The sequence below is a fragment of the Hymenobacter baengnokdamensis genome, from assembly GCF_008728635.1.
In the GTDB taxonomy this organism is placed as follows: domain Bacteria; phylum Bacteroidota; class Bacteroidia; order Cytophagales; family Hymenobacteraceae; genus Hymenobacter; species Hymenobacter baengnokdamensis.
This window is the reverse complement of the sequence record NZ_CP044285.1, coordinates 115,343-346,028: the sequence shown is the minus strand read 5'-3', so window position 1 is coordinate 346,028 and position 230,686 is coordinate 115,343. Positions and strand designations below refer to the sequence as shown.

At 60.2% G+C, this 230,686-nt stretch carries 187 protein-coding genes, 1 tRNA gene, 1 pseudogene and 1 riboswitch (2 of these 190 cut by a window edge); of the genes and pseudogenes, 93 read left to right on the top strand and 96 right to left on the bottom strand.

The features are described from left to right. Together F6X24_RS01380 and recA are read right to left on the bottom strand one after the other, a co-directional pair. A protein-coding gene (locus F6X24_RS01380; RefSeq protein ID WP_151085972.1) for a DUF3108 domain-containing protein crosses the window boundary here: on the bottom strand, positions 1–602 show its 5' portion. Its footprint begins 235 nt before the window's first position; 602 of the gene's 837 nt are visible here — the first part of the coding sequence; its start codon is at positions 600–602; the stop codon falls past the left edge of the window. Positions 603–760: 158 nt separating this feature from the next. Beyond that, a complete protein-coding gene (recA, locus tag F6X24_RS01375) occupies positions 761–1,771 on the bottom strand; it encodes a recombinase RecA (protein ID WP_229725479.1) in 1,011 nt (336 codons plus the stop codon). Between the two features lie 485 nt (positions 1,772–2,256). On the opposite strand from recA, the gene F6X24_RS01370 reads away from it, so the two are divergent. Then, positions 2,257–3,339, top strand: coding sequence for a hypothetical protein (locus tag F6X24_RS01370; RefSeq protein ID WP_151085968.1), 1,083 nt, complete (start codon positions 2,257–2,259; stop codon positions 3,337–3,339). A 54-nt stretch (positions 3,340–3,393) separates the two neighbouring features. Here the strand turns inward: F6X24_RS01370 and F6X24_RS01365 are convergent, their stop codons facing one another. The 9 genes from F6X24_RS01365 to guaB all read right to left on the bottom strand — a co-directional run bounded on the left by F6X24_RS01365 (position 3,394) and on the right by guaB (position 14,609). Continuing rightward, a complete protein-coding gene (locus tag F6X24_RS01365) occupies positions 3,394–3,936 on the bottom strand; it encodes a GNAT family N-acetyltransferase (RefSeq protein ID WP_191906410.1) in 543 nt (180 codons plus the stop codon). Positions 3,937–4,176: 240 nt separating this feature from the next. Continuing rightward, the gene (locus F6X24_RS01360; protein ID WP_151085964.1) at positions 4,177–4,608 is read right to left on the bottom strand and encodes a hypothetical protein; all 432 of its coding nucleotides are present in this window, start codon (positions 4,606–4,608) and stop codon (positions 4,177–4,179) included. A gap of 83 nt (positions 4,609–4,691) precedes the next feature. After that, positions 4,692–5,657 (bottom strand): AAA family ATPase, encoded by a 966-nt coding sequence (locus F6X24_RS01355; protein WP_151085962.1) that lies wholly within the window; start codon positions 5,655–5,657, stop codon positions 4,692–4,694. Positions 5,658–5,816: 159 nt separating this feature from the next. Further along, positions 5,817–7,211, bottom strand: coding sequence for a peptidylprolyl isomerase (locus F6X24_RS01350; RefSeq protein ID WP_151085961.1), 1,395 nt, complete (start codon positions 7,209–7,211; stop codon positions 5,817–5,819). A 135-nt stretch (positions 7,212–7,346) separates the two neighbouring features. Continuing rightward, on the bottom strand, positions 7,347–9,719 hold the full coding sequence (locus tag F6X24_RS01345; protein ID WP_151085959.1) for a peptidylprolyl isomerase: 2,373 nt from the start codon (positions 9,717–9,719) through the stop codon (positions 7,347–7,349). A gap of 254 nt (positions 9,720–9,973) precedes the next feature. Next, positions 9,974–10,390: an ATP-binding protein gene (locus F6X24_RS01340; protein ID WP_151085958.1), complete on the bottom strand. Its 417-nt coding sequence runs from the start codon at positions 10,388–10,390 to the stop codon at positions 9,974–9,976. A gap of 93 nt (positions 10,391–10,483) precedes the next feature. Then, positions 10,484–10,813: an STAS domain-containing protein gene (locus F6X24_RS01335; protein WP_151085956.1), complete on the bottom strand. Its 330-nt coding sequence runs from the start codon at positions 10,811–10,813 to the stop codon at positions 10,484–10,486. A gap of 21 nt (positions 10,814–10,834) precedes the next feature. After that, positions 10,835–12,940: a PP2C family protein-serine/threonine phosphatase gene (locus F6X24_RS01330; RefSeq protein WP_151085954.1), complete on the bottom strand. Its 2,106-nt coding sequence runs from the start codon at positions 12,938–12,940 to the stop codon at positions 10,835–10,837. 190 nt (positions 12,941–13,130) lie between these two features. Continuing rightward, positions 13,131–14,609, bottom strand: a complete 1,479-nt coding sequence (gene guaB, locus F6X24_RS01325) for an IMP dehydrogenase (RefSeq protein WP_151085952.1) — start codon at positions 14,607–14,609, stop codon at positions 13,131–13,133. 165 nt (positions 14,610–14,774) lie between these two features. Here guaB and F6X24_RS18820 point away from each other — a divergent pair, with 165 nt between their 5' ends. Then, the gene (locus F6X24_RS18820; protein ID WP_191906409.1) at positions 14,775–14,921 is read left to right on the top strand and encodes a hypothetical protein; all 147 of its coding nucleotides are present in this window, start codon (positions 14,775–14,777) and stop codon (positions 14,919–14,921) included. A gap of 326 nt (positions 14,922–15,247) precedes the next feature. Here the strand turns inward: F6X24_RS18820 and F6X24_RS01320 are convergent, their stop codons facing one another. The 5 genes from F6X24_RS01320 to F6X24_RS01300 form a co-directional block, all read right to left on the bottom strand. Continuing rightward, positions 15,248–16,099 (bottom strand): FRG domain-containing protein, encoded by an 852-nt coding sequence (locus F6X24_RS01320; protein WP_151085951.1) that lies wholly within the window; start codon positions 16,097–16,099, stop codon positions 15,248–15,250. A 150-nt stretch (positions 16,100–16,249) separates the two neighbouring features. After that, positions 16,250–17,083, bottom strand: coding sequence for an oxidoreductase (locus F6X24_RS01315; RefSeq protein ID WP_151085949.1), 834 nt, complete (start codon positions 17,081–17,083; stop codon positions 16,250–16,252). A gap of 217 nt (positions 17,084–17,300) precedes the next feature. Next, positions 17,301–19,973: an ATP-dependent helicase HrpB gene (gene hrpB, locus F6X24_RS01310; RefSeq protein WP_151085947.1), complete on the bottom strand. Its 2,673-nt coding sequence runs from the start codon at positions 19,971–19,973 to the stop codon at positions 17,301–17,303. 84 nt (positions 19,974–20,057) lie between these two features. Further along, complete coding sequence (locus F6X24_RS01305) at positions 20,058–20,819, bottom strand: YqjF family protein (RefSeq protein WP_151085946.1); 762 nt, start codon at positions 20,817–20,819, stop codon at positions 20,058–20,060. A gap of 31 nt (positions 20,820–20,850) precedes the next feature. Continuing rightward, a complete protein-coding gene (locus tag F6X24_RS01300; RefSeq protein WP_151085944.1) occupies positions 20,851–21,174 on the bottom strand; it encodes a rhodanese-like domain-containing protein in 324 nt (107 codons plus the stop codon). 55 nt (positions 21,175–21,229) lie between these two features. Between F6X24_RS01300 and pnuC the strand changes: the two genes are divergently transcribed. From pnuC to F6X24_RS01285, 3 genes are all read left to right on the top strand, one after another. Then, positions 21,230–21,856 carry a nicotinamide riboside transporter PnuC gene (pnuC, locus tag F6X24_RS01295; RefSeq protein ID WP_191906408.1) on the top strand — a complete coding sequence of 209 codons (627 nt, stop codon included), beginning with the start codon at positions 21,230–21,232 and terminating at the stop codon, positions 21,854–21,856. An 80-nt stretch (positions 21,857–21,936) separates the two neighbouring features. Further along, on the top strand, positions 21,937–22,461 hold the full coding sequence (locus F6X24_RS01290) for an AAA family ATPase (RefSeq protein ID WP_151085940.1): 525 nt from the start codon (positions 21,937–21,939) through the stop codon (positions 22,459–22,461). A 63-nt stretch (positions 22,462–22,524) separates the two neighbouring features. Further along, positions 22,525–23,409 (top strand): aldose 1-epimerase family protein, encoded by an 885-nt coding sequence (locus F6X24_RS01285; protein ID WP_151085939.1) that lies wholly within the window; start codon positions 22,525–22,527, stop codon positions 23,407–23,409. Positions 23,410–23,436: 27 nt separating this feature from the next. Here F6X24_RS01285 and F6X24_RS01280 read toward each other — a convergent pair whose 3' ends face one another. Continuing rightward, on the bottom strand, positions 23,437–23,667 hold the full coding sequence (locus tag F6X24_RS01280; RefSeq protein ID WP_151085937.1) for a hypothetical protein: 231 nt from the start codon (positions 23,665–23,667) through the stop codon (positions 23,437–23,439). Positions 23,668–23,842: 175 nt separating this feature from the next. Beyond that, a riboswitch (TPP riboswitch) is annotated at positions 23,843–23,947 on the top strand. Positions 23,948–24,010: 63 nt separating this feature from the next. On the opposite strand from F6X24_RS01280, the gene F6X24_RS01275 reads away from it, so the two are divergent. From F6X24_RS01275 to F6X24_RS01245, 7 genes are all read left to right on the top strand, one after another. Further along, positions 24,011–26,464 carry a TonB-dependent receptor gene (locus F6X24_RS01275; protein ID WP_229725276.1) on the top strand — a complete coding sequence of 818 codons (2,454 nt, stop codon included), beginning with the start codon at positions 24,011–24,013 and terminating at the stop codon, positions 26,462–26,464. Positions 26,465–26,597: 133 nt separating this feature from the next. Continuing rightward, positions 26,598–27,365 (top strand): molybdate ABC transporter substrate-binding protein, encoded by a 768-nt coding sequence (gene modA, locus F6X24_RS01270; RefSeq protein ID WP_229725274.1) that lies wholly within the window; start codon positions 26,598–26,600, stop codon positions 27,363–27,365. Between the two features lie 80 nt (positions 27,366–27,445). Continuing rightward, positions 27,446–28,126, top strand: coding sequence for a molybdate ABC transporter permease subunit (gene modB / locus F6X24_RS01265; RefSeq protein ID WP_151085933.1), 681 nt, complete (start codon positions 27,446–27,448; stop codon positions 28,124–28,126). A 6-nt stretch (positions 28,127–28,132) separates the two neighbouring features. Then, positions 28,133–28,990, top strand: a complete 858-nt coding sequence (locus tag F6X24_RS01260; protein ID WP_191906407.1) for an ATP-binding cassette domain-containing protein — start codon at positions 28,133–28,135, stop codon at positions 28,988–28,990. 62 nt (positions 28,991–29,052) lie between these two features. Then, the gene (locus F6X24_RS01255) at positions 29,053–30,288 is read left to right on the top strand and encodes an acyl-CoA dehydrogenase family protein (protein WP_151085929.1); all 1,236 of its coding nucleotides are present in this window, start codon (positions 29,053–29,055) and stop codon (positions 30,286–30,288) included. Between the two features lie 8 nt (positions 30,289–30,296). Beyond that, positions 30,297–30,653 (top strand): hypothetical protein, encoded by a 357-nt coding sequence (locus tag F6X24_RS01250; RefSeq protein WP_151085927.1) that lies wholly within the window; start codon positions 30,297–30,299, stop codon positions 30,651–30,653. Positions 30,654–30,734: 81 nt separating this feature from the next. Beyond that, on the top strand, positions 30,735–31,181 hold the full coding sequence (locus F6X24_RS01245; protein ID WP_151085926.1) for a hypothetical protein: 447 nt from the start codon (positions 30,735–30,737) through the stop codon (positions 31,179–31,181). An 89-nt stretch (positions 31,182–31,270) separates the two neighbouring features. Here the strand turns inward: F6X24_RS01245 and F6X24_RS01240 are convergent, their stop codons facing one another. Beyond that, the gene (locus tag F6X24_RS01240) at positions 31,271–31,636 is read right to left on the bottom strand and encodes a hypothetical protein (protein ID WP_151085924.1); all 366 of its coding nucleotides are present in this window, start codon (positions 31,634–31,636) and stop codon (positions 31,271–31,273) included. Between the two features lie 149 nt (positions 31,637–31,785). Here F6X24_RS01240 and F6X24_RS01235 point away from each other — a divergent pair, with 149 nt between their 5' ends. The 7 genes from F6X24_RS01235 to queG all read left to right on the top strand — a co-directional run bounded on the left by F6X24_RS01235 (position 31,786) and on the right by queG (position 37,125). Then, entirely contained in the window at positions 31,786–32,124 is a 339-nt protein-coding gene (locus F6X24_RS01235; protein WP_151085922.1) for a hypothetical protein, read from the top strand. A 104-nt stretch (positions 32,125–32,228) separates the two neighbouring features. Further along, positions 32,229–32,573: an HIRAN domain-containing protein gene (locus tag F6X24_RS01230; protein WP_151085920.1), complete on the top strand. Its 345-nt coding sequence runs from the start codon at positions 32,229–32,231 to the stop codon at positions 32,571–32,573. Between the two features lie 196 nt (positions 32,574–32,769). Beyond that, positions 32,770–33,750 carry an alpha/beta fold hydrolase gene (locus F6X24_RS01225; RefSeq protein ID WP_151085918.1) on the top strand — a complete coding sequence of 327 codons (981 nt, stop codon included), beginning with the start codon at positions 32,770–32,772 and terminating at the stop codon, positions 33,748–33,750. Next, a complete protein-coding gene (locus F6X24_RS01220) occupies positions 33,747–34,274 on the top strand; it encodes an RNA polymerase sigma factor (RefSeq protein ID WP_151085916.1) in 528 nt (175 codons plus the stop codon). The genes F6X24_RS01225 and F6X24_RS01220 overlap by 4 nt, the downstream gene beginning before the upstream one ends. Positions 34,275–34,286: 12 nt before the next feature. Next, positions 34,287–34,907 carry a hypothetical protein gene (locus F6X24_RS01215; protein WP_151085914.1) on the top strand — a complete coding sequence of 207 codons (621 nt, stop codon included), beginning with the start codon at positions 34,287–34,289 and terminating at the stop codon, positions 34,905–34,907. A gap of 111 nt (positions 34,908–35,018) precedes the next feature. Continuing rightward, the gene (gene ruvB / locus F6X24_RS01210; RefSeq protein ID WP_151085912.1) at positions 35,019–36,071 is read left to right on the top strand and encodes a Holliday junction branch migration DNA helicase RuvB; all 1,053 of its coding nucleotides are present in this window, start codon (positions 35,019–35,021) and stop codon (positions 36,069–36,071) included. 103 nt (positions 36,072–36,174) lie between these two features. Next, a complete protein-coding gene (gene queG / locus F6X24_RS01205; RefSeq protein WP_151085911.1) occupies positions 36,175–37,125 on the top strand; it encodes a tRNA epoxyqueuosine(34) reductase QueG in 951 nt (316 codons plus the stop codon). On the opposite strand, the gene F6X24_RS01200 is transcribed toward queG, so the two are convergent. The 3 genes from F6X24_RS01200 to F6X24_RS01190 form a co-directional block, all read right to left on the bottom strand. Then, complete coding sequence (locus tag F6X24_RS01200) at positions 37,122–37,331, bottom strand: hypothetical protein (protein ID WP_151085909.1); 210 nt, start codon at positions 37,329–37,331, stop codon at positions 37,122–37,124. The two genes, queG and F6X24_RS01200, sit on opposite strands and share 4 nt — an antisense overlap. Before the next feature lie 544 nt (positions 37,332–37,875). Beyond that, positions 37,876–38,922, bottom strand: a complete 1,047-nt coding sequence (locus tag F6X24_RS01195) for a ferritin-like domain-containing protein (protein ID WP_151085907.1) — start codon at positions 38,920–38,922, stop codon at positions 37,876–37,878. A gap of 45 nt (positions 38,923–38,967) precedes the next feature. After that, positions 38,968–39,720: a ferritin-like domain-containing protein gene (locus F6X24_RS01190; protein ID WP_151085905.1), complete on the bottom strand. Its 753-nt coding sequence runs from the start codon at positions 39,718–39,720 to the stop codon at positions 38,968–38,970. Between the two features lie 916 nt (positions 39,721–40,636). Here F6X24_RS01190 and F6X24_RS01185 point away from each other — a divergent pair. Continuing rightward, positions 40,637–42,118, top strand: a complete 1,482-nt coding sequence (locus F6X24_RS01185) for a BatD family protein (RefSeq protein ID WP_191906406.1) — start codon at positions 40,637–40,639, stop codon at positions 42,116–42,118. A 110-nt stretch (positions 42,119–42,228) separates the two neighbouring features. After that, complete coding sequence (aroC, locus tag F6X24_RS01180; protein WP_151085901.1) at positions 42,229–43,308, top strand: chorismate synthase; 1,080 nt, start codon at positions 42,229–42,231, stop codon at positions 43,306–43,308. 111 nt (positions 43,309–43,419) lie between these two features. Here the strand turns inward: aroC and F6X24_RS01175 are convergent, their stop codons facing one another. After that, a complete protein-coding gene (locus F6X24_RS01175; RefSeq protein WP_151085899.1) occupies positions 43,420–45,168 on the bottom strand; it encodes an insecticidal delta-endotoxin Cry8Ea1 family protein in 1,749 nt (582 codons plus the stop codon). A 304-nt stretch (positions 45,169–45,472) separates the two neighbouring features. On the opposite strand from F6X24_RS01175, the gene F6X24_RS01170 reads away from it, so the two are divergent. After that, positions 45,473–46,075, top strand: a complete 603-nt coding sequence (locus F6X24_RS01170) for a NifU family protein (RefSeq protein ID WP_151085898.1) — start codon at positions 45,473–45,475, stop codon at positions 46,073–46,075. Positions 46,076–46,157: 82 nt separating this feature from the next. Here the strand turns inward: F6X24_RS01170 and F6X24_RS01165 are convergent, their stop codons facing one another. From F6X24_RS01165 to F6X24_RS01120, 10 genes are all read right to left on the bottom strand, one after another. Further along, entirely contained in the window at positions 46,158–47,078 is a 921-nt protein-coding gene (locus F6X24_RS01165; protein ID WP_151085896.1) for a DUF5777 family beta-barrel protein, read from the bottom strand. Positions 47,079–47,099: 21 nt separating this feature from the next. Beyond that, positions 47,100–47,708 carry a YceI family protein gene (locus tag F6X24_RS01160; RefSeq protein WP_151085894.1) on the bottom strand — a complete coding sequence of 203 codons (609 nt, stop codon included), beginning with the start codon at positions 47,706–47,708 and terminating at the stop codon, positions 47,100–47,102. A 50-nt stretch (positions 47,709–47,758) separates the two neighbouring features. Next, positions 47,759–48,190 carry a hypothetical protein gene (locus tag F6X24_RS01155; RefSeq protein WP_151085893.1) on the bottom strand — a complete coding sequence of 144 codons (432 nt, stop codon included), beginning with the start codon at positions 48,188–48,190 and terminating at the stop codon, positions 47,759–47,761. Between the two features lie 467 nt (positions 48,191–48,657). Continuing rightward, positions 48,658–51,678, bottom strand: coding sequence for a protein translocase subunit SecDF (gene secDF / locus F6X24_RS01150; RefSeq protein WP_151085891.1), 3,021 nt, complete (start codon positions 51,676–51,678; stop codon positions 48,658–48,660). Between the two features lie 113 nt (positions 51,679–51,791). After that, the gene (locus F6X24_RS01145; protein WP_151085889.1) at positions 51,792–52,172 is read right to left on the bottom strand and encodes a hypothetical protein; all 381 of its coding nucleotides are present in this window, start codon (positions 52,170–52,172) and stop codon (positions 51,792–51,794) included. A gap of 59 nt (positions 52,173–52,231) precedes the next feature. Then, positions 52,232–54,598 (bottom strand): hypothetical protein, encoded by a 2,367-nt coding sequence (locus F6X24_RS01140; RefSeq protein WP_151085888.1) that lies wholly within the window; start codon positions 54,596–54,598, stop codon positions 52,232–52,234. Between the two features lie 89 nt (positions 54,599–54,687). Beyond that, complete coding sequence (locus F6X24_RS01135) at positions 54,688–55,155, bottom strand: DUF4268 domain-containing protein (protein WP_151085886.1); 468 nt, start codon at positions 55,153–55,155, stop codon at positions 54,688–54,690. A gap of 38 nt (positions 55,156–55,193) precedes the next feature. Continuing rightward, positions 55,194–55,820, bottom strand: coding sequence for a uridine kinase family protein (locus F6X24_RS01130; protein ID WP_151085884.1), 627 nt, complete (start codon positions 55,818–55,820; stop codon positions 55,194–55,196). Positions 55,821–55,918: 98 nt separating this feature from the next. Continuing rightward, complete coding sequence (gene rdgB, locus F6X24_RS01125) at positions 55,919–56,497, bottom strand: RdgB/HAM1 family non-canonical purine NTP pyrophosphatase (protein WP_151085883.1); 579 nt, start codon at positions 56,495–56,497, stop codon at positions 55,919–55,921. Positions 56,498–56,569: 72 nt separating this feature from the next. After that, positions 56,570–56,869 carry a hypothetical protein gene (locus tag F6X24_RS01120; protein WP_151085881.1) on the bottom strand — a complete coding sequence of 100 codons (300 nt, stop codon included), beginning with the start codon at positions 56,867–56,869 and terminating at the stop codon, positions 56,570–56,572. Between the two features lie 298 nt (positions 56,870–57,167). Here F6X24_RS01120 and F6X24_RS01115 point away from each other — a divergent pair, with 298 nt between their 5' ends. The 8 genes from F6X24_RS01115 to F6X24_RS01080 all read left to right on the top strand — a co-directional run bounded on the left by F6X24_RS01115 (position 57,168) and on the right by F6X24_RS01080 (position 63,984). Continuing rightward, positions 57,168–57,437 (top strand): type B 50S ribosomal protein L31, encoded by a 270-nt coding sequence (locus F6X24_RS01115; RefSeq protein ID WP_151085879.1) that lies wholly within the window; start codon positions 57,168–57,170, stop codon positions 57,435–57,437. A 167-nt stretch (positions 57,438–57,604) separates the two neighbouring features. Beyond that, on the top strand, positions 57,605–58,822 hold the full coding sequence (locus F6X24_RS01110; protein ID WP_151085877.1) for a GlmU family protein: 1,218 nt from the start codon (positions 57,605–57,607) through the stop codon (positions 58,820–58,822). Between the two features lie 73 nt (positions 58,823–58,895). After that, entirely contained in the window at positions 58,896–59,186 is a 291-nt protein-coding gene (locus tag F6X24_RS01105) for a hypothetical protein (protein WP_151085875.1), read from the top strand. A gap of 3 nt (positions 59,187–59,189) precedes the next feature. Then, positions 59,190–60,323: a DNA polymerase III subunit gene (locus F6X24_RS01100; protein ID WP_151085874.1), complete on the top strand. Its 1,134-nt coding sequence runs from the start codon at positions 59,190–59,192 to the stop codon at positions 60,321–60,323. Positions 60,324–60,369: 46 nt separating this feature from the next. Beyond that, positions 60,370–61,308: a DUF2279 domain-containing protein gene (locus tag F6X24_RS01095; RefSeq protein WP_151085872.1), complete on the top strand. Its 939-nt coding sequence runs from the start codon at positions 60,370–60,372 to the stop codon at positions 61,306–61,308. A 41-nt stretch (positions 61,309–61,349) separates the two neighbouring features. Beyond that, complete coding sequence (gene hemC / locus F6X24_RS01090) at positions 61,350–62,291, top strand: hydroxymethylbilane synthase (RefSeq protein WP_151085871.1); 942 nt, start codon at positions 61,350–61,352, stop codon at positions 62,289–62,291. Positions 62,292–62,340: 49 nt separating this feature from the next. Then, a complete protein-coding gene (locus F6X24_RS01085) occupies positions 62,341–62,982 on the top strand; it encodes a peptidylprolyl isomerase (RefSeq protein ID WP_151085870.1) in 642 nt (213 codons plus the stop codon). Between the two features lie 87 nt (positions 62,983–63,069). After that, a complete protein-coding gene (locus F6X24_RS01080) occupies positions 63,070–63,984 on the top strand; it encodes an SDR family oxidoreductase (RefSeq protein WP_151085869.1) in 915 nt (304 codons plus the stop codon). 228 nt (positions 63,985–64,212) lie between these two features. Here the strand turns inward: F6X24_RS01080 and F6X24_RS01075 are convergent, their stop codons facing one another. The 4 genes from F6X24_RS01075 to F6X24_RS01060 form a co-directional block, all read right to left on the bottom strand. Then, positions 64,213–64,416, bottom strand: coding sequence for a hypothetical protein (locus F6X24_RS01075; protein WP_151085868.1), 204 nt, complete (start codon positions 64,414–64,416; stop codon positions 64,213–64,215). Between the two features lie 328 nt (positions 64,417–64,744). Then, on the bottom strand, positions 64,745–65,719 hold the full coding sequence (locus tag F6X24_RS01070) for an ABC transporter permease (protein ID WP_151085867.1): 975 nt from the start codon (positions 65,717–65,719) through the stop codon (positions 64,745–64,747). Further along, positions 65,716–66,780: an ABC transporter permease subunit gene (locus tag F6X24_RS01065; protein ID WP_151085866.1), complete on the bottom strand. Its 1,065-nt coding sequence runs from the start codon at positions 66,778–66,780 to the stop codon at positions 65,716–65,718. The genes F6X24_RS01070 and F6X24_RS01065 overlap by 4 nt, the downstream gene beginning before the upstream one ends. 2 nt (positions 66,781–66,782) lie before the next feature. Then, the gene (locus F6X24_RS01060) at positions 66,783–68,399 is read right to left on the bottom strand and encodes an ABC transporter substrate-binding protein (RefSeq protein ID WP_191906405.1); all 1,617 of its coding nucleotides are present in this window, start codon (positions 68,397–68,399) and stop codon (positions 66,783–66,785) included. A gap of 261 nt (positions 68,400–68,660) precedes the next feature. On the opposite strand from F6X24_RS01060, the gene F6X24_RS01055 reads away from it, so the two are divergent. Next, complete coding sequence (locus F6X24_RS01055; protein WP_151085864.1) at positions 68,661–69,074, top strand: hypothetical protein; 414 nt, start codon at positions 68,661–68,663, stop codon at positions 69,072–69,074. 131 nt (positions 69,075–69,205) lie between these two features. Further along, on the top strand, positions 69,206–70,630 hold the full coding sequence (locus tag F6X24_RS01050; protein ID WP_151085863.1) for a hypothetical protein: 1,425 nt from the start codon (positions 69,206–69,208) through the stop codon (positions 70,628–70,630). Positions 70,631–70,645: 15 nt separating this feature from the next. Here the strand turns inward: F6X24_RS01050 and F6X24_RS01045 are convergent, their stop codons facing one another. From F6X24_RS01045 to F6X24_RS01030, 4 genes are all read right to left on the bottom strand, one after another. Next, positions 70,646–71,296: a PKD domain-containing protein gene (locus F6X24_RS01045; protein WP_151085862.1), complete on the bottom strand. Its 651-nt coding sequence runs from the start codon at positions 71,294–71,296 to the stop codon at positions 70,646–70,648. A gap of 49 nt (positions 71,297–71,345) precedes the next feature. Then, the gene (locus F6X24_RS01040; protein WP_151085861.1) at positions 71,346–72,107 is read right to left on the bottom strand and encodes a LytR/AlgR family response regulator transcription factor; all 762 of its coding nucleotides are present in this window, start codon (positions 72,105–72,107) and stop codon (positions 71,346–71,348) included. A 119-nt stretch (positions 72,108–72,226) separates the two neighbouring features. After that, on the bottom strand, positions 72,227–75,859 hold the full coding sequence (locus F6X24_RS01035; RefSeq protein ID WP_151085860.1) for a hybrid sensor histidine kinase/response regulator: 3,633 nt from the start codon (positions 75,857–75,859) through the stop codon (positions 72,227–72,229). A gap of 204 nt (positions 75,860–76,063) precedes the next feature. Then, positions 76,064–79,783 (bottom strand): PKD domain-containing protein, encoded by a 3,720-nt coding sequence (locus F6X24_RS01030; RefSeq protein WP_191906404.1) that lies wholly within the window; start codon positions 79,781–79,783, stop codon positions 76,064–76,066. A gap of 282 nt (positions 79,784–80,065) precedes the next feature. Between F6X24_RS01030 and F6X24_RS01025 the strand changes: the two genes are divergently transcribed. After that, positions 80,066–80,488, top strand: a complete 423-nt coding sequence (locus F6X24_RS01025) for a BrxA/BrxB family bacilliredoxin (protein WP_151085858.1) — start codon at positions 80,066–80,068, stop codon at positions 80,486–80,488. A gap of 75 nt (positions 80,489–80,563) precedes the next feature. On the opposite strand, the gene F6X24_RS01020 is transcribed toward F6X24_RS01025, so the two are convergent. After that, positions 80,564–80,962, bottom strand: a complete 399-nt coding sequence (locus F6X24_RS01020; protein ID WP_151085857.1) for a GxxExxY protein — start codon at positions 80,960–80,962, stop codon at positions 80,564–80,566. Between the two features lie 100 nt (positions 80,963–81,062). Further along, positions 81,063–83,273 carry a DNA helicase RecQ gene (recQ, locus tag F6X24_RS01015; RefSeq protein WP_229725272.1) on the bottom strand — a complete coding sequence of 737 codons (2,211 nt, stop codon included), beginning with the start codon at positions 83,271–83,273 and terminating at the stop codon, positions 81,063–81,065. Between the two features lie 212 nt (positions 83,274–83,485). Between recQ and F6X24_RS01010 the strand changes: the two genes are divergently transcribed. From F6X24_RS01010 to F6X24_RS01000, 3 genes are all read left to right on the top strand, one after another. Next, a complete protein-coding gene (locus F6X24_RS01010) occupies positions 83,486–84,496 on the top strand; it encodes a KpsF/GutQ family sugar-phosphate isomerase (RefSeq protein ID WP_394349935.1) in 1,011 nt (336 codons plus the stop codon). Between the two features lie 123 nt (positions 84,497–84,619). Beyond that, positions 84,620–85,432 (top strand): dolichyl-phosphate beta-glucosyltransferase, encoded by an 813-nt coding sequence (locus F6X24_RS01005; protein WP_191906403.1) that lies wholly within the window; start codon positions 84,620–84,622, stop codon positions 85,430–85,432. Between the two features lie 57 nt (positions 85,433–85,489). Beyond that, positions 85,490–86,578, top strand: coding sequence for a mannose-1-phosphate guanylyltransferase (locus F6X24_RS01000; protein WP_151085855.1), 1,089 nt, complete (start codon positions 85,490–85,492; stop codon positions 86,576–86,578). A 133-nt stretch (positions 86,579–86,711) separates the two neighbouring features. Here F6X24_RS01000 and F6X24_RS00995 read toward each other — a convergent pair whose 3' ends face one another. Genes F6X24_RS00995 through F6X24_RS00985 form a run of 3 tightly spaced genes read right to left on the bottom strand, consistent with a single transcriptional unit; the run spans position 86,712 to position 89,376 of the window. Then, positions 86,712–87,065, bottom strand: a complete 354-nt coding sequence (locus F6X24_RS00995) for a hypothetical protein (protein ID WP_151085854.1) — start codon at positions 87,063–87,065, stop codon at positions 86,712–86,714. A gap of 14 nt (positions 87,066–87,079) precedes the next feature. Continuing rightward, a complete protein-coding gene (gene rlmB, locus F6X24_RS00990; RefSeq protein WP_151085853.1) occupies positions 87,080–88,111 on the bottom strand; it encodes a 23S rRNA (guanosine(2251)-2'-O)-methyltransferase RlmB in 1,032 nt (343 codons plus the stop codon). Next, positions 88,084–89,376 carry a GWxTD domain-containing protein gene (locus tag F6X24_RS00985; protein WP_191906402.1) on the bottom strand — a complete coding sequence of 431 codons (1,293 nt, stop codon included), beginning with the start codon at positions 89,374–89,376 and terminating at the stop codon, positions 88,084–88,086. The genes rlmB and F6X24_RS00985 overlap by 28 nt, the downstream gene beginning before the upstream one ends. A 7-nt stretch (positions 89,377–89,383) precedes the next feature. Here F6X24_RS00985 and F6X24_RS00980 point away from each other — a divergent pair, with 7 nt between their 5' ends. After that, the gene (locus tag F6X24_RS00980; RefSeq protein WP_151085851.1) at positions 89,384–89,674 is read left to right on the top strand and encodes a DUF4834 family protein; all 291 of its coding nucleotides are present in this window, start codon (positions 89,384–89,386) and stop codon (positions 89,672–89,674) included. 261 nt (positions 89,675–89,935) lie between these two features. Here the strand turns inward: F6X24_RS00980 and F6X24_RS00975 are convergent, their stop codons facing one another. Both F6X24_RS00975 and F6X24_RS00970 read right to left on the bottom strand, forming a co-directional pair. Continuing rightward, the gene (locus F6X24_RS00975) at positions 89,936–92,605 is read right to left on the bottom strand and encodes a DUF5686 and carboxypeptidase regulatory-like domain-containing protein (RefSeq protein ID WP_151085850.1); all 2,670 of its coding nucleotides are present in this window, start codon (positions 92,603–92,605) and stop codon (positions 89,936–89,938) included. Positions 92,606–92,689: 84 nt separating this feature from the next. Then, entirely contained in the window at positions 92,690–93,547 is an 858-nt protein-coding gene (locus F6X24_RS00970; RefSeq protein ID WP_151085849.1) for a DMT family transporter, read from the bottom strand. Between the two features lie 137 nt (positions 93,548–93,684). Between F6X24_RS00970 and F6X24_RS00965 the strand changes: the two genes are divergently transcribed. Next, positions 93,685–94,182 (top strand): regulatory protein RecX, encoded by a 498-nt coding sequence (locus tag F6X24_RS00965; protein WP_151085848.1) that lies wholly within the window; start codon positions 93,685–93,687, stop codon positions 94,180–94,182. A 233-nt stretch (positions 94,183–94,415) separates the two neighbouring features. On the opposite strand, the gene F6X24_RS00960 is transcribed toward F6X24_RS00965, so the two are convergent. Beyond that, complete coding sequence (locus F6X24_RS00960; RefSeq protein WP_229725270.1) at positions 94,416–95,051, bottom strand: DUF4230 domain-containing protein; 636 nt, start codon at positions 95,049–95,051, stop codon at positions 94,416–94,418. Between the two features lie 102 nt (positions 95,052–95,153). Here F6X24_RS00960 and F6X24_RS00955 point away from each other — a divergent pair, with 102 nt between their 5' ends. Next, positions 95,154–96,359, top strand: coding sequence for a hypothetical protein (locus F6X24_RS00955; RefSeq protein WP_151085847.1), 1,206 nt, complete (start codon positions 95,154–95,156; stop codon positions 96,357–96,359). A gap of 34 nt (positions 96,360–96,393) precedes the next feature. Here the strand turns inward: F6X24_RS00955 and F6X24_RS00950 are convergent, their stop codons facing one another. From F6X24_RS00950 to F6X24_RS00935, 4 genes are all read right to left on the bottom strand, one after another. Further along, positions 96,394–97,290: a 1-aminocyclopropane-1-carboxylate deaminase/D-cysteine desulfhydrase gene (locus tag F6X24_RS00950; RefSeq protein WP_151085846.1), complete on the bottom strand. Its 897-nt coding sequence runs from the start codon at positions 97,288–97,290 to the stop codon at positions 96,394–96,396. Positions 97,291–97,313: 23 nt separating this feature from the next. Further along, entirely contained in the window at positions 97,314–99,899 is a 2,586-nt protein-coding gene (locus F6X24_RS00945; protein ID WP_151085845.1) for a YfhO family protein, read from the bottom strand. Positions 99,900–99,991: 92 nt separating this feature from the next. Further along, positions 99,992–101,587, bottom strand: coding sequence for an FAD-dependent monooxygenase (locus F6X24_RS00940; protein ID WP_151085844.1), 1,596 nt, complete (start codon positions 101,585–101,587; stop codon positions 99,992–99,994). Positions 101,588–101,649: 62 nt separating this feature from the next. After that, positions 101,650–102,465, bottom strand: coding sequence for an AraC family transcriptional regulator (locus F6X24_RS00935; protein WP_151085843.1), 816 nt, complete (start codon positions 102,463–102,465; stop codon positions 101,650–101,652). 159 nt (positions 102,466–102,624) lie between these two features. On the opposite strand from F6X24_RS00935, the gene F6X24_RS00930 reads away from it, so the two are divergent. Together F6X24_RS00930 and F6X24_RS00925 are read left to right on the top strand one after the other, a co-directional pair. Then, positions 102,625–105,219: a bifunctional UDP-N-acetylmuramoyl-tripeptide:D-alanyl-D-alanine ligase/alanine racemase gene (locus F6X24_RS00930; RefSeq protein ID WP_151085842.1), complete on the top strand. Its 2,595-nt coding sequence runs from the start codon at positions 102,625–102,627 to the stop codon at positions 105,217–105,219. Positions 105,220–105,296: 77 nt separating this feature from the next. Continuing rightward, positions 105,297–105,953 (top strand): OmpA family protein, encoded by a 657-nt coding sequence (locus F6X24_RS00925; protein ID WP_151085841.1) that lies wholly within the window; start codon positions 105,297–105,299, stop codon positions 105,951–105,953. 164 nt (positions 105,954–106,117) lie between these two features. On the opposite strand, the gene F6X24_RS00920 is transcribed toward F6X24_RS00925, so the two are convergent. Continuing rightward, positions 106,118–107,017 (bottom strand): carboxypeptidase-like regulatory domain-containing protein, encoded by a 900-nt coding sequence (locus F6X24_RS00920; protein WP_151085840.1) that lies wholly within the window; start codon positions 107,015–107,017, stop codon positions 106,118–106,120. A 330-nt stretch (positions 107,018–107,347) separates the two neighbouring features. Here F6X24_RS00920 and F6X24_RS00915 point away from each other — a divergent pair, with 330 nt between their 5' ends. After that, on the top strand, positions 107,348–108,796 hold the full coding sequence (locus F6X24_RS00915; RefSeq protein WP_191906401.1) for an alpha/beta hydrolase: 1,449 nt from the start codon (positions 107,348–107,350) through the stop codon (positions 108,794–108,796). 86 nt (positions 108,797–108,882) lie between these two features. On the opposite strand, the gene F6X24_RS00910 is transcribed toward F6X24_RS00915, so the two are convergent. After that, the gene (locus tag F6X24_RS00910; RefSeq protein ID WP_151085838.1) at positions 108,883–109,800 is read right to left on the bottom strand and encodes a carboxypeptidase-like regulatory domain-containing protein; all 918 of its coding nucleotides are present in this window, start codon (positions 109,798–109,800) and stop codon (positions 108,883–108,885) included. Positions 109,801–110,027: 227 nt separating this feature from the next. Between F6X24_RS00910 and F6X24_RS00905 the strand changes: the two genes are divergently transcribed. Genes F6X24_RS00905 through F6X24_RS00895 form a run of 3 tightly spaced genes read left to right on the top strand, consistent with a single transcriptional unit; the run spans position 110,028 to position 112,978 of the window. After that, positions 110,028–110,276, top strand: a complete 249-nt coding sequence (locus tag F6X24_RS00905; RefSeq protein ID WP_229725268.1) for a FeoA family protein — start codon at positions 110,028–110,030, stop codon at positions 110,274–110,276. A gap of 42 nt (positions 110,277–110,318) precedes the next feature. Beyond that, entirely contained in the window at positions 110,319–112,493 is a 2,175-nt protein-coding gene (gene feoB / locus F6X24_RS00900; protein ID WP_317132503.1) for a ferrous iron transport protein B, read from the top strand. Continuing rightward, positions 112,481–112,978 carry a hypothetical protein gene (locus tag F6X24_RS00895; protein WP_151085837.1) on the top strand — a complete coding sequence of 166 codons (498 nt, stop codon included), beginning with the start codon at positions 112,481–112,483 and terminating at the stop codon, positions 112,976–112,978. Before feoB ends, F6X24_RS00895 begins: the two co-directional genes overlap by 13 nt. Before the next feature lie 142 nt (positions 112,979–113,120). On the opposite strand, the gene F6X24_RS00890 is transcribed toward F6X24_RS00895, so the two are convergent. Together F6X24_RS00890 and F6X24_RS00885 are read right to left on the bottom strand one after the other, a co-directional pair. Continuing rightward, positions 113,121–114,497: a RagB/SusD family nutrient uptake outer membrane protein gene (locus tag F6X24_RS00890; RefSeq protein ID WP_151085836.1), complete on the bottom strand. Its 1,377-nt coding sequence runs from the start codon at positions 114,495–114,497 to the stop codon at positions 113,121–113,123. Between the two features lie 37 nt (positions 114,498–114,534). Next, the gene (locus F6X24_RS00885) at positions 114,535–117,594 is read right to left on the bottom strand and encodes a SusC/RagA family TonB-linked outer membrane protein (protein WP_151085835.1); all 3,060 of its coding nucleotides are present in this window, start codon (positions 117,592–117,594) and stop codon (positions 114,535–114,537) included. A 278-nt stretch (positions 117,595–117,872) separates the two neighbouring features. Here F6X24_RS00885 and F6X24_RS00880 point away from each other — a divergent pair, with 278 nt between their 5' ends. The 5 genes from F6X24_RS00880 (at position 117,873) to F6X24_RS00860 (ending at position 122,682) form a co-directional block, all read left to right on the top strand. Continuing rightward, on the top strand, positions 117,873–119,054 hold the full coding sequence (locus F6X24_RS00880; protein ID WP_151085834.1) for a ribonuclease D: 1,182 nt from the start codon (positions 117,873–117,875) through the stop codon (positions 119,052–119,054). A 393-nt stretch (positions 119,055–119,447) separates the two neighbouring features. Next, positions 119,448–120,545: an endolytic transglycosylase MltG gene (mltG, locus tag F6X24_RS00875; protein ID WP_151085833.1), complete on the top strand. Its 1,098-nt coding sequence runs from the start codon at positions 119,448–119,450 to the stop codon at positions 120,543–120,545. A gap of 88 nt (positions 120,546–120,633) precedes the next feature. Further along, positions 120,634–121,080 carry a D-aminoacyl-tRNA deacylase gene (dtd, locus tag F6X24_RS00870; RefSeq protein WP_151085832.1) on the top strand — a complete coding sequence of 149 codons (447 nt, stop codon included), beginning with the start codon at positions 120,634–120,636 and terminating at the stop codon, positions 121,078–121,080. 29 nt (positions 121,081–121,109) lie between these two features. Beyond that, positions 121,110–121,463: a nucleotide pyrophosphohydrolase gene (locus F6X24_RS00865; RefSeq protein WP_151085831.1), complete on the top strand. Its 354-nt coding sequence runs from the start codon at positions 121,110–121,112 to the stop codon at positions 121,461–121,463. Positions 121,464–121,518: 55 nt separating this feature from the next. Then, positions 121,519–122,682, top strand: a complete 1,164-nt coding sequence (locus F6X24_RS00860; protein ID WP_229725266.1) for an anhydro-N-acetylmuramic acid kinase — start codon at positions 121,519–121,521, stop codon at positions 122,680–122,682. Between the two features lie 220 nt (positions 122,683–122,902). Here F6X24_RS00860 and F6X24_RS00855 read toward each other — a convergent pair whose 3' ends face one another. The 7 genes from F6X24_RS00855 to F6X24_RS00825 all read right to left on the bottom strand — a co-directional run bounded on the left by F6X24_RS00855 (position 122,903) and on the right by F6X24_RS00825 (position 135,982). Beyond that, positions 122,903–129,955 (bottom strand): T9SS type A sorting domain-containing protein, encoded by a 7,053-nt coding sequence (locus F6X24_RS00855; protein WP_151085830.1) that lies wholly within the window; start codon positions 129,953–129,955, stop codon positions 122,903–122,905. Positions 129,956–130,528: 573 nt separating this feature from the next. Then, complete coding sequence (locus F6X24_RS00850; protein ID WP_151085829.1) at positions 130,529–130,843, bottom strand: FtsB family cell division protein; 315 nt, start codon at positions 130,841–130,843, stop codon at positions 130,529–130,531. 94 nt (positions 130,844–130,937) lie between these two features. Further along, positions 130,938–132,209 carry a phosphopyruvate hydratase gene (gene eno / locus F6X24_RS00845; RefSeq protein WP_151085828.1) on the bottom strand — a complete coding sequence of 424 codons (1,272 nt, stop codon included), beginning with the start codon at positions 132,207–132,209 and terminating at the stop codon, positions 130,938–130,940. A 45-nt stretch (positions 132,210–132,254) separates the two neighbouring features. Further along, positions 132,255–132,578: a hypothetical protein gene (locus F6X24_RS00840; protein ID WP_151085827.1), complete on the bottom strand. Its 324-nt coding sequence runs from the start codon at positions 132,576–132,578 to the stop codon at positions 132,255–132,257. A 52-nt stretch (positions 132,579–132,630) separates the two neighbouring features. After that, entirely contained in the window at positions 132,631–133,692 is a 1,062-nt protein-coding gene (locus F6X24_RS00835; RefSeq protein ID WP_151085826.1) for a glycosyltransferase family protein, read from the bottom strand. 102 nt (positions 133,693–133,794) lie between these two features. Continuing rightward, entirely contained in the window at positions 133,795–135,336 is a 1,542-nt protein-coding gene (locus tag F6X24_RS00830) for a T9SS type A sorting domain-containing protein (protein ID WP_191906400.1), read from the bottom strand. A 106-nt stretch (positions 135,337–135,442) separates the two neighbouring features. Continuing rightward, positions 135,443–135,982: a redoxin domain-containing protein gene (locus F6X24_RS00825; protein WP_151085824.1), complete on the bottom strand. Its 540-nt coding sequence runs from the start codon at positions 135,980–135,982 to the stop codon at positions 135,443–135,445. A 130-nt stretch (positions 135,983–136,112) separates the two neighbouring features. On the opposite strand from F6X24_RS00825, the gene F6X24_RS00820 reads away from it, so the two are divergent. Next, on the top strand, positions 136,113–137,054 hold the full coding sequence (locus F6X24_RS00820; RefSeq protein ID WP_151085823.1) for a hypothetical protein: 942 nt from the start codon (positions 136,113–136,115) through the stop codon (positions 137,052–137,054). A gap of 85 nt (positions 137,055–137,139) precedes the next feature. Here the strand turns inward: F6X24_RS00820 and F6X24_RS00815 are convergent, their stop codons facing one another. The 5 genes from F6X24_RS00815 to F6X24_RS00795 form a co-directional block, all read right to left on the bottom strand. Next, complete coding sequence (locus F6X24_RS00815) at positions 137,140–138,447, bottom strand: M16 family metallopeptidase (RefSeq protein ID WP_151085822.1); 1,308 nt, start codon at positions 138,445–138,447, stop codon at positions 137,140–137,142. A gap of 147 nt (positions 138,448–138,594) precedes the next feature. Further along, positions 138,595–139,821 (bottom strand): type IX secretion system outer membrane channel protein PorV, encoded by a 1,227-nt coding sequence (porV, locus tag F6X24_RS00810; RefSeq protein ID WP_151085821.1) that lies wholly within the window; start codon positions 139,819–139,821, stop codon positions 138,595–138,597. Positions 139,822–139,949: 128 nt separating this feature from the next. Then, on the bottom strand, positions 139,950–144,083 hold the full coding sequence (gene porU, locus F6X24_RS00805) for a type IX secretion system sortase PorU (protein ID WP_151085820.1): 4,134 nt from the start codon (positions 144,081–144,083) through the stop codon (positions 139,950–139,952). A gap of 108 nt (positions 144,084–144,191) precedes the next feature. Continuing rightward, positions 144,192–144,926 carry a CDP-alcohol phosphatidyltransferase family protein gene (locus F6X24_RS00800; RefSeq protein WP_151085819.1) on the bottom strand — a complete coding sequence of 245 codons (735 nt, stop codon included), beginning with the start codon at positions 144,924–144,926 and terminating at the stop codon, positions 144,192–144,194. Positions 144,927–145,062: 136 nt separating this feature from the next. After that, a complete protein-coding gene (locus F6X24_RS00795; protein ID WP_151085818.1) occupies positions 145,063–145,707 on the bottom strand; it encodes an MBL fold metallo-hydrolase in 645 nt (214 codons plus the stop codon). Between the two features lie 108 nt (positions 145,708–145,815). Between F6X24_RS00795 and F6X24_RS00790 the strand changes: the two genes are divergently transcribed. The 7 genes from F6X24_RS00790 to F6X24_RS00760 all read left to right on the top strand — a co-directional run bounded on the left by F6X24_RS00790 (position 145,816) and on the right by F6X24_RS00760 (position 153,787). Continuing rightward, the gene (locus F6X24_RS00790) at positions 145,816–146,898 is read left to right on the top strand and encodes an NAD(P)/FAD-dependent oxidoreductase (protein ID WP_151085817.1); all 1,083 of its coding nucleotides are present in this window, start codon (positions 145,816–145,818) and stop codon (positions 146,896–146,898) included. A 130-nt stretch (positions 146,899–147,028) separates the two neighbouring features. Further along, on the top strand, positions 147,029–150,349 hold the full coding sequence (locus F6X24_RS00785; RefSeq protein WP_151085816.1) for a PD40 domain-containing protein: 3,321 nt from the start codon (positions 147,029–147,031) through the stop codon (positions 150,347–150,349). A 259-nt stretch (positions 150,350–150,608) separates the two neighbouring features. Continuing rightward, positions 150,609–151,112, top strand: a complete 504-nt coding sequence (locus tag F6X24_RS00780) for a heme exporter protein CcmB (RefSeq protein ID WP_317132527.1) — start codon at positions 150,609–150,611, stop codon at positions 151,110–151,112. 86 nt (positions 151,113–151,198) lie between these two features. Then, positions 151,199–151,867, top strand: a complete 669-nt coding sequence (gene ccsA / locus F6X24_RS00775) for a cytochrome c biogenesis protein CcsA (RefSeq protein ID WP_151085815.1) — start codon at positions 151,199–151,201, stop codon at positions 151,865–151,867. After that, on the top strand, positions 151,848–152,096 hold the full coding sequence (locus tag F6X24_RS00770) for a CcmD family protein (protein ID WP_151085814.1): 249 nt from the start codon (positions 151,848–151,850) through the stop codon (positions 152,094–152,096). Before ccsA (F6X24_RS00775) ends, F6X24_RS00770 begins: the two co-directional genes overlap by 20 nt. 134 nt (positions 152,097–152,230) lie before the next feature. Next, positions 152,231–152,671, top strand: coding sequence for a cytochrome c maturation protein CcmE domain-containing protein (locus F6X24_RS00765; protein ID WP_151085813.1), 441 nt, complete (start codon positions 152,231–152,233; stop codon positions 152,669–152,671). Between the two features lie 327 nt (positions 152,672–152,998). Further along, complete coding sequence (locus tag F6X24_RS00760) at positions 152,999–153,787, top strand: LytR/AlgR family response regulator transcription factor (RefSeq protein ID WP_151085812.1); 789 nt, start codon at positions 152,999–153,001, stop codon at positions 153,785–153,787. On the opposite strand, the gene F6X24_RS00755 is transcribed toward F6X24_RS00760, so the two are convergent. Together F6X24_RS00755 and F6X24_RS00750 are read right to left on the bottom strand one after the other, a co-directional pair. Then, positions 153,784–154,545: a response regulator gene (locus tag F6X24_RS00755; RefSeq protein WP_191906399.1), complete on the bottom strand. Its 762-nt coding sequence runs from the start codon at positions 154,543–154,545 to the stop codon at positions 153,784–153,786. The genes F6X24_RS00760 and F6X24_RS00755 overlap by 4 nt on opposite strands. A 116-nt stretch (positions 154,546–154,661) precedes the next feature. Then, positions 154,662–156,557, bottom strand: a complete 1,896-nt coding sequence (locus F6X24_RS00750; protein ID WP_191906398.1) for a PAS domain-containing protein — start codon at positions 156,555–156,557, stop codon at positions 154,662–154,664. Positions 156,558–156,700: 143 nt separating this feature from the next. Between F6X24_RS00750 and ccsA (F6X24_RS00745) the strand changes: the two genes are divergently transcribed. Further along, complete coding sequence (gene ccsA / locus F6X24_RS00745) at positions 156,701–159,286, top strand: cytochrome c biogenesis protein CcsA (protein ID WP_151085809.1); 2,586 nt, start codon at positions 156,701–156,703, stop codon at positions 159,284–159,286. 532 nt (positions 159,287–159,818) lie between these two features. Here ccsA (F6X24_RS00745) and F6X24_RS00740 read toward each other — a convergent pair. Then, the gene (locus F6X24_RS00740; RefSeq protein ID WP_191906397.1) at positions 159,819–162,551 is read right to left on the bottom strand and encodes a T9SS type A sorting domain-containing protein; all 2,733 of its coding nucleotides are present in this window, start codon (positions 162,549–162,551) and stop codon (positions 159,819–159,821) included. A 205-nt stretch (positions 162,552–162,756) separates the two neighbouring features. Between F6X24_RS00740 and F6X24_RS00735 the strand changes: the two genes are divergently transcribed. The 7 genes from F6X24_RS00735 to F6X24_RS18815 all read left to right on the top strand — a co-directional run bounded on the left by F6X24_RS00735 (position 162,757) and on the right by F6X24_RS18815 (position 168,546). Next, positions 162,757–163,578 carry a Rossmann-like and DUF2520 domain-containing protein gene (locus F6X24_RS00735; protein WP_191906396.1) on the top strand — a complete coding sequence of 274 codons (822 nt, stop codon included), beginning with the start codon at positions 162,757–162,759 and terminating at the stop codon, positions 163,576–163,578. 59 nt (positions 163,579–163,637) lie between these two features. Beyond that, positions 163,638–163,970, top strand: coding sequence for a 2Fe-2S iron-sulfur cluster-binding protein (locus F6X24_RS00730; protein ID WP_151085806.1), 333 nt, complete (start codon positions 163,638–163,640; stop codon positions 163,968–163,970). A gap of 109 nt (positions 163,971–164,079) precedes the next feature. Next, a complete protein-coding gene (gene iscX, locus F6X24_RS00725; protein WP_151085805.1) occupies positions 164,080–164,316 on the top strand; it encodes a Fe-S cluster assembly protein IscX in 237 nt (78 codons plus the stop codon). Between the two features lie 110 nt (positions 164,317–164,426). Continuing rightward, positions 164,427–164,621 (top strand): cold-shock protein, encoded by a 195-nt coding sequence (locus tag F6X24_RS00720; RefSeq protein WP_151085804.1) that lies wholly within the window; start codon positions 164,427–164,429, stop codon positions 164,619–164,621. 127 nt (positions 164,622–164,748) lie between these two features. Then, on the top strand, positions 164,749–165,699 hold the full coding sequence (locus F6X24_RS00715) for a geranylgeranylglycerol-phosphate geranylgeranyltransferase (protein ID WP_151085803.1): 951 nt from the start codon (positions 164,749–164,751) through the stop codon (positions 165,697–165,699). A 168-nt stretch (positions 165,700–165,867) separates the two neighbouring features. Beyond that, complete coding sequence (locus tag F6X24_RS00710) at positions 165,868–167,031, top strand: BamA/TamA family outer membrane protein (RefSeq protein WP_151085802.1); 1,164 nt, start codon at positions 165,868–165,870, stop codon at positions 167,029–167,031. A 225-nt stretch (positions 167,032–167,256) separates the two neighbouring features. Beyond that, a complete protein-coding gene (locus tag F6X24_RS18815) occupies positions 167,257–168,546 on the top strand; it encodes a glycosyltransferase (RefSeq protein ID WP_191906395.1) in 1,290 nt (429 codons plus the stop codon). 102 nt (positions 168,547–168,648) lie between these two features. Here F6X24_RS18815 and F6X24_RS00700 read toward each other — a convergent pair whose 3' ends face one another. Genes F6X24_RS00700 through F6X24_RS00690 form a run of 3 tightly spaced genes read right to left on the bottom strand, consistent with a single transcriptional unit; the run spans position 168,649 to position 171,244 of the window. Next, positions 168,649–169,245, bottom strand: coding sequence for a class I SAM-dependent DNA methyltransferase (locus F6X24_RS00700; RefSeq protein ID WP_151085801.1), 597 nt, complete (start codon positions 169,243–169,245; stop codon positions 168,649–168,651). Further along, positions 169,242–169,985, bottom strand: a complete 744-nt coding sequence (locus tag F6X24_RS00695) for a PIG-L deacetylase family protein (RefSeq protein WP_151085800.1) — start codon at positions 169,983–169,985, stop codon at positions 169,242–169,244. Before F6X24_RS00695 ends, F6X24_RS00700 begins: the two co-directional genes overlap by 4 nt. Before the next feature lie 32 nt (positions 169,986–170,017). After that, positions 170,018–171,244, bottom strand: coding sequence for an acyl-CoA dehydrogenase family protein (locus F6X24_RS00690; RefSeq protein ID WP_151085799.1), 1,227 nt, complete (start codon positions 171,242–171,244; stop codon positions 170,018–170,020). 248 nt (positions 171,245–171,492) lie between these two features. On the opposite strand from F6X24_RS00690, the gene purH reads away from it, so the two are divergent. After that, positions 171,493–173,028, top strand: coding sequence for a bifunctional phosphoribosylaminoimidazolecarboxamide formyltransferase/IMP cyclohydrolase (gene purH / locus F6X24_RS00685; protein ID WP_151085798.1), 1,536 nt, complete (start codon positions 171,493–171,495; stop codon positions 173,026–173,028). Positions 173,029–173,137: 109 nt separating this feature from the next. Here the strand turns inward: purH and F6X24_RS00680 are convergent, their stop codons facing one another. From F6X24_RS00680 to F6X24_RS00670, 3 genes are all read right to left on the bottom strand, one after another. Beyond that, positions 173,138–173,641, bottom strand: coding sequence for a DsrE family protein (locus F6X24_RS00680; protein ID WP_151085797.1), 504 nt, complete (start codon positions 173,639–173,641; stop codon positions 173,138–173,140). An 11-nt stretch (positions 173,642–173,652) separates the two neighbouring features. Then, positions 173,653–174,699 carry a c-type cytochrome gene (locus tag F6X24_RS00675; protein WP_151085796.1) on the bottom strand — a complete coding sequence of 349 codons (1,047 nt, stop codon included), beginning with the start codon at positions 174,697–174,699 and terminating at the stop codon, positions 173,653–173,655. A 298-nt stretch (positions 174,700–174,997) separates the two neighbouring features. Further along, the gene (locus tag F6X24_RS00670; RefSeq protein WP_191906394.1) at positions 174,998–175,801 is read right to left on the bottom strand and encodes a sulfite exporter TauE/SafE family protein; all 804 of its coding nucleotides are present in this window, start codon (positions 175,799–175,801) and stop codon (positions 174,998–175,000) included. A gap of 255 nt (positions 175,802–176,056) precedes the next feature. Here F6X24_RS00670 and F6X24_RS00665 point away from each other — a divergent pair, with 255 nt between their 5' ends. The 5 genes from F6X24_RS00665 to F6X24_RS00645 all read left to right on the top strand — a co-directional run bounded on the left by F6X24_RS00665 (position 176,057) and on the right by F6X24_RS00645 (position 185,907). Further along, positions 176,057–177,082, top strand: a complete 1,026-nt coding sequence (locus tag F6X24_RS00665) for a rod shape-determining protein (RefSeq protein ID WP_151085795.1) — start codon at positions 176,057–176,059, stop codon at positions 177,080–177,082. Between the two features lie 108 nt (positions 177,083–177,190). Beyond that, a complete protein-coding gene (mreC, locus tag F6X24_RS00660; RefSeq protein ID WP_151085794.1) occupies positions 177,191–178,225 on the top strand; it encodes a rod shape-determining protein MreC in 1,035 nt (344 codons plus the stop codon). Next, positions 178,222–178,749: a hypothetical protein gene (locus F6X24_RS00655; RefSeq protein ID WP_229725264.1), complete on the top strand. Its 528-nt coding sequence runs from the start codon at positions 178,222–178,224 to the stop codon at positions 178,747–178,749. Before mreC ends, F6X24_RS00655 begins: the two co-directional genes overlap by 4 nt. Positions 178,750–178,834: 85 nt before the next feature. Next, entirely contained in the window at positions 178,835–185,098 is a 6,264-nt protein-coding gene (locus F6X24_RS00650; RefSeq protein ID WP_151085793.1) for an alpha-2-macroglobulin family protein, read from the top strand. A 170-nt stretch (positions 185,099–185,268) separates the two neighbouring features. Then, positions 185,269–185,907, top strand: a complete 639-nt coding sequence (locus tag F6X24_RS00645) for a hypothetical protein (protein ID WP_151085792.1) — start codon at positions 185,269–185,271, stop codon at positions 185,905–185,907. Between the two features lie 144 nt (positions 185,908–186,051). Here the strand turns inward: F6X24_RS00645 and F6X24_RS00640 are convergent, their stop codons facing one another. The 3 genes from F6X24_RS00640 to F6X24_RS00630 all read right to left on the bottom strand — a co-directional run bounded on the left by F6X24_RS00640 (position 186,052) and on the right by F6X24_RS00630 (position 189,134). Then, positions 186,052–187,536, bottom strand: coding sequence for a glycoside hydrolase family 28 protein (locus F6X24_RS00640; protein ID WP_151085791.1), 1,485 nt, complete (start codon positions 187,534–187,536; stop codon positions 186,052–186,054). Positions 187,537–187,717: 181 nt separating this feature from the next. Continuing rightward, on the bottom strand, positions 187,718–188,038 hold the full coding sequence (locus F6X24_RS00635) for a 2Fe-2S iron-sulfur cluster-binding protein (RefSeq protein WP_151085790.1): 321 nt from the start codon (positions 188,036–188,038) through the stop codon (positions 187,718–187,720). Between the two features lie 79 nt (positions 188,039–188,117). Further along, positions 188,118–189,134: an NAD(P)/FAD-dependent oxidoreductase gene (locus tag F6X24_RS00630; RefSeq protein WP_151085789.1), complete on the bottom strand. Its 1,017-nt coding sequence runs from the start codon at positions 189,132–189,134 to the stop codon at positions 188,118–188,120. Positions 189,135–189,734: 600 nt separating this feature from the next. Between F6X24_RS00630 and F6X24_RS00625 the strand changes: the two genes are divergently transcribed. Together F6X24_RS00625 and F6X24_RS00620 are read left to right on the top strand one after the other, a co-directional pair. Continuing rightward, positions 189,735–190,925, top strand: coding sequence for a glycosyltransferase family 4 protein (locus F6X24_RS00625; RefSeq protein WP_191906393.1), 1,191 nt, complete (start codon positions 189,735–189,737; stop codon positions 190,923–190,925). 289 nt (positions 190,926–191,214) lie between these two features. Further along, positions 191,215–192,261 (top strand): YncE family protein, encoded by a 1,047-nt coding sequence (locus F6X24_RS00620; RefSeq protein ID WP_151085787.1) that lies wholly within the window; start codon positions 191,215–191,217, stop codon positions 192,259–192,261. Between the two features lie 118 nt (positions 192,262–192,379). On the opposite strand, the gene F6X24_RS19260 is transcribed toward F6X24_RS00620, so the two are convergent. The 4 genes and pseudogenes from F6X24_RS19260 to F6X24_RS00605 form a co-directional block, all read right to left on the bottom strand. Beyond that, a complete protein-coding gene (locus tag F6X24_RS19260; RefSeq protein WP_262714509.1) occupies positions 192,380–193,213 on the bottom strand; it encodes an efflux RND transporter permease subunit in 834 nt (277 codons plus the stop codon). Between the two features lie 161 nt (positions 193,214–193,374). After that, positions 193,375–195,420 (bottom strand): annotated as a pseudogene (locus tag F6X24_RS00615) (efflux RND transporter permease subunit); the annotation flags it as partial. A gap of 158 nt (positions 195,421–195,578) precedes the next feature. Beyond that, positions 195,579–196,511 carry an efflux RND transporter periplasmic adaptor subunit gene (locus F6X24_RS00610; protein ID WP_151085786.1) on the bottom strand — a complete coding sequence of 311 codons (933 nt, stop codon included), beginning with the start codon at positions 196,509–196,511 and terminating at the stop codon, positions 195,579–195,581. Positions 196,512–196,670: 159 nt separating this feature from the next. Then, on the bottom strand, positions 196,671–197,987 hold the full coding sequence (locus F6X24_RS00605) for a TolC family protein (protein WP_151085785.1): 1,317 nt from the start codon (positions 197,985–197,987) through the stop codon (positions 196,671–196,673). Positions 197,988–198,384: 397 nt separating this feature from the next. Here F6X24_RS00605 and F6X24_RS00600 point away from each other — a divergent pair, with 397 nt between their 5' ends. Both F6X24_RS00600 and F6X24_RS00595 read left to right on the top strand, forming a co-directional pair. After that, a complete protein-coding gene (locus F6X24_RS00600; RefSeq protein ID WP_191906392.1) occupies positions 198,385–199,263 on the top strand; it encodes a TonB-dependent receptor plug domain-containing protein in 879 nt (292 codons plus the stop codon). Between the two features lie 8 nt (positions 199,264–199,271). Further along, positions 199,272–200,720 (top strand): outer membrane beta-barrel family protein, encoded by a 1,449-nt coding sequence (locus F6X24_RS00595; RefSeq protein WP_191906391.1) that lies wholly within the window; start codon positions 199,272–199,274, stop codon positions 200,718–200,720. Between the two features lie 52 nt (positions 200,721–200,772). On the opposite strand, the gene F6X24_RS00590 is transcribed toward F6X24_RS00595, so the two are convergent. The 3 genes from F6X24_RS00590 to F6X24_RS00580 all read right to left on the bottom strand — a co-directional run bounded on the left by F6X24_RS00590 (position 200,773) and on the right by F6X24_RS00580 (position 202,597). Next, entirely contained in the window at positions 200,773–201,267 is a 495-nt protein-coding gene (locus tag F6X24_RS00590; protein ID WP_151085782.1) for a hypothetical protein, read from the bottom strand. Positions 201,268–201,740: 473 nt separating this feature from the next. Beyond that, positions 201,741–201,814, bottom strand: a tRNA-Arg gene (locus F6X24_RS00585). Positions 201,815–201,937: 123 nt separating this feature from the next. Further along, entirely contained in the window at positions 201,938–202,597 is a 660-nt protein-coding gene (locus tag F6X24_RS00580) for a TVP38/TMEM64 family protein (protein WP_229725262.1), read from the bottom strand. Between the two features lie 161 nt (positions 202,598–202,758). On the opposite strand from F6X24_RS00580, the gene F6X24_RS00575 reads away from it, so the two are divergent. The 3 genes from F6X24_RS00575 (at position 202,759) to F6X24_RS00565 (ending at position 205,736) form a co-directional block, all read left to right on the top strand. Beyond that, positions 202,759–203,898 carry a cystathionine gamma-synthase gene (locus tag F6X24_RS00575; RefSeq protein WP_151085780.1) on the top strand — a complete coding sequence of 380 codons (1,140 nt, stop codon included), beginning with the start codon at positions 202,759–202,761 and terminating at the stop codon, positions 203,896–203,898. Between the two features lie 151 nt (positions 203,899–204,049). After that, positions 204,050–204,679, top strand: a complete 630-nt coding sequence (locus F6X24_RS00570) for an SGNH/GDSL hydrolase family protein (protein WP_229725260.1) — start codon at positions 204,050–204,052, stop codon at positions 204,677–204,679. A gap of 67 nt (positions 204,680–204,746) precedes the next feature. Then, positions 204,747–205,736, top strand: coding sequence for an MBL fold metallo-hydrolase (locus tag F6X24_RS00565; protein ID WP_151085778.1), 990 nt, complete (start codon positions 204,747–204,749; stop codon positions 205,734–205,736). 82 nt (positions 205,737–205,818) lie between these two features. On the opposite strand, the gene F6X24_RS00560 is transcribed toward F6X24_RS00565, so the two are convergent. Further along, positions 205,819–206,808, bottom strand: a complete 990-nt coding sequence (locus F6X24_RS00560) for an OmpA family protein (RefSeq protein WP_229725258.1) — start codon at positions 206,806–206,808, stop codon at positions 205,819–205,821. Positions 206,809–207,086: 278 nt separating this feature from the next. Between F6X24_RS00560 and accD the strand changes: the two genes are divergently transcribed. The 8 genes from accD (at position 207,087) to F6X24_RS00520 (ending at position 213,544) form a co-directional block, all read left to right on the top strand. After that, on the top strand, positions 207,087–207,932 hold the full coding sequence (gene accD / locus F6X24_RS00555; protein WP_151085777.1) for an acetyl-CoA carboxylase, carboxyltransferase subunit beta: 846 nt from the start codon (positions 207,087–207,089) through the stop codon (positions 207,930–207,932). A gap of 161 nt (positions 207,933–208,093) precedes the next feature. Then, a complete protein-coding gene (locus F6X24_RS00550) occupies positions 208,094–208,837 on the top strand; it encodes an OmpA family protein (protein ID WP_229725256.1) in 744 nt (247 codons plus the stop codon). Positions 208,838–209,000: 163 nt separating this feature from the next. Then, complete coding sequence (locus tag F6X24_RS00545) at positions 209,001–209,321, top strand: YMGG-like glycine zipper-containing protein (protein ID WP_151085776.1); 321 nt, start codon at positions 209,001–209,003, stop codon at positions 209,319–209,321. Positions 209,322–209,490: 169 nt separating this feature from the next. Then, positions 209,491–210,207, top strand: coding sequence for an OmpA family protein (locus tag F6X24_RS00540; protein WP_229725254.1), 717 nt, complete (start codon positions 209,491–209,493; stop codon positions 210,205–210,207). Positions 210,208–210,384: 177 nt separating this feature from the next. Continuing rightward, a complete protein-coding gene (locus tag F6X24_RS00535; RefSeq protein WP_229725252.1) occupies positions 210,385–211,152 on the top strand; it encodes an endonuclease III domain-containing protein in 768 nt (255 codons plus the stop codon). A gap of 87 nt (positions 211,153–211,239) precedes the next feature. Continuing rightward, positions 211,240–212,235, top strand: coding sequence for a radical SAM protein (locus F6X24_RS00530; RefSeq protein ID WP_151085775.1), 996 nt, complete (start codon positions 211,240–211,242; stop codon positions 212,233–212,235). Between the two features lie 71 nt (positions 212,236–212,306). Then, on the top strand, positions 212,307–212,816 hold the full coding sequence (locus F6X24_RS00525) for a gamma carbonic anhydrase family protein (protein ID WP_151085774.1): 510 nt from the start codon (positions 212,307–212,309) through the stop codon (positions 212,814–212,816). Between the two features lie 182 nt (positions 212,817–212,998). Then, entirely contained in the window at positions 212,999–213,544 is a 546-nt protein-coding gene (locus tag F6X24_RS00520) for a hypothetical protein (RefSeq protein WP_151085773.1), read from the top strand. A gap of 92 nt (positions 213,545–213,636) precedes the next feature. Here F6X24_RS00520 and F6X24_RS00515 read toward each other — a convergent pair whose 3' ends face one another. Beyond that, entirely contained in the window at positions 213,637–214,962 is a 1,326-nt protein-coding gene (locus F6X24_RS00515; RefSeq protein ID WP_151085772.1) for a hemolysin family protein, read from the bottom strand. A 465-nt stretch (positions 214,963–215,427) separates the two neighbouring features. Between F6X24_RS00515 and F6X24_RS00510 the strand changes: the two genes are divergently transcribed. Further along, positions 215,428–215,916, top strand: a complete 489-nt coding sequence (locus F6X24_RS00510; protein WP_151085771.1) for an Lrp/AsnC family transcriptional regulator — start codon at positions 215,428–215,430, stop codon at positions 215,914–215,916. A gap of 79 nt (positions 215,917–215,995) precedes the next feature. On the opposite strand, the gene F6X24_RS00505 is transcribed toward F6X24_RS00510, so the two are convergent. Continuing rightward, positions 215,996–217,903, bottom strand: coding sequence for an SPFH domain-containing protein (locus F6X24_RS00505; protein WP_151085770.1), 1,908 nt, complete (start codon positions 217,901–217,903; stop codon positions 215,996–215,998). Between the two features lie 131 nt (positions 217,904–218,034). After that, positions 218,035–218,406, bottom strand: a complete 372-nt coding sequence (locus F6X24_RS00500) for a hypothetical protein (RefSeq protein WP_151085769.1) — start codon at positions 218,404–218,406, stop codon at positions 218,035–218,037. A 183-nt stretch (positions 218,407–218,589) separates the two neighbouring features. Here F6X24_RS00500 and F6X24_RS00495 point away from each other — a divergent pair, with 183 nt between their 5' ends. Then, positions 218,590–218,922: a hypothetical protein gene (locus F6X24_RS00495; RefSeq protein ID WP_151085768.1), complete on the top strand. Its 333-nt coding sequence runs from the start codon at positions 218,590–218,592 to the stop codon at positions 218,920–218,922. 100 nt (positions 218,923–219,022) lie between these two features. Here the strand turns inward: F6X24_RS00495 and trxA are convergent, their stop codons facing one another. From trxA to dnaE, 3 genes are all read right to left on the bottom strand, one after another. Beyond that, complete coding sequence (trxA, locus tag F6X24_RS00490) at positions 219,023–219,352, bottom strand: thioredoxin (RefSeq protein ID WP_068341183.1); 330 nt, start codon at positions 219,350–219,352, stop codon at positions 219,023–219,025. A gap of 237 nt (positions 219,353–219,589) precedes the next feature. Continuing rightward, the gene (locus F6X24_RS00485) at positions 219,590–221,812 is read right to left on the bottom strand and encodes a T9SS type A sorting domain-containing protein (RefSeq protein ID WP_151085767.1); all 2,223 of its coding nucleotides are present in this window, start codon (positions 221,810–221,812) and stop codon (positions 219,590–219,592) included. 59 nt (positions 221,813–221,871) lie between these two features. Beyond that, a complete protein-coding gene (gene dnaE, locus F6X24_RS00480; protein ID WP_151085766.1) occupies positions 221,872–225,558 on the bottom strand; it encodes a DNA polymerase III subunit alpha in 3,687 nt (1,228 codons plus the stop codon). Positions 225,559–226,156: 598 nt separating this feature from the next. Here dnaE and F6X24_RS19045 point away from each other — a divergent pair. Both F6X24_RS19045 and F6X24_RS00475 read left to right on the top strand, forming a co-directional pair. Then, entirely contained in the window at positions 226,157–226,381 is a 225-nt protein-coding gene (locus tag F6X24_RS19045; RefSeq protein ID WP_229725250.1) for a hypothetical protein, read from the top strand. Further along, positions 226,378–227,223: a fatty acid desaturase family protein gene (locus tag F6X24_RS00475; protein WP_229725248.1), complete on the top strand. Its 846-nt coding sequence runs from the start codon at positions 226,378–226,380 to the stop codon at positions 227,221–227,223. The genes F6X24_RS19045 and F6X24_RS00475 overlap by 4 nt, the downstream gene beginning before the upstream one ends. Before the next feature lie 69 nt (positions 227,224–227,292). Here F6X24_RS00475 and F6X24_RS00470 read toward each other — a convergent pair whose 3' ends face one another. Beyond that, positions 227,293–227,979 carry a phosphatase PAP2 family protein gene (locus tag F6X24_RS00470; protein ID WP_151085765.1) on the bottom strand — a complete coding sequence of 229 codons (687 nt, stop codon included), beginning with the start codon at positions 227,977–227,979 and terminating at the stop codon, positions 227,293–227,295. A 165-nt stretch (positions 227,980–228,144) separates the two neighbouring features. On the opposite strand from F6X24_RS00470, the gene F6X24_RS00465 reads away from it, so the two are divergent. Beyond that, on the top strand, positions 228,145–229,434 hold the full coding sequence (locus tag F6X24_RS00465) for an aminopeptidase P N-terminal domain-containing protein (protein ID WP_151085764.1): 1,290 nt from the start codon (positions 228,145–228,147) through the stop codon (positions 229,432–229,434). A gap of 88 nt (positions 229,435–229,522) precedes the next feature. Here the strand turns inward: F6X24_RS00465 and F6X24_RS00460 are convergent, their stop codons facing one another. Then, positions 229,523–230,311, bottom strand: a complete 789-nt coding sequence (locus F6X24_RS00460) for a class I SAM-dependent methyltransferase (RefSeq protein ID WP_151085763.1) — start codon at positions 230,309–230,311, stop codon at positions 229,523–229,525. Positions 230,312–230,512: 201 nt separating this feature from the next. Here F6X24_RS00460 and F6X24_RS00455 point away from each other — a divergent pair, with 201 nt between their 5' ends. Beyond that, positions 230,513–230,686, top strand: the beginning of a protein-coding gene (locus F6X24_RS00455; protein WP_151085762.1) for a hypothetical protein. The gene runs 453 nt beyond the window's last position; the window shows 174 of its 627 coding nt (coding positions 1–174); the start codon lies at positions 230,513–230,515; the stop codon falls past the right edge of the window.

The window sequence follows — 230,686 nt, the reverse complement described above, 5'->3', positions numbered from 1 at the left end:
TCGACTATCTCGCGGCCTTTAAAGACGACTTCCAGATTAAAAGTAGATTCGTCGAAATAGCCTCCCATGTGGATAACCTCGCCCGGCTTCATGTGGTCGTAGTTGAGGGTGCGGAGGTAGTAAAAGCCACTCACCAGCTCCTGGACATTGCTGGGCACCTTAAAGGTGTAGCGAATGGGGTCTTTGCGGTGGGTCTGCAGCACGTTTACGATAGCGTGGGCCTGGTCGAAATCAACTACTTCTTTTTTGCGATAGGTGCTTTCCTCAATATCGCGCGTGGAGCGCAGCGGCAGGATGCTGGCCGTGTCGATGTAGGCGCGCCACTGGTCCTTTACGTGCAGAAAAAAATCGAAAGAGCCAGTAGTACGGCCGCTCACGGTGGCCTTGTAGCAGGGCCGGTCGGCCACCCGCTCCAGGCTGCCGGAGGTTTCTACAACTGCTTCGGCTGCGTTAATCACCCCATAATGAACCTTGTAGCGAATGGTTTCGCCGGTTTTAAAGCTGGTATTGGGCCACAGGCGTACGGGCTCGGCGGTGCCGGGGGGCTGCGTCGCGGCGGCGCATAGCCAAAGCAAGGGAATAACTAGCCAGCAGCGCGGCATAAGAGCAGTAGAAAACGAAAGCAGCGAAAGCGGTACAAACCAGATGCCAGCCACAAAACTACGCAGTGAGCACCGCGTAGGGTTGCCTTAGCCAGACGCAAAAAGCCCCGCTGCCAGCTGGCAGCGGGGCTTTACGAAAAATAAACTAAGCTGGTCGCTTACAGCGTGTCGTCGCCGTCTTCGGGGCCGCTCATGTCCACGGGGATAATGTCCTCATCGCCCTTGGCCATGGTGCGGATTTTAGCCTCAATCTGGTCAGCCAGCTCGGGGTTGTCGAGCAGCAGGGTTTTTACGGCTTCTCGGCCCTGGCCAATCTTGTTGCCATCGTAGCTAAACCACGAGCCCGACTTGCCAATGATGCCCATGTCGACGCCGAGGTCAACGATTTCGCCGACTTTCGAGATTCCCTGGCCGTAGATGATGTCAAACTCAACCACCTTGAAGGGGGGTGCGACTTTGTTTTTCACCACCTTCACCTTGGTGCGGTTGCCGGTTACGTTGTCCTTGTCTTCCTTGATTTGGCCGATACGCCGGATGTCGAGGCGCACCGAAGCGTAGAATTTCAGGGCGTTACCGCCGGTCGTGGTTTCGGGCGAGCCAAACATCACGCCGATTTTCTCACGCAGCTGGTTGATGAAGATGCACAGGCAGTTAGTCTTGTTAATGGTGCCGGTGAGCTTGCGCAGGGCCTGGCTCATGAGGCGGGCGTGCAGGCCCACTTTCGAGTCGCCCATGTCGCCTTCGAGCTCGCCTTTCGGCACGAGGGCCGCTACGGAGTCGATTACGATGATGTCGATAGCGCCCGAGCTGATGAGCTGGTCGGCAATCTCAAGCGCCTGCTCGCCGTTGTCGGGCTGCGCGATGAGGAGGTTGTCCACATCAATGCCCAGCTTTTTGGCGTAGGTAGGGTCGAAGGCATGCTCAGCGTCGATGAAGGCGGCGGTACCGCCGGCTTTCTGGGCTTCGGCAATGGCATGCATCGTCAGCGTAGTCTTACCGCTCGATTCGGGGCCGTAGATTTCGACCACCCGGCCGCGGGGCAACCCGCCGATGCCGAGGGCAATATCCAGCGACAGCGAGCCGGTGCTGATGGCCGGAATATCGTTTACCTTCTGGTCCGAGAGCTTCATCACGGTACCTTTGCCGAAGGCTTTGTCGAGCTTCTCCATCGTCAGCGCAAGTGCCTTGGCTTTCTCGGCAGCTGGGTTGGAGGGGGCATTCTTGTCAGCTTTCTCGACCGTTTCAGGTTTGTCGGCTTTTTTGGTTGCTAAGGCCATGAAGGGGTTGGGGTGTAAAGAAACTTAGGTTTGTAAAAATACGGTATTTTGGTTTACCGCAGCAAGGCAGCACAACAGGAGGCTAAGCCTGGCTACCGTTCTGTTTTTCGACGGCTATTTCTAACGCAGCGGCCCCCGGTTTTGTGCCGGAAACGCCCAAATTTATGGGGAAATTTCTAAAAATTTTAGTTAGCCTTGGGGCTGTGCTGATTATGGCTGGGCCGGCGTGGGCGCAGCTGGATAACCGGGCGTTTACGTCGCCAGAACCGGGTGCTTATAGAAATGATACGCTGTCATTTTTTCGTATTGGGGCTATTGCTGGAATGGGAGCGCGCTACCACGCGGAACTTGATAGCGTGAATAGAAAGATTGACAGTGTGAATGCTCGACTAAATAGAAAGCCCAGTCGTATTACAACCAATGCAGGAGACCTGCGCATCTCCCTCAACGCCTTCACCTTCTTCAAAGACAACGAGTATTTCAACCCCATTGTCGAAGGTTACACGCTGTTTGGCACGCAGTTGAACCCGCAGCTCGTGTATTACCCAACCAAAGAGCTGCGCCTGGAAGCCGGCGTTTTTATTTGGAAGGATTTTGGAAACCCTATATTAAAACAGGTTCGCCCCACCTACCGTGCCACCTGGACACACAAGAACAGCCAGTTTATTTTCGGCAATATCAAGGCCAATCTCAACCACGAGTACATCGAGCCGCTCATGGACTTTGAGCGCGTGATGCTAAAGCCGTTGGAGGAAGGCGTGCAGTACCGGCTGAATACCAGGCGCGTGTTTCTGGATACCTGGGTCGACTGGCTGCGGCAGGAGTATCCGGGGGTGAGCTACCAGGAGCAGATTGCCGGGGGCCTGAGCAGTAGCTTCCGCCTGACGGGCGACAATAGCCCGGTGCAGCTGTCGATTCCCTTTCAGTTTACGGCCCGGCACCACGGCGGGCAGATTGATACGCTGCACATTCCTATCCAGACGATTTTTAACTATGCCAGTGGCGTAGTAGCGCGCCTGCCGCTGCACGGGTCGGTAGTTCAGGCCGTGCGGGTAAATGCCTATGGCTTGCTCTACGGCGACCATTCGAGCGTATTCCTGCTGCCTTTCAACAACGGCAACGCGCTGTATCTCAATAGCACGCTCGAAACCCGCTACGTTGACCTCATGCTGAGCTATTGGCAGGGGCATCAGTTTTACGCACCCTTCGGTGGCACGTACTACCAGTCGGTGGCCTCGCGCTACGGTACCCCCGGCTATAGCGAGGCCGACCGTCGCCTGCTGCTCGTGCGCCTGCTGCGCGACTTCCGCATCTCCGACGCGGCGGCCCTGACGGTACGCGTCGAGCCGGTATACGACTTCAACCGCAGCCTGCTCGATTTTTCTTTCGGCGTTTACCTCAACTTTCGGCAGGAATGGCTGCTGAGCAATGTGGGCAGGCGAGTGCGCGTCGGGCAGTAAATATAGTATATTTAATATATTTAAAACCTGGCTAAAAAGAGCGACAGCCGGGGTTTAGCTGCCGGCATCGCGCGTTCGGACGAAGTGCAGAATGTCGGCTTGAGGCAGCTGGCTGTCCCAGAAGCTGAGCCGGAGCCAGCGGGGCGCTTCGGGCTGCTCGGGTTGCTGCAAGCTAAAGCCCAGGTGGCGGGCTACGGCCTGCGCCCGCAGGTTGTCGGCAAAGCAGCGAATAAGCAGCCGCTCGGCGGCCACCGGGGCCTCGAAGCCAAAGGCGCAGACCGCAGCCAGCGCTTCGCGGGCGTAGCCGTGGCCTTCAGCTTCGGCGGCCAGGTAATAGCCGATTTCGGCTTGCCCGTTTCGCTGGGGCATCAGGCAGATATCGCCCAGGTACTCGTGGGTTTCGCGGTGCCAGATGCCCATTACGTAAAAGCGGCCGGTGCGCCAGTCGTGGGCAAAGGTGGCGAGCTGAATGTGGGCGGCGGCCAAGGTAGGTACCGCACGCAAGCGGTCGGGAAACGAAGCCCGCAGGCGCCCCCGGCTCTGGTCGAGCACCGTGTAAAAAGCCGGCGCGTCGGCGGGCTCATAGGGGCGTAACAAAAGGCGGGCAGTTTCGAGCACTGTATTGGGTAAGAAGAGCAGCCCGCAGAGCAAACAATAACCCTGCCTGACGCTGCAACCTCACCAGCAAAAACAAGCTGCTTTTTTAGCTATTGTTTGAAAACCGATTTTATAAATCGGGTACTACCGCACTGTAATGCCCGCTTTATAGCCCAACGAAAAAGGCCGCCTGAGCAGGCGGCCTTTTTCGTTGGGCTATAAAGCGGGCGAAGCCACCACTCAGACCGTATACTGCCGGGGGCTGCCCAGCGCTTGCTGGGTACGCATCACGTTTACCTGCCGGGCCGCTTCGTTGAAGAACTCCAGGCGGCGAATCAGCATTTCTTTCGTAAATACGCGGCCTTCAGGCGTACGCATGACCGACTGCTTATCGGCGAGCACGCGCTGCATGGCGGCCAGCGTCTGGTCTTCGTGGCGCATAAACTGCTGCTGAAACTCGGCCAGCCGCGCCACTCCGGTGGCCGTGAGGGTAAAATGCTCGCCGGCGCCCTGGTTCAGCACTTCGCACAGCACATATACCTCCAGCGGCAGGCTGGTTTCGAGGGCGGTGGTGCGCAGGTCGAGGCCGGCGGCCAGCGCATCGAGAATAATGCGCACGTTGCGCTCAAATTGCTGATAGTACGCTTGGGCTTCCATGAGTTCATTTACCATTTGCCATTCAACATTCAATACGCAAAGGATAAAATCCAGTGAGTGCCAAGCTGTTAAATGTTAAATGATAAGTGTTAAATGATTTAAAGTAGTTCTTTGATAATCTGCTCTACCGTGGTGCCTTCGGCTTCGGCTTTGAAGTTGCGCACGAGGCGGTGGCGCAGGATAGGCAAAGCTACGGCGCGCACGTCTTCAATATCGGGCGAGTATTTGCCGGTGAGCAGGGCGTTGCACTTGGCAGCCACAATAAGGTACTGACTGGCCCGCGGGCCGGCGCCCCATTCCAGCAGCTGCTGGGCACGCGGGGCAGTGCGCGGCATATTGGGGCGCGTTTTGTGCACCAGCCCTACAGCGTATTCTACCACGTTGTCGGCCACCGGCACGCGGCGCACCAGCGCCTGGTAAGCCTGAATATCGTCGGAGTGTAATATTCTGCTCACCGTCGGCTTGCGGTCGGAGGTAGTGTTCTTGACAATGTTCAGCTCCTCCTCGTAGCTCGGGTAGCCTAGCTCGATGTTGAACATAAAGCGGTCGAGCTGCGCTTCGGGAAGGGGATACGTGCCTTCCTGCTCAATCGGATTCTGGGTGGCCAGCACGAAGAATGGCCGCGCCAGCGGGTAGCGCTGCCCGGCCACCGTAACGGCGTACTCCTGCATGCTTTCGAGCAGGGCGGCCTGGGTTTTGGGCGGCGTCCGGTTTATCTCGTCGGCCAGGATGATGTTGGCAAAAATCGGTCCCTTCACAAACTGAAACTCGCGCTGCTGCGTCAGAGTTTCCGAGCCCACGATGTCGGAGGGCATCAAATCGGGCGTAAACTGAATGCGGTTGAAGGAGAGGTCGAGCGAGTCGGCAATAGTCTGGATAAGCAGCGTTTTGGCCAGCCCCGGCACGCCCACCAGCAGGCAATGTCCCTGGGCAAACACGGCCGTGAGCACGAGCCGCACCACGTCGTCCTGCCCCACGATGACCTTGCCGATTTCCTGCCGCAGCTGCTGATACGCCTGCTTCAGGGAGTCGGCCGCTTCTTTATCGTTTTGAAATTGAGCCATTATCAAGCTAATAATACACTAAAAGAACGTCCTGCCCAACTTGCCGAAGCATCGTGCTCGCATCGTTGGCGTAATGACCCAGGTGGCACGGGCAAGCTGCTTCGACAAGCGGACGCCAGCTGAGATGACGTTCTTTTTTAGCCAACTTTCTATCCGCTTTTACTGGTCGGTGCTGGCAGTCAGTACTTTGCACTCGGCATATTCGGGCGCAACTTCCAGGTATACGGTGTTGCGGTTCTTTTCGTACCACTCATCCAGTGCCTTGTTTTTCTTCTGGGTGAGGGCCGCCTGCGAAATCTTCTGGTAGTCGTCGAGCAGGTTGGCCTGGTGAGGGGGCGTGTTGCTCTTCAGATAAAGAATGCGCATGGCTTCCTTGCCGTCGTCGGTACGGTAGGGCAGCGGGGGCGTAATGTGGCCCACCTTCATAGTATCGATAATAAAGAAAACGGCTGGGTCGAGCTTATCGAGGGGCAGCTTCGAGCCGCCATCGGCCCGGTTGGCCAGCAGCCCGCCGTTGGCAGCGGTTATCTTATCGGTGCTGAAATCCTTCGCTGCTTTGGCAAAAGAAATACTGTCCTTCAGAATCTGATTGCGGATACGGGTCAGCTTGGTCGCGGCCACACTGGCATCGGCGGCGCCGGCAGCTGGCTTCAGCAATATATGGCGAGTTGAATAGGAGTCGCCCTTGCGCTCGATAAATTGAATGAGGTGAAAGCCGAACTGCGACTCCACCACCGGCGATAGCTGACCGGGCTCCAGCTTGCGCGACGCGGCCTCATACTCGGGCACCAGCTCTCCTTTTTTAAAGAACCCCAGGTAACCGCCCTGAGCGGCCGAGCCAGGGTCCTGCGAATACTTTTTCGCTAATTCCTCGAAGCTCTCGCCCGCCAGTACGCGACCGCGCAGGTCGTTGAGCTGGGCAATGGCTTCCTGCTTGGCCTTGTCGTTTACCTGCGCCGGAATCACAATCTGCCCGACTTCTACCTCGGTTGAGAAATAGGGAACGCTGTCTTTGGGCACCTTGTCGAAGTATTCTTTTACTTCGCGGGGGGTGATGGCTACTTTACCCGAAATCTTGTCCTGCATTTCCTGCTGCACCAGCTGGTCGCGCACCTGGGGTCGCAGGTCTTCCTTGAGAACTCGCACCGGCTTGTTGTACATCTCCTCCAGCTTCTTTTCGGAGCCTACCTGCTGCACGAAGTAGTTCATGCGGCGGTCGAGCTCACTGTTGACCCGCGCATCGGTCACGGTTACGGAGTCGATATCGGCCCGGGCCAGCATCAGCTTGCTCAGCACCAGGCTCTGCAGAATTTTGCAGCGCAGGTCGGGCGGCAGGGGCTTGCCCTGGGCACGGGCCTGCTCCTGGGCCACAATGCCTTCTACTTCGGAGCGAAGAATAATCTGGTTATCAACCTTTACCACGATGCCATCGAGTATCTGCTGGCCCCGGGGGCGGCTGATACCCAGCTGCGCGTAGCAGGTATGGGGCAGGGCCAGCAGGGCCGCTAGGGCGAATAAGGAGTAGGCGGATAGGCGCCGAAGGATACGTTGCATAAGATAGGGAGTCACGAGGCGGGCCAGAGGTTGCCGCCTGTGCCGCGCTAACATAAAAGGTTTTTAGCGTTTCTGGTTCCTGCAAGCTGCGTATAAATGGGAATCACTCGCCGCAGCGAGGCCGGCCGCCGGACGCTATTTGGTGACCAGCTTATTTACTTCCTGCTCGTTAACTTTTACGGGATACTGCTGGCGCAGCTGCTCAATCCACTGCTTCTCCAGGTAGTTCTGGTAGTCGCTGGTGGCCTGGCCCCGGGCATCGCTCAGGGCTTTGGGGCCGGCGGGCAGGCTCTTTTTTACCACTATGGCGTAGTAGCGGCCGTCGCGCTGGGTAGTGTAGGTGCCCGCCGGGCGGGTCAGGTACTCATCCATCACCTTATTTTCGCCCTTCTGAAAGATACGCTGCTGAATCTGCACGGCCAGCGGGTTCTGCTGGTTGAGGTTGGCTTCGAGGGCGCTGGTAGCGGTGCTGAAGAATTCCAGTCGGGTATCACCATCGGCAGTGACCGCCGTGCGAGTAGGGGCGGCCCCCAGTCGGCGGCGGGCAATCTTGCCGGTCTTGGCCAGGTAGTCGATAGCGGCAGAAGCGCGCTGATGAGCCAGCGCCGGGCTCTCGCCCTTGCGGATGTGGCCGGCTACCGTCACAAAAAGAGCCGTATCCTGGCTCATTCGCCGGGCTGCCTCGTCGAGCACGGCCGAGCCGCCACTGCCCGCGGGCGTGGCCGTGCCGGCCTTAAAGTGCACCAGCGCCGAGCCGGCTTTGCCCGCAATGGCGTAGCGGCCGGCTGGCAGCTCGCGCTGCGCCCTGGCCAGCAGCTGCGGCGTGGCAGCCGAAATAACGGTACCCTGCACGCGCTGCCCAAACTGATAGTTGGCCTGGTTGGCCAAAAAGAATTTCTTCAGGCCGGCCGTGTCCTCAATCGCTTTGCTCCAGACTTTGGTGTCCATCAGCTGGAAGAGCAGAATGCCGTCGCGGTATTCCTGCACGAGCATGCGGTAGTCCTCATACTTGGCGGGCAGGCTGTTTTTCTCAAACTCGGTCAGGCTCTGGTCTACGTACTGGTCGTAGAGCTGCTGCATTACAAAAGCCGGCTCGGCCGTGGGGCGCGGGCGCTGGTTCTGCTGCACGTAAGCCAGGAAGCTGGCTACGGTGTAAGGCTGGCCTTTAATAGTAAAGAGCGGCAGCTTGTCGCCACCGGCTTTGGTCGTCTGCTTGGAGGCCTTGGCTCCGCTGGCCGTCATGGTAGCGGCGTTAAACTTGTAGCGGCCATGCACCAGCGCGGTATCGGCCTGCGCAAAAGCCAGCGTCTTGGCCGCCGGAATCTCCACAAACTGGTCTTCCTGGCGAATGCGCTTGAGAAAAGCCGCGTGGTTAAGCTCCGAGCGCGAGTCTTTGGCCACCTTGCTTTTCAGCGTCGGCTCCATGGTGGCGAAGGCAGCCAGCGGCTGCTTTTCGATGAGCTTGATAATGTGCCAGCCGTAGGGCGTTTGAACCGGAGCCGAGATGTCGCCGGGCTTTTGCAGCTTAAAAGCTACCTCCTCAAACGACGGAATCATGCGGCCGGTGCCGAAGGGCGGCAGCTCGCCGCCGTTGGGGGCCGAGCCGGCATCTTCCGAAAACTGCGCCACAAGCTTGTTCCAGTTCTCGCCCTTGCGCAGACGGGCATACAGCTCATTGATTTTTTTGTGGGCCGCCGCCGAGTCGGCTTTAGGGGCCTGGGGCGTTACGCGCACCATCAGATGAGCTACCTTAATTTCGCCCTGCGCGGTGCGCTTATCGTTTACCTTAATAATATGGTAGCCGAAGCGCGTGCGAATGGGCTGGCTTACCTGCCCCACCGGCGTGCGGTAAGCGGCCGACTCAAACGGGTACACCATCTGCATGGCCGTGAAGTAGCCGAGCTTGCCGGCATTCTCCTTGGCCGAGGGGTCTTCGCTGCTGGCGCTGGCCACGAGGCCAAAGTCTTCGCCGCTCGTAACGCGCTGACGCAGGGCCTGTATTTTCTGATAAGCGGCCAGCGTATCGGCCGGCGACGCATCAGGCGCTACCCGCACCAGAATGTGCGAGGCATTTATTTCCTGGCCCATGCGGTCGTAGGCTTCGCGCACCAGCTGGTCGGTCACGCCCTTCTCAGTGAGGTAGGGCAGCGCCAGCTGCTGCTTGTAGCCATCAAGCTCGCGCCGGAATGCCTGCGTGGTGTCGAGGCCCTGCTTTTCAGCATCCAGCACTTTAAGCCGGAAGTTGGTATAAAGCGTGAGATAGTCGGTTACGCTCGAGCGAGTGCCGTAGTCGGCAGCGGTGCTGTTGTTTTTCTTGTAAACGTAAGCAAACTCACGGCTGGGTACCGGGTAAGTGCCCAGCGTTTCGATGGCGGGGCCGGTAGCTACTGGCTGAGCCACGGCCTGGCTGGCCGGGTTGGTGGCGGTAGTAGGCTTGCTGGCCTGGCAGGCAGCCAGCTGAAGCAGCGTGGCGGCAGCGGCACCGGCCAACGGGAGGCGTGAATGCATAGATAAAATGAAGAGAACCGGCCTGAACGCACATTAAAAGGCAAATGGCAACATGCCGGGCACAATACTGGTGCAATTTTACGAAGAAATTGCCGGCTTATGCGCGGGCGCGGGTTGGCGCTCTGCTGATGCTGATAGCCAGGCGCGTCCGAAGCGATTGCCGCGGGCCTGGTTTTGCCTGAAAATACCAACGGGTAAGCCACCCTTAAGGCGACTTACCCGTTGCGGAAATCACAGCTGGAAAAGTCTGTGAGTCAGATAATCTCTTTGCTTAGGTGGCAAACGGTATGCGAGTTGCGCTCAAAGAACTCTACCCGGTCCATGATGCGCGATACCAGGGCCATGCCCATGCCACCCTTGCGACCCTGCTGAATGTAGGCGCGCAAGTCGGGCGTGGCTACCTTGCCCGGAGGCAGAAACAGCGTGCTGCCGTGGTCTTCAATCTCGATATCAAGCTGTCGGTCAGTAAGAACCAGCAGCAAATCCAGAAACTGACTGGCATCTTCGCCATTAGCATGGATGATAAAGTTGGCCATCACCTCATCTACTGCCAACACTACCTGGTTGACGGTAATCTCTTTACGATGAGCGCTCAGCAAAAAGCTGCGCACGAAGTCACGCACCTGCTGCAGGTTCTGGCGCGAACAACTAATGCGGATGCGGTCTTGCATGGCGAAGGCGGAAAACAGGGCAGCAGAAGAACAGAGAAGCTACAAGTAGTAAATAGTTTGTTCAGTGTTGGTCAGCTGCGGGTAAGCTACTGATTAAGCAGCCTGCGCCTCTTTTTCGGTGGGTACGATAGTCATTAAGGAATCGAGGCCCAGAATCTCGAATACGTTAAATACCTTTTCCTGCATATTATAGAATACCAGCTTGACGTTGGAATCCTGCAGGCGCTGCAAGTGGGAGATAAATACGCCAAGGCCAGCCGATGATATGTAGCTAAGTCGGTGGCAGTCAATCAGTACTCTTTTGTAATTAAGCAGCTCAGGCTTGTTGAGCTCAGTGTCGAGTATCACGGCGGAGGAGGCATCCAGCTCCCCGTCGAGGATAAGCGTAAGGGTAGTGTCAGCGGGTTGAGCAGTTACTTTCATAATAGGCCCCATACGCGGGGGCTAGGGTTGGGGTTGGGCTGACTTGAACTTAATGACGAGCAGGGTCTGGTCGTCGTGCAGGGGCAGGCCTTTGCTGAACTCCTGCACATCTTCGCGAATGTACTGGTTTATTTCTTCGGCCGACTGGTAAAAGCACTGGCCCAGCATCTGAGCCAGACGCTCTTCGCCATACTCGTCGCCGTCGGCATTGCGGGCTTCGGGAATGCCATCGGTATAAATCACCATTACATCACCGGGGTTGTAATCCCAGAACTGGTTTTTGACGTGGCGGCCATAGCTGGCATCGCGCAAAATGCCCAGGCCCAGGCCTTCGCTGCGGAAATAGCTTACCTCCTCCTTGATAGAGTGATAATAAAGCGTGTGGCAGTGCCCGGCGCGGGCAAAGCTAAAGCCGCCGGCTTCGTAATCGATGAGGTAAAACGAGGCCGTGATAAATGACGAGCGCTCCAGGCAGTGCGTGAGCGCCTCATTGGCCAGCACCATAAAGCGATGCGGGTCGGGGTAGCGCTCGCGGTCTTTCTTAGCCAGCGGATTAGGCTGCATAAGGGCGTGGAAGATGCCTTTCATCTGGGCCGTGTGAAAGGCCGCCGTTACGCCCTTGCCCGATACATCGCCGATAAGTACCGCCAGGCGCTGGCCCGGCAAGTGCAGAAAGTCGTAAAAATCGCCGCCTACCTCCTTGGCTGCCTGCGCATAGGTGCTGATTTCAAACCAGTTGTCGGTGGGCAGGTGCTTGGGGATGAGGCGCTCCTGCACCAGCGCGGCAATGCGCAGCTCATCCTGAGCCCGCTGGCTGATGCGGGCTTCCTGAGCCAGCTGCAAGTTTTCGAGGCTCAGGACGGTCTGGGTCGTAAACGTGTGCAGAATACTCAGGTCTTCGGGCTCGAAGCCAGCCTGGTTTTTTTTCAGCAGCAGCAGGTGGCCGTAGTCGTGCGTGGTGCTACGCAGGGGTAATATAGCGGCGGAGCCATATTTCTGGCTCAGGCCCACGAGGCGCTGCGAGCGCAGCAGGTCGTTGTCGATAATCTCGGCTTGCCCGGCCTCCACCAGTGCCGCCAACTGAGGGCGCAGCGCTGCCAGGTCGGCTGGGAGCAGCTCATGCGTAGGCGCAGCGGGGGCCGGGCCGGTTGTGTCGATGGGCTGAGCCGGCGCATCGAGCCAGGCGGCGTCGGCCCGGATGGTTTGCACTGCCGAGGTAAAGAGGGCCTGGTATATTTCGGCGGCCGTCTGGCCGCGCTGGATAATCTGGCTCAGCTGCTGCAGGCTCAGGATTTCGGCCCGTCGCTGCTCATAGACGTCGGCAATGGGCAGGTTGAAAAGCGTGACCAGCAAGCCGGCCACGGCGTAAAAAACGGCGAAGAAAGAAGTAAGCGCCAGGAAGGCCTGCTGCGTGGGCGGAGTCAGCAGCGCGGGGTCGGTCTGGGCATTGCGCAGGTAGAACAGAAAGAGCGTCAGAAAGCCTAACACGCCCAGCTGCAGCATAATAGCCTGCAGCTTCTGGCCCTGGCTGAGGTAAGCAACCCAGCGCTGGTGCCCACTCAGGTATACCCCAAAGAGGCCCAGGCCCGTGATAACGGCCACCCGGACATAGTCGGGAGTATGCCACACAAAGAGCTGAAATAGCAGCGTAATGCCCAGGATAACCTCAAAAGCCGTCCATTCGCGCTGTAGCCGGGGGCTGCCGCGAAAGTTGACCAGCGAGCGCCAGATGTAGAGCGTGCGCGCCAGCAGAATAATAAAAAGTGCCAGGCTGATAGTATAGCCGACACTGGCCGTAATGTCGCCGGGAAGCGGCAAGGAGTGGTCAGCTGCCAGCCGCACAAAGGCCTGTACGCCAACAAGCAGCCCCGTAAGTATGAGGCCCCGCCAAAACAGGCGGAGCAGCAGCGCCAGGAAGCCGTGCCCGCTCAGGGGGTCGGGCTGGAGTCGGGTGTAAAGAAACACGCTGGCCGCAAAGCCGCCCTGCGCCAGTAAAAGCAGCCAGCGCGGCCAGTCTGGCGGCAGCCCCAATACCGTGCGGCCCTGGCTGAGCGTGCCGAGCAGCAATAGCAGCCAGCATAAGGCTGCTACTACTATAAGCCAGACCGAACTGCGAAATTTGGGCATAGAAGAGGGGGCAAAAACAGAGCGCGGCCGCCTCCTGCATACAACGCTCTACTACCCGGCCGAAAAAAAGACAAGGCGCAAAACTACGAATGAGCGGACTAGTTCCTAGCGGTTGGTTTTTCGTAGCCGGGCCATTTCGCTGCAAAGCTGGCCAAGAGCCACTAAAAACCAACAGCCAGGAGTAGTAGCCTTAGCGACTCGAGTAATTGGGGGCCTCGCGGGTAATCTGCACATCGTGCGGATGGCTTTCGCGCAGGCCCGCCCCGGTGATACGCACAAACTGCGCGGCTTGCAGCGTAGGCAGGTCGGGGGCGCCCACGTAGCCCATGCCGGCGCGCAGGCCCCCGGCCAGCTGGTACAGCACTTCGCTTACACTGCCTTTGAAGGGAACCCGCCCCACAATGCCTTCCGGCACGAGCTTCTTTACATCGTCTTCAGCATCCTGAAAGTAGCGGTCCTTGGAGCCATCTTCCATTGCCTCGACCGAGCCCATGCCGCGGTAGCTTTTGTATTTGCGGCCTTCGTAGATAATCAGCTCGCCCGGCGACTCTTCGGTGCCGGCCAGCAGCGAGCCCACCATAACGGCGGCCGCTCCGCCAGCCAGTGCCTTCACGATATCGCCCGAAAACTTGATGCCGCCGTCGGCTACGATGGTAGCCCCGGTGCCCTCGACGCCGCGGGCGGCTTCGAGCACTGCCGAAAGCTGGGGTACGCCGATGCCGGCGATAATGCGCGTGGTGCAGATAGAGCCAGGACCTACCCCAACCTTAACTACCTCGGCACCAGCCTCGGCCAGGGCGCGAGCCCCGGCGGCGGTAGCCACGTTGCCGGCCATTATATCGAGGGTTGGGTATGTTTGCTTAAGCAGGCGCACGGCGTCGAGCACGCCTTTGCTGTGGCCGTGGGCCGTGTCGATGCTGATGAGGTCAACTCCGGCTTCAACCAGCGCGGCCGTGCGCTGCAAGAGGTCGGCCGTGACGCCCACGGCAGCGCCCACGCGCAGGCGGCCCAGGCCATCTTTGCTGGCCTGCGGCGAGCGGCGGCGCTTTCGGATATCCTTGTAGGTCATAAGGCCCGTGAGGCGGCCTTCAGCATCTACCAAAGGCAGCTTATCTACCTTCCGGTCTTGCAGCATATCCTCGGCAGCGGCCTGGTCGATGCCGGCGGGGGCTGTCACGAGGCGGTCGAGCGGCACCATTACGGTTGTAACGGGCGCGCTAAAATCCTTTTCAAAGCGCAGGTCGCGGCTGGTAAGAATGCCCACCAGGCGGCGATTGGCCTCCACCACCGGAATGCCCCCGATGTTGTGCTGGCGCATCAGCTTGCGGGCATCAGCCAGCGAGGCGGTGGGCGGCAGCGTAAACGGGTCCTGGATAAGGGCCGACTCGCTGCGCTTCACGCGCCGTACCTGCTCGGCTTGCTTGCCGATGCTCATATTCTTGTGGATGATACCGAGGCCGCCAGCCTGCGCCAGCGCAATCGCCATGTCGGCTTCCGTCACGGTATCCATCGCGGCCGAGATGAGGGGCAGGTGCAGCCGGATGCGCGGGGTAAGCTGGGTACCGGGGTCGCAGTCGCGGGGTAGTACCTCCGAGTAGGCGGGCAGGAGCAGTACGTCGTCGTAGGTCAGGGCCTCGAAGGCGATTTTGGGGGTGGCGTGGTCGGCCATAGCAACAGGGGGTTTGGGCAGAAAACCGTATTGCCAGACAAATATACAGCGCAGATGCGGGCCCGGCCTATGGTCGGTTGCACTTTGCCACCCCAACCCTGCCAGGGAGATGGCCGTTGTAGGTAGGAAAACCCATTACCAGATAACGTTAAAGTCAGTTTTGCTATGGCAACCTCCTTCGCTCGCTACGCTTTGCCGCTGGCAGTGCTTTGCAGTATGGCGCTGAGCTCCTGCATTATCCAGGAAAGAGGCCGGCGCGGCTACCACGACCATGACCGCGGCTATTACCATGATGGGCGGCGCGGCTACTAACAGCCCAAGCCAGGAAACAGCCGCACAAAAACAAAAAAGACTCGCCCCAATCGGGACGAGCCTTTCCAACAGGTTCCTTTTCCACAAGAAAACCAAGCTGTTGTTTCGGCATGACCGAAACGATAAGAGCAGCCGGAGCGCGGAACAAGGTGCCGCCGCAGAGACTGTTAAGGGAATAAAACTTTGGAGATACGTGGATAAGAATCGCGTTTCTTCATCGTTTACAATACAAAATTACTACTTACTTGCTAGATATTACCTAGTAAAGTCGCTGAGTAAGCAAAAATTCTCGCTGAATTGCACGCTATAGCTATTGAACTGCCCTACTAGCCGGGTAGCTCGGCTCCATCGGCAGTAGCCGGGCGGCCCTGGGCCGCTGAGTAATGACGATGCAGCCAGCGACTCAGGCCGCCCAGGCCGGGCATTAATACGCGCTCAGTAATATTAGCCTGGTCTAATTTATCGCGTATTTCCCATTTCAGGCGGGCCGGAATGCGGATGCGGAAATACAGCTCGGGGCGCTGCGCCAGCCACTCATGCAGGGCGGCTTCGGGCGTATTCATGAGGGCAAACAGGGCGTACTGATGCACGATGCGGGCATCGAGGGAGGGGGGCTCCAGAAACAGCACAAAAGGTTTGGCCTTCAGGCCGGCCAGCGCGTGCAGGTCGGGCACGACGGGGGCCAGCAGCTCGGAAGTAAATACATTGGAGCCCTCGCTGGCCAGCGCGTCGCGCAGGGCTGGGGGCAGGTGCTCGGCTGCTTTTACGTAGTTCAGGGCCCATAGTATGCCGTCCTGGTGGTAGGCATTCAGGTCGTCGGTAGCAAAGTGCAGGGCCACGTAGGGCGAGTAGGTCCAGTCAAGCAGGCGGGTGGGCAGGCCGTGGTGTTGAGCCAGGGCCAGCCAGTCCCAGACCGTGGCGCTGGGTGGGGTAGTGGTGTCGCGGGCATACTTGCGAAAGTTGCGCAGCAGGTGATGCTCCAATAGGTGATAGTTGCCACCCAGGCGCTGCAAACTGGTGCTGAGGGTATAGCCAAAGCTGCGCATACCCCGATACACGAAAGGCGAGCGGTAGCGCCCCAGGCGGGCATCCCAGGTTTCGTGAAAAAGCAGGTCTTGCAGCTGCTGCCAGCTCTGGGCTTCGAAGTCGTTGGCAGCGGGCGGAGGCAAACTGGGCATGGGGTGAAGATAAGGCTGAGTAGGCGCAGGACTTCCCAAAAGCACGTCATGCCGAGCTTGCCGAAGTATCGCTGCCCCACCGTGCACCGATGAGGTAGAGACGCTCCGAAAAGCTCGGCATGACGTTTTTAGCTAGCAGCGAAAAGCTGGCTAGCTCGGAAAATCGGCCCCGTTGCCAATGTGGGCGTACTGCTCAATTTCTGCCTTAATGGTTGTAAACTTATCCAGGGCACCCTTTACGGCGGCTTTGCCAAGGGGCAGATGCAGCGGCGGGTTTTCCAGGCGCACGAGGTCAAACATGGCCTGGGCAGCGCGCTCGGGGTCGCCGGGCTGCTGGCCGCTGTAACTCTGAATATTGGCCATGTTCTGGCCGGCCGTGGCCCGGTAATCGGCAATGGCCGGCTCGGTATAAGTGGCCGAGCGCCCGGCCCAGTCGGTGCGGAAGCCACTGGGCTCCACATTGGTGACATGGATGCCCAACGGCCCCACCTGAGCCGCGAGGCTTTCCCCGATACCCTCGAGCGCAAACTTGGAGCCGTTATAAATGCCCACTCCAGGAAAAGCCCGCAGCCCGCCAATACTGGTGATGTTGAGGATATGGCCGCTTTTGCGCTGGCGCAGGTGGGGCAACACCGCCCGCAGCACCCGCAACGGACCAAATACGTTGATGTCGAACTGCCGCTGCACTTCGGCATCAGGCACTTCTTCAATGGGCCCCATCGAGCCGTAGCCGGCGTTGTTAACGACTACGTCGAGATGCCCGAGCGCCTCAATGGCAGCAGCTACGGCCTGCTTCACGGCCGCCTCGTCGGCCACATCGGCTACCAGGCCAATGCCGTTGGGGCCAGCTTTGCGGGTAAACTCGTCGGCCTGCGCCCGCTGGCGGAAGGTGGCCGCTACCTTGTCGCCTTTGGCGAGCGCCAACTCGGCCAGGTGCTTGCCAAAGCCGGTGCTGACACCGGTAATAAACCAATGCTTGGTCATGGAATGCAAAAGTAAAAAACTTGTAAACGAAGGCGATAAAGACGCGCAAAGGGGGGCGTTTGTTTGGCGGACCTGCCTGACAAACGTTTTTTGACTACCCAAACCGCTTCACAAGCTCAGAATTGACGGATAGCTTGATTTGCAAACTCGGTTTATTTGTGCTGACACAACTTTTTTTGTGCTGCCGCTTGAACTTCTTGTGCCAGCCAAGCAGAATCTAGGACGTTCCGAGCCGCTTTTTGGTAAGCCTGGTAGGAATGTGCTTCATGGGCTCATCGGGCCATGGGTGCCGGGGGTAGCGGCCTTTCAGGTCTTTGCGTACCTCAAAATAGCCTTTCTCCCAGAAGCTGCGCAAATCGCGGGTTACCTGTGCCGGCCGCCCACCCGGCGATAGCAGATGCAGTAAGAGCGGCACCTTGCCGGCGGCTACGGCAGGCGTTTCGGTGAGGCCAAACAGCTCCTGTAGCTTCACGGCGAGCACCGGCGCGGCGGGGTCGGCATAGTCGAGGGTAACATGCGAACCACTGGGTACTTCCAGGGTGGCGGGCGCGAGGCGGTCCAGCTGCTGGCGCTGGGCCCAGCCGCCGGGCAACCGTGCCAGCAGCGGCTCAGTGAGGTCGAGGCGCTGTACCTGGTCGAGGCTCCTGAGGCCGTTGAGGTGAGGGCCCAGCCAGGCGGGCAAATCGGCCCGCAGCGCTTCCTCGTCGAATGCCGGCCAGGCATCGGGCGTGGCCGCCGGGAAATGCCAGCGCAAAAACTCCAGTCGCTGCTGCAGCTGGCGCGCGGCGGGCGTCCAACTCAGCTTTTCGAGGCCTGCCTCCTGCAAATAGCTCAGCAAGGCTTGCGCTACCAGTGCGGCGTTGGGCTGGCCAATGATACTTTCGGCCAGCAGCAGGGCGCCCAGCCGGCGCACGCGCCGGCCCGTCACGCGCTGGCTGGCGGGGTCGAAGCGTACTTCCTCCGTGGTGGCGATTTGCTCGCCAAAAGCGGTTTCCAGCTCTTCCTTATCGAGTGGCGCGGCCAGCGTGGCGCGGGGGGCAGTAGCGGTGCCCGCCAGGAAAGCCACGGCAAAAAATTCGGCTTGCGGGTCTACCTCCTCGGTGCGCAGACTTACGCGCTGGCCCGTTACGAGACGCAGGCGGTCGGCCCCTTCGCGCTGCGCCAGCCGGTCGGGATAGGCCAGGGCCGTGAGTAGCCCGAGGGGTGCCGAAGCAAAAGAGGTGGGCGCCAAGGTATTTTTGACCCCCAGCCGGCTTTGCAGGTGGCGGGCTACATCGCGCACGCGCTGCAAGGTAGCATGGTGCAGGGCCAGGCCGGGCAGTGGTGGCCGGCCGCTGGCAAATGCTTCGAGGCGCAGGCGCAGGTCGGGAGGCAGCGGGCGCGGGTCGTTGGGCGTGGCCCAGCGTAGCAGGTCGCGCTCGGCCAGCAGGGCAGCCAGCGCAGCGGCCGCCGGGCCGTAGCCCAGCTCAGTGCCCCGCACCACAAGGTGGCCGAGGCGCGGCGGCAGTCCCAGCCTGGCCAGCTGGCGGCCGTGGGCCGTGGGATTTGAAGAGGTGTTAAAAGTTAACGGTGAAGCGTTAAAAGACGAGGACTGAGCCAGGATTTTGACCGAGGTGTTAACTTTTAACACGCCATTTTCAATTTCTTTAGCTACGCTCTCCAAAGCCCCGAGCAGCAGCAGCAGCTCACGGGCCTGGGCCGCGGCTGCCGCTGGCGGCACATCGAGCCAGCGCAGGCTGGCCGGGTCATGCGTGCCCCACAGGGCCAGCTCTAATATTAGGCCGCTAAGGTCAGCGCTATGAATTTCGGGCGGGCGGTGCGCTGGTAGCAGGTGCTGCTCGGCCTCGGTCCAGAGGCGGTAGCAGGTGCCGGGCGCCAGGCGGCCGGCGCGGCCCCGGCGCTGGTCGGCGCTGGCGCGGGCCACGGGCAGGGTTTCGAGCGAGGTGAAGCCCGTGCGCGGCGCAAAGCGCGGCACCCGCGCATAGCCACCGTCAATCACTACCCGCACACCCTCAATGGTAAGGCTGGTTTCGGCGATGCTGGTGGCCAGAATAACCTTGCGCTGGCCAGCTGGCGCGGGCCGCAGGGCGGCATCCTGGGCTTCGAGCGGCAGCTCGCCGTGCAGCAGGTGCAGGGTTGTGTCAGCCGGCAGGGTGTCATATAGTCTTTTTTCTATGCGTTGCAGGTCAGCCACGCCGGGCAGAAATACCAGCACGTCGCCCTCGTGCGCCGCCAGGGCGGCCCGCACCTGGCTGGGCACCAGCTCGGCCAGGCGCTCGCCGGGCTTGTGGGGTAAAGCGGCCGCGCGGCGCGGGTCGAGGTACCGGGTCTCGACGGGAAACAAAAAACCCGCCGACGATACCACGGGTGCGGGCAGCCACTGGCCCAGCCGCTGCGCCTCCAGCGTGGCCGACATGAGCAAGATGCGCAGCTCGGGCCGCAGCACGGCCTGCGCGTCGAGGGCCAGCGCCAGGCCCAGGTCGGCGTTCAGGCTGCGCTCGTGATATTCATCAAACACGATACAGGCCACGTCTTCCAGCGCCGGGTCGTCCTGCAGCATGCGCGTCAGGATACCTTCGGTAATAACCTCAATGCGTGTATCGGCGCTCACTTTGCTGTCGAGGCGCACGCGGTAGCCCACGGTGCGGCCCACCGGCTCGCCCAGCAGCTGCGCCAGGCGGGCTGCGGCGGCGCGGGTAGCCAGCTGGCGCGGCTCCAGCACCAGAATTTTTTGGGCCGGCTGGCGCCAGCTCGCGGCCAGCAGCGCCAGGGGTACTACCGTTGTTTTGCCGGCGCCGGGCGGCGCTTCGAGCACGGCGCGGGAGTTGGTTTCGAGCGCCGCCAGCAGCTCGGGCAGGGCAGCTACAACGGGCAGATTGGGATAAATCAACTTTTAAGCTAACAATGAAAAGGAAGAATGCAGCACGGGGGCCAACTACCTTGTCAGGCTCCTTGCCGCATTTCAAATTTAACCTTACACCCGCTGCAAGCGCCACAAATCCACGCTGAGCGGGCCGCCCGCGTGCAGCACAGGCGCGCCTGCCGGGGTCGGCAGCGCGTGGCTTTCAACCAGCGATGAATCATAGTGCAGCAGCTCGGCAGCCCGCAGCGGCCAGGGCTGATGCGCGATGCGGCCCCGGTAAAGCCGGTCGCCGTAATTTGGGGCGTGCCCGCCAGCCGCGTACAGGCAGTAGCGCTCGGTCAGGAAAAAGGCCAGCGAGCCGGGTTCACTCGGCGGCAGGGCCTCGCCCAGCTGCCAGGTAGCGGTGAAGTGGGCCGGCGCGGCGCCGTTGTGCACGCGGTGGCCGGTGTAGTGCAGGCGCTCGGTTGCGGGCCGCTCCAGCGTGAGCCGCGCCCGGAAGTAGGGCAGGTGAAAAAAAGTGCGCGCCGCCCACACGGCCAGCGCATTGGTGGCATCGAGCGAGAAAAACCACACGCCCGGCACGCCATTGAGGTGCACGTAGGTGCGCACATTCAGCTCCAGAAACTCCCGCACGCCGGGCACGGGCGGCGTGACTCGGCTGCGCACGTTCCACATGCGAAAAGGCACTACGCCCAGCCAGGCGTGCCCGTCGTAGGTGTCAACCTGCAGGCGCTCAGGCAGGTGGGGCTGGATAACGTCGGCCGGCACGGGCCAGTGCATAAACAGCAGGTCGCCCCAGTCCTGGTGCATCAGCGCCCGGCCGGCGGGGCGCTCACGCAGAGCCAGGCGGTCGGGTAGGGTAGGGGTAGACATTTTTAATATAAAACTTTATTAATATTAAAGCTTAATAAACCGGCACGCCGGCATCGACCTCGCGGCTCCAGGCATCGATACCGCCTCTTAAGTTAAGCAGATTTTCGCGGCCCAGGCGGTGCTGCAAGTAGCCCAGCGCCTGGGCCGAGCGCACGCCGTGGTGGCAAATGAGCACCACCGGCCCCGTGGGGCGGATTTCTGCCGCCCGGCGCGGTATCTCGCCCAGCGGAATAAGCGCGCTGCCCGCGATGCGGCAGTAGTCGAACTCCCGTGCTTCGCGCACGTCGATAAGCTGAATATCCTCGCCGGCGGCAAGGCGGGCGTGCAGGGCGGCGGGCGTCAGGTCGGGTAGCATGGGGCAAAAGTACCTGGGGCTGCGGCTACCTTGCGCGGCTTTTCTGCCTTACTGTATGCTGCTTTTTGCTTTTGCGAGCCTGCCCGCCGATATTCTGGCCGCCGTGCGCGCCACTACCGGCCTCGAATGGGCGGCCGTGCTCACGGGCTTTGCCTGCGTGTGGCTGGCGGCTCGCGAGTCGCTCTGGAATTTTCCAATTGCCATTGTCAGCTGCCTGCTCTACGTGGCCATCTACCACCACGCGGCGCTGTATTCGGACCGCAACCTGCAGGGTTTGTTTATTGCGCTCAGCGCTTATGGTTGGTACGAGTGGCTGTATGGCGGGCGCAACAAAACCCCGCTCGCCGTCACGCACACTACGCCAGCCGAGTGGCTGCTGTCGGCCGCCTTTGCCGTGGCCTACACGGCGGGCTTCGGCTACTACCTGCGCCACCACACCGACTCCGCCTTTCCGTACCTAGATAGCTTTACCACGGGCGTGAGCATTGTAGCGCAGTTTCTGCTCATGCGCAAGCGCCTCGAAAACTGGTGGCTCTGGATACTGGTTGATATGGTTTACGTCCCTATTCTGTGGGCCAAGCACTTGTATCCGACCAGCTTGCTGTATGCGCTGTATCTGGCGCTGGCTATTTATGGCTACTGGGAGTGGAAAAAGGATGCCAAAAGAGCGCGCGTAGAATGAAGCAGGAAAAGCTGACCCAGACAGGCTGGGGCGAGGAGGTGAAAAAGGAGCGTGTTTCATTCCTGGCTTCAACTACTTCCTTGAAAAAAGTCTCGCTTACCGGGCCCGAATCGGCGGGCAAGAGCACGCTGGCGGCGCAGCTGGCCGCGCACTACGGCAGCGTATTCGTGCCGGAATACGCCCGCGAGTACCTCGAAAAAAACGGCGCCCGCTACGCCCTGCCCGACCTCGAAACCATTGCCCACAGCCAGCTGGCCGCCGAAGACGTGGCCGCGGCCCAGGCCACCGGCCTGCTCTTTTGCGATACCGATTTACTGGTGCTGAAAATATGGGCTGAAAATGCTTTTGGCGCCTGCCCGGCCTGGATACTAGCCGAGCTGACTAAGCCGCGCTACGCCCTGACGCTGCTGCTGGCCCCCGACCTGCCCTGGACGCCCGACCCGCTGCGCGAGCATCCCGACCCGGCCCAGCGCTGGCACTTTTACCGGCTGTACCTGGCCGAGCTGCAAAGCCGGGGCTGGCCCTTTGCCGAAATCAGCGGGCCGCCCGCCGAGCGCCTGGCGCAGGCTACCACAGCCGTAGCCGCGCTGCTGGCAAAGCGCTAGCCGGCTCCCTCACGTATAGCGGCTAGCTGCTTTCCGGTAAGCTTCAGCTTAATTTTTCTACCCATGCCTACCCTGACCTCTGCCACCGCCCGCGTCGAAGTTTCCACCCACGGTGCCGAGCTTACCAGCTTTGTGCACCTGGCTACGGGCCGCGATTACATCTGGCCCGCCGACCCGGCGCAGTGGGCGCGCCACGCGCCGCTGCTGTTTCCCATCGTAGGCAAGCTGCCCAATGACTCGTATCTGTATGAGGGCCAATTGTATAAGCTACCGCAGCATGGCTTTGCCCGCGACCAGGAATTTCAGCTCATCAGGCACGAGGCGGGCAGCCTCACGTTTCAGCTCATGGCCAGCGAAAGCAGCCGGGCCGTTTTCCCCTTCGAGTTTGACCTGCGGGTCCATTACGAGCTGCGCGATACCCTCCTTACCGTGGAGTGGCGCGTGCGCAACCCCGCCGCAGCGCCGCACGAGCTGCTATTTAGCATTGGGGCACACCCGGCGTTTCGCTGCCCGCTGCGGCCCGAGGCGGGCGAGCAATTCAGCGAGTATGCGTTTCATTTCGACCACCCCGTGGCGCTGCGCCGCCAGCTGCTGCGCGGCGGCCTGCGCACCGGCGAAACAGCTCCGGTGGCCACCCAGCCAGCACTTTTGCCGCTGAGCTACGACTTATTTGCCGACGATGCGTTGGTATTCAGTCACTTCGATTTTACGCGCCTTACCTTGCAGAAGGCCGATAAAACCGGCCCCTTCGTGCGCATGCAGTTCGACGGCTTTCCGTACCTCGGCCTCTGGACCAAAGGCCCCGGAGCCGGCTTCGTCTGCATTGAGCCCTGGCAGGGCGTGGCTAGTCTGGCCGGCCCCGCGCAGGAGCTGCGCGACAAAGAAGGCATCCTGACCGTAGTGCCCGGCCAGACGTTTGTTGCCCGCTATAGTATCGAAATAGGCTAATATTGGCCCTCGTAATTAGCTGACACCCTATACCTCCACCGGCCGGCGCCGGTTGTAGTCGGGCTCCCAGTCGTTGATGGGCCGCGAGATGCCGGGCGGCAGGTCGATATCGGGCAGGCCGGGGTCGTGGGGCTCGCCGCCCCCGTCGTCGCCATCGGAAGAAGGCGGTGGGGGCGGCGGTATGCTACGCCGCTTGGGCATCACCACAAACATGGTGAAAACGGCCAGCAAAAACAGGGCGCACAAAAGCTGGTGCATAACAAAGGGCCGATAGCGAGGACATGAAAAACCGTTCGATTGCTGCCTAGCCTCAACGCAAAGAGGCCGTCTTCCGTTGCTGGCTGCCGCACTATGCTAAGATAGCTGATAGCCAGCAAATCAGTCACACCTGGCGGTACTATGCCCATTTAACGTTGGCAGGGCGCTATCTTTGCGGCATGTTTAGGGGTGCTGACCAGGAAAATCCTGGCTGGCTGAGATTACACCCATTGAACCGGAACCGGGTAATGCCGGCGTCGGGAAAAAACAATCCACGAGCGTTTCCGCCTGTGCACCGACCCCTGGGGCCCGGGCGCGTTCTACCTTATCCCTTTTTTACCGTTTGAAAACGATACTCTCTGCGGGAGCAGCGCTGCTGGCGCTGGCGGCCGCGCCGGCGTGGGCACAAGGCCCCGTGTCCGGCACCCTTACCAACGCCCAAACGGGCGCTGCCCTGCCCGGTGCCACCGTGCTGCTTCTCGACCAGCCTACCCTGGGCGCCACTACCGATGCCAGCGGCGCGTTTACGCTGCCGGCCGTGCCGGCCGGGGCGCACACGCTGCAAGTGCGCTTTGTGGGCTTCGAACCCATCAGCCAGGCCCTGCAAGGGCAGGCCGGGCCGCAGCAGCTGGCACCCCTGGCTCTGCGCACGGCCCGCAACCTGACCCCCGAGGCGGTGGTAACGGCCACCCGCGCCAATGAGCGCACCGCTACCACTTACCAGAATGTAAGCCGCGAGCAGCTGCAAGCCCGCAACTTTGGCCAGGACCTGTCTTACCTGCTCGACCAGACGCCCTCCGTAGTGACGACTTCCGACGCGGGCACCGGCGTGGGGTACACGGCGCTGCGCATCCGGGGCACTGATGGTACCCGCATCAACGTGACACTCAACGGGGTGCCGGTGAATGAAGCCGAAAGCCACGGCGTATTCTTTGTTGACTTGCCCGATTTGGCTTCGTCTATCCAGAGCATCCAGGTGCAGCGCGGCGCCGGCCCCAGTACCAACGGCGCGGGGGCCTTCGGGGCCAGCCTGAACGTGGAAACCCTGGGCCTGCGGCCCAAAGCCTACGCCGAAATCAACAACTCGGCCGGCTCGTTTGGCACCTGGAAAACGACGGTGGCTGCCGGCACCGGCCTTCTCAATGGCCACTTTACCCTCGATGCGCGGGCTTCGCGGGTGCAAAGCGACGGCTACATCGACCGGGGCTGGTCGCGGCTGAAGTCGCTGTACCTGGCCGGTACCTATTCGGATGAGAAAACGCTGCTGCGCGCCCTCGTTATCACGGGCTATGAAACGACCTACCAGGCCTGGTACGGCCTAGCCGACTCGCTGCTGACTAAAAACCGCCGCTACAACGAGGCGGGCACCGACGCCGGCCAGCACCAGCCCGCCTATAAAAACCAGACCGATAACTACCAGCAGGACTATTATCAATTTCTGATTTCAAGGCAATTAACTTCGAAGCTCAACCTGAGTGTGACGCCTTTCTGGACGCGCGGCGGTGGCTACTACGAGGAGTACAAGGCCAACCAGAGCTTTGCCATGTACGGCATTTCAGGGCCGGTGTACCAGCCGCGCGCGGCCGGTGGCTTCGATACGCTCACTACTACCGACGTTATTCGCCGCCGCTGGCTCAAAACCGACCTTTACGGCGCTACTTACGCCTTGCAGCTGCGGCCCGCTGCCGGCGGCTTGCTCTCCGAAGCTACCCTGGGCGGCGCCGTGGTAGGCTACCGGGGCCAGCACTACGACGAGCTGACCTGGGCACAGCGCGGCAACAACATTCCCGAAACCGGCACGCCCTATTACTCGGAGCCCAACGCCCACAAGCTGGATGTGAATACCTACGTCCGTGCCACGGTGGCGCTCAGCGACAACCTGTCGGCGTTTGGCGACGTGCAGTACCGCCACGTCAGCTACGAGCTGTTTGCGCCCGACGGCAGCCCCAACGGCGGCAAAAGCCAGCAAACCATCAACTTCGACTTTCTCAATCCGAAGGCGGGCCTTACGTATCAGGTGAAGGATGGAGTGGCCGCGTATGCCTCGTATGCCCTGGCGCAGCGCGAGCCCACCCGCACCGACTATACCGATACCCCCGCCGAGCGCCGCCCCACCGCCGAAAAGCTGCACAACCTGGAGGTGGGCCTGCGCCACACCACGGGCGCTTTTCAATGGTCGGCTAACTATTACCTGATGCTGTACCGCGACCAGCTCGTGCTCTCGGGCCGCCTCGACGATGTGGGCAACCCCATCCATACCAACGTGCGCGACTCGTACCGCACCGGTATTGAGCTGCAAGCTGCTGCCCGCCTGGCCAAAGGGCTCACCTTCAGCCCCACGGCTACCGTCAGTCGTAATAAAATCAACAATTATACCGACTACCTGACCGACGAGAATTCCGTGGAGCACGGTACGCAATATAAGCAAACTGATATATCTTTCTCGCCCAGCCTCACTTTTGCCTACACGCTGGAATATGAGCTGGTGCCCGGCCTGCGCCTGGCTACCCTGGCCCGCTACGCCAGCCGCCAATACCTCGACAACACGGCCACCGACAGCCGCAGCATTCCGCAGTACTACGTGCAGGATGTGCGCCTGCGCTACCTCTGGCACCCCGCAACGCTAGGCTTTCGCGAAATTGAGCTGGCGGCGGTGGTCAACAATGTGCTGGGCGCTACCTACGTCAACAACGGCTACACCTATGGCTACCTCTACGGTGGGCAGGCGTATTACCAAAGCTATTTCTATCCGCAGGCCCGGCAAAACTTCCTGGCTTCGCTGAATCTGCGCTGGTAACATTTTGCTGGCTCATCAGCAGAAAAGCCTGGCGGCCCCGCTGCCAGGCTTTTTCATGCTCAAAACCTTGGGTTAGGCAGGGTTGTATCTTTGCATATATAACGGTGGCATCCCGTTGCTCTGCTTGCTTATTATGTTCCGAATTCTGCTTGCGTTTCTGCTGCTGAGCAGCTGGCTGCCTACGCGGGCGGCCCCGTTGGGTCCGGCCGGCCCCGCGCCCATTACCATCGCCGCCGCCGCCGACCTCAAGTACGTGCTCGACTCGCTGGTGACGATTTTCAACCGCCAGCATCCGGCCAGTCCGGCAACGGTGGTCTATGGCTCATCGGGGAAGTTCTACGAGCAGCTTAGCCACGGCGCGCCGTTCGATATTTTTTTCTCAGCCGATGGCGACTACCCGCTACGCCTCCAGCAGCAGGGCCTTACGGCGGGGGCACCGCAGCTCTATGCGCAGGGCCGCCTGGTGCTGTGGAGCAAGAAGCTGAACCCCAGTCTCAAAGGCATGAATACCCTGCTCGACCCGCAGGTGCGGCACATTGCCATTGCCAACCCCGCCCACGCGCCCTATGGCCAGCGCGCCGAAGAAGCCCTGCGTTACTACCAGCTCTACAACCAGGTAAAATCGCGCCTGGTAATGGGCGAAAACATTGCCCAGACGGCCCAGTACGCCGCTACCGGCGCGGCCGAAGTGGGCCTGCTGGCCTACTCGCTGGCACTTAGCCCCGAGCTGCGCCGGGCGGGTCGGTTTTACCTTATTCCAACGGCGGCTCATGCGCCCTTGCAGCAGCGCTATGTGGTGTTGAAGCGTGCCAGGACCAATACCACGGCCACCGCTTTTGCCGCCTTCATGGCTACGCCCGTAGCTCGGCAGGCATTGCACAAGTACGGGTTTATTCTGTAACTAATAGCAGGCTACCGGCTGCCGCCAGGCTCATAATAGCGCCTGGAATTTTGTTAATAAGCTAACTATCAGTAGTTAAAATGCCCCTCGATTACTGGCAAACCCTGCGGCTAACCCTGGCGCTGGCGGCGTGTACCACGCTGCTGCTGCTGGTAGTGGGCTTGCCGCTGGCCTACGCGCTGGCCCGCTCGCGCAGCCGGCTGCGGCCGCTGGTAGAGGCGGTGGTGAGTTTGCCGCTGGTGCTGCCGCCCACCGTTATCGGGTTTTACCTGCTGCTGGCGTTCAGCGACAGCACGGCTCTGGGTCGCTTTTTGATTGGTCGGCTGGGCATGAGCTTGAATTTTACCTTCGGCGGCATATTGATAGGCTCTTTAGTATATAGCCTGCCCTTTATGGTTCAGCCCTTGCAGGCGGGGTTTCAGCAGCTGCCGGGCTCACTCACGGAGGCGGCCTATACGCTCGGTAAGTCGCGGCTTACTACCCTGTGGCGCGTGCTGCTACCCAATATGAAGCCCGCCCTGCTCAACGGCGTCGTGCTCACCTTTGCCCACACGCTGGGCGAGTTTGGGGTGGTGCTGATGATAGGCGGGAGCCTGCCCGGCCGTACGCGCGTGGCGTCCATTGCCATCTACGACGAGGTACAGAGCCTGCACTACGCCCAGGCCAATGCCTACGCGCTTACGCTGCTGGCGGTAGCTTTCGTTATTCTGGTAGCACTGTACTGGTTTACCAAAAAAGATGCGGCCCGCCGCCTCGCCTGATTGCCCGTGATTGACTTTCACCTCACCAAAGCCTTGCATACTGCTGCCGGCCCGCGCACGCTCGACGTGCGCCTGACCCTGGCTCCGGGCGAGCTGCTGGCCATTAGTGGGCCCTCTGGGGCGGGCAAAACGACGCTGCTGCGCCTGTTGGCAGGCCTCAGCCGGCCCGACAGCGGCTTTCTGCAAGTCGATGGCCAGGAGTGGTACAGCCACGAGCGCAAGCACTGGCTACCGCCGCAGCGTCGGCCCCTGGGCTTTGTATTTCAGGATTATGCGCTGTTTCCGAATATGACGGTGCGCGAAAACCTGGCCTTCGCTGCCACCGGCCAGCCCCACCCGCGCCAGCTCGTGGCCGGGCTGCTCAGTTTGCTGGAGCTGCATGAGCTGGCCGAGCGCCGCCCGGTTGCTTTGTCGGGCGGGCAGCAGCAGCGCGTGGCGCTGGCCCGCGCTCTGGCCCGCCGCCCGCGCCTGTTGCTGCTCGACGAGCCCCTGGCGGCCCTGGATGGGCCCAGCCGCCAGCGCCTGCAGCAGGCCCTGGCCGACATACACCGCGAGTTCAACCTCACTACGCTGCTTATCAGCCACGACCCTGCCGAGATTGCCCGGCTGGCTCACCGCGTGGTGGAGCTCGACCTGGGCCGGGTGCGGCGCGTGAGTGCCCCTGAGCCACCAGCCGGGCCGCCGGCCGGGGCGCTGGTGCAGGGCAGGGTAGAGGCCGTGCTGCCGGGTGGCTTGCTGCGCGTGCGCCTGGCCGGCAGCACGGCGCTGGTTGAGGTACCCGCACCCGTGGGCTCTACCCCGGTGCCCGGCGATGAGCTGGCGCTGATGCTGGCCGTAGTATCGGTGCCGCAGCTGGCTTGCTAGAACTACCCGGCGCGATTCGCCGCCTGGCTATCTTTGTCTGAAACCTCTCAGCCCACCCGCCCATGTCTTCCATTGCCGACGTTCTCTCGCCCGAAGCTAAAGCCCACACTGCCCAAAAGGGCAGCACCAACGCCAACGGCTTCACCGACTATTTCGACCTCGACGGCCTGCTCACCGAGGAGAATATCCTCGTGCGGCAGAGCATCCGCGACTTCGTTAAAAAGGAGATTTCGCCCAACATTGAGAAGTGGGCGCAGCAGGCACATTTCCCGTCGGAAATCGTGCGCAAGTTTGGCGAGGTGGGTGCCTTCGGCCCCACTATTCCGCAGGAATATGGCGGCGGTGGGCTCGACTACATCAGCTACGGCCTCATTATGCAGGAGATTGAGCGCGGCGACTCGGGCATGCGCTCAACGGCTTCGGTGCAGGGCTCGCTGGTGATGTTTCCCATCTACGCTTACGGCTCGGAGGAGCAGCGCCGCAAATTCCTGCCCAGGCTGGCCAGCGGCGAATGGCTGGGCTGCTTCGGACTTACCGAGCCCGACCACGGCTCGAACCCCGGTGGCATGACTACCAACATCAAGGACGCCGGCGACCACTATATTTTGAACGGGGCCAAGCTCTGGATATCAAACTCGCCCGAGTGCCAGGTGGCCGTGGTGTGGGCCAAAAACGAGCAGGGTCGCATCAAGGGCGTGCTCGTGGAGCGCGGTATGGAAGGCTTTACCACCCCCGAAATTCACAACAAGTGGAGCCTGCGCGCCAGCATTACCGGCGAGCTGGTGTTTGACAACGTTCGGATTCCCAAGGAGAATATCCTGCCCAACGTGGAGGGCCTGAAAGGCCCGCTGAGCTGCCTCGACTCGGCCCGCTTCGGCATTGCCTGGGGTGCCATCGGCGCGGCCATCGACTGCTACGAGTCGGCCCTGAAATACTCGCTTCAGCGCGAGCAGTTCGGCAAGCCCATCGCCAGCTTTCAGCTTCAGCAAAAGAAATTGGCCGAGATGATTACCGAAATCACGAAGGCCCAGCTGCTGGCCTGGCGCCTCGGCGTGCTCAAAAATGAAGGCCGCGCCACCAGCGCTCAAATCTCGATGGCCAAGCGCAACTCGGTCGAGATGGCCCTGCACGTAGCCCGCGAAGCCCGCCAGATTCACGGCGGCATGGGCATCACGGGCGAGTACCCCATCATGCGCCACATGATGAACCTGGAATCGGTAGTGACCTATGAGGGCACGCACGATATCCATCTGCTCATTACGGGCGCAGACATTACGGGTATTCAGGCGTTTAAGTAGGGAGTGCCATGGAGTTGGAATTGGTTGACTATCTTATTCGAGAACATTCGGATAAGCTTGTCTGGCCGAATATGTCAACGATTCGGGCCTTTCTGGACTTTGAGAAGCTGGCAGCCATACAGGATAAGTCTGTTCGGGAGCGGATGCGGGCCGATATGATACGTGCTGGTTGGTTGTCGAGCGGTGCGGTAGAAGCATTGGCTCTATGTGAAGATGGAACGTCGGCTGTTCGCGAGCACATTGCGCAAAAAATATACGACGAGCATGGCGGTGATGCACTACTCAACAAGTGCCCTCGCTGCCACCGCCTGGCCCGCACCGCTCAAGCTGAGCAATGTCGTTATTGCGGGAGCAATTGGCATTAATGCGACGCTAATATGGGCCTCGATACAGTAGAGTTAATATACAGCCTCGAACGCTATTTCGGAGTTGAAATACCAGACGCAGTGTCCGAAAAGCTCTACACGGTAGGCGACGTAGCCACGTGGTTCAGCCAACAGCTAGGGGTAGCGGGGCAGCGATACTCGGCGGTGCGGGCCGACGTAGCTGCGCAGCTGCTGGCCGAGCTACCGGCCGCCACCGCCGAAGCCATGCCGCTTCGAGAGGCGCTGCCCGATGCACAGGCGCTTAAATCGTATCGGTACGCACTGCGCAATCGCTACGGGCTAGTGCTGCCGCCGCTGGCAGCCCCGCCTACTTTCTCCGCTTCACCAGCGTTGTGGGAAGTGCTGACCGGCCGGCAGCTTCCCAAGACGCCCTACTGGCACACCCAAACCCTGACCGAGCTAATCGACTGGACAATAGCGGCCAACTACGAGAAGCTGCTAGTGCCGCCGCTAGGTAGCTACTATGAGGTGGAGCAAGCCGTTATCGGCATTACAAGCTATTCCTAGGGGGTGCCGGTTGAGGAAATACGCTTGGAAAGTAGCTTCGTCAACGACCTGGGTATGGATTAGCGCACCGGGCGGCTAGGGCACTGCCCTTAACGCCGCTCCAGCAGATACACCGTTTCGGTGGTGGCCCCCACGCCTACGGTACTTTGGGCCACACTTACCACGCGCCAGCCGTGCGCAGCTAGCTCATTGACTTTCAAGAGCTCGGCCCGATGCAGCGCCACGCCGGCGGCCGTGCTGTTGCGCTCGGTGCCCACCTTAATGGAGGTAAGGCGCTGCACCTGCTCCTGGCCGTCGGGCTGGATGGTGGTAATCTCCGGTACGTACGACTCGGTGCCGGGCCGGCCGCTGCCTATTACCATCAGGTAGCCGGTCGGCGCGACGCTGCCGGGATAAGAAGCCCAGGAGGCAGCCGCAACCAGCCCTAGGGCAGCAAGAGTGAGGTATTTATTCATGAAGTAAAGATGAATAATAAATCGGTGGGAAAGCTCAAGTGCTCGCAGCAGGGATTAGGACTGCTGAGCTAACCTAATGGCAGAAAGCTAACTAGCTGCGCTATCTGTGCGTATAGCTAAGCACACCTCACCCATTTATTTCCTGTATTATGACGACTGAGCCCGAAGACCAGCACCACGAAAACGCTGCCAGCCGCCGCGCCGAGCACCGCGAGCACGACAAAGAAGCCTACCGCCAACAAGGCGACGACATGCGCCAGGGTGGCCCCGACCCCGACCTGGCCCACCGCCTGCGCACCCGCTCGGGCGATGGCAATTTTGACCCCAACGTGCAGGCCGAAGACGGCACCAGCAACGGCATAGCGGCCCACATCAGCAGCAGCGGCCAGGGCGCCAGCCGGCGCGGCCACGATACCGAGCAAAACAGTAACAAAGCCCCCGACCGCCTCGACCAGCGCAACGTGGAAGGCGGCGATTTGAAGGATTAGAAATTTGCTATATGTTAACTTAAAAAGCCCGTCGCGCTCAGCGCGACGGGCTTTTTAAGGCTGGGTTTTCGCGGCTTTACCTGCTCGGGCCGTAATTTGCCCGCATGAAGCCCGCTACGCCCCTCGTTTTGCTGGAATGCCTGGTTGCCGGCACTTCCCATCGCCCCGAATTACCCAAGCAGGAAAAGTCGCTCAAAGTCGGCCAAACGCTTCGCCTCGAGCGCGAAGCCGACAGTAAGTATGACGACTGGGCGGTGAAAGTCCACTCGGGCGCGGCCGATGACAAAGCCGCCATCTGGCTAGGGTACCTACCCGAAATTCGCAACGAAACCGTGGCCCGTCTGCTCGACGCCGGCTACCCGCTCACCGCGCGCCTGGCCCACAAGGCCTGGGAAGATGACTGGCTCCACCTGGAAATTGAAGTGCTGTGGGCCGATAAGGCGAAATAAGACAGGACTTTGTTTTAAGTAGAGGAAGTTGCTTCTGCCTTATTAAGCGGTAGGCAATGGCGACACCATGCCAGGGTGTATTATTTTTTTTGCGCAAAGCTGTAAGAAAATACTGTGAGGAGAAACTAAGTGACTAGAAACGGCTCCGGAACCGCTCGCTCTCACGCAGTCTCTCACCTATTTTTCTTCGCTTATCATGCCTAATTCTTTTGCCTGGCTGGCCTATGCCTGCTTGGCCCTGCGCCCGCTTCCGCATTCCTTCAACCTGCAGCCTGCTGCGGTTCGTCAGCCAACCAGCCAGCTCTCGGCTCCGGAGAGCCATGCGTCGTTTCGGGTGCGGGTGGTGGGGCAGGGGCGGCCCTTACTGCTGCTAGCCGGCCTGGGCTGCTCGGGCACCGTATGGGACCAGACCTTGGCCCGCTATGCCAGGCGCTACCAGTGCCACGTGGTGTCGCTGGCCGGGTTTGCGGGGCAAGCCCCGGTGGCAGGGCCGCTACTGGCTACCGCCCGGCAAGAACTGCTAGCCTATGTGGCACAGCAACGGCTGCATCGGCCAGCGCTGCTAGGCCATAGCCTGGGAGGCTTTCTGGCCCTGGAGCTGGCTACCGCCGCTCCTACGCAGTTTAGCCAGGTTATTGTGCTGGATGCGCTGCCTTTCGGTGCTGCCGCTGCTCAGCCCCAGCTCACCGAGGCGCAGGTGCGCCAGGCTACACCAAGTCCGGCAGCGCTGGGGCAGCAGTTTGCCAGCTTGCCAGCCGCGCAATTTGCGCAGTTGCAGCGCCAGCTGCTAATCCCCGCCGTAGCCGACACGGCCCGCCTGCGCCAGCTGCTGGCCGAGCGCCTATCCTCCGACCCCGCCGCGCTGGGCAGGGCCACCGCCGAAATGCTGCAAACCGACCTGCGCCCGCAGCTGCCCCGCCTCGCTATACCCGTGCTGGTGCTGGGCAGCGACGCCACCGCCCGCCTGCTGCTGCAAAAGCCCACTGCTAGTGCCGCCGAGTGCCGCCAAGCCTACGCCGCCCAGTATGCTGCCGTGCCGCACCTGACGCTTGAAATGCACCCCACGGCCCGCCACTTCCTGCAGTATGATGCGCCCGAGTGGTACTTTCAGCAGCTCGACCACGTGCTGAACGCGCCTGTGGCTAGCCTCAGTCAGCATCCTGCCCGGCCCCAATGAGCACCGCTGCTTCCACCCTGGAGCAGCAGTTTGCGGCCCTGGTGGCCGACAACCACGACCGGCTCCGCCGTATTTGCCGGGCCTACCTGCCCCAAGACCCTGCTGCGGCCCAAGACCTGTACCAGGATATCCTGGTGCAGCTCTGGACGCACCTGCCCGGCTACCGGGGCGAGGCCCAACTCAGCACCTGGGTCTACCGCGTGGCCGTGAATACGGCGCTGCTCTTCAAGCGCCGCGAGCAGCGCCGCCCCGCCGGCCCCCCGGCCGATGCCCTGGCCGAGCGCCTGCCCGCCGACTCGGGCGAGGCGTCCCGCACTCGGCAAGCGCTGCTCGACCAGCTTCACCACTGCATTGTCCTGCTGCCCGACCCCGACCGTCTGCTGGTGTCGCTGCTCCTCGAAGATGCTTCTTATCAACAAATTGCCGACGTGCTAGGCCTCAGCGTGAGCAACGTAGGCGTGCGCCTCAATCGTCTTAAAAAGAAACTTGCCGCCTGCGTAATGCCCGCGTTGGCTGCTGATTAACCTCTCTGCCTTATGGATTTTTCTGACTTACAGCAAAGCTGGCAGCAGCAGTCCGGCCCGCTGCCTGCTACTAGTGTCCCGGCCGCCACAGCCTCGCTACTGGCCGAAGCTGAGCGCCTGCATCGCTTTGGCCGGCGGCGCAACTGGCTGGCCACTGGCTTGTTGCTGCTATCGTTAGGCGGATTTGTGGTGTCGCGGCTGCTCACGTCAGGGCCGCCCGTCCTTACTCAGCTTTGGGGCCTGCTGTTGCTGGCCGGCACGCTCCTGGGGTTTATCGGGGGCATGTGGTGGGGCACTACCCTGCGGCAGGCGGCCCAGCCGGGCCTCGCTAGCCAGGCCTACGTGCAGGCTTCGCTCCGGGTCTTTCGGTTTCGGCGCGCTATTTTCCGGTGGCTGGCGGTGCCTTACGTACTGCTGGTAGGGGTAGGGGGCTTGCTGCTATACTGGCCTCGCTTTCACGTGCATGAGCTGGCCGACAGCTGGAAAATAGCCCTGTGGCTGGCGGTTTTTGGGGGCATTGGGCTGGTATGCCGCCATTTCGGCCTGCGGCGCTACGAGCGCGAGTTTGGGCCGGCCGAGCAGGAGCTGCACCACTGGGCCACTGCGTGGCTGGAGGAGGGCGCTACCCGCTAGTAGCTAATTGAATTAGTAAGTCGGCTCGGCCACTAGTATTTTTTGCTAAAATTCGGCACTATGACCCGGCGCAATGTGTTATCTTTCGACACGCAAACTATAGCCTATCCCATGCGCGAAGCCTTTCTAACTGGCGGCACCGACCACTTCGATACCACCGATAAGGACATCGACAAAGCCCTGCGCCCGCTCAGCTTCGATGACTTTACGGGCCAGGATAAAATCCTGGAAAACCTGAAAGTCTTCGTAGCTGCGGCCAAGCAGCGCGGCGATGCCCTCGACCACGTGCTGCTGCACGGCCCGCCCGGCCTGGGCAAAACCACGCTCTCGCACATCATTGCCAATGAGCTGGGTGCCGGCATCAAAATGACCAGCGGCCCGGTGCTCGACAAGCCCAGCGACCTTGCCGGCCTGCTCACCAACCTGGAGCCGCACGACGTGCTGTTTATCGACGAGATTCACCGCCTCAATCCGGTGGTGGAAGAATATCTGTATTCGGCGATGGAAGACTACCGCATCGACATCATGCTCGACTCGGGCCCCAATGCCCGCTCGGTACAGATTTCGCTGTCGCCCTTCACGCTCATCGGCGCTACCACGCGCTCGGGTATGCTCACGGCCCCGCTGCGGGCCCGCTTTGGTATCTCGGCCCGCTTGGAGTATTATGACTCTAAGCTGCTGACTACCATTGTGAAGCGCTCAGCCGAAATTCTGGGTACCCCCATCCACGAAGATGCGGCCTTTGAGATTGCCCGCCGCTCACGCGGTACGCCCCGCATTGCCAACAACCTGCTGCGCCGCACCCGCGACTTTGCCCAAATAAAGGGCACTGGCATCATTACGGTCGATATCGCCCAGTTTGCCCTCAATGCGCTCGATGTGGATGCCCGCGGCCTCGACGATATGGACAAGCGTATTCTTACCACCATCATCGACAAGTTCAAGGGTGGCCCGGTGGGTATCAGCACCATCGCCACGGCCTGTGGCGAAGAGGGCGAAACCATTGAGGAAGTGTACGAGCCCTTTCTCATTCAGGAAGGCTACATCAAGCGCACGGCGCGGGGCCGCGAGGCTACTGAAGCTGCCTACCAGCATCTGGGGCGCCTATTGCCCCAGCATCTGCGCGGCAATTCGGGCGACTTATTCGCCGAGATTACATCGTAAAAGGTGTAGCGCAGACGCTGTGAGTCCGCGCGTGGTATCATTGAACAATGTTCTCACGCGCGAACTCGCAGCGTCAATGCTACAGCTCACTTGCCCAAAAGCTATGTTACTGCACGCCGAATGGACACCCTACATCAAGCGCCGGGCGGCTGAGTTGGGCTTCATGGCCTGCGGAATTTCCAGGGCTGAGTTTCTGGAAGAAGAAGCCCCGCGCCTCGAAAACTGGCTTAAGAAGGGCATGCAGGGAAAAATGAGCTACATGGAAAACCACTTCGATAAGCGCCTCGACCCGCGCCTGCTCGTGGATGGCGCTAAATCGGTGATTTCCTTACTGCTCAACTATTACCCGCCGGCCGAAGCCCAACAGCCGCCCGAAACGCTGCAAATCAGTAAGTACGCTTATGGGCGTGACTATCACTTTGTCATCAAAGACAAGCTGAAAACCTTGCTGGCCGATATGCAGGCCAACATTGGCGAAATCAGCGGGCGCTGCTTCGTCGATTCGGCGCCGGTGCTCGATAAGGCCTGGGCCAAAAAAGGCGGCCTGGGCTGGGTCGGCAAAAATGCTAACCTTATCACGCCGGGCGCAGGCTCGTTCTATTTCATTGCCGAGTTGATTGTGGACGTGGAGCTGGACTACGACGGGGCCATTCGCGACTACTGCGGCACCTGTACCAAGTGCCTTGATGCCTGCCCCACGCAGGCCATCACCGAGCCCTACGTGGTCGATGGCAGCAAGTGCATCAGCTACTTTACCATTGAGCTGAAAGACCAGCTGATTCCACAACATATGGCCGGGCAATTCGGCAACTGGGTATTTGGGTGCGATATCTGCCAGGATGTGTGCCCCTGGAACCGCTTTTCAAAGGCCACGCAGGAGCCCCAGTTTCAGCCCCGACCCGAACTGAATAAACTGTCAGTCACTGACTGGCAGGAAATTACCCACGAAGTTTTTCAGGAGCTGTTTCGCCAATCGCCGCTCAAGCGCACGGGCTACGAGGGGTTGAAGCGCAACATTCGGTTCGTTACTGACCCCAGCCAGCCGCAGAGCTAAGCCGCCAGCTTGGGCAGCGTGCTGTACTGGGTAAAAACCCGCTTTAACACCCGGCGGTAGAGGCGGGCAAACTTCTCGTAGCACCACGTTTTGAAGGCCGGCAGCTCATCGGGCAAAATTTGCCGCAGCGCCTTGCGCAGCTCTTTCTCAAAAAGGATTTTGCTGAAGCTGACTTTAAGCAAAATCGTTTTTACGTAATCTAACATAGCGGGTGGGAATAAGAGAGGTAAGTAGGTAGGTGCGCGCTATACGGAAAAAAGGCCGATAAGGCTTCAAAAGCGCCTTTGGCCACTTTTAAAGTGGGTGTTTTTCCGGATGCCAATAGTAAGTTACTAAGTTTTTATTGATTTTTCCTTCAACGTAGCCTGCCCAAGAACAAGCTTATCGAATAACAATTATCCGGACAAATGGCTGCTTGCTAATAAGCTTAAAACCAATTGCAGGAAAAGTTGGCGCAGCCTCGGGAAGCGTATACGCAGGGGTAACTGGTAATCCATAACTCTGTTTCGTTGGGTTCCTGGCGCGATTCCCAGGTAGATATACAGCTTAGCGCCGTTTCCAAATGCGCGAATGAAGAGCGGGCTGCCGGTTTTTAGCCGGCTGTCCGCTCTTCGGGCGTCCAAAATCGGGCGATTAACGAGCGGGCTGCCGGCCCAAAAGCCGGCAGCCCGCCAGTACAGCCACTCTTCTACCTAAAAAGAGGGCTTGCCATTGCTGGCAAGCCCTCTTTTTAGGTAGGTATTCAACCGACTATTGGTCGAAAAACTTGCTGGTAGTAGTAGCAAACGTTTTGGCGATAGTTACTACGGTAGCCATATCCAAGGGCTCATCAAAAGCCTCCGAGTATGAAAGTGCCGGGAAGCCCGAAGTAGCTGTTAGCGTAGACGACGACAAGGCAACACCGCCCTGCGTGATATTATCCTCACCGGGGTAGTTGGTTGGGTCGGCGCCGGGGCCGTAGATAGGAGCTGTTACGGAAGGAACTGCTCCACCACCGTCTTTACCCGATACCCAGCTCTTTGGCGAAGCCGAACGGTCGGCTTCTGAGTTGGGGTTGGTAGGGGCAACGCTGGAAGCGGCATTGTTCGTAACGCCACCGCGACGCATAGTGCGCAGGCGGGAAGCATGACGAGCCTCTACCGAGTGAATGTTGAGCGCCGTCGTCAATACGTTCGGGTTGCTCATCAGGGCAGTAGCGCCGCCTTTATAGGCCCGTACGCCTGTGTCTTCGAGCGATTGAGCTACTCCCAGGAAAACGGCCGGGTTGCTGAATACGAAGCTAGCGCCGCTGAAAGGACCTGCACCCGTGCCTTTGCCACCGGTAAAGTCAAAGTCGGCCGTTACACCCGGCAGGACCAGCGTGGAGCTGGGAGCGTTGATAGGAGTGCCGCCCAGTGCTTTAATCGTAGCAATGAGGTCGTTGACGTGGTTATTCTCGTCGACCCGGATAAGGTCGAGCGAAGAAAGGTTGGTAGCGCTGTACTGGCCGCGCAGTGCCGACTGGGTAGCGCTGGTGCCGGTGTTGGAGCTGGTAGTACCAATACCCAGGTTGTAGAAGGTAGTTTCCAGATACTCCAGCTTCAGGGCGTAGTTCAGCACCTGCAGCACCGTAGCTGCCGTGGAAGTCTGGGCGTAGGCTTTATTGAAGATAGCCCCCAGCGCAAGTGGCAACGCGGCAGCCGACAGGGTACGGCCCAGGCCGCCCATATTTTTGAATACCGAACGGCGAGAATCTAGACGCTCGTAAACTTCCGGGTCAACTTTCTCGATTTCGGAAAGGATATGAAAAAAATTCATGGCAATAGTGGATAGGAAGATGAGGAATTAGGACGGAGCTGCCGATTAGCCGAGGCCGGAAACATCGAGTTTCGAGCCATCAGCCAGGTAGGTATTGGCCGTAGCTACTACTACCGAAGGCAGTTTGGAATACTCCGTGCTCAATGGGCTCAGACCGTTGTTATTGTTGTTGCCACTCAGATTGATAACATCGCCTCCGACGAAGTTGCCTTCCTGCACAAGGTCACGGATAAGGGCTGCATGCCGAGCTTCAACCGAAACAATCTTACCGGCGATAACCAAGTAGGCCGGCGTGGTGATAAACTTGCCCGCCCCGTTATAGGCGGCCACGCCCAGGTCCTCAAAAGCCTGCGCAGCGCCAAGTACCGAGCTTTTCGACGTGAAGTCAATCTTCGAGAAGTCGGGCGTCAGGGCCTTGATAGGCGTAGCGCCGGCGCCGGTAATGGCGGCCTTGAAGAAATCACGGTGAATTACCTCGTGGTAGTAGAGGTCGTCCAGAATCTGCTTTTCGGCAGCGTTGGCGTTCGTGTAGTACGAGCCGGTGCGAACCTGCGTGTAGAAGGCCGCCTCAAGCTGCTCGAGGGCGTAGGCATAGTTAAGTACTCCTACGTCGCCGCTCCCGACACTTACCGTGCCCGGCGAGGAGTCACTCTTGCTGCAGCCAGCCAAAACCAGGGCAGTGGCACCGGCGGTAGCGCCAGCATACATAAAGAAGGAGCGCCGCTTGATGGGCGTGTACAGCGGCTTATCAAGGTCGGGCCCCTGTAGCGCTGGACCGGAGGAAATGATGTTGGACATAAAAAAGGAAAAGGAAAAAAGAGAAACTAAAGTGACTACTCAAACTACCTGGCCAAGCTATGTATAGCAATAGTCCAACCCCGTTTTTGGGCTTGCTGATAGCCCTTTACGGCCCTGACCGGTTAAGGATATGTGGGCGGCAGGTTTTTATTGCCCCGGACTAGACAGTCTTTTCGGTGTAAGTGCTTTGCCAACAGGCGGGTTATTAAAAATAAGTCGGATAAAAAAATCTAAAAATAAAGCCGCATAGCAGACTTGCTTTAATGGCAGAATAATAAGACTTTTTGAATGTTTACTTTACCTATAATAAGTCATTGCAGCCTTTTTGCCGGAACGCTGCCCACTAATGCGCGTCGCCCAAACTTGGCTTCCACATCAATCTACGCTGAGGTAGCCGGGGCGGATTCCCAAGAGGGAATTTAGAGGGCCGAAAAACCAGGCAAACGCACGTAAGCCGGCTTACCGGGCGTGGGGCTTTGCCGGGTAAGCCGCGTCGATACAACCGGGTTTTGTCAGTAGCTGCCTCGCGATAATATGCAAGTTGACAGCGCGTTGACCAGCGCGTGGTTGCGTTAAGCCCAGGAGTGAGCACCTCCGCCAGACGGGTTTTCGCGCCGGCCGATTATGTAGTGATTTATTATTACGGCAAGCCGATTCAATGCCTGCCAATGCTGCGGGCAGGCCGGGGCGGGCCAGCCCACAGCAGCAAAACGGCCAGTCTGCAAAGACTGGCCGTTTTCATAATATATAAAAATTTATTAATATTATAGCGCTCCCTGCCGGAGTAGACTGTTAGAATAACGTACGTTTATGGCTTTGGTAAAAATAGCATAGCGAAAAAAGCTGACTCGCCCGGAGGAAAGAAGCACGGACACGTACGAGCTTCGCAGATGGCCTGGATTTTCATTCTATTAAATTGATAGCGCGACGAGCAATACTGGTTGGAGCTGCCTGGTGGCTATGGCTGGCCTGGTGGCTGCTGAGCAGCCGGGCTTTGCAGGCCCAGCCGGCAGCGCGGCCCCCCGGCGAAGCCGTACTCCTGCCGGTGCCCGCTGCGATTTCGCTGGCTGGCCCGTTAAAGCTGGCCTTCCGGCTGCGGGGTGCTCCGCTGGTCAGCCATTCGGATTTTCCCGAAATCGAAGGGTTTCGCAAGGGCGGGCAGGCCACCACTACGGCTACGCAATTGCTGCCCGGCGGGGGCCACCGCACCGAGCTCACCGTGGAGCAGCGCTACCTGCCCTATACCGAAGGCGACTACGTGGTGCCGCCTTTCTCCCTGACCGTGAATGGCCAGGTGCTGCCCAGCCCCGGCGGCCGGGTACGGGTGGGCCCTGCCCTGCCGGCGCCCGATGTCGGGGCAGCCCCACCCGGTACGGGCGTAGGCTCGCTCGACCAGCTGCTGGGCAAGCCCAAGCCGAAGTACTTCTACGAGCCGCCCGATGATGCTTCCCTGGTGCTGGAGGCCGACCACGAGCGTGTATTTGTGGGGCAGGGCGTGCGGGTGAGTCTGTATTTTTACCTCCGGCCGGCCGACCAGGCGCTGCTTAATTTCTACGATTTTAACAATCAGCTTACTGAGCTACTGCGGCAGCTGCGCCAGCCTACTACCTGGGAGGTGCCCGTGGCTGACCCCTCCGTGCTGCCTGACAGCGTGCGCCGCGCCAATGGGCAGGTGTACCTGCGCTTCCGGCTGGCGGCCGGCACCTACTACCCGCTTACCCCGCAGAGCCTGCAGTTTCCGGCGCTGAGCCTCACGCTCACGAAGTTCAAATTACTAAAAAAGCCGCAGCCCGGCGAAAATGAGCGTTTGGCTATGTACAAGACCTACGTGGCACCGGTGCTGCGCGTAGCTGTGCGCCCACTGCCCGCCCCAGGTGGCGCAATAGTCGGCGACTACGTGCTGCACGAGGGTATCAGCAGTACGCGTTTTCGCACCGGGGAAGCCTTCACGTACACCTTTGGCGTGGAAGGGAGCGGCAATGCGGCGGCCCTGCTGCCCCCTACACTGCGCCCACGGAGCGGCCTGGAAGTATATGGTCCCGATATTCGGGATAATACGCTGCCGGATGGGCGAATCCAGAAAAGCTTTCGCTATCGGTTGGTGACGCAGCGCCCCGGCGCCCTGGCCCTCGACAGCCTGCTTCAGCTGCCATTTTTCAATCCGCGCACGGCTCGCTACGACACCTTGCGCCCGCAGCTAAAGCTGGTGATAAGCGGCGGTGAACGCTTGCTGCCCACCGCCCGCCCCGTTGACGACCCGTTTTATGGTCCGGCAATGCTGCGGGCCGATACCCAGCTGCAGCCCCTGGGGGTATACAAGCAAGTGGGCCGGTACGCGGCCCTATTAGTCGTACTGCTGCTGGCAGTGGCAGTGGTAGGGTGGTGGCGGGCGGGGTAACTTTGCCAGCCAGGTTATCAGCTATCCGCTATCAGTTGCCAGGCAAATGAGCTACCTCTTTTTGTTAGCAGCTGACGATTATGACCTAACAACTTCGCAGCTCACGCTTCATGTCCAATACTTTCGGAACGCTTTTTCGCATTACCACCTTCGGCGAGTCGCATGGAGTGGGAATTGGGGTTATTATCGATGGCTGCCCGGCCGGGCTGGCGCTCGACCCGGCCACTATTCAGCGGGCGCTGGACCGCCGCCGGCCGGGGCAGTCGGCCCTTACAACGCCGCGCCAGGAGGCCGACCGCGTGCAGGTGCAGTCGGGAGTGTTTGAGGGCGTTACTACCGGCACGCCCATCAGCCTGTTTATTGCCAATGCCGACCAGCGCTCCGACGACTACTCGCACATTGCCGGGGCCTACCGCCCCAGCCACGCCGACTACACCTACGACGCTAAGTATGGCCGGCGCGACCACCGCGGCGGCGGCCGCAGCTCGGCCCGCGAAACGGCCGCCCGCGTAGCCGCCGGGGCCGTGGCCGCTCAGCTGCTGGCTGCTTTTGGCATATCGGTGCAGGCCTATGTTTCGGCGGTGGGCGAGGTAGAAGTACCCAAAGGCTACGAAGAGCTGGACCTAAGCCTGACCGACAGCAACCCCGTGCGCTGCCCCGACCCCGCCACGGCAGCGCTGATGGAAGCGCGCATCCGGGCGGCCCAGGCGGCCCGCGATACGGTAGGGGGCGTCGTCACGGGCGTTGCCACGGGCCTGCCGCCCGGCCTGGGCGAGCCCGTATTCGATAAGCTGCCCGCCGTGCTGGGGCACGCGCTGCTCAGCATCAATGCCGTGAAGGGCTTCGAGTTTGGCTCTGGCTTTGCAGGCACCAGGCTGCCCGGCTCGGCCCACAACGACCAGTTTTATACCGATGAGGCCGGCCGCGTGCGCACGCGCACCAACCACAGCGGCGGCAGCCAGGGCGGTATCAGCAATGGGCAGGATGTTTTTTTTCGGGTGGCTTTCAAGCCGGTCGCTACCATCCTGCAAACCCAGCAAACTATCAACCAGCAGGGGGAGGTAGTGGAGCTGGCCGGCCGGGGCCGCCACGATGCCTGCGTACTGCCCCGCGCTGTGCCCATCGTGGAGGCCATGACCCAGCTCGTGCTGGCCGACCTGCTGCTGCGCGCCCGCGCCAACCAGCTGTAGGCGAAGGTGAACAGCAGCACTAAATTCAGTAGCGTATATCCAAAAAACAAGCCCCATCCGGAGCATCCGGGCGGGGCTTGCAGGCCTTAAGGTGAGGGCAAACCGGCTACCCTACGCCAGCTCGGTATATTGCCAGTGCAGCGTGAGGCCGTTGAGGTTACTGGCCCCCTGGTAGCCCGAAATGTAGCCCAGATGGGCGTTGAGGGCAGTGGGCGGGTCGGCGCTCCAGAAGTTGCCCTCGTCGAGGCCGCCTCCAAGGCCGTACACGCGGCCCTGGTTGGTTTCAAACCAGAGCCCGTTCATGCGGTACGACGACCGGCCGTAGACCGACACAATCTCTTCATCGGGCTGCAGCTCGAATACATTGCGGTTGCCGCCGCCGCCGCCGTGCAGAGCGGTGGGGGTGCCGTCGTAGCACAATTGCATGCCATCTATCCACAGCCCCGCGTGAATAACGATGGCCGTGATGCGCTTGCCGGCCTGGCTCTCGTCGGTGAACGCGACGCCCTCCTTGCTGCCGTAAGTGCCCATAGCCAGGGTCTTGCGCTGGGTGGTCGGCTGCTCGGTGCGGTTGGGGTGCAGGTATTTCCAGGTGCGCGAAGGCGCCAGCAGCACATCCAGCTCGGCCCCGAACTGCGCCGTTACCTGCTCGATGCGGTTTTGCAGCACCACCTGCATCCGCTGCCGGGCATTGGGTGTGCCGTCGCCGCTGGTAGTGCGGTACATGCTGGCACCCCAGCCGTCGTAACTGTCGGAGGCAAAATAAGTGTATTTGCTATTGCCCAGGCCAATGGTTTTGTCTTCCTCGCGCCAGCCTATCTTTTTTAGCCGCCACTCCAGGGCCCGCTGCCGGCTCAGGGTGCAGGCCGCCGTGTAGTCGGCAAAGGCAGTATCGAACTGCGCCAGGTGGTCGGCCGCGTCGGGGTCGGGTATGCCGTAGATGTACTGGTAGCGTACGCACTGCTCGCGCAGGGTGCCCAAGGCCAGGCTCCCCACCGATACCAGGTAGGTAAGGCGCTTTTCAGGGTGCTGGGCGTTGATAACGTCGTGCTTAAGATTATTTACCTCCCGCAGCATGCCCGTGAAATACTCGCTTTTCTGCTTGGTAGTGGCAGAGGTTTTTTCGTAAATCACCGCATTGTCGTGAAAGCCGTTGAGCTTGTTTTGAATCTGCAGCAGGTTGTTTTCCTCGATGAGCTCCTTTACCAGCGTCTCCACGTAGTTGCGCATCTGGTCAAATACCGTGCTCTGGCCCTTGGGCCACAGAAAGCCAATGAGCCCCTTCAGCCCCGAGCCCACTTCGGGCACGGCCCCGGCCATGCTGATGACCGTATCGCGCAGTCGCTCCGAGTTCACTTCCGGCACAAAGGGCAGCGCTTCGGCGTGGCTGTAGTCGGCGCCCGAGAGCACGGGCCGAAAGTGCTGGTTGGCGGCCCTGGCGGGCGGCGTCTGGTCGTACTGAATAACCACGGCCTTGTCGTCTTGCGAGGCCATCATCACGTCCAGCATCTTGCCACTCACCGAGCAGCGGATGTAGTAGTAGCCCGGCCCGCCATAAATGAACTTGAAGCGCTGGTTGCCGTTGCTGTCATCCCCGTTGCGGGTCCAGAAGCACAGCACGTCGCCGCTGTGCTGGGCGCTGCCCCCCACATCCAGCACCAGATTGTGCCCGTGCACCTGAATCAGGTACTCGCGAAAGCCTACCTGGTGAAAGACAAACTGCTGGCTCTGGGGCAGGGCCGGGTCAAAGGTTTGCTGCTGCAGCTTGGCTCCGCGGGCAATGTTGCTGATGCCCAGTACTTTGCCGCTGTGCTGCACAAAGAGGTTGTAGGGCTTGCCAGGTTCGGGAATAAACGCCATACGAGGAAAATAGGAATTGGAGGTGAGGAATAAATGCGCTGCAAGGTACGCGGCTATTCTTCACAGTCTTATCGCATATTGATGTGATAAAATAGGGTAATGCGGTTTTTTTCCAGCAGGCCGGCCACCAGGGCCACCGCAGCCGTTACCTTAACTGCCGGCCCTACCTTTGCAACCTCCGTGGGCCCTGCGCTGTTGTAAGCGCCGAAAGGCCCTGACGACTATGGCCGCGGGGCCGCCGGCCCGCTGTTAGTTCGCCCCGCCGTCAGAAATCACCCTTATCTGCCACCTTAGTCTTCCCGTCATGTCTGCTGTTTCTATCTACGCCGAGGCGTCGCCCAATCCTGAGAGCATGAAATTCGTGCTCAACTCTACCTTGCTGCCCGATGGCGTGAGTGTAGACTATCCCAACCTGGAGGCGGCGGCCAACTCGCCCATCGCCCAGGAGCTGTTTGGCTTCGATTACGTAGGCCGCGTATTTATTGCCCAAAACTTCGTAACCATCACCAAAACGCAGCCCGCGCTGGGCTGGACCAGCATTATCCCGGAGCTGCGCCAGTTTATCAAGAGCTATGTGGAGGCCGGTGGGCAGCTCTTTATAGTAGACCCCGCGGCTGAGCAAAAAGCTGCCCAGGCTGCCTCCGCCGGCGACCCTACGCAGCAGGATGGCTTTACGAGCCAGAAAATCATCGACCTACTCGACAACTACGTGCGCCCCGCTGTGGAGCAGGATGGCGGCAACATCACCTTCAAAAGCTACCACGACGGCATCGTGACCGTAAACCTGCAGGGCTCGTGCTCGGGCTGCCCCTCGGCTACGGTTACCCTCAAGTCGGGCATCGAAAACCTGCTCAAGCGCATGGTGCCCGAAGTACGTGAGGTAGTAGCCGAAGGAGTGCTAGTATAGTATTTTTTGAATATAAAAAAAAGGGGCGTCCGGCTTAATTAATAGCCGGACGCCCCTTTTTATAAGCTACTGCACCCCAAGGCTACATCTTGTGGCGCCGCTGCTTCACCGTAAAGTTGCGGTTGATGTTAAAGCCGAAATAAATGCCTCCCTTGAAGAAGTTGTCGTTCGTTTCGCCGATAAACTGCTTTTCAATCATGCCCTGCGCGTTGGTCAGCATCAGCTGAAAGATGTGGCCGCCGGTTTCAATATCTACACCCAGGGCCAGCGAGTTCTGGAAGTGGTCTCTGGTGTATTGGTCAAAGTTGTAGTAGTATTCGGCGTTGAGCGAGAAGCGCTTGGTAAGCTTGTAGCGGCCCCCAACTCCCAGCGCGTAGATGTCATTTTTCGGGCCTTCATTCATCACCAGGTTGCGGTGAATGAGCGTTGGCATAAACTGCAGCGAAAAATCGGTGCTGAACTTACGGGCAATCAGGGCCTGGTAGCTATACGTTGAGCGCAGGCTGAACGTGTGGTCGATATTATCGTCGTAATGCAGGGTAGTAACAGCCGAAGAGGCAAACAGCGTTACCGAAACCGGCATTGCATGGGCCCCGGTGCTCTGCCGCAGCGCGCGGAGCTTTACGAACCCATCGACGGTTTTATCGAGGGTCGAACGCCCTAAGCCAATCTCCAGGCGGTCGTTGATAGCGTACTCCAGGGCCAGGCGCATCTTGGCCTGGTCGAGGCCGTAAAAATTATAGGCTCCGCTGTTTAACGGCCCGATGCGGTGCTCAATCAGAAATACGAGGGTGCCTTCGCCGGGCGTTTGCACGGTATGGCCATTGATAAGCCGGGTGCTTTTAAAGGTAGCATCTACCAGCTCGTTGGGAGCATCTTTTTTGCTTTCGGCATCGAGCTGTCCCAGCAGGTCGCCCTGCGCGTGAGCCGCCGGCGCGGCCCAGACTGCCAGCAGCAGGCTCAGCAGGGAAACGCGGCTGAAAAGTGTAAGGAGTTGCTTCATAAAATAGTGACTACTTAAAAGTTAAGGTTGGGATACCAGCGCGGGCGAAACCGCATCGCAGGTGAGGTTGATGCGCACGCTCACCGACTTGGCAATGTGCTCGCGCACCAGCAGTGGGATGTCGATGGAAAAGTCGGCCGGGGCCACGTTGAAGTAGGCGAATACCACCAGCTGGCCATCGCGCACTTGCAGGGTGCCCGTAACCAGTACTTTGTGCGTCACGCCGTGCATCGTAAGGTTACCTTCGGCCTCTACCGTCTGCGTGGCCGTCGGCAGCTGTTTCAGCACCTGGGCGGCATTGTTAATCTGGCCGGTAAAAGTGGCCTTCGGAAATTTTTCCGATTCCATGTAGTTCTCGTTGAAGTGCTCCTGCATGAGGGTGCGCTTAAACTGAAACTCGTGAATGGGCACCGAAAAGGCTATTTGCCCGGTAGCCAGGTCAAATACGGCCGCTACCTTATCGTTGCGGGCTTCAATATCCTCCATAATGGAGGCTGAAAAAAAGGAGATGTGGCCGGCCCTGGTCATAAATTTACCCTGCGCCCAGGCCCGCCCGGGGCTTCCCAGCCCCAGCAGTAGCCAGGCCAACAGGATGCCCAGACGCCCCACACTTGGTATTAGTTTTGTCATATCCAAGTGAATAGGGTAAGAAAAGAAGAAGAGGAGAGCATCAGCGGAGGCTAGTTGTTTTTAGCTCCCTCATCAACCCACGTTTTAATAAGTGCAACCTGGCAGGCGTCCAGCTGCCCATTGCCATCGTAAGGCATGGGGTTAAAACCCGAGTCGTGCCGGATGCAGCCTACCATGTAGCTCACCCCACCGATGCCGGTAGTTGGGGAAGTCCAGGCGCTTACCGATGAAAACGATTCCATGTTCATGGCGCTCGATGCGCCGTTGGGAAACGGAATCTGGTAGTGGGCCGCATCGTGGCACCGGTAGCAGTTTGACTTGAAGATAGGCACCACATCTTTCGCATAGCTAACGTCCTTGTAGGTCGTTGTGCAGCCTTCGGGCGCTATGCGCGTGTAGGAACAGGCTGAGAGCAGCCCGGCAAAAGCGGCTACCACGCCAAACAGGCGGAGGGTATTGGCCCGCAAAGTAAATAATTTCACAAAAAGTAAAAATTTAGTAGGAACAAGGTAATAGTTAAGCGAAATGGCTTTGGAAAGATACGCTGTAAACCACTAGTAAATCAAGTCTTTACTGGTAGCTGCCAGGCAATCCAGGGGCTGGGTATTCGTCTTGGCTGGGCTACACTTTAGCGAAAAGCTGGTCTTTAGCGGAGGCAATTGCGTTAAAAATAGCTTTATATAAAAATTAGCTAAGCCTTTTAGGCTGCTGCCAACCTACGCTTGCCGGCAAAACTAGGTTTGAGCTCTCCGAAAACTTTTTGTTTTCGCCCATCACCGCTTTTAGCTGTGTAAACTGACCGATAATCTCAACCACCGTTTTCAGATAATGTTCGTTCCCCATGCGACTTTATAGTTGTCAGCCGGGCAGACTATGGCTTTATCCTTAAAATATTAAAAAGGCCCGGCTGCAAAGCCGGGCCTTTTTAATATTTAATAAGCGCTATGTTTTAAATAGTAGTAGCCGTGCTCAGCTTGGGCGCATCGCCGGGCAGGCTGGTAACGTCTTCGCCAGCGGCTTTGCGCTCGCGCTCTTCCTGGCGGCCATACGTATCGAGAATAATAGGCGTGGCGATGAACAGCGACGAGTACGTGCCGAAGATGATACCGATTATCATGGCAAACGAGAACGAGCGCAGCGTTTCGCCCCCGAAAATGTAGAGCACCAGCACTACCAGAAACACGGTGGTAAACGTAATCATAGTGCGCGAGAACGTCGAGTTCAGGGCCGGGTTTACTACCTGGGCGAAGGTCAGCTTGGGGTTTTCGCGCAGGTACTCCCGCACCCGGTCGTAGATAACTACCGTGTCGTTCATCGAGAAGCCGATAATGGAGAGTACCGCGGCCACAAAAATCTGGTCCATCTCGTAGTTGGCCCCGAAGGCGCGGGCGATGGGGTAGGAGGCAATAACCAGCAGCGCATCGTGGAACAGCGCGATAACGGCGGCCATCGAATACTGCCACTTCTCGAAGCGGAAAAGTACGTACACGAAGATGCCGAGCAGCGTAAGCGCCAAACTCAGGAACGAGGTGCGCTTGATGTCGTCGGCAATGGTGGCGCCTACTTTGGATGTCGATTTGATAGCCGGTGCATCGGCCGCGTATTTGCTCAGGCCCTGATTCAGGGCGTCGGCCACGGTTTTGTCGGCCGTCTGGCTTTCATCTTCGGCCAGGTAGCTGGTCGTGATGCGCAGGCGGTCGGGGTTGCCATACTGCTTTACTTCGAGGCCGGTGTTCTTAAAAGCCGGCTCCAGCGCGGTCCGGACATCCGAAGCCACCATCGGCTTGTTGAAATCGACGACGTAGGCGCGGCCCCCTTCAAAGTCAACGCCCAGGTTGGGGCCACCTTGCAGGTACATCAGCACGAAGCCCGTGACGATAACGATGGTCGAGAAAGCGTAGGCGATTTTGCGCTTGCCCACGATGTCGAAGTTCAGGTTCTTGAACAGGTGGCGCGAGAGGAAGGTCGAGAAGGTAATAGCGCTCGTCGTTTTGCCCTTAATCAGGAACTCGATGATGAGGCGCGATACGTACACGGCCGACAGGAACGAGGTGAGCACACCAATACCCAGCGTGACGGCAAAGCTCTGCACCGGGCCCGTGCCGAAGAAGCCCAGGATGATGGCGATGAGCATGGTGGTCACGTTCGAGTCGAAGATGGCCGAGAAAGCGCGGTTGTAGCCGGCGTTTACGGCATCATGCAGCGAGTGGCCGTGGTCCAGCTCTTCGCGGATACGCTCGAAAATCAGTACGTTGGCATCTACCGAGGAGGCAATTACCAGAATCAGGCCGGCAATGCCAGGGAGCGTGAGCGCCGTGCTAAACTGCGCCAGCACGCCCAGAATCAGGAACATATTGAAGAGCAGAGCGGCATCGGCCACGAGGCCGGCGCGGCCGTAGTACATGGCCATAAAGACCATAATAATCAGCAGGCCGGCCAGCGACGAGTACAAACCCTGGTTGATGGCTTCCTTACCGAGCGAGGGGCCTACTACGGCTTCTTCCACGATGCGGGTCGGGGCGGGCAGCTTACCGGCTTTCAGTACCTGGGCCAGGTCCTGGGCTTCGTCGATGCTGAAGTTGCCCGAGATGCTGGTATTGCCACCCGAGATTTCGCTCTGTACCACGGGGTCGGAGTACACCACGTCGTCGAGCACCACGGCTACCTGCTTGCCGATGTTGGCCCCGGTCATTTTCTGCCACTTGCGCGCCCCGGTAGGGTTCATGCTCATGCTTACCTCGGGGCGGCCGGTCTGGTCATAGTCCTGGCGCGCATCGCTCACTACCTCGCCGCCAATGGGCGCGGCAATGGCGCCGGTCCGGTCTTTCTTCACGGCTACCAGGCGCAAAAACTGCTGGCCATTGGCGTCAATCGGCTTATTGGTATACAGCAAGGCTACGTTGGGGGGCAGAATGCTGCGGGCTTCTTCCGAGTGCAGCACGCGGTTCATCTGGGCCGTGTCGCGCAGGTTCACGCCAAGCGTGCCGGGCATGGTGAGCAGGCGGGCCAGCACACCACCTTTCTGAGCGGCGGCCGTAGAGTCAGTTTTAGCCTTGCCGGCCGGCGCCTTCTTGGCCAGCTGGGCCGCCAGCGAAGTGGTATCTTTTTGAGCTCCTTTGGCGCCACCAGCAGCGGCAATGGTCGAGTCAGCTTTGCTTACGGCTTTGGCCGGAGCGCTGGTAGCGGCTTTTTCCTTGGCCGTCAACACCTGGTCGAGCTGAGCAAGGTAGGGCGTAATCTCATTCTGGGGCCATACTTCGTAGAATTCGAGCTTGGCCTGGCCTTGCAGCAGCTTACGCACGCGGTCGGGGTTATCTACGCCCGGCAGTTCTACCTGAATGCGGCCGGTGCCCTTCACGCGCTGAATGTTGGGCTGGTTTACCCCAAACTTATCCACGCGCTTGCGCAGAATGTCGAACGAGCGGCCAATAGCGTCTTCCTCTTCCTTATTGATAGCCGACAGCACCTTGCTGTCTGAGCTGTTGAGGTCAATTTTGCGGTCTTTATTGACTGAGTTAGCGAAAATGCGGTTCAGCGGTACGCCGGGTGCCGTTTCCTGGTAGGCCTGGTAAAACAGCGTGGTGAAGGCCGTGCCGGAGTTGGTTTTCTGGCGCTCCTGAGCCAGCGCCAGGGCTTTATTGAAAGCCGGGTCTTTTGAGTTGCCGGCCATAGCCCGCACAATTTCCACGGGCGAAACCTCCAGGGTTACGTGCATGCCGCCCTTCAGGTCAAGGCCCAGGCCCAGCTCGCTCTGCTTCACATCGCGGTAGGTATACGAGCCAAACACCGGCGCCCGCCATACCGAGTCGAGGTAGTGCTGACGCTTGGTTTCGTCGAGCTGGCCGTTGTGCGTGGCGTAGTTAACCGCCTTCTGCTGCACGCCCCGCGAAACGTAGGTGAAGAAGAGAAAGTACGCGCACAGCACCGAAACGATGATGGTAAGCGTAATAATGAGTCCTTTGTAACGCATCTGATAAAAAGTAGAGTGTAGAGATGAAGAATCGAAAAGCGAAGCAGAAAGGAGGCATAAGGAATTACCAGTAGATAATTCTTTATTCCCCATTCCCAATTCCTCATGAAAACCTAGGGTGCCTGTGGCGTCAGGGTAGTGGCCAGTAGGCGCTGGCGGCACAGTTGCACCACACTAATGCCCGGCGCACGGAGGCGCACCTGCGCCACCGCGCGGCGCACCAGGCGCGGCAGCCAGGTCGTTGGCAGCGTGCCCGGTAGCCAGGCCAGCGCCCAGGCGGGGGCCACGTAGCTGCTCAGGGGCGAAGCTGCTTCCAGCAGTACTTGCTGCTTGATAACCGTAGCCCGGGGCGCAACGCTCAGCTGGGTGGGCGTGGGGCGGCTGGGGCGCAGCAAGCTCACTGTCCGGCCGTTCAGACCCAGCAACAGCATCACCGGCAGGGCCACCAGGGCCACGCGCAGAAAGTGCTGAAACTGAGAAATGGAATAGCGCATACTTCGGGCAGGGCTACAAATATAGCTTGGCCCGCTCACATTGAACCAATAGTTTACGGCTACGGAACCAGTATTGCGCTACTGTTGATGGCAGTGGCAGCGGGAGAAATGCACCGCAGATAGTATAGCCCGGCTGGTAGATTAGTTGCGGGCTTTAAGTCAGCTGCTGCTGGTGCACTGGTGTAAGTGCGCTGCCACACAGGCCGGCCCAGTATATCAATCAGAGTTAGGGTGACAGGTTTGCCCACTATAGTAGCAGGTAATATAGCAGTGCAGTACCCACTAACTGCCGGATTAGGGTATACAAGTAACTGGCCGGCTGAAGCTGTAGCTGGCGAATGCGTTGCTAATAGAGAAACGCCACTCAATTGGCGCAGGCAGAAGTTTTCGCCATCAGCTATAACCAAGTTGCCAGTTGGGGTAAATGCCAAGCCCGTAATATTGCCAAATACGGCAGTCAATGCTGGTCCATTAACAAACCCTGTTTCGTTGCTACCTACTACAGTGCTAACACGGCCGTCAGGGGTCACTTGGCGGATGCGTGTCTGCTGTGAAATAAGCGTATTGAATCCGGTATTCCACTCTGATACGAAAGCTACGCCGTTCGGTGATACTGCCAGTGCAACTAGACCGCCACCAAAGCTAAAGCGCGCTGCCGACCCGCTTCCATCCACTTGTCCGCCATTGAAGTCAACAGGGTCGCCGGCAATAGTCGTTACGAGGCCCACCGGACTGACTTTGCGCACTGTATTGTAATCAGCTAAATAAAGGGTGCCATCGGCTGTAGCTGCCATAGAGGCCACAAGTCCGAAGCCAGCAGCTGCTCCCTGGCCGTCAATAATACCGCGGGAGGGACCGGAGCTGCCTCCCGCATAACCGGCTACAGTTGAAACAACGCCAGCCGGAGTTATTTTGCGGATATTATAAAAGTAGTAGTCATACATATAAAGGTTTCCGGTCGCATCAATCGCTAGTCTACCGGGTTCGCCAAAGTAGGCCTGCCTGCCTACTCCATCTTGATAGGTCATCTGATAGGGTAGCTGGGTAGTGTCACCGCCCGCTACCGTAGAAACAATACCAGTTGTAGATATTTTGCGAATGGCCTTGTTGTCTATATCGGTTAAGTAAACGTTGCCGTTAGCATCCTGCACCATTCCCTCAATACCCTGACCGAATTTAGCGCTGGCTACTGGTCCATCGCGGTAGCCAAGTTGGTTACTGATAGTGAATAGGGTAGTAACGGTGCCCGTCGACGAAACTTGCCGTATTTTACCCCCGGTTATGCCGTTTGTGACAAAATTCCTACTTTGATTAGACTCATAAAGTAGGATGTTTCCCCCAGTTCCATTCGTCATAAGCACCGGCCGGGTGAAGCGGGCCTGGGCGGCCGGCCCGTCGACTTGGCCAAAAGTGGAAGCAGAATCCAAGTAAGTGCTGACTACCCCAGCCGGCGTAATGCGTCGGATGCGGTTGGGTCCTGCCTCTACTACTAAGGCATCGCCGTTAGGAGTGCTTGTGACCGCTCCCAGCAAGCCAAACCGGACCGCAGCGCCAACACCATCAGCATAGCCAGCAGCGGTGGGGCTGCCCGCCAGTGTCGTGACCTCACCAGCGGGAGTTACAATGCGTAAGCAATGGTTTTGGTAGTCAGATACATACAAATTGCCGCCAGGCGCTAAGCCTAGTGAGCAAAAAGCCCTAAAGCGAGCTTGCCGGCCCTGCCCGTCGAGGTAGCCGTCGGTAGCAGTATCACCCGCTATTGTCCGGATGTAGCCCGTCTGCGGGTCAATCTGCCGGATAGTCCATCTGTCGGCCAGGTATAGATAGCCATCACTAGCCAGCACCATACTGTGGGGGGTATTAATGCGACCTACGCCTACTGGCCCATCGCGAAAACCAGCCAAGCCATTGCCGGCCAGGGTGGTGACCGTGCCGCTAGCCGAAATCTTGCGAATAAGCCGAACCGGAAAATCTTCCGCTACATAAAAATTGCCCGCCGCATCGCGCGCAAAGCAAGTAGCGGCTTGCAGCGGTGCGCCTACCAGCTGCGTTATCTGTCCTGTTGGCGTTATCTTTAAAAGGGATTTTTGGGTGCTAACGTATAAGTTGCCAGCCCCATCGCCCACAAGCTTATCGGGAAACCCGAGGCTGGCAGTACTGCTACTGCCAGGTAAGCCGCCACTTCTGGGTAGCCCGGCTACGGTCGAGAGTACACCTGCTGGCGATAGCTTCCGTACCTGGTAAGTATCGGTGAAAAGCAGGTTTCCACCCGCATCTAGATATAATCCGCTGGCCCGCTGAAAATGTCCTGTACCTGTACTGCCATCAGCAAATGGCGCACCGCCAGCTAGTATGCTAACAGTAGGTTGGGCACGTAGTGCAGCCCCAAGAAATAGAAAAAGACTAGTAAGTAAAAAATGCTTCATGCACAGCTACAGAGAAAGAGAAACTTCGCAAAGCTATGTCATTATACTGATGCAGTCAAAATACTCGCGCAGGCAAAAAGAGGTAGCTGCTACCCTTCCCGCAGCTCCTCGAAGGCATACTGCGCACTGCTCCAGAACTCATCCAGGGCAATGAGGCGAGGCTTGAAGAAGGAAATCAGCGCCGGCCAGTCGTCGCGAGTGAAGAGGTTGACGGGCGCCAGCTCCTTGTAGATGCGGCTTAGGGGCTGCCCGTGCTCGTTGGTGGCGGCCGCTTCCCAGGTCCATTCTTCGCCCAGCGTTTCGTGCAGCAGGGTTTTCAACTCCCCAAACTGCTCGTAAAACAGCTCGCGTATGCCGGCATCGGGCTGCGTCAGCTCAATGCCGATGCGGGCGCGGCGATTGTCGGCATCGAGCTTAAACTGCACGCCTTTCAGGCCCGTTTTGTAGTTTATCCAATTGACCGCCAGGCCGTCGGCCGAGAGCACCGGGGCCATATATTGCCCCAGGGTGGTCCAAAAAGCCTGGCGCAGCTGAGAGGCTTCGGCTTTGCTATACACGGCAAAAAAGATGAGTTAAGCTAAACTAACCCAGTAGCTTAGATGGCCTCGGCTACTTTCGCTTTCAGATAGCCCGTGAGCACGGCCAGCCCATTCTCAAAGTGCCGGTTGTTGGGAATAATGATATCCGCGTCGGCCTTGAAGGGCTGAATATACTTTTCGTAGGTCGGGGCTACGTGGTGCGTGTAGCGATAAAGCACGTCCTGTAGGTCGTAGCCGCGCTCGTCGCGGTCGCGCACGATGCGGCGGTGCAGCTTTACGTGCTCCTGGGCATCTATATATACCTTTAAGTCAAGAAGATTGGCAATTTCCTCAAAATAAAAGACGAAGATGCCCTCGACCACCACAATGGGCGCAGGCCGGAATACCAGCTCGGCGGGCACCACATTCGGGTTATTAAACGTGTATTCCTGGCGGCGCACTTCGTGGCCTTCGCGCAGCCGGCGCACATCGGCCGCGTAAGCAACCGAGTCGATGCTCGATGGCAGGTCGAAGTTTTCTACGCCCTGGTCGTCGCGAAACTGCTGCTCGCGGGGATGGTAGTAATTATCCTGCGAAATCAAACAGATGTCGCGTTCAGGAAAGGCGGCCAGCAAGCGGCGCAAAAACGTGGTTTTGCCCGATGCGCTGCCGCCCGTGATACCAACGAGGTAGGGATGCTGCATAACGGGGAGCAAAGGTACAGGTAATGGGTAATAGGCAGCCGGGCACCGGATAATCCTGCTCAACAGCCATCCGTAATTACGCAGTGGCCAACTGCCTGTTACCCATTCAAAAACGCGACCAGCCCGGCCACGGCCCGCGCCCGGTGGCTAAGCTGATTTTTTTCGGCAAGCGTCATTTCGGCGAAAGTGCGGCCGTCACCCTCATCGGGTACAAACACCGGGTCGTAGCCAAAGCCGCCGCGGCCGATGGGGGCCGCCGCAATGGTGCCGGCCACCTCGCCGCTGAACTCGCGCACCTCGTGCCGGCCGCGCACCAGCGCCACTACGGTGCGAAAGCGCGCCCGCCGATTGAGCTGAGTGCCCAGCTTGTGCAGCAGCTTGGCTACGTTGTCGGCGGCCGCGCGCTGGGGGCCGGCGTAGCGCGCCGAGTACACGCCGGGCTCGCCGTGCAGGGCCTCTACTTCCAGCCCGGTATCGTCGGCAAAGCAGGGCACGCCATAGTGGTCGAAGACATACTGCGCCTTCTGGCGGGCATTGCCTTCCAGGGTGGGCTGGGTTTCGGGCAGCTCTTCGTGGCAGCCAATTTCGGCCAGGCTTAGCAGCTCGATGCCGGCCGGCAGCAGCGGCCGAATTTCATCAAGCTTATGAGCATTGTTGGAGGCAAAGCAAAGACGCATAGCAGTTCTAAGAAAGGGCTGGAACAAGGGAGCCGCGCAGTCAAAGCTACGGGCCCGCCGACACCCGGGGGCCTAGCGAAACATCAGCTTGATGGTGACCCACGAACGCTGAAGCACGCCAACCCTGCCGGCTTCCGTAGTTGAATAGGCTTGCCTGGGCGCGGCGCTATCCAAGGCATAGCGATACTCCAGGGGCGCTTGCCGCGCGTCTGAGCTGCCAGGCAGCAGGGGAGAGTCGCGGCTATAGCTGCGCTCGCTGGCAGGCAGCACGCCCGGTAAAGCCTGAAAATCAGTCTCAGTAGTTGCGCCCCACGCTATCTGCCCGGCATTGCCATCGTGCGCGCCGACGGCCAGCAGCAGGGTTATAGCCAATACCAACCCCGCGCTACCCAACCCCAACCCCCAGCCGCGGCCGGAAAAAAAATGCGAAGAGTAGCGCTGAAGCATAGCTGACAACCGCTGCACACAGGGCAGCAAGCCAACCAAATATAGGGCGCGGCGGCTTTTGTCCGGCATACTCCAGTTTTAAATAAGTCGCTGGACCAGTGAGGCGGGCCTGACTACGAAGAAGCAGGCGCCCGGCAATTGATTTTGTCGGAGCTAATGCGTACTTTTGCAGTCCCTTCCGCAAAACCGGCAGGGTTTAACAGGTAAATAGGCCCTCCCGATAATGAAAAAGGACACGCACCCCGAGTACCGCCAGGTAGTTTTCCAGGACACCTCTTCGGACTTCAAGTTTATCACCCGCTCCACAATGACGTCGGCCGAGACGATTCAGTGGGAAGACGGCAACACCTATCCGGTGATTAAAATCGAAGTAAGCAGCGCTTCGCACCCCTTCTACACCGGCAAAAACATGTTCATCGATACGGCCGGCCGCGTGGAGAAATTCCGCAGCCGCTACGCCAAGAAAGAGCAGAATACGGCTGGCAAGCAGTAGTATTCGGGGCTGCTGGCTTTAGGCTACCAGCTTTCAACTTTTGAACAACTCCTTTCGGCAGCGCCGGAAGGAGTTTTTTATTGCCCGCTGCCGGGGACCCCGGGCGTAATTTTGTCTTTCCAGAAAAGCGGCCGGCTGGTTGCCGCTGGCCGCTATCAGCTAATTCTATGCATTTTCTTCTTTTCGATGACCCGGCCATTAGGCCGCATTTGCTGCCGCTCACCTTTACCCGGCCGGTGGCGGCGCTGCGTTGCGGCATTCTCACCATCGCCGAAAAGTGGCAGTACCGGCTGGGTACGGCAACGCTGGGCTACCTCACCCAACCGTACTTGCAGGCCAGGTTTCCGGCTGGCAACGTCGCCGGCCCCGCGCTGGTCGTGAATGGCGCCGTCTGCCCCGACGACCTGCTGGCCCGCCAGGTACTGGCACTCGCGCCCGGCCAGGGCCTGTACTTTGGCGATACGCTGGTGGCCGCCCATCTCGCCGATGCCAGCCAGGTGGCCGAGCTGGTGCAGGATGGCCTGCGCGAGCAGCGTGCGGTAGCCGAAGAGGTGGTAATTATTGCGCGTCCCTGGCAGCTGTTTCTGCAAAACGGGGCGGAAATTCGTCGCGATTTTGCCTTGCTCACGGCCGGGCGCACCTCGCAGCCGGTGGGCGACGCGCATACGATTGTATATGGTAAAAATAATATATTTATCGAGGAAGGTGTAAAAATCCGCGCGGCCATTCTAAACGCCGAGGACGGCCCCATTTACCTCGGCAAAAACTCGCAGGTGCACGAAGGTGCCATTATCAGAGGCCCGCTGGCCTTGTGCGAGGGCAGCCACGTGAACGCCGGCGCCAAGCTGCGCGGCGACAATACCATCGGGCCATTCTCGAAAGTGGGTGGCGAAGTGGGCAACAGCATCCTGCTGGGCTATAGCAATAAAGGGCACGACGGCTACCTCGGCAACTCGGTTATCGGCGAGTGGTGCAACCTCGGGGCCGATACCAACACCAGCAACCTCAAAAACAACTACGCCCCGGTAAAGGTGTGGAGCCACGCCGCCAGGCGCTTTGTCGATACCGGCCAGACCTTCTGCGGCCTGCTCATGGGCGACCACAGCAAGTGCGGCATCAACACTATGTTCAATACCGGCACGGTGGTGGGCGTAGGGGCCAATATCTTCGGCGCAGGCTTCCCGCGCCAGTTCATCCCGAGCTTTAGCTGGGGCGGCGCCTCGGGCTTTGAAACGTTTAAGCTCAATAAGTTTGCCGAAGTAGCCGAGCGGGTGATGAGCCGGCGCGGGCTAGCCTATGATGCAGTAGAGCAAGGGGTTATTGCGGAGGTTTTCCGGCAGACGGAAGGCGACCGGGTTTGGGAAAAGACCCTGGAAAAAAGCTAGGCCGATGCTGTGATGAATGCATAGGTTCGGATAATAAAGATATTCGCGTACTAGTTTCAGTAATCCGCAACTTATGAGCTCTCCACAAACTAAAACCGATACGCTCGGCTACCTGCTGGGTGGGGTAGGCTTGTTAGCCATTTCAATTATACCAGTATTCACCGTGATGCTTGGCGGTGTCCAGCTAGATGGTAAACTAGCCATTATGGCTTACTGGTTGCTTGGGGTGCTGCTCATTGCCTGGGTCGTGCGTAGGTTTACCAAACTCAGCGAGCGAGTAGTAGCAATACTAGCAACTGTGATAGGCTGGTACATTGTCTTGCAAATCCTATTTGTGCTGGAAACGATGGTTTTTAGATTGTAAACGTTGCAATTCGCCGATATTCCCAACCAAGCTGCCCTCAAGGAAGTCCTGCGCCAGTCGGTGCAGCGCGGGCACGTGGCGCACGCCCAGCTGTTTCGCGGGGCCGAGGGCTCGGCAGCGCTGCCGCTGGCGCTGGCCTACGCCCAATACCTCAACTGTGAGGGCCGCGCCGCCGATGCCGCCGACAGCTGCGGCCACTGCCCGGCCTGCCTGAAAATCAGCAAGCTGGCGCACCCCGACCTTAATTTTATCCTGCCCACCACCACGACCAAGGCAGTGCCCAAGGATGCCACCAGCGGCCGGTTCATGGCCGAGTGGCGCACCTTTCTGGCCGAAAGCCCCTATCAGGGCTTTAACGACTGGATGCAGCACATCGGAGCCGAAAACAAGCAGGGCAGCATCTCAAAAGAAGAAGCCGGGCAGCTGCTCAAGCTCGTCAGCCTCAAGGCGTTCGAGGCGCGGTTTAAGCTGGTCATCATCTGGTTGCCCGAGCTCATGCACCCGGCCGCCGCCAACGCCGTGCTCAAGCTGCTGGAGGAGCCGCCCCCCGCTACGGTGTTTCTGCTCGTCAGCCACGAGCCCGAGCGGCTGCTGCCCACCATCATCAGCCGGGTGCAGCCGGTAGTGGTGCGCCCGTTCTCGGAAGACGACATAACCGCCTATCTGACTGCGCACTATCACCTGCCCGAGGCCAAAGCCCGGCAGGTAGCGCAGCTGGCTGAAGGCAATCTGGGCGCGGCCATCGCCAGCCGCGAGCACAGCGCCGACCACAACTACGCCGAATTCTTCATCAACTGGATGCGTAAATGCTATAGCCTGAAAATGACGGAGGTAATAGCCCTGGCCGATGAGTTCCAGAAGATGGGCCGCGAAAACCAGAAGGAGCAGCTCAGCTTCTCGCTGGGGCTGTTGCGCAAAGTGCTGCTCTACGGCATCGACCCCCAGATGGTGCCGCACCTGCCCACCGGCGAGCAGCAATTCGTGCAGGGTTTCAGCAAGTTTGTGACGGCTCGCAACGCCGACCAGCTTAGCGAGGAGCTAAACACTGCGCACTACCACATCGAGCGCAATGCCAACCCGCGCATGGTGTTTGTCGATGCCTCGTTGCGGATGGGCCAGCAGCTGCGGCGCGCGTAGTAGCGTGGACTCTGCGAGTCCGCGCTGCGTACCCGACCTTTGCCGCATGCGCCACCGTCCGCTCCTGTTTTTGCTTGCCGCCAGCCTAAGTCTCGGCCAGCCGGCGCGGGCGCAGCTTGTGGCCCCGCCCGACCCGGCCGGCAACCCGGGTATCAACCAGGGCCGCTTTATTGGCGTGGTGATAGGCACGGCCGTAGTGTACACCCTAACTTCTTACCTGCTGGGCAAAACCTGGTATACCAAGCGAGTGCCCTTTCATTCGTTCAACGACAACGGCGAATGGCTGCAAATGGACAAGTTTGGCCACGCCACCACGGCCTATGCCATCAGCCGGGGCGAGTATGAGCTGTTTCGGTGGAGTGGCGTCAATGAGCGGGCGTCGGCGCTAACCGGCGGTCTGGTGGCGCTGCTGTATCAAACTACTATTGAGCTGTTTGACGGACGCTCCGAGGGCTGGGGATTTTCAAAAGGCGATATGGTGGCCAACCTCAGCGGAATTGGCTTGTTTATGGGCCAGCAGTATGGCTTTGGCGAGCAAAAGCTGAGCCTGCGCTACGGCTGGCGGCAAAGCATTTACCCACCGTACCGGCCCAATCTGCTGGGGCAGAGCATTGGGACGCAGATGCTGAAAGATTATAACGGCCAGCAGTACTGGCTGTCGCTCAATATTGCTTCGGTGCTGCCGGTGGGCCCGTCGTTTCCGCGCTGGCTCAACCTTGACCTGGGCTACAGCGGCAGCGGCATGACCGGCGGCCACGCCAACCCGCCGTATGTCGACGCCGACGGCAAGGAAGTGAAATTTACCCGCTACCGGCAGTTTTATTTGTCGCCCGATGTAAGCCTGGCCCGTTTGCCGGGTATTAAGGGCAGCAGCGCGCAGGCGCTGGTCAGTGCCGGGCAGTTCTTTAAAATTCCGGCTCCTTCGCTCGAATACAACCACTTGAGCGGACTGCGCCTGCACCCACTAGTATTACCCAAAGACTGATTTTTATTGTTCGCGCTGTTAAACAGTTCGCAAAAAGCGCTATGTCTGACCCTACTATTCGCCTGGCTACCCGCGCCTCCCGCCTGGCCCTCTGGCAAACCGAGCACGTCGCTGCTTTGCTCAAGCAGGCTGGCCTGAACACCGAGATTGTGCCCATGCAAACCACCGGCGACCAGGTGCTCGACCGGTCACTGGCTAAAATCGGGTCGAAAGGCGTCTTCACCGAAGAGCTCGAAGAAAGCCTGCGGCGTGGCGATACGCACCTGGCCATCCATTCGGCCAAAGATGTGCAGAGCACCCTGCCGCCCGACCTGGAGCTGCTGGCTTTTCTGGAGCGCGAGCAGGTAAACGACGTGGTTATCAGCTTTCAGGAAGATTTTGATATCAGCCGGTCCGGCATCTTGCTGGGCACCAGCAGCACCCGCCGCAAGGCGCTGCTGCGGCGCTTCTACCCCCTGGCCAACACCGCCGAGGCGCGTGGTAATCTGCAGACGCGCATTCGCAAGCTCGAAGAAGGCCAGTACGATGCCCTGGTGCTGGCTTATGCCGGCGTGCACCGCATGGGCTACGACCACCTCATCCGGCATTACCTGCCTACTAATACGTTTGTGCCGCCCGTCGGTCAGGGCAGCATCGCAGTCGAAAGCTCCCGCTTTTTGGGCGAAGAGCTTAAAAACCGCATCCGGCAGGCGCTCGACCACCCGGCTACCCACCGCTGCCTGCTGGCCGAGCGGGCCTTTTTGCGCACCATGGAAGGCGGCTGCAGCATTCCGTCGTTTGCGCTGGCTACGCTCACGCCCGCCGGCGACGTGCGCCTGCACGGCGGCCTCATCAGCCTCAGCGGCGAGGAATATATCGACGCAGTGCAAACGGCTCCGGCCGCACAGGCCGAAGGCCTGGGCATGGCCGTGGCCGACTACGTGCTGGCCCACGGCGGCACCGCCATCCTGGCCAGCATCCGCGAGCACCGGGGCGAGCAGTAAGGGTGATTAAATAGATTATTTTCTATATTTAACGGTATTTTTCATCCCTATGAAGCTACTTACTGTTGGCCCCCGAGCTATCGCGTTGGGACTCCTGCTATTGGCGCTGCCGGTGCTGGCTGCCAGGCGGCCCCGGCTCAGCAAGAAGGATGATGTGGTAACCATCACCACCAGCCTGGGCGATATTCGCCTTATCTTATTCACGGATACGCCTTTGCACCGGGCCAATTTTCTCAAAAAAGCCAGCGATGGCTTTTATAACGGCACTACCTTTCACCGCGTCATTCCTAATTTTATGGTGCAGGGCGGCGACCCCAACTCGAAAGATGCCGACCCCACCAACGATGGCCTGGGGCCGCCCAACGAGCCGACTATTCCGGCCGAGCTGGCTGCCGGCCACAAGCACGACTATGGTGCCGTAGCCGCCGCGCGCCAGGGCGACTTTGTCAACCCGCAGCGGGCCAGCAGCTCAAGTCAGTTTTACCTGGTCGAAAAGCACGAAGGCACCCATTTTCTCGATGGCCAATACACGGTATTTGGCCAGGTTATCAAAGGCCAGGAAGTAATTGATAAAATCGCGGCCCTGCCCAAAGATGCCCGCGACCGCCCGCTTACCGACCTGAAGATGACGATGAAGGTAGAAAAACTGAAGAAAAAGAAAATTACGGAGCTATACGGGTACAGCTATTAGCTTTTTTGAATTGCGCCTATTAGGGCAAGCGTGGCGCAACGGCTATTTGCGCCACCCACCCGCATACTATCCTTTGCCTGCCCGCTCATGAAGCTGCTCCTCACTGGTTCTAATGGGTTGCTCGGCCAGAAGCTCGTGGCGCTCCTTCACCAGGAGCCCACCATAGAGCTGCTGGCTACCGCTCGCGGTGCCAACCGCCTGGCGGCGCATTATCCGGCCTTGCGCTTTCGTGCGCTCGATGTAACTGATGCCGTTCAGGTACAGCAGGTTATGACTCAGGAACGTCCCACGCACGTTATTCACACCGCCGCCATGACCCAGGTCGATGACTGTGAGCTAAACCAGCAAGCCTGCTGGACGCAGAATGTGACTGCCGTGGCGCACCTGGCTGCTATATGCGCCAAGATGAATATTCACCTCACCCACCTCAGCACCGACTTTATATTCAATGGCCAGCAAAGTATGCTGGACGAGAGTGCCGAGCCTGGGCCGCTCAGTCACTACGGCGCGAGTAAGCTGGCTGCCGAGCAGCTGGTGCAGGCCACTCCAGGGTTGCGCTGGGCTATTGCGCGCACCGTGCTCGTGTACGGTACCCTCACGGCCGGTAGCCGCAGCAATATCGTGCTCTGGGTACGCGATTCTTTGCGTAAGGGCCAGGTTATTAAGGTTGTAAGTGACCAGTGGCGCACGCCTACGCTAGCCGAAGACCTCGCCCAGGGTTGCTGGCTGCTGGCCCGGCAATCGGCGCAGGGTATCTACCATTTAAGTGGCTACGAGCTGCTGACGCCGTTTGAAATGGCCACGCAAGTAGCCGATTTCTATAAGCTTGATAAGAATTTGCTGGAAAAGGTGGACGCCAGCACCTTTACGCAGTCCGGCCGGCGGCCGGCCCGTACGGGCTTCCGCATCGATAAGGCAGTGCGTGAGCTGGGCTACCGCCCTCACTCTTTTGCGGAAGGCCTAGCCCTGGTAGCCCACCAGCTGGATTGTGCAGCGGAATAAGCTGGGCTGACTGCTAACCCCCGACGTCAGTTAAATAAAAAGCCCGCCGACATTGCCGGCGGGCTTTTCAGCTATAAGCCTTCCGCTTCTAAAATAAGTGGATTCGAATAAACGGACGTGAATAGTGGACTAGCTGGAGCTTCCTGTGCCAGGGAGGGCTATTGGGCAGCTCATGAAAAGCAGATGTTAAAAAAATGAGACGATGCCTTGATGATTAAGTAATTAGGCCTAAAGATGCTCCGGCCACTCCCCGATAAGTAAGCCTCCAATGAGCATAGCGGTGTGTTGGCGCAGGGCTGCCTCACCCAAAACGCGCGGCACAAGTCGGCCATCCAGCGTCGTGAAATCGCGGCCAGCGGCCAGGGCAGAGTAAGTAGTAGGCGAGGAGCCGGTATAAGCAGAATCTTGCCGCGATGAAGAAGGAGATTTCATGTAATGACCACTAAATAAGTCCACTATAAAAAGACGTAGCGTAGCTTTGGGAAGTAAATAAAGTACAAGATTAAGGGCGTTTTGCTGCCCTCAAAAGGACATAGTTGTAAATTTTGTGACATGCAAAGCCAACTTTTTTTACTATAAAAAACACAATAAAAAACATAAAATATTACATCTTAAATGCGCGTTCTTGTTGTTATGCCTGCTATTTAGAGGATAGCGTCTGCGTTTGTAATTGCACGCTTGCTGAAAACTCTCGCTTTTGTGACAATTCAGGTCCGATAGCTGAGCTGATTGGGTTGCCCGCCGAGGGTAGAAGCAGGGGTTATTTGCTGGCTGCTACCTTTTGCAGGGCCAGCAAGGTGGCCAGCAGGGCAACGCCAGGCGCCAGCGCTACCCACCAGGCGCTGGGGTCTTGGCGCACGGTAGCCAGCAGGGTACCCCAGCCAACTGCGTTGGGTGCCTGCCCAATACCCAGAAAAGCTAAGGCGGTTTCCAGCCCTATCAGGCCAGCCAGGCTCAGGGGAGCCAGGGTGCGCAGGGGCTGGCAGGCTGCCGGAAGGGCGTGGCGCCACCAGATGCGGCCCGGTCCCAGCCCGCTGGCCCAGGCCGCTTCGATAAAGGGCTGCACGCGCACGCGCAGCATTTCGGCCCGCACCATACGAGCGGGCTCGGGCCAGGCAATAAGTACCAGCAGTGCAAGCAGCTGTACCAGCGTGAGGGGCGGCCCGGCCGCCAGGGCTATCAGCAGGACCAGCCGGGGCAAGGCTCCCAGCAAGGTAGCTATTCCCAGCAGCAGACTGTCGAGCGGCAGGGCAAAGGTGAGCGGCCTGATTTGCAGCGCCTGCTGCCGGCGGGATGTGATAAGCTCATATAGGCCACTGATAGACAGTATAGAAACGGTAAAATACACGCAGCCAGGCAGTTGCAGCAGCCACCAGGCTAGCGCCGCCGGCAGCCCAAGCGCACCCAGCGGCAGGCGCAGGCGGGTATTGCCCCAGAAACCGGCTGCTCCCCCGGCTACCGCGCCGAAGGCAGTAGCCAGCGCCACGGCCGGCAAGCTGAGTTTGACGAGCCGCTGGGCCCCCGTTACCAGGCCCGCAAGTACATCGCGCCCCAGCACATCGGTGCCGAAGTAGTGAAGCGCGCTGGGAGGTGCTGCCATGTGCAGCAGGTCGGGTGCCGTGCTGAGATAGGGCAGGCGCAGCCAGGAGCTAAGCAGCCCGGTAGCAGCTACTATTCCCAGCCAGCACAGGGCAAGCCAATAGCCAGGGCGCTTCAGTAAACCAGCGGGCGTCATGCAGTGGGCCGGAGGCGGGGGTCGATTGTAAAATATAGAATATCTGCTAGTATTAACCCGAGCAGGCGGGCTGCTGCCGTAAGCAGCACACCTGCTACTACCACCGGATAGTCGTGGGCGGCCGCGGCTTCTGCCAGCAGGCGGCCGCTGCCCGGCAGGGAAAATACGACCTCGACTACTACCGTGCCGGCTACCAGAGCCGGCAGCAGGTCGGTGAGCGTGGTGAGCAGTGGCAGCAGGGCATTGGGCAGGGCATGACGCCATAACATCTGCCCGGCGCCCAGGCCCTTGGCGCGGGCCGTTGTAGCGTAAGCCAGCCGCGCCTCGTGGCGCAGCGCGGCTTCCAGCGGCAGCGTCAGGCTGGGCACTACGGCCAGTACCAGGCTTAGCAGCGGAAGGGCTGAGCGGGCTGCCCAGTAGCCCATGAGCTGCCCGGCACTACCCGTAGGCGTATCCGAAATACGACCGGTAGCCGGAAACAAGTCCAGCACATCCGGGTTGGCCAGCAGCAGTAGCAGGGCCAGCGCCAGCAGAAACAGCGGCATCACCTGTAAGCCGGCCAACCCAGCCCGGATGATAGCGCGCGCCTTGCCTCCCGAAGCGCGGGCCAGATAGAGCGCCAGCGCCAGCGCCAGGGCGGTGGCCAGGGCAGCCGCTCCGGCCGCCAGCGGCAGGCTATACCCCAGCGCTTGTCGTAGCAGGCTGGCTACGGGCTGCCCATCGCGGTACGACTGGCCCAGGTTGCCGTGCAGCAGCTGCATTACCCACTGGTGGTATTGGTTATGGGCCCCGTGCCAGTGCCAGCCAACAGGTTTGGCTGCCGAGCGGGTAATATAAAAAGCTGGCTCGTCGAGCCCGAGGCGGTGGCGCAGCTGCCGGGCGGCCGCCGGGGCTGCTACGGCGCTCATGGCTGCGGCCGGGCGGCTTAAGTTACCAGCATCTTCCAGGGTCGCCAGCTCGGGGCCGGTTGGTAGTTGGCGGCTTAGGATAAATACCAGCGAGGCGATGCCCCAGGCAGCCAGGGCGGCGCGACCGAGCCGGGTGAGCAGCCACCAACCCATCGTTAGTGGGCGGGAGCCCGCAGGCTGTCGGCGGTAGCCCAGGCCAGGGTAGCAGGCATATAGCCCGGCTTAAGCCCCGAGGTAGCTACTGGCTGCAGGCGACGGCTGGCAACCAGGCGGATAGGCAGAAAAAATAACGGTACCAGCGGCATCTCTTCCCGAACGACGGCTTGCAGTTTGCGGAGCATCAGGCGTTTGCGGCGCTCATTTCCTTCGACCGCAATCCCCTCGAGCAGCCGGTCGGTGGCGGGAGTGCCGAAGCCGGTAAAGTTGCCGTTGCCAATAGCGTTGGAGTGCAGCACGGGCATAAAGTTGAAGCCAAATGGACTGCCCCTTACCAGACGGATATACATGTCAAAATCGCCGCTGCGCAACGCGCTCACCAGCACCGAGGTTTCGGTAGGAACCAGCACAATCGGAATGCCGAGCTGCGCGGCCGCCGCCTGAAGCTGTAGGGCGGCCGTCGCAAACGTCGTTTCATCGGTGCGATAGCGAAGCCGTAGTGTAAGCGGACTGGCCAAAGAAGGGTGTCGCCAGGTGCCATCGGGCTGCCGCCGCCAGCCCGCCTGCTGCAGCAGCGCTACTGCCCGGGCGGGTGCATACGTGAGAGGCGGCAGGCTGTCGTTATAATAGGGGCTGGTGGGCGGTAGCAGGCCTATTGTAGTACTGCCTTGCCCCAGCTGGGTTGCCTTAAGCAGCGCAACAGGGTCAAATAACCGGCTGATTGCCTGGCGGGTACACTTATCGCGTAAGGGAGCGCGCCGCGTGTTAAATCCAGCCGTTACGATATCGTAGGATGGGCTGCTGTAAAAAAATAATTCACGCTGGGCCGCTGCGGAAGTCTGTAAGCGCTGAAAAAAGCGGGCTGGTACCGGCGAATATACTTCCAGCTCGTGGCGGCGCAGCGCCAGCGTAGCGACGGCATCATCGGGAATAATAACGAAATCCAACTGTTGGGGGCGAGCCTGCAGTACCGGCGAGGCCGGGCGTAGCGCATCGGCCCACCAGTGGGCCTTGCGTTGCAGCAACAGGTGCCACCCGGTTTCCCACACGGCGAGCTTATACGCTCCGCAGCCTGGCAGCCGCTCGGGGTGGCGAGCCAGGTCGGCTTGCTGATACCGTTGTACCAGGGCGGCCACCGCCGGGGCCGGGGCGCGCGACTCGGGCCAGTCTTGCAGCGCGGCCAGCGAAATGCCCCGCAACGCATGCGTCGGGTCGAGCACCGCTTCGGGCAAGATTGGGTAGTCGCCGGAAGCGGTTGCCAGCTCGGTGGCCTGGCCACGACACACTATCGTGAAATGGCGGGGGTTGGCCGGGTCAAGCTGAATTTTCCGAATAAAGCTGAATTGTGCGCGAGCACCCTCGTTGGGCAGCCCCGGGCATTGCATTAATTTAAGCGTAAAGTCAACATCGGTAGCTAATACGGGCTGCCCGTTGTCCCAGGCAGCGGCGGGCCGCAAATGATAATCCAGGGAGGTAAGCGAATCCCCCATAAGCGTTACCTGCGGCAGCGACTGGGCCAGGGCTGGCGCGTATCTATTGCTTTTATAATCTACTTGCAGCAGGCTTACATGCAACAGATTGGCTACATCGATGGCGTTTTGATTGGGAAGCGCCATAGGGTCCAGCGTTTCCGGGTCGTAGGCCCATCGAATGCGAATCGGAGTAGAAGCGGACTCTTGCCGGGTAGTAGATGACGAGCAAGCGCAGGTCAAAAATAGCAGAAATCCACCAAGCCAGAAGTATTTCATTTCGCAATGGCATTACAAATGCCATTGGCAAGTTAGCAGGCTGGACTTCAAATTAACCTCTACTGCTACTAGGCAACGTTGCCGCCTTAGTTGCCGCCGACGCTAGTCGTAGGTTGAGTAGGAGCTACAATGTCATTACCCCAACCGCTGCTGCCGATGTTGTTGGTGGTAGGCTGGCTAGACAGGGTAGCGAGTTGCAACAGGGCGAAAGTAATAAGCTCAAACATGGTAGGGAAAGGTTTGTGGTGGATTGTTGATACAAAGCTCCTCTCCGTGGAAGGCCCTCAAAAGGACATAAGCATTTCTGCTGTGACAATAATTATTTTTATAATTTATTGGACTTTTCTTGTTAATGATGCTGATTTTCTAAGTTATCTGGTTTGGCTGTGGAGTATTTATCGAAGCGGCTTTTGCGAAAAAAAACTGAATTGTGACATCTTATCGTGTAAATTGCGCATACTAATCCAAGATGCAAAGCTTGAAAAAATGCCAGGGCTTTACAAGGACAATCTGCTAAGTTTTGAAAACGCCTGTTTGGGATAGCAAGCAAGATTAAAGATGCCTTTAAACGTTGCGGAAGCGCTTTTTTAATGAAAGAGATTGCAAATTTGGCGCGAATTGTGACATTGCGTCGGTCAAAACAGCGGCCTCTACTCGACCTGGATGCTTCCCGCATGGGCAAGGAAGAGCGGCTGATGCAGGAAGTAACAGCCAACCCGGAAATGACCACCATACAGCTAACCAAATCGCTTTATGGGGCAAACTCGACCAATAACCAAGCTGCTATGCGCCAGCTGCGGGCGCGGGTGCAGGATAAACTACTTAATCACCTATACTTTCTGGACCATTCTGACCCGCGCTTTGTAGTATCGCGCCGCTATGAGGTCGAATGCCTGGACTTGTTACACAAGGTAACTATTTTATGTTTAGAAGGAGAGTATAGCCTCAGTGAGCGGCTGTTACGTCGCTGTATGCGAATGGCCCTGCAAGGTGAGTTTATGGGCTATGCCGAGCAGGCCGGCCAGTGGCTCCTGACTATATACGCCCAGCAAAACCTGCCGTATAAGTATGATGCGCTAAGCAAAACCCTGGCCAAACTGCGGGAGGTTATTCGCTGCGAGCGGGAAGCCGAAGAGCTTTCACTGTCTGTAAGCCTGGGCATGGCGCGGGCTGTGGCCAAGCGCCGGGCCATTTTGCTGAAGATGCCGGCGTACCTGGCCCGGGCGGAGGAGCTGCACAAGCAGGCCAAAACGTTTACCACGTTTATGGCGCTGTATCGGGTGCGCATCGGCAACGCGGAGCTGACCGGGCGCTACGAAGACATTGTGCAGTATACCACAATGGCCACCCGGCTCCTGCAGCAGGGCAAGCTCAATGCCCGGCGCTTCGACCAGCGCTTCAATCAGTTTATGATGGTGTATGCCTACCTGCGCACCCGGCAGGCGGCAGCGGGCCTGAAGCTGGCGGAGACTTTCGCCCAGGAGATGCATCCTACCTCCAGCAACTGGTTTTATTTCTACGAGCATTATCTGCTGCTGGCCCTGCATGCGGGCGAGTATGAGCAGGCGCAGCTGCTGCTGCACCAGGCGCACAAAAACCCGTCGTTTATCAAGCTGCGGCCCTCGGCCTTGCAGCGCTGGGAGCTGCTGGAGGCCTACATCGAGTTTATCCAGCCGCTTGAGAAGCTGCCGGTGCGCCGCCGCAACCAGCTGGCCGTGTTTGCGGCCCTGACCGTGCCCGAGTACAGCCGCGATAAGCGCGGCCACAACGTGGCCATTCTGGTATTTCAGCTGCTGCACTACCTGCGGCAGCGCCTGCTGGAGCCCGTGCTCGCACGGCTGGAACGCCTGCGTAAGTACCAGCAGCGGCACCTGCGCGATGCGGCTACCCTGCGGAGCCGCACCTTTCTGCGGCTGCTGCTGCTGCTGCCCGAAGCCGACTTCAACCCCGAAGTGCTGGCGCAGCGCAGCAAGCCCTTGCTGGCAGCGCTGAAAAAGGCCCCGCTGGTGGGCGAGGCCGATGCCGAAATCGAGATTGTTCCGTACGAGGATTTGTGGCAGCTGGTATTAGACATTCTGAGCCAGGGTGCCCCGCAGTAGCCTTTGTGCCGCTACCTAAGGCTCCACGATAACTTCCTGGCTGACGCAGTTGCTGGCGGCGCAGGCTCCGGGGCCGTAGCCGCGCAGGCTCATGCGCACTGGAAAGTGCCCGGGCTTGCGGAAGCTGTGCTCGACGCGCCGCCCCTGCTGGGTAAAGCCATCGCGAAAATCCCAGATGACCACTACCGATTGACAGTCGGGCAATACCGAGTCCAGCGCATCGAATGCTACTGCCTGCCCGGCCCGTACCCGAAGCGCGGGGCCCACGCTAAAATTGAGCACCGGCTTGCGCAGCAAATCCACGTCGAAGGTTTTTTCGGCGCGGCGCACTTCGCCGGTGGCCGGCACCACTACATCGAGCACCACCTGGTAGTGGGCCCGAGTGGCGTAGCAGTGCGTGATTTTCAGGCCCGTGAGCGTAGTACCATCGCCCATATTCCAGCGGTACTCCAGGGGGCCGGCGCCGGGGTCTAGCGAGCGGCTGGCATCAAAATCAACGCATAGCTCAACGGGTTGCAAAGGGCCGCAGGCAGCCGCCTGAGTTGCAGCAGAGTCTGTCGGGGTAGCTTGGGCGGCCACTACGGCTGGCATACTCAGCAGCGCTACCACTGCCAGGGCACCCCGCAGCCAAACAAGAACAGGCGAAAAGGAAGCGGCAAAAGGCACTGATAAGAAGCGGTTAGCGTGGAAAATAGCGTCGGCGGGCCCGCGCACCCTACAGCTTGTTGAGGCGTTGCAGCAGGCCGCGCATGTACGTTTGGCCCACCGGAATATATTTCTCCTTAATCAGCAGGGAGTTGTCTTCCAGCGCCTGCACATAGTCGATATTGATGATGAAAGAACGGTGCACCCGCACAAAGCGCTGGGGCGGAAACTTCTCCTCAATGGCCCGCATGGTACTGTAGACAATAAGCTTGCTACGGGTAGTAACCAGGTGCACGTAATCACCCAGGGCTTCAACATAGTAAATGTCGGCAAAATCGACCCGAACGAGCTTAGTATCAACCTTTACGAAAGTGAATTCGGGGTTGGAGCCTATGGGCGCCGCCTGCGTATCGGGGTCGGCCGCCGTTCGCTGGGCCGTAATAGTTTCGAGCACTTTCTGGGCTGCCTGCAAAAAGCGCGGGTAGCTCAACGGCTTAAGCAGGTAATCGGCCACGGCAAATTCGAAAGCCTGCACGGCATACGACTGGCTACTGGTAATGAGCACCACCTGCGGGGCCTCCGGCAGCGAGCGGAGTAGGTCGAGGCCCGACATCAGGGGCATCTCTATGTCCAGAAATAATACGTCGAAGGCCTGCGTGCGAAGAATCTCGGCGGCTTCAATGGCACTGCTGCACGCCCCGGATGCTTCTAAAAAAGGGGTATTGGCAATGCAGTTCTGCACTATCTGTACTGACAAGGGGTCGTCGTCAACAATGAGGCAACGCAACGGAGCCGGGGTGAGGCCATCAACTTCGGGAGAAGAAAAGGACATAGGGCAGCGAGAAAGCAGGTAGATAGGTCGGGCAAAAGTAGGGACTGGCTCCGGGGTATGGGCGATAATGAGCGTAAAGAGCTCTGGTTTACTTTATTATTTGACTCTCATTCCCCAAATCAGGCTCTTTGCTGAAGCTGGGGGTATAATTGGCCGAGCTGCTGCCGCACAGTTTGCAGCAAGGGCTCGCAGAAAGGATAGCCGGGAGTACGGGCGCTGCGCTCCAGCTCATCGAGCTGCGCGTGCAGGCCGGGCACGCCAAAATAAGCCACCTGGCCTTTAAGCTTGTGCGCCAGGGTGGCCACGGCGGTGGGGTCGTGGGGGCAGGCAGCGGCCAGCAGCTGCTCAAGGGCCGGCGCCTCGGTCAAGAAAGTATTCACAATCTGACTGATAAAGCCGGCATTACCGCCCGCCAGCTCCTCGAGCTGCTGCCAGTTGGGGTGCAGGGCAGGGGGCGCGCTGGGCGGCAAAGTAGCCGCCGGCGCCGCCTCAGGCGAAGAAACTCCGGCCAGCCGCCCCGTAAAATGCGCCAGCCGGGCGTAGAGCACGGCCGGCTCAAAAGGCTTGGCCAGCAGGTCGTTCATGCCGGCCGCCAATGCCAGGCTACGGTCTTCGGGCAGTACCGAGGCCGTGAGGCCGATAATGGGCAGCCTGGTAGCGTCGGGGCAATGCTGACGCAGGGCCCGGGCGGCGGCGTAGCCATCGAGCTCCGGCATCTGAATATCCATAAACACGGCGTCGAAGGGCTCGGTAGCCGTTAGTACGCGCTCCACGGCCAGGCGACCATTTTCGGCGATAACTACCTGTACATTCCAGTTTTCCAGCGTTTTGCGCGCTACCAGCTGGTTGAGCTGGTTGTCTTCGGCCACCAGCACGCGCAGCGCGGGCTCGAATGCGGGCAGCGGCCCCGCTACCGCGCCCGGCCGGGTTTGGGCCGGGTCAGCGATGGGGTAAGTCAGCTCAAAATAAAACACGGAGCCGCTGCCTTCCTGGCTACGCACGCCCAACTCGCCGCCGTGCAGCTGCACGAGGTTGCGGGCAATGCTGAGCCCCAGGCCGGTGCCGCCAAACTCGCGGGTAGTGCTGGCATTCGCCTGCGAAAAATCATCAAAAATGGCTGTCAGCTTGTTGGCTGCAATGCCGATGCCGGTGTCTTCCACTTCAAACCTTAGGGCTGCGTGGGCCGGGTCGGGGGCCGGCCCGGGCGCCGGGGTTACCCGTACGGTCACGCCTCCGCGCCGGGTAAATTTCAACGCGTTGCTCACCAGGTTGACGAGTACCTGCTGCAAGCGCACGGGGTCGCCAACCACGGCGGCAGGTATATCTTCTGCAACGAATGTATTAAAATCCAGCCCTTTGCTGTCGGCCGCGTAGCGAAAGAGGGTGCTGAGTCCGCGTACCGCCTCGGGGAGCCGGAACGCTACCTGCTCCAGAGTAAGCTTACCGGCCTCCATCTTCGACGAGTCGAGGATATCGTTGAGAATAACCAGCAGATTCTGCGACGACGAGTGAATGGCCGTCAGGTATTCACCTTGCTCAGAGTTGAGCGGCGTTTGCTGCAATAAGTTGGTGAGGCCGATGACCGCGTTCATCGGGGTGCGGATTTCGTGGCTCATGTTGGCCAGAAACTGCGCCTTGGCCCGGCGCGATGCTTCAGCCGCGTCACGGGCTACGAGCAGCTCACCATTTATCTGCTCGATAGCGTGGTTCTTCTGGCGTAGCTCACTGGTGCGGTGCTGCACGGTTTTTTCGAGCTGAAGCTTCTGGCGACGCAGTGCGCCTTCGCGGGTGCGCACCACGGCGATGAGCACCGCCAGCAGAGCCAACGCGCCCAGAGTCAGCGTGGTAGCCCGCTGCCACCAGGGGGTGGCAATAGTGAACGCGCTGCGGGCTGCCGGGCTCCAGGAGCTGCCGGGTATGGCCCGGCGCACCTGGGCCTGCAACTCGTAGCGGCCGGGGCCAAGCCCGACAAACTGCGCCTCGCCGGCCCCGCTCGGGCGGCTCCATTCGTCAGACAGGCCGCGCAGGCGGTAGCGGTAGCGGAGCGCCGCCGCGCCACCCGGTGCCAGGCTAAGCCCCTGAAACACGAAGCTGACGCGGTGCTGCCCCGCCACCAGCTGGCCAAGTGTGGTAGGCGCGTGGGCTTCGCCATCTACCTCGGCCCCGGTTAGCACTACCGGAGGGGTGGAAAGGCGACCCGGCGTTGAGCCAGCCAGCTGGTCAAGGTCGAGGCGCAGAACGCCCGCCTGGCTAGTGAGCCAGGCCAGCGGGTCTGGCCCGGCGGTGAGCGCGGCGCTCGGCAGCATAGCCCGAACGAGCTCATTATCGGCTGCGGCCAGCGCAATGGCGGCCGTATGCCCAGGGCTCAGCAGGCTCAGGCTCTGCGGGTGCACCAGCAGCAGCGAGCCCGCCAGCGGGGGCGGCAGCGGCAGCAGGGCCGTGAGGTAATCGCTGGGTAGGGCTTTGGTGGCGGCCGTTAGCTGCTGCCACGAGCCACTGGTGGGTTTAAAGAACAACCCCTGGCCTTCGGTGCCAACCCAGATAGTACCGGTAGCGTCTTCGGCCAGGGCGCTGGCATCGAGGCCCACACTGTTCAGCTTATGATACACAAAGCGTCGCTGCGCCGGTTCCCATACGGCCAGGCCGGTATTGTGCGTGGCCACCCACACGCGGCCGGTATGGTCGGCCAGCAGGGCATAAATGCTGTTGTGCAGCAAGCCATTAGCCGTGGTAAAATGCTGAACAACTGGGGTAGGGTTAGTGCCTGAAACATTAGGTAAATTATATAGGCCGTCGGCAGCCGTGCCCACCCACAGTCCCGTGCCGGGGCTGTAAGCCAGCGCCGTTAGGGCCGAGCCCAGATTTTGCGAGAGGCCGCGCACCGGCTGCCACGGCCGGCCGGGCATAGGCTCGATATATACGCCCGCCGTAGCAGTACCAACCCAAAAGCCGCCGCCCAGCGAGGCCGGGCGAGCCAGCAAAACCGTGGTGGCCTCGCCAGGGGGTGGGGGCATACGCCAACTGCCAGCAACTATTGAGTGGCTGCCCCGCGGAGGAAACTGGTAATAAAGCCCGCCGTCGTAGGTGCCCCATACCTGCTTTTGCCCGCCTGCATCGGGCAGGCTGCCCAGCACGAGTGCGGCTGTCGGTTGGCCGCCGGGCCGGGGCCACAGGCTCAAAAAGCGGTCGGCGTGCTGCCACAGGCCCTGGCCGGCGGTGCCCAGCCAGGCATTGCCTTCGCGGTCTTCAAGCAGGCAGCTAGGTACGGCATCGGCGGCCAGGCGCAGGTGGTAGCGGCGCTGATACGCGCCAAGACGGGCGGTATCGGGAGCAGGCGACCCCACGCGGCCCGCCGGGCCGCCCCGCATGGTGGTAGGCGCGGCGCGAAAAGCGTGGCCCACCGGCCGCACCGACCGGCTGCCCTCGTGGTGCAGTACCCAGAGGGCGCCGCTGGCCGGGTCTTCCCAAAGGCCCGTTACGAAGTTCTCGGCCAGGCCGTCGCGGGTGGTGAGGGTAACGAAGCGGCTGCCATCGTAGCGCACCAGGCCCTCGGCGGTGCCCAGCCAGAGGTAGCCTTGCCGGTCTTGCAGCAGGCAGTAGATAAATGGCTGGCTTAGGCCTTCGGCGGGGCCGAAATGCCGCACGAATGCCCGCGGTGCCGGGGCCGCGTAACTCAGCGCGGGCAGTAGCCCCGCCACCAGCAAGGCAAGGGCTATGGTTTTTTTAATATAGTGAAAAAACAATGTAAACACCAGCAAAATAAGAAGTGCTACAAAAGGCAGTACTTTTATTCTCCGCAAGTTACCAGCCTCTGACAGCTTTCGGGCGGCCTTTTGGTTAACCTGGGGATGTTACTCGGTCAGTAAGGGGATTTTGCCCGCCGACGTGCGGCCGGGGCCAAAAGCAAAGGGCCGGGCTACTGCCCGGCCCTTGCCAAAAGCGGTTGAGCCAGCCTGCTACTCAAACACGAGGCGCCGCGCGGCCGGGGTGCCGCCAGCCGGAGTATACAGCAGGTTGTAAAGGCCCGGTGCCAGGCCAGGGCGCAGGGTGCGCTCGAGTACGGCTCCGCTTTGCTGCACCTGCTCCTGCCACACTACGCGGCCCAGGTCATCGACCAGGCGCAGGCCTACGCTGCCGGTAAAGGCGGGCAGGCGTACGGTAAGCGTACCGCCCTGGGGCGTGGGGTTGGGCCAGGCTTCGAGGCCTACGACGCTGGCCGCCGAAGTCAGGCTGAGTAGGTTATTGCCAACCAGTACATTATCGAGGTAGAGGTACTGGCCGTAGCCGTTGCGCCCCACAAAGCGGATAACCACCGACTTACCAGCGTAGGGAGTCAGGTCGACGCGCTCCTGCCGCCATTCGGCCCCCGAAGCGGGCAGGAAGATAGTCTGGTCTTTGGGCGACGTAGTAGGCAGCGTCCCCGCCGCGCCTTTGGCGTATGGCTTACCCAGAATGGCCCCGGAGCAGGCATCCGCAATCTGCACGCTCAGCGAGTCGAGCTGCTGGTTGCTCACTTTGCCGTAAGCCACATCGAAGAGCAGGTTAGGGCTGGCGCCAGTCAGGCTCAGGGCCGGCGAGTACACGGCATCGTGCTCGCCCACATTCGAGTCGAACCAGAACGGCGCCCGCAGGGCGCGGGTCGGCTGGTTGTTGCGCCCGATAATATTGTCGGCCAGCGTCCAGGTCACGCCGTGGTCGGGGTTAACGATGGACCAGCCCGGCGGCAGCGTCTGGGTATTGGGCGTATTGTCGAACGTTTCGGCCAGCGGCAGGAGGCGGCCACCCACCGCCACCAGAATAGTGGTGGTAGTGCTGCCATACGCATTGCTCACGGTGAGCGTAGCCGTGTAGTTGCCCGCCGTGGCGTAGGTTACTGTGCCGGGGCTGGCAGCAGTCGAAGTGGCCGGCGTGCCGCCCGGAAAGCTCCAGCTATAGGTACCGGGGCAGTAGGCGGCCGTGCTGCTGAACGTAACGCTGCCGCCGGCACAAATGCTGGCATTGGTGGTCGTGACGGTGGCCTGCGGGGCGCGGCCGTAGATAAACACATAGCCCGTGTCGGTACGGGCTGTGGTGCCATTGGCGTTCATTACGCTCAGCACCACCGGGTAGTGGCCGGGCGTGTTGTAAACTACTGCTGGGTTGGGCAAGGTGGAAGCGGCCGGTGTGCCACCGGCAAAAGTCCAGGCGTAGGTAGTGGGCTTAAACAGCGAAGAGTCAGCATACTGCACCGTCAGGCCCGGGCAGCCGATAGTAGGCTGGCTGGAGTGATAAAGCGCCACCGGCGCGGGGCTCAGGCCCGTAACGGCGATGTCGTCAAATACCCGCCCGGCCTGGGAAGTGGTGTTGCTGCCCGTGGCGGCGCCCGCTCCGTACTGCTGAAACTTCAGGCGCACATCATTGCCCAGCGTAACGCCCAGCGTAGTGGCCAGCTGCGTCAGGTTTACCGATTTGGTCTGGTAAGTGGTAGTTGCGTTGGTGCCGGTGAGGTCAAATACCCGGTACCAGGTAGTGCCGCCATCTACGCTCAGCGCCACGCCGTCGGAACTGCTGGAGCCGGTAAACTGCGTCGGCATTAGCTCATCGGTTTCGGCAGCCAGCTTACGCTCTCTAAAAGTCAGCAGCGCATTGCTGGCCGTTACGCCGTTGAAATACCATACTGCCTCATTCAGGGCGCGGTTGCTAATGCCGGGGTACGAATCGAGCAGCAAATGGTGAACGCCGGAGGCCGGGTTGAGGGTCGTGATTACCTGCACCCGGCCCGCCCGCGTGCTGTTCACAGTCCAGCTGGTAGGCAGTGCGCCTTTTTCCATGTCTTCTACCGCCGGCGGCGTAGTAGCCGCAACGGGCCCATAAATCGCCGTAAAGGCATCAACCAGGCCTGGCCCCGTGAGCGGGTCGGTGGTCGTGGCGCCAATCAGGCGGGCCGTTGAGGCCATCCGGGTGTACACCTGGGCCGGCGTTAGCGTGGGCTCCGACTGCCGCAGCAGCGCGGCCACGGCGGCCGCGTGCGGGGCTGCCGCCGAAGTGCCGAAAAAATTGGGGAAGCCATCGCCTTCGTAGTCGTTGGCACTGGTCCCAAACGAGGAGGTGTTGACGCCATCAATAGCCGCCAGGTTGGGCTTTTGGCGCACTTCGGGGGTAATAAGGGGCGTGCCGTCGGGCGCAAACAGGAAGGTTGGTGTTCCTTTCGACGTAAAGCTTTCGGGTGCGCGGGGGTTGTCGTAGCGCACGGCCGCTACCGATATGGCCGCCGCCGCCGCCGTGTGCCCGACAATGGTGCCGCTGTTGGTTTGCCATTCGGTGGGGCCTACCACGGTGGGGGAGAGGCCGTTCAGCTCGTTTACATATTTGATGCGCGTCGGATTGGCCGTGCCTGCCCGACGACGAATTACGAGGTCAAACGCCGTGGTATGAGTTTGGGTGGTGTCGTTATGAAAACCAATATATTCGGCCGGGTATTCCAGCTGGATATTGTTGTCGGTCGAGCTGGCCACTACAACGCCTTTAGCCGAAATCAGGAAAACATCCAGGTCGGTTTTAACGCCGTTAGCGGTATAAAACGGGTCCGACCATTGCAGCGGCAGCTGCAGGTCGTTGCCGTTCATCACTACGAAGCGCTGGGTGGTATCGGGAGTGCTGGTAGTGGAGAAATTCAGCTTGCCTACTCCTTTGGCATCGTTGATGAAAACAGGGGCCGTATTCTCATAGCTGTTGTTGGCATTGTTGCCCGCCGACGAGAAGTAGCTGACGCTCCGCTGACTTACTACCTGCGTAATAGCCTGCGCGATAACGCCATCCTGAAAAAACGGCTCGTTGAAGTAGCCTACATCATCTACTATCACCTGGCAGTTGCCCAGGGCCGGGTCGGCCAGCCGGATAATCTGGTTGGCAAAGTCTCCTTCACTCACATTAGCCGTACTGAACGCCAGCGGCGAGCCGGGGGCCAGGTCGTGCACAATCTGGCACATGGCGCGGCCTTCGTCGGTGGTGCCGTCGTCGAGCAGCACCTGCACGCCGGTGGCGGGCAGGTCGCCGGTGGCAATGTCAGTAGCGGCCCCGTTGAGCGAATTAAACGAGTCGCTGATAACTCCTACCCGCACGCCCTTGCCGTCGAGGTTGCGCGGCTGCAGCGCACGGGTGCGGGCTGCTTCCATCGTAACATCACCCTGGCTGGTAGTGGCCCCTACGCGCAGCAGGGGTCGGTAGCTGGGAATTACACCCAGCAGCCCCTGGGCCGAAAGCGCCGCGATGCCCTGGCTGCCGGGTGCCAGCTGGCTCACGGGCAGCAGGCCTTCCACAAAGTGCAGATTGGGAAAAGAGGCTAGCGTTACAAACCCCTTGCTGAGCAGGCTTGGCAGCAGCGCCGTTACATTCTGGGCCATGATGCGCACCAGTACCGAGGTGCCGCTCTTTCCAAAGCGCAGCTGCGGAAAGGTCTGGCTTGCCGCGCTGGCGGCCAGACTGCGATTGGCCAGTCCGACTTGATAGAGGCGCTGCAAATCGCCGCTCAGGCGCGAGCCAGCGTCGGTGCGCTGGGCGGTGATAGCCAGCGCCGCTACCTGCGGCTGCGTCGCTGCCTGACGCAGCGAGCCGGGCAGCGGGACGGGCTTCTGGGCTTGAGCAGAGTAGCTAAAGCCAGCGCAAACAGCCAGCGCGCAGATAACTGCCCGTGGCATCCGTGGAAGAAAGTTTGGAATCATTCAGGAAATAATAGATGAACTAATAATGAAAAAAAATCGAATTTATGGCTTCATAATGAGGCTACTAGCCGCCGTGAAGCAAGATAATAGCAAGCAGGCAATCGGGCTGTTGGGGCAGCAGCCGGGCTTGGCGCTTCCGAACCTTTTGCTAGCTACGGGGCTTGTACTGCATTAATGCGGCCAGGCCGTATTTTTGTAGTGGTGCAGGAAGCAGTTCTGCTTCTCTGCGCCTTCCTAGTAACTTTTCTGCTGTATAAAATGGCTGTTTACCCCGAATACATGGTCGCCCCCATCCGTCAGGACCTGGTAGAGGCAGGCTTTGAGCAACTGATGTCGCCCCAGGAAGTCGATGCGGCGCTGGCTGAAAAAGAGGGTACCGTGCTGGTAGCCGTTAATTCGGTATGCGGCTGCGCTGCCGCAAAGGCGCGCCCCGCCCTGAAGCTGGCCCTGGCCAGCGCCGACAAAAAGCCCGGCAAGCTGGTCACCGTTTTTGCCGGCATGGAAACCGACGCCGTAGCCAAAATGCGCGAGCACCTGCTGCCTTACCCGCCCTCGTCGCCTTGCATCGGTCTTTTCAAAGACGGCGAGCTGGTGCACATGATTGAGCGCTACCACATTGAAGGCTCTGACCTCATGCGCATTGTGAATAACCTGCAAGGCGCTTTTGAGGAGTATTGCTAGACCACGGATTAGCGCGGATTATAGCGGATTTCACGGATTTTGTGGACGGCTTCAACGGTGTTGAGGCCGTCTTTTTTATACCCTGGGCTGGCGGGTAGGATTATGGAGCAGACGTCGGAATCTAAGGCTGGCTTCACCAAAATTTATGAGGAGAGCTACTTCCAACCGATAAGCTTTCAGGTAGTTTATGGTTTGTGCATAGTGTGCATCAGACAATTCGCTCACGGCTTTTAATTCAACCAGTACCTGGCCCTCAATTAGAAAATCGGCGCGCCGGGCACCGATAGCGGTATCTTTATAAAAAACGGGTAACTGAATCTCTCCTTGAAAACTAACCCCTTCCTGCTTTAGCTCCACCGCTAGCCCGCGTTGATAAATCAACTCAGGAAAGCCGCTGCCAAGCTCACTATGTACCCGCATCGCACAGCCGATAACTCTTCTGGTAAGGTCGTGGAAACGGGTATCAAGTAGCATAAATACAAATGAAGCAAAATATAAAAAAAGACGGCCTCAACACCGTTGAAGCCGTCCACAAAATCCGTGAAATCCGCTATAATCCGCGCTAATCCGTGGTCTAGTTAGCCACTTCGCTTAGAAACTTAATGCGCATCAGCCTTACCTCTTCCTCGGTAAAGTCGTCCGGGCCCAACTCGTTCATTGCCAGGGCAATGTTGTCGGAGCTGGCCGACATAAAGTAGTCGAAAATCTCGTCCTGCTTATCCTCGTCTACCACATCCTGAATGTAATAGTCCAGGTTGAGGCGGGTGCCCGAGTAGCAGATATGCTCAATTTCTTCTACCAGGTCGGCCATCGAAATGCCCTGGCTGCGGGCAATACCCGCCAAATCCATCTTTTTATCTATCTGCTGAATAATATATATTTTCAGCTTTGAGCGGTTGACGGTGGACTTAATAATGACATCGGCCGCCGTTTCGATGTCGTTGTCTTCCACATACTTCTTGATGGCTGCCACGAAGGGCGCGCCAAACTTCTGCGCTTTGCCCTGGCCTACGCCCGAAATATGGGTTAGCTCGTGCAGGCTTTGCGGGTAGGTAGTAGCCATTTCCTTCAGGCTGGGGTCCTGAAAGAGCACGTAGGGCGGCAGGTTTTTCTGCTTGGCTACTTGCTTGCGCAGCTCCTTCAGCAGGGTAAACAGCGCCTCGTCGTGGCCGGCCGCCTGCTGCACCTTCTCCTCATCTTCCTCTTCCTGCTTCTCAGCCTCAAAATCGTGGTCTTTGGTCAGCGTGAACGGCTGCGGATTCTCAATAAAATCAATGCCTTTTTCGGTGATGCGAACCAGGCCGATAGAGTCGATGTCCTTTTCCAGCAGGCCGTTGAGCAGGCACTGGCGCAACACCGATTGCCAGTGCTGCATATCGCCGCTCAGCTCCTTGCCCTGGCCATACACCGGCAGGCCGCTGTGGCCGTAGCTTTCGATGTGCGGGTTGTTGAGCCCCAGCAACACCTGCGCCACGTGGTCCAGGCCAAAGCGCGCTTCGGTTTGGACCACGGCCCGCAGCGCCAGGCCTACGTGCCGGGTGCCGTCAAACTTCTCTTTCGGATGGCGGCAGTTGTCGCAAAAGCCGCAATCCTTGTCGAGGTGCTCGCCAAAATAATGCAGCAGCTGACGGCGGCGGCACACGGCGCTTTCCGAGTAGTTCGTCATTTCCAGCAGCAGCTGTCGGGCGTTGTCGCGCTCGGTTACGGGCTTGTCCTTGCTGAATTTTTCGAGCTTCAGAATGTCATCGTAGCTGTAAAACATCAGGCAGTTTCCCTCCAGGCCATCGCGGCCGCCGCGGCCGGTTTCCTGGTAGTAGCCCTCAATGCTTTTCGGCGCGTCGTAGTGAATAACGAAGCGCACGTCGGGCTTGTCGATGCCCATGCCGAAGGCAATAGTTGCCACAATCACGTCGCAGTCCTCATTCAGGAAGGCATCCTGATTGTTCATGCGGGTATGCGGGTCGAGGCCGGCGTGGTAGGGCAGGGCCCGCACGTCGTTGACGCGCAGCAGCTCGGCCACCTCTTCTACCTTCTTGCGACTCAGGCAGTAAATAATGCCGGCCTTGCCTTTGTGCGACTGCACGTACTGAATCAGCTGCTTCTTGGTGTTGCGCTTGGCACGTACCTCATAGTAGAGGTTGGTGCGGTTAAACGACGTTTTAAACACGCTCGCGTCGTCCATGTGCAGGTTTTTCTGGATATCGAGCTGCACCTTGGGCGTGGCCGTGGCCGTGAGGGCAATCAGCGGAATGCGCCCGCCCAGGTTGTCGATAATGCCCCGAATCTTGCGGTACTCGGGCCGAAAGTCGTGGCCCCACTCCGAGATGCAGTGCGCCTCATCGATAGCCACAAAGGAGATACTGGCTTTTTGCAGAAAGGCAATAGTGTCTTCTTTGGTCAGGCTCTCGGGCGCCACGTACAGCAGCCGTACTTCGCCCGAAATCACGTCTTTTCTGACGCGGTTCATCTCCGTCTTGGTCAGCGTAGAATTGTACACCTGCGCGTTTACCCCAAAGGCTGAGAGCTGGTCAACCTGATTTTTCATCAGGGCAATAAGCGGCGAGATAACAATGGCCGTTCCCGGCAGCACCAGCGCCGGCAGCTGGTAGCACAGGCTCTTGCCCGCCCCGGTGGGCATGATGACGAACGTATTGTTGCCAGCTAATATGTTCTGAATAACAGCCTCTTGCGTTCCCCTGAACTGGCCAAAGCCAAATACCTCCTTAAGCTTGGTTTTTAATTCAGCAGTCGCAATAACTGGTTCTTCAACGGCGGTCAGTGACATAGACTAGCAAAATAAGGCGAGGCGGAGCGCGTAGGTTATTAGCGAAGATAAGCAGGAAGTGAACTTTTCTTTTAAAATCGGCCATCGACACGTAACATTTCAGAAAAGTTCCGAACCAAGGCTGCCAAAGTCCTAAACCGCGGGGCGGTTCGGGCGCATTGCTTTGCGCGCTGTTGTGGCTCACGTCCCACTTATGCAGCGTATTTTTGGCCGTGCAACCGACTTCCACTCCTCCTGCCGCTACGACGGCCCCCGTTGATGTGCTGGCCGTGGCCCGTCAGGTGCTGCTTACCGAAGCCGATGCCCTGCGCGACGTTGCGCAGGCCGTGGGCGCTACGCCCGATTTTGCTGCCTGCGTGGCGGCGCTACTGGCTCTTCGGGGCCGCGTGGTCGTAACGGGCGTGGGCAAAAGCGCTCACATTGCCGGCAAGCTGGTGGCTACGCTCAACGGGACGGGCACGCCCGCCTTGTTTATGCACGCTGCCGATGCCATTCATGGTGACCTGGGCATGATTCAGGGCGAAGATTTTGTTATTGCCATCAGCAAAAGCGGCGACACGCCCGAAATAAAGGTGCTGGTGCCGCTGCTGCGCCGCAAAGGCGTGCCCCTGGCCGCGCTGGTAAGCAATGCCGACTCGTACTTAGCCAGGCAGGCCGATTTTGTGCTGCACGCGCCGGTGCGCCGCGAGGCCTGCCCCCACGACCTGGCCCCTACTACCAGCACCACGGCCGCCCTGGCCCTGGGTGATGCTCTGGCCGTGTGCCTGCTCGAAAGCCGGCAGTTTTCGGCCCAGGACTTTGCCCGCCTCCACCCCGGCGGCACGCTGGGCAAAAAGCTGTATCTGACGGTGGGCGACCTCAGCCGGCAGAACCAGCGCCCGCAGGTGGGCCTGGCCGCGTCGCTGCGCGAAGTGCTGCTCGAAATTTCGGGCAAGCGCCTGGGTGCCACCGCTGTGCTCGACGATGCCGGCCGCTTGGCCGGCATCATTACCGACGGCGACCTGCGCCGCATGCTGGGCCGCGGCCACCTGGCTGAGCTGGAAACCGTTGCCGCCCGCGATATTCTGACGCCTCACCCGGCCACCATCGAGATTACGGAGTTTGCCGCCGAGGCGCTAGCCCGCATGCAGGCCCGCAATATCACGCAGCTGATAGTAACGGAAAACGGACAGTTTGCCGGGTTCATTCACTTGCACGACCTACTGCGAGAAGGTTTAGTGTAAGAAATTTATAAATTTAATTAATAGTATGTTTAAAAATTATACTATTAATTAAATTTATTTTAGCGTCGGTAGCAGCCTTTTCCTTTATATTTCCCATTCTTTTCACACTACTTGTGTTTCCGAGTGCAGCCTCCTCTGGTTTCTTTCCTCATCCCAGCCTATAATGAAAGTGTGCGGCTAGGCCACACGCTCAGGCAGGTACTGGGGTATCTGAATGCCCAGCCGTATGCCAGCGAGGTGCTGGTAGTAGATGACGGCTCGGCCGACGATACGGCCCAGGTAGCGGAAGCTTTTTTTGCTGACCATGCTGGCCGGGTAGCTACCCGTGTGCTTAGCTACCAGCCCAATCGGGGTAAGGGCTACGCTGTGCGCCAGGGCTTGCTGGCAGCGCAGGGGCAGGTGGCCGTGTTTTCGGATGCCGACCTCTCGACGCCCATTGAAGAATTGCCCAAGCTAGTAAATCCGCTCCTGGCAGGCACCTACGACGTCGTTTTTGGTTCGCGGGCGCTCGACCGCAGCCTTATCGGGGTGCATCAGCCCTGGCTGCGTGAGCAGAGCGGCCGGGCCTTCAACCTGGTAATGCGCCTGGCTACCGGCCTGCCTTACTGGGACACGCAATGTGGCTTCAAGGCTTTTCGGCTGGCCGTGTGCCGCCCCGTAGTGGAGGCCGCCGTGCTCGACCGCTTCGGGTTTGATGTGGAGCTGCTGTATCTGGCCTACCGCGCCGGCCTGCGCCTGCTTGAGCAGCCTGTGCGCTGGAATGACGCGGCCGGCAGCAAAGTAAGCTTTCTAAGCGGCCTCGGCGGCTTTAGCGAGCTGCGGCAGCTGCGCCGCCGGGCTGCCCGGGGCTACTACGACGAGGCGCTGCGCCTCACGCGAATAGCCGCTGCCAATGCGGCGCCACTGGCCTTATCCAGCCAACCGGCCGGAGGGTAAGCCGCGCCGCTGCCATCCTTTTGCACTTTACTCTTTCGCCCTCCCACCTATCGCCCCATGAATCATACTTATCTCGTCGTGATGGCGGGCGGAATCGGCAGTCGCTTCTGGCCGTTCAGCCGCACTCAGTACCCCAAGCAGTTTCATGATGTGCTGGGGGTAGGGCGCTCCATGCTACAGCTTACCGTGGACCGCTTTCGGGGTATCTGCCCACCCGAAAACGTATTTGTGGTTACCAATCGCGACTACATCGGGCTGGTGCACGAGCATTTGCCCGAGCTGCTGCCCAGCCAGATTCTGGGTGAGCCCATCGGCCGCAATACGGCTCCCTGCATTGCCTACGCCAGCTACTGCATTGCCCAGCGCGACCCGCAGGCTACGCTCATCATTTCTCCCGCCGACCATGCCGTGCTGCGCGAGGAAGAGTTCCGGCGACTGATTCGCGAAGCGGTGGAGGCGGCGCGCCAGCACGCGGTGCTTATTACGCTGGGTATTCAGCCCTCCCGGCCGGATACCGGGTATGGCTACATTCAATATATGGATGGATCTATGCATCGCCTGCCCGACAGCAATCTTTATAAGGTGAAAACATTCACTGAAAAGCCGAATGCTGACCTGGCCCGCATGTTTATCGATAGCGGCGACTTTCTATGGAATGCCGGCCTCTTTGTGTGGCGGGCCGATGTCATTATTGAGGCTTTTCACCAGTGCCTGAGCGACATTGCCGAAGTATTTGACGAGGGAAAAAGCCAGCTTGGCACGCCGCAGGAAGCCGCTTTTATCGACGAGGCTTACTCGCGCTGCCGCAACATCAGCATCGACTTCGGGGTGATGGAAAAAGCCGATAACGTGTACGTGCTGCCCGCCGATATCGGCTGGAGCGACCTCGGCACCTGGGACTCGCTGCACCAGGTGAGCCCCCACGATGCCCAGGGCAACGTAGTTGATGGCGAGGTGCTGCTCTATGATACCCGCGACTGTCTCATTAAAACACCCCACGAGCGCCTGGTGGTGGTGCAGGGCCTCGAAGGCTATATCGTGGCCGAGCACGACAACGTGCTGCTCATCTGCCAGCGCTCGGAGGAGCAGCGCGTGAAAGAGTTTGTGGCCGACGTGAAAGCCAAGAAGGGGGTAGGGTATAATTAGCGCCGGCCGTATAAAAAGAACCAGGGCTCCCGCGCATGGCAGGAGCCCCGGTTCTTTTATTTTCACTCCTCTGCCCCTGACTGCGGGAGGCGGCTTGTTTTTACGGCGCTCGGCTACTCTTATCAGGGGGGTGTTACCAATTTAGCCAACGCATAAAGTGGTTGAATTTTTCTATCCCTAGTTCCGCCGGATATTTCCGCTGCACCTCCGGCTCGGGCAGCTGCCCGAGAAGATACTTAAAAAGAAAAGCTTGCTGGCTGCGTTCATATGTGACTCGTACTACTTCGTGGTGTATGGCAAAGGGCGTGTACTTGCTAATGACCAACTCATCTAACGAGGTAACAGCAAAAACCCGTTGAGCCAATAAGGTGCCTTTAATATGCTGCACCAGCGCCAGCAATTCTTCCTGATGCCAACCTTGGCTATTTAAGGCAATGAAATGGCTTTCAACAGAATACCAAGACCTGGAGGAGATTAATTGACTCATCGTTATCAGAATAACTACCCCCGGCTTTTCGCCACCTCAAACAGCATGATGCCGGCGGCAACGCCCACGTTGAGGCTTTGAATCTGGCCGCTCATCGGGATGCGCAGGCGCTGGTCGCAGAGGCGCAGCAGTTCGGGCGAGATGCCGTCTTCCTCCGAGCCCATCACCACGGCAACGGGACCGCTAAGGGTGGCGGGCTCGGTGTGGCCGAGGTCGGCATCGGCCTTTTCGGTGCAGGCGATAACGGTAAGGCCGCTCTCCTTCAGAAAGTTGATGGTCTGGCGCAGGTCGGCCTCGCGGCATACGGGCAGGATGTTGAGCGCGCCGGCCGAGGTTTTTACGGCGTCGCCGTTGATTTGGGCCGCGCCGTGCGCGGGCACTACCAGCGCCTGCACGCCCATGCACTCGGCGGTGCGGGCAATGGCGCCAAAGTTGCGCACGTCGGTCACCCGGTCGAGCAGCAGCAGAAAGGGCACTTTCCCCTCCTCAAACAAGCCGGCCAGCAGCGAGTCGAGCGGGGCGAAGTCGATGGGCGACACAAATGCCACCGCGCCCTGGTGGTTTTTGCGGGTGAGGCCTTCGAGCTTTTCGAGCGGCACCAGCGACACGGGCACGTTGGCTTCGCGGGCCAGGGCCGAGATATCCTGCGTGAGAGAGTTTTTGGTGCCCCGCAGCAGGAAAATCTTGTCCAGCGTCCGGCCCGCATTCAGCGCTTCCAGAATGGGGCGCAGCCCGAAGAGCATGTCGATGCTACGGTCGGCAGCGGGGCGGGTAGTGTGCTCTTTATAAACGGGACTGCTGCCGCGCTCCTGGCCGCGACCTTCGGCCGGCCGGTTGGGCGTAACCTGCCGGCCGCGCTCATCATAAAACGGGCGCTGGGGGCGGGCTCTGCTGGCTCCGTCGTTGCTGCCGGTACGGCGGCGGTCGTCGCCGCCGGCCGGGCGGGCGGCCCGGCGCTCGTTGTTAGCAGGGCCTTCGCGAAAGCGGCGGGGCACGTAGTCGTCGCTGAACCCGTCGTTTAGCGGGCGGTCATCCTTGTTCTCCATTGTTCTACGGCCGCATACCAGAGCATTTCGTACTCGGGTCGGCGCACCAGTTCGTAGTTATCAGGCGCTAAGGTACTAGGGCGGGGCCGGAAGGTGAAGGCCACGGCCTCGCCCTGGCGGCCGGCCTGGTCATAGTGCCAGCGCTCTTCGCCGCTGGGCAGGCGGCGTACGCTTTGCGGCGGGCCCAGCACCACGTAGAGCAGGCCCCGGTCGGTAAGCCAGCCAGCTTTGTGCCCGGTAAATACTTCATTAGCAGTAGTTACGCGGCTGTAGTAGCGTCGTATCATTTCCCGGCCCCGCACCTGGTCGCCGCCCGCTGCGTCGAGCCAAAAGCGGTCAATTGCCCGCTTGGGGTCAGCCGCTTTCAGCAAGGCCTGGCGCTCGGCGGCTGTGGTAAGATAAAGCAGGGGCTCAATAACCTCGGGGGCAGTACTTTGGCCGGGAAAGCTGGCTGGCACTACCAGCAATGGCACCGTATGCCTGGGCTCGCCGCCCGCGCCACCAACTTTCAGCGCGTATAAGCCTTGCGAAGGAAGGCGCAGCAGACTACCCGCCGGCACGGGTGCCGCCGACGAATCGATAATACCCAGCGTGCGCGGGGCCGCGGCCTGGCTCCGCGGGTCGGTAAAGGGTGGCAGGGCCGGCGTGCCGGTGGGGTAGCGTCGCCAGCGCACGGGCTGCACCGGCCCATACGTGGCTACTGCGACCCCTTCGCCGGCATTCAGATAAGGCCGGTCGAGCACCAGCCCGGTCGAGTCGAGCAGTACGAAGGGCCGGCTCAGCAGCTCGGGCGTGAGGCGTAGCCAGGCGGTAGTGGCCGCGTCCTGGTCAGGGCTGGGCGGCTGGTTGGTGAGCGAGGGCTTCTCGAGGCTTACTTGCAGCACGGTGCCGGCCGGGAGGAGGGCAGCGCCCACCGCTGCCGTAAGCACCTGCACCGGAGCGGCCGGGTTGCTGCCGGGGTAGGGGCGGGCGGCGCGTATTTCCTGCCACAGTGGCTGCTTGGCCTCGTAAGTGGCCCAGCTAGTGAGGCGCAGCCTGGTGGCCGCGGAACCCGGGGTGGGGGCTGGGCGGTTTAGAAAAATACGCAGGCTATCGCCCTCGCGGCGCACTACGGGCCGCAGCCGGTCGGGTGCCGGGCGGTATAGCCCGGCAAAGTCGGGCGTAGCCAGCCAATGGGGGCTGGCGGCCAGGCTGGTGAGGCCCGCCAGTAGCAGCGCCACCCAGAACCTGGGCCCGGTCTTGTCGTAAATTGCCTTTCTTTTCAAACTGCTCATGGCTTTCACGCTTTCGCTACTGCTGTTTTTTTTACTTGTACGGTTTGTGCTGCCTCAGGTGCTGCGGGCAGTGCTGGGCAGCTTTGTGCGGCAGCAGGTGCATAAGGCGCAGCAGGGTGGGTTTTATGCGCCGCCCGGCGCTGGCCCGGGTGGCCGCCAGGCACCGCCGCAAGAGCCCGCTACCAGGCCCGGCCAGGTGCGCGTCGAGTACGTGCCGCCCACCGCGACTGGTGAGCGCAAGCACGAATTTCGCGGCGGCGAGTATGTGGATTATGAAGAGGTAAAGTAAGAGGTGTGCTGGCGGCGCACCTCGCCCCTGACTTCCCTCTGAAAAGAAGGTGGAGCGCCCGCTAACTGATTTTGCATAATTCCTGGCTTGAGAAATGGCGCCGGTAATGCCTGCCGTGGCTTCGACGAATTTCTATGCTTTGCCGGCAGCCGCGGAGCTGAGGCTATAGAAGCAATCTGCTCAAACAGGCAGCTGCCAGAGCTAGCCGAAAATCGTCCACAAAATCCGTGAAATCCGGTAAAATCCGCGCCAATCAGTGGTCTAGAAACCCAGCCCGATTCTTACCCCTGTGCCCACGCGCTGCCCGCTTTGCAGGCCGGTATAAAAGTCGACGCGCACTACTTTAAAAATGTGCTCCACGCCCGCGCCCAGCTCTACATACTGTCCAATCTGAGCAGTATGCAAGTAGTTGAACGACAACACTTCCTGCCATTTCAGCGCACGCAGCAGCGGAATCTTATTGAAGATAAAGCCATTAAAATGGTGGTTGAAATGCCCTTCGAAGTAGCTGGCGCGGGTGCTGTACTGGTAGTAGTCGAGCAGTTGAAACTCGTTGAAGTTAGCCGCCAGCAGGGTGCGGTTGCCCGAAAAATGGCGATAGTCGGCAAACGTCATTCCTTCCTGCTTGCCCACAAAGCCGCCCACTACGGCTTGTACCGAGGAGGTGCCCAGCAGCCCGAACTGCATAGCGTGGCGCACCGAGGCTTGCAGCAGCAGGTAGCGCACGTCGGCTCCCAGCACGTGCGGCACGGCCAGCCGGCCCTGCACGTTGAAGGTCGGCCACTTCGAGCCCAGGTTGAACTTGCCATCGGGCCGGGTGATGTAGCGCTGGCCGGGCTTGTAGCTGAGGCTCAGGCCCAGCGTAGCGGCCTGGCTGCTGCCAAAGCCGGTGCCCTGCGGTGCTTCCTCGGCCACGGGCTGGTTGGGGGTGAAGGCGCGGCCCGGCACGTCGTGCCAGAGGTAGTCGGCGGTATTTACCAGCTCCACCCGGTTGAAGTAGCTGGCCGCACCGCGCACCGTGAGGCCATTCACCGGCTCCCAGAAGTAGCTTAGCTCGGCCCCATCGCGCCGGTAGAGCTTGGCGTAGTTGCGGTTGGCATAAAGCGAATACGTGGTGTTGATAAACGGCGTGAGCTGCGAGTTGCGGTCGAAGTTCTCGACGGTGCGGCCCGCCACCAGGCCTAGCTGGCGCAGCTTCACCGGGTCGAGCTGCCAGTTTGCGGTGAGGCTGGGCTGCAGCTGCTTGTTGCTGAAGCCGTAGCGCAAAGTAGGCGTCAGGTTCACGAAGCGGCGGTCGTCGGTGCGCTGGGTGTAGGTGGCCTGGGCGTTCAGCACGTAGCCCTCTACCGTGTTGTATTGCAGCTCGTTGAAGATGGGGGCTACCACGAAGCTGCGCTTGGCGAAGCTATTGCTGTAGGTGTAGCCCGTGAGCAGCAGCTTGCCGGGGCTGAGGGCATTGCGCTTGCGGTCGAGGGAGTCCTGGTAGGGGCGCGACTTGCGCACCACCTCGCTGCTGTCCTTTTTGTGATAGTCAAGCTTTTCTTCTTCTGTGAGGGGCACCGGGCGCGCCTGGCTCCAGTAGGTGGTATCGCGCTCGTTCACGCCTTTTTCGATGAGCTGCACCTCGCCTTTTTTCATGCGGGCAATGGGGTCGTGGCGCAGTGAGTCGCGCCGGGCCTGCTGCACCTGGCGGCGCACCTGCCGGTTGAGGCCCGCCAAGTTGGGCTTTTCGCGCCGAATCTGGCGCGTCAGTTCCTTGGTGGTGACGGGCGCTATGGCCGGCGGCGTACCGGGCGGGCTGCCGGGCGCCGGCACCAGGGGCCGGGCCTCGGGGGGCGCGGGGTAAGTGGGCACTACGTGGTTGTAGTTGGAAAAAACGGCCGTGACGTAGCCCGTGCCTTTAAAGCCGAAGGCCGAAAAATCGACGGCCAGCTTCTGCGACTGAATAACCCAGGCGTGCGGCGCACCCGGCGCGGGGGCAAACAGCTGCTCGATGTGCAGGTCGTCGACGTAATCGAGCTGGGCATCTTTGGTGAGGCGCAGGTCTACAGAATGCAGCCTCCATGAGCCATCTACTATATAGATAAAACCCGCAAAAACCGGGTCGGAGCGGCGGCGCGGGATAACGCGGATTTTATGCACCAGCTCGCCGTTTTGCTGGGTGCTGCCCACCAGCTCGTACTGGTAAAAGAGCAGGGCATTGGCGGCAATCGGCGACACGAAGCCGCGCTCCGAAAAGCCCGATTTTACCAGGTTATTATAAAAGCTGAGGCCGCGCCCGGCGCTGGCGCGGTTGAAGCTGATGCCGTGCGAGTCGCCGCTGACCCGGCTCGACAGCATGTGCTCTTTTACCACATCGGGCTGCGTAAAAGCAATGTCCGACAAGCTTTCGGATAAATAAAAAATGCCGGGCTTAACATCGGGGCCAACTTTTATAAGCCCAAAAATCTTGCTGGGCGTTTCGCTAAGGCGGCCCAGGCTTTTGATGTAGATGCGGGCCCGGAAGGCGGCTACCTCGCGCTGGTGGTAGGCCCGCCACTGCTGCGCGTGCTGAATAATGGCGTAAGCCGGGTCGCGGTCGGAGCCGCGCACTGTCACCTCCGTCAGGCTGTACGACTCCGGAACCAGCGTTATATTAAAGGTCAGGGTAGAGTCATTGGTGGGCACGCGCACGGTTTCGGTGCGGGGGCGGTAGCCTACATACTGAAAAACAAGCTGGTAAGAGCCCGCCGCGAGCCGTAGCTGGTACTGGCCCTGCTCATTGGAGCCCGTGCTGGTGGCTGAGCCGCGCACGGCCACGTTGGCAAAAGGCAGGCCCGCGCCGTCGGGGCCGCTGACCTTGCCCCTGATGATGCCCGCATGAGCCGCGCCGACCAGCAATAGCCAGCCGATGAGCGATAAGTAAAAACGCATCCGAGTAGCGATAGCCATAAGCAAATACCCTTCTAAAGCAGCCGGCAAGATAGGGCCCTCCGCTCAGGTAGAGGCCCACCAGCAGGGCAGCGATTAGCGGCCTTAGTGGGGCCGTTGCTGGTGCCGCGCCGAGTACCAGGCGTTCAGGCCTACGCCCAGCAGCACCAGCGCGATGCCCGGATAGACGCTGGGCCTGATTTTGTCGCCGAATACAAAATAGCCCAGTGCAACAGCATAGATGAGCCCCAGGTAGTCGAGGGCGGCCAGGAAGCCGGCCCGCTGCTCCTGAAACGCCAGCGTGGTGCACCACAGCGCCACGTGGGTAAGTACCCCGGCCAGCGCCAGCCACAGCCAATCGCTGCCCTGGGGCCATTTCCAGCCAAAAAGCATCCAGCCGAAGGCAATAGCCAGCGGCACGATGTTGAAGTAAAATACCGGTACCAGCGGCGCAACTTTGGCGCCCACCCGTCGCAAAAAAGCACTGCTCAGCCCCGACGATACTGCCGACCCTACCCCTAGCAGTACTCCTGCCGAAAGGAGCCCGGCCGTGCCTTTGGCCAGCACTACGCCTGCGATGGCCACGGCGTAAAACACGCCCTGCCAGGGCCGTAGTGGCTCATTCACCAGCCAGATGGCGGCTATCGCCGTCACGGCCGGGGCGAGGTAGCTGAGCGTAATGGCGCCGCCCAGCGGCAGCACCTTCAGCGCCAGAAAGCCCAGGATAAGTGAGCCGGCCCCAAAAATGCCCCGTCCCAGCAGGTTGGGCCGCGCCTCGGGCGGGCCCCACACGGGCACCCCGGTGCGGTGCAGCTGCCAGCTGGTAAGCAGAAGCGAGATAAGGCAGCGGGCAAAAATGATTTCGGCCGTGGGCACGCCGGCCAGCTTCTTTACGGCTACGTTGACGACGGCCAGCATAGCCGTCGAAGCCAGCATATAGAGGATTCCGGGCGAAACGCGCATAGAGGCAAGGGCAGGTGCCCCGGCACGGCGGCACGTTTGGGCTTCGCCAGTCGTTGGATTATGCCGGCGGCTCGCCTGCTACAACGGCCCCGCCGCTACTTCGTTTCCGTACTTTACGGCGGCTCACTGCATTTTTTATGTTTAAAAACCCCGATAAGACCCCTAAAACCTACACGCCCGGTGAGGCGCTACCCAAAATTGCAGCTTTTTGTGCCTACCAGGAGCGTACGCAGAAGGAGGTTGCCGACAAGCTCAAAAGCTACGGCCTCGACGAAGACGAAGCCGGCGAGATTATTATTCGCCTTGGCCGCGAGAAGCTGCTCGACGAGGAGCGCTATGCCCAGGCGTACGCCCGCGGCAAGCACCGCACCAACGGCTGGGGGCGTCGCCGCATCAGGCTGGAGATGAAGGCGAAAGGCCTGAGCGACTATTGCATCAAAAGCGGCCTCAAAGAGCTCGATGGCGAGGAGTACTACGACAAGCTCAAGCAGCTGCTTGGCCAGCGCGATGCCCGCGAAAAGGAAGCCCATCCTCTGAAGCGCAAGATGAAGCTCATGGCTTACCTCACGCAAAAAGGCTACGAGTCGGACCTGATTCAGGAAGCGTTAGGCGAGCTTAATATAGGAAATAACTAATATATTGGCTGCGTTGGCGATGCTGCTTGGGTAGAAGTAGCCGTTCATCGTCACTTTGACCGGCGGCTTCTTACCCGTATTCAGCTGCGCTACTACCTCGGCGGCCGGCAGCCATTTTATTTTCTTGCAGCAGCCGGGTTCGCAATGATATTTTAGGGGGCCAGGCGTTTGGCGGGGGCGCAGGGCGCGGCAAAAGCTAATAGTTGCTTTACCAGGGAAATATAAGCCGGGCCTTACATTTTGCGCGGCGGCCCCGGCACCACGAGCCGCTGGCCAATAACCACGCGCCGTCCCGTAAGCGTGTGCAGCATGGGCACCAGAATCTGCTGGGCGTTGCGCTGGGTTTCGGCCAGAATGCCCGCTTGCAGGGCCGAGCGGCGCACCTGCGCCTCGGCATAGCGATAGGCCTCATCAACGAGCTCAGCATCCTGAAAAAAACCGTTTTCGGTGCTGAACACCCGGCTCTGGCTATGGTCGACCTGGAAAGCGCACAGCTCCGGGGCCGGCAGGATGAGGCGCACCACCGAGTCGCCTTCGAACGTCACGTCCTGGGGTCTTAGCTGGCGCAGGTCGAGGCAGCCCACGGCTTCGCCACCCACGATGAGCGCGGCCTTGGCATCGGGCAAAAACGGGTATTTAGCCGAGCGCTTGTACTCTACCACGTCCTTAAAGCGGTAGCGCACCAGCTCCAGCTTGCCCAGGGCTTCTACCTGGGTAAGCACCGTGTTGTGGGTCACCGTCACCTGCGGCTCACGGGCTGCCAGCGGATTAAGCCCTGCCAGCGTAGCGCCGATTTTTCGCCACAAAAACACCCCCAGGGCAACGAGAGCAAGCAGCGGAAACAGGCGGCGAATGAGGCGGGGCAGCATAGGGGCAGCAGTGAACTAAGCCGGAGCTTATACGGGCAAGCGCCGCGCAAGCTACGGCGGCCCGTGCGCGTGAGCTGGCCGTGGGTGTAGCTTTGGCCCGCTATGGGCTCGCTTTCACACTTCGTTGCTATACTTGGCCGGTGCTGCTGGCGGGTGCACCCCTGGCTGCTGCTGGGGTTGTGGCTGCTGGTGCAGGCTGCGTTTCTGCTTAGGTTTCACGGCCCGCACTACGCCAACGACAGCGCCCGCTACCTCAACTACGCTACCAACCTGGCCACCCACGGCTACTACAAGCTGGAGCCGGGGGCCGCCTCAGCCACGATTGCCAACAACGGGGTCGATACGTTTCAGTACGAGCATAACCAGCGCTACATTCTCTACCCCTGGTTTCAGAGCGTGTGGCTGCGGCTGCACGCCGGCTGGTGGGGCATTGTGCTGGCCCAGCTGGCTATTTCCGGGCTGGCGGCGTGGGCGCTGTACGCCGCGGTGGGGCGGCTGGCGCCGGGCGGGCGGGCCGCTGCGGTGGCTACCGCCTTGTTTATCATGTGGCCCGATGTGCAGCAGTTCAACTGCTACTTGCTCACCGAGTCGCTGTTTATCAGCTTGTCGGTGCTCTCGTTTTGGGCGCTGGTGCGGGTGCGCGCCGGCGGCTGGCGGGCCTGGGGGCTGCTGCTGAGCCTGCTGCTGCTCACGGCGCTGGTGCGGCCCAATGGCTTCGTCGTGGCCGGGGCCGCTGGGGTCGCGGGGCTGGCCGTGCTTTACAGCCGGCAGCGCCGGCTTTTCTGGGGCGCCATCGGACTGGGCGTGCTGGCAGTGCCGCTGGTGGTGTGGTGGCTCAACTATCAGCTAATCAGCTTTTTTATTGTAGAAACCTACCAGCGCGGCGAGCTGATGTTTGCTACGCCGGTGTGGGCTATCCATCCAGGCGCGCCCCTCGATATGCCGCCCGACGGCATTGGCCAGATGTCGCGGGTGTTGTACTTTGCCGCCCACAACCCCGGCTTCCTGGCCCGGCTCATGCTGGGGAAGCTCCTCGTGTTCTTCAGCAGCGTAAAGCCCTACTATTCACTTGGTCATCGCCTGCTGAGTGTGCTGGTGCTGTGGCCGTTGTACTGGCTGGCGGCGCGCGCCATCCGCCGCACCGACGTGTGGCTGCCGGCGCGGGCGTTTCTGGCTGGCGTGCCGCTGCTGCAAGCCGCCGTGGTGATGCTCACCGTTGATGACTACGACGTGCGCTTTCTGGCCCCGGTGCTGCCGTTTGTGTTTGGGCTGGCTGCTTTGCAGCTCACGGCCAACAGCAAGCGGTGAGCAGGCGCTTTCCCGGCCACGGGTTTTTTATTGCCTACAAGAACCCCGCCCAGGCTTGCAGGCCACCCGTATGCACGGCTACCACGGTGCTGCCGGGCGTAAAGTGCCCTTTTTTGATAAGGTCCAGCACCCCAAAAAGCAGCTTGCCGGTATAGATAGGGTCGAGCAACACGCCATAGTCAGCCTGAAACTGCTGAATGAATGCCCGTAGCTTAAGCGGCAGCCGGGCGTAGCCGCCGAAGTGGTAGCCGGTGTGCAGCTCGTAGTTGGTGAGCGGGCGGTTGGCGGCGGCCTGCGTCAGCGCGTCAATCTCGGCGCGCAAAAAATCAGCGCCTTTCAGGGCCGCTATGCCCAGCGCGCGGGCCGGATAGGCGGCCTCGGCCAGCCCCAGCGCCAGGCCGGCCAGGGTGCCGCCGGTGCCGGCCGCCACGGCCACGGCATCGAAGTCGGTGTGCCGGCGCAGCTCGCCGATAAGCTCGGCCACGCCGCGCAGGGCCAGCGCATTGGTGCCGCCCTCGGGCAGCAGATAGGGGTGGCCGAACTGCCGCCGGATGTCGGTTAAAAATTCCGGCTCATTGCGGCGGCGGTAAGTGGCGCGGTCGAGATAGTGCAGAGCCATGCCATCGGCCACGCACTGCGCCAGGGTCGGGTTGAGGGGCTGGTGCTCTTCGCCGCGCACCAGGCCAATAGTGGCAAACCCGTAGAGCCGCCCCGCCGTCGCTACGGCCGCGAGGTGGTTGGAGTACGCGCCGCCGAAGGTCAGCAGGCGCGCGTGGCCCTGCGCAGTGGCCGCTTGCAGGTTGTACCTAAGCTTGCGGGCCTTGTTGCCGGGCAGGTCGGGGTTGAGTAGGTCGTCGCGCCAGAGCAGCAGGCGCACGCCGTGGCGCTCGGCGGCAGGGTGGAGGATAGGAAGTAAAAAATTGTTTGTCATTTCGAGCGCAACGCCCGGCGGGTTCAGGCGGCTTTGGCAGTGTCATTATCCTCATTAATCCGGCGCTGCCGGAAGCCGAAGATGCCCGCCGCCACCACCGCCAGCAGCACCCCAATGCTGGAAAGCAGCGATACTGTATTGCCAATCTTATATTCTTTGGGCTCGAATACAAACTTGATTTCGTGCGAGCCGGCCGGCACCTGCATGGCCCGCAGCACCCAGTCGGCCCGGAAATACGGCACCGGCTTGCCATCGAGGAAAGCCTGCCAGCCGTCGGCGTAATAGATTTCGGAGAACACCACCGTGGCCGGCTGGGCGGCCGAGTAGCGGTAGGTGAGGGCATCGGGTGCGTAGCTGGTGAGGGCAATGGTGGCCGACGAGTCGGCGTAGGTCGCCGGCTTCACGTCGGGAAACTTGTGGGTATCCACCACCGCTACCTGTTTGGTATTGAGGCTGGAGAGGGCGTTCATTTCCTCGTCGGGGCTAGCCACGGCTTTCAGCTCGCGCACAAACCAGGCGTTGCCCAGCGCGCCGGGGTTGCGCTGCACCTGCTCGGCTTCGCCTTGCTTCTGGGGCGGCACTATCACGTAGCGCGTGTTCAGCATGTTGAGCACGCCGGTGTTGTTCTGCGAAATCTGGCGCTCGATGAGGTCCTGGTAGCGGCGCAGCTTGGCGCCGTGGTAGCCGCCGATGCTCTTATGAAAGTACGAGGTGCGGGCCTCGTTGAACGGGTTGCCGAGGTTGAGCACGCGGTAGCTCAGGTCCTTGTCCTGGAGTATCTGCTGGTCGGCGGGCGAAGGCTGGAAGCTCTCGACGATGGTTTCATTCTGAAAATTCTTCTCGCCGAGGTAGCGCTTGTCCACCGTCCAGAGGTCGAGCAAGACCAGCGCTGCCACCGCCAGCGCGGCAAGGCGGGCGTCGATTTTGCCCTTCAAATAGAAAAACAGCGCCGCCAGCGTGAGGCCCACAAACAGCAGCCCGCGCCAGATATCGTTGTGCAGCAAATCGGCGCGGTCGGCGCGCAGGGCCGTCATCAGCTGGGGCGTAAAGCCACTTTGCGAGAGCCCGGCATCCTGCGGCGAGGCATAATCGAAGCTCAGGCTGGCAATCCAGCTCAGCAGCAGAAAGCCGGCCGTAATGGCGCCGGCATACAGCAACTGCCGGGTGCGCAGCTGATTGTCGGCCGACTCGACCACCACGGCCGGCGTGCCGGCGGCGGCGCGTGCCGCTTTGGCCAGGGCCGGATGCACCGGCTCGGCAGCGGGTCCGGCGCCTGGAGGCACCGCTACCGGGCGTGGCCGCAGGATGCGCGAGAGCGCCAGCGCGGCTAGCAGCGGCATAGCCAGCTGGGCTATTACCAGGCCCATGCTCACGGCGCGGAAGCTGCGGTAGCCCGGCAGGTAGTCGAATATCAGGTTATTAATGGTCTCAAAGTTCTTGCCCCAGGCCAGCACGAACGAGAGCAGCGTGCCCGCCAGCAGCCAGTAGCGCGTGCGCTTATCGACCACGAACAGCCCAAGCACAAACAGAAAGCAAACCGTGACGCCCACGTACACCGGGCCGGCCACGTAGGCCTGGTCGCCCCAGTAGGTGGGCATGCTGCCCAGGTATTCTTCGGGCAGGCCGGCGGCGGCCAGGTGCGAGTCTTTACCCAGTGGCATGGCGCTGCTGCCGCCATAGAAGTTGGGCACCAGCAGCGTCATTGTCTCGCCCACGCCGTAGCTATAGGCAAAGGCGTAGTCACGGTCCTGCTGCCGGGCGCTGGGGCTAGTCTGGCCGGGCTGGGGCGGCAGGACTTTTAGCTCAGAGGGCGAGCGGTTGCTGTATTTACTGTATTCGTAGGTAGTGTAGAGGCGGCCGAAGCTGACGCCCACAGCCAGCAGCGCACCCACGCCCAGCAAGGCTACGCGGCTAAGAAAGTCGGGCAAGCGCCCGGCCCGAATGGCGGCCACCAGCTCAATAAGACCATAAATAGCCACCAGCAAACCCAGGTAATAGGTGATTTGCGGGTGGTTGGCCCGCACGTTCATGGTCAGGCCCAGCGTGAAGAGGGCCGCGCCCAGCCATTTATTCTGGCGGAAAGCCAGCAGCAGCCCGCCCAGCACCAGCGGCGCGTAGGCCAGCGCCCACGACTTGGTGTTGTGCCCGGCCGCCAGAATGGCGAGGTTGTAGCTCGAAAAGCCCAGCGCCACCGCGCCGGCTACCGCCACCAGGGGCCGCACGCCCAGCGCCACCAGCAGCACGTAGCCGCAGAGCAAGGCCACAAATAAATTGCTCACTACGCCCGGCAAACCCAACGCCACGGCCTTCTGCACAAACACGAACAGGTCGCCGGGAAAGTGCACCGAGATGAGGTAGGTCGGCATCCCGCTGAACATGGAGTTGGTCCACAGCGGCTCGTGGCCGTGCTCGGCGGCCCACTGCTGCGTCTCGTGCGCGCCGCCCTGAAACTGGGTAATATCGTGCTGCGCTAATGTTTGGTGGTCGAAGACGATGGGCGCGAAGTAGGCCACGGCCAGCACCACGAAGAACAACACGGCCAGCACGTGCGGCCAGGCCCGCTGCCACAGCGGCGCAGGCGGAGGGGTAAGCGAAGCGGAAACGGCCATCGGGCGGTTTAAATACGATTGGGCAATGGAAGCCCGAAGGTAGCGCCGGGGCGGGTATGCAGGTAGCAAGCCGCCCAGGGCACAAGCTACTTTTACGATGCCGACGGCGCAGAGCTTGCCGAACCGGCCGCTTTTACTACTGCGCTGCTTGCCAAATTGCCCGCAAACCAGCGGGCCGCCGCCCGCTCAAGCTCGGTGTAATCGGGGTCGCGGTCGGCAGCCCAAGCCACAAACCCATCGGGGCGTATGAGGGCGGCGCTTATGCCTAGCTGGTCCTTGGCGCGGCCTAAGATGTAGGTTAGTTGGCCGTCGTAAGCACTCACGCATGCTTTCAGGGAAGCGTTATCCTCGAAATCGAGCAACATGCCGTGGCCCTCGCGCATGAGCTCGCCAAGGGTGGTGCCGGTTTCAAACTCAAAGTTGGGCGCGCTGTGGCCGACCAGCGGATGGGCGCTGCCCAGCTCGTAGTGCGTGGAAATGCCCCATATGCGCCCGGCAAAATAAGTCGCTCCGTCGCGGGTATGCAGCAGGTCGCGCACAATGGCGTGCAGCGCGCGGGCATGGGGGTCGGGCCTCATAATGGCCACCTGAGCGCGTGACCAATCCAGCACCTGCGCCCCGATAGGATGCCGCTCGGTGTGGTAGCTGTCGAGCAAGCCTGCCGGCGCTGTCCCGTGGATGGTGGCAGCAAGCTTCCAGCCCAGGTTCAGGGCATCGCCTAGCCCCAGGTTGAGCCCCTGGCCGCCCAAGGGCGCATGAATGTGGGCCGCATCGCCGGCCAGCAGCACCCGGCCGCGGCGGTAGGTAGTGGCCTGCCGGGCGCGGTCGGTCCAGGTGGTGGCCAGGTGCAGGGCCTGAATAGTCACATCAGTATCGGAAACCCGGCGCAGCAGGTGCTGCAGGTGCTCCAGCGTAACGGGCTGCTGGGCCTGGTGAAAGGTGCCCGCATCAAAATCCTGCAGTATCAGGTAGCCGGGCTGCGACTGCATGTACATGCCGGTCGGGGTTACGTTGCGGCCTGGCTTGAGCTTCTCGGGGTCGGCCAGGTCAACCTGCGCGGTGTAGCCGGTAAATTCGGGCTCCGTGCCGGCAAAATCGAAGCCAGCTGCTTTGCGCACTGCGCTCCGGCCCCCGTCGCAGCCCACCAGCCAGCCAGCCTCGAAGCAGGCATCACCCGCCTGCACAGTCACCCCGTCCGGGGTTTGCTGCAAGCCGGCAATGGCCCGCCCGCGCTTGATTACCACCCCCAAGGCCGCTGCCCGGCGCGCCAATACGGTTTCAAGCTCTTCTATCTCAGATAAAAGCTGGGTGCTCGTCGAGCTGGGCAGGCGGTATTTCCACTGGGAGATATCAATGGTGCTGCCCGAAAACGCAATGCCGGCGAAATGACCACCTGTCTGGGGCTTAGGCGTTTGGCTGGCCGGGGAGGGGTTGTGCGGGAAGCCGATGCGCTTCGACACCTCCAGCTCGTCGAGCAGCCCCCGGCGAAAAAGCGCCTCAACGGACGGCGCATTGAGCCCCCGCAGCCCAAACGGCAGCTGCTTTAGGGGCGAGTGCGGGCTCGGGGCCTTTTCCAGCACCAGCACCGAGCAGTTGGCCAAAGCCAACTCGCAGGCCAGAAACAGCCCTACTGGCCCGGCTCCGGCAATGATGACATCGTAAACAGCCTGATTTTGTGCGGATTTCATGTAATTAAGAGTCGCTTTCAGCTACTGGTGAAAGCGATACAAAATTCCGGAAGCCACCGGCGTCAGGCTTGTACAAACGCGACAAAATCGGGGCTCACTGCCCGTTGCTCTTTTTTGGCTTTGCGGGCGAAGGCGGCGGGTGTTGTGCCGCTGTAGCGCTTAAACTCCCGGCTGAGGTGAGCTTGGTCGGTATAGCCCAACTCCTGCGCCAGGCCGGCCAGGTTGGCATCGGGCGAATGCCATAAGTGGTTGCGTACCTGCTCAAAGCGCATCAGCCCCGATACGTCTTTCACCGTGTGGCCAGCCGCCTGCTTGAACTTTCTTTCCAGGGTGCGGACCGTAGCATGCGCCGCCGCTACCTGGCTTACCGGCAAGGTGCCGTTGGCGGCCCGCATTGCCCCGCCCGCCTTGTCAAGCAGGCCGTCGCTGGCTGGTTGCGCGCGGGCAGTCCGAAAATAGTCGAGTAGCTGAGCCAGGGCTTCCGCTACCCGGCCTGCTTGCACCCACTCGGCCAACGCAGCGTGAAGCTGGGCAATAGGATGCTCAAAAGTGCGCACGCCGTCTTTGCCGGCCGTCAGCCCGAGCAGCTCGAATACCGTCCAGGGAAAGCACCGGATGCCAAGGACTTGCAAGCGGTTTTTCGAGTAAAAAACGGCCGGCTGATTGAGCAGCCCCACCAGAAACGGGGAGGGCAGCGGCTGCAAGCCTTCGGGGGTGGCAATGCTGCAAGCGCTTCCAAAATGGAAAATAATTTCCGCGTAGCCATCCGGTACCACCTCAAAGCTCGCTGGGGTGTCTCCCAGGTCCATGCTGGTGTACCACACGCATTTAATGGCAGCGCGTAGCGCTTCGGGAGGCTCAACTTCGTGATGCTGCATGTTGAAAGGTAGCCTAACCTGGGAGGTAAACAAAGCCATCGACCGTGCTGGCGTTCTAGTTATGAGGGCATAATATATTTTATATGTTTAAAAGGCGCGTCCAGCCCAGCAGCGGCCTTCGGGTGGTTTAAAAAACTCCGTCCCGACCTTTGCCGGGCCATGTCTATTCGTTTCTCCGACTTGCCCAGACGGCTGAGCGGCACCCTGCTGCAAGCGCCCGCCGCTGACACCCCCGTTGCCACGCTGCTGCTCGACAGCCGCCGCGTCGGCCTCACCGAAGGCGCAGTGTTTTTCGCTTTACGCGGGCCTAATCACGATGGCCACCAGCACCTGGCGGCCTTGTATGCCAAAGGCATACGCTTGTTTGTAGTGAGCCAGCCGCCGGCCAGCCTGGCCCCGTTTGCGGGCGCGGGCTTCGTGCAGGTGGCCGATACGCTGGCTGCGCTGCAAGCGCTGGCGGCGCAGCACCGGGCCGCCTTTACCGGGCCGGTGTGGGCCGTCACGGGCTCCAACGGTAAAACCATCGTGAAGGAGTGGCTGGCTCAGCTGCTGGCACCCGATGAAGACATTTGCCGCTCGCCCAAGAGTTACAACTCGCAGGTGGGCGTACCGCTGAGCGTGTGGGAGCTGGCGCCCGGCCGGCACACGCTGGGCATCTTTGAGGCTGGTATCTCGGAGCGCGGCGAGATGGCCCGGCTGGCCGCGATTATCCGGCCCACCCACGGCATTTTTACCACGCTCGGCACGGCCCACGACGCGGGCTTTGCCTCGGCCGCAGAAAAGCTGGGCGAGAAGCTGCGGCTGTTCGAGCGGCCCGGCTTCGAGCTGCTGGTGTACTGCGCCGACCAGCCGGCCGTGCACACTGCCGTGCGGTCGCGGGGTCTGCCGGCCCTGGCCTGGACGCGCGGCGCTGCGCCCGGCGCGGCGCTGCGCTTTCGGCTGACCGCCAACTCGGCTGGTACCACCAGCGTGCGGGTACGGCTGGGCGAAGCCGAAGCCGCGGCCCATTTTACTAACGAGCGCCTGGCGCTGCGGCTGGCCGCCCGCTTCACGCTGCCCTTCGCCGATGAGCCATCGGTGGAGAATGCCCTGCATTGCCTGGCGGTGCTACTGTGGCGGCAGCTCGACCCGGCCAAAGCCCTGGCCCCGGCCGAGATTCAGCGCCGCCTGCTGCGCCTGCACCCGGTAGCTATGCGCCTCGAAATGAAGGCCGGCCGCCACGGCTGCTACCTGCTCGATGATACCTATAATAATGACTTGGCTGGCCTCTCGCTGGCGCTCGATGCCCTGAGCCGGCAGGCCCGACCGGGCGGGCGCACGCTCATTCTCAGCGACGTGCTTGAATCGGGCCTCAGTGGCGCCGAGCTGTACGCCCGCGTGGCGGCGCTGGTGCAGGCCCACGGCGTGACACGCCTCATTGGGGTGGGAGAGGAGTTGAGTTATGAGTTAGCAGAAGGGGTTCAACATAACCAACTCCTAACTCCTAACTCAAAACTCCTGACTCAATTTTACCCTTCCACCGAAGCGCTGCTGGCGGAGCTGCGACCGGCTGATTTTCAGAACGAAACTATCCTCATAAAGGGCGCGCGGCGCTTTGGCTTCGAGCGCGTGGTAGCGGCGTTGCAGCAGCCTCAGCACGGCACGGTGCTGGAAGTGAACCTGGATGCGCTCACGCACAATCTCCAATACTACCGCCAGCGCCTGAACCCCGGCACCAAGCTCATGGTGATGGTCAAGGCCTTTGCCTACGGCAGCGGCTCGTACGAGGTGGCCAGCCTGCTGGAGTTTCAGCGGGCCGACTACCTGGCCGTGGCCTATGCCGACGAAGGCCAGCAGCTGCGCGATAGTGGTATCAGCCTGCCCATCATGGTGCTGAACCCGGGGCCCGATTCTTTCGGCCAGCTGCGGCGCTACCGCTTGGAGCCCGAGATATATTCGCTGGAGCGCCTGCACGACTACCTGCAAGCCGCCCGCGAGGCCACCAGCGATGGGGCCGGGCCCTTGCCGCCGCTGCATATCAAGCTCGATACGGGTATGCGCCGCCTGGGCTTTGCCGAAGAAGAATTGCCCGACTTGCTGGCGCTGCTGGCCGCCCACCGCGCCGCCTTGCCGGTGGCGGGCATCATGACCCACCTGGCGGCGGCCGACGACCCGGCCCACGACGACTTTACCAGGCAGCAGCTGAGCACTTTCCGGCGCATGGCCGCCGCCATCGAGGCCGTGCTGGGCTACCCGGCGCTCAAGCACGCGCTCAACTCAGCCGGCATTCGGCGCTTTCCCGAGGCGCAGCTCGATATGGTACGCCTGGGCGTGGGCCTGTATGGGGTAGAGGCGGGGGCGGAGGATGCTGCTAATCTGCTACCGGTAAGCACCTTGAAAACAACTATCTCCCAGATAAAAACGCTGCCGGCCGGTACCACCGTGGGCTACGGGCGGCGCGGCGCCGCGACCGACCACGAGCGCCGCGTGGCCACGCTGGCCATTGGCTACGCCGATGGGTACGACCGGCGCTTCAGCAACGGCCGGGGCGTGGTGCTGCTGCACGGCCGCCGCGCCCCGGTGGTGGGCTCGGTGTGCATGGATATGGTGATGGTCGACGTGACGGATATCGCCGATGCGCGGCCCGGCGACGTGGCGATAGTGTTTGGCGAAGCGCTGGGCATTAGTGAGTTGGCGGCTCGCATTGGCACTATTGCCTATGAGCTGCTGACCAACGTGAGCGAGCGGGTGAAGCGGGTGTTTGTGAGCGAATGATGTGAAGGTGCTAACACTACGGCCGGGTTTCCGTATGTGGCCTAGCTTTTTGCATTCGTTCTAACCCTTCTTTCACCATGACCAAATCATTGTTTCCGCTGTTGGCGGCGGCCACGCTCGTTTTTGCCAGCTGCAGCGACCTTAAAAAATCGGATGAGAAAAACACCCTTGGCGAAGCGACCAAGGATACCGCTGTAGTGGCCCGCACCGGCAAAACGGTGAGCGATGTTGCTACCGGAGCCGCGAATGGCGTCGATAGCGCCGCCAGCAAAACCGGCAGCGCCATCAGCAACGCCTTCGACCTCACCAAGGCCAAGCTCTCCGATGTAAAGCTTTCGGAGATTAACACGCCCGGCGTCACCGTGCGCGGCAATGAAGAGTATCAGGTATACGGGGTGGACGAGAAAATCCTCTTCGATACCAACAAGTCGGATATCAAACCCAGCGCTGCCGCTGCGCTCAAGCAAATTGGCGCCTCCATCAACCAGCGCTACGCCGGGAAAGAGGTGCGCGTACTCGGCTTTGCTGATGCCCGTGGCGACAAAAACTACAACCGCGAGCTGAGCGAGCAGCGCGCCCAGGCAGTTAAAAATTACCTTACTACCACCGATAAGCTCGCGGCCGACCACGTAAGCACCGAGGCTTTTGGTGCCAGTGCGCCGGTTGCCTCCAATGCAACGGCCGCCGGCCGCCAGGAAAATCGCCGCGTAGAAATTGCCGTACGCGTGAAGTAAGCCCGGCCGGCTGGCAGCAGGTAAAGTTATTGGCTGCGCAATAGCCATCCTTGTTAAAATACAAAATGCCTCCGTCGCTTAGCGACGGAGGCATTTTTAGTAATTCGCCTTTATAGTGTTGCCGGGTAGTGCCTTATCGAATGGCTAGCAGGAGGGGGGGCTCCTTATTTATAGGCGTCTACCTCGGCGCGCATCATGGCGTTGAAGTGCGAGCCGCCGTTGGCAAGCGTTACCAGGTTCCAGCCGCGGCCGATGGCGTAGCTCCAGGTGCGGCTATCTTTGAATTCGAAAGTGGGCCGCAGAATCTGGCCGTAGGGCGTGTAGTTGTCCATGAAATTGGTGGTGTAGAACTTGTCACCGCTCACAATCCACTCCATCGCTACGTAGAAGCCTTCTTCGGGCGCTACCAGGTTGTAGGGCGACAAATCGACCGTAAACCACTCGCCCCCGCGGGCGGCCGATACGATAACGCTCTCGGTCAGCATGTCTTCGTTGGGCGCGTTGTAGTTGCCGTTCGCTTTGTAGATACGTACTCGGAACGGCTCACGCGGGAAGCCGTTTTCTCCGATAAAAAACGATACTGTGCGGATAAGACCGAGCTTTTTAGCTTTGTCGTTTTTGCACATGAAGGCATACTGCTGGCCCGGCAGGCCCTGAATCATGCCGGCGCCCGGCGAGTTGGAGTGCGCGCCCAACAGCGTGGGTTTTACCCCCTTGGTTTCCACTTTTACTTCGGCAAGCGCCACGGCCTGCTTCGGAAGCTGGATGATAATCTCCTCCATATTGGCCCCGCGCTTCACGTAGAGGGCAGTTCGCTTATAGCCCAGCGCCATCACGACAACCGAGTCTTCGGTCACCTTGGTGGGCATAGCCAGCTGAAAGTAGCCGTATTCGTTGGTGAGCGCGCCGGTTTGCTCTTCGCGCAGGTTGATGGAGGCAAACGGAATAGGGTCCTGCGTCTTTTCATCAACCACGCGGCCCGTAATGCGGCCTTCCTGCTGGGCCCAGCTCAACGTGGGCAGCAGGCTGCCAATAATCAAAAGGAATAGTAAACGCTTAATCATACAGTAAAAAAGAAATGGATAGGGCTCCGGCCCACAAATTTAATTACAAGGCTTCGCATCTAAAGTAGGGTAGCCGGGAAATTTCTAGAAAAATTCCTACTTGGCAAATAAAAAAAGTGGTGACTAGTCCGCAACCCTGCTCCAGCCCGCCGCTGCCGCCCGGCTGGGCGTAGCGGCCCGCTGCCGGCCACTTATAAAATCCGGGTAGCTGGAAGCGCATTGCGCCGCTGGTTTCGTTGCGTTTGGCCCCTAACTTCGCCCGAGTAATGGCTATTGGGCCAGCTTTTTAATTGCCGGATGCACAATAGCTTGGCTCCCTCACTGCTATCTATGAAAACAAGTAGGCTGCTTGGCTTGGCGATGGTGCTGGTGTGGCTGGCGCAGGGCGTACGGGCGCAGCCCGGTACCTCTGCCGCCAGCCATGCCGGCCCGGCCGCAACCCTCGATGGATTATGGCGGGGGAAGCTGCTGGCCGCCGGCGGCGCCCTTGACTTAAGCGTGAGCATGGTGCGCCTGACGGGCGGCCGCTATTTTGCAGCGCTCGACGTGCCCGTGCAGAAACTCAATCGGATACCCATTGACGTGCGGCAGCCCACCGGCACCGACTCGGTGGTGCTGCTGGTGTCGGAAACCAGCAGCCGGTTTTTGGGCCGCCGCTCGCCCGATGGCCAGGAGCTAAGCGGCCTGTGGTGCCGGCAGGGCCAGCGCACCCCCCTAACCCTGCACCACGAGGCCTTCGACAGCAGCACCCCCGCCGATGCGGCGGCCCGGTTTAGGCCTCCTTACCAGGTTGAAGAGGTAACGGTGACGAGCTATACCGCGCGGCTGCGGCTGGCGGGCTCCCTCACGCTGCCACCGGGCACGGGCCCGTTTCCGGCCGTGGTACTGGTATCCGACTTCGGCCAGCAGGACCGCGACGGGCTTACGCCGGGCGCGCCGGTTACGATGCTGAGCTACCGCATGCTGGGCACCCTGGCCGATTACCTCACCCGCCGCGGTATCGCCGTGCTGCGCCTCGACGACCGGGGCACGGGGCAATCGGGCGGCAGCGGCGACTCCGCTACACCTATTCAGCGGGCCGGCGACTTGCAGGCGGCGCTCAACTACCTGCGTACCCGCCCCGAGATAGACCTGCTGCACCTGGGGGTAATCGGCCACGGCGAAGGAGCCAACGTGGCGCTGCTGGTGGCTGCCTCGCCGCTGCCGCCGGCTTTTGTAGTGGGCCTGGGCATCTACGGCCTGCCCGGCCACGAAACCCTGCTGTTGCAGCAAGAGCAGGTGTGGCGGGCGCAGAAGCTCCCGCCCGCGCAGTTTAGCCTGCGGGTGCGTCGGCAGCAGGAGCTGTACGACATTATCCGCAACCCGGCCAACCTGGCCCAAACCCAGACCATCGTGGCCAATATGCTACACCAGGGCGACCCAGCCCTGTCGGCTGCCGAGGGCCAGCGCCAGACGGCCGCGCTGCTCACGCCCTGGCATCGTTCCTTTTTATCGTTCGACCCGACCGAGAATATCTACGCCGTGCAGTGCCCGGTATTGCTGATTACGGGCCAGGCCGATGAGCAGGCCCCGCCCGCCCGGCACCTGCCGGCCCTGAAGCATGCCTTTAAGGCCAGCGGCAACCGTTTGGTGACCCTATACCGGCCCAAGGGCATCAACCACCTCATGCAACCGCCACTATACCAGTGGAATATGCTGGGCGGCGAGCCCAAGCCTACGTTTGACCCCGGCGTGCAGGAGTTTATCCGGCGGTGGGTGGTTGGGCACGCGGGTAACTAAGTATTCCAGCCAAGCTAAAAGGGTTGCCGCTGCTCCGGGGTATGGAGCGGCGGCAACTCTTTTAGCTTGAATTAACTATATAGTTTTTACTTAATCATGTCCACTTCTGCCTTAATCATGGCATTGTAGTGCTGGCCGGCGGCGGTGGCCATCGTCAGCAGCGTCCAGCCTTTGGCGATGGAGTACGTCCAGGTACGGCTTTCCTTGAACTCGAAGGTCGGGCGCATAATCTGGCCGTAGGGCGTGTAGCTGTCGTCCATAAAGTTGGTATTGAAGAACTTGTCGCCGCTCACAATCCATTCCATCGCCACAAAGAAGCCTTCTTCGGGCGCTACCACGTTGTAGGGCGTCAGGTCAACCGTGTACCATTGGCCGCCTTTCGGGGCCGATACTACCACGTTATCGGTCAGAATATCCGTATTGGGCGAGTTGTAGTTGCCATCGGGCTTGTAGAGGCGCACCCGGAACGGCTCGCGGGGGAAGCCGTTTTCGCCAATGTAGAACGACACCGAGCGGATGTTGCCCAACCGCTTGTTTTTGTCATTCTTAACAAAAAAGGCATACTGCCCACCGGGCTGCCCTTGCAGCAGGCCATCGCCCGGCCGGTTGGAGCTGGTGCCCAGCTCCAGGTTTTTCACTTTGCCCCCTTTCACCGTTACTTCTTTCAGGGCAATGGCGCGGCGGCTCACTTCGAGCACGAGGTTGGCCATCGGCTTACCCTTTTCTACTGCGATAGCCAGATGCTCATAGCCCAGCGCCATTACAATGAGCGAGTCGGTATCGTTTTTCACCGGCCCCGGCAGCTGAAAAACCCCAAACTCATTGCTGAGTGCTCCGGTCTGTTCCGCCTTCAGGCTGAGGGAGGTAAACGGCAGGGGCTCCTTCGTGGCTTTGTCAATAATTTTGCCGGCTAAGAGCGAAGGAGTGGGCGAAGTAGACTGGGCTCGTACGGTGCCGCTGGCAATGCATACGAATAGTGCAAAATAAAATAAACGTTGAAACATTTGTAAGTAGAAAAAGGACTGCCTAATGCAAAAATAAGCTTGAAAAGCTTAGGTTGTGCATAGGTAAGCCGGCCTTTTAGCCAAGACTTTAGTGCGTTGCGGCGAACCCCGCCGGATTGTAGGCGAATGGTCGTAAAGCGGATAAAAAATCCTATTGGCTGGGCCCGGCAACTAAAGTGCCGTATCTTTGTTTGAATTAAATCTAAATAACCAAACGCTCTGCTATCGTGGCTATTTTTCGTCGCTCCACCGCCGTGGCTGCTCCGCAGCCGGCCTCCGGCCGCCGCACCGCCAACGACCTGCGGCCCGGCGAATCGGCCACCGTATGCTGCCTGAAAGACCCGCAGATGGCCCTTAAGCTGCTCGATATGGGGTGCATTCCGGGTACGCAGGTGCGCCTGGCGGGCCGCGCCCCCTCGGCGACCCGCTCATGCTGGTGCTCGGAGATGAAGAGTACACGCTGTCGCTGCGCGTAAGTGAGGCCCTCACAATACAGCTCAAAGACTAACTCAAACGCAATGGTGGGCGCTACCAAGGATGTGCGGCCGGCGGCGCCGCTCCCCGGCCTGCGGGAGATGGCCCCGGAGCGCCTGCCCCGCCTGGCCCTTATCGGCAACCCCAACTCGGGCAAAACTTCGCTGTTTAATCAGCTGACGGGCCTTAACCAGAAGGTGGGGAATTTTCCCGGCGTTACCGTTGACCGCAAAACGGGCATTGCCCAGCTCGGCGGGCAGCGCCGGGCCGAAGTCGTGGATTTGCCCGGCACGTACTCGCTCTATCCCAAGAGCCTCGATGAGCGCGTTATTGCCGATTTGCTTTATAACCCGCGCTCGCCCGACTATCCCGACTTTGTGGTAGTGACCGTGGATGCCAGCAACCTGCGCCGCAGCCTGCTGCTGTTTTCGCAGCTCGCCGACCTGGGCCTGCCGGCCATCCTAGCGCTCAACATGACCGATGTAGCTGCTGAGCGCGGTATTCAGCTCGATGTAGCGACGCTGGAGCGGGAGCTGGGCGTGCCCGTGGTGCCGATGAATGCGCGCAGGGGCGTGGGCCTGGCCGCGCTGCGCATCGTCATGGCCGACCGCCTGGCCGCCCGGCCGCCGGCCGGCCGCTTCTGGCAGCCGGCGCCCGAGCTGCGGCTGCTGCTGGCCGAGATTCGCCAGCACTTTAAGCTGCCCAACGATTACCTGGCTCTGCACTATGCCCACCAGTTCCGGCAGCTGCACTTTCTGAGCGAAGACGACCGCCAGTACCTGGCCACGCTTACCGAAAAAGCTGCTTTCAACTCTACCGCCCAGCAGGCGGCCGAAACGGTAGCGCGCTACGCCCACATAAATGAGCTGCTGCTGGAGGTAGTGACCGTGACGCGCACCGAGCGCCGCGAGCCAGCTTCCAACCGCATCGACAAAGTGCTGACGCACCGCGTATTGGGCTACCTCATTTTTCTGGCAATTCTGTTTTTGCTGTTTCAGGCCATTTTTGCCTGGGCGCAGTATCCGATGCAGTGGATAGACCAGGGCATTTCGGCCCTGAGCGCCGCCATTCAGGCGCGTTTTCACGGGCCGCTGGTGCGGCTGCTCACGGAGGGCGTGATAGCCGGCCTGGGCGGGGTGCTGATTTTTATTCCGCAGATTGCCCTGCTCTTTGCCTTCCTGGCGGTGCTGGAAGAAACCGGCTACATGGCCAGGGTTACTTTTCTCATGGACAAGCTGATGCGTCCGTTTGGGCTCAGCGGCAAGAGCGTGGTGCCGCTTATTTCGGGGCTTGCCTGCGCGGTGCCGGCCATTATGGGCGCCCGCACCATTGAGAGCTGGAAAGATAGGATGTTGACGATATTCGTCACGCCCCTGATGTCGTGCTCGGCGCGCATCCCGGTATACACGGTGCTGGTGGCGCTGGTAGTGCCCGACGAGGCGTGGCTCGGCATCTTCAACCTGCGCGGGCTCGTGCTGATGGGCCTCTACCTGCTGGGGCTCACGTCGGCGCTGCTGTCGGCGCTGCTGCTGAAAGCCGTGCTCAAAGCCCGCGAGCGCAGCTACTTCATCATGGAGTTTCCGGTGTATCGCTGGCCGCGCTGGAAAAACGTGGGCCTGACGATTGTGGAGAAAGTAAAAGCCTTCGTAACGCAGGCTGGCAAGGTAATCATTGCTATCTCAATACTGCTGTGGGTATTGGCCAGCTATGGTCCGGGCCGGCGGCAGGAGCAGGCTGCCCTTCAGGTGCAGCAAACGGCCAGCGCCGGGCACTGGTCGGCTGCCGAAACCGAGCGGCGTGTGGCTTCGGCCCGCCTCGAAAACTCCTACGCGGGCTCTTTCGGGCATGTGCTGGAGCCCGCCATCCGGCCGCTGGGCTTCGACTGGAAAGTCGGGATTGCGCTGCTCACGTCCTTCGCGGCCCGCGAGGTATTTGTGGGCACTATGAGCACCATTTACAGCGTGGGCCAGGATGCCGACCTGGGCACGGTGCAGCAAAAGCTGGCCGGCGAAAAAGATGCGCAGGGCCGGCCGTTCTTTACGCCGGTGCGGGCCTTGTCGCTGCTGGTATTTTACGTGTTTGCCATGCAGTGCATGAGCACACTGGCCGTTACGTACCGCGAAACCAAAAGCTGGCGCTGGCCCCTGGGCCAGCTCGTGTACATGACCGGCCTGGCCTACGTGGCCTCGCTGTTTGTATGGCAGGTATGGGGGAGCTAAACAACACCAAACAGATGACGACCTACGAAACCCTGCTTCGCCTTACCTTCCGTGAGCCCGCTGAAGTAGCTCACTATCTTACGCCCGCTGCGCTGGGTGCCGAAGCCGGCTTCGAGCAGGCTACCGGCCGCGACCAGCCTTTCCGCTTCGAGCAGTGGCGCCTGGGTGTGGCCATGAGCCTGCTGCGCCTGCTCGGCGACCTGGGCGACCACGACGAAGCCCGCCGCGCTGCCGAAGTACTGCACCGCGCCTTGAACACGGCCCACTCGCCGCAGGAAATCGACAAGCAGATTGGCAAGGAAAACAAGTTGTTTGAGCAGATTTATACCAACCTCTACGTCAACGACGAAGGCGAAGCCCTGCTCGACCTCTTCGCCCGCACGCTCGACGCCGACGCGCCCGACCTGCTGGCCCAGGTGCAGGCCGAGGCTGTGGACCTGGCGCGGGAGCTGAGTTTCGATGAGGAAGACGACGACCAGGAATAGCGCCCCCGCCCGAATGCTTATGTCAGTGAACCGGGCGTTGACCGCAGTATTGCGCCACTTATTAATAGATAAGCTGGTCAATTGACCTTAAACAAAAAAGACCCGTCACGTAAGTAGCGGGTCTTTTTGTAGGCGTTCAGTCTTAGTAGCCCTGATTCTGTGTTATGTTAGGGTTGGCATTAATTTCTGCCAGTGGTATTGGAAATACCAGACGAGGAGAATTCCAAGCGATGGGAGTATTTGCAACTGGGTCGGTAGTCGATTCTTTGTTGCGCTTAAGGTCGCCAAGACGAAAGCCTTCAAAAGCTAGCTCCAGTTTACGTTCTTTTAGAATAGCAGGTAGTGTCAGGCTCGTCAGAGCGGGTAGATTAACGCGGGCACGGACAAGGTTGATATCGTTAAGGGGTGTATCACCTACCGTTGTGCCAGCGCGAAAGTTCGCCTCGGCACGGGTTAAATACATTTCAGCCAGACGAATAAGTTTTACGGTGCCGTACTGCGCATCAAATTTATCTGAATAGACCTGACTTGAGGTTAAAGTAAACAGATTCTTCCGGTCATCACCTGGTTCAAACTGATTCAGAAGTTGGTCATTAACGTTTACTTCTCCGCGCTGGAACTGCGAATAGAAGTTATTGAGTTGATTGCTGCCACTATTACTACCGCTCTGCGCCGAGTTCTGAATAGTGAAAATATCTTCCGGGGTATTGCTCACTAAGTCACCACCCTGATAGAATTCATCGGCGTAACTCTGGTCGAGTGAGAACGACCCACTAGCGATAACACGGTTTGCCGCCGCCGCCGCGTCAGCGAAGCGGCCCTGCTGCAAATACACGCGAGAAAGAATAGCCGCTGCCGCATATTTGGTAGCAAAGAAGCCATTACTGGCAGGCAGTTCCGCTTCCGCTTTTGTTAGGTCGGCAATAATCTGGGTATATACCTCAGCAACTGTATTACGCTTTACGTTGTTCGCATCGGTAACGACGGTAGTCGGTGTGAGCACCAACGGTACGCCTGGATTACTGCTAGGTGTGCCATCGCTCCAGTCGCGGGCGTAAAGGCGTACCAAGTCAAAGTACGTCAGGGAGCGAATAAACTCGGCTTCTCCTTCAATACGCGTCTTATTAGCTGCGATGGTCACCTTGTCTAAGTTGGCCAGCACATTGTTTGTGCGGTTAATGGTAATGTAGGCGCGCTGCCACATTGAATAGACAAAGCTATTATCCTTCCGAATAGCTTTGCGCTGGAATTCTTGAGGCTGTGAGTAAGTTCCTACGTAACTGATATCCCCATTATCTGCCAGTAGGTCTGGCATGAACTGGATATACCCGTTGTATGACTCAGCGGCCTGCAGACTGGTATAACTGCCTACTAAGGCAGCCTGGACATCGTCGGGGGTGTTAAGTGCCTGATTAGCATCGATAGCATCGACGGGCGTTACATCGAGCTTTTTATTGCAGCTCGTGGTCGTGCCCGCTGCCAGACCGGCAACCAGCAGACCTAATACTATTTTTTTCATAAAAGAAACACGTTAGAGAGAGAAGAATCCGCTCGATTTAAAAGCCCAGATTGACGCCTGCCGTGAAGGTGCGTGGCTGTGGAGCGGTGTAGAAATCAACTCCCTGGTTGATATTATTCTGGCTGGTACTGGTACCACCCGTCAGGTAGTCAGCGCTTACTTCGGGGTCCCAGCCCTTGTATTTGGTAAACGTCAACAAGTTGAGTGCCTGCACAAACACGCGTGCCGATTGCAGGTAACCGCGCTTAACTAGGGTGGCAGGTAAGTTGTAACCTAACACAACGGTTCGTAGGCGACCGTAGTCGCCGTTACGTACAAAGCGTGACGAAGCACCCGTACCATTGCCAGTGAAGAGAGAAGCTTTAGGAATGTTGGTAATATCTCCCGGCTTCTGCCAACGGCCAAGTTGGTCGATGGTCTGGTTATCGTAGCCGTTGTTAAAGCCTACAGAATAATACTGAGCTCCTCCATCATAAATCTGATTGCCAAATACGCCAACAAGTGTAGCCGTCAGGTCAATGCCTTTATAAGATAACGTGTTGGTTATACCACCTGTCCATGTTGGATTCGGATTGCCCACTACTACGGAAGTAGCCCCATTGATATCGTTAGTTGTCGAGCGGTCAAGGGTGCCATCCGCCTTCGTAGCATTTACATAATAGAGTGCATCACCGTTTGCGGGGTCCACTCCAGCATACTCTGGCCCTACAAACACGCCTAATGGCTGGCCTTCTTGCGCCCGACTTAAGTTGCTACCCAAAATCGCAGGCCCACTAAGATTCGTGATTTTGTTGCGGTTGATGGCGGCATTGAAGCTGGTCGTCCAAGTGAAAGCCCCCACGAGGTTACGGGTAGTAAGCACAAATTCCAAGCCCTTGTTCTCGAGGCTACCCACATTGCGAGCAACCGAGGTGAAGCCAGTAGTCAAGGGCACAGGCTGATTGAGCAGCAAGCCATTGGTGTTTTTAAAGTATGCATCAAACTCACCCGAGATACGGTTGTCGAGGAAGCCATACTCCAAGCCAGCGTCATATTGCGTGGTTGATTCCCACGTCAGGTCGGGATTACCGAGTTGCGAAGGTGCCTGACCGGGTACGCCCACATAACCTGACGTACCGCTAAACAGGTTGCGAGACCCAAAGTTGCCAAATCCTTGGTTACCAGTCTTACCAATGCTGGCCCGTATCTTAAGTAGGCTTAGTGTAGGATTTCCCTTTAGGAAGTCTTCTTCTGAGATGAGCCAGCCAGCCGAGGCAGCGGAGAATAGTCCGTAGCGGTGGTTAGAGCCAAAGCGCGATGAGCCATCTAGACGAGCACTGCCGCCCAGCAGGTACTTACCTGCAAATGCGTAGGAAAGGCGGCCGAAGTACGAAACCAAGGTGTTGCCACCGTTATTAAAGGAGTTACCAGCCGTAATAAGCGAGGCGTTGACAATTGTTTTGTAAGCATCAGAGGCAAACTGAGTACCTGTTACGCTATTGCCCGTTAGTTGGCCCTGCTCATAGGCCGTTCCTACAGTGACGTCGACTAAATGCTGTTCAGCAAAGGTTTTATGATAATTGAAATAGTTATTGATTACCAGTTTAGTATTCACCTGTGCTGCATTGTACCCATACCCATTAGTAGGGTTGGTATTGCGTGAGGTTACACGCCCCAAGTACTGCTCCTCATCATAGTTGGTAAAATCTACGCCCACCTCGGAGCGGAAGTATAGCTCAGGTGTGAACTTAAATTGAGCATACGTATTACCTAGCAGCCGATAGGTGGTGGCTTTGTATGAGCCGCCAATTATGCTCAGTAGCGGGTTGTAGTAAAAAGGAAAGTTGGTGCTGTAGATACCAGTAGCTGGGTCGAGGGCGCCACTAATTAATCCCGTACGTGGGTCAGTGAGGGGTGTAAGAGGCGAAAGGGCTACAATCTGCATCGGGGAACTGAAGGCATCATCGTTTGGCAGGCGGTCGTTGACCGAGCGCGTAGCCCCGAGGTTGATACCAAACGACAGCTTGTCAGTTGCTTGATGGTCGAGATTGAAACGTGCGTTCATGCGTTGGTAGCGGTTACCAACTATGATACCATGCTGGTCACTATACTGCCCTGAGATGAAGAAGCGGGTTTTGTCATTGCCGCCACTCGCGTTCAAGTCATACTGCGAGAACGGAGCCCGTTGAAATGCCTGGTGCTGCCAGTCAGTATTGAAGCTGGTTGGGTCTTGGCCAGCCGAAATAATTTTCAGGCGGCTGGCTGTCGAAGCTGCTGAGTAACCAGCATTATTTCGCGCTTCAGTCAGTAAATCAATATATTGCGAGGCGTTTAAGAATTCTCGCAGATGGGTTGGATTGCTTATCCCTGTCTGATAGCCAATCGAGAATTTCGTGGCCCCAGCCCGTCCGCGCTTGGTTGTAACAATGACAACGCCATTAGTAGCTCGCGAGCCGTAAATAGCCGTAGCCGATGCATCTTTGAGCACGTTGATGCTTTCGATGTCATTGGGGTTAATATCGGCAATGGGATTAGTGGCACTACCATTCGATGATAGATTATCGGTGAGTACCGGAATTCCATCTACTACATATAGCGGCTGAGTATCACCGCTAATAGATGACACACCTCGTACTCGTACCCGAATGCCTTGGCCTAGCTTGCCGCTACTGCTTTCGATAAATACGCCGGCTGCCTTACCTTGAATAGACTGCTCAAATGACTGAACGGGTTGATTACCAACATCTTTGGCAGATATCTGCGCTATGGAACCTGTAAGGTCAGTCTTGCTCTGGGTACCATAGCCTACAACTACTGCCTCAGATAAGTCGGTGGCGCTGGCTGCTAGTGTGACGGAAAGCGAGCTGCGGCCTCCTACTGCTACGGTTTGAGAGGTGTAACCGATAGAACTGATAACAAGTGTAGCCTGAGGCTTAACAGAAAGCGAAAAATTGCCATCTGGTCCGCTGCTTACGCCGTTGGTAGTACCGCGTTCTACAATAGTAGCCCCTGGAATTGCGCTACCATCAGGCCCTGTTATACGTCCTGTAACTACCTGGCTTTGAGCTAGCGCTGGTAACGCAGCTACTACCAGTATGGGGGTTAAAAATTTTCTCATAAATGATATTTAGGAGAGAGATGATAAAAGAACCTACTGCCCTGAAGCAGTAAAAACAAACTTTTCACAACTGCCTACAAATAAAGGATATTTTACCCCAAAAATGATAAGCACTGTGCAAAACTGCCTTAATAATTTTAGGTAAATTAGAAAAAAGCATAGTTTTTCGCCGTTGATGCCTTACATAAAATCTTCATGTTTCCCTAGTTCCTCTGAAAAGCTATGGTGATTTCGATGTCTGTTGCGTTTAGCCTGGCCCCGTACCTTTGCTGCCACGCATGAAGCCTACTATCCACTACCTCACTACGGCGGCCCAGGTGGCCGAGGCCGCCGCTCACTTCGCCACCCTGCCGCGCATTGGCATCGACCTGGAGTTTGACGACAACCGCTATCGGTACGGCCGTCATGTTGCCCTTATTCAGGTATTTGATGGAGAAAGTGTTTACTTAATTGACCCCCTTCCGCTGGAGCCCGAGATGGCCGCCGGGCTCGAGCCGCTGTTTGCGGTGCTGCGCGACCCCGCCGTGGCCAAGGTGTTTCACTCCTGCAAGTCCGATATCCTGCTCCTCGACGAGCTGTTTGATGTGCACTGTCGCACCATCGTCGATACCAGCGTGCAGTTTACCCTGCTGGCGCTCGAGGATAACAATATCTCGCTGGGCCGCCTGATTCAGAGCGAGCTGGGCTTTGAGGTAGACAAGGGCGAGCAAAAGTCGAACTGGCTGAAGCGCCCGCTTACCGAAGCCCAGAAAGAGTACGCGGCCAATGATGTGCTCTATCTTTTTGAGCTGACCGACCGCCTGGCAGTGCGCTTGCAGGAGCAGGGCCGGGCCCAGTGGGCGGCCGAGGAAAACCTGGCGCTCGAAGCCGTGCGCTACGGCCGCGACGAGCTGCGCCCCCACCTGCGCCTGGCCGGCAAGTTTCGCATCGGTCCGGCCGAGTTGCCGCTGTTTCGCGAGCTGTATGCCCTGCGCGACCGCGTGGCGCGGCAGCTCGACCGGCCCAGCTACATGGTGCTCAGTAACGACCGGCTGGCCGAGCTGGCGCATCAGCCTATTGCCTCGCACGGGGCCCTGCGCAATGCCGGAGGCCTGCACCCCGAGCTAAAGCGCGCGCCCTACGCCGACGAGCTGGTGGCCCTGGCTACCGCCGACCTGGTGCCCGATGGCCCGCTGCCCGCCGACCAGCGCCGGCCGCAGCCTTTTCGCCGCCGCTTTGGCGGCCCCGTGGCCGCGCGCGCCGAAGCCCGCGAAGCGCTGCTTACGACTATCAAAAATCATCTGGCGACCGATTACAGCCCCGTGCTGGCCAATACCGTGCTCAGCAACCGGTTGATTGGTGATGTGGTAGAGCAGGGCAGCCTGGCCGCCCTGCGCCCCTGGCAGCGCCAGCTGCTGGGCGAAACTGCTGCCCGTCATGGTTTGGAAATCACGGAATTAGAAGATGCGTTGCAGGGCTAGCGAGATAGCACTAAGCGTGCTGCCACACTTCCCAGGTATATTGTTAGGCTGGTAAGCCCGGCAAACCTATACAGACTGTCAAATAGGGAAAATCAAGTATTATTTATATTTATACATAATACTTAGGATATAAGACGTGGTTATTGCGCGGATGTCTGGTACATGCCACGGTTCATGCCTGTAATTTCCTGACTGAAGCCTTGCTACGGATTTGTAAGTCAGAATGTTAGCGTATGCATTATGCCAGTGAGCGTATTCGTGGTGTGCCGGCGGAAGCAGTAAATATATAGAAAATTATATGCGTGGCGCGGCGCAACTGGTCAGTGCGTGGCTTACCCGGCTGGCACTACTTTTGGCAATTTGCTGCCGGATGGCTACTCCGCGGGCTACCTTATGACCGAACCTGTTGTGCCTGTGCTCGTTGTCGACTCTTCCCGGCCCACCCGGCAGAGCCGGCGCGGCTGGCTGGTCGTCCTGGTGCTAGCTTTGGCCGCCCTGGCAGCAGGCCTGGCTTACCAGCTGCTGTACCGCTCCAACGTGCCGGCGGCCGTGGAAGGCCCGGCTTATCTCTACATCCGGCGCGGCGCGGGCTTGAAGGCCGTGCTCGACTCGCTGCGGCAACCGGGGCAGCTAAGCCGGCCCGAAGATTTTGCCTGCGTGGCCCGCTGGCGCGGCTACGGCAGCCCGGCCCGGCCCGTGCGCCCCGGCCGCTACACGCTGCCGGCCGGAACCGGCAACCTCGACCTGCTGCGCCTGCTCGAAAGCGGCCGGCAGGATACGCTGGTATTCACGCTCCGGCCCTTTCACTACCTGCCGCAGCTGCCGCGCCAGGCCGGCCGCCAGCTCGACACCGATACCGCCCGGCTGCATATGCTGCTGGCCGATAACGCGTACCTGGTCGGGCGCTACGGCCTCGACACCGCTACCGTGCGGACGCTTTTCATACCGGGCCAGCTGCGGCTGTGCTGGCCTACCCCGGCCGCGGCCTTCCTCGACTCGGTGGCCGCCCGCCACCGGCGCTTCTGGAATGCTAAGCGGCTGGCCGAAGCCGACTCGTTGAACATGACCCCGGTGCAGGTAGCGGTCCTCGCCAGCATCGTACAGCGCGAAACGGCCCAGCCTACTGATAAGCCCATTATCGCGGGTGTCTACCTCAACCGCCTGCGCCGGGGCCAGCCCTTGCAGGCCGACCCCACGCTGCTGTGGCCGCTGCACGGCCTGGGCACCCGCAAGCGCGTGCTCAACGTCGATAAAAGCGTCGATTCGCCCTATAACACCTACCGGCACAAAGGCCTGCCGCCCGGCCCCATCACCACGCCCTACCCGCAGGCGCTGGAGGCGGTGCTACGCCCCGCGCACCACCACTACGTCTTTTTCTGCGCCCGGCCCGATGGCAGCGGCTTTTCCGATTTTGCCGCCACCTTTGCTCAGCACAAGCAGAACGCCCGCCGCTACCAGCACCACCTGGATAGTCTGAAAATCAAAAGGTAGGCTTGATTTCATTAAATAATATAATTATTAAGTAATATATTTAAAAATAAATAAAACAAAACTAAAAACCAATTTCCACAAACCAACTATGCGCCTTGTTATCCAGCGTGTTCGCGAAGCTTCCGTTACCGTCAAGGATACGATTACCGGCCAGATTGGCCCCGGCCTGCTGGTGCTGGCCGGCTGCGCGCCCACCGACGACGAGGCGGCCCTGACGTGGCTGGCCCGCAAGCTGGTGGGCCTGCGGATTTTCAACGACGAGCAGGGCCAGATGAACCGCAGCGTGCGCGACGTGGGCGGCCAGGTGCTGGTAGTGAGCCAGTTTACGCTGCTGGCCGATGCGCGCAAGGGCAACCGGCCCAGCTACATCGGGGCCGCGCCGCCCGCCGTGGCCGAGCCGCTCTACGAGCGCTTCGTGGCGCTGGTGGCGCAGGAGCTGGGCCAGGCCGTGCCCACCGGCATTTTCGGGGCCGATATGCAGGTGCGCCTGCTCAACGACGGGCCGGTAACCATCGTGCTTGATTCGCCGGCTTAGAAGTTTGAATATAGTAAATAATTAATATAATGACTATTCAGCAGGCCCAGGCTACGGTAGACGAGTGGATAAACACCACCGGTGTGCGCTACTTCAGCGAGTTAACCAACATGGCCATCCTGACCGAGGAGGTGGGGGAGGTGGCGCGCCTCATTGCGCGGCAGTACGGCGAGCAGTCGTTCAAGGAGTCAGACAAGGGCCGCGAGCTGGGCGATGAGCTGGCCGATGTGCTGTTTGTCGTCATCTGCCTGGCCAATCAGACCGGCATCGACCTTACCGAAGCCCTCGCCCGCAACCTGGCCAAGAAAACCCAGCGCGACGCCACCCGGCACCACGATAATCCCAAGCTGAGTCAGAAATTGGGAATGCAGAATGAGGAATGAGGAATTATTGCCCGCGTAATTCTTCATTCCTCATTTCCAATTCTTCATTCTCCAGATGAATCCACACCTGAGCCGTTTGCTGGCCGTGGCGCAGCAGCCCAGCCGCCGCATCGTGGGGCTGATGTCGGGCACCTCGCTCGATGGGCTCGACGTGGCGCTGTGCCGCTGCACCGGCGCCGGCCCCTCACTGCAGGTTGCGCTGGAAGAGTTTGCTACCGTGCCGTACCCGGCTGACTGGCAGCAGCGCCTGCGGGCCATCAGCCAGCCGGTGGTGCAGCTGGAAGAGCTGGTGCTGCTGCATGCCGGGCTGGCCCGCTACCATGCCCAGCTGGTGCTCGATTGCCTGGCCCGCTGGCGGGTGCCGCCGGCGGCCGTGGATGTGCTGGCCAGCCACGGGCAGACTATCTGGCACGCGCCGCGCCACCAGCACGGGCAGGAAGGTTTTGCGCACCATGCCACGCTGCAAATCGGCGACGGCGACCATCTGGCGGTGCTCACGGGTATTATTACGCTCTCCGATTTCCGGCAGAAGCACGTGGCGGCCGGGGGCGAGGGCGCGCCGCTGGCCCCGCTGGCCGATGAGCTGCTGTTTCGGCGGCCGGGCACCAACCGGCTACTGCTCAACCTGGGTGGTATCGCCAACTTTACCCTTTTGCCCGCCGACGGTGGCCCCGCCCAGGCCACCGACACCGGCCCGGCCAACACGCTGCTCGACTACGTGGTGCGCCGGCACTACCCCGACCGGGCCTACGACGCGGGTGGGCAGCTGGCGGCGCAGGGGCGGCCCCACGCCGGGCTGCTGGCGGCGCTGCGGGCGCAGCCTTTTTTTGCCGCGCCTTTCCCTAAAACTACCGGCCCGGAGCTGTTTTCGCCGGCTCTACTGGCGGCGAGCCAGCAGCTTACGGGCACTGAGGCGCTGCCCGTGCCCGACCTGCTGGCCACCCTCGTGGAGCTGACGGCCAGCGCCGTGGCCCAGGCCGCCCGCCACTACCTCGGCCCGCAGCCGGTGGCCGAGGTGCTGGTGAGTGGCGGCGGTGCCCACAATAAGGCCCTGCTGGCTGCCCTGGCCCGGCAGCTACCAGCCGCCGAGTGGCGCAGTACCGCCGAGGCCGGCGTGCCGCCCGATGCCAAAGAAGCCGTATTGTTCGCGGTGCTGGCCAACGAGGCGCTGGCCGGACAGTCGGGCCTACGCCTGGGTAAAATCTCGCTGCCCGGCTAGTAAGGTAATTGCCGGGTATAATCGTTTGAGTCTGACGCGGGCTGCCGACTTTTTCGCCGGCTGTCCGCTCGCTGACCACACGATTTTGGGCGCCCGATGAGTGTACAGTCGGCGATACCCTGATTCTACTACCTAACTAGCTGAGCGGCGACGTGACTGGCCCAACTGCGCAGCGGAAATAAAAAGACCTCAGTGGCAGCTGAGGTCTTTTTATTTCCGCTTACTCCTTTATCAGTCTCAGCGTCTGAACTCCCGCAGCGGTTGCTAACCGGAGCAGGTATACCCCTGTTGGCAAGCTGCTAAAGAAGGTTAGTTCGAGTGCGGGTTGACTGGCGCCGGCGGGTAAGGGGCCCAATTCCTGGTTCAGTACTTGGCGGCCAACCGCATCGAGGAGCGTGAGGGTGGCTGAGGCGGTAGCCTGCGGCAGCACCAGGCGCAGTTGTACGGTTTGCTGATAGGGATTGGGCCAGGCTACCAACAGGCCGGCCGGGGCATCGAACAGCACCGTGCGCACCGGCGAGAAAGTGGCTGTGCCCTGCTGGTCTAGCTGGCGCAGGCGGTAGTAGCGCAGGCCGCTCTTGCCGGCTTCGCGGTCGGTGAAGCTGTAGCTACGGGGGGTGGCGCTATTACCCGCCCCGGCCACCAGACCCAGCGCCCGGAAGCTTTGCCCGTCCAGGCTCACCTGCACTTCAAATTCTTTGTTAGCCAGCTCCGTGGCCGTGGTCCAGCTCAGCACGACGTCGGAGCCCTGGCGCACGGCTTCGAAGCGTACCAGCTCTACGGGCAGCGGGGCAGCCTGGTCGCTGAGGGCCAGCAGGCTGAAGCGGGCGAACTGGCTGGGGCCGACCAGCGTACGAACCGGGGCAGGGTTGACGGTGGTAGCGTAGGTGTCGTAGCCACTGTTGTCGGCATTACGCTGACTGATGCGCTGGGCAGCCTCGCTGGCGATGGTGCCCAGTGAGGCCGGGTCGTAGGTGAGCGTGGGCTGGTAGGTGTAGCCGCTACCGTCGGCGTTGTCGTTGCTGAAGGTAAAGTAGGCGTTGGCGTAGCGGGCGCCGGCTGCAAAGGGCGCGGGCGGGTTGGTGCCCGAGTAGTAGCGGCCCGTCACGCTGCTGGGCACCGTGCCGGTGCTGCCGTAGCTGAGCTGGACCAGGGTGCGCCCGCCCAGCGAAAATGCCTGCGTACTGCCCGACGCGGGCGCGGCCGACACAGCCAGCGCCGGCGGGGTGCTCGTGGGCGTCATTTCCACTGAGCCGAGGTCGGGGGCGCCGGCGGCCACGGTGGTAGAGCGGGCCGCGCCCAGATAGTCGGTGCCGAGGGTAGCCAGCTGGGTGCCGGTACCGTTGGCGTACCAGGCGGCCGGGTTGGCCGGATTCACCGACAGGTCGCCGGTACTGGTATTGGTGAAGAGGCTGGCCGAGGGCAGCACCGACGCCTGCTCACTCAGGCTGCTGCCGTCGCCGCCGGTGGCCGCTTTGTAGGCAGCGAAGGTGTAGACGCTGCCGCCGTACTGGTTGACGTAGCTGCTGCTGTTAGCGTTGACGTACAGGTTGTAGTCGGCCGTGTTGGTGCCCGGGTTCGTGGGGGAGCCCACGAAATTGGTAGTCGAGGGCGTAGTCAGCGCCAGATTTAGGCCGCTCCCGCTCCGTTCGTTGTAGAGAATGTTGTTGCGCAGCACAAGGCCCGCAGTGGTGCTGTTGCGGTATAGCGCGTAGGTGCTACTGCTGCCCGTGCCGGCCAGATACACCGCGTTGTAGGCGTAGGTATTGCCGGTGCCATTTTCGTAGAGGCCGTACAGGTTGGGCGTGGCGGCCATGGCCCCGGTGCTCGACAGCTGGTTGTTGGCCACCGTTACGCCCGTGCCGTCGTTGTAGAGCAAGAGGAGGCGGTCGGCCAGCGAGCCGGTGCCGGTGCTGGAGGAGAAGAGGCCGGCCACGCGGTTGCGGGCTACCACGCTGCCGGTGGCTGCGCCGGTCACGTAAATGCCGCTCACGTAGTGATAAAAAGTAGAAGTCGGGGCGGTGGTCGACGTATTGCCGATGTTACTGAGCTGGTTGCCCGTCACGGTCACCAGCCCGGTGGCCGCCGTGAAGATACCGACGGTCTGGGCGTTGCGCGTAGCATTAGGCGTCGAGCTGTTGACGAGGCCGCTGACGATGTTGTCGCGCACTATGGGCGCGGCCCCGGTGCCGGTAGCGTAGATGCCGAATAGGAACACCCCCCCCATCAGGCCGGCGTTGGTTTGCAGGTTCAGCACCTGGTTGTTGGCGATGGTGGCAGCGGCGGTGCTACTTACGTAGATGCCGTAGCCGTAGCCCACCTTCAGCCCCTGCGTAGGCGAGGCGTCGCCGATGATGTTGCCGCTGACGTCACCGATGTTTACCGCGCCCCCCCCTACGTTGATGCCATTGCTGAAGGAAGACGAGCCCGCGTTGGTAAGGGCCCGGATGACGTTACCCTGTACGCTGGTAGCCGGCGCGTTGCCGACCACCAGCGCAATGCCGTTCAGGTTGCCCGAGGAGGAGCCCACGGTCATGGTGCCGCCGCTGGCTCCGCTGCCCGTGCCGCCGATGTAGTTGCCGCTTACCGTGTGGCCGGCACCGCCGCTGAAATAGATACCCGTGAAGGCCGCGCTGTTGGTGCCCGCCGTCTGGTAAATGTTGTTATTGCTGACCGTGTGGCCGTTGCCACCGGCCACCTGCACAAAAATCAGGGTTGTCGAGCGGGCCGCCTCCTGGTAGAGGGAGTTGCCCACTATTGACCAGGCAGAGTTATTGCTGCCGGCCAGGTACACCGCACCCGCCGAAAAATTATGCAGCTGGCTGTTCGAAACGGCATTGTTCGAGTTGGGTACCGTACCGCTCAGGCCCGCCGAGTAGATGCCATTGGCGTAGCTGGCGGTAGTGGCATTGCCGGGGCTGCGCACGTCGAGCCCGGTGAAGGTGTTGTTGTTGTTGCCGGTGCTGCTGCCACTGCCCAGCACGATGGTGCCGCTGCCGGCGTTGGTGTTGGCGCTTTCTACCAGCAGGTAGCTCAGCGTGTTGTTGCTGGCGTCGCCGGTCAGGCTGAAGGTGGGCGCGCTGGCCGTGGTGTTGCTGAAGCGCAGGTTTTGCGCGCCCGTCGGCTGCTGCCCGTTGAAGCTAACGCGGCTGGCCCCCACCAGGCGTATCAGGCCCGCAGTAGTGGTGGCCGTGGCCGTGACGTTGCGCAGCGTGCCATCCGACTGCACGGTGAGCGTGTAGCCGTTGCCGCCGTCGGCCAGCGCTGCCAGCGCCACCGCGCCCGTTTCGCCCGCCAGGTCTGAGGTAATGGTGACGGTGGTGTTGCCCGCCAGCGCCCCGTTGTTGAGGGCGTCGAACACGCCGCCTGCGTTGGTGAGCGAGGTATAGGGCTGGCCCGCGCCCACTGTCAGTGCCGTGGGCAGCCCCGCGAGCGTATACTGGTTGAGGGTGCTACCGGCGGGGCTGAGCGGGGCTCCGATGGGGAAGGCTGCGCTGCTGAGCGCCACGCTGGCCGGCGCGGCCGCGAAGGTACCCGCGTCGAGGCCCACGTTGGGCGTGGCCGCCCCGTCCTGGGCCACCACGAAGTACTGAATGGTAGTACCCGCCCCTGGCATGGTGGGCAGCAGGCTATAATCGAGCGTGAAGCTGAAGGGTGAGGTGTTGCCGCTGGCCTCCACCCACTTCCAGCCCGAAGTGGCGCTGGTGTTATCGGTGTAGGCGTTGGGGTCGGTCGAAAGCTTGTAATATACCCGGGGCCGGGCGCCGCTGGCGCCGTTCACGCCGCTGCCGGGCGTCACGTCCTGCACCAGCACGTTGGTAAAGACACGGCTGCTGAAGGGCGTGTAGGTGATGCCCGGCGCCACCAGGTCGAGGTAGGTGTAGCTGCCCTCGTAGGCCCCGATGTCGGGCGTGGTAGTGCTGCGCGTGGTGCCCGTGTAGTCCGTCGTGATGTCGGCAAGGGGGAGCGCCCCGCCCTCGATGGGGGCCGCCCCCGTGGGCTGCAGAAAATTGGCGTCGGTGCCAGTGGTGCTCACGAAGCTCACCGGCTGGCTGATGGTGCGCTGCTCGCGGCTCAGGCTGCTGTTGCCCGCTCCCGGCGCGGTGTACATAAAGCTGCGGTAGGTGAAGAGCGTGGTTTTGGCGTTGGTGGGGGTGGCCGTGGCCAGGCCCTCGGCGTAGAGCAGGCCGCTGGCGGCGTAGAGCAGGTTGCTGGTGCTGCTGCCGGCCAGGTTGGCCGGCGGGGTGCCGGCCGTGCCGGCTGCCACGCGGCCCAGGGCCACGCTCTTGCCGGTGCCGCTGGCGGTAGCGCTATTATACACCAGGTTGTTGTTGAGGGTGATGGTAGTGGGTGTACCCGTGAAGGCGATGCCCGCCGCTCCGAAGTTGGTACCGCCGCTACCGCTCAGGTACACCGTATTGTAGTAGGCATTCAGGGTGGTGCCGGCATTCAGGTAGAGCCCCGTCACGGCCGGGCTGCTGGTGCTGGCCGGGGCCGTCAGGTTGCCCACCACGTTGTTGGCCAGCGTGTGCATGCTGCCGAGGGCCGTGTACAGGCCATACACCGTGGCGGTGCCCGCGCCGGTGACGCTCAGGTCGCTGATTTTGTTGCCGCTGGTGAGCAGCGGCGCGGTGGCGCTGGTGCTGCTGGCCAGAAACATCCCGTATACGCCCGCTGCCCCGCTGCTGCTCAGGCTGCCGACGGTGTTGCCCGTGAGGCTGCCGCCCGGCAGGTTGCTGATAGTCGTGAGCGGGTTGCTGGTGCTGCCGCTGGTGCTGATGCCCACCACCGCGCCGGCCCCGCTCAGGTTCTGAATGGTGTTGCCCGCGAGGCTGGCGCCGGCCGCCGCGTTGCCGGCCACCCAGAGGCCCGTCAGTGTCGAGGCACCCGTGCTGATGCCCCCGCCGGTAGCCAGCGAGCCGATGGTGTTATTGCTGACTACCAGCGTGGTGCTCGGGCCGGTCGGAGCCAGCAGGCCCACGAAGGGCGAGGTGAAGGTGCCCGCCGTTCCCCGCAGGTTGAGGCCGGTAAAGGTGTTGCCGGTGAGCGTGTGTGTACCGGCACTGGCGGGCGTGCCTGTATTGACGTAGCCATATACTACACTACCGGAAGTAGCATTCTTGGTAAAGCCCGTGAACTGGTTGCCCTGCACCAGTACGTTGCTGCTGGTGCTGCTGGCGTTGAGGAAGGTAACCCCGCTCGTCGAGGCCGTGCTGCTGTTCTGGTAGCGGTTGTTGCTGATGGTGAGTAGCCCCGTGCTGCTGCCCGTCGCCTGGATAATGGTCATGGCCCCGGTGCTGGTGGTGCTGCTGTTCAGCAGGGTGTTGCTGTCGAAGGTGAGCGTCGAGGCCGTGGAGCTGCTGTTAGCGACACCCGTAAAACTAGAAGTAAACGTGCCGCCCGTGTGGGTGCCGGTGTAGGTAAGGGTATTGTTGCTCATCGCGGCCGCGCCCGTCAGCGGGGCCAGGTTGATAATCCCGGTAAGCCCCGACGTAGTAGCGCCGGCCGAGGTAGCCAGCCCAAAAGTGAAGGTGTTGCCGTTGAAGCTGGTTGTACCGCTTATCCCGGCGCCTTGGTTTATTACTCCCGTCATCGCCGGGCTGATAGTGGCCCCGCTGTTAGTGATGTCTACCGTATAGTTGTTGTTGCTGACGACCAGGCTGCCCGGTAAGGCTGTTGTGTTGGTAACGCCCTGCACGTTGCCGGAAAGAACGCCGACCGTGGCCGGGGCGGCCGGCACCGTATAGCGGATGGTATTGCCGCTGATAGTCAGCGTCCCGCTTACCTGGCCACTGGTGACGATGGCCTGGGGCGAGGCCGAAATTGCGCCGCCGCTGTCGGTGTTAGTCAGCGTGTAGGTAACGGTGTTGGTGCTTACCGTCAGGTTGGTGGTAGTCACGCCGATGTTGAGGCCGAGGTGAGCACTGGAGCCGGCCGCGATGGTGCCGGGGCCGGAGTTGCTCACGTTGAAGGTGACCACGTTGCTGCTGATGGTAGCCGCGCCCGTCACCGTACCCCCGCAGTTCATCCCCTGAGCTGCCTGGTTGAGGCCGCCCGCCCCCGTATTATTTAGATTGTAGGTCAATTGGTTGCCGGTCACGTTCAGCGCCCCGATGCCGGAGCCGCTGACCGACTGCACCAGCATGCGGGTGTTGGTGCCGGCCGTGGCGGCGGCCGTGGTGGTGTAGATTACCACGTTGTTGAGCAGGTTAATGGTGCCCGTGCCGGTATGGCCCGCGTACACCCCCGTGGCCGTACCGATGCTGGCGTTGGCGGCCTGCGTCAGCGTCACCTGGTTGTTGTTCAGGTTGCAGTCGCCGCTTTGGCCTTGGCTGGCGTACACGCCCACCATGCCGTTGGGGGCCGCCACGCCCCCGCTGCCCGCGTTGTCCACGGTGTTGTAGCTGGCATTCACTGCACTTTGGGCTACCAGCTGGATGCCGCTGCCGGTCAGGCTGCCCACGCCGCCAAAGTTGCGGATGGTGTTGCCCGTGGCGGCCGAAGCGCCCCCGAAGTCGTTATTCTGGTCGGCCAGCGTGTAGGGCGAAGCTGCGGTGTAGCCGTTAACATAGATACCCAGCTGGGTATTGAGAATAGTGTTGGTGTAAAAGTGGTTGCCCGAGTTGCTGCCGGCCGCCGTCGTGGGCGTCACGGCCGTGCCGGTGCTGGTGGTTTGGGCCAGGTAAATGCCGTAGATAACGCCCGACGTCGAGTTGCTGCCCGAGCGGTTCATGGTCACGGTGCAGTTCTGAATGGTGTTGTTCTGGCAGCCATTGGTGGCTGTGGCCCGAAACAGGCCGTAGCCATACTCAGCCGCCGTGGTCTGGCTGTTGTTGCTGGCCGGGTCGAGCAGGTCGATGCCGTCGAAGGTCACGTAGTCGGCCCCGCTCAGCCGCACGATGCCATCAAAGATGGGAGAGGTGCCCACGCCGGCCTGAATGAGCGGGTTGGCCCCGGTACCGCTTTTCTGGAAGATAATCTGCCCCGTGGCGCCACCCGTGCCCTGAGCCGTGAGCAGCGGCAGGCCGCCCGCCGGGGCCGTTTCGACGTAACCGGCCGCCACGTTCACCGTCACGCCCCCGTTAGGAAAGCTGGAATTAATGTCGTTGATGGCTTGCGTGAAGCTACTGTAGTCGCCCGGCAGCGTTCTCGTGGTCTGTGCCCGGGCGCCGACTGCGCTCAGCATTACCAGCAGCAGTAGCAGGCAGCGCCACCGTGCGGTAGTGAGGGAGCCAGCCGCAGCGCCTACAAAGGGTAAATAGTTGGCTTTCATAATTAAAAAAACAGAAAGTGCATCATGCAAAGGTAGTATGGCCGCCGTTTAACTAAGCCAATAGAAAATGCCGTTTTCTGAATTTTTTGCCTTCGGCCGGGTCCGCGCCGCCGGCGCGAAACGCCCCTGTCCTAGCGTTTCCTGGCACACCGTCAAACTTATGAGAGTAGGGTTCGTCACCTTCGCCTGCTACTGCTACCGACTTGCTGGGGCGCTGTGCCGCCCGGCTCCCTGGCTGGTGCGACTACCACGCGCCCGAGTTGGCCCGACTGTCGTCTTGCTCCTAGCTGTGGCAGGTGCGGAAGGCTGCCATACCCCGAGTCGCGGGTAGAGGCAAGCCGGCAAAATCACTGCCTTTGCCCAGCCGGACCCCTGGTAGGTAGCGCTCGATGACCCGTCCACGCTGCCGGCCCGGACATCAGGGGCCCGCCGGCAGCCCGCCGGCGATGCCGCCCAATTTGACTTCCTAAACCGCTCCAGTGAGTTTGGCGGATGAAAGATACCAGCGCAGTATATAAAAAATGCCCGCTAGTTATATACTGGCGGGCATTTTTTATATACTGCACAACAGGCTCACTCCGTAGGCTTAGGCACCAGTACAAATACGTCTTCGCCGGGGCGCTTCATGAGGTATTTCTCACGGGCGAACTTCTCCAGCAAAGCCGGCGAGCTGAGCAGCTCGGCGCGGTCCTTCTTCACCACTTCAATATTAGCCTCGTAATATTCTTTCTCGGCCCGCAGCTCGCGCCACTTGTGGTACATGTCGTACTGCTTGCCGAGGTCGTTCGAGTCGAACACGGTCATCCACACTACAAAGCCGGCGGCCGTGAGGAAGTAGAAGTTGCGCAGCACGCGCAGAGTAGGCGAGAGAAAGGCGGGAAGCTGCATTTTTAATGACTAATGGTTAATGACTACTAGTTAATTATCAAGGGGATGCTGATGAGGTATTAACCATTGATAATTAACTATTAACCATCAAAATCTACATTTTCTTGCCGGGAAAGTACGCCGTTTCGCCCAGCTCTTCCTCGATGCGGAGCAGCTGGTTGTACTTGGCCATGCGGTCGGAGCGCGAGGCCGAGCCGGTTTTAATCTGGCCGGTGTTCAGGGCCACGGCCAGGTCGGCGATGGTCGAGTCTTCGGTTTCGCCCGAGCGGTGGCTCATAATGGACTTGTAGCCGTTGCGGCGGCCTAGGTTTACGGCCGCAATCGTCTCGGTGAGCGAGCCAATCTGGTTTACCTTGATGAGAATGGCGTTGGCCACGTGCTCGTCAATGCCGCGCTGCAGGCGCTCCACGTTAGTTACGAACAGGTCGTCGCCCACGAGCTGGATTTTCTTGCCCACCTGGTCGGTGATGCTCTTCCAGCCGGCCCAGTCATCTTCGGCCAGGCCGTCTTCGATGCTGACAATTGGGTACTTCTTGGTCCATTCCACCCAGTAGCTCACCATCTGCTCGCTGGTCAGCTTGTCGCCGGTGCTCTTCTTGAAGTGATAGTGGCCGTCTTCATAAAACTCCGACGCGGCCGGGTCAAGGGCAATCATCACCTGCTCGCCGGGCTTGTAGCCGGCTTGCTCAATAGCTTGCAGCACCAGCTGAATGGCCTCCTCGTTGCTCTGAATGTCGGGGGCAAAGCCGCCTTCGTCGCCCACGTTGGTGCTCAGGCCCTTCTTTTTCAGTACCGATTTGAGGGTATGGAAGATGTCGGTGCCCCAGCGCAGCGCCTCCGAGAACGAGCTGGCGCCCACCGGCATTACCATAAATTCCTGGAAGTCAATCTTGTTATCGGCGTGCGAGCCGCCGTTCAGAATGTTCATCATCGGCACGGGCAGCGTGTTGGCACCCACGCCGCCTACGTAGCGGTACAGCGGCTGGCCTAGCTCCTGTGCCGCGGCGCGGGCGGCGGCCAGGCTCACGCCCAGAATGGCGTTGGCGCCGAGGTTGCCCTTGTTAGCGGTGCCGTCGAGCTCGCGCATGATTTTGTCAATCAGCGCCTGCTCGTACACCGAGAAGCCCACTAGCTCCTCAGCAATCTTGGAATTTACGTTTTCAACGGCTTTCAGCACGCCCTTGCCCTGGTAGATGGCCTTATCGCCGTCGCGCAGCTCCACGGCTTCGTGCACGCCGGTGCTGGCGCCGCTGGGCACGGCCGCGCGGCCCACAGTGCCCGAATCGGTGGTGACGTCAACTTCTACGGTCGGATTGCCGCGTGAATCCAGAATCTGGCGGGCATGAATGGCTGCGATGTAGCTCATGAAAAAGTCGTTTGGGTTACAGTGATAATTAAACACAAACCTACGCTACTTCCCTAAAAGGAACTCGTTCCAGCCCGAAAGCCGCTGAAAAATTGCCAGCATTTCCGGGTAAGAATAAAGCCAGGAGTACTGCTTTGAGTCGAGCATGTTCAAACGCCGGATTTCATAGCGCCATTCCAGTTGAGTTATGCAAACCGCCATTTCATACTGTTCACAATCTACCTTCTCCAACAATTCTCCCATAAATCCCCCCTCGCTTTTGTAGACGTAGAACGTAGCTGATGAATCCAGCAGTCTTGCTCCTGCCAGTATATCGGGTGGTGCCTGTAGCTTTTGTTTCAGGTGGAGTTCAACAATCACTTTTTCCATTGGAAACTCTTTTGTTCAATACTAAAACGCTCCGATATCGTTCGCTATTCGCTTATAACTCGGCCAGTACTTCGGTCAGCCGGGCAAATAGCACCTCGTTGCCCGGCTGCTGGTAGCTGGCCAGCGCGGCCTCAAACTGCGGCAAGCCGGCCAGAAAAGCCTGCACATTCGCCGGCGTAATGGCCTCAAAATGCTGGCCATAGCCGCGCTGCTCAATCTCGGCGGCATTCAGCCACTGCTCGAACTGCGCCGGGATGGGCACTGCGCACACCGGCTTGTGCAGGTACACCGCCTCCGAAATCAGCGAAAAGCCGCCATTAGTCAGCACCGCGCGGCAGCCCGCCAGCTCGGCAATAAAGCCCGCCTCGGAGAAGGGCCGCAGCCGCACGTTGCCGTGCGCCTCGTCTTTGTTGAAGCCATACACCCGAAACTCCTGCTCCGGCAGCTGCTGCAAGATGGGAATAAGGTCGCCCTGCGTAGTGGCCGATTGGTAAACCAGTATATAGTCACCGCGAGTTGGCTGGGCCGCCTGAATCTCGGGTCGGATAATGCTGGGCACCAGCGTGGTGCGCCCAGCGTAGCGCGGGCGCAGCGGCAGCTCAAAAAAGGTGGTGATGAGGTAGTGTCGGGCGCGGGGCAGCTTGGCCCGCACCAGGTAGCGGGCCAGGTCGTAGTCTTCGCGTATGGCCGGGGGTATAGCCACATTGAGTCGGGCACGGCTGATAATCTGCATATTATCAATGCTGATGACCGGTACGCGCAAGAGCTTGGCAAAGAAATAGCTGAACGACTCAAAATCCGAAATCACCACCGCGGGCCGGAAGCCGCGCAGCAGCTGCCGGTACTGCCGGAAGTTGGTTTGCAGCGCCTCGGGCGCGGTGCGCAGCGTCAGGCCCAGCGTGCGCGATTTTGATACCGTCAGCTGCTTATACGCCAGGTGAAAGCCCTTTATCTCCAGCACCCGCCCCGGAAAAGCCTTGTCGAGCAGCGTAAAAGCCCGCGAGCTGCTAACTACTCGCACCTCGTGGCCCTGCTCCAGCAGCCAGGCAATGATGACTTTGCTGCGGGTAGCGTGGCCGAGGCCCTCGCCCGGCACGCCGTAGAGGATGGTCATTTAGAAGTAGTAGGTAATGGGTAATAAGTAGTAACTACTGACTAATGGGTAATACCCAATGCGCAGTAAAGAACGTCACTTCCCGCCCCACTACCCATTACCCTACTGAATAAGCAGCTTGCCGGTGCGGGTGCTGCCGCTGGCTTCGAGCTGCACCAGGTAGAGGCCGGCGGGCAGATTTTGCAGCGGTAGCGGCACTTGGCGCGGGCCGGCGGGCTGCGTCTGCTGCGTAAGCACGTTGCGTACCAGGCGGCCTTTCTCATCGAGGATGCGCAGGCTGACGGGGCCAGCCTGGAGCAAGGTAAAGCTGGCGGTGGCCGCCCCCAGCTCGGCCGGGTTGGGGTGGAGCAGGAAGTCGCTTTCGGCCCCGGCGGCATTGCCCACGGGCACGGCCGAGCGAGTGGCCAGGGCCACGGCTTCGTCGCCGGGCTGGTAGGGCACCAGGTCGAAGAAGCCGACCATCATCTCGTCGCTGGTATTTTCGCCCCAGGTCACGGTTTTCGGGGGCAAGTTGGGCTGGTTGGGGTTGCTGGTCGTGTTGTCGTAGGTAACATCGGCCTCCAGGCGCGAGCCGGCCGGAATGTACTGCATGGTCGGGAAGCGATAGTTGCCCTGCCAGCGAAAATTCCAGTCGTTGATTTTCAAGAGCTTGATGGTGTCGCCGCTGGGCTTGATGGCCCATACCTTCCAGCTTTTACCCAGCAGGTGCGAATGGGGCAGCACGGAAAGCAGGCTTACATCCTGCGACACGCCGAAGGTGTAGTGAAAGGTCTTGACCTGGCCGGCCGGAATGACAAACGGGCCGTTGGTAAGGCCCCAGAAGGGCGTAATAACGGGCTGCGTGGCTACGTAGCGCTGCACCGGCTGGCGGCTGTAAAAGATGTTGATAACCGACGAGTCGGTTTGGGCCACGCTCGTGGGGCCGTAGTGCACCTGCACCAGCAGGCGGGCATGGCGATACAGCTTTTTGCCCATGCCCGCCGGATAAAAGCGCGCCTGATTGCCCGGCACCCAGCCGGCAAAGTTGTCTTCCACGGTGGTAAACCCGAAGCCGCCGAAGCTGGTGTAGCCGTAGCCGGGGTCCTGGGCATCGCGCTGCTCGCCCTGGCTGGTGGTGTCGAGGCCGATGATGGCGTGGTGCACCAGCCGCTTGTTGCCGGGCCGAAACTCCACGGCGGCAATATCGTGGTCGGCAGATATAGTAACCGGCAGCACAAACACCCGGTACAGGTCTTGGTTGGTGCCCGGTACCGTAAAGGTCTGGCGCATTGGCACTACCAGGTCGGGGGTGCCGAGCTGCGAGCCGCTGGGGAAGGTTGGCACGGCCGGCGCCAGGGCCGGGTTGCCCTGGGGCATGCCGCTGGTTACCCAGCTCCGGATGCTGGCTATCTCCGTGGTAGAGAGAGTATTTTCGTCAAGGTAGTGGCGGTAGTTGGGGTCGGGCTTCCAGGGCGGCATGTAGCCCGAGCCCGTAACGGCCATAACGGTGGTGCCGTGGCTGACCACGTCCTGGTAGCTCAGCAGTGAGAACGGTGCCACCTCGCCCGGCCGGTGGCAACGGGCGCAGTGTGAATAGATAATAGGGGCTATGTGCTCGCTGAAATTTAGCTGGGTAGCCTGGGCCTGAGCGCGGCCGGGCCGCATAAAACCCGCTAAAAGGAGGAATAGTAAGAAAAATCTTCTCATAATACTGCGTAATACTTGATTATCTGAAAATTAAGAAATAATAACCGGCCCTGTTTAGCCTTTTTTACTGACCCAGCCCGGCTTTTTCGATGTAGCAGCCCACCGCCTGGGTGTGCGGCACGGCTACGGCGCGGCCCGCCGCCAGGTCGGCCAGGGCATCGGCCAGCTCGTGGTGCTGGCTTAGGGTGCGGCGCTGGCCCAGGGCGGCATACTGGTCGTCGAGCCGGCCTTGGTAAAGGATGGTATGCTGGTCGGCGGCTACTACCACTGCTTCCGGCGTGATGCGCGCCCCCAGGCGCTGCGCCAGTGCCTGGCCGGGGTCGGGCTGCGTAGTAAACGGCACCGTATAGGTGCGGGCAAAAGCCGCTACGCTGGCCGCGGTAGCCCCCGCCCCCGGAAATACGCCCACGAACTGCGCCCCCAGCGGGGCGTAGCGGGCATAAAGCGCCCGCAGCGGCAGCGTTGCCTGCTGGCTGATGGGGCAGCTTTCGGCCAGAAAAACATATACCGTGACGGGTAGGCGCGGCGCGGCGGGGCGGCTGGCTCCGGCCAGCATGCCCAGCCCGAGTAGCAAGAGTAGTTTGCCAGGAAAAAGTAGCCTCATCGCGGAAAGTGGCCGATGGCCCGTCAGAGTAAGGTGGTGCTAGCCCAGACACCAGCCAGCGGACTGGGGTTCCGGGTTGGCCCGGTTTTCGTATTGGGCCGTACACGTCGCTTCCACACTCTTTCTGCTTATGTGTATTTCTGCTGCTTCTTTTCCACTGGGCCGGGCTGCCGCTTTGCTGGCCCTGGCGGCTACGGCCTGTACTGCGCCGCGTGGCATCACTACCTCGGGCAAGGTCACGCCCCAGGGTGAGTTTCGGCTGGCCTACAACCAAGGGTTTAACGTGGGCTCGGCCCCGCTCAGCAAGGCCGGCTCGGCGGTAAAAACGGCTGCCAGCCAGCTGGGTAATCAGGCGGCCCGTGGCGATACCGTGCGCTACTCGGGGGCGGTAAGCAACCTGCAGACGGCGGCCCTGGCCTACCTGCTCGACCCTTTGCAGCCCACGGCCGACCTCAGCATTCGCTATGGGGTGGTGCCGCGCCTCGATGTGGGCTATAAGTATGCCTTTGGCTCGCACGTCTTCGACACCCAGTATCAGCTGCTCGGCCCCACGGGCTCGGTCGAAAACCCTGACCGGGACGCGGCCGGCGGTACCACATATGCCAGCATTGGCTTGCAGTATGCCATTCAGCGGGCGGCCCTGCCCAATCTGTCATTCCTGACGGACGTCAATAACCTGCTGGGTATCTCGGCCTCGCGCCACGATGTGCTGATTCCGCTCACGGTGAGCCAGTCATTCGGGCCGGAGGAAAGCATTGGCGCTATTAGCTACGGCGCGGTGTACGCGCACTCGTGGGTGAGCTATGGCTTCACCCCTAGCAATTTGTACAACGCCACCGGTGGTTCCAGATTACCCGCCCTGCCCCGGCAGAGCCGCAATTTTTCGTCCTATGGCCTGTTTCTCAACCTCAAGCTCGGCTATAAATACGTGTACGTAGTGCCCGCCCTCAGCCTGTACTATCAGAATTACGGCGATTTCACTCTGCTCGACGGCAGCACTACCTCGCTCAGTGGGGTCACGTTTATTCCTTCGCTGGGCCTTCAGTTCCGCATTCCTAACCTGAGTCGGTAGAGTGTACGCGTTTTTGTTACGCGCTGCTCGTTGATAGCCAAACTAAAAAGACTATCAACGAGCAGCGCGTAACAAAAACGGAGAATTAATAAACCAGCTCCGGCACTTCGCCGCCGGCCACTACGGTCAGCATGTCGGCGGGGCTGAGGTAGGTGCGGGCCAGGGCCTGTAGCTCGGCGGCCGTCACGGCCTGGGTGCGTTGCACCAGGTAGGTATAGTAGTCGGGCCGCAGGCCTTGCAGCACCACGTAGCGGTAGCGGTCGGCCTGCTCAAATACGGTGGCCGTTTCGCCCAGCAGCTTGCCCAGCGTATAGTTCTTAACGGTTTCGAGCTCATCGTCAGCCAGCGGCTCTTCCTGCAGGCGGGTTAGCTCGGCGGCAATCTCGAAGCGGGTGGCGCCGGCACTTTCGCCGTTTACATCGGTGCCGATAACCAGGGCGGTAGCCTGCTCGCGCGCTACCACGCTGGCATGAATGCCGTAGGTAAAGCCCTTGTCTTCCCGGATATTCTTCATGAGCCGCGAGCCAAAGTAGCCGCCCAGAATCTTGACCAGCAGCAGCAGCTCGGGCGTTTGGGCTTCGGTAGGAGCCGGCCAGCGCCGCCCTACGCGTAGCGAAGCCTGAATACTCCCCTCAACCGGTACGCTGACTATCCCGGTAGGAGCGGGCTCGGGCAGCAGTGGCGGCTGGGTAGGCAGCGCGGCGGGCACCGCGCCGGTAGCGGGCTGCCACTGGCCCAGCTGCGTCGCCACGGCCGCGGCCGCGGCGGCCACGTCGCCGCTCAAAAACAGCTCGGCTCCGGCCGGTGCGTAGGCGGCCGCATGAAAAGCCCGCAGCTCGGCCGCCGTAAAGGCAGTAAAGGAGGCTTCGTCAAACGGCCGGCCGTAGGCCGACTCGGCCCCAAACAGGTGGCGGTTAAACTCCTCACTGGCGCGGTAGCTGGTTTTCTGGCGCTCTACGCGCATATTCTGGCTGATGCGGGTTTGCAGCTGGCGCAGCTCGGTTTCGGGAAAGCTGGGGGCGGCCAGTACTTCGGCCACCAGCGGCAGCAGGTCGGGCAGGTGCCGGGCCAGGCAGTAGAGCGTGAGCGTACTGCGGTCGGGGCCCGACTCGCATTCGAGCGAGGCCCCGTAAAAAGCTACCATATCGGCAATCTCGCGTGCCGAGCGCGTGGCCGTGCCTTCGGTCAGCATGCGGGCCGTGAGCTGCGCGATACCTGGCTGCGGCTCCTGGCGCTTGCCGGCGGGCAGCACTACCTGCAGGCGCAGCACGGGCTGAGCATCGTTGGCCAGCAGGTGCAGGCGCGCGCCATTGGGCAGGGTGCTCACCTGCGGGCTGGGTAGTACAATCTGGGTAAGGGGCTGGGTAGGAGGGGGCTGAAGGCGATTGAGCACAGCGTTTTTGAATAAAAGCTTAAAAATAATGCAGTAAACGGGCAGTTTACATGCAGCAGCCAGCACTAAAAAGTGAGGCTGGGGAGCGGCGACTGCTTCAGTCCTGCTCCCCAGCCCCTTTTGTACGTCGTACCGCTTATTGCCCCTTTAGTTGGGCAGCGTGCCCTGCGTGCCACCCGCGCCTTTCTCATCAAAGGCATCGGCCAGCTTGTTGAGGTTGAAGTGCAGCGATACGCGGATGGTCTGCGCCAATGGGTTGGCCTGCGAGTTGGGCACCAGGTACGTGCCATCGACGCCAAATACCGACAACTGCGCGCCCAGGCCGAAGCTCAGGTACTGGCGGGCGCCGGTATGTGGGTTTTCGTAAAAATAGCCGACGCGGGCCGCAATCTTATTGTCGTACCAGTATTCCATGCCGCCGTGCAGGTTAATTTCCTGAAGCTCTCCTTTAAAGCCGCCCGGCGCGTCGTTAAACGAGCTGAAGATACCCGAAACAATGCCCTGCTGCTGGCGTTCGCGGTCTATGCGCTGCACCCGGGCTGTCTGGGCAGTGTCTTTGCTATTGGGGGTTTCGTAGTAGGGCGAGGGCACCAGCAGCTTGGTTGCGTCGAAGGCCAGCGTTATCTTATTGTAGGAGTCTATTTCGCGGGTAATGGCCGTGCCCAGGCGCAGCTGAGTGGGCAGAAAGCTGGGGTTGGTCGCATCCCGGTACACCATCTTGTTGCCAATATTGGTGACCGCCAGGCCAAAGGCCAGGTTATACACGCCCGTGCCAATGGTGGCATCCTTGCTGTAATAAGCGCCCAGGTCGGCCGCAAATGAGCTGCCCGGCTGGGCATCGCCCCCGCCCGGAAACGAGCCGATGATGTTGGAGCGCACGTAGCGTGCCGACACGCCTACGCCGAAGTTTTCTCCCAGCTTCTGGCCATACGATACCGTAAAGGCATACTCCTTGGGGTTGAAATTACCGTTGGGCAGGTTCTGGAAGTCGCGGTAGTCGATATTACCGAGGTTGAAGTAAAGCAGCGAGGCCGATATAGCGCCCCGGTCGCCCACCTTGCCGTAGCCCGACAGGTAGCTCAGGCTCATGTCGTCGGTAATCTGGCGCAGCCAGGGCGAATACGACGGCGAAAAGGCATACTTGTAATTTACAAAGCCCAGCTTGCCGGGGTTGTAAAAGGCTGCGTTGGCATCGGGCGAGGTCGCCACGCCGGCATCGCCCAGCGCCGCGCCGCGCGCATCGGGGCTCAGCGTCAGGATGGGCACTGCTGTGGTGATGGTGTGCAGGTCGGCAGTGGCTACTTGCGCCAGCGCCGCGGGGGCGGCCAGCAGCAAGAGCGCCGGCGTAAAGCCCAGCGTACGAAAAAAAGTCATAGGATTTAGTAAAGTGCTACTCTGAATGTAAGAATACAAGCGTCACTGAAAACGTTGCAAAGAAAGAAGGTTATTCTTACTCAACACGAAGGAGCTATTAAATTAAAAATTCATTATATAGTATAAATCTAATTTAATAGCACCAGCTTTTCAAACTTCGTAGCTACCTGGTCGCCCGAGCGGACGCTGACCCGGTACACGTACACGCCCCGCGCCAGCTGGTCGTTGTAGTCGTCGCGGCCGTCCCAGCTCAGGCTGGGGTCCTGGTGAGTGCTGGGGATATGGGCCGTGCTGGACGGAAAGCTGGCGTGCAGGGTTTTGACGAGGCGGCCGGCTATGGTAAATATCTGCACCTGCACATCCAGCTCGGAGCCCGCGCGGGTCTGGTCGAAGTGGAAGGTTGTGATGTTGCTGAAAGGGTTGGGATAGTTTAAGACGTGGTCGAGGGCCAGCTGCGCCGATTGCGCAACGAGGAAGTCAACTGTGCCTTCGGCCGAATTATTGTGCGTATCCCAGGCCTTGAGGCGAATAGTATGGGGGCCGGGCGCCAGGTCTTTGTAGAGGTAGCGCACCAGGCCGGTGCGGAAGTTGTCGACATCGGTAGTATAGGCATCGTTTACCACTACCAGCTTGGTGGGGTCGTTGTCGAGCGTGAGGGTGATATCGTGCCCGATGCCCGCGCTCGACGTGTTGATGCCCGATGCGTCCTTGAGCCGGGCAATGAGCAGCGGGTTTGGGGTAGCAGTGGCGCCCGATACAAAGGACGTATCGTTGGGCAGGGCTGAGGTAGAAATAAACAAGTGAACCAGCGGCGGCCGGGTATCGCTGGTGGCCCCGTGCGCGGCCCCGCCCACCAGGGCCAGCTGATACCCCTGGGCATCTACTTTGTTGACGAGGTCGGCGGCGTACAGGCTGATTTTACCTTTACCCACGTTATAGGCAATGTCTTTGGGCACCACAAACTTAACGGAGAAGCGGCCGGCCCGTACGGTGGCCTGCCCGCCATAAATTACGTTTTCCTGCGTCTGCACATCAATTTTAGGGGAGCCTGCATCACCCAGGGTCTGCACCGTTATGGGCTTGTCGAAAATAGTGATGTCGGCCGTGCCGCCGAAGCCGGGGTTCAGCACGCCATTGTTTTCGATGTGACCGCTCAGGCGCATCTGGCCAAGGGCCTGCAGCGTGTCGAGGCTGGTCGTAATTGTTTGCACGTGGTGGCCATTGATAGAATCGAGTACCACGCGCTGGCCAGGGTAGGCCAGGCGGGTAGTAGGGTCGGCGAGCAGAGTATAGTTGCGGTTGTTAAGGTCGCCGCCGGGCGAATTGTTTTTGGCAGTGCTGGCCGCCAGGCCCAGATAGGGCAGGGTGCCCGCTGCATTGCGGGTTAACACCTGGGTGTAAAAATTATTAACAACTTCCGTATTAAAATTTGAATAGACTACGCGGGTAGTGGTAAATAGCCCGACTGCGCCCCCCGTGGCATTATCGGTAAGCACCTGCTCGCCCGCCGAAGTAAAGTCGGGGTTGTCGTAGGTGCTCAGGTCGCAGGTGCCGGTTACGAAGAAAGTAAGGCGGTTCTGGTTATTGAGCGCCAGCAGCGAAGGAATCGTGATAATCTGCTCATCGGCCAGGCCGCGCGGCCCGCCGTGGCCGGTATAGCCGATGAGCAGCGAACCCTGCTCCAGTGCTTCGTCGATGGCGGCCACGGCGGCCGGCGAGCGCTGGCCGGCCGCTACGCTTACCTGCGGAAACAGGTCAAGATAATCCTTCCGCAGGTTGTAGGCCGGCTCGCTGGAGCTGATAGTGGGGGCAAAAATCGTTTCCGAATCGAAGGCAAACTCGTTCGTTTTTTCCGCGTCCGTATCGTCGGCCGTGAGGGTGATGCGATTGCGCCACTTGCCAAAGCTGGCCGGCGAGTCGTAGGCAATGAGCTTATCTACCACCTGCTGGGCCTGAGCCGTATTAGCCCGGTCGTTGATGGGCGTCCGCACGGGCAGGCGCCCGATGCCGATGTCGGTGGCTTCGAAATTGCCCACGTTAGCCTCTATCCACTCGCCCTCGCTATCGTCGAGCAAGCCATAGTAGTCTTCTGATGAATAGCTGTTTAGCCCCTCAATATTGTCACGGCTACTACTGAAGTTGTCCACCGGCTGAAACGATTCGCGCGACTCGTAGGTAGGCACGAAGTCTTGGTTAGCCGCGTTGAAGTTGGAAGTGGTTTTGAAGGGTGCGCGGGTCGCCCACCAGGCGGGCTGCTGGCTGGCATCGTTGTAGGGCGACGACTTATAGTCGAACGAAGCATCGCCAAACAGCAGCAGGTAGCCGCGGTTGCCTACCGGGTCGGGGTTGCGGTCGTACACCTGCTTCATCAGGTCGCGGATGGCGGTGGCGTCCTGCCCACCCGAGCTATATTCGTTGTACACCTGCTTGGTGGTTACCACGGCCACATTCAGGCCGTTGTAGTCGCGGCGGTGCTGGGCCAGCCGCTCCGCCTGCGCCTGGAAGGGCGGGTAGGTTACAATCACCAGATTCAGCTTGCCATCGCTGTTGAGCGCGTGCAGGTTCTGATTCGGAATTTTGCCAAACAGCCGGGGCGCATCGAAGGTGCCGCTGGGCTGCACGGCTATAAACTCGCGCAGCGAGTCGGTGTAGGCCAGAAAGCTGCCGCTGGCGTCCAGGGTCTGCGCCTGCGGCTGGCGCGGGTTGGTTACTTCCCACACCTGAGTGCCGGGGCTGGTATTGGCTACCGTGAAGGTGCCTACGGTGCCGGCCCCCCGCTTGTAGTTGAGCGAGTTAAACTCCAGGTAAGAGCCGCTGAGGCGCAGCTGGCGCTTCACCACCAGCTCCAGGTAGTCGAGGTAGCCGGTGCCGGCCGCATCGTACGAGGAAAAAGTCAGCGTCACCTTGGGGTCGGTGAGGCCGGCCGGGGTGAGGGTGGTAAAGGTGTGAAAATCGTTGGTAGCCACGGCCGTAAACGAGCCGTTGGGGATGCCGGGCAGCGACTGACTACCCAGCTTGGCACCGTTAAGCGCCACATCGAAGCTGCTGTTTTGCAAAGCGGTATTGGCCGTGGCTACGGTCAGGCGCAGGGTATCGCCGGCTACCAGGTCGGCCAGCGGCTGGTTGCCGTCGCCACTGAAAACGAAGTCGCGCTGGGGGTTGCTGCTCGTAAAAGCTTCGCCCAGCCAGCGGCGGCCCGAGTGTAGAAGGTTGACGAGGTCATGCTCGTAGAAGCGGCGGTCCAGAAACGTCGTGATGGGTGCTCCCTGCGGCGCTCTGCCGGGGGCAGCTACCGTTGGAATACGCCGCCCGTTTTGGTTGCCCACCGTCACAAAGTAGTAGGCCGTGTCGCAGTAAAAGTTGTTGATGTGCTTGAAGCGCCCGCCTTCGCCCAGCAGCCCGAACAAGCCGGGCCGGGTAGGGTCGGCGGCAAGCGCGATAGCCCCCGGCTGGCTGGCCCGCCAGGTATGCGGCCCTCTGGCATAGAACAGAAAGTATTCGCCGTCATCGAATACGCCATCTCCATTGCCTACAAACAGCAGGTTGTTTTCGGCCAGGTCGTCGGGGCGGGGCGCAGAGTTGGCCTGGGGCAGCAGCCCGATGGCGTTGCCAAAGAGCTGGATACGGCGTGGGTCCAGGGTGGCTACGGGCAGGCCCAGGCTTTTGAGCGTCGCCTTATCGAGCTTATAAACGCCATTGTGCGGCACGCCGATTTTAAACCAGTCGCCCTTACTCAGCACCGACGTGCTGACGTGGGCCCGGCCCGCCGTGGAGCGGGCGGCCGCGCTGCTGCCGGTAGCCTGGCCGGCGTAGGAAAACGACAGCAGGCGCTCGGCCTGGCCGGTTTGCGGGTTGCGGCGCACGGGCTGAATCAGCACGTAGGTGTATGGGCGGCGGGCCTCGGTGCCGTAGCGCAGCTGCACGGCCGGCGCGGCGGGTAAGGTAGTATTGCCCAGCAGCTTGACATCAGCGGCCGGAAAGGCTTCGTACACGGCATCGCGCAGCTCACCACTGCCGATGGTGCCGGCCAGGCGCAGCGTGTAGGTGCCCACCACGGCACCGGGCCCATGATAAGCGCCCTTAAAGCTAGGTACGCGGCGCGGAGCATCGTCGGCGTTGGCCCGCGGGTTGGGCAGGCTGGCGTAGGTGGTCCAGCTGAGGCTAACGGGCACTACCTGCGCCGGGCCGCCCGCCTGGGCATACGCTGGCACGGTAAAGCCCACCAGTATTCCCAGCAGCAGCATCGAGAAAAGGTTTCGCATATATACTACCTGCTAAGGCACTACTCAAATATAAACAGGCTGCTCGTGGCCCGGCAGCTGTCAGGCGGCTACACGATTGGCGGCAACCTAACAGTAATAGCGGCCAACTTATTGCGGGCTGCCGGGGCTGGGTTCGAAGCCGTCGCGGCTGCGCACCCGGCCGGGCACCGACATGAGCACGTAGAGCAGCACCGCCACCGGTATGCCGGCCGACCGCAGCGTGGCGACCAGCCCCAGCGCCACCCCTACAAAAATAAACCGCCGCCGGTTTCCCAGCCAGCGCAGGTTCTTAAATTTCAGGGCGAAGAGCGGCAGCTCGGCCACCAGCAGGCCCGAGAGCAGCGCAGTAAGGCCCAGCAGCAGCCACGGATTGAGGATGATACCACTCAGCCCAAACCGGTCGTGGGCCAGAATGAGCGGCAGCGAGGCTACTACCAGCGTGCAGGCCGGCGTAGGCAGGCCGATAAACGAGGTTGTCTGCCGCGTGTCGTTATTGAACTTAGCCAGGCGCAGGGCCGAAAAAATACTCACCACGAACCCCAGGCGCGCCAGCCAGTGCCAGCCGCTCGCTGCCCACGCCTCGTGGCTGGTCAGCAGCATGTACAAGATGGCCCCCGGCACTACCCCAAACGATACCATATCGGCCAGCGAATCGAGGTCTTTGCCGATGGGCGACGACACGCGCAGTGCCCGCGCCAACATTCCGTCAAAAAAGTCGGCTACGGCGGCGATGCCCACCAGGTAGGCGCCCATTACCAGGTTGCCCCGAAAAATAAACGTGAGCGCCAGGCACCCGCACAGCAGGTTGAGGCAGGTAACAGCGTTGGGAATATGTCGTTTCAAGGAGTTGACTGCCTGAGCACAGCGCCGGCTTTCTCATGCCTTACGCCACTGTTGTGAGTAGTAATTCTGACAAGCGAAGCCGTGAGTAGCTGCTTCCCCTTTACCCTGATAAAAGTTAAAAGTCCGAATTCAGCGCTTACTGCAAAAACGGATTGCTCCGCCGCTCCTCGCCGATAGTTGTGGCCGGGCCGTGGCCAGGGTACACCACCGTGGCATCGGGCAGCGAAAACAGCTCTTTTCTGATACTGGCCAGCAGCGTGGCGTGGTCGCCGCCCGGCAGGTCGGTGCGGCCCACACTGCCCTTAAACAGCACGTCGCCGCCCACCAGCTGCCCGCCGGCGGCATCATAGAGCACCACATGGCCCGGCGCGTGGCCAGGGGCAAAGCGCACCTCCAGCCGGCTCTCCCCCAGCTCAATAACCTGCCCGGCGGTTAGCTCACCCGTGGGCTCGGCCGGCTCGTAGGCCGCAAAGCCGTAGGGGCCGGCGTAAGTTGGCACGGCCCGCAGGGTGGGCAGGTCGAGCGAATGTAGCAAAAAGGGTATGTTTGGGTAGTGCCGCAGCACAAAGGCATTGCCCAGCACGTGGTCGATGTGGGCGTGAGTATTGAGCAGGTACTGCACAACCAGCTTTTCGCTTTCGAGGTAGTGGCGCAGGGTGCGCTGCTCATCGGCCGAGTAGGCGCCGGGGTCCACAATGGCCGTGGCCCGGCTCGCCTCGTCGATAAGCAGGTAAGTATTCTCGCTGAAAGCGTTGAAGGTAAAGCTGACTATTCGGAGCATGCGGCAAAGGTAATTGGGAGGAAGTGAGGGCCGCCGAACCCCAGGGGCGCGCTGCCTTTCTGCGCTGCTGCCGCCCTCACTTCCTCCCACCGTACTTTGCTGCTGCCAATGACTGATTTCTCCGACTACGATTACCTGCTAGTAGGGCACGGCATTGCCGGGGCGGTGCTGGCGCGCGAGCTGCGCGGGCGCGGCTACCGCGTGCTGGTGTACGACGACCCCCGGCCCGATACGGCGTCCCGCGTGGCGGCTGGCCTTATGAACCCCGTGGCCGGCAAGCGCTTTGCCCTTACCTGGCGGGCGCAGGAAACGCTGCCTTACGCTGTTGCCTACTATGAAGCCCTTGCTGCCGAATTTGGCGAAGATTTTTTTCAGGCCAGTCCTATTCTGAAGGTATTCGGCTCCGAGCAGGAGCAGCAGCAGATGCTGGCGCGGGCCTCAGCCAACCCCTGGGAAGGCTTCGTCGAGAAAATCGAGTCGGCGCCCATTGAGCGGGCGGGTCTGCTGGCTCCCTTTGGCGGCGCCTGGCTGCGCGGGGGCGGCCACCTGCGCGTAGAGTGGCTTTTGAACTTGCTTGCCCGGCAAGGCCGGGCGGAGGGCTGGCTGCGCGAAGAAACTTTTAGCTGGCAGCACCTCGTTAGCAGCGGCACGGGCGTGGCTTATGCGCCGGGGCAGCTACGGGCGCGGCAGGTAGTGTGCTGCCAGGGCGTAGCGGCGCTGGCTTGCCCGCACTTCAGCTGGCTGCCGCTTACCCCAAATCAGGGCGCGGTGCTCGATGTGGTAGTGCCCGGCCTTAGCCCGGACCAGGTACTCAATCGGGGTGCCTACGTAGTGCCGGCCGGGTCCGAAGGCCAGTTTCGGGTGGGCGCCACCTACCGCTGGCCGCCTTTTGCTACCGAGCCCGACGACAGTGACCGGCGCGAGCTGGCCGGGCGGCTGGCCGGGCTTACGGCCCTGCCGTTTGAGGTGCGGGGCGAGCGCCGCGCCGTGCGGCCCGCCGTGCGCGACCGCCGCCCGCTGCTGGGCCGGCATCCCACCCTGCCGTGGCTGACCCTTTTTGGCGGCTTTGGCTCCAAGGGGGTGAGCCTGGCTCCGCGCTTGGCCGCCTTGCTAGCCGAACACCTTGGCAGTGGTGCCGAGCTCTGGCCCGATGTTACCTTAGCTCGTTACTATGCGCATTGTCCTTCCTAAGTTGCCGATACTCGCACACCAGACCGGCCGGTTGTGCGTTAAGAACAGGAAGCGCTGCTGCTGGTTCCGGGAGAGGCTTTTGTTGTGGCCGGTCTACATTTCTTCTGCCATTATTCTGACTTGATTTGCTGTGAATTTTTTCCAATCATTTCGCCGGCTTGCCGCCGGCCCACTGCGGGAAGCAGGCTATTGGGTACTGCTGCTGTTGCTGGCCGGCGCCACGGTGCTGCCCGCCCGCGCCCAAACTGCCCAGGAGCCCTTTGGCCGGGTGCGCATTCAGTACAAGAAATTCAATTGGGAGGAGTTTTCAACCCAGAATTTCAACGTCTATTTTTATGCAGGCGGAGAAGCAAGCGCCCGCCGCACGGCCGAGTATGCCGAGCAGGAGCTGCAACGCATTACGGCCCTGGTGGGGTACTTCCCCTACAGCAAGACCACGCTCATGCTCTACAACTCGGTCGGCGACCTGCGGCAGAGCAACATCGGGCTGCCCGTGGCCAATGCCGTGAACGGGGGCGAGGCCCAGCTGGCCAAGCAAACTAAAGTACAAGTGGCCTTTACGGGCCGCCAAACCGACTTCAAGCGCGAGCTGAGCTTCCAGATAACGCAGGTGCTGCTCAACGATATGCTATACGGCGGCTCGCTGCGTGAAGTATTGCAAAGTAACTATATGTTGCAGCTGCCCGACTGGTTTGTCAGTGGGGCCTCGGCCTACGCGGCCGAGGGCTGGAGCATCGACATGGATGCGTACATGCGCGACATGGTGCGCCAGTACCCAAGCGGCAACCGGACGGCCCAGTTCTTTACCCGCAACCCGCGGCTGGCCGGCCACAGCATCTGGAATTACATTGCCGAGCGCTACGGCTACGGCACGGTGCAGAACGTGCTGAATCTTACGCGCATCACCCGCGACGTGGAAGTAGGCATCTCGTCGTCGCTCAATGTGCCCTACAAGGTATTTTTGCGTAATTGGGTGAGCTACTACCGCGATATCAACACGGGGGGCGCGCTGGCTACCCTGGTGGTGCCCGCCGAGGCTAACCGCCTCAGCAGCCGCAATAAGCGTGGGCTCGACGTGTTTTCGCAGCCCGTTTTCAGCCCCGATGGCCAGCACCTGGCCTACGCCGTAAATGAGCAGGGCCGCTACCATGTGGTAATAGCTAACCGCGACGGCTCGCACCGCCACACGCTGCTTCAGGGCGGCTACCGTACGCCCGACCAGCAGGTAGAAACCCGGCTGCCCGTGCTGGCCTGGCGCGGCAATGCCCAGCTTGCCGTGGCCGAGATGCAGCAAGGCCGCATGACCCTGCACGTGCACGATGCCACCCGCACGGTGTTAGTTGGCCGCTTGCGCGGCGCGCTCCGCCTACGCCACCCGGCCACCATTTTCGCGCCCTATGATGAGGTGCTTGATATGAACTACTCGGCCGATGGCAAAGCGCTGGTATTTACGGCCGTGCAAAATGGGCAGAACGATATCTATTTGCTGCGGGCCGGCAGCCGGCAGCCCGAAAGGCTGACCAATGACCTGTTTGACGACCAGCAGGCAGTATTTATGCCCAACGGCCAGGAAGTGGTATTCAGCTCTAACCGCTACCTCGACTCGACCGGCCATGCCCGGCCGGCTACTTTTCCGAACGTAGTCAACAACTACGACCTGTTTATCTGCCACCTCGATGGCCGCGCTACGCCCATTGAGCCGCTGGTAAGCACTATCTCCAACGAAACCCGCCCCCGCCCGCTTTCCGACGACGAGATAGTGTACCTGGGCGAAGAAAGCGGGGTGCGGGGGTTGTTTCGCTACTCGCGCAAAACCGGCCAGCACCAGCCGGTAAGCAACTTTGCGGCGAATATTCAGGACTTTGACCTCAGCATGCCTTCGGGCGCGCTGGCCTTTATTCCGCAGGTGCAGGCCCGCGACCTGCTCTTCCTGTATCCGCACTACGACCTGCCTGCCAACCTGGTAGTTGGCAAAACCTCGCGCCAGCGCATTCTGGAAAACCGCTCGCAGCCGGCGCCGGTACGGCCGCAGGCTGCCGCGCCGCAAACGGCGGCCCCCGCCACCACGCCTGCGGCGGCTACGCCGGCTGCCACTGCCACGCCGGGCAAACATCGTGGCAGCACCGCGCCGCTCAACCCCAACAACTATCAGTTTGAGGAGGATGAGGATGTTGCGCCGGTACGCCCTCGCCGTACGCCGGCCCGCGCGGCTACCACTACCGGCAGGCCGGGAAGCAGCCCGGCCATTGCCGGCCCTTACCGCTACGACACCCGCTTCATGGCCGATAACCTGATGACAGGCGTGGCTATCGACCCCCTGCTGGGCTTCGGGTTGTCGCTGCAGGCCAACCTTTCCGATGCGTTTGAGAATAACCGCTTTCAGGCCAGCATCTTTGGGCAGCTCGATTTCCGTACGAGCAACATCAACGTTTCGTACACCAATGTGACCCGGCGCTTCGACTGGACCCTGGCGTATCAGAAGCAGGCTTATTTCTTCGATGATGGCACGGGCTCGGGTCAGCTGCTGCGCTTTGGCCGCCACGAGGTGGCTCCTACGCTGGCCTACCCGCTCACGCATAGCCTGAGCTTGCGGGGCGGGCCCCGCTACGACAACATTAGCCGGGCGCTTACCGGCAACAGCACGACCGACGGTGACATTGCCCGTAACTACTTGGGCTACAACGCCGAACTGGTGTTCGATAACTCGCGGGCCACCGGGGTCAATATGTTGGTAGGTACCCGCATGAAAGTGGGTATATTGCAAATTAACGATATTCAGACCAAGGCCAACAACTTTGGCAAGTTCTACATCGACCTGCGTCACTATCAAAAGATTCATCGCCAGATAGTGTGGGCCAACCGGGCCAGCTACGGCCAGTTTTTTGGGTTGGCCGAGTCGGGTAGCAATCCGCAGGTGTTTCGCCTCGGTGGCATGGACAACTGGATAAACCAAAGCTATACCGGCGACCGCCTGCTGGTGCCTGCGGGCAGCAATCAGGCTCTGCCCGACCCCACTACCATGTTCTACCAGCAGTTCGTAACCAATCTGCGGGGCTTTGACCTGAGCAAGCGCACCGGCACGCGCTACGTGCTGTTCAATAGTGAGCTGCGCATTCCCATTGTGCAGTATTTCGCCAACCGGCCCATCTATTCCGGCTTTCTGCGGAATCTGCAGTTTGTGGGCTTCTTCGATGCGGGTACCGCTTACAATGGCACTAACCCGTTTGGCGAAGACAATTCCAACAATACCGTTCCCATCGCCAACGTCAACTCGGGCAGCCCCTTCTTCGGTACCGTCACCAACTTCAGCAATCCCATCCTGATGGGCTACGGGGCCGGCGTGCGCAGCAGTCTGCTGGGCTTTTACGTGAAGTTCGACATGGCCTGGGCCCGCGAAAACTACGTAACCTCCAAGCCCAAGCCCTATCTCACGCTGGGCCACGACTTTTAAGCAGGTAGTGCGTAATGGGTAGTAGGTAGTGTAGGCCGGGTAGACGGTGCAACATTACCTACTACCCATTACGCATTACTTTTGCAGCCGTGTCGCTGCTTGCTGAAATCTGGTTGTTGCTGCTGAAAGACCTGCGCCTGGAGTGGCGGCAGCGCAGCGCCCTGGGTGGTCTGCTACTCTATGTGGGTGGCACAGTGTACGTTAGCTACCTCAGCTTTAGCTTTCGCGGGGGGCTCCGCCCCCGCCTGCCTGGAATGCGCTGTTCTGGGTTATTCTGCTCTTTGCGGCCCTCGGGGCGGCGGGGCGGGGGCTGGCCCAGGAGTCGGCCGGCCTGCGGCTCTACTATTACACCGTGGCCCGGCCCGAGGCCGTAATACTGGCTAAGATTTTTTACAACGCGCTATTGCTGTTGGCGCTGGCTATTCCGGGGCTGCTGCTGTATACCTTGCTGCTCGGCAACCCGGTGCAGGACTGGCTGCTTTACACTAGCAGTATTGCGCTGGGTGCCCTGAGCCTGGCTTCGTCGCTGACGCTGGTATCGGGTATTGCGGCGCGGGCCGGGCAGGGGGGTGGTACGCTGCTGGCTGTGCTGGGCTTGCCGGTGCTGGTGCCCGTGCTGCTGCTGCTGGTGAAAGTAAGTAAAAATGCGCTTGATGGCCTGCCCTGGGAAGCCAGCCAGAGCTCGGTCATTACGCTGGTGGCGCTGAACTTTATTGTGGGCGCGGTGTCTTATCTGTTGTTTCCTTTTCTATGGCGCAGCTGAGCGGCGGGTTTTAAACCCAAGCTTACTTCGCTTTTACTTCCTAAAAGAAGCTGTTGGCTAACCGCTGCCAGCTAAGCATTTACAAAATGAAGTGGTGGAAATACCTGGCCATTGTGCTGCTGCTCTACACGGCGGTGATGGGCCTGCTGGGCCATGTGCCCCGCCTGGCTATTCTCAACGAAACGGAGCGCAATCTGTACTTCCACGTGCCGATGTGGTTTGGGATGACCATTATCCTCCTCGCTTCGGTCGTCAACTCTATCCGCTACCTGCGCAGCCCCAGCACGCACCTCGATATTCTGGCCCACGAGTCGGCCAAAACCGGCATTTTGCTGGGCTGCCTGGGGCTGATGACCGGCAGCCTGTGGGCCCGCTACACCTGGGGCACCTGGTGGACTACCGACGTGAAGCTCAACGGGGCGGCCGTTACCATGCTCATTTATGCGGCTTACCTGGTGCTGCGCGGGGCCGTGCCCGATGAGCAGCAGCGGGCGCGGCTTTCGGCCATCTATAATATTTTTGCGTTTGCGGCGGCCATTCCGCTGCTGTTTATCATGCCCCGGCTGGCATCGGCGTCGCTGCACCCCGGCATGGGGGGCAATCCCGGCTTCTCGAAGTACGACCTTGATAGCGCAATGCGCATGGTGTTTTATCCGGCCGTTATCGGCTGGACGCTCCTGGGCGTCTGGATTACCGAAGTAGCTTGCCGCCTGGCTTTTGTAAAAGAGAAAATATATGAAAAACAACTTGCTTAGCCGGTCGCTGGCCTGGCTGCTGCCCTTGCTGCTGCTGGCTGGCCCGGTCCTGGCTCAGGCCAGCGCCGTGGCGGCCGACCAGCCCGAGATGGCCGATGCCCTGCGCCAGAGCGGCAAAATCTACGTGGTCGTGCTGGTTATTGTCATCATTCTAAGCGGCCTGCTGCTGTATCTGGTGCGCCTCGACCGCAAGGTGAGTCGCCTGGAGCGCGAGGTAGAGGGCCGCTGATAAAATGGGGGGAGTATATGGAATTTGAAAATGTGGAAAATGTTACTCATTAACCACGTAGCAAGCTTTTACTTAGCACCCTTCTCTATTCCGCCCATTTTTTCTATATTCCGCCCATATTCACATTTGCCCGCATGAAAAAGTCGCACATTTTTGTTTTAGTGGTTATCGCGGCCGCGGTAGGTATTATCATCAGTACTATGTCGGATGCCAGTACGTATTCGACGTTTACTATCGCCCGGCAGCAGGCAGCCGCTGGCAACCCGGCGAAGGTGCACGTAGTGGGCACCCTGCCCCGCGATGCCGATAAGCGCCCGATAGGCCTGGAATATGACCCCGTAGCTAACCCAAACTACTTCGCCTTCACTATGGTAGATACGCTACACGTAGCGCAGCGCGTGGTGTACCGTAATCCTAAGCCGCAGGACCTCGATAAGTCGGAGCAGGTGGTGATTGTAGGAGCCATGAAAGACGGCGTTTTTGAGGCCGACCAGATTCTGACCAAATGCCCCAGTAAATATGTGGAGAAAGACCTGGGCAAAACTGGTCCGCCCGCCACAGCCATGAATAATTAAGCGGAATGAACAGGCTGCTTGGCAGCAGGCCGGCCAGTGCAGTTCATGGCTGTCGCTTTGGCGTGGGTCCACGCTCTGCCTACCGATTCCTTAGGTTATATAAATGATTTACTATATATAAAATACTTGCTAAAGCACGATAAGCGCAGCAAATCTGCCAACAGTAAGCGGCCTTTGTGATTATTAGCTTTAGGCTAGAAAATAGGCAGGACTATTACCCTGAGCCACTGGCTGCTGAAGTGTAGCCGGCCAGGGTCGCTGGCGGGCGACTGCCAGCTTCTGACTTAACTTGCTGACCTGGCTTCTAGCTGCTGCGCTGCTCTTACTGTGCCTACCTCTCTTGCTCCTCTGATGAACTTTACCGGCACTTCTACTGCGGCTGCTTTACCCCAGCTAGCCTGCGTCGTAGTTGATGACAATGAAATGAACCGGCTCATGCTGGAGCATTACGTAAACATCACCGATGGGCTTGTGCTCGCCGGCTCTTTTGCCGACGGCGTGACCTGCCTGAACTACTTTCGAAAAGGTGGAACTGCTGATATCCTGCTGCTTGATATTAGTATGCCCGAGCTTACCGGCCTCGACCTGGTACGCATTCTGCCCGAGCCTACCCCGGCGGTGGTCCTCGTAACCTCCCACCGCGATTACGCCGTTGATGCCTTCGAGCTGCGCGTGTCCGATTACCTGGTAAAGCCGCTCGACTATGCCCGCTTTATCCGGACGGTAGACCGCATCCGGAGCGAGCGCATAGCCCACGCCCCAGCCCCCGAAGAGCTGGGCGAGGCTATGTTCGGAGCCGATGGCAACGCCTTGTTTTTAAAGATAAATAACCGCCTCACCCGCATCAATTTCGATGAAGTGCTGTACATCGAAGCCATGTCGATGTACTCGGTGCTCGTAACGCTAAAGCATAAGCACATTGTGTATGCTACACTCAAGACCTTTGAAGAGCGTCTGCCGTTCGCGCACTTCGTGCGCGTGCACCGCTCCTACATGGTAAATACCGAGCTCATCGAAGCAGTAGAAGACAATCAGCTGCAGCTGCCCGGCGGCCACGAAGTACCCGTGGCTAAGGCTTACCAGGAGGGCTTTTTCAAGCGGCTGCGCGGCATTTAGCGTCGCGCCGCTTGGTGCCCGGCCGGCTGGGTAAGCTCGCCCGGCAGCTCCAGCAATACGGCTTCGATAGCGGCCAGCAGCTGCGTCACGGCCACCTGGCGGGCGGGCGCGTCGGGGGTTGGAAACAGCGCCGGCGCGGGCTCCAGGATGGGTAGCACCGCCCGGGCAGCTTCGATATCGAGGGTAAGAATATTGGGCTTGATGTGATGCACCAGCTCCGCTACCTGTAGCCAGTCGTGGGCTTCGGCTGCCGCCCGCACTTTTTGCAGGCTGGCGGGCATGTGCGTTAGAAAAGAGTTGACCATTGCCGCCACGAAGGTGGCATTGCCTTTTACTTCTTCGCGCAGGCGGGTAAGGCTGTAGGCAGGCAGTCCGGCCGGCCCCGGCTCAGCTTGCGGCCGGCTTAGCAAAGCTACCAGCTTGGCATACAAGTCTTCTTCGGTAAAGGGCTTGGCCAGGTAGTCGTCCATCCCGGCGGCCAGGTATTTTTCGTTATCGCTCCGAAACACGTTGGCCGTGAGGGCCAGCACGGGCAGGGCAGCCCGGGCGTGTTCGGGCATAAGGCGCAGGCGCTGCGTCACCTCAATACCGCTCATGCCGGGCATTTGGATATCCATCAGCACCACATCGTAGAGCTGGGCCTGGAGCTTTTGCAGGGCCACCAGTCCATCCTCGGCTTCGTCTACCTCCACGCCCCACTGCACCAGGTGCAGGCGGGCTACGGTGCGGTTGATGGGGTTGTCTTCGGCCAGCAGCACCCGAATGCCGCGCAGCTGCCCGGTATCGAAAGCCCCGGCAATAACCGGGGCCGGCTCTGCGGTTTTGCGTAGCGGCAGGGTAAACGAAAAGGTGCTGCCTTGGCCCAGCTTGCTGGTTACCTGTAGCTCGCCCCCAGCTGCGTTACCAGCGCCCGGCTGATGGTAAGCCCCAGGCCCGTACCGCCGTAGCGCCGGGTGGTATCGGCATAGGCCTGCGTGAAGCTTTCAAAAATGCGCTCCAGCGCTTCTTCGCCAATGCCAATGCCGGAGTCCTGCACCGTAAATCGCACCAGCAGCTCTTCGTCGGTTTCGCCCACCAGAAAGCTGCGTAGCCACACGCTGCCACTGGTAGTGAATTTTATGGCGTTGGAAAGCAGGTTGAGCAGAATCTGATTGAGGCGAAACGGGTCGCTCAATACCCAGGGTACTTCGTCGCTGGCAAAGGGCTTGAAGCCGAACGTCAGCCCTTTGTCCTGGGCCTGGAGGGTGAGCGTGGCCACGGCCTGCTGCATCGACTCGTGGAGATGAAACGCCACGTGCTCCATCTCCAGCTTGCCCGAATGGATTTTAGACACATCGAGCACGTCGTTGAGCACGCCCAGCAAATGGGCGCCCGAGCTGCGAATGGTGCGGACAAACTCCTGCTGCTGCGGGCTAAGACGGGTTTTGGCCAGCAGGGCAGCCATCCCCAGCACACCGTTCATGGGAGTGCGAATTTCGTGGCTCATATTGGCCAGAAAGTTTTCGCGGGCTTTCGCCGATTCTTCGGCGGCCAGCTGAGCAGCTTTCAGCGCCGTGATATCGGTGCTCACGCCCAGCACCTGCACCGTGCCATCGGGGCGCACCAGCGGGCGCTTGATAGAATAAAACCAGCGCAGCTCGCCAGTTGGGGAAGTTGATGGCTCTTCGGCGGCTACTTCGCGGCCAGTAGCCAGCACCTGGGCATCTACGGCGGCATACTGCGCAGCTTCCTGCGCTTTTATGTTGCGTAGCGCCTCATTAGGTAGCTGAGGCTGAGGCTCATCAAGCTTAAACAACGCCCGGTTGCCAAATACTACCTGGCCAGCAGAATCGCGCACATATATCGGGTTAGGGCTGGTATCGAGCACCTGCTGAATAAATTCCTGCTGCTCACGCCGGGCCGCCTCGCTGCGCTGGCTGCGCTCCTCGGCCTGCACGCGGGCCGTTACATCGAGGCCGCTTCCCAGCATGTAGGGCAGGCCCTTCCCGGCCCCCGACAGCAGCTTGAACTGCCGCTGGTGGTGCACTTCGCCGCCGGGTACCGGGGTGCAGTCATCCCAGTTGACCGGCTCCGTGCTAGCCTCGGCCTGCTCAAACATGCGGTCGCGGTATTCGGCCAGGGCCATCGGAAACCCATAGCGGGCGCAGTATTCCCGAAGCGTGCGGCCGGGCAGCCAGGCGCGGTGCTCGGCATCAGGCACGGCCTGCGGATTGACGTACACATAGCGGCGCTGCTCGTCGAGCACGGCAATCTCGACCGGTACCTCATCCAGAATAGTTTCGTAAAATCGGCGCTGCGCGTCGCGCTGGGCTTCCATCTGGCGGTGCCGGGTCACATCACGGTAGCTCAGCAGCCAGCCGCTTGTATCGCCCAGGCTCACGCGGTGCGACTCGCGCTCCAGGGTACGCCCATCGCGCAGCAGCAGCGGGCCGCTACGCCGGGTTTCGCTTAGCTCCTGCGTTATTTCTTCGTCATAGGCCACGGGGTCGGCCACGTACTCGCGTACCTGGCCTGCCAGCTTCAAGGCTTTTATTCCTAACCACTGCCCCGCCGGCAGCTGCAAGCCGATGAGGCGGCAAAACTGGTCATTAATAAGCAGCACGTACCCATCGGCTCCAATTAGCAGAAGCCCTTCGCTCAGCGAGTCGGTAAGGGCCGCAAGCTGTTGGCGGGCGGTAGCCGCCTCGGCGCGGGCCTGGCGCAATTCCAGCTCCAGGGCAGCAAAGTCATGAGGCGCAGCGGCTGGCAGGGTGGGCGTAGGAGAGGTCAAGGAACCAGGAGCAGATAGAAGGTGTAGCAATCAACCGGTGTTGAAGGTAAACAAAAAAGCTGGTCGGTTGGTCGTTGCCACACTGGTCGCCGCGCCCCGCCCTGCCCTTTGGGCGGTACCTTTGTAGAAAAAACAGCTTGCCCGTGAATTTAGTACTTGGAAATCTTGGTCAGGCCAGTGTAATTCTGGCGTTCGTGGCAGCGGCAGTAGCCGCTTATGGCTACTTTCAGGCGGCGCGGGGCCGGGCTCTGGGCCAGCCCGAGGGCAGCTGGCTGCGGCTGGCGCGCGGAGCTTTTTTTGTGCACGGCGCGGCCGTGCTGGCGGTAGTCGCCTGCCTGTTTACCATCATCTACACGCACCGCTACGAGTACTACTACGCCTGGTCGCACTCCAGCAACCACCTGCCGGTACACTTCATGATTTCCTGCTTCTGGGAAGGGCAGGAGGGAAGCTTTCTGCTCTGGATATTCTGGCACGTAGTATTGGGCCTGGGTATTATGAAATTCAACCGCCAGTGGGAAGCGCCCGTGCTGGCCGTGTTTGCCACGGTGCAGGCCTTCCTGGTAAGCATGATTCTGGGCGTAGTGGTGGGAGGCGTAAAAATCGGCTCGTCGCCGTTTATCCTGCTGCGTGACTTTATGGTAGACCTGCCGGTCTGGAAAATCAACCCCAACTTCGTGCCCAAAGACGGCTCGGGCCTCAACCCCCTACTCCAGAACTACTGGATGGTAATTCACCCGCCCACGCTGTTTCTGGGCTTTGCGCTCACGCTGGTGCCGTTTGCCTTTGCTATTGCCGGCCTCTGGAAAAAGGAGTTGACAGGCTGGGTAAAGCCCGCCCTGCCCTGGACCGCCTTCGGCGGCGCGGTATTGGGTATCGGTATTATGATGGGAGCCTACTGGGCCTACGAAACCCTGAACTTCGGCGGCTTCTGGAACTGGGACCCCGTAGAAAATGCCGTCTATATTCCGTGGCTTGTACTCATCGCGGCTTTGCACGGAATGGTGCTGTGGCAGCGGCGGCGCATCGGCCTGCGCACTGCTTATACGCTGGTAATTGCCACGTTCGTACTCATTCTCTACGCTACATTCCTGACGCGCAGCGGCGTGCTGGGCAATGCCTCGGTGCACTCCTTTACCGACCTGGGCCTGTCGGGCCAGCTGATTATCTACCTGGCTTTCTTCGCGGTGGGCGCCATTGCCTTGCTGGCGGCCCGCTGGAAGAGCATCCCGGTTTCGGAGAAAGAGCTGACGGCCTATAGCCCCGAGCTGTGGGTGTTTCTGGGAGCTACGGTCCTCTGTCTGGCCGCTTTCCAGGTAGTGGCTACTACCAGTATCCCGGTTTATAATGCCTTTCTGGGCTTTATCGGTATTAAATCTAACTTAGCGCTGCCCGCCGACCAGATTCAGCACTACACCCGCATTCAGCTGTGGGCCGGCGTGCTGATTGGCCTGCTCTCGGGCGTGGCGCAGGTGCTGTGGTGGCGCAACACCAAGGAGTCGGTTATCAATGCCCTGGCTACGCCGACCATGCTGGCGCTGCTCACCACGGCGCTGGTGGTGCTGCTGACCCGCTATTTCGGCCATACCATGTCGGCGCCCTACGTGGTGCTGCTGCTGGCGGGGCTGTTTGGCATCATGACCAATGCCGGCACGCTCTTCGGGCTGTGGCGTCGTGGTATTACGCTTTCGGGCGGGGCCGTTGCCCACCTGGGCATTGCCCTGATGCTGCTGGGCATTCTGGCCTCGGCGGGTTACTCCAACGTGATTTCGCGCAACATGAGCGGCAAGCTCATCTCGCGTGAGATGAACGACCAAGACAATGAAAACAACGTGCTGCTGTGGCGCAACGAAACCGGCCTGATGAATGGCTACGACGTAACCTACACCGGCCAGTACCTCGACGTGCCCGGCGTGCCCGACTACGTAAACACTCAGCTGCTGTACCGCACCGATGACGAGTATAAGGCCGTGGCGCGGGGCGAAATTAAGCAGGGCGACAAAACGTTTTACCACACCGGTGATACGCTCACGATTCGCCCCGAAAACACCTATTACCGCGTCGAGTACAACGACAAGAAGACCGGGCAGAAATTTACGCTCTACCCCCGCGCCCAGGTAAATGAGGAGATGGGTGGCCTGCTGGCCTCGCCCGCTCTGCAGCGCTTCTGGGACCACGACATCTACTCGCACATCTCCTCCGTGCCCGACCCGCGCAAGGAGATTCCGTGGAGCCCGGCCATTCCGCACGAGCTCAGCGTGGGCGATACGCTGTTCTTGAACGACTACTTCGCCGTGTTCCGTGCCATCGAGCAGGCGCACGAGGTGCCCGGCATTAAGCTGCAAACCGGCGACATTGCCTTGCAGGCCGACATGATTATCACCGGCGAGAAGGGGCGGCAATATCACGCGCACCCTATATTCTTGCTGCGCGACCGCCAGGTGGGCCGCGTGCCCGAGATTATCGAGGACCTGGGCCTGCGCCTCACCCTCGACCAGATTGACCCCGTTAAGGGTAAGTTCACCTTTGCCATCAGCACTACCGGCAAAGATTACATCATTTTGAAGGCCACCGAAAAGCCCTTTATCAACCTGCTCTGGGGCGGCACGCTGCTCATGGGCTTTGGCCTGGTGCTGAGCATGCGTCAGCGCCGGGCTGCCCGCGCCGTGCCTGCCGCTGAGCCCGTAGGCCGGGCCGGGGCCGCCCGCTCGCAGGTGCTGGCCAGCTAGCCAGCTTGCACGTATCTCACAAAAAAGGCGCTCTAATCAGAGCGCCTTTTTTGTGAGATACGTGCAAATAGCAGTGCTTTTAGCGCAGTTTCTAAGCCAGGGTATATGCCGTAGAGACGCCTCTTTGCGTCTCGGCGCTGAACGACTATAGCTGCGCGGTTTAAACAACGACGAGACGCAAAGAGGCGTCTCTATACCGTCCTGAACCGCAGTTCGTACTCCGCTCTAAGTGAGCTTTACTGGCTGGCGTTCCGCAGGATTGCTGACTTGTATACTATAATAAATTCTGGGTTTGGGGCCATGCTTCCTGGCAGGCCCGCCCAGCCACCCCGTTCTACATGGACCCGTACACTGAGTAGGAAATCGCTGTAACTGAGGTTTTCGCGGAAGGCGACACGGCGGCGGAATACGAGTGTATAATATAGTATTTCATATATAAATATTAAACATGAATGCGCCCATGGGTGCGGCCGGGCTTGCAAAAAAGGCCACCCCAGCGGGGTGGCCTTTTTGTTGGGAATCGTATGTGAGCTTATTTCACGATGGCAATCTGACGGGTCAGCGTATCGTCGCCGTTGCGCAGCTGCAGGTTGTAGAGGCCGGGAGCCAGGTTGCTCAGGTCGAGCTTGTTGCTGTAGTTATCGCGGGCCGAGCCCGTGTATACTACCTGGCCGAGCGTATTAACTACCTGCACACCGAGGCTTCCCTTGGCGTTGGCGCCGTGAATGTCAAGCGAGAATACCCCATTGGAAGGGTTCGGGAATACCGTGGTGGCTTTGAGCAGCGCTTCCGAGGTAGTAGCGGTTACGGTCACGGCCGTTACGCTCACGTCGTCGATGTAGAGGTTGCCCTGGTTGGCCGCGCTCTTGATGTGGAAGCCCACGTACTGCGTGCTGGTGCCAGCGGGCAGCAAGGCTACTACCGGAGTTGAGGAGCCGTTAGCCAGTGCGTACGTCGTGTTGGTGATGGCATTATTGGTAAAGAGCAGGTTGGTCTGGCCGGCAACTGTCGCGGCCGTGCCCGATTTAACTTCCAGGCTCTCGGTACCCGTTGACGTGGTGCCCACCCCCGAAGTGCGGTAGCGGAATGCCACCTGGTAGCGGGTGCTGCTGCTGGCCGGAGCCAGTACCAGCGCCGGCGTAAAGAACCAGTCGTCGGCCGCCACGTTGTTTAGTGGGATGCCATTGTAGCGCATATCGTTGGTGCCCGAGTAAGGGTTCTCGGTCGAGATGCGCCAGGTAGTACCGTCGTTGTTGGCATCCAGCGTGGTAATGCCGCAGGGCAAAGACTGGCCCGACAGAATAGTATCGAAGTTCTGACTGTAAGGAAAAGTCGAGACTACATTAGTCGGGTCACAGGCAGTGGTGAAGGTCACCGGAGTGATGTAAACACTGGTGCCCCCGGCCGAGCAGTTGCTGCGTACGTACACCTGGTAGGTCGTGGCGGGCGTTAAGCCCGTAAGTACTACAGGTGAGGCAGTTGTTGTGGTTACCGTTGTGCCCCCAGTTACCACATTAAAGCCTGTAGGGCCATAAACGATTTGATAGCCTGAGGTACCGGTAGCAGGGGCGGTAAAAGCGATAGTTGCGCCAGTTGCCGTCACGTTGCTGGCAACAACACCCGTCGGAGCTGAGCAATTAGGAACAATGGTGCCAAATTCTATTGCTACCCGGGCTTTGGGCGTCACATTGATAAAGTCGGTCCAAGTAGTGCCGTTATTGGCCGTGTAGTAGAAAGTTGAAGGCCGGATTGGGTCTTCAACCTGATAGGATACGCCCACGTTCGTTGCACTGGTTTCCTTAACAGCGACATAAAAGGAAGCTGGAACAGCTACCCCAGGTAGTGTTACCGTAACAGGGCCGCCCGCGGCTGTCCGGTTTTGAGTGGCAGAGGTATAAAGAGCTTGGCCCGGTATGCCACCCGTGCCGCTAGCATCATATATAACCACCTGGAAAGGAGCAGTATTGCCAGTAATAGCCCCGAACGTAACGATAACGTCACCTATAACTGTAGCAGCAGGTAAAGTGTATTTAGCCGCAAAAATTGCGTTGCCTAGTCCTACACTTAGGTTGGAATTAACAGAAGGGTCGGTATAAGAGATTCGGTCTGGCGTGACTAGCTGACCATAGGTGGCTGTGTTATTAGCCGCATTGCCATCGTTAGGAATCGTAACTACTACCGAGTTAGTACCTGTAGCCAGTGTCGTCGGATAGGCTGCAAACGTAACGGTTGCCGATGCTCCTACCGCCAAAGAACCAATCGTTTGAGTATCGGTAAACGTATTAGCTCCGCTCACAGTAAGGGTTACTGGCAGGCTGGTAAGAGCAGTTGAGCCAGTGTTGGAGATAACAGCCTTTACAGAGTGAGGCAGAGCAGACTGAGTAGCAATTTTGCCGAGGGTATAAATAGCCTTTACAGCAGCATCGGTGGGAGGAGCTGGCGAAAAGCGGAATGTGCGGCCAGCATCGGGAGGCGCAATACTGCGAAAATTAACCGTATTTAATACTTGCGTGGAGATGACAGTGGCAAAGTCGGAGAAAACTGCTGTAGACCAAGCTGCGCTCGACTGCTTGGTAGGCTGCACTCCCTGTCCGTTCGAAAGGGAAGTGCCTTTTACCCCGGCTTGCATAAAGCGCAAAGCCGAAGTAGTCCCTGCAGTAGTGGGGCCGTATACCAGCTCAACCACGTTGGTTGTTTCGTATAGGCGGACCTGAAAATTCAGGTTCGTGTATTGAGTTGGGTTTGTAGCTGCTTTGTCAGATACATTTTTCCACTGAATGGTACAAACGCGGTTTGGAGCAGTTCCGGTGGTAGCGACCCGGTATTCAGTGCCCCCAACGGCAGCGGCCGTTAAATCAGCATTGAAAGCCGCAATGACGTTCGGGTCATTCGGGCTTTGAAACACATCAAGCTGATTGGCATCAGTTTCCGAAAGGAATAGCTTAGTATCGGAAGGAGCAGTAGCTCCCAGCTTGATAAAGCCATTGGTATTTAATATGAATTGGGTAAAATTCAGGTTGTTATAGCTGAATGTAAAGCCAATGTCTTGCGCTGTCGAGTTGGCATCATCGGTGTTAGCCGTAGTGATAGCTGTACCGGTAGCCGCAAGGTCTGTATAAGTACCAGCCACATTAGCTGCCGTACCAACAGTGTAGTTTAAATTCTGCGCCTGCCCCGCTACGGCAGCGCCGCCCAGCAGCAGGGCCGTCAAGCCCAGCTGCCGTAGCCGATGGCTCCAGGAACTCACCCGAGTGTAAGAATTCATCATGTGAAAAAAGAAAAGTGGAGAAAAAATGAAGAAACTCATTGATAACGAATCAACTGACTCGTTGCCTTACATCTAGGAAATGTATTGGTGGCTATTTGCGGCCACAATATGCTACTTATTCAGCAAATTATCTTCAGATTATTTTAATCTTGGCCACGCAAAATACAGCAGCTGCTCTCATTCGGCGAGCGAACTTTGCCCGGTGAATACAACACATGAGACCAGCCCGCCCCTGACAATCGGGGTATTTGGAGCCGGGCGGGTGGCGTCGGCTCTGGTATCGGCGCTAAAGGCAGCGGGCCACTATATAGTGTTTATTGCGAGTCGCTCCCCCGGCCCGGCCGCGCTCCTGGCTGCGGAGCTGCCCGGCTGCCTGGGGCTATCGGTGGCAGAAGCTACGGCGGCCCTGCCGGCTGCCGAGGTGTACCTGCTGGCCGTGCCCGACGCGGCGGTGGCGAGCCTGCTCGCCGCGGTGCCGTGGCCGGCGGGCGCGGTAGTGGCGCACACGGCCGGCGCCCTGCCGCTGGCGGTGTTCGAGACCGTGCCGCAGGTGCGCGGCGGCGTGCTGTACCCCTTGCAAACCTTCAGCCCCGGACGAGTTATCGATTGGCCGGCCGTGCCCCTGTTTGTGGAGGCATCCACTGCCGTGGCCGAGGGCCGGCTGCTAACCCTGGCCCGTAGCCTTAGCCAGCGTGTGGCCCTGCTCGATTCGGCGCGGCGGCTGCAGCTGCACCTGGGAGCGGTATTTGCCAGCAACTTTACCAACCACCTGCTGGGGGTGGCGCAGGCGCTGCTCGCCGGAGCAGGCCTGCCGTTTGAGCTACTGCACCCTTTGGTGCAGGAAACCATAAGCAAGGCGCTGGCGGCGCAACCCTCGCCCTTTGCGGTACAAACCGGGCCGGCCGTGCGTCACGATGCGGCTACCCTGGCGGCCCATGAGGCGGCGCTGGCCGCCCACTCCGCCTGGCAAGAACTTTATGCCCGGCTCTCGGTAAGTATTCAGGCGGCAGCGGCGGGCAGCTAAGCTCCGGCCGCCTACCTTAACTTTGCGCTTTGCAATCACGCCCACTGGGCCATTCTACTTTGACACCCTCCACCATTATTTTTCAGTTCCAGGACGGCCAGACCGCCCAAACGCACATTGCGATTAGCGGCGAGTCGGTGCTCGATGTGGCGCTCAATAACGGCATTCAGCTGCAGCACAACTGCGGGGGCGTGTGCGGGTGCAGCACCTGCCACGTGTATATCGACAAAGGGGGCGATGCGCTGCCCGATATTTCGGACAAGGAAGAAGACTTCATCGACCGCGCCATCAACCCGCGCCTCAATTCCCGCCTGGCCTGCCAGTGCGTAGTGCCAAACGCAAGCCTCGAGCTGGTGGTAACCGTACCGCCCCAGCACTTCCTGGGGCACTAGCCGATAGTTGAAAATTAAAAACCACGCGCTGAAAACCGGGGCTGCATGAGCAGCCGGCCGGCTGCAAACGCTTTTTAATTTTTGATTGATACATTTTAACTCATACAAGATGAACCACTACGAGCCGCCCATTCATTGGGCCGACCACGAAGACGTTGCCATTGCGCTCTACGAGAAGTTTGGCGACGACTTTACGGAAGCCAAAATCTACCGCATCCGGTTTACCGAGCTGCTGGACTGGGTGCTAAGCCTGCCCAATTTTGAGGGCACCCGCGAGCAGGCCAACGAAGGCCACCTGGAGCAGATTCAGGCCAAGTGGGTATACGAGTGGCGCGACCACCAGTAGCCTGCCTCAACCTGCCGGCCGCTGGCCTCGTATGCAGGGGCCACTGGCAGTAAGGCACCAGTTTAATGACCACGCGAGTGGCCGCCTCTTTTGTTTTTTTGCCAATCACCATGAAAACGGGCACTGTAAAATTCTTTAACGAGGCCAAAGGCTTCGGCTTTATCACCGACGATGTAACGAAGGAGGATTTCTTTGTGCACGTAACGGGGCTCAACGGCGGCCAGATTCAGCAAAACGACCGCGTGGAGTTTGAAACGCAGGAGGGCCGTAAGGGCGTGAACGCCGTTAACGTGCGGCGCGTCTGAGTTTTGTCGCCCGTCTGCCGGCCGGGCCGGTAAGCAGAAAGTCCCTGCCGGTCGCCGGCGGGGACTTTCTGTTTTGGGACTGGTGCCGGCCAGGGGTTCCGTACCTTCGGGCGCTTGTCCTGCCTCTATGCCAGCCTCCCTGCTACCTGCTTCAGCTGCCGACCCCGCGCCCACCGCTGGCGGAGCCGATGAGCTGCCCCTGGGTGGCCCCGGCCAGGCCGGGCGGCTGGCCAGGGCATTGCCGGGGCTGGTACGCTGGCCCAACTTGGCCATTATGCTGTTGAGCCTGGTGCTGGTGCGGGTAATGCTGTTGCCGGGACAATCCCTGCGGACCGTGCTCCTGGCCCCCGGCTTTGGGCTGCTGGTGCTAACCTCGCTGCTGGTAGCCGCCGCGGGCTATATCATCAATGATTATTACGATGTCAAGATTGACGCCATCAACCGGCCCGACCGGCTGGTGGTGGGCCGGCTGTTGCGGCGGCGCCACGCCATGCTGGCGCATATGCTGCTGAGTGGGGTGGGGGTGGTGTTGGCAGCAGCACTCTCGTGGCCCTTGGGGCTGGTAACGCTGGCGGCCGTGGCCCTGCTCTGGGGCTACTCGGCCCGGTTCAAGCGCCTGCCGCTGGTGGGCAACCTCAGCATTGGGGTGCTTACGGCCGCGCTGGTGCTCCTGCCCGAGCTTCAGCTGCTTACGGGCCGCGAAGCCGTGTGGCTCTACGCCCTGGCTGCCTTCCTGCTGACGGTGGTACGCGAGATAGTGAAAGACATGGAAGACATGCGCGGCGATGCCCAGCACGGCTGCCATACGCTGCCCCTGGTGTGGGGGCTGGCCCGCAGCAAGTGGGTGGCGGGAGTGTTTCTGGGCTGTCTGGCGCTGCTGGTGCTGGCCGCGGCCAGTCAGCTGCTGGTGTGGGACCGCTGGGCCCTGGCCGCGTGGCTGCTGGGGCTGGTGCTGATGCCGCTGGCCTGGCTGGCTCGCCTGCTGCTACGTGCCGATCGCCGCCGTCACTTTCGGCAGCTCAGCGCCTGGTGCAAGGGCATCATGCTGGCTGGGGTGCTGAGTATGCTGCTGGTGTAGCCAGGGGTGCGGAAGCCGCGCTGCGCCGTGCCGCCAGCAAAAGAGCGCAGCTGGCTGGCTAAGTGCCTGAGTATGCAGCGGTAGTTTGCGTATAATGCCGGGGTGAGTCAACCGCTGAGGCCGCTTTTCCGTTGAGGTCTTCAATACGTTTTCATTTTACCGTTTTATATGCGCTTTTTTCCGCTGCTGCTGGCCGGGTTGGTGGGCACTGCCCTCGTAAGCCAGGGGCAGGGCCTGCCGGCTGGCCAGACTGAGACTTCCAAGCCTCCCAAAAAAATCACCATTCTGCCGGTGCCGGTGATATTTTATCAGCAGGAAACCGGGGCCGGCTACGGCCTGGGCGGTCTGCTGAGTGGCCGGTTTGGTCAGGATACCCTCACCCGCGCCTCCAACGCCCGCGCCCAGGCCTGGTTTACCCAGAAGCACCAGTCGCTGTTTCAGTTTGTGCATACTATCTACTCGCCCGGCGAGCAGTACTACCTGAACGGCGAAATCAGCTATTATAAAAACCTGCTCTACTACTACGGCATCGGCAACGATACGAAGAAGGAAAATGAGTCGGGCTTGTCCAATAACCTGCTCATTATCAATCAGCGCGTGCAAAAGAGCATTGCGCCCAAGCTGTTTGCCGGCCTGATGTACCGCTTCACGCGCACTACCGACAATACGCCCGAGCAGTACGCCACCGATGGCCACTCGCCCAACTACTTTCTGAGCAGCGATAATGGCCGCCTCGACCAGCGCCAGCGCGAGAATACCAGTATCTCAGGGGTAGGGCCGGTTATCACGTTTGATAACCGCGACGTGGCGCTGGCTGCATTTAAAGGCAACCTGCTCGATATGAGCATTATGTTCAACGGCAAGGGCATCGGGTCAGACTATAACTTTGTGCGCTATCAGATTGATGCGCGGCACTTTCAGCCCATTTTCTCTAGTAAAACCATTCTGGCGCTGCAATTTCTGGGGCAGTTTCACTCCGGCGATGTGCCCTTCCGGGAGCTAGCCGGCCTGGGCGCCAACCTGGGCGGAACGCTCTATAATAACGCCAACCTCGACCGGGGCATTTACGAGCAGCGCTTCCGCGACCGGCAGATGATGACTTTCCAGGCCGAGCTGCGGCAGCACCTGTTCTGGCGCATCGACGGGGCCGCCTTCGGTTCGGTGGGCCAGGTAGGGTATAATATAACTGACTTTACGGTTGATGGCATAAAGCCGGCTGGCGGCCTGGGCGCCCGCTTCAATTTTATTCGCCGCGACCGGGTAAACCTGCGCTTCGATTACGCCTGGGGTAGCGCGCCGGGCTTTTATTTTGCTATCGGTGAGGCATTTTAAACGAGCATTCACCACGCCGAAAAGCCGCGCATCCGCAAGGGTAGCGCGGCTTTTTTAGGCGGCTAACCAATTGAGTTAACTGGCTTAGTGTGAAATTAAGCTATTATTTATGAAGAAGTTAGCTTAGAATATAGAGTGAATTTATGGTGAGGCATTCTTAAGGCTGCAAAAATTACGCGGTAAACGCCTATCCTTCGTGAAGCACGGGCGTACAAAGGCTACCATATGGACCAATTAGCCCAGCCGGCTCGCTTCCACGCCACCCGCGAAGCCACGGCTACCGCCCCACCGGCCCTACTTTCCCAGCCGCCTACCGAAGAGCAGCTGCTGCGCCTGGCCGAGCGTGCTTTGCACCGGCAATTGCCGCCGCCGGCCGCTGCTTTGCAGGCCTGCGTTATCATTCCGGCCAAGGACGAGGCGACCACGCTGCCGGCCACGCTGGCTGCGCTGGCCGCCCAGACTACCCTGGCCGGGCAGACGCTGCCGGCTGGCATGCTGGAAGTTATTGTGCTGGCCAACAATTGTAGCGACCGGACGGCTGCGGCTGTGCGGCAAGCCGCCCGCCGGCATCCCAGCCTGGTCGTGCACGTAGCCGAGGTGCAGCTGCCGCGCCCGCACGCCCATGTGGGTCGGGCCCGCCGGCTGCTGCTCGACGAGGCTGCTCAGCGCCTGGAGGATACTATCGGGCCAACGGGCGTGCTGCTCAGCACTGATGCCGACACGCTGGTTGCCTCTACCTGGCTGGCCGCTACCCTGCGCGAGATAGAAGAGGGTGCCGAAGCCGTGGGAGGACGCATTCTGACCCAGACGCCGGCCGCCGTAGCACCTTGTCCCGTTCGGCGCATTCAATTGCGCGATGCGGCGTACCGGGTGCTGCTGCGCCAGCTCGAAGACCTGGTAGACCCCTGCGCCGTTGACCCCTGGCCCAGCCATCACCAGCACTTTGGGGCAAGCCTGGCCCTTACGGTGCGGGCGTATCGGCAGGTGGGCGGCCTGCCCGCCGTGCCTTTCTTGGAAGATGAGTCGCTCTGGCAGCTCTTGTTGCAGCACGACCTGCCCGTGCGGCATAGTCCAAGTGTGCAGGTATATACTTCGGCCCGCCGCTGCGGGCGCGTAGAAGTGGGCCTATCGTGGCAGTTGCGCGAATGGGAAACGCTCACGGAGCAGCAGCGCGAGCCGCTGGTGCCCTGCCCGCACGAGTTGGTGCGCGTGTGGCGAACCCGCCGCAGCCTCCGTGCCTGGTGGCAGCAAGGAGCCGTGGCAGTTGGCCCCGAGCTGGCCCGCATGGCCCGTGCCCTCGAAATACCCGTACCCGACTTACTTAAGCAGGCGCGGGGAGCGGCTGCCTTCGGCCAGCTCTGGCAATGGATAGAAGCCACGCGGGGGGCAATCCTGCCGGTGCCGCTCAACGGCGCGCTGTGCGACCTGCGGACTTACCTGCGCGAAGGAGTGAGTGGGTGCTTTGCCCCGGCTTCGCGGCAGTCTGCCCGGCCTTTGCGCCAAGCGGCGGAATAAGACTTGGCGCCGCTGGTGCTGGCGAAGAGCGGACAGCCGGCGAAAAAGCCGGCAGCCCGCCCCGGCCAAGCTGCTCCAGGGCCTGAGATTTGCGCTAATCACTTATTGCCGCTCAAATAAATCGAGCCGGTATTTAGCCGCACGGTGGCCATGCAGGTGCTTAAGTGAGCCTTGTGGGCCAGTTTGAGCCATAAAAAAATCGTGCACCTCATCGCCGGTCTGCGGATAATCCGGCACGGGCGGCGTCCAGTGCACCAGTAGTAGCTGCGCGCCGGGGCGCAGGGCGGCTAGCATCTGCTCCGAAGCACGGGCCAGGTCGGCGGGCGACCAGTAGTAGCCAACTTCGGAAAGTAAAATCAGGTCGAACTGCCCCTGCGGAAACTCGGCGGGTACCTGCATGCGCTGTAAGGTCACCTGCGGCAACTGGGCGCAGCGCTGCCGGGCCTGAGCCAGCGCGGCCTCGCTTACGTCAACGCTTAGCAGCTCGCCGCAGCGCTCGGCCAGCTGCGCGGTGAGCACGCCGATAGAGCAGCCAATCTCGAAAGCCCGCTCGTAGCGCGGGCGGTTGAGGGCTGCCAGCGTATCGGTGTATTTGGCGCGCTCGTAGGGGCTGCTGGCGAAGGTCCAGGGGTCGTCATTGGCCCGGTACACATCGTCAAAATAGTTGGGGTCAAGCGTGTTTGGCTGATTCGTATTCATAAGGAAGTAGTGCTTTCGATGAATGCTTCGCTGGGCTGGGCAAAATGGGCCAGCATACTATCACTCAATAAAAAGCCGCTTGGGTCATCCGTAATAATACCGGGGGCCAGCTGCGAGCGATGGGCCGCAATGGCCCGCTGCTTCTGGCCCAGCACCCCGCTGATGTTGAGTCGAAAGCCCTGGCCCTCGCCGGGTTGGGGCAGGTCGGCGGGCGCGGCGCGCTCCCAGGCCCACACCAGGTATTCGAGGCGGCGTGGGGGCACTGGCAGCTGGCTTAGCGCGGCGGTGGCTAGCAGGCTGCTGGCGCGATGGTCGGGGTGAGGGTCGCGCCGCCAGGGCACCAGCACCGTTTGAGCCTGCTGCCGGGCCAGAAAGCCGGCCAGCTCCTGGGCCGCCTGCTCAAATGCCGGCCCGTGGCTGGGCACCTGGCTATCGGGCAGGCCGAGGTAAAGAACGTTGTTTTCATCGAGCCCCAGCACGGCCAGCGCGTGGCGCAGCTCGGCGTAGCGCAGCTCGCGGCGGGCCACCGCCGAAAAATCATGCGAGTGCGGGTGCGACATGGAGCCATCGCTCACCAGCACGGCCGCTGTGGGCTGGCCCGTCTGCCCCAGCAAAGCCAGCAGTCCGCCGCAGCCCAGGGCCTCGTCGTCGGGGTGCGGAATGACAATAACGGTGCTACCCAGCGTGGCCGCGTAGCTGGCGGGCCGCAGTGGGTAAGTAGCAAAAATCGTATCGGACATAAGCCGACTTTACGCACTAAGTGCGGGCACCGTTACCCTTGCCAGAGCTGGTAGGCCGGCTTGTCCGAAGCCAGCGCGAAGCGGCCGCTTTCGGCCAGGGCCGCGTCGGGGGCTGGCTGGCGCAGGTAGTGCGTCAGGTCGCGGTGCAGGCGCTCAAAGGGTTCGGGCTGAAGCAGTCCGCGGGCACCTACGCAGCGCTCGGCCAGGCGCAGGGTTTGCAGGCAAATATCTTCTGTGACACTGCGGAAGCCGTTGCTATAGGCCGCTGTAGCAGCCTGGCGCGCCGCTGGCCACGCCTCCAGCGGGGCAGTAGCGGGTAGTGCGGCGTGCTCGGCTGCGCCCCGCAGCCAGAGCTGGCCGGTTTCGTGCAAGGCCAGCAGCTCGCCCAGGCGCTGGCGCTGGTAGGGGTCGTCGGTGCGGCCGAGGCGGCGCAGGAAGCGGCGGGTTTCGTCGAGCACGGCCGCGGCCCCGCCCAGCTGCACAGCCGCAAACCGCGCTGCGCCTCCCCCAAACCACGGCGCGAGGTAATAGTCATTAGGTTGGCCCACCAAGTCTTCGGGCCCGACCTCCAGACCCGTCAGGTCGGCCCGGAAGCTGGCCGTAGCCCGCATGCCCAGCGGCCGCCAGAAGCTGCGGTCCAGCACCGGCGGCTGCTGGTCGGCGTGCAGCAGTACCAGCTGCCAGCCTTCCTGCTTGGGCAACGCCCCGGTCAGCACCGGCCGGCTGATGTGCCCGGCACCCGAGGCGAACGTTTTTGCCCCGCGCAGGCGGTAGCGGCCCGCGGTATTGAGCACGGCCTCCAGGTGCACGCCTTCGGCCGGGTTTTCCGTATTCCAAACTCCAAACAGATGGCCGGCGCGGGCGTCGGCAGCGGCCCGCGCCACCTGCGCCGGGCTGCCAAAGCGCCGCAGCAGCAGCAGCGCATTCACGTGGCCTTCCCACAGCCGTCCTACTGCCAGGTTGCCGCGCCCAATGTGATAAAGCGCTTGCAGCAGCGGCAGCGTAGCGGCAGTTTCTCCCAGGCCCACCCCACCCAGGCTGGTTGGCAGCACGGCCGTCAGCAGGCCGGCTTCGTGCAGCCAGTGCATTTCCTGGGTCGGGAAGCCCCCGGTTTCGTCGGTAAGCGCCGCCTGGGCCAGCAGGCGCGGGGCCAGCTGCGCAGCGGCCAGCACGGCCCGCGCGGGGGTTGGCAGCGCAGGCGTAGCGTCTTCAGCCACTGGAGAAGAGATGAGTAAATCGGCCGTGGTGAAGTCAGTCATTTAATAAGCAGGCAAAAATAATCTGGCAGAAGGAGGAGCCTACGCTTGAGCTTGTATAACCCCAAACAGGGGGTGTGAGTTGCACGGAAATATGAAGCAGCCGTCCCGGTTGTTTTTTGGCAGAAGCTACCAGGGCCGGCCGATGCGCCTACCTTTGGGACGCCAAGCCCTTACCACGGTTGGCCGGGTAAGGGCGAGGCAGCTTTTGCACTCCGCACAGCATTCTACCCCCTAAACTTTCCCGTTCGATGTCTGACGCTCGCCCCATTCGCGCCGCCCTGCTTTCCGTGTACCACAAAGACCGGCTGGCCCCGCTGGTAGCTACTTTGCGCCGCCTGGGCGTTACGCTCTACTCCACGGGCGGTACCCAGAAATTTCTCGAAGAACAAGGTGCTGAGGTAATCGCCGTAGAAGACCTCACCGGCTTTCCCGAAGTATTCGGCGGCCGCGTCAAGACCCTGCACCCTAAGGTGTTTGGGGGTATTCTGCACCGCCGCCACGAAGCCGGCGACCTCGCCCAGGCCGAGCAGCACGGTATTCCACCCATCGATTTGGTAGTGGTCGACCTCTACCCGTTTGAGGAAACCGTGGCCAGCGGCGCGGCGGAGCAGGACGTGATTGAGAAAATCGACATCGGTGGCATTGCCCTGCTGCGGGCGGCTGCCAAAAACTACCGCGACGTGCTCGTAATCAGCTCACGCGAGCAGTATGAGGCCGTAACCCAGCTGCTCGAAAAAACCAGCGGCAGCCCCAGCCTCGACGACCGCCGCCACTACGCCGCCGCCGCTTTCCAGGCTACCAGCCACTACGATACCGAGATTTTTAAGTACGTAAGCCAGAACACACCTCTGGCCGCCGATGGGGCGGCTCAGGGCCGGCCAGCCACGCCGCTGCGCTACGGCGAAAACCCACATCAGGCGGGCACTTTCTACGGCGACCTCACGGCGCTGTTTGACCAGCTGCACGGCAAGCAGCTGAGCTACAATAACCTCGTGGATGTAGATGCCGCCGTGCAGCTTATGCGCGAGTTTGCGGGCGGGCCGCCCGCCGTGGCTATTCTCAAGCACACCAATGCCTGCGGCGTGGCGCAAGCCAATATATTAGCAAAAGCCTATATTAACGCCCTGGCCTGCGACCCGGTTTCGGCCTTCGGTGGCGTCATCATTGTTAATCAAGAGGTTGACTCAGTCACTGCGCAGGAGCTGAACAAGCTGTTTTTCGAGGTGCTTATTGCGCCCGGCTTCGCGGCCGAGGCGCTGCCGGTGCTGCAAAGCAAGAAAAACCGCATCCTGCTGCGCCAGAAGCCAGTCGAGTTTCCGACCAAGCTCGTCAAGACCCTGCTCAACGGTATCATTGAGCAGGACGCCGACCTGCAAACCGAAACGGCGGCCGATTTCCGCACCGTCACCAGGTCGGCCCCGACGGCCGACGAAACGGCGGCGCTGGAGTTTGCGCTCAAAATCTGCAAGCACACCAAGAGCAATACGATTGTGCTGGCCCGCCCCGGTCAGCTGCTGGCCTCGGGCGTGGGCCAGACCTCGCGGGTCGATGCCCTGCGCCAGGCCATCGAAAAGGCCGGCAGCTTTGGCTTCGACCTGCACGGGGCCGTGATGGCGTCCGATGCGTTCTTCCCCTTCCCCGACTGCGTTGAAATCGCGGCGGCCGCCGGCGTGCGCGCCGTGGTGCAGCCCGGCGGCTCCATCAAAGACCAGGACAGCATCGACGCCTGCGACCGCCTCGGCCTGGCGATGGTACTGACGGGCGTGCGCCACTTCAAGCATTGAGTTAATTAAAAATGTGAAGATGTGGAAATGTGAAAATTAAAAACTGTTAATTAGAAGATTCCTACTTTCTAAATTTTCACATTTTCACATTTCCACATTTTTAATTAATTTAAGGGTGTACCAGCGCCCAGCCTTCGGCCTGGCGGATAATCAGCTCGCCGTTGCCAGTGGGCACTACCGAGATGTAGGGCAGCATATCGGCCTTGGTGAGCTTATAGGCGTTCATCGAGTTCTGGCACTGCGCCAGAATGACGCCGGCCTGTTGCAGCGCCAGCACGTCGGCCTCGTAGGGCTGGTCTTTTTTAAAGGCCACTGTGCCGCCGCTGAACACCACCAATTCTAGCTCCAGCTTGCCCTTCAGGCGCGGGTCGTTGAGGGCGTTCAGCATGTTGTGCAGCGTTTTGCTGATGAGCTTGGGGTCATCGCTATCGAGCTGATACACTGCCCGGTAGTGGGCCCGGGAAGCAGGCGCGCCCGTAAACTGGGCAGCCTTGGCCGCCACTGCTGCATTGGGGGGCGTCAGGGGCGAGGCGGGCGCCGCCGGGGCGGTTTGGGCGTGAGTGGCTACGCTCACCAGCAGGCCGGCTAGTAGGAAACGGGCAAAAAGAGTCATGCAGGAAAGAGCTAGGAAGCAGGAAGATGGTGTGCCTTGGCAATAGGCTGAAAAGGCCCATATTTATGCTGAAGCGCCGAAAAGCCATCGGTATACGGGCCAAACGGCTGGTCGATGGGCTTCTGGCGCAGGTCGGGCCAGTCGTGCGGAGTGGGCCGGTGGGGGCGAGGCTGCGAGTTGATAAAGGCGGCCACGTCCCAGGCCTGGGCATCGGTTAGCCGGGGGCGGTCAAACGTAGCTCCGTAGGGCATAGCCGCCTTCACATACCGGGCCAGGCTGCTGAGGCGGTAAAGGCCGGCCGCATCGGAGTAGCTGGCCGGCCCCCACAGCGGCGGATACTGGTAGCCGTGCCCATCGGGCAGCGGCTGGCCCTGGCCGGCAGGGCCGTGGCACGACTGGCATTTGTTGGCAAACACTGCCCGGCCAATTACCGGGTTTGCTGCCCGCTTGAGGTAGGGCAGGGGCATGAGACCGGTGCCGTACACCTTGTGGCCTTTGGCAATGCCCTGGCCCAGCCAGGTGATATATGCCACCAAAGCCCGCTGCTCGCGGCTGCCGGCCGGCAGGGCATGGCCGTTGAGGCTACGCTCTATGCAATCCGTCACGCGCTTATCGATGCCTTCGACAGTACCCGAGCGGGCCCGCAGCTTGGGGTAGGTAGTGGCTACTGCCAGGTAATTGTTGGCAAAGCCCCGGGTGCCGGCGTCGAGGTGGCAGTTCTGGCAGTTCATACCGTTGGTAAAGTGCCCCACGGAGCCGGCGGGCCCCAGGTAGCGAGCGGTCTGAGCCACCAACTCGCGCCCGTAGCGGATAGTCTGCCCATCCGCAGTGGCCGGAATAGTGGCCGGGTCGGGCGCCGCGAAAGCCGGCCGGTGGTAGCTGCCCGGAGACGGAGGGCCTTCAGCGGCTTCTGGCAGCAGGGCCGGCCTTGCTTGCTGCGCCGGCCACACCAGCTCGCCCAGCAGCCAGGCTACGAGCAGCCCCACGCCCGCCGCCACTAGCAGCAGCACGCGTGCTAGCCGGGCTAGCTGAGGGCCGGGGTTGGGTGCGTAAGCCATCGTGCGGGAGCAAGTTACTGCTTAGCGTAAGTTTCAAGTCGGTGCACACGTAATAGGTGCATACGTACATAGCCAACCGGCTCCCCGAAGCAGGTAGTTGTAACCATGTCCTTATTCCAAAGACAGTTTGGGCCTATAGGGCCTGGCGAGAAACCAACAGCACGGCTGAGCGCATCAAACAAGCTGATTGAGCTAACCGCTGAAGTAAGCGAAAGTTGAAACATACTACCTTGCCTTGCAGCGCGGCCAAACCGGCGGCTAATGTCCCCAAAAGGCTTACTATATTAAAAGGCGTAGGTTAACGATGATATAAAATCTCTTTAGCCAGAATTAGCGTGCCCATTGCCAGCGTAAACCAGCCGAAGGCAGGCTTGAGCCGGGCGCCCGGAATACGTGGGGCCAGGTAGGTGCCCAATACAATGCCCCCGAGCGCAAAAGCCAGAAAACCCAGCAGAAAGCCCCAGTCGATAATCCGCCCCGCGCTCAGGTCGCCGCTGAAACCGATGAGCGAGTTTGTGGCGATGATGACCAGGGAGGTGCCCACGGCCATTTTCATAGGCAGTCGTGCGCCCAGCACCAGCGCCGGAATAATGAGAAAGCCGCCGCCCGCGCCCACAAAGCCGGTAAGCAGGCCCACCACAGCCCCGATACCCAGTACCAACGCATAATCGGGCGCTGGGGTCAGGGGCGCGGCTGCTTCCGGCCCGGAGTGGCGTATCATGGAAGTGGCCGCCGCTACCATCAGCGCGGCAAACGCCAGTAGCACCAGCAGGTCTTTGGTAAAAACCAGGCTGCCCACGGTAAACAGCTCGTGCGGAATAGCCGGCATCAGCACCCTGCGCGTTAGAAATACCACTATGAGCGAGGGCAGTAGAAAGACCAGTGCCGTAGGCAAGGCCACCAGCCCCTTGCGAAAATAGCCGGCCGCACCTATCAGTGAGGTGCTGCCCACAATGAAGAGCGAATACGCCGTGCTCTGCACCGGGCTCACCCCCAGCAGGTACACCAGTGCCGGCACCGTCAGGATAGAGCCGCCACCCCCCATTATACCCAACGCCAGCCCAATAAAAATGGCCGCGACATAGCCCAGATAGTGCAGCATGAACAAGAGTTTTATAGTGAAAGGCGCGTGGCTACTGCCGCGTAACGGCAAAAACGCCGTGCTGCCAAAAGGGTACTGTTGCCTGGCAGTGGTACGGAAATTTAATTTGTTTTTAATATATAGTAAAAAAATTTTAATCGGCCGGGCACTGGCCCGCCGGCCGCAGTGGTTGCTGGCGGCGCAATCGTTGCCACGGCGTTCTATACTACCTTTGCTTATTACTACCAGTTTCTTATTCCGCGCTGAGCTATCTAAATGGGGTTTTTCAATTTCCTGACCAGCGACATTGCCATCGACCTGGGCACTGCCAATACGCTAATCATTCACAATGATAAGATTGTGGTGGATGAGCCGAGCATTATTGCCAAAGACCGCACCACCAACAAGGTGATTGCGGTGGGCAGCAAGGCGCAGCAAATGCACGAGAAAACGCACGATAATATTAAGACTATCCGCCCGCTCAAGGACGGGGTTATTGCCGACTTCCACGCCGCTGAGGAGATGATAAAGGGCCTCATCCGGCTCATCGATACCCGCAACCGGCTGTTTCAGCCTTCGCACCGCATGGTTATCTGCATCCCGAGCGGCATTACGGAAGTGGAAAAGCGCGCCGTGCGCGACTCAGCCGAGCACGCCGGCGCCAAGGAGGTCTGGATGATTCAGGAGCCGATGGCAGCGGCTATCGGCATCGGCATCGACGTAGAGCAGCCCGTGGGCTCGATGATTATCGACATCGGGGGCGGCACCACCGAGATTGCGGTAATTGCCCTCTCGGGCATCGTGTGCGACCAGTCGATTAAAACGGCCGGTGACGTATTTAATCAGGATATATTGGACTATATGCGCCGGCAGCATAACCTGCTCATCGGCGAGCGCTCGGCCGAGCGCATCAAGATTGAGGTGGGCGCGGCCCTGACCGAGCTCGACGTGACGCCGCCCGACTACGAGGTGCGCGGCCGCGACCTGATGACGGGCATCCCGAAGGTGATAAAGGTAACGTCGTCGGAAATTGCTATTGCCCTCGACAAGTCGGTAGCCAAAATTGAAGAAGCCGTACTCAAGGCCCTGGAAATCAGTCCGCCCGAGCTATCGGCCGACATTTACGAGAACGGTATTCACCTCACCGGCGGCGGCGCGCTGCTGCGTGGGCTCGACAAGCGCCTGGCTGCCAAAACCAAGCTTCCTATTCACATTGCCGAAGACCCGCTACGGGCCGTGGTGCGCGGTACTGGCAAGGCAATCAAGGACATTCAGGCTTACCGGGGCGTACTCCTGACGTAGTCAGAAAGCGGTGAGTGATGAGGCAAAAGGTATGAGCTGGCCAGGCGACACCTGCGGGCTCCTGCTTTTACCTCCTAATTCATAGCTTTTACCTCATAACTCAACACCGTGCGTAATCTCGTCGCGTTTCTGCTGCGCTTCCAGGGGGTGATGCTCTTTGTGCTGCTGGAGGTGATGAGCCTTTTTCTGTTTGTTACCAATAGCTCGTATCATCGGGCCGCTTTTTTCAACTCGGCCAATGCGTACGCGGGCGCTGTGCTGGCGCGCCGCACGCAGGTGGCCGATTATTTTCGGCTCGATGAGCTGAATCGCCAGCTGCTGACCGATAATGCCCGGCTGCGCCAGCAGCTCTATCCGCCCGATTTTGCGCGCCGCGAGGCCGACTCGCTGCCGGTGCGGCGCGATACCCTGGGCCATATTATCTACCGGCACCTGCGGCCCGCGTCAGGTACGGCTAGCGTGCCTACACTTGCAGGCAAAGGCAAGGAGGCTAAGGGTTTGAAAACAAGAATAAGTAACTATCCTGATACTTTATTGCTGGGTGCCGCCCGGGTACCGACTCACGATGCCGCGTATCCGCTGGTAGCGGCCCGGGTTATCAACAATTCGTTGCGGGCCGTAGACAACTACCTGACCCTGAACGTAGGTGCGGCCGATGGGGTGCAGCCCGGCCTGGGCGTGATGAGTAGCAGCGGCGTGGTGGGCCAGGTAAAAGCGGTGAGCGCGCACTACGCCACCGTGTTTTCGCTGCTGCACTCCAAAATGGCCATCGCCGCCAAAATAAAGCGCGACGGTACCTTTGGCAGTGTGAAATGGCCCGGCGATGACTTCACTTACGCGCTGCTCGACTACATTCCGCGCCAGAACCGGCTGGTGCGCGGCGATTCGGTGGTGACGTCGGGCTACAATGCCGTGTTTCCCGAAGGCGTGTTTATCGGCACCGTGGAGTCGTTTGTGAAGGAGCCGGACAAGAATTTCTGGACCGTGCGGGTGCGGCTGGGCGTCGATTTCAGCCGCCTTACCTACGTGTACGTGGTGCACAACCGCCCCCGCACCGAGCGCGACTCGCTCGAAGCCGCGGCTACCGCCCCCGAGCCGGCCCCCGTGAAGCCCGGCGTTAAGCCGAAGATACCGCGCCCATGAGTATGCTAGGCGTTGTGTTGCGGCAGCTGCTGCGCTTTGGGCTATACGCGGGCGTGCAGGTCCTGATTATCGGGCAGCTGTCGCTGTTCGGGCTGGGCTGGTGTTTTCTTTACCTGGGCTATATCCTGTTTTTGCCCCTGCGCACGCCCATTGCGTTGCAGCTGCTGCTGGGGTTTGCGATAGGCCTGGCCATGGACATCAGCTACGACACGGGCGGGCTGCACGCGGCAGCGGCCGTGCTGCTGGCTTACCTGCGCCCCTGGGTGCTGCGCCTGCTTACCCCGCGCGACGGCTACGATGCCCAGGATACGGTGAATGTGCACCAGATGGGCTGGCAGTGGTTTATGGTGTACCTGCTGCTGCTGGTGAGCCTACACCACCTGGTTTATTTCTTTCTCGAGCTGGGCTCGTTCCGGCATCCGCTGCTGGCCCTGGGCCGGGTGGGCGTCAGCATTCTGTTTACGAGTACGGCGCTGCTGATAGTACAGCTGCTGTTTTTTCCGGTGCGGCGCGGGCGCAGCTAGCGTCGGGGAGGAAGGCTGCGGCGTGTGCAGTTGGCATGGTTCCGGCATCTTTAGGGCATTAACCCCGGCCGTAAGCCCTGCCCGTATGCGTATCTTCCTGCTTTGCTGTGCCTTTCTGATGACCGTGCTTCTGGCCGACTCGGCCGCGCCGGGGCTCCCCCCGCCCTTTGCCGCGCAGTGGAAAAAAATTGATGCCCTGCTTAGCAAGGAGCAAACGGCCACGGCTGCGCCGCTGATAGAGAAAATCTACCAGCAAGCCAAAAAGCAAGACGATGCCGCTGCTTATATTAGGGCTTTGCTATATAAAGTCCGGCTGCTCGAAGCCCGGGAGCAGGATGCCGACGAGAAGGCTATTGCGCTGCTGGAAGGTGATGTAAAAACGGCCAGTTTTCCCGCCCGGCCCATCCTGCATTCGCTGCTGGCGGGCTTATATGCTGATTATTACAACCAGCACCGCTACCAGCTGTACGGGCGCACGGCCGGGGCCGCGCCCAGCGCCGACCAAAGCACCCCCGGCGCGGCCGATGGCGGTACCACCCTCGCCACCTGGGATGCCGGCCGGCTCGGCTCAGCCATTGTGCGGCACTACCAGCAGTCGGTAGAAGACGAGCCCCAGCGCCAGCTAAAAACCTCCCTGGCCAGCTTGGGCAACTTGGTCATGGGCGGCGATGCCGAGGGCCGCGCTCTGCGCCCCACGCTCTACGACCTGCTGGCCCAGCGGGCCATTGCGGGGCTGCAAAATCAGGAATGGTACATCACCAAACCCGAGCAGCAGTGGCAGCCCACCGACCCGCAGCTGCTTGGCAGCGCGCCGGAGTTTGCGGCCCTGCGGCTGACGGCCCCGGCGGCCGACTCGCTCAATGGGCCGCTGCACGCGTTGCAGCTGTTGCAGGCCCTCACGGCCGCCCGCCTCGCTGCTAATAATCCGGCCGCGCTGGCCGACGTGGACTTGCAGCGCCTCCATTACCTGCACCGCTTTACCCAAAACACTCCCTTGGCCGACCAGTATGAGCCAGCTCTACAGCGCTTGGCCGAAATGTATAAAGCCCTGCCTGCCAGTACGGAGTTTATGACGCGGCGTGCCCAGGCGCGCCATGAAGCCGGCGATGAGGTAGCTGCTCTTGCCCTCACGCACACGGCCGAAGCCCGGTTTCCGAAGTCGCGCGGCGCGGCGCGGGCCCGGCAGCTACGCGCCGCTATCGAGCAGCCCGAGCTAGCCTTTTCGGCGGCCGATGTGGTGGTGCCCGGCCAGCCCTGGCGGCTGGATGTGACGGTACGCAACGTGACGGAGCTGCACGCCTGGGCGTATCGCATCAGCGCTAAAGAATGGCAGCAAGGCCATTACGACCCCCAGAACCGTCCGCTCGCCAAGCGCTTCGCCCATGCTTTAGAAGCCGCGCCGGCCGCCACCTGGGCCTTGCCGCTGCCCGCGCACTCCTTCGACTACAAAGAGCAGAATCTGGCGGCGGCCGGTGCGGCGCTGCCGGCTGGCTATTACCTCATCCTGCTTAGCAATAAGGCTCAGCTTCTAACCGACCAGGCTGCGACTTCAGCACCGGCTGGTACCGTAACGGCCTATGCCCTGCTGGGAGCCAGTCAGCTCAGTTTGGTACACCGCACAAACCCAGCCAGCGGCGCTACGGCGCTGCTGCTGGTAGACCGGGCCAGCGGAGTTCCGCTGGCGGGCGTTAAAAATCAGGCCACCTTCAACGTGTATAATCGCGCCAAGCAGCGCGACGACCGTCGCCTGGGCGACGTGCTGCCCACCGGCCCGACGGGCGAGGTAGAAATTCCGGCCCCGAATAAATCTACTGACGCGCTGGGCCGTGAGCAGCTGAGCAGCGTGCGCTCCTGGCTGGGCCGTGATACACTGCTGACCGCCCTAAATTCCTATTACTTCTCTGGTACTGAAAACGAGCCCAAGCCGCCGCAACGCCACACCTTCCTATTTACTGACCGTGCTATCTACCGGCCAGGACAAATAGTGTATTTCAAGGGGATTCTGACTGAGAGTCAGGCGGGTAAAGCACAGCTGTTAGCTAAAGAGCCGCAGGAGGTAGAGCTGGAAGATGTGAACGGCCAAACGCTGCAAAAACAAAGCTTCGTTACCAACGATTTTGGCTCGTTCAGCGGGTCATTTGTGCTGCCGGCCGGCTTGCTAAACGGGGAATTTACGCTGAGCGCTGACGACGGCGAGCTACGCTTCGCCGTGGAAGATTATAAGCGGCCGACCTTTTTGGTGGCGCTCGACTCGGTGCCCGGCCGGCCGCAGCTGGGCCAGCCGCTGAACGTGACCGGCCGTGCCCGCGCCTACGCCGGGCAGGCCACTGACGGCGCACAGGTGAGCTACCGAGTAACGCGCCGCGAGCTATGGCCGCTGTTTGAGTATGGCTTCGGCGGGCGAAGTATGTCTCAGCCCGGCCCACGCGGCGGTAACCAGGAGGTGGCCCACGGCACTACTTCGACCGATGGTGAGGGCCGCTTCGCTATCACCTTTACGCCGCCGCTGGTGCCTGTAGCGGCGGGTCACCCCAGTCGTATCTGGCAGGACTGGGAGCCGGGCTACGTATTTGAAATAACGGCCGACGTAACCGACGCGGCTGGCGAAACCCGCACCGGTACGCGCAATGTGCCCATCGGCCACAATCCGCTCAGCCTGCGCCTTACCGGCCCCGACGCGGCCGATAAACAGCGGTTGCCGGCTTTCACGCTGTTGAGCACCAATGCTACCGGCGAGCCGCTGCCTGCGGCGGGCACGTTGCGCCTGCTGGCCCGCCGCTACCGCCCCAACCCACCCGGCATGCCCGGCCCGGTGCCCGAAACAGCCGACAACGAGGCCGCGTCGGAGCTGGTTAAGACCCTGGCTTTCGACACTAAAAACAGCCCGGAGCTCGACCTGAAAGCTGCGCTGACGGCGCTGCCCACCGGCCGCTACCGCCTCGAAGCCCAGGCAGCTGACGCTGATTCGGCGCGGGCGCTGCTTGATTTTACGCTCTATAACTCGCAGGCCGCTGCCGTGCCCTTTGCCACGCCCGATTGGTTTGTGTCGCTGCAAGACACTGTATTGCCCGGACAACCGGCCAGCATCTTACTGGGGAGCAGCGAGGCCGATGCCCATATACTTCTCGAAGTAGAGCGCGGCGGCGAACTGCTACACCACGAGTGGCTAACCCTGAAAGCCGGTGAGCAGCGCCGCCTGGCCCTCGGAAGTGGTTTCGCTGATGCGCGTGGCCCGCTCTATTTCCATACTACGCAGGTGCGCGACAACCACCTCTATCGCCACGATGCCGTGGTGCAGGTAGCTGAAAAACCTCAGTCACTACAACTGGCCATCAGTACCTTCCGCGACCGGCTGCAGCCGGGCCAGCGCGAAACCTGGCGCGTTACCATTCGCCAGGCCAACGGCAAAGCCGCCGATGCCGAGCTGCTGGCTACGCTCTATGACCAGAGCCTGGATGTATTTCGGTCGCATAGCTTTCAGGGGCTGGAGTTTGGGGGTAATTACTTCCCGGCGCGGTTTGGCCGGCAGGGCGTTTTTGGGCAAATGAGTTCTGATTTTTTCGCTACAGCAAATGATGGTGTGGAGCTGAAAGCAGTCGATTACCCTGAATTAAATAATTGGCAGCAACACTTAAATGAAGTGCCTGACCAAGAAGAACTGAGGCAGAAGAACGGTAGTAGTAGCAAAGTTGAGAGAGCTTTGCAGGGGAAAGTAGCTGGAGTGCAGATACAACGCGCGGTGCCTAGCGGTGGCCCCCGAATAGTGATTCGGGGACTTAGTTCTGGAGCGGCGGCTCCGATGTCTAAAATGGCAGGTAGTAATTCGTTGAGCGAGGTCGTAACGGTAGCTTATGGCGTTCAACAAAAACCTGCCTCCCCCGACCTTACTGCCATCCCCACCCGCAGCGATTTTCGCGAAACGGCCTTCTGGCAGCCGGCCCTGCGCACCGATAAAAACGGCGAGGTGGTGCTCGAATTTCAGATGCCCGAGGCCGTGACGCGCTGGCAGCTGCTGGCCCTGGCCCACGACAAAGGCCTGCATACCGGCCAGTTGGCCCGGCAGCTCGTTACCCAGAAAGAAATCCAGCTTACGCCCAACGCGCCGCGTTTTCTGCGGCCGGGCGACACGTTCACGTTCCCCGCCAAATTCTCGAACCTCACTGACTACGCCACCAGCGGCACGGCCCAGCTCTTTCTGCTCGATGCCGCTACGGGCCAGGATATTACCGGCCAGTTAGTGAAAAGCCCGGCCCAGCAGACCGTAGCGGCGGACGCGCACCAGAGCGTCGCGCTGGGCTGGGAAGTCAGGCTGCCCGCCGACTTTGCGCCGGTGGCCGTGACCTATCGGGTAGTGGCCGAAAGCCAGTTAGCAGTGAACAGTGAGCAGTTAGCAGGTAAAAAGAGCCGCAAAACCAAGCATAAAGGTCCCCTCTCTTTTGGAGAGAGGCTGGGGGTGAGGTTCTCCGATGGCGAGGAAAATACCCTGCCGGTACTGCCCAATAAGATTCTCATCACCGAAAGCCTGCCGCTGCCAATCGTAGGGCCAGCCACCCGCGAGTTTGAACTGAAGAAGCTGACAAGCACCAGCTCGCCTACCCGGCGCAACTACTCGCTCACCCTGGAAATGACTGCCAACCCCGCCTGGTATGCCATGCAGAGCCTGCCCTACCTCATGGAATACCCGTACGAGTGTTCCGAGCAAGTATTCAGCCGGCTCTATGCTAACCTGCTGGCGGCTCAGATTCTGAAGTCTAACCCGCGCTTCAAGGCTGTGCTGGCCGAGTGGACGCGTCAGGCTCGTAGCGGCACTGCCGCCCAGCAAAATGCCCTGGCCAGTAAGCTGGCCCAAAACCAGGAGCTGAAAAGCCTGCTCTTGCAGGAAACGCCCTGGGTGCGCGATGCGCAGGGCGAAGCCGAGCGCCTGGCCCGCCTCAGCACGCGCTTTGACGAAGCCCGGCTGCAAGGCGAAACCGCCCGCGCCCTGGCCAAGCTACAGGCCATGCAGCTGCCCAACGGCGCGTTTCCGTGGTTTGATAACATGCCCGCCGACCGCTACATCACCCAGCTGATTGTGGCCGGGTTCGGTAAATTAAAAAAGCTGAATGCGTTCGATGCCAGCCAGAACGAAATAGCGCGCACCATACTGCAAAATGCCCTGGCCTACCAGGACCGCGCCACTGCCGCCGAATACGCCGAGCTGCGCCGCGCTAAAGACTTTAAGCCCGAGCGCGATGAGCTGAGTCTGCTCGAAATACAGGGGCTGTATGCCCGCAGCTTCTGGCCGGCCGGGCCGTTGCAGGTGGGTGCGGGAGCAGCTTATACCTTTTATCGGCAGCAGGCGGCCCGCTACTGGACGCGGCAGGCCCCGCTACTGCAAGGGCAGCTGGCACTGGCGCTGTACCGGCACGATGCGGCCAACCATACCAGCCAGGATATTATGCGGGCCCTCGCCGAAAACGCCCTGCACTCGCCTGCGCTGGGTATGTACTGGAAGGAGGTAGCTGCCAGTACGTACTGGCATGAGTCGCCCACCGAAACCCAGGCTGCGCTTATTGAAGCATTTGACGAAATCAAAAACGACCAGCAAGCGGTCGATGCGCTCAAGCTGTGGCTGCTCACGCAAAAGCAGACCCACAATTGGCCCAGCACCCGCGCCACCGCCGACGCCTGCTATGCTTTGCTGCTGCGCGGCTCCGACTGGCTGGCGGCCCCGCAGCCGTTGAAAATAAGCGTAGGGGGCGAAATCATTCGGCCCGAAGCCAGCCAGGCCGGTACGGGCTACTTCAAAACCAGCTGGGCGGCCGCCGGGGTGCAGCCCACCCAGGGGAAAGTAACCGTCACCAAGCCCGACGCGGGCGTGGCCTGGGGCGCGCTCTACTGGCAGTATTTTGAGGATATTGATAAGGTAACGCCCGCCGCTACACCACTCAGCCTCGAGCGCCAGCTCTACCGCGAAACCCGCACGGCCGCCGGCCCGCAGCTCGAAAAAATCACGGCTACTACGCCGCTTAAAGTGGGCGATGCCCTGGTGGTGCGCCTGGTGCTGCGTACCGACCGCGAGCTCGAATACGTGCACCTCAAAGACCAGCGCGCCGCCGGCCTTGAGCCTATTAAGCAGCTCAGCGGCTACCGCTACCAGAATGGGCTGGGGTATTATGAAAGCCCCCGCGACGCGGCAACCAACTTTTTTCTGAGCCTGGTGCCGCGCGGCACTCACGTCTTTGAGTATCGACTGCGGGCCAGCCAGGCCGGCGACTTTTCGGGTGGCCTCAGCCAGGTGCAGTGTATGTACGCGCCGGAATTTGGCGCCAACTCGGCCGGGCAGCGGCTCACTATTGCCCCGCTTTAGGGCGGCAGCCAGGCGTTTGTGTAAAAAAGAATGGTAACGATTGCAGCCGCATACGCCTTCTGCAAATAGCCAGAACGGCGCCAAACCTAGCGGTTGTGCCCGGCAAGCCTGTTGCACGGGTGGGGTATTAAACGTATTTTTGTTCTTCTAAATTATTCAGTAAGTTATTGATGAGGAAGCTAGTTGTTTTAATTGCCTTATCGCTGACCACGTCAGCGGCCTGGGCGCAAGCTGAAAAGGCGCCCGTTGTAACCAAGCTGCCCGGCGAAGAAAACCTCAGCACCCGTGAGCGCGCCGAGCGCGACTTCCTGATGCCGGTGCGCCGCAAAAAGGCCGAAGCGCTCTCCAAGCCCACGGCCTCGGCCGAGCAGCTGAGCACCGCCGCTCCCGAGTCGGACGCTACTGCTCACTACAACGAAGCCCCTACCGACCCGCGCACCGAGGAAGTCGCTTCGCCCGCTCACGAGTCGGCCAGCCACTCCCGGTCGCGGGCGGCCCGCCATGCCGCCTGGCTGGCTGCCCGCCGCGAGGAGCGCGCCGCCGAAGCCCGCGCCGAGCGCCGGGCTGCCCGCCATAGCAGCCACACTAGCAAGAGCAGCCATAGCAAGCATCACAGCGCCGAAAAGTCCAGCTCGCATCACAGCAGTAAAAAAGCTGCTTCTCATAAGAGTAAAAGCAAGAGCAAAAAGGAGTCTACCAGAAAGTCAGCTCACCACCATACCAGCGAGAAAAAGACCAAGACGAAAGCCAAGCACAAGTCGTCAGCAAGTAAGCATAAGTCGTCAGCTAAGCATAAGCACCGCCGCTAATTCATATATAAAAGCTATATTAAAAAAGGCCCGACAATCTGCCGGGCCTTTTTTAATTTCTTGATTTGTCGTTCGTTACTCATTTTTCGTTATGCTGACGACGAAAAATGAATAACTAGTAACGAGTAACGAACGACGAATACTCTACTGCGCTATAGTGATATTTTTGGCAGCTGCGGCCGGAATGGCGGGCTGGTCGACGGTCGTCAGGCGTACATTCTTGAACGCGATGTTGCGGATATCGTCGGCTACTACCCCTTTGGTAGCTTCGATACTTACATTATCGAAGTGAATATCGTGGACCGGCTGCTGGGGCAGCCCCCGAAAAAACAGGGCCGTTTCGGCGCCTTTACAGGTGATGTCGCGCAGGAAGAAGTTCTGAAAATCAGGAACTTTGGTTGCCTCCGTGGGCATGCCACTGCCTTTTGCCTTGCCGGCGGGCACGTCTTCGTAATACGTATCGAACAGCACCGCCTCGTGCAGAATATTCGTCATGGCAATGTTATCGACGTAGATATCGCGTACCAGTCCGCCGCGGCCGGCATTGCTTTTCACGCGCACGCCAATGTCGGTCCCCATAAAGCGGCAGTCCGTCACCCAGATGTTGCGCATGCCGCCGTCGGTGTTGCTGCCCACCACGAAGCCGCCGTGGCCTTGCAGCACGGTGCAGTCGGCAATGAGAACATTAGTTAACGCCGGGTCATCGGGCGCATTATTACCGCTCGACTTCATGCAGATGCCGTCGTCGCCGGCACTCACGGTGCAGTGATAAATAATTACATTATGGCTGGCGCTGATGTCGATGCCATCGCCGTTCTGGGCCCAGTAGTCGTTGTGCACCTGCACGTTGCGAATGATAAGGTTGGTAATGCCCTTCGGGTTAATTACGAACATGGGCGAGTTGCGAAACGTCGGCCCGTCGAGCAGCAGGTTTTTGGTATTGGTAATGGCCACCATTTTGGGCCGCAGAAAGTCGCGGGCCGGGAGGTAGTCGGCTTCGGTGGCATCGGGCTTGTTTTTGAGCTTTTTGAGCAATGCCTCGCCGCCCATGGCCTCGCGGCTGGGCCACCAGATTTTACCATCGGCGCTGAGCACGCCTCCCGAGTGCACCACGCGGTCCCACTCGCCGGCCGAAACCTTGCCTTTCTTCAAGGGCCGCCACGCCTCGCCCGAGCCGTCGAACACGCCCGGCCCGGTGATGGACACGTTCTCCAGCCTGGTGCCCCAGAGGGGCGGCGTCACCTCATACTGGCCCCGGCCGGCCGCTTGCAGCGGGTACTGCGTGCGGTCGGGCGTAAACAAGACCTTCGTGCCGGCTTCGGTATGCAGGTCGATGTTGCTTCGCAGCTCAATGGGGCCGGTGAGCCACGTGCCGGCCGGCACCACTACGTGGCCGCCGCCCGCCTGGGCACACGCCGCAATGGCCTTGGCAAACGCCTCAGTATTCAGGGTTTTGCCATCGGCTACCCCACCAAATTCCTTAATAGAAACGGTGTGGGCCGGAATAGCCGGGTCGGGCACGGCCGGCATGGTAAAAGGCGCATGCTGGGTGTACCAGGCTACGTCGTGAGCCGGCGTTTGGGCAACGGCAGGTAAGGTGGCCAGCCAGAGCAGCGAAAAGAGTTTCATATTAGAGAGCGGAGGTAAGAATGTCAGCGGTAGGGCAATGCAGCAATAGCCACGCCAGCCTTATGGCAACGATTGCAAGACGCGCCGCGGCGCATTTCGTCAGGCACCCAAGGCCGGATGCTGACGAAATGCGCCGCGGCGCCTGCGTAACTAATGCTGGGAACCCGTTTTAAAGCAGCCGTCAGGCCGGCTCGGCCACGCGCACTACCAGCCCGTCGAGGTTGGGTGCCAGGCGAATCTGGCAGCTCAGGCGGCTGGTTTCGTGCAGCTGGGGCAGGGTATCGAGCATGGCCCACTCGTCGTCGCTGGGCTCGGGCAGGGGCGGGCCAGCCAGAATCTCGACGTGGCAGGTGGCGCACAGCGCCATGCCGCCGCAGGTAGCCTGAATAGGATAGTCGCTGGCTTTGAGCAATTCCATCAGGCTCAGGCCCATATCGGTGGGCGCGGGCAGCTCGCGCCGCTGGCCGGGCGCTTCCTCCACGTAAATGCGGATGTCAGACATAAAGAGGATATGAGTTAAAAGGTAATAGTCAAGAATGAGCACAATCGGCCCAAATCTTAGCTCTTACCTTTTAACTTCCTTAAAGGGATGGTGCCCCGTTGACGGTGGTGTACTTGAGGGTGTATTTCTTATCGGGGTAGATGTACTTAAACGCGCCCTGGCACATAAGTGCCGCCTCGTGAAAGCCGCACAGAATGAGCTTGAGCTTGCCGGGATAGGTGTTAATATCGCCAATAGCATATACTCCGGGCAGGGAGGTGCTGTAATCCACAGTATCAACCACTACGGCATCGTTGTCGAGGGCCAGGCCCCAGTCGCCGATTGGCCCGAGCTTGGGCGTGAGGCCAAAGAGCGGCACGAAGGCATCGAGCGGCACCGTTTCGGTGCGGCCATCGTTGCCGGTGATGGTAACCTGCTCCAAGTGGCCATTGCCGTGCAGGTGCGTTACGTTGGAGCTGAGCACGAGCTTGATTTTACCGGCTTCGTGCAGGTTTTTGACCTTTTCGGCCGAGTCGGCCGCGCCGCGAAAGGTGGTGCCGCGATGCACGAGCGTCACATCGGCAGCCACGTTGGCCAGGAAGTTGGTCCAGTCGAGGGCCGAGTCGCCGCCGCCCGCAATCACGATTTTCTTATCCCGGAAGTGCTCGGGGTCGCGCACCATGTAGTGCACCCCCTTACCGCCCTCGAAGCGCTCGAGGTTTTCGACGGCCGGCTTGCGCGGCTCAAACGAGCCCAGCCCGCCCGCGATGGCCACCGCCTTGCACTGAATCTCGGTGCCATCGGTGGTGTAAAGCTGAAACGAGCCGTCGTCGAGTTTGGCGAAGCGCTCGACCCGCTCGCCCAGCGTGAAAGTGGGGTGGAAGGGCGCAATCTGCTTCAGCAGATTATCGACCAAATCGCCGGCCAGAATCTCGGGGAAGCCCGGAATGTCGTATATAGGCTTTTTTGGATATATCTCCGAAAGCTGCCCGCCCGGCTGGGGCAGCGCATCTACTACGTGGCAGCGCAGCTTCAGCAAGCCGGCTTCAAATACGGCAAACAGCCCCACGGGGCCCGCCCCGATGATGCAGATATCAGTGGAAATTACAGCAGACATTCAGGCAAAAAGGCATTAATATTTAGAATGAGTACAAAGATACGGCCGGTCCGGCGCGGGAGAAACCTCAGGGGCCGCTGCTGCGGCTGGCGGCAGCGAAATAGCTTAAGAACTTACCAGTGGTGGGCCGGATAAGCTTCTGAGGCAAAAGCGCTTTACTCCCAAGTTGTTTTGAGCAGGGCAGGGCTTTTCTGCTTTTTGCGGGCAAGGGCGGCGGCCTTCGGCCAGGTAGCGGGGTGCTGGGGCGGGTATCGGTAAGTTGACAGTGGCTAAACCTGCGGCCAGGGCCCAGCAGCCCGCCGACAAACCAGAATTCAGAGGCTTGGCACAGCGCCAGGCTGAAGGCAAAATGAAGTATCCTGCTGTCCGGTCGGAACAGTAAGCGGCCGCCAGGCTGGTGGTCGATACAATACCAATGTTAGTCGATGAAACCCGTCTGGTTAATCCGTAACGGGCATGAGGCAGGCTAATTTGCTGATGATTTAAGACGCGAGCAAAGGCTGAAGGCACGGGCTACAGAGGAAATACAGCTTGTAAAACAGAGTGCCAGCCTGTTTTCGGTTGCCTTGGATGGTTGGTTGGCTAGTGAAAAAGGTTGCTATGAACGCTGTTGCTGCTACTGTCGAGCGGGTCGCTGTTTCCACCGGCGGATTTGCGCTTTCGCTGCTGTGCCTGTCGAGAAGTTGGGGCGGCCTGGAGCTGAATACGGTGCGCTTCGCCGGGTGGATGCAACAGCGGGGGTGGGCTGTGCAGCTCATTACCCTGCCCGATTCGCCTATGGCGGCGCGGGCCCAGGAGCTGAATTTGCCGGTGGTGGTGCTGCGCAACCGCTTAAAAGCAGTGGATATAGTGGCCGCGCGGCAGTTGGCCGAGGTGCTGCGCCACTTTGGCACCCAGTCGCTGGTGGTGACGCGCAACGGCGACCTGGGCCTGGCGGTGCTCTGCAAGAAATGCTGGGTTCCCTCCCTGCGCCTGGTTTATCAGCAGCACATGCAGCTGGGAATAGCCAAGCGCGGCCTCATCCATACGCTGCGCTACCGGGCCCTTGATGCGTGGCTGACGCCCTTGCCAGGGCTGGCCCGGCAGGTGCTCACCAAAACCCGGCTGCCGGCCACCCGGCTGCACGTAGTGCCGCTGGGCATTGAGCTGAAAAAGTTTGCCTATTCGTCACTCACGCAGGCCGAAGCCCGCGCTCAGCTGGGTTTGTCGCTCGCGCCGGGCACCGTGCTGCTCGGGCTCATTGGGCGCTTCGACCGGGGCAAGGGCCAGAAATTTGTGGTAAAGGCATTGGCCCGCCTGCGCCAGCAGTACCCGCAGCTGCAGCTGCTGCTGGTGGGCGAGTCGACGTTGAACGAAGGCAATGGCTATAAAAACCGCGTGCTCGCCCGCATCAGGCGCCTGCGTCTGAGCCAGGTGGTACACGTGCGGCCATTTACCTTGCAGCCCGAAGTAGCTTACCGGGCGCTTGATATTGCCCTGGTAGCTTCTACCAACGAAACCTACGGCATGGTGACCCTGGAGGCGCAGGCCACCGGCCTGCCGGTGGTGGCCTGCGCCACCGGCGGCACCCTCGAGCTGGTGGATGACGGCCAAACCGGCTTGCTATTCCCGCTGCATAATGCAGAGGCGTTGAACGCGGCTATCGAGCGCTTGCTGCAATCCCCTGACCTGGCGGCCCGGCTGGGCCGCCAGGCAAAAGCCCACGTACTGGCCCGTTACTCGCATCAGCAGCAGTGCGCCCTGACGGAGCAGGTGCTGCTTGGGCTCGGCCAGCCCGCTGGCAGCCAGTAGGCCAAAGCCGGATAGCCGGCAGTTCGTTCAGATTCCGGTGAGCTGCCATTCGGGCACCGTGATAGGAGCTAACTTATCAGCTCTTAAGGAAGATGCGCCTTGCTTTTCGGAAGAGGCCAGTCTCAAAGGGCCCGTGAGGCGCCCCCAAGCATAAGCCATGTGCGCTGACCTGGAGTCCGAACTATGAAATCCTAGCCTGGCGACAGGTGCTTGCTTCCAGCTGGTCCTTCAACTTCTCTACAGAGTTGTGGCTCAACTTGGTCTAAAATTTCTTTTCCAACCCGAACGCATGAAATATCTACTGCTCGCCGCTCCGCTAGCGTTTAGCCTCGTCAGTGGTGCAGCCCTGGCCCAAACTGCGCCGGCCGCCGCTGGCCCGGCACCCTATCGCCTGCTCAATACCATCCCCATTGGTGGGGAGGGCGGCTGGGATTACCTGAACGTAGACCCCGCCGGCAAGCGCCTGTATCTCTCGCACGGGACCCAGGTGGAGGTGGTAGACCTGGCCACGCGCAAGGTTATCGGTACCATCGCCAATACGCCCGGCGTACACGGCATCGACGTGGTGCCCAGCGCAAACCGCGGCTATATTACCTGCGGCCGCAACAATACCTGCGTGGTATTTGACCTTACTACCTTCAAACCCATTGGTGAGCCCATTCCGACCGGGCCCAAGCCCGATGCCTTGCTCTACGACGCCTTTTCCAAGCGCGTGTTTTTGTTTAGCAACAACGGCGGCAAAAGCACCGTGCTCAACGCCACCACCGGCGCAGTAGAAGGTACTGCCGAGCTGGAGGGCGATATCGAAGCGCCGGCCACCGATGGCAAAGGCCACATCTTCGCCAACGTCGAAGATAAGAGCGAGGTGATTGAGTTCGACGCCAAAACCCTGGCGGTGCGCCTGCGCCACAAGCTGGCCCCCGGCGAAGAGCCCACCGGCCTGGGCTTCGACCCCAAAAATAACCGGCTGTTCAGCGCCTGCCACAACGAGAAACTCATCGTCACCGACAGCAAGACCGGCAAGCAAATCGCCGTGCTGCCCATTGGGGCCGGGGTCGACGGGGCCGTATTTGACCCCGCCACCCAAAATATTGTGACCTCCAACGGGTCGGGCACGTTCACCGTCATTCACCAGGACTCGCCGACTAAATACACTGTGGTGGCCAACGTGCCCACCCAAAAGGGAGCCCGCACCATTTCCCTGAACCCGGTTTCGCACCATATCTTCACCTGCACCGCCGATTACGGCCCCGCGCCGGCCGCCACTACCGAAAACCCGCACCCGCGGCCCAGCATCGTGCCCGGCACGTTCCGGGTGCTGGAGTATGGCAAATAAGCAACAGCAGGTTCTGGAAGTAAAAAAGCCCTTCGGTGTTTTATACCGAAGGGCTTTTCTGTTTACTCGTCAACGGCCTCGTATCTAAAGCGTAAATGTCGTCGGGCAGGTAGGCGTGCTAGCCGCGCTCCGCCAGCTCCTGGGCGGCGTTGCGACGATGATAAATCAGGCGCATGCCGGTGGGCAGCACAAACAGCAGCATGGGCAGCGCCACCAGGAAGCCGCCAATCACGGCCACGGCCAGCGGCTGCTGCATCTGGGCCCCCAGGCCAATGCCCAGCGCCAGCGGCGAAAGCGCCAGAATAGCCCCGATGGCCGTCATCAGCTTGGGCCGGATGCGCAGGGCAATGGCGTAGCGAATGGCCGTGTCCACGTCGCCGGTTTCGCGCAGCGAGTCGTAGAACTGATGCACCGTAAATATAGCATTTTCTGCGATTATGCCCACTATCATGATAATGCCCGTGTAGCTGCTCACGTTGAGCGGAATACCGGCGAAGAACAAGCCCAGCAGGCAGCCCGTGATACCCATCACCGAGATAAAGAGCACGAGCACGGCTATCAGCCACTCCCGAAACAGAAAGAGCAGCACCGCGAACACCAGCATGCTGGCCGTGAGCAAAATCAGCTCCAGCTCGCGAAACGACGACTGCTGCTCGGCATAGGCCCCGCCGTACACGATGGTATAGCCCGGCGGCAGGGTTATCTGCCGGCTCACCTGCTGCCGGATGGCCTGCACGGCCGAGCCCAGGTCGCGCCCGTCGAGGCGGGCGGTGAGCACAGCTACCGACTTCAGGTCTTCGCGCCGCAGCTCCACGTTGCCGGGCTCCACGTCGATAGTAGCAAAGAAGGGCAGGGGCCGGGGACTGCCGCTGGGCAGGAAGATAACCTGCTTTTGCAGCTGGGCCAGGCTGTTCTGCTTGAAGTCGACGAAGCGCAGCAGCACCTGGCGCATCTGCTCGCCATCCTGCACCTGGCCCACCTGAATGCCCCGAGCGAGCCCGCCTGGGCCGGTGAAATGCTGGCCTGGGTTGTGCCGTTGCCCAGCAGCTGGCCGCCCACCAGGTTGCTGAGCTGGGCCTGAAAGTCGAGCGGGGTAAGGCCGTAGAGCGCGAGCTTGGCTACGTCGGGCCGAAAGACGATGCTGGGCCCCGAGGGCACCAGGCCGTCGTTGATGTCGGCCACGCCGGGCACTTTCGCCAGTACTTTGCCCGTTTGCTGCGAGAGTTTTTCGAGGGTGGCCTGGTCGTCGCCGAACAGCTTGATTTCAATAGGCTTGGACGAGCTCATCAAATCGCCGAGCAGGTCGGAGATGCGCTGGCCAAAATCTACCGTCAGCGCCGGCTGGGTGGCTTCAATGCGCTGGCGCAGCTGGGCAATAACCTCGGGCGTGCTCAGCTTGTGGTCGCGCTTCAGCTGAATGGAATAGTCGCCGTACTCGGGCGGCCGGGTATCGAAGGCCAGCCCGATGCCGGTGCGTCGCGAATAGCTTTCAATTTCGGGGTGCTTGGTAATAATATCGCGCTCTACCTGGCGCAGCATGCGGTCGGTTTCGGCCTGGCTGGTGCCGGGCGGGGCGTGGTAGTCGAGCACAATGGTACCCTCGTCGAGGTCGGGCAGGAAGCCGGTTTCGAGGCGGCCGGCGGCTAGGTAGGCGCCTGCCCCCAGCCCCAGCAGCAGCACCAGCGCCAGCAGCGGCCGGGCAAACAGGTTGGTGAGCCAGCTGAGCTTGTTGGCCTGCTCCTGGGCCGCGTTGTGAGCGTGGGCGTTTTTGCCCGCCCGGTAGCCGATAAACAAGTGCAGCACCGGCAGCAGCAGCCAGGTTACCAGAAACGAGCAGACCATGGTAATCTGCATGGTGTCTGATAGTTCCTTGAAGAAGCTGCCGGCCAGGCCGCTCATCAGCCGGAATGGAAAGTGGATGACGATGGTGCTCAGCGACGATGCTACCATTGCCGGAAACAGGCCGCGAATGGCCTCGCGCACCACGCGTGAGTTGCTATAGTCCGGGTTTTCCTCATGGCCCCTGTATATCTGCTCAATGATGACGATGGCATCGTCGATAATCAGCCCTACCGACGCGGCGATGGCGCCCAGCGACATAATATCCAGGGTAATGCCAAACAGGTAGAGCACCAGCAGCGTGAAGCAGACCGTAACCGGAATGGTAAGCAGCACCGCCAGGCTGGCCCGCCACGAGCGCAGAAACACTATCATGACGAGAATGGCCAGGGCCAGCCCTTCTACAATGCTGTGGATAACGCTGCCAATGCTGTCGCTCACGAATACCGACTGGTCGTAGTAGGGCTTCAGCGTCATGCCCGGCGGCAGCAGCCGGCGCAGCTCAGCCGCCTTGGCGTGGGCATCGCGGGCAAAAGTGGTGAGGTCGACGCCCTGCTGCTTCACCAGGTCGATGAGCACGGCGTCGTGGCCGTTGGCATTGATAATAACAAATTCCTGCTGCTCCTGAATATCCACGGTCGCCACGTCCTGCACCCGCACCACGCGGCCCGAGTCGGCCCGGATAACCACGTGCTTCAGGTCATCGACCGAGCCCAGGCGGGTATCGGCCAGGGTGAGGTAGAGCCGGCGGAAGCTGGCCAGGTTGCCGGCCGACTGCACAAAGTTGGTCGCCGCAAAGGCAGCTTGCAGCTGGGCCGAAGTGACGCGCTGCCCGGCCAGCCGGGCGGGGTCCGGAATGACCACAAACTGCTTGGCCTTGCCACCGCGCACCACCACGTTGGAGGCGCCGGATACCTGCGAAAACAAGGGCCGGGCCAGCAGGTTAGCCGCGTCGCGCAGGGCAATGGGCGAGCGCGAGCTGCTTTCCAGGGAGTAGCCCAGCACCGGGAAAAGCGACTGGTTCATGGCCTCGGTGGCGATGGTGACGCCCGCAGGCAGCAGGCCTTTTATCTCATTTACCCGGCTTTCGAGCTGCGATTTGGTGCTGTACACATCCACGTTCCAGTTCAGAAATACCTGAATCACGCACGAGCCCCGGCTGGTGCTGCTCTTCACCACCGTTACGCCTTTCACCCGCTTCACGGCGGCTTCCAGCGGCTTGGTCACGGTTATCATCATGCGGTCGATGGGCTGCTGGCCGGCATCGGCGATGAGCGTAATCTTGGGGAAGGTAACTTCCGGAAACAGCGCCGTTTGCATCCGCGAGTACGCAAACAGGCCCACGGCCAGCAAGAGCAGGCCCACCAGCAGAATGGGCTTGCGGTAGGTCTGAAAATAGGTAGTGTCGGCGGGGCCGATGGGGGCCGGGCCGGCAGGGGTGGGCGGCACCGGTGGCGGGTTGGTAGTCGTAGGCTCGCTCATCGTACCAGCTTCACTTTAGCCGTGTCGGCCAGGCCGTAGTTGCCCACGCTCAGGATGCGGTCGTTCGGGTTAAAGGTCGGGCTCTTGATTTCAAGCTGGCCCGGCTGCTGCACCCCCAGCACCACCGGGACTTTTACCGCCGTCGAGTCATTGACCAGCTTCATCACCCAGAAATTATGCAGTGTTTCATCGGCCAGCACGCAGGCCGTGGGCAGGGTTTGGGCATTGGGCCGCTTGGCCTGAGTGAGGCGCACCTGCACAATCAGGTTTTCGGGGATAACGCCCGGCGGGTTGCTGGGCCGCACCAGGAATACTTCTGACTGGCCGGGGCTGACGCTGGCCAGCGGGGCCTGCACCGTGCCCGTGAGGTGCGTGCTGTCGGGCAGGATGATGGTGCAGGTGGGCTGACCCATGGCCAGCGAGTGGTACTCGTAGGGCAGGTTCAGCTGAAACACAAGCTGGCTGCTTTCGGCTACGGTACACAAAGGAGTACCTTCGAGTAAGTAATCGCCCGATTGCTGAATGTTGAGCAGGCTTACGATGCCGCTGGCCGGGGCCGTTACCGCTACCAGACCGAAGCCCTTGAGCGAAGGGTCGATGCGCTGCACCGAGCCGCCGAGGGCCCGGCGCTCCTTGGTTTCGAGGGTGAACAGTACCTGGCCCGCCGTCACGCGGTCGCCCAGTCGCACCCTTACGCCCGTAACGTAGGCCGCCACGGGGGCCGTCACGGTGCTTTTGCGCGGGTAGGTCGAAGTAGCCGGGAAGGTGCGGTACTGCGTCAGGTTTTGGGTGCTGACCTGCACTGCCTGCACCTGGGCGCGGGGTGGGGGGCCGGCCGCTTCATCGTCGGGGGCCGCCCCGCCGTGGCAGGCGCCGAGGATAATGGCCGGTAAGCAGCAGAATAGATAAAATGAAAGTCGAGTGCGCATAAGCAAGAGCAAACTGGCACGAAGCCGTGAAATCCGTCTGTCAGACTGAGCTTGTCGAAGCAACTCTACCGCTATCCGGGCTATTCAATGGCGCGGTAGAGATGCTTCGACAAGCTCAGCATGACGTTCTTTTTTGTGTTTAGGCAAAGAATGGTAAGCCTACCACGTCCAGTAGTTGTAAGCGTTTATGAGCAGCAGGCGGTTGTTTTCCAGCAGTACCAGGTCGCGGGCGGCTGCCGCGTAGTTTTTGAGTACCTGCACGTAGTTTACCACCGAAAGCTGCCCCGCGATAACCTCGCGCTTGTACGAGTCGAGCACCTGCCGGTAGCTGGCAATCTGCTCATTAGCCAGCCGCTGACGCTGCTCCAGGGCCCGCAGCTCATAAAGCAGGCGCTCCTGCCGCACGGGGTTAACGATGGCAAAGTTCCGGCGATACGCGCGGGTGGTTTCGAGCAGCACAGTGGTGCGGTCGCGGCTCAGCTGGCGCTGGTGGCCATCAAACAGAAACATACTGAAGCTCAGGCCCGCGCTTACCCCAAACCGCTGCGGAATATCGGCAAATGACACGGCTTCCAGGCCGCCGTTGGCGAAGGCATTGACTACGGGCCGGTAGCGCAGCTCAAACACCTGCTGGTTGGCGGCCAGCGTCAGGCTATCGAGGCGGTAGCGCTCCACAAAGCCCGACAGCCCGGTCAGGGTCCGCTGGCGCAGGGGCAGGTTGGGCGGGGCCAGCTGCACCTCCGTGGTGTCGCCCAGCCCGCACAGCACATTCAGGTCGAGCAGGTCGCGGTGATAAGCCGTGCGGTAGGTGTTCAGAAACAGCTGCTGGGTTTCTACCTCAATGCTAAGCAGGGCATAGTCCGACTGCTTTAGCAGGCTGGCTTCCACGAGCTTGCGCACCAGCAGGCGCTGCCGGTCCAGAATGCCGAGCAGCTCACGGATGTACGTCAGCTGGTCCAGGTCCTGCCGGCACAGAATGTACTGGTCGCCCACCAGCTTCTCCAGGTCGTGCAGCGAGAGGCGCGAGAGGTTCTGCTGGCTCAGCGTCAGGCCCTGCGCTTGCTGGGCAAACGCCTCAAACCGCTTCTGATTGAAAAGCGGCTGCGTGAGTTGGGCATAGCCCTGGTAAAGCGCCCCGTTGCTGAGCGCTACGTCGTAGCCAATGTACTTGGTGCTGCTGGCATCGGCCGAATAGCGCAGCACCGGGTGGCCATTGTCGAGCGATAATACGGGCACCGCCGTGTAGTTGGCAACCAGCGTGCCCTGCGCCTTGGTATAAAAAGCCCGCAGCCGCTCGGTTTCGAGCTGAATGGCCCGGCCCTGGTTTTGCACATCGCGGCTCAGCGGGCTGTTTTGCTGAGCCTGGGTTAAATAAAACGCCAGGTCACGCACCGGGCCGGCGGGTGCCCCAGGCTGCCCCAGCCCCACCCGCGCCAGGCCCAGGCATAACAGATAAACTAGTGCTACGATGCGCATAAACACGGGAATGCGAAGCTAACCTTGCGTGCAAATAAGAGGCAAGCTAATCGACAATTTGGGGGTAATTCTGAAGCGCCTGCGCCGGTGCCGCGTGGGCTCAGCAACCCGGCCTACCGCAAGCGCTAGCTGGCCGGGCTACCGGCCCCGTCCAAATGAACTCAGAATTGAGCCGGAGCTTTGACGGTTGAACTTACTGGCTTCGCCGGCTAACGTCCAGCCAAGCTACTGGTTACGACACCGGCAGGATGGAGAGTGAAAAAGAAATTGAAATATTATATATTTAATATATAACAAATAAACAATGAAACGGAGTGTTTGGGCGGTGTCTCATTTGGGGATTGTTAGTTTGTTGCTATTGTGTGGGTTGAATGCGGCGCATGCGCAAACTGGCACCGTGCAGGGTACGCTGCAGGAAGTAGGGAGCGGGCAGCCCATTTCATTTGCCAGCGTGGTGTTGCTACGGAGCCGCGACTCGACTTTCGTGGCCGGTACCCAGGCCAGCGAAACCGGGGCGTTTGTGCTGGCCAGGGTGCCGCTGGGGCAGTATGTGCTGCGTGCCACGGCCGTTGGCTACCGCACCGGCCGCCGGGTGGTGGCCCTCACGGCAGCTGCGCCCACCTTAGCGCTGGGTACGCTGCGGCTGCGGCTGGCCGCTACCCAGCTCACCGATGTGGTCGTAACGGCTGAGCGCCCGGTAGTGAGCGACGGCCTCGATAAAAAAGTGGTAGACGTGACCAAAGACCTGACCATAACCGGCGGCACGGCCATCGACGCGCTGCAAAACGTGCCCTCCGTGACGGTAGACCAGACCGGGGCCGTCAGCATCCGGGGCTCGGGCGGCGTTACCATCTTTATCGATGGCAAGCCCACGACCACGACCCTGGACCAGATTCCGGCCAGTAGCATTCAGAGCATAGAAGTGATTACCAACCCTTCCTCGCGCTACGATGCCTCGGGGGCGGGCGGCATTCTCAACATCGTGCTCAAGAAAGAGCGCCGCGACGGCCTCAACGGCCAGGCCAGCGCCACGGCGGGCACCGGCGAAAAGTACAATACCTCCCTTAGCCTTAACTACCGCAAAGGCAAGCTGAATGCTTTTGGCTCGTATGATTTTCGTCGCGACCGCCGGCGCATCAACGGCACGCTCGACCAAACTACCACGGCCAACGATACGACTCTACTGCTGCACCAGGACCGCAGCGGGGTCAATTACCAGACCTCGCACGCGGTGCGCCTGGGCCTGGACTATGCGCTTACCCCGAGCAGACCCTGACGCTGGCCGTGCAGCCGCGCTTCAACCAGCTTTATAACGACGAAACGCTCGACTCGCGCCAGCTTAACCTCACCACTGGCGGCCAGGTGGTGCCGGCCGGCACCAGCCACCGCACCAATGCTACCAATGGCACCTTCCGCTCGGCCGATGTCACGCTCGACTACCGCCGCACCTGGTCCCGGCACGAGGGCCGCGAGCTCACGGCCAACGCCGTGTACACGCCCCTGCTGGCTGATAATCAGGTGGGCTCTACTATCGTTGCGGTGGATAACGCGGTGCAGCTTCAGCAGCAGCGTACTATCAACCATACCACGCAGGGCACGGCTCAGCTTGATTATGTACACCCGCTAACTGAGAAAAGCCGCTTCGAGTTGGGGGCGCGCAGCTCGCTGCGGCAGTACGACCTCGACTATCGTTTCAGTAGTACGCCAGCGCTGCCCTACGACCCGTCCAACCGTTTCATTTACAAGCAGTACGTGCAGGCGGCCTACGGCATTTATGCCAATGCGCTGGGCAAGCTCAACTACCAGCTGGGCCTGCGCGGCGAGCAAACTAATCTGAGCGGCCAGCAGCTGGCTACCAACGCCAGGCCGGTTCCGCACCATTATTTCGACCTTTTTCCGAGCGCCGTACTGGCCTACGAGCTGCCGCACGACCAGCGCGTGCAGCTGAGCTACTCCAAGCGCATTCAGCGGCCCGACGCGGGCGAGCTGAATCCGTTCACCGACCGCTCCGACCAGTTTAACCTCGTGACGGGCAACCCCAACCTGCTGCCCGAATACGTGCATTCAGTAGAGCTGGGCGACCAGCTGACTTTTGCGGGTGGGCGCAGCCTGAGCGCCACGGCTTTCTATCGGCTCGAAACCAATACCGCCCAGGGGTTCCGGCAGGTTATCTACGACTCGCTTTCCCGCCGCCAGGTTACGAGCACCACGCGCCAGAACCTGGGCCAGGAAACCTCCTACGGCCTGGAGCTGGTGGGAGCCAGCCCGCTTACCGAGTTCTGGAAGGTGAACGTCACGGCTTCCACCTTCCGCCGCCTCATTCGGGGCTCCTCGGGCGGGGTACCCATCAACACGGCCAGCCAGGTGTATACTACGCGCCTCAACAACACGTTCACCCTCACCAAGCAGCTCGGCGCGCAGCTGGCGCTCAACTACCGCTCGCCCATCAATACGGCGCAGGGCACCCGGAGCGCAAACTTCAACGTCGACTTTGCCGCCCGCTACAACGTGCTCGGCGACCGTGGGACGATTACGCTGCGCGTGGCCGATATCTTCAATACGCTCCATTTTAACTCTACGGCCTATGGCGATGCCTTCGCCACCGACCAGCGTTTCAAGCGCGAGTCGCGCATTGCCTTCCTGGGCTTTGCCTACCGCTTTGGCCAGAACCAGGCCGCCAGGCCCACGAAGAACAAGAACGACCAGGAAGATGCCGGCGGCGGGTTTGAGTAAAGTGAACCGGAGAGCTGATGTTAGAAGAAACCAGTAGTAATTTCAGCGCTCGCTACATGTTGAATCTGAGGCGAAAGGCCCTGATTAACTCCGCTATCTGTAAGTGAGCAGCCAGCCGCCCGGTTGTCTTGCTGGCCGTGCCGGGAGCCGGCCTGGTTTGCTCAAGCCAGGCCACCGCTTCACTCATCTCGTTGAACAGCGAAATAGTCGTGTTGGGCAGCCTGGCCATAATTTCATGGGCCATAGCTTGGCCACGCACGGAGGGAGCATACACCCAGGCCATTTGCCGGATGCCCGCCAAGCCTATATAGGGCATAAAATTGCTGGCCATCCAGGCGGCTACCTCCCGGTCGACATTCGTAATTTGCAGGTTGCTGTTAAGAACGCGGGGGTAAGAGTTTAACAGAAAGCACTTAGCAAGCTCCAGGCAAGTCGCCTGCACAGTATGTAAGGTTAGCTCGCCGTACCAATCCACGAACAGCCAGTCATTCCAGGTGTCGTAGTAAACATAAGCGCAGGGCGCGGTGCAGAGTAGGGAAAGGTTCATACCCGAGCGTGATGGACTTGCGTTGACGAAAGACCTAACCTACGACAGCAGTGGCTTCGAAGAGTAATAGTCGCCCGCGGCCATAAAGCCAGGGCCGGAGCTTCCAGGCAGCTTGCAGCCTGGAAGGCGGGCTGCTAAGATGAACTTCTACAATCATGTCAATTAGAATATGTATTAAATAAAATAATATATAATAAAATCAATATTATATAGATTGAACGAAGGTAGTTGGAGCGCAACAGGCTGAAAGTTTAGTCTTTGCCACTAACGAGTGCGGTAGCTACTGCTAGCTGTAGCTTGAGAGTCGCTACAAAAGTATGATAAGCGTGTAGCTGCGAGGCTGGTTCCTAGGCAGGTATTTTTTGACTCAGGCAGTTTGAGCGTATAGAGACGAAAGCGGCAATCTATTCGCTAAAAATCTTACGCCAACTAATAAAAAAAAGGCCCTCACATTGCTGTGAGGGCCTTTTTCGTGGTCGTATAAGGAGTCGAACCTTAAACCTTCTGATTCGTAGTCAGATGCTCTATCCAATTGAGCTATACAACCAATTTCCCGTGTTGGGACTGCAAAGGTAGGAAGAAATTTTTCGCCTGCCCAAATTCGCCGCGATATTTTTGGCTAAAAAACAGCTTGCAGCGCAGCAATTGGGTAATAATCAGGGCGAAAATATTAGCTGGCCGGGGTGCTGCGCCGCAACACCCGCTGCAAGGCCTGGTTGAATACTATAAACAGGCCAAACAGGGAGGCGGCTACCAGGCCCAGCAGCACCAGTTTGCTGAGTGTACCCTCGTCGGGGTCGCGCAGCAGCATTAAGACATCCTGAGCCTTGGTGCCAAGCCAGTAGAAAAAAAGGCTGCGTGGGAGCATACCTACCACCGAAGCTACCAGAAATCGACGGCGCGCCACGCCCACAATAGCCAGTACGAAGGTCATGAGCGCAAAGGGCAGCACCGGGGAGAGCCGCGTCAGAATAATGAGCGACCAGCTCTGGCTTTGCAGCTCGTCGAGTACGGCGTCGGCTTTGGGGAAATGATGCAGAAAGTCGCGCAGCTTGCCGTGGTCAAGACGGCGAGCCAGCTCATAGCCGATGGCGGAAGCCAGCGCGTAGGCCATCACCATGCCTGGCAGGCCGCTCCAGCCGAAATAATAGCCCGTAATGATAGCAACGAAGGTGGTAGGCGTGAGCGCCGTGGCCATGGTGAGGGCAACCACCAGAAAATACAGCAGACTCTGGCCCGCGCTCAGGCTATGCAGCAGCGACTGCCGCTCGTAGAGTAGCCCCAGCACGGAGGCCGACCCCAGTAGCGGCACAGCCAGCAGGAGCCCCATCGTGAGGAAGGTAGAAAAGTTTTTTTGGAAAAGCTCACGTAGGAAAGCCATTAGCAGCAGGGCAGAGTCGGGCCCCAAGTTACGCCCTCCGCTTGTTTGCCGCTGAGCGCCGACCTTTGCCTGAGCGGCGACTGCTGCTGCCTCCGTTTCCCTGCCCACCTATGAAATTTGCCACCAAAGCCATTCACGCCGGCGTGCACCCCGACCCCGAAACCGGGGCCATCATGACGCCTATCTACCAAACCTCCACCTACGCCCAGCGCTCGCCGGGCGATAACAAGGGCTACGAGTATTCGCGTACCCACAATCCCACGCGCACCCAGCTTCAGGATGCCCTGGCGGCTCTCGACAACGGTAAGCACGGCCTGGCCTTCGCCTCGGGCATGGCGGCCATCGACTGCGTGCTGCGGCTGCTTAAGCCCGGCGACGAGGTGATTTCGACCGACGACCTCTACGGTGGTAGCTACCGCATCATGACCAAGGTGTACGCGCCGCTGGGCATCAACTTCCACTTCGTGCCGATGGGCGATATGGAAGCCGTGCGCGCCAAAGTAACGGCCAAGACTAAGCTCATCTGGGTCGAAACGCCTACCAATCCGCTGCTCAACATTATCGATATAGCGGCGGCGGCGGCGCTGGCCAGGGAAGCTGGCGCGCTGCTGGCCGTTGACAACACTTTTTCGACGCCCTACCTGCAGGAACCGCTGGCGCTGGGCGCCGACATCGTGGTGTACTCGCTCACCAAGTACATGGCCGGGCACTCCGATACGGTAATGGGCGCGCTGGTTTTCAACGATGACCAGCTGCTCAAGGACCTCAGCTTTTACCAGAACGCCTGCGGCGGCACGCCCGGCCCCCAGGATTGCTTCCTGGTGCTGCGCGGCCTCAAAACCCTGCACCTGCGCATGCAGCGCCACTGCGAAAACGGCCGCGCCATCGCCGAGTACCTGCGCCAGCATCCCAAGGTGGAAAAAGTGTACTGGCCGGGCTTCGAAAGCCACCCCAACCATGCCGTGGCGGCCCGGCAGATGCGCGACTTCGGGGGCATGATTTCCTTCGTCCTCAAGGGCGATAACAAGGAAGACGCTATCGCGGTGCTCGAAAAATTTCAGCTCTTTACCCTGGCCGAAAGCCTGGGCGGCGTCGAGAGCCTGAGCGGCCACCCCGCCACCATGACGCACGCCAGCATTCCGGCCGAGCAGCGCCGCCAGGCCGGCCTCAGCGATTCGCTCATTCGCCTGAGCGTAGGCATTGAGGATGCCGAAGACCTGATTGACGACCTGGCCCAGGCAATCGGCTAGGGGCCGCACCGCCGGCCCAAGCTGCCCCACCGGCTCGTAAGTAGAAGGGCGGCGCGCTGGTGCGCCGCCCTTTGTGCATTATATGCGATTTTTGCTATTCTTAACCCTTTTGCTGACTGCGGGCGCCTGGGCGCAGTCGTTGCCTGTCACCGTGTCTTCTGCTGCGTCCGCCGCTCCGGCTATTCCGTACCTCGCCCTGGGCGATTCCTACACCATCGGCGAAGGGGCCGCCCATGCCGACCGCTGGCCGGTGCAGCTAGCCCGCCTGGCCCGCGCCCAAGGCCTGCCCCTGGCCGAGCCCGACATCATTGCCCGCACCGGCTGGACTACCGCCGAGCTGCAGCAGGCCATTGAGGCTAGTGGTAACCACCGCACCGACTATGGCCTGGTGTCGCTGCTCATCGGTGTTAATAACCAGTATCGGGGGCAAAGCCTGGAGCTATACCGCATTGAGTTTCGCCAGCTGCTGGCTACGGCAATAAACTTTGCGGGCGGCAGCGTGCACCACGTAGTAGTGCTCAGCATCCCCGATTGGGGCCAGACGCCCTTTGCCCACGACCGCGACCAGAGCCAGATTAGCCGCGAAATTGACCAGTTCAACGCCGCCGCACAGGCCGAATGCCAGCGCGCCGGCGTGGCCTACGTGGCTATTACCGACCTTACCCGCGCCGCAGCCGGCGATGCCCACCAGTTTACCAGTGATGGCTTGCACTACACTGGCCAGCAGATGCAGCAGTGGGCCGCCCGGGCGCTGCCCGTGGTGCAGGCGCTGCTGAAGTAGCAGCCCACAAAACATCGGGGCGGCGGCTGCGTCATAGGCAGGCAATACCCTATTCTCTGCTTCGCTCATGCTGCTTCAGCCCCGCCGTGCCGGCAACAAATATTACAACGTGCTGCCTACCAGCGTGAGTCCGCCTTCGGGCTACGTCAGGCTGTTGAGCCGTTACCTCTTTGAAAAAGCTGAGCGTGAGCCGCGCCAGCCGCTCGGCCCTTTCCGGGCCGATGCGGGGGCGCTGGCCGCGCCCGTACCGCCCACGTCGCTGCATGCTACCTGGCTCGGGCACAGCACAGTGCTGCTCGAAGTTGATGGCCGCCGCTTTCTTACCGACCCCGTGTGGAGCGAGCGGGCCTCGCCCTCGCAGCTTCTAGGCCCCAAGCGCTTTTTTGCGCCGCCGCTGCCGCTGGCGCAGGTGCCGCCACTCGATGGTATCCTGCTTTCGCACGACCACTACGACCACCTCGACGAGGCGGCTATCCGGGCGCTGGCTCCGCGCGGCGAGCAGTTTTTTTGCCCCCTGGGCGTGGGGGCGCACCTGCGCCGCTGGGGCGTGGCGGCTGGTCGCATTACGGAAGTGACGTGGTGGGATAAAATCGCGCTGGCGCGCGATTTTGAGCTTATTGCTACCCCGGCCCGGCATTTTTCGGGTCGGGGGCTACTCAACCGCGACAGTACACTCTGGGCCTCGTGGGTACTCAAAGGGCCGCAGCACCGCGTATTATTCGGCGGCGACTCGGGGCCATTCGACGAGGCTTTCGAGCAGATTGGCGCGGCGTATGGCCCGTTTGACCTGGTGATGCTCGAAATCGGCGCTTCCGACCCCGAGTGGGCTGCTATTCACCTCGGCCCCGACAACGCGCTGGCCGCTCACCGCCTGCTGGGCGGCGGCCCGCTGCTGCCGCTACACTGGGGAACCTTCAACCTGGCCTTTCATGCCTGGCGGCAGCCTGTGCAGCGCCTCATCGAGGCGGCCGGGCCTGAGGTAACCTTGCTGCTACCCGCGCCCGGCCAGCGCCTGGAGGTAGCTGCCGGGCCACTCAACTCGCAGTGGTGGAAGTAGTTGCAGTAGCGCAGCACAAGCACAATCCCTACTAAGGGCCGCCTCTGCGTGAGGTCGGTCCTTAGTATATATACTTTATCTTCTAAGGTTTTGGCGCGCCACTGTTGCTGTCGAGTATCTGAAACAGCTCGTCGAGCTTGGGGGTGAGAATAATCTCGGTGCGGCGGTTCAAGGCCTTGTCCTGGGGCGTGTCGTTGGGTGCCACGGGCACGTACTGCGAGCGGCCCGAGGCCGTAATGCGGCTTGGTTCTACGCCGCTGGCCGTGAGCAGGCGGGCGATGTCAGTAGCCCGCAGGGCGCTCAGGTCCCAGTTGTCGGTAATGCTGCCGGTGGGGCGCATGGGCACGTTGTCGGTATGGCCTTCCACTACCACGTTCACGTCTTTCTGCTCCTGCAATACCGTAGCCAGCTTTTTAAGGGCTTCCTGGCCTTTGGGGTCTACCTTGGTCGAGCCCGATTTGAAGAGTAGCTGCTCGGAGAGCGACACGTATACTTTGCCATCCTTCAGCTTCACTTGCAGGTCCTTGGAGTTGAAGCTGAGCAGCGCATTACTTACGCGGGCCTTGAGGTCGTTCACCGCCTTGTCCTTATCAGCCAGCGCCTGAGTCAGCTCGGCCAGCTTGGCTTCGCGGATAGAAAGGTCCGATTTGGCTTTTTGCAGGCTGATGTCGAGCGCCCCCAGCTCGCTTTCGCGGGTAGCCAGGTCTTTGGCCAGCCTACCATAGTCGGCATTGCGGTCGGCCAGGGCGCGGTCGCTGTTTTTGAGCAGCTTATCGTAGCTGTCGGTGAGCTGTGTATAAAGCGTGCGGGTGCGGCGCAGGGCATTGCCGGTCTGGGTCGAGTCGGCCACAAGGCGCTTCTGGTCGAGGCGCAGCTCGGCCAGGGCATCGGTGGTTTTTTGCAGGTCGGCCTTGGCCTGGCGCAGCTGGCTTTCGGCGCTGGTACGGGCCTCCTGCTCACTTTGCTGGCGGGCCTGGAGGTCTTCGTAGCGCTTGGCCGTAACGCAGCTGCTAAGCCCCGACGCACTGACGGCCAGCAGGCCCAGACCCAGGAAAGGGCGATAAAAAAACAAAAACTTTTTCAAGCAGAAAAAGGCCGCACGCGGCCGGCTAGGTGATGGTTGGGGCAAGTTACGGCCGCACCGGGCATGCCTGCGTGCTGCCAGCCTGGGTCGGCCCGTAGGTAGCTTGCGGATTCCTCATGCGGCGTTCATCTCGCCGGTTCCGTTCCGATGCTAACTATCGCGTAATTTTGCCCGTCTGAAGATTGGGAAAATACCCCTTATTCTATATTGGCTGTGGCCAGTCCCTCTTCACCTCTCATTCGTCATTTCTCCAGTTCCCCACCAGTATGGCTTGGTTCAAGCGCCAGGAAAAGGGCATTATCACCCCCACCGAGCAAAAAAAGGAAACGCCCGACGGCCTGTGGTATAAGTGCCCCGAGTGCAAAACCGTGGCTACGATGGCCGAGCACAAGCGCCTGCACTACGTGTGCGCCAACTGCGGCCACCACGACCGTATCGACGCGGCGGCCTATTTCGAGATTTTGTTTGATGGCGGCCAGTTTGAAGAGCTGGATGCCAACCTGACTTCCGGCGACCCACTCCACTTCGTCGATACCAAGGCCTACCCGCAGCGGGTACAGGCTACCGAAAAAAGCACCGGCCTGAAAGATGCCGTGCGCACAGCCCACGGCCAGTGCACTGGCCAGCCGCTGCTAATTGCCGCCATGGACTTTCGCTTTATCGGCGGCTCGATGGGCTCGGTGGTGGGCGAGAAAATTGCCCGCGCCATCGACTATGCCCGTCAGCATCGGATTCCGTTTCTGATGATTTCGCGCTCGGGCGGGGCCCGCATGATGGAAGCCGGCTACTCGCTCATGCAAATGGCCAAAACCTCGGCCAAGCTGGCGCTGCTCTCCGAGGCCGGCGTGCCCTATATCAGCCTGCTCACCGACCCCACGACGGGCGGCGTGACGGCTTCGTTTGCCATGCTCGGCGACTTCAACATTGCGGAGCCGGGGGCGCTTATCGGCTTCGCCGGCCCGCGCGTTATCAAAGAAACGATTGGCAAAGACTTACCGAAGGGCTTCCAAAGCGCCGAGTTTGTACTGGAGCACGGTTTCCTCGATTTTATCGTGGACCGCCGCGAGCTGAAGCAGCGCCTCACCGACGTGCTGGCTATGCTGGCAAAATAATAAGCGTAATTGGTGTATGGGGCGCACTGCCGTGCTCACCCTGCTCAGCGACAGTCAGTGCTCACTGGCACGACTTTGGAAAAGCCCGCTCTGGTAACCAGAGCGGGCTTTTGCGTATAAGCCCAACTGACACTGACTTTTTTTCACCAAATACTCATAAAATGACTACTTCCAAGTCTGTTCTGGCCATGCTGATGGCCGTTGTACTGCTGCTAAGCTCCTGCGCTTCGTCGCGCCAAACTACCACGCATCCCGACTTATCCAGCAATAATGGCACGGGCGTACGCAAAGATGGCATGAATAAAACCACCAAAGGTGGCCTGATTGGTGCCGGTGGTGGCGCCGTGGCCGGGGCCATTCTGGGCCGCGTAATCGGTGGTGGCCGCGGCACCGCGGCCGGCGCTATTCTCGGGGCTGCCGTGGGCGGCGGCGCGGGCGCACTCATTGGCCGCAAAATGGACAAGCAAGCCCAGGAGCTCCAGCGCGATATGGCTAATGCCAAGGTGGAGCGCGTAGGCGAGGGCATCAAAATCACCTTCGACTCGGGTATTCTATTCGATACCAATAGCAGCGCGCTGCGCCCGGCCTCGCAGGCCGATATCAGCAAGCTGGCCGCTACGCTCCAGAAATATCCCGATACTAACGTGCTGGTAGAAGGGCACACCGATTCGTCGGGCTCCGATGCCATCAACCAGCCCCTGAGCGAGAACCGGGCGCAGGCCGTAGCCAATGGCATTACGGCGCAGGGCGTGGCCGCCAGCCGCATTACCACCAAAGGCTACGGCTCGTCGCAGCCCGTGGGCGACAATGCCACTCCCGAAGGCAAGCAAGCTAACCGCCGCGTAGAAGTAGCCATCTTCGCCAACGAAAAGATGAAGAAAGCCGCCGAAGCCGGCACGCTATAAGCTCTAATTCAGGTTATTGGTTTGATAAGCCCGGTCCCGTCAGGCGCCGGGCTTTTTCATAGCCCTGCAGCAACTGCCGGCCTTACTGTCGCGTTAAAGTCTGGCACGGCCGCCGAGGCGCTGCCTTGCTTCCTTCTTCTTCCATTCAACGTTCTGCTTCGTTATGAAATTCTGTTCGGGATTCTTCGCCTTGCTCTTGTTATTTTTTGTGCTCGTAAGCTCAGCTGCTCAGGCCCAGGACCACCCAAAGGGCTGGAGTGATAAGGCCAAAGGTGCCGCCATTGGTGGCGGCGGCGGGGCCATAGTAGGTGGGCTGCTGGGTGGCGGCAAAGGTGCCCTGATTGGTGCCGGTGCCGGGGTAGTAGCCGGGGGGCTGGTTGGCCGCAACCGCGATAAGAAGTATCACCCGGCCCGCTACAACCACTATGTAAATAATCCTAAAAAACGGGTGCCCGTGCCCGTGCACCACTATGTACATCGCTAGGGCTGCGGTACTACCTCCTTGCGCTACTTACAACGAGCCCGGTATTTTACCGGGCTCGTTTCTTTTTAAGCGGAGCCCCGGTTTGGCAAGGTGGTTGTAATTGCCGAACTTGCAGCCGCGTAGCTGCTATACTAACAGGCAGCCGTATTTTTATTTCCTCTTTCTCTTCATGAAAATTCTTAAACTCTCTTTTGCTTATCTGCTTGCTTTTGTGATGCTGCTGGGCCACTTTGCACAAGCACAAACCACTACCGTTACCACCGACAAGCCCGCCGGTATGAGCAAAACCCTCAAGGGTGGCATCCTGGGCGGCTTGGGCGGCGCCGCCGGCGGGGCCATTCTGGGCCGCGTTATTGGTGGCAAGTCGGGTACGGCCAAAGGAGCTATCCTGGGGGCCGCCGTAGGAGGGGCCGGTGGGGCACTCATTGGCCGCAAGATGGATAAGCAAGCGGCTGAGCTGCGCCGCGACCTCGACGGAGCTACCGTGGAGCGCGTGGGCGAAGGTATCAAAATCACGTTTGCTTCGGGTATCCTGTTTGGCAGCAACTCAGCTACGCTGACGCCGGGGGCTACCGGCAATATCGACGAGCTGGCTACCACGCTCCAGAAGTATGCCGATACTAATATTGTTATTGAAGGCCACACCGATGCTTCGGGCTCCGATGCCATCAACCAGCCCCTGAGCCAGCGCCGCGCCCAGGCGGTAGCCAATGAGCTAACGGCCAAAGGGGTGGATACCAGCCGCATCACGGCCAAAGGCTATGGCTCGACCCAGCCGGTAGGCGACAACTCGACGGCGGCGGGCAAAGCAGCCAACCGCCGCGTGGAAGTGGCCATCTTCGCCAACGAGAAGATGCAGAAAGCCGCTAAGAAAGGCCAGCTCTAAAGACCACTGATTAGCGCGGATTTTAGCCGATTTCACGGATTTTGTGGACGGCTGCCTTGCGGCTGATGACGTAGTAAGTAACGAAAAAGCCGCCCATCGGGCGGCTTTTTCCGTTTAAGAAATCCTTTTAAGAAACTGGCTGTAAATCCGGGCAGTCCGACAAAATCTGTTTACTCCGTGGTTCAAGTAACTTCTCCGCCTCTCGATAAAGCGCTGGCTGACCATAGTATCCTGGACGGTTTTTTTGGGCGGGTGCCCACGGCGGCGCGGCGCACGCCCATGCGTGAGCTTATCTCCACCCTGCTCTCGCATCGGACCACCCACGCCGACGAAGAGCTGGCCTACGACCGCATGCTCGAAGCCTTCGGTGATTGGGAAGGCGTGCTGCACGCGCCCCTTGATGACCTTATTCATGCTATTCGCACCACGCGCTGGCCGGCCACCCAGGCCCCGCGCATTCAGGATATTCTGGGCCGTATAAAGGCCGAAACGGGCGGCAGCTTCACGCTCGATTTCCTGGCCGACTGGCCCACCGAAAAGGCGATGCAGTGGCTTACCGATATGCCGGGCATCGGCCTGAAAACTGCTTCTCTGGTGCTGCTCTTCAACTTCCGCAAGCCCGTGCTGCCCGTCGATGCCCATGTGCACCGCGTGATGCAGCGCCTTGGCGTGCTGGGGCCGAAGGTATCGGTAGAGAAAGCGCACGAAGTGCTGCTTACCCTGCTCAGGCCGCACCTCGACCCCGAAGGCCTGTTTAATTTTCATAAGCACAACTACTGGCACGGGCAGCAAATCTGCTTTTTTCAGCAGCCCAATTGCCCGCGCTGTCCGCTCAAAAGCTTTTGCAGCTATTACCAGGAGCATTACGGCCCGGCTACGCCCGAGGCCCTTGCGGCCACCCCCACGCAATGGGATGCGGCCGCCTGGGGCCAGCTACCGCATTAACTTCGTAGCGTGGACGCTGCGAGTCCGCGCGTTGCTTCGTTGAACAACGTTCTCACGCGCGGACTCGCAGCGCCCACGCTACCGCTTATGCGCCTCGTCAAGCATCCAGTATTGTGCAATTACTATGTTACGTACCGCTGCAATGCGAAGTGCGCGTTTTGCGATATCTGGGAAAAGCCCTCGCCTTACATCACCCTGGCCGATGTAGAAGCCAACCTGCGCGACCTCAAGCGATTGGGCGTTAAGGTAATTGACTTTACGGGCGGTGAGCCGCTGCTGCACCGCCAGCTGCCCGAGTTTCTGGCGCTGGCCCGGCAGCTGGGCTTTATCACGACCGTGACGACCAATGCGCTGCTCTACCCCAAAAATGCCGAAAAGCTGCGTGGGCTGGTCGATATGCTGCATTTTTCGCTTGATAGCATCGACCGTGATACCCACGACCGGGGCCGGGGCGTGGCCTGCTACGATTTCGTGCTCGAAAGCATGCGCGTAGCCAAAGAGCTGGGCGAGCGGCCCGATATTCTGTTCACCGTTTTCCGCCACAACCTCGCTGACCTGGAGCGCGTGTACCGCGAGATTACGCAGCCCAACGGCCTGATACTCATTCTGAACCCGGCTTTCGAGTACGGCGACGTTGAAACCGGCGAGCAGCTGAGCGAGGCCGAGCTGGATTTTCTGTCGGCTTTCGGCAAGCGCAAGGGCGTGTATTTGAATGAGGGTTTTATCGCCTTGCGCCGCGACGGTGGCAACCACGTAGCCGCGCCCGTGTGCCGGGCTGCCAGCACTACGCTCGTCATTTCGCCCCATAATGAGCTGGTGCTGCCCTGCTACCACCTCGGCGACCAGAAATTTCCCATCAACGGCCAGCTTTTCGACCTCTACCAGGCTCCCGAAACCCAGCGTCTGGCCGCGCTTGAGGGCCGCCTGCCCGCCTGCGAAGGCTGCACCATCAACTGCTATATGCAGCCCAGCTTCGCGGTCGAAACCAGTAAGTATTTCTGGCAGGCGCTACCCAGCACCCTGAAGTATAATTGGGAGAAGGGAACCTGGAAGCGGCTGCTGCCAGCTGGCAGGGGGCGGTAAGTAAAGGGGTTGGGGCGAGGGAATATCTTTACCGCTGGTTATTTGTCACTCTCAACTACTCACTGAAAAGTATGCCCGCGCTTATTTTGCCCGTTCACGGCGTGTTACCTATTATTGGCCCCGACTGTTTTCTGGCCGACAACGCGACCATTGTGGGCGATGTGGTGCTGGGGCGCGGCTGCACCGTGTGGTTTACGGCCGTGATTCGGGGCGATGTAAACCGCATCCGTATCGGCGACGAAACCAATATTCAGGATGGGGCGGTGCTACACTGCACCTACGAAAAAGCGGCCCTCACCATCGGCTCGCGGGTGAGTATCGGCCACCGCGCCCTGGTGCACGGCTGCACCGTGCACGACGATGTGCTCATCGGCATGGGGGCCATCGTGATGGACCACGCCGTGGTCGGAGCCGGCTGCCTTATCGCGGCCGGGGCGGTGGTGCTGGAAAACATGGTGTGCGAGCCCGGCTACCTCTACGCTGGCGTTCCGGCCAAAAAAATCAAGCCGGTGAGCGAGGCGCAGGCCGAAGGCCTGCGCCGCACGGCGGCCAATTATCAGCTGTATGCCAGCTGGTTTTAAACCGGGGCTTTGTGGGAACAAAGTATAAAAATGCTCATCGGCGTAGATAGTGGAAGAATGTTTTATGGGAGAATAGGAAATCAGACACCAGCCTGATAGCTTTGCCGGTAAGTTACTTCCTTCACCTTTTTTACTATTCTCTGATGAGAAAGACTTACCACCTTTTGTTTGCCCTCGGGGTTATGGCTGCCTCACTGTCTTCGTGCAGCCGCTCAAACTACGCTTTCAATAACACTGTTCCGGCGTATCTAGGCTCGGAGCGCGTGCATGAGACAGCTGCCACGCCAGCCGCCACCAAGGCCGAAGCTAGTTCCCCAACTTCTATTGCTGCTCCATCTAAAGCTGTTGCGGTCAAGACCGTGCCTACTCAAATCGCTCCGTCAGTGGTGGCCGTACCAACTATAGCTACTGTCCCCGCGGCTAAAGCAACCAAGCCTTCGCTAGTGCAACGGTTGGCGCTGAAGAGCGTGGTGAAGCAATTGAATAAAATGCACCAGAAGCAAACTACTGCTGGCACCGAGAAAACGGCATCTAAGAAGGGGAATGCTGCCCTCATCGCGCTAGCAGGTTTGCTTCTAGCAATACTTGGCCTTATTGTAGTTGGTGGTAGTGGTCTCGGCGGTAGTGGTGCCGGCGTCGCCATTGGGGCAATTCTATTTTATGTTGGCTTCATCGCCTTCATCGTAGGATTGGTGCTGCTGGTTGTTCACTTGGTTAATGGCGACTAATTTGCGCTACGATAATCACATAAAGAAGCCCTCCCGCAACAGGAGGGCTTTTTTATGTGATGAAACCAAGTCAACAGATTAAGCAGCAGTGCTCACCCAACAGCCAACGGGTCCACCTCTTGGGTAGAATGAGCTATTACCCGCAGCTGCACCATCTCAACTACGCGGCCGGTGCGGCTCAGCACCCGAAACTCGTAGGGCTCGAACACGGCCACGTCGCCGACCTCCGGGATATTCCCGTAGAGCACATTCAGCAGGCCGCCCACGGTTTCGTAGTCGTCGCCCTCGGGCAGCGGGAAGGGCAGGTATTCGTTGGCGTCGGAGATGGCGGTGGAGGTATTCACCCGGTATTCGCTTTCCGACATTTTTTCCACTACCGGCACCTCGTTGTCGTACTCGTCCTGGATTTCGCCCACCAGCTCCTCCATAATATCCTCGATGGTAACGATGCCCGATACGCCGCCAAACTCGTCGCTCACCACGGCCATCACAATGTGCTTGCGCTGAAACTGGCGCAGCAATCTGTTGATTTTCTTGGTTTCGGGAACGAAGTAAGCCGGGCGCATAATCCGGGCCAGCTCCAGCGGCTCGCCGTTGCGAATGATGGGGAGCAAGTCTTTAACATATAGTATTCCTACTATATTATCAATATTGCCCTCGAACACGGGCAGGCGCGAGTAGCCTTCGCTAAAGACGGTTTCGAGGATTTTCTCTTCGGGGGCGCTCACGTTGAGGGCAGCGAGCTTGGTGCGGGGCACCATAATCTGCTTCACCATGCGGTCGTTGAACTGAAATACGTTCTCAATCAGCTCGTGCTCCGAGTCCTGGATTTCCCCGCTTTCCTTGCTTTGGTCGATGAGCAGGCGCAGCTCGTCGGAGGTGTGGGCCTCGGTGCCGTGCACATTGCTGATGCCCACCGCGCCGAGCAGCAGGTTGGCTGCTTTCGACAAAAACCAGGTTAAAGGCAGCGTAGCCAGGTAAAAGGCGCGCAGCGGCAGCACCAGCGCCAGGCTGATGGCTTCGGGGCGCTGAATAGCCAGTGCCTTCGGAAACAGCTCGCCGAAGAGCACGTGCAAAAACGTCAGGATGATAACGCCCAGCGTAACGGCAATGCTGTGGGCCGTTATGGGGCTGATAGCCAGGCCGAGGCGCGGTAGAAAATCGAGTACGATACCCGAAAACAGCTCTTCGCCCACGGCGCCCAGCAGCAGCGAAGCAAGTGTAACTCCCAGCTGCGTTGCCGACAGGTAGTCGTAGAGCCGGCGCAGCACGCTCACCGCCTGGCCCGCCAGGCGGCTCCCTTCCTTGGCTTTAATCTCGAGCTGCGAAAGCCGCACCCGGATAAGGGAGAACTCTGCCGCTACAAAGAACGCGTTTATTAAAATCAGGAAAAGAGTAAAAAGTATTTTTGTGCCCATGAGCCTGGCTTACCACCGATACGAACCGCCGGGGTAGCCTCAGTTGCACAAAAGTACGCACGCTGGCAGGGCGGGTTTGCTGCGCATGCTATAATTCAAGGATTTGGCTGGGGCATACTGCCAAAGAGCCGCTTTCCGGGCTCGGAAAGCGGCTCTTTATAGCCCAGGGCTCTGCTGTAGCGGAAGGACTTGAACCTCCACGAAGTAGTTAGGCGGCTGCTCCGAAAAGCGGCGGCTTTCTCCCATACTCTTCACCCCCGAGAGAGGAGGGCGTGTCTGCCAGTTTCACCACACTACAAGGTTGGCATCGCCACGCCGGTTGCGTTTTGATGGGCCAAAGATAAAACGAGAATTCTATGTTTTGCAAATTTTATTCAAAATAAGGTTAAAAACTATGTAATTTTTAAAAATAAGACCTTTTTTATGATGATTTGGCGTAATTTTGGGTCTTATTACTTTTCTCATATGCCCCGTACCTACGAACTAGATGACATTGACCGCCGCATTCTGAGTCTGCTGGTGCAGGATGCCAAGCTGCCGTATTCCGAAATAGCTCGACAGCTTCGCGTTTCGGGGGGCACCATTCACAGCCGGATGACGCGTCTGGAGGAATTAGGTATAGTGCGCGGGGCCACCCTCGACCTCGACCTGCAAAAGGTGGGCTTCGGCATTCAGGCTTTTTTAGGCATCTTTCTGCTCAAAAGCTCTTATTGCGATACGGTTATTGCGCAGCTGCGCGATATTCCGGAGGTTATCAGCGTGCACTTTACCACGGGCAGCTACAACCTGTTTGCCCGCCTGGCCTGCCGCGATACCCAGCACCTGCGCAACGTGCTGCACGACCTGGTGCAGCAGATAGAAGGCGTGGAGCGCACCGAAACCCTGATTTCGCTGGAAGAAGTATTCAGCCGCGCCGTGCAGCTGGAAGACGCTACTGCTCCGGTAGCTGAGTAGCTTCTTCCAGCTATTAAGCAAAAGGGCGGCAACCTGACCGGTTTGCCGCCCTTTAGTGTTGGTAAGTGGGTGAGCTAGGCTACGCCACCGGCGTTTCTGGCGCGGCGGCTTCGGGTTTGCCGGTCTGGTTGGTTGGCCCGACTTTTTGATTTTGTACCAGGAGGCCCACCAGCGCTTCGACCAGTCCGCCGCTGCCGGCGCCCGAGCTGCCATTGGCTTGCACATCGGGCGTGATTTTTACCTGGCGGTCGCCGATAATCTGCATTAGCTGCAGGGCGGTAAACTCGCGGGTGCCAAGGCTGGCCACGCCTACCTGGTACGCCTCCGCCTTGGCCTGGCCGATGGCCCGGATGGCTTCGGCTTCGCCCACGCCGCGCAGGCGGGTGGCTTCGGAATCGGCAATGGCGCGCAGGCGGGTGCTTTCGGCTTCGCCGCCGGCGCGCAGCTTGGCGGCTTCGGCCTCGCCGCGTACTTTCTTTACCTGGGAGTTAGCATTTAGCTCGGCAATATTTACGCCCTGCTCGCTCTTTACCAGCTCGCTTTGAATGTCGGCAATGCTGGTTTCGCGCACCAGCGCCTGGCGCTGAGTTTGGGCAGCCTGTTGCACCTCGTAGGTTTTGCGCTGCTCCTCGGCCAGCTTGCGGTCGGTTTGGGTGGTCATGAGCTGGGCCGGCGGCACAATGTCGCCGATGAGTGTGTCAACGGCCTGCACATTGTAAGCAGCCAGCGCATTACGAATAAAGGTAGCGGCATCACGCTGCCGCTCGGCGCGGTTGGTGAGGTAGTCGAGCACCGTGTATTCCTGCGAGCTGTTGCGGAAATAATTGCCTACAATTGGCTCCAGCACATGGTCTACCAGATTCTGCATAGAGCCCACCCGCGAAATAACCCGCGGCGCATCCAGGGCCGCTACGTGAATAATCTGGGCCACATCGAGGTTAAAGGAGAAACCGTCGCGCGAGCGCACGGTAATGCTGCTCAGGGAGTTGTCGTAGCCGTGGGCTTCGGTGCGCACGGCCCAGTTGAGCACGATGTTAGTAGTGGGCACCAGCTCGACGCGCATAATTCGCGTGTTAAGGGGCTGGCGGCCGGGGTACAGCGGCGTTACCCAAATGCCTTTGTGGCCTACTTCTACAAGGTTGCCGTGGGTGAAATCAGCCCCGCTTACATCCTGCGCCGGGCGCCCCACAAACGAGATAACCACGCCCACATGGCCAATCGGAATCTCGGTCATAGGTACCTGCTCGACGCGGCAAAACCACGGGTTCAGGTTCCAGGCGCCGCTCAGCAGCACCTGCTCCTGCAGGCCGCGCCGGCCACCCGCAATCAGAAAGCGCTGGGCATCCTGAAAGTTGTCGTGCTCCGGAATAACCGGGCCGGCTATTTCGCCGGGCTCAATCGGAATGCCATCGAGCGTGGTGACAATACCCACCGCGTCGGGGGCTACTCTGTACACGGCCAGCTCGTTGGGGTTCATGCCCATCGAATCGGCATTGCGCCGGGTAATGATGGTAAACAGGGCCGTATTAATACGGTAAGTGCCCGCCGTCAGAATGCCGAGCTGGCGGCCCTTCTCGCCGCCGCTGGTCAGAAACGCGCGGGCATCCTGGTAGTCGTCGCAGGCAACTACGCGGCCCAGCATGTGGCTGGGCGGAATCGGGCTGCCGCCATTCGCAACTACCAGTCCGATTTCGCCCTGCGGCACCACGGTTACGGGCTCTTTGGTAACGGCAAACTGCCAGGGCCACAGAAAAAAGTGCCAGCCCGGCGCCAGCGTATCCGCTTGGAGGCCCGCCTCGCCTTCCAGGGCAATCAGTCGGCCGGCGGCCAGGCTGGTATTGGCAAATTTTTTGGCCACGATGCCCACTTCCAGCTCGCCAATTACGACGATTCCCAGCAGCGACCGGGCTAGCAGCAGCAAGACCAGCAGCCCGCCCAGAATAGCAAGCAGGGTATAAAAGAAAGGAACAGTAAGGACTGCCAGCATAAAATTGATTCAAAGAGGAATAGCAACGCCGAAAGATAACAGCCGCGACCCGTTGGGCTTACCTGAGCCACGCCCATAAAAAAACCTTCCGGCCAAGCCGGAAGGTTTTTGGCGTACGCTATTGCGCTGGCTTACATCTTGGTTTTGGTTGTAGTCGTCGTTTTGTTGGCCTTGTAGCGCATATCGGGTGTTCCGTCCTTCTTCATTGGGCCGGCCGCGTGCATTGTCGAGGTGGAGGTAGTTTTATTGGCCTTATAGCGCATGTCGGGCGTACCATCGGCCTTCATTTTAGTTGTGGTGGTCGAAGACGAAGCGGCCGGGGCCATCATGCCCGTTTTGGTAGTCGTGGTAGTCTTGTGCGTGGCAGGGGCCGGCATCGTTTTGGTCGATGTCATTTTGGTCGAGCTGCTGCTCATCGTGCTGGCAGCCGGGGCCGTTTGGGCCTGTGCCGAAAGGCCACCAAGCACGAGCAGCGCAGAGAGGAAACCGAGAATGCGTTTCATGGTAAAGAAGTAAAAAAAGGTGGGAAGGGGAAAGCGCCGCCGTAAAAGGCAGCAATTGGCCAGAAATATAAGTAGTTTCAAGTAAATCAAAAAAGAATCTACTTTAGCAGCTATAAAACTGGCGCAGGTTTTGCCTGTTCAAAAGTCATTCCAGCTTTGGAAGTCATTTTTTCCTTTTCCACCATGAAAAATTTATTTTGCTCAGTAGCTGCCTTTTGTGGGCTACTTGTAGTCTCAGCGCCATTAGCGCAGGCTCAGGACCGTACTCCGGCCATTAATGCCCGGCAGGCACAGGAGCGTAATCGCATCAGGCAGGGAGTGCGCTCGGGTGAGCTGACCCGGCCCGAAGCTGCCCGCCTGCGCGGCCGTGAAGCCGGAATAGCCGCCGATAAGCGTGCTGCCCGCGCCGATGGTGTAGTTACGCGCGGTGAGCGCCAGGAAATTCGCCACGACGAGCAGCGCACCAGCCGCGCCATCTACAACCAGAAGCACGACCGGCAGGTACGCCGCTACTAGCGGCTAGCCTCTTTTACTGCTAAAGCTAAAAGCCCAAAAAGCCCCGCATTGCTAAAATGCGGGGCTTTCTGGGGTTATTTAAGCTGGGTAGCACCAAGTACTAGGCGGTTACCTGTGCTTCGAGCTTCTGGGCGAGTACGTGCTTGGGCACGGCGCCCACTTGCTTATCTACAATCTGACCGTTCTTGAATACCAGCAGCGTGGGAATGCTGCGGATACCGAACTTCATGGAAGTCTGAGGGTTAGCGTCTACATCTACCTTGCCAACGATGACCTTGCCTTCGTATTCGCCGGCCAGCTCTTCTACTACCGGGCCTACCATGCGGCAGGGGCCGCACCATTCGGCCCAGAAGTCCACAAGTACCGGTTTGTCCGAGTTGATAATCTCCTCGAAGTTGGCATCGGTTATTTCAATTGCTTTATGCGCCATGACGCTAAGGAATAGGTTAGTGAAAATACGTCCGGCGTGTACAGCCAACGCGGCTGCAAGGTAGCGGAGTTGGGGTAAAACAAACGAGGTAGGGGAAAGTTCAGGCGGTAGCGCGGCCGCCTGAAGAATGGCAAGCGCACGCAATATCCTTGAACGGGCTGAAGCTAACGCTCGCTGGGCCGGTGCGGAACTGCCTGTTCAATACTGGGGCGATGAATGCGTTTAGCTAGCCCTGATTCAAGGAGTTACTATGAGACGCGCCGTGCCCAGGCGCTGGTTGTCGGCGTCGAGCACCAGAAAATACGTGCCAGCAGCCAGCTGAGACAAGCCAGACAGCGGCAGCTGAGTGATGCCGCTGGGGAAGGGGGTAGGCGGCAGAGGTGCGGCTACCAGCCGGCCTACCGCGTCGAATAGTCGGAGCCGCACGCAGCGGGCGGTGGGTAGCGCCAACTGGACGGTGAGGGGGCCGGTCGTGGGGTTAGGGTAAGCTAGCACGGCCGGCGCCAGTACGGCAATAGTGGCCGCAGCTTCCGCTACGACCGCCCGGTCGGCCCGCATCGCCTCCCGGTAGGCTGGGCTAGCACACAAAGTCGTGATGGCTGCCGCTGGCTGGGGCGGCAGCAGCCGCGTGCAGGCTGTCGGCAGAGAGGGAGCAGCCGGTAACGGGTCGTTGGTGTCCTCGACCGTGGCGGGGTAGCGGGCTACCAGCAGCACGGGCTGGGCATCGGGCGCATCGGGCCGCCGTAGCTGCACCCACACTTTCACACTCACCGGCCCCGCGGGCAGGAAGCCATCGCAGTCGGTCGGCCCATCAAGGGTAAATACCTGGTCGGGCAGGCAGCCAGCCGGGACATACGCGGTGCGCACCAGGTGTTGTACCGGGCCGGCCGGGTCGTCGCTAAGGGGTAATGGTGCTTCGTAGGTAGCAAAATCGCCGGGCGGTAGCGTAGCGGGGTAGCTACTGCCCGCCACTACCAGCGCCGCCCGAAAATCGGTGACTACCAGGCCCGCCGCCGGATTCAATGCATAAGCCAGGTCGGCGGGCAGGCGAAAGCGGTAGCGCAGGCGCGAATGCCCGTCTGCGTCGCGCACGTTCGTTACCTGGCGCTGCACCGTAGGGCGGCGCAGCAGGCTAAGTACGCCTAGTACCTCGTTGTAATAGGGGTAGCGGCTTACTGTGGGTGCCGTAACTGCGCCAGGCGTAGCTAGCCGGATGATGCCCAGCGTGTCGGTAGGCTGCGAAAACCCCTTTACCCGGCTACCCGTTTGGGCGTACGCATTAGGTTGCTGCGCAGGGACAACCCCTGTCCCCGGCAGGTTGGTCGACAGGCCCCCAACGGTCAGATAATCCAAGCCGTTGAGGAAGCGCTCGGTACGAGGGTCTTGCAAAAAAGCCGGGCTCAAAAAGTTTCGGCTGCCGGTGCGCTGGTCTGCGCTACTGGCCCTGAGCCAAAACCAAGCTGCCGAATCGAGGCTCATGACCAGGGCTGGGTCGTGAGTAGTGGCTTGCAGCCAGTTCAGAGCCTGACGCTGCTGGCTGGCCGCCGCCACGTTGTAATAGCCAGTAGTGAGCAGCGAGCCGGGCGTCTGGCCTTGGTAGCCCAGCATAGGGAAGCCTCGCATCGTGCCGCTATCCTGCACATTTTCGGCGCCGTAGGGCGAAAGCAGCAGCCCGGCTATCGGCCCGGTGGCCGTCACCCTGGGCAGGTTGAGCGTCGTTGGGTTCATGGCCATCACATCTATTTCCAGCTCCGAGCGAAACAGGCAGGTGCAGGGGTCGTATTCGAGCGGAAAATCGGCCACGAACCACTTACCCGCCTGGTTCAGGTGGCGGCCCACGCCCGTAAGAACAGCCCCCAGGCCGGCAGGCGCGTCGAGCAGCGCCGTGGCCGGGGCTGCCACCCGGTTCAGCAAGCCAGATTTGGTAGTCAGCCCCTGGCCGGCGGCAAAACGCAGCGTGAGGTAGTGGTAGGTGTATGCCTGCTGCTGCTCGGCCACCGTGGCGAACACGCGCAGCAGGCCCGTAAAGCGATGGTAAAGTACCACGTAGGGTAGGGGTGCTCCGGCCGGCCGGGGCTGACCCTGCTCGGTATAGCCTAGGTTGTAAGCCAGCAGCTCCCAGCCATTGGCCGGCAGGTCGGCCGAGCCGGATAGGAACACGGTTCCGAGGTTATCAGGCTGCTGGTAAGGCGTGTACTCAAAGTAGGTGCGGCCCTGACCCGTGCGCGGACTCACGCTATAGAGCTGATAAACCCGATTGTCATACGGCGGGGGCGTTGCCGGATTCCACCAATTAAAAAACGTATTGCGGCGGTCGGGCCGTACGGAATTAATCGGCTGGGTCGGGTCGGTGCTGATGCCCGTAGCCGGGCAGGGTCCCGCCGGTTGGGCCAACCCGCCCAGCCAGCCCATAGTCAGCCAAAATGCTAAAAAACAGCGGATAAGAGCAGCGTGTCGCATTGAAGTTCGGAATATAGTCGATGCACAAAGCTTCTATCCTCGCAAATAGTTGCGATGGCTTATATCAGCGAGCACACATCCAGCTCAAACTCGCGCATTTTCTCGATAAAGGTCTTTGGCTCAATCTGAAAGCGCCGCGAAAACATATCCACCGCCAGGCGCTCGTGGGGCTCTACAAACTGGATTTCCAGACGCTTCGAGCCTTTGGCGTGCTCAATGGCTTCCTGCAGGCGGTCAATCATGGGGCCGGTTACGGTGCGCAGGTCGAGCTTCACGCGCACGCCTTTGCTGAGCTTATCGGCTACCTGGGCCAGCGGCTCCATGGTTTTTATTTTCAATTCCCACTGGTCCTGGGTGCCGTAGCGCAGCTCCATCTTGCCCCGGATGAAAAGGGGCGGCACCTGCTCGTTGTGATAGTTTTTGGGGTTGATGAGGGGGCCAAAGCGCGTGTAGTCATCGCGAAACAGCGCCAGGTTGATGCTCGAATCGTAGTCTTCGATGTTGAACGATGCCATCGGCTGGCCGCTTTTGGTGGTGCGGAATACTACCCCCGACACTAGGCCCGCAATGTTCACGTCCTTACCCTTTTGCGCATCGAGCTTATCGAGCGGGCAGGTGCAGTAAGCGTCGATTTCCATGCGATACGTATCGAGCGGGTGGCCCGATAGGTAAAAGCCCACCACTTCCTTTTCGCGGCGCAGCTTTTCGGGCGCGCTCCACTCTTCCAGGTCGTTTACTTTGGGTAGCGGGGCCGACACGGCCCCAAACGCACTGGCGCCAAACAAGCTGTGCTGCGCCGACTCTTTGGCCGCCTGGTGCTGCTGGCCTAGCTTCATGGCTTTTTCGATGAGGTTCTGGTCGCCGGCCGGGGCATCCAGAAACTGCCGCCGGTTGTATTTCTCGAAGCTGTCGAAGGCGCCGGCCTGGGCCAGGCTTTCCCAGGTTTTTTTGTTTACGGCGCGCAGGTTTACGCGCTTGGCAAAGTCAAACACGTCGCTGAACGGGCCGCTTTTCTGCCGCTCTTCCACCAGCTCCAGTACGGCGGCTTCGCCCGCGCCCTTCACGGCGGCCAGGCCAAAGCGAATCTGATTTTCGCGGGGCACGTTAAATTTTTGCTCCGACTCGTTCACGTCGGGCCCCAGCACGGCCACGCCCTGCTTGCGGGCTTCCTCGATAAAGAAGGTTACCTTCTTTATATCGCCCATGTTGTTGGTGAGCACGGCGGCCATGTACTCGGCCGGGTAGTTAGCCTTCAGGTAGCCAGTCTGATACGCCACCACCGAGTAGGCAGCCGAGTGCGAGCGGTTGAAGCCGTACTCGGCAAATTTTTCCATCACGTCGAACACTTCGGAGGCTTTCTTGGCCGGAATCTTGTGCAGCTTGCCGGCGCCTTCCACAAATTTCTCGCGCTCCAGGGCCATCTTTTTCATGTCCTTCTTACCCATGGCGCGGCGCAGCAGGTCGGCGCCGCCGAGCGAGTAGCCGGCCAGAATCTGGGCCGTTTGCATAATCTGCTCCTGGTACACCATTATGCCCTGGCTATATTCCAGAATGGGTTTCAGTAGCTCGTGCGGGTATACTACCTCTTCGCGGCCGTGCTTGCGGTTGATGAAGTCAGGAATGAACTGCATCGGGCCGGGCCGGTACAGGGCGTTCATGGCAATCAGGTCCTCGATATTGGTGGGCTTCAAGTCCTTGAGGTACATGCGCATCCCTTCCGACTCGAACTGGAACGTACCAATCGTATCGCCGCGCTGGTAGAGGGCGTAGGTCTTGGGGTCGTCGAGCGGAATATCGTCGATATTGATTTTAATGCCGTGGTTGCGCTCAATCAGGTTCAGCGCGTCCACAATGATGGTCAGGGTTTTAAGGCCCAGAAAGTCCATCTTGAGCATGCCGGCGCTCTCAATCACCTTGCCATCAAACTGCGTAATAAGCAGGTCCGAGTCTTTGGAGGTCGAAACGGGGATGTACTTGGTAATGTCGTCGGGGGCGATGATGACGCCCGCCGCGTGAATGCCGGTATTGCGCACCGAGCCTTCGAGGCGCTCGGCCAGGGCCAGAATCTGGCCTTTCAGGTCGCTCTGGTCGTTGCGAATGGCCTGCAGCTCGGGCACGTCGCGGAAAGCCCCGGCCAGGGTAGTACCGGGCTTTTCGGGCACGAGCTTGGCAATCTCGTTGGCGGCGGGCAGCGGCAATTCCATGGCGCGGGCCACGTCCTTGATGCTCGACTTGGCGGCCATTGTGCCGAAGGTGATAATCTGGGCCACCTGCGTTTTGCCGTACTTTCCGACCACGTAGTCAATGACTTTCTGGCGGTTCACGTCGTCAAAGTCGATGTCGATATCGGGCATCGACACGCGCTCGGGGTTCAGGAAGCGCTCAAACAGCAGAGAATATTTGATTGGGTCTATATTGGTGATGCCCACGCAATACGCCACCGCCGAGCCGGCCGCCGAGCCCCGGCCGGGGCCCACGGCCACGCCCATGCTGCGGCCCTTGTTAATAAAGTCCTGCGTAATAAGAAAATAGCCCGCAAACCCCATGGTCTGGATGATGCGCAGCTCATAGTTGAGTCGCTCTTCTACCTCGGGCGTGCGCTCGGAGTAGCGGGGCCTCTCGCCCTCAAAGGCGCCTTTGAAGGTGAGGTCTCGCAGAAACTCATCGGCGTTGGCAAAGCCAGCCGGCAGCGGGAAGTTGGGGAGCAGGATATCGCGCGCCAGCTTGGGCGGCGTCACTTTATCCACAATCTCGTTGGTGTTATCCACACTCTCAGGCACATCGCTGAACAATTCGTTCATCTGGGCCTGCGTTTTGAAGTAGAACTGGTCGTTGGCGAAGCCAAACCGCCGCTTGCGCTGCTTGGGGGGCTTTTGCAGCTCTTCATCAATGCGCGAAAGCATACGCCGGGCGTTCTCGTCGTAACCGTGCTGGCTCTTGAGGTTGTCGAGCAGGTCGTAGTGCACCCGCTGGTCGGCGGTGAGGATGGTGTAGTAGTTCGTTTCGAAGTCGCCGACCGGGATACTGCGCTCCTCGGCCGTGTTCACGCACAGCAGCAGGTCGTGGGCCGCGTAGTCGGTCTGGTCAACGTAGTGCGAGTCGTTGGTGCAGATAACCTTGACGTTGTACTTTTTGGCAAAGCGCAGCAGCACCTGGTTCACGTCTTCCTGGCTTTTGCCGGTGCCATCGAAGTTCTGCAGGCCGTGCCGCTGAATCTCGATGTAGAAGTCTTCGCCAAAAACGTTGAGCCACCATTTCAGCAATTCCTCGGCCTTGTCTTCGCCCTCGAAGAGAATGGCCTGCGGAATCTCGGCCCCGATGCAGCAGCTGGTGGCAATCAGGCCCTCGTGGTGCCGGAGCAGCAGCTCTTTGTCAATGCGCGGAAACTTCGAGTACACGCCCTCAATAAAGCTCATTGAGCTGAGCTTGGCCAGGTTGTGGTAGCCGGCCTGGTCTTTAGCCAGCAATAGCTGGTGGTAGCGGTTATCCTTTTCGCCCTTCTCGCGCAGAAAGGTCTTTTTGTGGCGGTCGGCTACCATGTAAAACTCGGAGCCCACTATCGGCTTCACGTTGTACTTATTCGCCTCGGCCACGAAGTTGAAGGCTCCGAACATATTGCCGTGGTCGGTGAGCGCTACGGCGGGCATGCCATCGGCCTGCGCCTTTTTCATCAGGGCCCCGATGCTGGCCTGGCCATCGAGCAAGGAGTACTGGGTGTGCGAGTGCAGGTGCGAGAAGGTAGGCATAGCGAGGGCAGTTAGCGGTAAGCAGAGAACAGCAAAGCAAGGGCAAGCGCACCAAAGCGCGACAGGCTACGCAGAAGTTCGTTGCCTAAAGTTACGGCGGGCTCCGGGGTAGGGCAAGGGCGGCCGGGTAGGGGGCTGAGAGTCAGGCCGGCAAAAATTCGGGCACGGAAAAGGCTGTCGTTACTGCTTGCTGCCCAAGCTGCATCGGTAGGCCCCTGGTAAAGATGACCCCCGACAACACCTTGCTGATGAAGCGCCTGGTAGTGCGTCACTAATCAGGCCGGCAGCGTACATCTTTAGCCCCCCTACCTGCTTGCAGGCGGGAGCGTTTTGCCGGAAGCTAGTTTGCGGACTACAAGCGGGAAATCACGTACCTTTACTACGTAGTTTGCCAGTTGTCTCCTACGTATTTTGGACAGGTGTTGAACCTCTTCCGGGCTGCTGGTTTTAAAGAACTTTAACCACTGGCCGCACCCTCATTATAGGCTGCGCCTGGCTTTTTTTAGCTGACTAACCTCATTTGCTCGTGCGTACCTGATTTTGCCCCGGCAAATTCGGCAGCCACCAGTTAGGAGCTGGTTTTGCCCTTTGCTTTTCCATGAAAATACTGACTGTTTCTACCGACCCGCTTTATAACCGGCTGGCTACCCCCTCGGCTTTGGATAAGTGGCTCAGCTCCTACCTGCAGGATGAGCGAGACCTGCCCTTTATTTACCTCAGTCTGAAAATATCGGCAACTATGCTGCCGCTGGCCGTGCTGCTCTTTGTGCCTACCCTGCGGGGGCAGCGTGGTGGGGCGTGTTTGGGCTGTTTTTCTGCTTGAGCAATGCCCTATTCAAGGGGCCATTCGGGTTAATGCTGCACTGTACCAGCCACCGCGTGCTATTCAAGAAAAAATACAGCTTCCTTAACAGGTACATCCCGTGGGTTATCGGGCCGCTGTTTGGGCAAACGCCCGAAACGTACTTCACGCACCACATGGGTATGCACCACCCCGAAAATAACCTGCCGGATGATGAAAGCTCAACCATGTTTTACCAGCGCGACTCGCTGCGCGGGTTTCTGCACTACCTCGGCGATTTTCTGCTGCTCGGTATTCCCCGCCTGATAGGGTATTTTAATCGGCGCAATAAGCCAACGCTGCGGCTGCGGCTGCTGCGCGGTGAGCTACTCTATATAGGTTGTACGCTGGGCCTGGCTTTCGTCAATCTGCCGGCTGCGCTGGCGGTATTTGTGGTGCCGCTGGTGCTTTCGCGGGTTATTATGATGCTGGGCAATTGGGCGCAGCACGCCTTTATCGATGCCGATAGCCCCGAGAACTGCTACCGCAACAGCGTTACGTGCATTAATACGCCCTACAACCACAAGTGCTGGAACGATGGCTACCACATCAGCCACCACCTGAAACCGGCTATGCACTGGACCGAGCACCCCCTGCACTTTCAGCAAAACCTGGCGCTGTATGCCAGCAACGAAGCCATTGTCTTCGACGGTATCCACTTCCTCCACATTTTCTTCTACCTCATGGGCAAGCGCTACGATTTGCTGGCCCACCACTTTGTGCTCCTCGATGGCACTGCCCGCACCGAAAACGAAGTAATAGCCCTGCTACGAAGCCGCACGCAGCGCATCGGCCGCGGGGTGCTCGTGCCGCAGCTGACATAAATTACTGCGTAACAGGAAGGTAAGAGGGAGGAATTGTTGGCAGTGTTGCCTATAGTTCCTCCTTCTTCCTTACCTATTACTCATTACCTGTTTTACCCCTGGCCGTCGTAGCCGCCAGGTGTACCAGGGCCGGGGGTGCCGGTCGAGCCAGGGCTCGAGCCAGGCCAGTACCGCTAGGGTAAGAACGGTGCCCAGTACCGAGCCGGCGTATACGTCTTCCACAAAGTGCTGGGCCAGGTACACCCGCGAGTAGGCGGTGAATGCGGCCAGCAGCACGAAGGCCAGGCCCCAGCTTTTTTGCCGCACCAAGTAAGTAAGCACTAAAAAAACCGAAAAAGCCGACGTGGAATGCCCCGAGGGAAAGCTTTTGAGCGTGCCCATTACCACGCCTTCCACTACGTGCAGGGGCGGGAAGCCGGGGTTTTCCTGGAAATACCGGAAGGGCCGCGGATGGCCCGTGAAGATGAGCTGCTTGCCAAGCTGGGCCGCCAGCGAAGTCACTGCAAAGCAAGCAAAGCTGAGCAGCGCCCAGCGAAAGCGAACAAACAGCAGTGCCAGCGTAATAAGTACGTAAAAAAGGCCATCGCCCACGTTGGTAAAGGGCCGGAAAAACTGGTCGAAAAATGGCGTAAAATGGCCGTTTACGAGGAAAAAGGCCGTGTGCTTAGGAGTGGTCAGCAGGATAGCTCCCACGCCCAGCAGCACCAGGGCGTAGGGAATTAGGAACGTGCGGGTTTGCCGAAGCAGGTGCAGCATAAGAAGGGCTATTGCGGTAAGCTTTAGTCAGGTCCGGAATGCTTGCTGGCGCTACCACGCAGCCGCTACAGGGCTTACCGCCTGCAAAACTACCGCCCGGCAGCCGGGCCCGCGGTTGGAGCAGGATGTAACTTGCGCGCCTAACCTGTCTTTTCGTCTCTCCCTATGCGCTACGGTCCCATCGCCCCCGAGCTGTTTATCGAAAATCGCCGCCGCTTCCGCGAGCTGCTGCCCGCTCAGTCGCTGGCAATATTCAACTCTAACGATATATTGCCGACTAATGCCGATGGCACGCTGGCGCTCAAGCAGAACACCGACCTGTTTTATTTGTCGGGCGTCGACCAGGAGGAAAGCATCCTGGTTATTTGCCCCGACGCGGCGCTGCCCAAGCACCGCGAGATTCTATTTCTAAAGGAAACTTCCGAGCATATTCTGGTGTGGGAAGGCTACAAGCTGACCAAGGAAGAAGCGCGGCAGGTGTCGGGCGTGCCCACCATTATGTGGCTCGATGCGTTTCCGGCCGTGCTGGCCGCCCTCATGAACGAGGCCGAGTACGTGTACCTCAACTCCAACGAGCACATTCGGGCCGTAGTGGAGGTCGAAACCCGTGATGCGCGCTTTATTAAGGACCTGCAGCGCCGCTACCCGCTGCATCAGTACCGCCGCGCCTCCCGGCTGCTACACCAGCTGCGGGCTATCAAAAGCCCCGAGGAAATCCGCCTGATGCGCCGTGCCTGCGAGATTACCGGCAATGCGTTTCGGCGCCTGCTGGGCTTTGTAAAGCCCGGCGTGTGGGAATACGAGATTGAGGCCGAGATTCTGCACGAGTTTGTGCGCTCCGGCTCGCGCGGGCCGGCCTACGGCAGCATTATTGGCAGCGGCGAAAGCGCGACTATTCTGCACTACGTGAGCAACGACCGCCAGTGCCAGGACGGCGACGTGCTACTGCTCGACTTCGGGGCCGAGTACGCCAACTACGCCGCCGACCTCTCGCGCAGCATTCCGGTCAATGGCACCTTCACGCCGCGCCAGCGCCAGGTATACGAAGCCGTGCTGCGGGTTTTCCGGTTTGCCAGCGCCCGCCTCGTGGTTGGCAACAGCATCGAGGAGTACCACAAGCAGGTGGGGGAGGCCATGGAGCAGGAGCTTATCCGGCTCGACCTGCTCAATGCCAGCGACGTTAAAAACCAGGACCCCGACGCGCCGCTCTACAAGAAATATTTTCCGCACGGCACCAGCCACTATCTGGGCCTCGACGTGCACGATGTTGGCTACAAGTACCGCAAGTTTGAAGCGGGTATGGTATACACCTGCGAGCCAGGTATCTATATCCGCGAAGAAAAGCTGGGTATTCGTCTGGAAAATGACATTCTCCTCACCACTCAGGGCAATGAGGACCTGATGGCTGCCATTCCGCTCGAAATCGCCGATATCGAGCGCCTGATGAAGCGGTAAGCTGTATTCAGTAATCAAAAAAGCACGATATGCCAGCCTTGCCGAAGCCTGTCGTGCTTTTTTGATTGCCGGCTGCTTTCTGGCTACTCTATTTAGCTGGCCGCCGAAACAGCAGCAAGTGCTGCTGCGGCAGCGTTTCGCGCACTTCCACAAATTCCAGCCCGATGGCTTCCATCTCCTTGCGGGCCTGGGCCACGGTCATCTTATGAATGGGCTTGATGGGCACCGCGGGGTCTTCGGCCCGGTACTCCACGAGCGCGAGCCGGCCGGTACCCGGCCGCAGGGCTCCCCGAATGGCCGCGCCCATCTCGCGGGGCCGGTCAAACTCGTGGTAAGCATCCACAATGAGTACCACATCAACCTTGCCGGCCGGCAGGTGCGGGTCGGTAGTGGTGCCAAGTATGGGCTCCACATTTCGCAAGCCGTTTTTGAGCTGGCGCTGCGTTAGCTCAGCTATCATTTCGGGCTGAATATCAACCGCCAGCACCTTGCCGCGCGGCACCAGCGGGGCCAGCCGAAACGAGAAAAAGCCCGTGCCCGCGCCAATATCGGCTACCACGTCTGTAGGCTTCAGGTGCAGCTCGTGAAGCAGCGTTTCGGTGCCTTCTTCCTGGCTGCGGTCGTCGCGCTCCAGCCAGCCGGCACCTTCGTGGCCCATTACATGGGCAATCTGACGGCCCTGGTAGTAGCGACCAATGCCGTTAGGGTCGCGGGGCGGCCGGTCTTCATAGCCTGCCGAATCGGGCGGGCGGGCCGTGATAGTGGTCGCCTGCAAACTGGCCCGGCTGGCCACATTCGACTCCATTGGCAGCTGCGTGCAGGCAGCGGCTCCGGCCAGGGCTCCCAGTCCCACCCATAGCACAACGGCATTCTTCATAAGCAACAAATTCAGTCCAGGGGCAGCAGCATACTGCCCGGTACAACAACCAAGAAAGGCCGGTCGTTCAGTAGCGGGAGCGAAGCTACGCGTACTTGCCGGCGATTCATCTCAAAAAAAAGCAAGCTCAGCATTCAGCCAAAACCTTTTTTATAACGTACTGCCGACACAATTCTTTCATCAATTTTTGCTTTTCACCTTATGCAAAACCTGACTTCTACCCTGGGCCGCCTAGCTGTGGTCCTGGCCAGCGCCCTGACTTTGGGCTCTTGCAGCCGCGCTGAATACTCCTTCCAGTCGCATGCTCCTTCCTACCTGGGCACCACTACGGCTGCGTCTAAGGCGCGCGTAGCGGTTTCCTCGCCCATCGAAACG

What these genes read in the sequence shown, in the direction of transcription:
- recA (WP_229725479.1), bottom strand. Translation starts at nt 1,771, where the DNA reads ATGGAGAAGCTCGACAAAGCCTTCGGCAAAGGTACCGTGATGAAGCTC.
- F6X24_RS01360 (WP_151085964.1), bottom strand. Translation starts at nt 4,608, where the DNA reads ATGGTAAATGAACTCATGGAAGCCCAAGCGTACTATCAGCAATTTGAG.
- F6X24_RS01355 (WP_151085962.1), bottom strand. Translation starts at nt 5,657, where the DNA reads ATGGCTCAATTTCAAAACGATAAAGAAGCGGCCGACTCCCTGAAGCAG.
- F6X24_RS01350 (WP_151085961.1), bottom strand. Translation starts at nt 7,211, where the DNA reads ATGCAACGTATCCTTCGGCGCCTATCCGCCTACTCCTTATTCGCCCTA.
- F6X24_RS01345 (WP_151085959.1), bottom strand. Translation starts at nt 9,719, where the DNA reads ATGCATTCACGCCTCCCGTTGGCCGGTGCCGCTGCCGCCACGCTGCTT.
- F6X24_RS01340 (WP_151085958.1), bottom strand. Translation starts at nt 10,390, where the DNA reads ATGCAAGACCGCATCCGCATTAGTTGTTCGCGCCAGAACCTGCAGCAG.
- F6X24_RS01335 (WP_151085956.1), bottom strand. Translation starts at nt 10,813, where the DNA reads ATGAAAGTAACTGCTCAACCCGCTGACACTACCCTTACGCTTATCCTC.
- F6X24_RS01330 (WP_151085954.1), bottom strand. Translation starts at nt 12,940, where the DNA reads ATGCCCAAATTTCGCAGTTCGGTCTGGCTTATAGTAGTAGCAGCCTTA.
- guaB (WP_151085952.1), bottom strand. Translation starts at nt 14,609, where the DNA reads ATGGCCGACCACGCCACCCCCAAAATCGCCTTCGAGGCCCTGACCTAC.
- F6X24_RS18820 (WP_191906409.1), top strand. Translation starts at nt 14,775, where the DNA reads ATGGCAACCTCCTTCGCTCGCTACGCTTTGCCGCTGGCAGTGCTTTGC.
- F6X24_RS01320 (WP_151085951.1), bottom strand. Translation starts at nt 16,099, where the DNA reads ATGCCCAGTTTGCCTCCGCCCGCTGCCAACGACTTCGAAGCCCAGAGC.
- F6X24_RS01315 (WP_151085949.1), bottom strand. Translation starts at nt 17,083, where the DNA reads ATGACCAAGCATTGGTTTATTACCGGTGTCAGCACCGGCTTTGGCAAG.
- F6X24_RS01305 (WP_151085946.1), bottom strand. Translation starts at nt 20,819, where the DNA reads ATGTCTACCCCTACCCTACCCGACCGCCTGGCTCTGCGTGAGCGCCCC.
- F6X24_RS01300 (WP_151085944.1), bottom strand. Translation starts at nt 21,174, where the DNA reads ATGCTACCCGACCTGACGCCCGCCGCCCTGCACGCCCGCCTTGCCGCC.
- pnuC (WP_191906408.1), top strand. Translation starts at nt 21,230, where the DNA reads ATGCTGCTTTTTGCTTTTGCGAGCCTGCCCGCCGATATTCTGGCCGCC.
- F6X24_RS01285 (WP_151085939.1), top strand. Translation starts at nt 22,525, where the DNA reads ATGCCTACCCTGACCTCTGCCACCGCCCGCGTCGAAGTTTCCACCCAC.
- F6X24_RS01280 (WP_151085937.1), bottom strand. Translation starts at nt 23,667, where the DNA reads ATGCACCAGCTTTTGTGCGCCCTGTTTTTGCTGGCCGTTTTCACCATG.
- modA (WP_229725274.1), top strand. Translation starts at nt 26,598, where the DNA reads ATGTTCCGAATTCTGCTTGCGTTTCTGCTGCTGAGCAGCTGGCTGCCT.
- modB (WP_151085933.1), top strand. Translation starts at nt 27,446, where the DNA reads ATGCCCCTCGATTACTGGCAAACCCTGCGGCTAACCCTGGCGCTGGCG.
- F6X24_RS01255 (WP_151085929.1), top strand. Translation starts at nt 29,053, where the DNA reads ATGTCTTCCATTGCCGACGTTCTCTCGCCCGAAGCTAAAGCCCACACT.
- F6X24_RS01250 (WP_151085927.1), top strand. Translation starts at nt 30,297, where the DNA reads ATGGAGTTGGAATTGGTTGACTATCTTATTCGAGAACATTCGGATAAG.
- F6X24_RS01240 (WP_151085924.1), bottom strand. Translation starts at nt 31,636, where the DNA reads ATGAATAAATACCTCACTCTTGCTGCCCTAGGGCTGGTTGCGGCTGCC.
- F6X24_RS01235 (WP_151085922.1), top strand. Translation starts at nt 31,786, where the DNA reads ATGACGACTGAGCCCGAAGACCAGCACCACGAAAACGCTGCCAGCCGC.
- F6X24_RS01230 (WP_151085920.1), top strand. Translation starts at nt 32,229, where the DNA reads ATGAAGCCCGCTACGCCCCTCGTTTTGCTGGAATGCCTGGTTGCCGGC.
- F6X24_RS01225 (WP_151085918.1), top strand. Translation starts at nt 32,770, where the DNA reads ATGCCTAATTCTTTTGCCTGGCTGGCCTATGCCTGCTTGGCCCTGCGC.
- F6X24_RS01220 (WP_151085916.1), top strand. Translation starts at nt 33,747, where the DNA reads ATGAGCACCGCTGCTTCCACCCTGGAGCAGCAGTTTGCGGCCCTGGTG.
- F6X24_RS01215 (WP_151085914.1), top strand. Translation starts at nt 34,287, where the DNA reads ATGGATTTTTCTGACTTACAGCAAAGCTGGCAGCAGCAGTCCGGCCCG.
- ruvB (WP_151085912.1), top strand. Translation starts at nt 35,019, where the DNA reads ATGCGCGAAGCCTTTCTAACTGGCGGCACCGACCACTTCGATACCACC.
- queG (WP_151085911.1), top strand. Translation starts at nt 36,175, where the DNA reads ATGTTACTGCACGCCGAATGGACACCCTACATCAAGCGCCGGGCGGCT.
- F6X24_RS01200 (WP_151085909.1), bottom strand. Translation starts at nt 37,331, where the DNA reads ATGTTAGATTACGTAAAAACGATTTTGCTTAAAGTCAGCTTCAGCAAA.
- F6X24_RS01195 (WP_151085907.1), bottom strand. Translation starts at nt 38,922, where the DNA reads ATGAATTTTTTTCATATCCTTTCCGAAATCGAGAAAGTTGACCCGGAA.
- F6X24_RS01190 (WP_151085905.1), bottom strand. Translation starts at nt 39,720, where the DNA reads ATGTCCAACATCATTTCCTCCGGTCCAGCGCTACAGGGGCCCGACCTT.
- aroC (WP_151085901.1), top strand. Translation starts at nt 42,229, where the DNA reads ATGTCCAATACTTTCGGAACGCTTTTTCGCATTACCACCTTCGGCGAG.
- F6X24_RS01175 (WP_151085899.1), bottom strand. Translation starts at nt 45,168, where the DNA reads ATGGCGTTTATTCCCGAACCTGGCAAGCCCTACAACCTCTTTGTGCAG.
- F6X24_RS01170 (WP_151085898.1), top strand. Translation starts at nt 45,473, where the DNA reads ATGTCTGCTGTTTCTATCTACGCCGAGGCGTCGCCCAATCCTGAGAGC.
- F6X24_RS01165 (WP_151085896.1), bottom strand. Translation starts at nt 47,078, where the DNA reads ATGAAGCAACTCCTTACACTTTTCAGCCGCGTTTCCCTGCTGAGCCTG.
- F6X24_RS01160 (WP_151085894.1), bottom strand. Translation starts at nt 47,708, where the DNA reads ATGACAAAACTAATACCAAGTGTGGGGCGTCTGGGCATCCTGTTGGCC.
- secDF (WP_151085891.1), bottom strand. Translation starts at nt 51,678, where the DNA reads ATGCGTTACAAAGGACTCATTATTACGCTTACCATCATCGTTTCGGTG.
- F6X24_RS01145 (WP_151085889.1), bottom strand. Translation starts at nt 52,172, where the DNA reads ATGCGCTATTCCATTTCTCAGTTTCAGCACTTTCTGCGCGTGGCCCTG.
- F6X24_RS01140 (WP_151085888.1), bottom strand. Translation starts at nt 54,598, where the DNA reads ATGAAGCATTTTTTACTTACTAGTCTTTTTCTATTTCTTGGGGCTGCA.
- F6X24_RS01130 (WP_151085884.1), bottom strand. Translation starts at nt 55,820, where the DNA reads ATGCAGCATCCCTACCTCGTTGGTATCACGGGCGGCAGCGCATCGGGC.
- rdgB (WP_151085883.1), bottom strand. Translation starts at nt 56,497, where the DNA reads ATGCGTCTTTGCTTTGCCTCCAACAATGCTCATAAGCTTGATGAAATT.
- F6X24_RS01115 (WP_151085879.1), top strand. Translation starts at nt 57,168, where the DNA reads ATGAAAAAGGACACGCACCCCGAGTACCGCCAGGTAGTTTTCCAGGAC.
- F6X24_RS01110 (WP_151085877.1), top strand. Translation starts at nt 57,605, where the DNA reads ATGCATTTTCTTCTTTTCGATGACCCGGCCATTAGGCCGCATTTGCTG.
- F6X24_RS01105 (WP_151085875.1), top strand. Translation starts at nt 58,896, where the DNA reads ATGAGCTCTCCACAAACTAAAACCGATACGCTCGGCTACCTGCTGGGT.
- F6X24_RS01095 (WP_151085872.1), top strand. Translation starts at nt 60,370, where the DNA reads ATGCGCCACCGTCCGCTCCTGTTTTTGCTTGCCGCCAGCCTAAGTCTC.
- hemC (WP_151085871.1), top strand. Translation starts at nt 61,350, where the DNA reads ATGTCTGACCCTACTATTCGCCTGGCTACCCGCGCCTCCCGCCTGGCC.
- F6X24_RS01085 (WP_151085870.1), top strand. Translation starts at nt 62,341, where the DNA reads ATGAAGCTACTTACTGTTGGCCCCCGAGCTATCGCGTTGGGACTCCTG.
- F6X24_RS01080 (WP_151085869.1), top strand. Translation starts at nt 63,070, where the DNA reads ATGAAGCTGCTCCTCACTGGTTCTAATGGGTTGCTCGGCCAGAAGCTC.
- F6X24_RS01075 (WP_151085868.1), bottom strand. Translation starts at nt 64,416, where the DNA reads ATGAAATCTCCTTCTTCATCGCGGCAAGATTCTGCTTATACCGGCTCC.
- F6X24_RS01070 (WP_151085867.1), bottom strand. Translation starts at nt 65,719, where the DNA reads ATGACGCCCGCTGGTTTACTGAAGCGCCCTGGCTATTGGCTTGCCCTG.
- F6X24_RS01065 (WP_151085866.1), bottom strand. Translation starts at nt 66,780, where the DNA reads ATGGGTTGGTGGCTGCTCACCCGGCTCGGTCGCGCCGCCCTGGCTGCC.
- F6X24_RS01060 (WP_191906405.1), bottom strand. Translation starts at nt 68,399, where the DNA reads ATGGCGCTTCCCAATCAAAACGCCATCGATGTAGCCAATCTGTTGCAT.
- F6X24_RS01055 (WP_151085864.1), top strand. Translation starts at nt 68,661, where the DNA reads ATGTCATTACCCCAACCGCTGCTGCCGATGTTGTTGGTGGTAGGCTGG.
- F6X24_RS01050 (WP_151085863.1), top strand. Translation starts at nt 69,206, where the DNA reads ATGGGCAAGGAAGAGCGGCTGATGCAGGAAGTAACAGCCAACCCGGAA.
- F6X24_RS01040 (WP_151085861.1), bottom strand. Translation starts at nt 72,107, where the DNA reads ATGTCCTTTTCTTCTCCCGAAGTTGATGGCCTCACCCCGGCTCCGTTG.
- F6X24_RS01030 (WP_191906404.1), bottom strand. Translation starts at nt 79,783, where the DNA reads ATGCCACGGGCAGTTATCTGCGCGCTGGCTGTTTGCGCTGGCTTTAGC.
- F6X24_RS01025 (WP_151085858.1), top strand. Translation starts at nt 80,066, where the DNA reads ATGGCTGTTTACCCCGAATACATGGTCGCCCCCATCCGTCAGGACCTG.
- F6X24_RS01020 (WP_151085857.1), bottom strand. Translation starts at nt 80,962, where the DNA reads ATGCTACTTGATACCCGTTTCCACGACCTTACCAGAAGAGTTATCGGC.
- recQ (WP_229725272.1), bottom strand. Translation starts at nt 83,273, where the DNA reads ATGTCACTGACCGCCGTTGAAGAACCAGTTATTGCGACTGCTGAATTA.
- F6X24_RS01000 (WP_151085855.1), top strand. Translation starts at nt 85,490, where the DNA reads ATGAATCATACTTATCTCGTCGTGATGGCGGGCGGAATCGGCAGTCGC.
- F6X24_RS00995 (WP_151085854.1), bottom strand. Translation starts at nt 87,065, where the DNA reads ATGAGTCAATTAATCTCCTCCAGGTCTTGGTATTCTGTTGAAAGCCAT.
- rlmB (WP_151085853.1), bottom strand. Translation starts at nt 88,111, where the DNA reads ATGGAGAACAAGGATGACCGCCCGCTAAACGACGGGTTCAGCGACGAC.
- F6X24_RS00980 (WP_151085851.1), top strand. Translation starts at nt 89,384, where the DNA reads ATGGCTTTCACGCTTTCGCTACTGCTGTTTTTTTTACTTGTACGGTTT.
- F6X24_RS00975 (WP_151085850.1), bottom strand. Translation starts at nt 92,605, where the DNA reads ATGGCTATCGCTACTCGGATGCGTTTTTACTTATCGCTCATCGGCTGG.
- F6X24_RS00970 (WP_151085849.1), bottom strand. Translation starts at nt 93,547, where the DNA reads ATGCGCGTTTCGCCCGGAATCCTCTATATGCTGGCTTCGACGGCTATG.
- F6X24_RS00965 (WP_151085848.1), top strand. Translation starts at nt 93,685, where the DNA reads ATGTTTAAAAACCCCGATAAGACCCCTAAAACCTACACGCCCGGTGAG.
- F6X24_RS00960 (WP_229725270.1), bottom strand. Translation starts at nt 95,051, where the DNA reads ATGCTGCCCCGCCTCATTCGCCGCCTGTTTCCGCTGCTTGCTCTCGTT.
- F6X24_RS00955 (WP_151085847.1), top strand. Translation starts at nt 95,154, where the DNA reads ATGGGCTCGCTTTCACACTTCGTTGCTATACTTGGCCGGTGCTGCTGG.
- F6X24_RS00950 (WP_151085846.1), bottom strand. Translation starts at nt 97,290, where the DNA reads ATGACAAACAATTTTTTACTTCCTATCCTCCACCCTGCCGCCGAGCGC.
- F6X24_RS00945 (WP_151085845.1), bottom strand. Translation starts at nt 99,899, where the DNA reads ATGGCCGTTTCCGCTTCGCTTACCCCTCCGCCTGCGCCGCTGTGGCAG.
- F6X24_RS00940 (WP_151085844.1), bottom strand. Translation starts at nt 101,587, where the DNA reads ATGAAATCCGCACAAAATCAGGCTGTTTACGATGTCATCATTGCCGGA.
- F6X24_RS00935 (WP_151085843.1), bottom strand. Translation starts at nt 102,465, where the DNA reads ATGCAGCATCACGAAGTTGAGCCTCCCGAAGCGCTACGCGCTGCCATT.
- F6X24_RS00930 (WP_151085842.1), top strand. Translation starts at nt 102,625, where the DNA reads ATGTCTATTCGTTTCTCCGACTTGCCCAGACGGCTGAGCGGCACCCTG.
- F6X24_RS00925 (WP_151085841.1), top strand. Translation starts at nt 105,297, where the DNA reads ATGACCAAATCATTGTTTCCGCTGTTGGCGGCGGCCACGCTCGTTTTT.
- F6X24_RS00920 (WP_151085840.1), bottom strand. Translation starts at nt 107,017, where the DNA reads ATGATTAAGCGTTTACTATTCCTTTTGATTATTGGCAGCCTGCTGCCC.
- F6X24_RS00915 (WP_191906401.1), top strand. Translation starts at nt 107,348, where the DNA reads ATGAAAACAAGTAGGCTGCTTGGCTTGGCGATGGTGCTGGTGTGGCTG.
- F6X24_RS00910 (WP_151085838.1), bottom strand. Translation starts at nt 109,800, where the DNA reads ATGTTTCAACGTTTATTTTATTTTGCACTATTCGTATGCATTGCCAGC.
- feoB (WP_317132503.1), top strand. Translation starts at nt 110,319, where the DNA reads ATGGTGGGCGCTACCAAGGATGTGCGGCCGGCGGCGCCGCTCCCCGGC.
- F6X24_RS00895 (WP_151085837.1), top strand. Translation starts at nt 112,481, where the DNA reads ATGGGGGAGCTAAACAACACCAAACAGATGACGACCTACGAAACCCTG.
- F6X24_RS00890 (WP_151085836.1), bottom strand. Translation starts at nt 114,497, where the DNA reads ATGAAAAAAATAGTATTAGGTCTGCTGGTTGCCGGTCTGGCAGCGGGC.
- F6X24_RS00885 (WP_151085835.1), bottom strand. Translation starts at nt 117,594, where the DNA reads ATGAGAAAATTTTTAACCCCCATACTGGTAGTAGCTGCGTTACCAGCG.
- F6X24_RS00880 (WP_151085834.1), top strand. Translation starts at nt 117,873, where the DNA reads ATGAAGCCTACTATCCACTACCTCACTACGGCGGCCCAGGTGGCCGAG.
- mltG (WP_151085833.1), top strand. Translation starts at nt 119,448, where the DNA reads ATGACCGAACCTGTTGTGCCTGTGCTCGTTGTCGACTCTTCCCGGCCC.
- dtd (WP_151085832.1), top strand. Translation starts at nt 120,634, where the DNA reads ATGCGCCTTGTTATCCAGCGTGTTCGCGAAGCTTCCGTTACCGTCAAG.
- F6X24_RS00865 (WP_151085831.1), top strand. Translation starts at nt 121,110, where the DNA reads ATGACTATTCAGCAGGCCCAGGCTACGGTAGACGAGTGGATAAACACC.
- F6X24_RS00860 (WP_229725266.1), top strand. Translation starts at nt 121,519, where the DNA reads ATGAATCCACACCTGAGCCGTTTGCTGGCCGTGGCGCAGCAGCCCAGC.
- F6X24_RS00855 (WP_151085830.1), bottom strand. Translation starts at nt 129,955, where the DNA reads ATGAAAGCCAACTATTTACCCTTTGTAGGCGCTGCGGCTGGCTCCCTC.
- F6X24_RS00850 (WP_151085829.1), bottom strand. Translation starts at nt 130,843, where the DNA reads ATGCAGCTTCCCGCCTTTCTCTCGCCTACTCTGCGCGTGCTGCGCAAC.
- eno (WP_151085828.1), bottom strand. Translation starts at nt 132,209, where the DNA reads ATGAGCTACATCGCAGCCATTCATGCCCGCCAGATTCTGGATTCACGC.
- F6X24_RS00840 (WP_151085827.1), bottom strand. Translation starts at nt 132,578, where the DNA reads ATGGAAAAAGTGATTGTTGAACTCCACCTGAAACAAAAGCTACAGGCA.
- F6X24_RS00835 (WP_151085826.1), bottom strand. Translation starts at nt 133,692, where the DNA reads ATGACCATCCTCTACGGCGTGCCGGGCGAGGGCCTCGGCCACGCTACC.
- F6X24_RS00830 (WP_191906400.1), bottom strand. Translation starts at nt 135,336, where the DNA reads ATGCGGCCCGGCCGCGCTCAGGCCCAGGCTACCCAGCTAAATTTCAGC.
- F6X24_RS00825 (WP_151085824.1), bottom strand. Translation starts at nt 135,982, where the DNA reads ATGAGGCTACTTTTTCCTGGCAAACTACTCTTGCTACTCGGGCTGGGC.
- F6X24_RS00820 (WP_151085823.1), top strand. Translation starts at nt 136,113, where the DNA reads ATGTGTATTTCTGCTGCTTCTTTTCCACTGGGCCGGGCTGCCGCTTTG.
- porV (WP_151085821.1), bottom strand. Translation starts at nt 139,821, where the DNA reads ATGACTTTTTTTCGTACGCTGGGCTTTACGCCGGCGCTCTTGCTGCTG.
- porU (WP_151085820.1), bottom strand. Translation starts at nt 144,083, where the DNA reads ATGCGAAACCTTTTCTCGATGCTGCTGCTGGGAATACTGGTGGGCTTT.
- F6X24_RS00795 (WP_151085818.1), bottom strand. Translation starts at nt 145,707, where the DNA reads ATGCTCCGAATAGTCAGCTTTACCTTCAACGCTTTCAGCGAGAATACT.
- F6X24_RS00790 (WP_151085817.1), top strand. Translation starts at nt 145,816, where the DNA reads ATGACTGATTTCTCCGACTACGATTACCTGCTAGTAGGGCACGGCATT.
- ccsA (WP_151085815.1), top strand. Translation starts at nt 151,199, where the DNA reads ATGAAGTGGTGGAAATACCTGGCCATTGTGCTGCTGCTCTACACGGCG.
- F6X24_RS00770 (WP_151085814.1), top strand. Translation starts at nt 151,848, where the DNA reads ATGAAAAACAACTTGCTTAGCCGGTCGCTGGCCTGGCTGCTGCCCTTG.
- F6X24_RS00765 (WP_151085813.1), top strand. Translation starts at nt 152,231, where the DNA reads ATGAAAAAGTCGCACATTTTTGTTTTAGTGGTTATCGCGGCCGCGGTA.
- F6X24_RS00740 (WP_191906397.1), bottom strand. Translation starts at nt 162,551, where the DNA reads ATGAATTCTTACACTCGGGTGAGTTCCTGGAGCCATCGGCTACGGCAG.
- iscX (WP_151085805.1), top strand. Translation starts at nt 164,080, where the DNA reads ATGAACCACTACGAGCCGCCCATTCATTGGGCCGACCACGAAGACGTT.
- F6X24_RS00720 (WP_151085804.1), top strand. Translation starts at nt 164,427, where the DNA reads ATGAAAACGGGCACTGTAAAATTCTTTAACGAGGCCAAAGGCTTCGGC.
- F6X24_RS00715 (WP_151085803.1), top strand. Translation starts at nt 164,749, where the DNA reads ATGCCAGCCTCCCTGCTACCTGCTTCAGCTGCCGACCCCGCGCCCACC.
- F6X24_RS00710 (WP_151085802.1), top strand. Translation starts at nt 165,868, where the DNA reads ATGCGCTTTTTTCCGCTGCTGCTGGCCGGGTTGGTGGGCACTGCCCTC.
- F6X24_RS18815 (WP_191906395.1), top strand. Translation starts at nt 167,257, where the DNA reads ATGGACCAATTAGCCCAGCCGGCTCGCTTCCACGCCACCCGCGAAGCC.
- F6X24_RS00700 (WP_151085801.1), bottom strand. Translation starts at nt 169,245, where the DNA reads ATGAATACGAATCAGCCAAACACGCTTGACCCCAACTATTTTGACGAT.
- F6X24_RS00695 (WP_151085800.1), bottom strand. Translation starts at nt 169,985, where the DNA reads ATGTCCGATACGATTTTTGCTACTTACCCACTGCGGCCCGCCAGCTAC.
- F6X24_RS00690 (WP_151085799.1), bottom strand. Translation starts at nt 171,244, where the DNA reads ATGACTGACTTCACCACGGCCGATTTACTCATCTCTTCTCCAGTGGCT.
- purH (WP_151085798.1), top strand. Translation starts at nt 171,493, where the DNA reads ATGTCTGACGCTCGCCCCATTCGCGCCGCCCTGCTTTCCGTGTACCAC.
- F6X24_RS00680 (WP_151085797.1), bottom strand. Translation starts at nt 173,641, where the DNA reads ATGACTCTTTTTGCCCGTTTCCTACTAGCCGGCCTGCTGGTGAGCGTA.
- F6X24_RS00675 (WP_151085796.1), bottom strand. Translation starts at nt 174,699, where the DNA reads ATGGCTTACGCACCCAACCCCGGCCCTCAGCTAGCCCGGCTAGCACGC.
- F6X24_RS00670 (WP_191906394.1), bottom strand. Translation starts at nt 175,801, where the DNA reads ATGCTGCACTATCTGGGCTATGTCGCGGCCATTTTTATTGGGCTGGCG.
- F6X24_RS00665 (WP_151085795.1), top strand. Translation starts at nt 176,057, where the DNA reads ATGGGGTTTTTCAATTTCCTGACCAGCGACATTGCCATCGACCTGGGC.
- F6X24_RS00655 (WP_229725264.1), top strand. Translation starts at nt 178,222, where the DNA reads ATGAGTATGCTAGGCGTTGTGTTGCGGCAGCTGCTGCGCTTTGGGCTA.
- F6X24_RS00650 (WP_151085793.1), top strand. Translation starts at nt 178,835, where the DNA reads ATGCGTATCTTCCTGCTTTGCTGTGCCTTTCTGATGACCGTGCTTCTG.
- F6X24_RS00645 (WP_151085792.1), top strand. Translation starts at nt 185,269, where the DNA reads ATGAGGAAGCTAGTTGTTTTAATTGCCTTATCGCTGACCACGTCAGCG.
- F6X24_RS00640 (WP_151085791.1), bottom strand. Translation starts at nt 187,536, where the DNA reads ATGAAACTCTTTTCGCTGCTCTGGCTGGCCACCTTACCTGCCGTTGCC.
- F6X24_RS00635 (WP_151085790.1), bottom strand. Translation starts at nt 188,038, where the DNA reads ATGTCTGACATCCGCATTTACGTGGAGGAAGCGCCCGGCCAGCGGCGC.
- F6X24_RS00630 (WP_151085789.1), bottom strand. Translation starts at nt 189,134, where the DNA reads ATGTCTGCTGTAATTTCCACTGATATCTGCATCATCGGGGCGGGCCCC.
- F6X24_RS00625 (WP_191906393.1), top strand. Translation starts at nt 189,735, where the DNA reads ATGAACGCTGTTGCTGCTACTGTCGAGCGGGTCGCTGTTTCCACCGGC.
- F6X24_RS00620 (WP_151085787.1), top strand. Translation starts at nt 191,215, where the DNA reads ATGAAATATCTACTGCTCGCCGCTCCGCTAGCGTTTAGCCTCGTCAGT.
- F6X24_RS19260 (WP_262714509.1), bottom strand. Translation starts at nt 193,213, where the DNA reads ATGCGCCAGGTGCTGCTGCGCTTCGTCGACTTCAAGCAGAACAGCCTG.
- F6X24_RS00610 (WP_151085786.1), bottom strand. Translation starts at nt 196,511, where the DNA reads ATGCGCACTCGACTTTCATTTTATCTATTCTGCTGCTTACCGGCCATT.
- F6X24_RS00605 (WP_151085785.1), bottom strand. Translation starts at nt 197,987, where the DNA reads ATGCGCATCGTAGCACTAGTTTATCTGTTATGCCTGGGCCTGGCGCGG.
- F6X24_RS00590 (WP_151085782.1), bottom strand. Translation starts at nt 201,267, where the DNA reads ATGAACCTTTCCCTACTCTGCACCGCGCCCTGCGCTTATGTTTACTAC.
- F6X24_RS00580 (WP_229725262.1), bottom strand. Translation starts at nt 202,597, where the DNA reads ATGGGGCTCCTGCTGGCTGTGCCGCTACTGGGGTCGGCCTCCGTGCTG.
- F6X24_RS00575 (WP_151085780.1), top strand. Translation starts at nt 202,759, where the DNA reads ATGAAATTTGCCACCAAAGCCATTCACGCCGGCGTGCACCCCGACCCC.
- F6X24_RS00565 (WP_151085778.1), top strand. Translation starts at nt 204,747, where the DNA reads ATGCTGCTTCAGCCCCGCCGTGCCGGCAACAAATATTACAACGTGCTG.
- accD (WP_151085777.1), top strand. Translation starts at nt 207,087, where the DNA reads ATGGCTTGGTTCAAGCGCCAGGAAAAGGGCATTATCACCCCCACCGAG.
- F6X24_RS00550 (WP_229725256.1), top strand. Translation starts at nt 208,094, where the DNA reads ATGACTACTTCCAAGTCTGTTCTGGCCATGCTGATGGCCGTTGTACTG.
- F6X24_RS00545 (WP_151085776.1), top strand. Translation starts at nt 209,001, where the DNA reads ATGAAATTCTGTTCGGGATTCTTCGCCTTGCTCTTGTTATTTTTTGTG.
- F6X24_RS00540 (WP_229725254.1), top strand. Translation starts at nt 209,491, where the DNA reads ATGAAAATTCTTAAACTCTCTTTTGCTTATCTGCTTGCTTTTGTGATG.
- F6X24_RS00530 (WP_151085775.1), top strand. Translation starts at nt 211,240, where the DNA reads ATGCGCCTCGTCAAGCATCCAGTATTGTGCAATTACTATGTTACGTAC.
- F6X24_RS00525 (WP_151085774.1), top strand. Translation starts at nt 212,307, where the DNA reads ATGCCCGCGCTTATTTTGCCCGTTCACGGCGTGTTACCTATTATTGGC.
- F6X24_RS00520 (WP_151085773.1), top strand. Translation starts at nt 212,999, where the DNA reads ATGGCTGCCTCACTGTCTTCGTGCAGCCGCTCAAACTACGCTTTCAAT.
- F6X24_RS00515 (WP_151085772.1), bottom strand. Translation starts at nt 214,962, where the DNA reads ATGGGCACAAAAATACTTTTTACTCTTTTCCTGATTTTAATAAACGCG.
- F6X24_RS00510 (WP_151085771.1), top strand. Translation starts at nt 215,428, where the DNA reads ATGCCCCGTACCTACGAACTAGATGACATTGACCGCCGCATTCTGAGT.
- F6X24_RS00505 (WP_151085770.1), bottom strand. Translation starts at nt 217,903, where the DNA reads ATGCTGGCAGTCCTTACTGTTCCTTTCTTTTATACCCTGCTTGCTATT.
- F6X24_RS00500 (WP_151085769.1), bottom strand. Translation starts at nt 218,406, where the DNA reads ATGAAACGCATTCTCGGTTTCCTCTCTGCGCTGCTCGTGCTTGGTGGC.
- F6X24_RS00495 (WP_151085768.1), top strand. Translation starts at nt 218,590, where the DNA reads ATGAAAAATTTATTTTGCTCAGTAGCTGCCTTTTGTGGGCTACTTGTA.
- trxA (WP_068341183.1), bottom strand. Translation starts at nt 219,352, where the DNA reads ATGGCGCATAAAGCAATTGAAATAACCGATGCCAACTTCGAGGAGATT.
- F6X24_RS00485 (WP_151085767.1), bottom strand. Translation starts at nt 221,812, where the DNA reads ATGCGACACGCTGCTCTTATCCGCTGTTTTTTAGCATTTTGGCTGACT.
- dnaE (WP_151085766.1), bottom strand. Translation starts at nt 225,558, where the DNA reads ATGCCTACCTTCTCGCACCTGCACTCGCACACCCAGTACTCCTTGCTC.
- F6X24_RS19045 (WP_229725250.1), top strand. Translation starts at nt 226,157, where the DNA reads ATGAAAATACTGACTGTTTCTACCGACCCGCTTTATAACCGGCTGGCT.
- F6X24_RS00470 (WP_151085765.1), bottom strand. Translation starts at nt 227,979, where the DNA reads ATGCTGCACCTGCTTCGGCAAACCCGCACGTTCCTAATTCCCTACGCC.
- F6X24_RS00465 (WP_151085764.1), top strand. Translation starts at nt 228,145, where the DNA reads ATGCGCTACGGTCCCATCGCCCCCGAGCTGTTTATCGAAAATCGCCGC.
- F6X24_RS00460 (WP_151085763.1), bottom strand. Translation starts at nt 230,311, where the DNA reads ATGAAGAATGCCGTTGTGCTATGGGTGGGACTGGGAGCCCTGGCCGGA.